This window comes from Myxococcus sp. MxC21-1, from assembly GCF_032612255.1.
GTDB lineage: Bacteria > Myxococcota > Myxococcia > Myxococcales > Myxococcaceae > Myxococcus > Myxococcus virescens.
Genome location: NZ_CP123278.1, coordinates 5,385,895 through 5,616,580, shown reverse-complemented (window position 1 = coordinate 5,616,580; position 230,686 = coordinate 5,385,895). Strand labels below are relative to the sequence as shown.

At 69.3% G+C, this 230,686-nt stretch carries 142 protein-coding genes, 2 tRNA genes and 15 pseudogenes (1 of these 159 cut by a window edge); 92 read left to right on the top strand and 67 right to left on the bottom strand.

Features of this window, described 5'->3' with window-relative positions:
• From bacO to QEG98_RS24695, 5 genes are all read left to right on the top strand, one after another.
• Window positions 1-116, top strand: partial view of a bactofilin BacO gene (gene bacO / locus QEG98_RS24715; RefSeq protein WP_011554629.1) — the end only. Its footprint begins 265 nt before the window's first position; only the last 116 of its 381 coding nucleotides appear in the window; its start codon lies off the left edge, out of view; it ends in the stop codon at window positions 114-116.
• Window positions 117-119: 3 nt separating this feature from the next.
• Window positions 120-842, top strand: a complete 723-nt coding sequence (gene bacP, locus QEG98_RS24710) for a bactofilin BacP (RefSeq protein ID WP_090494252.1) — start codon at window positions 120-122, stop codon at window positions 840-842.
• A 433-nt stretch (window positions 843-1,275) separates the two neighbouring features.
• Window positions 1,276-2,385 (top strand): ParB/RepB/Spo0J family partition protein, encoded by a 1,110-nt coding sequence (locus tag QEG98_RS24705; RefSeq protein WP_316563070.1) that lies wholly within the window; start codon window positions 1,276-1,278, stop codon window positions 2,383-2,385.
• Window positions 2,386-2,388: 3 nt separating this feature from the next.
• On the top strand, window positions 2,389-2,955 hold the full coding sequence (gene pyrE, locus QEG98_RS24700) for an orotate phosphoribosyltransferase (RefSeq protein WP_163783725.1): 567 nt from the start codon (window positions 2,389-2,391) through the stop codon (window positions 2,953-2,955).
• Window positions 2,952-3,584: a hypothetical protein gene (locus tag QEG98_RS24695; RefSeq protein ID WP_316563069.1), complete on the top strand. Its 633-nt coding sequence runs from the start codon at window positions 2,952-2,954 to the stop codon at window positions 3,582-3,584. Before pyrE ends, QEG98_RS24695 begins: the two co-directional genes overlap by 4 nt.
• Before the next feature lie 6 nt (window positions 3,585-3,590).
• Here QEG98_RS24695 and QEG98_RS24690 read toward each other — a convergent pair whose 3' ends face one another.
• The 3 genes from QEG98_RS24690 to nadB are packed head-to-tail and all read right to left on the bottom strand — an operon-like array spanning window position 3,591 to window position 6,520.
• Window positions 3,591-4,184: a TIGR00730 family Rossman fold protein gene (locus QEG98_RS24690; RefSeq protein ID WP_090494247.1), complete on the bottom strand. Its 594-nt coding sequence runs from the start codon at window positions 4,182-4,184 to the stop codon at window positions 3,591-3,593.
• Between the two features lies 1 nt (window position 4,185).
• Window positions 4,186-4,872, bottom strand: coding sequence for a rhomboid family intramembrane serine protease (locus QEG98_RS24685; RefSeq protein WP_316563068.1), 687 nt, complete (start codon window positions 4,870-4,872; stop codon window positions 4,186-4,188).
• A 58-nt stretch (window positions 4,873-4,930) separates the two neighbouring features.
• Window positions 4,931-6,520: an L-aspartate oxidase gene (gene nadB / locus QEG98_RS24680; RefSeq protein WP_090494243.1), complete on the bottom strand. Its 1,590-nt coding sequence runs from the start codon at window positions 6,518-6,520 to the stop codon at window positions 4,931-4,933.
• Window positions 6,521-6,607: 87 nt separating this feature from the next.
• Between nadB and QEG98_RS24675 the strand changes: the two genes are divergently transcribed.
• The 11 genes and pseudogenes from QEG98_RS24675 to QEG98_RS24625 all read left to right on the top strand — a co-directional run bounded on the left by QEG98_RS24675 (window position 6,608) and on the right by QEG98_RS24625 (window position 20,303).
• Complete coding sequence (locus tag QEG98_RS24675; protein ID WP_090494241.1) at window positions 6,608-7,294, top strand: lytic transglycosylase domain-containing protein; 687 nt, start codon at window positions 6,608-6,610, stop codon at window positions 7,292-7,294.
• Complete coding sequence (locus tag QEG98_RS24670) at window positions 7,251-8,219, top strand: tetratricopeptide repeat protein (protein ID WP_316563067.1); 969 nt, start codon at window positions 7,251-7,253, stop codon at window positions 8,217-8,219. The genes QEG98_RS24675 and QEG98_RS24670 overlap by 44 nt, the downstream gene beginning before the upstream one ends.
• A 17-nt stretch (window positions 8,220-8,236) precedes the next feature.
• On the top strand, window positions 8,237-8,746 hold the full coding sequence (locus QEG98_RS24665) for an AIM24 family protein (RefSeq protein WP_316563066.1): 510 nt from the start codon (window positions 8,237-8,239) through the stop codon (window positions 8,744-8,746).
• A 12-nt stretch (window positions 8,747-8,758) separates the two neighbouring features.
• The gene (gene pgsA, locus QEG98_RS24660; RefSeq protein WP_020477889.1) at window positions 8,759-9,448 is read left to right on the top strand and encodes a CDP-diacylglycerol--glycerol-3-phosphate 3-phosphatidyltransferase; all 690 of its coding nucleotides are present in this window, start codon (window positions 8,759-8,761) and stop codon (window positions 9,446-9,448) included.
• An 81-nt stretch (window positions 9,449-9,529) separates the two neighbouring features.
• Window positions 9,530-9,604 (top strand) — tRNA-Gly (locus QEG98_RS24655).
• Between the two features lie 51 nt (window positions 9,605-9,655).
• Window positions 9,656-9,730: transfer RNA gene (locus QEG98_RS24650), tRNA-Gly, on the top strand.
• 201 nt (window positions 9,731-9,931) lie between these two features.
• Window positions 9,932-10,714, top strand: coding sequence for an ABC transporter permease (locus tag QEG98_RS24645; protein ID WP_090494237.1), 783 nt, complete (start codon window positions 9,932-9,934; stop codon window positions 10,712-10,714).
• Between the two features lie 8 nt (window positions 10,715-10,722).
• Window positions 10,723-12,036: an ABC transporter ATP-binding protein gene (locus QEG98_RS24640; protein WP_090494235.1), complete on the top strand. Its 1,314-nt coding sequence runs from the start codon at window positions 10,723-10,725 to the stop codon at window positions 12,034-12,036.
• Between the two features lie 41 nt (window positions 12,037-12,077).
• Window positions 12,078-15,864 (top strand): annotated as a pseudogene (locus tag QEG98_RS24635) (glycosyltransferase).
• 60 nt (window positions 15,865-15,924) lie between these two features.
• Window positions 15,925-17,979, top strand: a complete 2,055-nt coding sequence (locus QEG98_RS24630) for a methyltransferase (protein ID WP_316563065.1) — start codon at window positions 15,925-15,927, stop codon at window positions 17,977-17,979.
• Window positions 17,976-20,303, top strand: a complete 2,328-nt coding sequence (locus tag QEG98_RS24625) for a glycosyltransferase (protein ID WP_316563064.1) — start codon at window positions 17,976-17,978, stop codon at window positions 20,301-20,303. Before QEG98_RS24630 ends, QEG98_RS24625 begins: the two co-directional genes overlap by 4 nt.
• A 13-nt stretch (window positions 20,304-20,316) precedes the next feature.
• Here the strand turns inward: QEG98_RS24625 and QEG98_RS24620 are convergent, their stop codons facing one another.
• From QEG98_RS24620 to QEG98_RS24600, 5 genes are all read right to left on the bottom strand, one after another.
• Entirely contained in the window at window positions 20,317-21,645 is a 1,329-nt protein-coding gene (locus QEG98_RS24620; RefSeq protein WP_316563063.1) for a hypothetical protein, read from the bottom strand.
• Between the two features lie 76 nt (window positions 21,646-21,721).
• Window positions 21,722-23,005, bottom strand: a complete 1,284-nt coding sequence (locus QEG98_RS24615) for a hypothetical protein (protein WP_316563062.1) — start codon at window positions 23,003-23,005, stop codon at window positions 21,722-21,724.
• 107 nt (window positions 23,006-23,112) lie between these two features.
• Window positions 23,113-25,308 (bottom strand): glycosyltransferase, encoded by a 2,196-nt coding sequence (locus tag QEG98_RS24610; RefSeq protein WP_316563061.1) that lies wholly within the window; start codon window positions 25,306-25,308, stop codon window positions 23,113-23,115.
• A 126-nt stretch (window positions 25,309-25,434) separates the two neighbouring features.
• Window positions 25,435-25,764, bottom strand: coding sequence for a hypothetical protein (locus QEG98_RS24605; protein ID WP_316563060.1), 330 nt, complete (start codon window positions 25,762-25,764; stop codon window positions 25,435-25,437).
• A 168-nt stretch (window positions 25,765-25,932) separates the two neighbouring features.
• The gene (locus QEG98_RS24600; protein ID WP_316563059.1) at window positions 25,933-27,561 is read right to left on the bottom strand and encodes a glycosyltransferase; all 1,629 of its coding nucleotides are present in this window, start codon (window positions 27,559-27,561) and stop codon (window positions 25,933-25,935) included.
• Between the two features lie 120 nt (window positions 27,562-27,681).
• Here QEG98_RS24600 and rfbB point away from each other — a divergent pair, with 120 nt between their 5' ends.
• From rfbB to QEG98_RS24575, 5 genes are all read left to right on the top strand, one after another.
• Window positions 27,682-28,707: a dTDP-glucose 4,6-dehydratase gene (gene rfbB, locus QEG98_RS24595; protein WP_316563058.1), complete on the top strand. Its 1,026-nt coding sequence runs from the start codon at window positions 27,682-27,684 to the stop codon at window positions 28,705-28,707.
• 3 nt (window positions 28,708-28,710) lie between these two features.
• Window positions 28,711-29,613 (top strand): SDR family oxidoreductase, encoded by a 903-nt coding sequence (locus QEG98_RS24590; protein ID WP_316563057.1) that lies wholly within the window; start codon window positions 28,711-28,713, stop codon window positions 29,611-29,613.
• Window positions 29,614-29,628: 15 nt separating this feature from the next.
• Window positions 29,629-30,510 (top strand): glucose-1-phosphate thymidylyltransferase RfbA, encoded by an 882-nt coding sequence (gene rfbA / locus QEG98_RS24585; RefSeq protein WP_141588788.1) that lies wholly within the window; start codon window positions 29,629-29,631, stop codon window positions 30,508-30,510.
• Window positions 30,507-31,058 carry a dTDP-4-dehydrorhamnose 3,5-epimerase gene (rfbC, locus tag QEG98_RS24580; protein WP_316563056.1) on the top strand — a complete coding sequence of 184 codons (552 nt, stop codon included), beginning with the start codon at window positions 30,507-30,509 and terminating at the stop codon, window positions 31,056-31,058. The genes rfbA and rfbC overlap by 4 nt, the downstream gene beginning before the upstream one ends.
• 81 nt (window positions 31,059-31,139) lie before the next feature.
• Window positions 31,140-32,495, top strand: coding sequence for an MFS transporter (locus QEG98_RS24575; RefSeq protein WP_316563055.1), 1,356 nt, complete (start codon window positions 31,140-31,142; stop codon window positions 32,493-32,495).
• Window positions 32,496-32,505: 10 nt separating this feature from the next.
• Here the strand turns inward: QEG98_RS24575 and QEG98_RS24570 are convergent, their stop codons facing one another.
• Window positions 32,506-33,558 carry a hypothetical protein gene (locus tag QEG98_RS24570; protein WP_316563054.1) on the bottom strand — a complete coding sequence of 351 codons (1,053 nt, stop codon included), beginning with the start codon at window positions 33,556-33,558 and terminating at the stop codon, window positions 32,506-32,508.
• 156 nt (window positions 33,559-33,714) lie between these two features.
• Here QEG98_RS24570 and QEG98_RS24565 point away from each other — a divergent pair, with 156 nt between their 5' ends.
• Both QEG98_RS24565 and QEG98_RS24560 read left to right on the top strand, forming a co-directional pair.
• Window positions 33,715-34,164, top strand: a complete 450-nt coding sequence (locus QEG98_RS24565) for an SRPBCC domain-containing protein (protein WP_316563053.1) — start codon at window positions 33,715-33,717, stop codon at window positions 34,162-34,164.
• 112 nt (window positions 34,165-34,276) lie between these two features.
• Entirely contained in the window at window positions 34,277-36,238 is a 1,962-nt protein-coding gene (locus QEG98_RS24560) for a DUF4185 domain-containing protein (RefSeq protein WP_316563052.1), read from the top strand.
• 6 nt (window positions 36,239-36,244) lie between these two features.
• Here QEG98_RS24560 and QEG98_RS24555 read toward each other — a convergent pair whose 3' ends face one another.
• The 9 genes and pseudogenes from QEG98_RS24555 to QEG98_RS24515 all read right to left on the bottom strand — a co-directional run bounded on the left by QEG98_RS24555 (window position 36,245) and on the right by QEG98_RS24515 (window position 51,254).
• Entirely contained in the window at window positions 36,245-37,564 is a 1,320-nt protein-coding gene (locus QEG98_RS24555; protein ID WP_316563051.1) for an MFS transporter, read from the bottom strand.
• Entirely contained in the window at window positions 37,561-38,463 is a 903-nt protein-coding gene (locus QEG98_RS24550; RefSeq protein ID WP_316563050.1) for a cupin-like domain-containing protein, read from the bottom strand. The genes QEG98_RS24555 and QEG98_RS24550 overlap by 4 nt, the downstream gene beginning before the upstream one ends.
• Window positions 38,464-38,486: 23 nt before the next feature.
• Complete coding sequence (locus QEG98_RS24545; protein ID WP_316563049.1) at window positions 38,487-40,253, bottom strand: radical SAM protein; 1,767 nt, start codon at window positions 40,251-40,253, stop codon at window positions 38,487-38,489.
• Window positions 40,254-40,294: 41 nt separating this feature from the next.
• A complete protein-coding gene (locus QEG98_RS24540; RefSeq protein WP_316563048.1) occupies window positions 40,295-41,269 on the bottom strand; it encodes a hypothetical protein in 975 nt (324 codons plus the stop codon).
• A 111-nt stretch (window positions 41,270-41,380) separates the two neighbouring features.
• Entirely contained in the window at window positions 41,381-45,247 is a 3,867-nt protein-coding gene (locus tag QEG98_RS24535) for an amino acid adenylation domain-containing protein (RefSeq protein WP_316563047.1), read from the bottom strand.
• On the bottom strand, window positions 45,144-45,944 hold the full coding sequence (locus QEG98_RS24530) for a condensation domain-containing protein (protein WP_316563046.1): 801 nt from the start codon (window positions 45,942-45,944) through the stop codon (window positions 45,144-45,146). Before QEG98_RS24530 ends, QEG98_RS24535 begins: the two co-directional genes overlap by 104 nt.
• Window positions 45,857-46,378, bottom strand: coding sequence for a phosphopantetheine-binding protein (locus QEG98_RS24525; RefSeq protein WP_316563045.1), 522 nt, complete (start codon window positions 46,376-46,378; stop codon window positions 45,857-45,859). Before QEG98_RS24525 ends, QEG98_RS24530 begins: the two co-directional genes overlap by 88 nt.
• 176 nt (window positions 46,379-46,554) lie before the next feature.
• Window positions 46,555-47,820 (bottom strand): annotated as a pseudogene (locus tag QEG98_RS24520) (amino acid adenylation domain-containing protein); the annotation flags it as partial.
• Window positions 47,709-51,254, bottom strand: coding sequence for a condensation domain-containing protein (locus QEG98_RS24515; protein ID WP_316563044.1), 3,546 nt, complete (start codon window positions 51,252-51,254; stop codon window positions 47,709-47,711). The pseudogene QEG98_RS24520 and the gene QEG98_RS24515, both read right to left, overlap by 112 nt.
• 140 nt (window positions 51,255-51,394) lie before the next feature.
• On the opposite strand from QEG98_RS24515, the gene QEG98_RS24510 reads away from it, so the two are divergent.
• Window positions 51,395-53,419, top strand: a complete 2,025-nt coding sequence (locus QEG98_RS24510; RefSeq protein ID WP_316563043.1) for a RiPP maturation radical SAM C-methyltransferase — start codon at window positions 51,395-51,397, stop codon at window positions 53,417-53,419.
• A 1,493-nt stretch (window positions 53,420-54,912) separates the two neighbouring features.
• Here QEG98_RS24510 and QEG98_RS24505 read toward each other — a convergent pair.
• The 8 genes and pseudogenes from QEG98_RS24505 to QEG98_RS24470 all read right to left on the bottom strand — a co-directional run.
• Window positions 54,913-55,593 (bottom strand): annotated as a pseudogene (locus QEG98_RS24505) (M20/M25/M40 family metallo-hydrolase); the annotation flags it as partial.
• Between the two features lie 310 nt (window positions 55,594-55,903).
• The gene (locus QEG98_RS24500) at window positions 55,904-60,451 is read right to left on the bottom strand and encodes a non-ribosomal peptide synthetase (RefSeq protein ID WP_316563042.1); all 4,548 of its coding nucleotides are present in this window, start codon (window positions 60,449-60,451) and stop codon (window positions 55,904-55,906) included.
• A gap of 13 nt (window positions 60,452-60,464) precedes the next feature.
• A complete protein-coding gene (locus tag QEG98_RS24495; RefSeq protein ID WP_090494197.1) occupies window positions 60,465-62,144 on the bottom strand; it encodes a PhpK family radical SAM P-methyltransferase in 1,680 nt (559 codons plus the stop codon).
• A gap of 132 nt (window positions 62,145-62,276) precedes the next feature.
• On the bottom strand, window positions 62,277-68,423 hold the full coding sequence (locus tag QEG98_RS24490) for a non-ribosomal peptide synthetase (RefSeq protein WP_316563041.1): 6,147 nt from the start codon (window positions 68,421-68,423) through the stop codon (window positions 62,277-62,279).
• On the bottom strand, window positions 68,420-68,833 hold the full coding sequence (locus QEG98_RS24485; RefSeq protein WP_316563040.1) for a phosphopantetheine-binding protein: 414 nt from the start codon (window positions 68,831-68,833) through the stop codon (window positions 68,420-68,422). Before QEG98_RS24485 ends, QEG98_RS24490 begins: the two co-directional genes overlap by 4 nt.
• 28 nt (window positions 68,834-68,861) lie before the next feature.
• On the bottom strand, window positions 68,862-71,705 hold the full coding sequence (locus QEG98_RS24480; RefSeq protein WP_316563039.1) for an amino acid adenylation domain-containing protein: 2,844 nt from the start codon (window positions 71,703-71,705) through the stop codon (window positions 68,862-68,864).
• A 107-nt stretch (window positions 71,706-71,812) separates the two neighbouring features.
• Window positions 71,813-72,823, bottom strand: a complete 1,011-nt coding sequence (locus QEG98_RS24475) for a GNAT family N-acetyltransferase (RefSeq protein WP_316563038.1) — start codon at window positions 72,821-72,823, stop codon at window positions 71,813-71,815.
• A gap of 61 nt (window positions 72,824-72,884) precedes the next feature.
• The gene (locus QEG98_RS24470; RefSeq protein WP_316563037.1) at window positions 72,885-74,195 is read right to left on the bottom strand and encodes a hypothetical protein; all 1,311 of its coding nucleotides are present in this window, start codon (window positions 74,193-74,195) and stop codon (window positions 72,885-72,887) included.
• A gap of 270 nt (window positions 74,196-74,465) precedes the next feature.
• On the opposite strand from QEG98_RS24470, the pseudogene QEG98_RS24465 reads away from it, so the two are divergent.
• From QEG98_RS24465 to QEG98_RS24455, 3 genes and pseudogenes are all read left to right on the top strand, one after another.
• Window positions 74,466-79,151, top strand: a pseudogene (locus QEG98_RS24465) (AMP-binding protein); the annotation flags it as partial.
• Window positions 79,152-79,364: 213 nt separating this feature from the next.
• Window positions 79,365-79,589 carry a hypothetical protein gene (locus tag QEG98_RS24460; RefSeq protein WP_316567958.1) on the top strand — a complete coding sequence of 75 codons (225 nt, stop codon included), beginning with the start codon at window positions 79,365-79,367 and terminating at the stop codon, window positions 79,587-79,589.
• Between the two features lie 17 nt (window positions 79,590-79,606).
• Window positions 79,607-80,698, top strand: coding sequence for a thioester reductase domain-containing protein (locus QEG98_RS24455; protein WP_316567957.1), 1,092 nt, complete (start codon window positions 79,607-79,609; stop codon window positions 80,696-80,698).
• Between the two features lie 32 nt (window positions 80,699-80,730).
• On the opposite strand, the gene QEG98_RS24450 is transcribed toward QEG98_RS24455, so the two are convergent.
• From QEG98_RS24450 to QEG98_RS42160, 3 genes are read right to left on the bottom strand one after another with little or no spacing between them, the layout of a single operon-like run.
• The gene (locus tag QEG98_RS24450) at window positions 80,731-80,979 is read right to left on the bottom strand and encodes a hypothetical protein (protein WP_316563036.1); all 249 of its coding nucleotides are present in this window, start codon (window positions 80,977-80,979) and stop codon (window positions 80,731-80,733) included.
• Entirely contained in the window at window positions 80,976-82,499 is a 1,524-nt protein-coding gene (locus QEG98_RS24445) for a serine/threonine protein kinase (RefSeq protein WP_316563035.1), read from the bottom strand. Before QEG98_RS24445 ends, QEG98_RS24450 begins: the two co-directional genes overlap by 4 nt.
• 36 nt (window positions 82,500-82,535) lie before the next feature.
• Window positions 82,536-82,928, bottom strand: a complete 393-nt coding sequence (locus QEG98_RS42160) for a tetratricopeptide repeat protein (RefSeq protein WP_410477835.1) — start codon at window positions 82,926-82,928, stop codon at window positions 82,536-82,538.
• Between the two features lie 107 nt (window positions 82,929-83,035).
• Here QEG98_RS42160 and QEG98_RS42155 point away from each other — a divergent pair, with 107 nt between their 5' ends.
• Window positions 83,036-83,251, top strand: a complete 216-nt coding sequence (locus QEG98_RS42155) for a hypothetical protein (protein WP_410477834.1) — start codon at window positions 83,036-83,038, stop codon at window positions 83,249-83,251.
• Window positions 83,252-83,515: 264 nt separating this feature from the next.
• Here QEG98_RS42155 and QEG98_RS24435 read toward each other — a convergent pair whose 3' ends face one another.
• Together QEG98_RS24435 and QEG98_RS24430 are read right to left on the bottom strand one after the other, a co-directional pair.
• Window positions 83,516-84,805, bottom strand: a complete 1,290-nt coding sequence (locus QEG98_RS24435) for a PEGA domain-containing protein (RefSeq protein ID WP_316563033.1) — start codon at window positions 84,803-84,805, stop codon at window positions 83,516-83,518.
• A gap of 26 nt (window positions 84,806-84,831) precedes the next feature.
• Entirely contained in the window at window positions 84,832-85,065 is a 234-nt protein-coding gene (locus QEG98_RS24430) for a hypothetical protein (protein ID WP_316563032.1), read from the bottom strand.
• 246 nt (window positions 85,066-85,311) lie between these two features.
• Here QEG98_RS24430 and QEG98_RS24425 point away from each other — a divergent pair, with 246 nt between their 5' ends.
• The 3 genes from QEG98_RS24425 to QEG98_RS24415 all read left to right on the top strand — a co-directional run bounded on the left by QEG98_RS24425 (window position 85,312) and on the right by QEG98_RS24415 (window position 89,669).
• Complete coding sequence (locus QEG98_RS24425) at window positions 85,312-86,391, top strand: YihY/virulence factor BrkB family protein (protein ID WP_316563031.1); 1,080 nt, start codon at window positions 85,312-85,314, stop codon at window positions 86,389-86,391.
• A gap of 288 nt (window positions 86,392-86,679) precedes the next feature.
• Window positions 86,680-87,339, top strand: a complete 660-nt coding sequence (locus QEG98_RS24420; RefSeq protein ID WP_316563030.1) for a chitobiase/beta-hexosaminidase C-terminal domain-containing protein — start codon at window positions 86,680-86,682, stop codon at window positions 87,337-87,339.
• A complete protein-coding gene (locus QEG98_RS24415) occupies window positions 87,336-89,669 on the top strand; it encodes a chitobiase/beta-hexosaminidase C-terminal domain-containing protein (protein ID WP_316563029.1) in 2,334 nt (777 codons plus the stop codon). Before QEG98_RS24420 ends, QEG98_RS24415 begins: the two co-directional genes overlap by 4 nt.
• A gap of 98 nt (window positions 89,670-89,767) precedes the next feature.
• On the opposite strand, the gene QEG98_RS24410 is transcribed toward QEG98_RS24415, so the two are convergent.
• Complete coding sequence (locus tag QEG98_RS24410) at window positions 89,768-91,366, bottom strand: ABC-F family ATP-binding cassette domain-containing protein (protein WP_141618148.1); 1,599 nt, start codon at window positions 91,364-91,366, stop codon at window positions 89,768-89,770.
• A gap of 314 nt (window positions 91,367-91,680) precedes the next feature.
• Between QEG98_RS24410 and tgt the strand changes: the two genes are divergently transcribed.
• From tgt to QEG98_RS24395, 3 genes and pseudogenes are all read left to right on the top strand, one after another.
• Window positions 91,681-92,850 carry a tRNA guanosine(34) transglycosylase Tgt gene (tgt, locus tag QEG98_RS24405; protein WP_316563028.1) on the top strand — a complete coding sequence of 390 codons (1,170 nt, stop codon included), beginning with the start codon at window positions 91,681-91,683 and terminating at the stop codon, window positions 92,848-92,850.
• A pseudogene (locus tag QEG98_RS24400) lies at window positions 92,847-93,697 on the top strand (MnmC family methyltransferase). The gene tgt and the pseudogene QEG98_RS24400 overlap by 4 nt, the downstream one beginning before the upstream one ends.
• Before the next feature lie 153 nt (window positions 93,698-93,850).
• Window positions 93,851-94,717: an alpha/beta hydrolase gene (locus tag QEG98_RS24395; protein WP_316563027.1), complete on the top strand. Its 867-nt coding sequence runs from the start codon at window positions 93,851-93,853 to the stop codon at window positions 94,715-94,717.
• 446 nt (window positions 94,718-95,163) lie between these two features.
• Here the strand turns inward: QEG98_RS24395 and QEG98_RS24390 are convergent, their stop codons facing one another.
• The 6 genes from QEG98_RS24390 to QEG98_RS24365 form a co-directional block, all read right to left on the bottom strand.
• Window positions 95,164-95,895 (bottom strand): type IV toxin-antitoxin system AbiEi family antitoxin domain-containing protein, encoded by a 732-nt coding sequence (locus tag QEG98_RS24390; protein WP_090494167.1) that lies wholly within the window; start codon window positions 95,893-95,895, stop codon window positions 95,164-95,166.
• 96 nt (window positions 95,896-95,991) lie between these two features.
• Window positions 95,992-96,525 carry an OmpA family protein gene (locus tag QEG98_RS24385; RefSeq protein ID WP_316563026.1) on the bottom strand — a complete coding sequence of 178 codons (534 nt, stop codon included), beginning with the start codon at window positions 96,523-96,525 and terminating at the stop codon, window positions 95,992-95,994.
• A gap of 89 nt (window positions 96,526-96,614) precedes the next feature.
• The gene (locus QEG98_RS24380; protein WP_316563025.1) at window positions 96,615-97,988 is read right to left on the bottom strand and encodes a sigma-54 dependent transcriptional regulator; all 1,374 of its coding nucleotides are present in this window, start codon (window positions 97,986-97,988) and stop codon (window positions 96,615-96,617) included.
• Window positions 97,978-99,702, bottom strand: coding sequence for a two-component system sensor histidine kinase NtrB (locus tag QEG98_RS24375; RefSeq protein ID WP_316563024.1), 1,725 nt, complete (start codon window positions 99,700-99,702; stop codon window positions 97,978-97,980). Before QEG98_RS24375 ends, QEG98_RS24380 begins: the two co-directional genes overlap by 11 nt.
• 631 nt (window positions 99,703-100,333) lie before the next feature.
• Window positions 100,334-101,128: a DUF3014 domain-containing protein gene (locus QEG98_RS24370; protein WP_316563023.1), complete on the bottom strand. Its 795-nt coding sequence runs from the start codon at window positions 101,126-101,128 to the stop codon at window positions 100,334-100,336.
• Window positions 101,129-101,318: 190 nt separating this feature from the next.
• Window positions 101,319-101,936, bottom strand: a complete 618-nt coding sequence (locus QEG98_RS24365; RefSeq protein ID WP_316563022.1) for a DUF2378 family protein — start codon at window positions 101,934-101,936, stop codon at window positions 101,319-101,321.
• A 281-nt stretch (window positions 101,937-102,217) separates the two neighbouring features.
• Between QEG98_RS24365 and QEG98_RS24360 the strand changes: the two genes are divergently transcribed.
• Window positions 102,218-104,956, top strand: coding sequence for a bifunctional acetate--CoA ligase family protein/GNAT family N-acetyltransferase (locus QEG98_RS24360; protein WP_316563021.1), 2,739 nt, complete (start codon window positions 102,218-102,220; stop codon window positions 104,954-104,956).
• A gap of 130 nt (window positions 104,957-105,086) precedes the next feature.
• On the opposite strand, the gene QEG98_RS24355 is transcribed toward QEG98_RS24360, so the two are convergent.
• On the bottom strand, window positions 105,087-105,680 hold the full coding sequence (locus QEG98_RS24355) for a DUF4142 domain-containing protein (protein WP_244172191.1): 594 nt from the start codon (window positions 105,678-105,680) through the stop codon (window positions 105,087-105,089).
• Between the two features lie 1,658 nt (window positions 105,681-107,338).
• On the opposite strand from QEG98_RS24355, the gene QEG98_RS24350 reads away from it, so the two are divergent.
• Window positions 107,339-109,888 (top strand): DEAD/DEAH box helicase, encoded by a 2,550-nt coding sequence (locus QEG98_RS24350; protein ID WP_090494154.1) that lies wholly within the window; start codon window positions 107,339-107,341, stop codon window positions 109,886-109,888.
• A 6-nt stretch (window positions 109,889-109,894) separates the two neighbouring features.
• Here the strand turns inward: QEG98_RS24350 and QEG98_RS24345 are convergent, their stop codons facing one another.
• Window positions 109,895-110,389 (bottom strand): hypothetical protein, encoded by a 495-nt coding sequence (locus QEG98_RS24345; protein ID WP_316563020.1) that lies wholly within the window; start codon window positions 110,387-110,389, stop codon window positions 109,895-109,897.
• Between the two features lie 251 nt (window positions 110,390-110,640).
• Here QEG98_RS24345 and QEG98_RS24340 point away from each other — a divergent pair, with 251 nt between their 5' ends.
• Entirely contained in the window at window positions 110,641-113,310 is a 2,670-nt protein-coding gene (locus QEG98_RS24340; protein ID WP_316563019.1) for a phosphoenolpyruvate carboxylase, read from the top strand.
• A 33-nt stretch (window positions 113,311-113,343) separates the two neighbouring features.
• Window positions 113,344-114,057, top strand: coding sequence for a hypothetical protein (locus QEG98_RS24335; RefSeq protein ID WP_316563018.1), 714 nt, complete (start codon window positions 113,344-113,346; stop codon window positions 114,055-114,057).
• Between the two features lie 14 nt (window positions 114,058-114,071).
• Here the strand turns inward: QEG98_RS24335 and QEG98_RS24330 are convergent, their stop codons facing one another.
• Together QEG98_RS24330 and QEG98_RS24325 are read right to left on the bottom strand one after the other, a co-directional pair.
• Window positions 114,072-115,346: an SGNH/GDSL hydrolase family protein gene (locus QEG98_RS24330; RefSeq protein WP_316563017.1), complete on the bottom strand. Its 1,275-nt coding sequence runs from the start codon at window positions 115,344-115,346 to the stop codon at window positions 114,072-114,074.
• A gap of 123 nt (window positions 115,347-115,469) precedes the next feature.
• Window positions 115,470-116,345 carry a hypothetical protein gene (locus QEG98_RS24325; protein ID WP_316563016.1) on the bottom strand — a complete coding sequence of 292 codons (876 nt, stop codon included), beginning with the start codon at window positions 116,343-116,345 and terminating at the stop codon, window positions 115,470-115,472.
• A 208-nt stretch (window positions 116,346-116,553) separates the two neighbouring features.
• Here QEG98_RS24325 and QEG98_RS24320 point away from each other — a divergent pair, with 208 nt between their 5' ends.
• Window positions 116,554-116,919, top strand: a complete 366-nt coding sequence (locus tag QEG98_RS24320) for a TIGR02266 family protein (protein ID WP_216608601.1) — start codon at window positions 116,554-116,556, stop codon at window positions 116,917-116,919.
• A 45-nt stretch (window positions 116,920-116,964) separates the two neighbouring features.
• Here the strand turns inward: QEG98_RS24320 and QEG98_RS24315 are convergent, their stop codons facing one another.
• The 5 genes from QEG98_RS24315 to QEG98_RS24295 all read right to left on the bottom strand — a co-directional run bounded on the left by QEG98_RS24315 (window position 116,965) and on the right by QEG98_RS24295 (window position 120,862).
• Complete coding sequence (locus QEG98_RS24315; RefSeq protein ID WP_237078582.1) at window positions 116,965-117,366, bottom strand: GNAT family N-acetyltransferase; 402 nt, start codon at window positions 117,364-117,366, stop codon at window positions 116,965-116,967.
• Window positions 117,367-117,574: 208 nt separating this feature from the next.
• Window positions 117,575-118,633 (bottom strand): alpha-ketoacid dehydrogenase subunit beta, encoded by a 1,059-nt coding sequence (locus QEG98_RS24310; RefSeq protein WP_316563015.1) that lies wholly within the window; start codon window positions 118,631-118,633, stop codon window positions 117,575-117,577.
• 3 nt (window positions 118,634-118,636) lie between these two features.
• Complete coding sequence (locus QEG98_RS24305; protein WP_316563014.1) at window positions 118,637-119,647, bottom strand: thiamine pyrophosphate-dependent dehydrogenase E1 component subunit alpha; 1,011 nt, start codon at window positions 119,645-119,647, stop codon at window positions 118,637-118,639.
• A gap of 125 nt (window positions 119,648-119,772) precedes the next feature.
• Window positions 119,773-120,060 (bottom strand): hypothetical protein, encoded by a 288-nt coding sequence (locus QEG98_RS24300; protein ID WP_316563013.1) that lies wholly within the window; start codon window positions 120,058-120,060, stop codon window positions 119,773-119,775.
• 91 nt (window positions 120,061-120,151) lie between these two features.
• Window positions 120,152-120,862, bottom strand: coding sequence for a M50 family metallopeptidase (locus QEG98_RS24295; protein WP_316563012.1), 711 nt, complete (start codon window positions 120,860-120,862; stop codon window positions 120,152-120,154).
• Between the two features lie 281 nt (window positions 120,863-121,143).
• Between QEG98_RS24295 and QEG98_RS24290 the strand changes: the two genes are divergently transcribed.
• The 3 genes from QEG98_RS24290 to QEG98_RS24285 are packed head-to-tail and all read left to right on the top strand — an operon-like array spanning window position 121,144 to window position 124,991.
• Window positions 121,144-122,919: a PP2C family protein-serine/threonine phosphatase gene (locus tag QEG98_RS24290; RefSeq protein WP_090494134.1), complete on the top strand. Its 1,776-nt coding sequence runs from the start codon at window positions 121,144-121,146 to the stop codon at window positions 122,917-122,919.
• Window positions 122,920-122,942: 23 nt separating this feature from the next.
• Window positions 122,943-123,248: a hypothetical protein gene (locus QEG98_RS42150; RefSeq protein ID WP_410477833.1), complete on the top strand. Its 306-nt coding sequence runs from the start codon at window positions 122,943-122,945 to the stop codon at window positions 123,246-123,248.
• On the top strand, window positions 123,249-124,991 hold the full coding sequence (locus tag QEG98_RS24285) for a tetratricopeptide repeat protein (RefSeq protein WP_410478084.1): 1,743 nt from the start codon (window positions 123,249-123,251) through the stop codon (window positions 124,989-124,991).
• Here the strand turns inward: QEG98_RS24285 and QEG98_RS42145 are convergent.
• Complete coding sequence (locus tag QEG98_RS42145) at window positions 124,951-125,268, bottom strand: hypothetical protein (RefSeq protein WP_410477832.1); 318 nt, start codon at window positions 125,266-125,268, stop codon at window positions 124,951-124,953. The two genes, QEG98_RS24285 and QEG98_RS42145, sit on opposite strands and share 41 nt — an antisense overlap.
• Before the next feature lie 182 nt (window positions 125,269-125,450).
• On the opposite strand from QEG98_RS42145, the pseudogene QEG98_RS24280 reads away from it, so the two are divergent.
• From QEG98_RS24280 to QEG98_RS24210, 15 genes and pseudogenes are all read left to right on the top strand, one after another.
• Window positions 125,451-126,370: pseudogene (locus QEG98_RS24280) on the top strand (PhnD/SsuA/transferrin family substrate-binding protein).
• Window positions 126,371-126,392: 22 nt separating this feature from the next.
• Window positions 126,393-129,152, top strand: a complete 2,760-nt coding sequence (locus QEG98_RS24275; RefSeq protein ID WP_316563011.1) for a TonB-dependent receptor domain-containing protein — start codon at window positions 126,393-126,395, stop codon at window positions 129,150-129,152.
• Window positions 129,153-129,155: 3 nt separating this feature from the next.
• Window positions 129,156-129,998: a hypothetical protein gene (locus QEG98_RS24270; RefSeq protein ID WP_090494126.1), complete on the top strand. Its 843-nt coding sequence runs from the start codon at window positions 129,156-129,158 to the stop codon at window positions 129,996-129,998.
• Between the two features lie 11 nt (window positions 129,999-130,009).
• Window positions 130,010-133,162: a serine/threonine-protein kinase gene (locus tag QEG98_RS24265; protein WP_316563010.1), complete on the top strand. Its 3,153-nt coding sequence runs from the start codon at window positions 130,010-130,012 to the stop codon at window positions 133,160-133,162.
• Window positions 133,163-133,612: 450 nt separating this feature from the next.
• Window positions 133,613-134,080 (top strand): hypothetical protein, encoded by a 468-nt coding sequence (locus QEG98_RS24260; protein WP_316563009.1) that lies wholly within the window; start codon window positions 133,613-133,615, stop codon window positions 134,078-134,080.
• Window positions 134,056-135,540 carry a lantibiotic dehydratase gene (locus QEG98_RS24255; RefSeq protein ID WP_316563008.1) on the top strand — a complete coding sequence of 495 codons (1,485 nt, stop codon included), beginning with the start codon at window positions 134,056-134,058 and terminating at the stop codon, window positions 135,538-135,540. Before QEG98_RS24260 ends, QEG98_RS24255 begins: the two co-directional genes overlap by 25 nt.
• Window positions 135,537-136,826: a hypothetical protein gene (locus QEG98_RS24250; RefSeq protein WP_316563007.1), complete on the top strand. Its 1,290-nt coding sequence runs from the start codon at window positions 135,537-135,539 to the stop codon at window positions 136,824-136,826. Before QEG98_RS24255 ends, QEG98_RS24250 begins: the two co-directional genes overlap by 4 nt.
• The gene (locus QEG98_RS24245) at window positions 136,823-137,092 is read left to right on the top strand and encodes a hypothetical protein (RefSeq protein ID WP_316563006.1); all 270 of its coding nucleotides are present in this window, start codon (window positions 136,823-136,825) and stop codon (window positions 137,090-137,092) included. Before QEG98_RS24250 ends, QEG98_RS24245 begins: the two co-directional genes overlap by 4 nt.
• The gene (locus QEG98_RS24240) at window positions 137,089-138,852 is read left to right on the top strand and encodes a lantibiotic dehydratase (protein ID WP_316563005.1); all 1,764 of its coding nucleotides are present in this window, start codon (window positions 137,089-137,091) and stop codon (window positions 138,850-138,852) included. The genes QEG98_RS24245 and QEG98_RS24240 overlap by 4 nt, the downstream gene beginning before the upstream one ends.
• Window positions 138,853-139,125: 273 nt before the next feature.
• Window positions 139,126-139,383, top strand: coding sequence for a hypothetical protein (locus QEG98_RS24235; RefSeq protein ID WP_316563004.1), 258 nt, complete (start codon window positions 139,126-139,128; stop codon window positions 139,381-139,383).
• Between the two features lie 106 nt (window positions 139,384-139,489).
• A complete protein-coding gene (locus tag QEG98_RS24230; protein ID WP_316563003.1) occupies window positions 139,490-139,951 on the top strand; it encodes a hypothetical protein in 462 nt (153 codons plus the stop codon).
• A gap of 202 nt (window positions 139,952-140,153) precedes the next feature.
• On the top strand, window positions 140,154-140,555 hold the full coding sequence (locus tag QEG98_RS24225; protein WP_316563002.1) for a hypothetical protein: 402 nt from the start codon (window positions 140,154-140,156) through the stop codon (window positions 140,553-140,555).
• A gap of 12 nt (window positions 140,556-140,567) precedes the next feature.
• Window positions 140,568-140,948, top strand: coding sequence for a hypothetical protein (locus QEG98_RS24220; RefSeq protein WP_316563001.1), 381 nt, complete (start codon window positions 140,568-140,570; stop codon window positions 140,946-140,948).
• 43 nt (window positions 140,949-140,991) lie between these two features.
• On the top strand, window positions 140,992-141,813 hold the full coding sequence (locus tag QEG98_RS24215) for an FAD-dependent oxidoreductase (RefSeq protein WP_316563000.1): 822 nt from the start codon (window positions 140,992-140,994) through the stop codon (window positions 141,811-141,813).
• Window positions 141,740-142,057 carry an NAD(P)/FAD-dependent oxidoreductase gene (locus QEG98_RS24210; RefSeq protein WP_410477831.1) on the top strand — a complete coding sequence of 106 codons (318 nt, stop codon included), beginning with the start codon at window positions 141,740-141,742 and terminating at the stop codon, window positions 142,055-142,057. Before QEG98_RS24215 ends, QEG98_RS24210 begins: the two co-directional genes overlap by 74 nt.
• A 47-nt stretch (window positions 142,058-142,104) precedes the next feature.
• On the opposite strand, the gene QEG98_RS24205 is transcribed toward QEG98_RS24210, so the two are convergent.
• Window positions 142,105-143,943, bottom strand: coding sequence for a hypothetical protein (locus QEG98_RS24205; RefSeq protein ID WP_316562998.1), 1,839 nt, complete (start codon window positions 143,941-143,943; stop codon window positions 142,105-142,107).
• Between the two features lie 191 nt (window positions 143,944-144,134).
• Entirely contained in the window at window positions 144,135-144,443 is a 309-nt protein-coding gene (locus QEG98_RS24200; RefSeq protein WP_316562997.1) for a hypothetical protein, read from the bottom strand.
• 210 nt (window positions 144,444-144,653) lie between these two features.
• On the opposite strand from QEG98_RS24200, the gene QEG98_RS24195 reads away from it, so the two are divergent.
• Window positions 144,654-145,205, top strand: coding sequence for a molybdenum cofactor carrier protein (locus tag QEG98_RS24195; RefSeq protein ID WP_316562996.1), 552 nt, complete (start codon window positions 144,654-144,656; stop codon window positions 145,203-145,205).
• Between the two features lie 89 nt (window positions 145,206-145,294).
• Entirely contained in the window at window positions 145,295-145,690 is a 396-nt protein-coding gene (locus QEG98_RS24190; RefSeq protein ID WP_090494100.1) for a hypothetical protein, read from the top strand.
• A 282-nt stretch (window positions 145,691-145,972) separates the two neighbouring features.
• On the opposite strand, the gene QEG98_RS42140 is transcribed toward QEG98_RS24190, so the two are convergent.
• Window positions 145,973-146,260 carry a hypothetical protein gene (locus QEG98_RS42140; RefSeq protein ID WP_410477830.1) on the bottom strand — a complete coding sequence of 96 codons (288 nt, stop codon included), beginning with the start codon at window positions 146,258-146,260 and terminating at the stop codon, window positions 145,973-145,975.
• 98 nt (window positions 146,261-146,358) lie between these two features.
• On the opposite strand from QEG98_RS42140, the gene QEG98_RS24180 reads away from it, so the two are divergent.
• Entirely contained in the window at window positions 146,359-149,961 is a 3,603-nt protein-coding gene (locus tag QEG98_RS24180) for an AAA family ATPase (RefSeq protein ID WP_316562995.1), read from the top strand.
• Here QEG98_RS24180 and QEG98_RS24175 read toward each other — a convergent pair.
• Entirely contained in the window at window positions 149,954-151,369 is a 1,416-nt protein-coding gene (locus QEG98_RS24175) for a B12-binding domain-containing radical SAM protein (protein ID WP_174257058.1), read from the bottom strand. The two genes, QEG98_RS24180 and QEG98_RS24175, sit on opposite strands and share 8 nt — an antisense overlap.
• Before the next feature lie 397 nt (window positions 151,370-151,766).
• Here QEG98_RS24175 and QEG98_RS24170 point away from each other — a divergent pair, with 397 nt between their 5' ends.
• The gene (locus QEG98_RS24170) at window positions 151,767-152,303 is read left to right on the top strand and encodes a YceI family protein (RefSeq protein ID WP_141593589.1); all 537 of its coding nucleotides are present in this window, start codon (window positions 151,767-151,769) and stop codon (window positions 152,301-152,303) included.
• On the opposite strand, the gene QEG98_RS24165 is transcribed toward QEG98_RS24170, so the two are convergent.
• Window positions 152,201-153,298 (bottom strand): endonuclease/exonuclease/phosphatase family protein, encoded by a 1,098-nt coding sequence (locus tag QEG98_RS24165; protein ID WP_316562994.1) that lies wholly within the window; start codon window positions 153,296-153,298, stop codon window positions 152,201-152,203. The two genes, QEG98_RS24170 and QEG98_RS24165, sit on opposite strands and share 103 nt — an antisense overlap.
• Window positions 153,299-153,478: 180 nt before the next feature.
• Between QEG98_RS24165 and QEG98_RS24160 the strand changes: the two genes are divergently transcribed.
• Window positions 153,479-153,631 carry a hypothetical protein gene (locus QEG98_RS24160; protein WP_167371199.1) on the top strand — a complete coding sequence of 51 codons (153 nt, stop codon included), beginning with the start codon at window positions 153,479-153,481 and terminating at the stop codon, window positions 153,629-153,631.
• Window positions 153,632-153,647: 16 nt separating this feature from the next.
• Here the strand turns inward: QEG98_RS24160 and QEG98_RS24155 are convergent, their stop codons facing one another.
• The 6 genes from QEG98_RS24155 to QEG98_RS24130 all read right to left on the bottom strand — a co-directional run bounded on the left by QEG98_RS24155 (window position 153,648) and on the right by QEG98_RS24130 (window position 159,125).
• On the bottom strand, window positions 153,648-153,950 hold the full coding sequence (locus QEG98_RS24155; protein ID WP_316562993.1) for a hypothetical protein: 303 nt from the start codon (window positions 153,948-153,950) through the stop codon (window positions 153,648-153,650).
• An 82-nt stretch (window positions 153,951-154,032) separates the two neighbouring features.
• On the bottom strand, window positions 154,033-156,267 hold the full coding sequence (locus QEG98_RS24150; RefSeq protein ID WP_316562992.1) for an ATP-binding protein: 2,235 nt from the start codon (window positions 156,265-156,267) through the stop codon (window positions 154,033-154,035).
• A 12-nt stretch (window positions 156,268-156,279) separates the two neighbouring features.
• The gene (locus QEG98_RS24145; protein WP_316562991.1) at window positions 156,280-157,467 is read right to left on the bottom strand and encodes a hypothetical protein; all 1,188 of its coding nucleotides are present in this window, start codon (window positions 157,465-157,467) and stop codon (window positions 156,280-156,282) included.
• A 2-nt stretch (window positions 157,468-157,469) separates the two neighbouring features.
• Window positions 157,470-158,198 carry an ImmA/IrrE family metallo-endopeptidase gene (locus QEG98_RS24140; protein WP_316562990.1) on the bottom strand — a complete coding sequence of 243 codons (729 nt, stop codon included), beginning with the start codon at window positions 158,196-158,198 and terminating at the stop codon, window positions 157,470-157,472.
• Complete coding sequence (locus QEG98_RS24135; protein ID WP_316562989.1) at window positions 158,195-158,515, bottom strand: hypothetical protein; 321 nt, start codon at window positions 158,513-158,515, stop codon at window positions 158,195-158,197. The genes QEG98_RS24140 and QEG98_RS24135 overlap by 4 nt, the downstream gene beginning before the upstream one ends.
• Before the next feature lie 43 nt (window positions 158,516-158,558).
• Window positions 158,559-159,125 carry an RNA polymerase sigma factor gene (locus QEG98_RS24130; RefSeq protein ID WP_316562988.1) on the bottom strand — a complete coding sequence of 189 codons (567 nt, stop codon included), beginning with the start codon at window positions 159,123-159,125 and terminating at the stop codon, window positions 158,559-158,561.
• Window positions 159,126-159,602: 477 nt separating this feature from the next.
• Between QEG98_RS24130 and QEG98_RS24125 the strand changes: the two genes are divergently transcribed.
• Window positions 159,603-159,806 (top strand): hypothetical protein, encoded by a 204-nt coding sequence (locus tag QEG98_RS24125; protein ID WP_316562987.1) that lies wholly within the window; start codon window positions 159,603-159,605, stop codon window positions 159,804-159,806.
• 38 nt (window positions 159,807-159,844) lie between these two features.
• Here QEG98_RS24125 and QEG98_RS24120 read toward each other — a convergent pair whose 3' ends face one another.
• Together QEG98_RS24120 and QEG98_RS24115 are read right to left on the bottom strand one after the other, a co-directional pair.
• Window positions 159,845-161,062, bottom strand: a complete 1,218-nt coding sequence (locus tag QEG98_RS24120) for a glycoside hydrolase family 19 protein (protein ID WP_316562986.1) — start codon at window positions 161,060-161,062, stop codon at window positions 159,845-159,847.
• 262 nt (window positions 161,063-161,324) lie between these two features.
• Entirely contained in the window at window positions 161,325-162,599 is a 1,275-nt protein-coding gene (locus tag QEG98_RS24115; RefSeq protein ID WP_316562985.1) for an MFS transporter, read from the bottom strand.
• 357 nt (window positions 162,600-162,956) lie between these two features.
• Here QEG98_RS24115 and QEG98_RS24100 point away from each other — a divergent pair.
• Window positions 162,957-169,418, top strand: a pseudogene (locus tag QEG98_RS24100) (MupA/Atu3671 family FMN-dependent luciferase-like monooxygenase).
• Window positions 169,419-169,438: 20 nt separating this feature from the next.
• Here QEG98_RS24100 and QEG98_RS24095 read toward each other — a convergent pair.
• Window positions 169,439-170,224: a phytanoyl-CoA dioxygenase family protein gene (locus tag QEG98_RS24095; protein WP_316562982.1), complete on the bottom strand. Its 786-nt coding sequence runs from the start codon at window positions 170,222-170,224 to the stop codon at window positions 169,439-169,441.
• Window positions 170,225-170,893: 669 nt separating this feature from the next.
• Here QEG98_RS24095 and QEG98_RS24090 point away from each other — a divergent pair.
• The 28 genes and pseudogenes from QEG98_RS24090 to QEG98_RS23965 all read left to right on the top strand — a co-directional run bounded on the left by QEG98_RS24090 (window position 170,894) and on the right by QEG98_RS23965 (window position 220,529).
• Entirely contained in the window at window positions 170,894-176,050 is a 5,157-nt protein-coding gene (locus tag QEG98_RS24090) for a polyketide synthase (protein ID WP_316562981.1), read from the top strand.
• Window positions 175,981-176,124: pseudogene (locus QEG98_RS42135) on the top strand (KR prefix domain-containing protein); the annotation flags it as partial. The gene QEG98_RS24090 and the pseudogene QEG98_RS42135, both read left to right, overlap by 70 nt.
• Before the next feature lie 136 nt (window positions 176,125-176,260).
• Entirely contained in the window at window positions 176,261-176,785 is a 525-nt protein-coding gene (locus QEG98_RS24085) for a hypothetical protein (protein WP_316562980.1), read from the top strand.
• Window positions 176,728-177,167 (top strand): annotated as a pseudogene (locus tag QEG98_RS42130) (SDR family NAD(P)-dependent oxidoreductase); the annotation flags it as partial. The gene QEG98_RS24085 and the pseudogene QEG98_RS42130, both read left to right, overlap by 58 nt.
• A complete protein-coding gene (locus tag QEG98_RS24075; protein WP_410478083.1) occupies window positions 177,156-177,902 on the top strand; it encodes a beta-ketoacyl reductase in 747 nt (248 codons plus the stop codon). The pseudogene QEG98_RS42130 and the gene QEG98_RS24075, both read left to right, overlap by 12 nt.
• Window positions 177,899-180,916, top strand: a pseudogene (locus QEG98_RS24070) (type I polyketide synthase); the annotation flags it as partial. The gene QEG98_RS24075 and the pseudogene QEG98_RS24070, both read left to right, overlap by 4 nt.
• Before the next feature lie 266 nt (window positions 180,917-181,182).
• A pseudogene (locus QEG98_RS42125) lies at window positions 181,183-182,750 on the top strand (SDR family NAD(P)-dependent oxidoreductase); the annotation flags it as partial.
• 117 nt (window positions 182,751-182,867) lie between these two features.
• Window positions 182,868-183,485, top strand: coding sequence for a phosphopantetheine-binding protein (locus QEG98_RS42120; RefSeq protein WP_410478082.1), 618 nt, complete (start codon window positions 182,868-182,870; stop codon window positions 183,483-183,485).
• Window positions 183,486-183,499: 14 nt separating this feature from the next.
• Window positions 183,500-188,515: a type I polyketide synthase gene (locus QEG98_RS24055; RefSeq protein WP_316562977.1), complete on the top strand. Its 5,016-nt coding sequence runs from the start codon at window positions 183,500-183,502 to the stop codon at window positions 188,513-188,515.
• Window positions 188,473-189,072, top strand: coding sequence for an acyl carrier protein (locus QEG98_RS24050; RefSeq protein WP_316562976.1), 600 nt, complete (start codon window positions 188,473-188,475; stop codon window positions 189,070-189,072). The genes QEG98_RS24055 and QEG98_RS24050 overlap by 43 nt, the downstream gene beginning before the upstream one ends.
• A gap of 12 nt (window positions 189,073-189,084) precedes the next feature.
• Window positions 189,085-192,666: pseudogene (locus QEG98_RS24045) on the top strand (type I polyketide synthase); the annotation flags it as partial.
• 98 nt (window positions 192,667-192,764) lie between these two features.
• The gene (locus QEG98_RS24040; RefSeq protein ID WP_410477829.1) at window positions 192,765-193,673 is read left to right on the top strand and encodes a KR prefix domain-containing protein; all 909 of its coding nucleotides are present in this window, start codon (window positions 192,765-192,767) and stop codon (window positions 193,671-193,673) included.
• Window positions 193,601-194,134 carry an SDR family NAD(P)-dependent oxidoreductase gene (locus QEG98_RS24035; protein ID WP_316567955.1) on the top strand — a complete coding sequence of 178 codons (534 nt, stop codon included), beginning with the start codon at window positions 193,601-193,603 and terminating at the stop codon, window positions 194,132-194,134. The genes QEG98_RS24040 and QEG98_RS24035 overlap by 73 nt, the downstream gene beginning before the upstream one ends.
• The gene (locus QEG98_RS24030) at window positions 194,023-196,152 is read left to right on the top strand and encodes a type I polyketide synthase (protein WP_316562974.1); all 2,130 of its coding nucleotides are present in this window, start codon (window positions 194,023-194,025) and stop codon (window positions 196,150-196,152) included. Before QEG98_RS24035 ends, QEG98_RS24030 begins: the two co-directional genes overlap by 112 nt.
• A 74-nt stretch (window positions 196,153-196,226) precedes the next feature.
• Window positions 196,227-197,078 (top strand): annotated as a pseudogene (locus tag QEG98_RS24025) (acyltransferase domain-containing protein); the annotation flags it as partial.
• A gap of 18 nt (window positions 197,079-197,096) precedes the next feature.
• Window positions 197,097-197,657: pseudogene (locus QEG98_RS42115) on the top strand (KR prefix domain-containing protein); the annotation flags it as partial.
• 341 nt (window positions 197,658-197,998) lie between these two features.
• A pseudogene (locus QEG98_RS24020) lies at window positions 197,999-200,458 on the top strand (beta-ketoacyl synthase N-terminal-like domain-containing protein); the annotation flags it as partial.
• A complete protein-coding gene (locus QEG98_RS24015) occupies window positions 200,359-201,717 on the top strand; it encodes an acyltransferase domain-containing protein (protein WP_410478081.1) in 1,359 nt (452 codons plus the stop codon). The pseudogene QEG98_RS24020 and the gene QEG98_RS24015, both read left to right, overlap by 100 nt.
• Window positions 201,693-204,617: a type I polyketide synthase gene (locus QEG98_RS24010; protein WP_316562971.1), complete on the top strand. Its 2,925-nt coding sequence runs from the start codon at window positions 201,693-201,695 to the stop codon at window positions 204,615-204,617. Before QEG98_RS24015 ends, QEG98_RS24010 begins: the two co-directional genes overlap by 25 nt.
• Window positions 204,614-206,119, top strand: a complete 1,506-nt coding sequence (locus QEG98_RS24005) for a polyketide synthase (RefSeq protein ID WP_316562970.1) — start codon at window positions 204,614-204,616, stop codon at window positions 206,117-206,119. The genes QEG98_RS24010 and QEG98_RS24005 overlap by 4 nt, the downstream gene beginning before the upstream one ends.
• The gene (locus QEG98_RS24000; RefSeq protein ID WP_410478080.1) at window positions 206,059-209,667 is read left to right on the top strand and encodes an acyltransferase domain-containing protein; all 3,609 of its coding nucleotides are present in this window, start codon (window positions 206,059-206,061) and stop codon (window positions 209,665-209,667) included. Before QEG98_RS24005 ends, QEG98_RS24000 begins: the two co-directional genes overlap by 61 nt.
• Complete coding sequence (locus QEG98_RS23995; RefSeq protein WP_316562968.1) at window positions 209,634-211,046, top strand: beta-ketoacyl reductase; 1,413 nt, start codon at window positions 209,634-209,636, stop codon at window positions 211,044-211,046. The genes QEG98_RS24000 and QEG98_RS23995 overlap by 34 nt, the downstream gene beginning before the upstream one ends.
• Window positions 211,043-215,590, top strand: coding sequence for a non-ribosomal peptide synthetase (locus QEG98_RS23990; RefSeq protein WP_316562967.1), 4,548 nt, complete (start codon window positions 211,043-211,045; stop codon window positions 215,588-215,590). The genes QEG98_RS23995 and QEG98_RS23990 overlap by 4 nt, the downstream gene beginning before the upstream one ends.
• 158 nt (window positions 215,591-215,748) lie before the next feature.
• Window positions 215,749-216,948 carry an extracellular solute-binding protein gene (locus tag QEG98_RS23985; RefSeq protein ID WP_316562966.1) on the top strand — a complete coding sequence of 400 codons (1,200 nt, stop codon included), beginning with the start codon at window positions 215,749-215,751 and terminating at the stop codon, window positions 216,946-216,948.
• A gap of 74 nt (window positions 216,949-217,022) precedes the next feature.
• On the top strand, window positions 217,023-218,714 hold the full coding sequence (locus QEG98_RS23980; protein WP_316562965.1) for a sulfatase-like hydrolase/transferase: 1,692 nt from the start codon (window positions 217,023-217,025) through the stop codon (window positions 218,712-218,714).
• A 257-nt stretch (window positions 218,715-218,971) separates the two neighbouring features.
• Window positions 218,972-219,496, top strand: a complete 525-nt coding sequence (locus QEG98_RS23975) for a DUF1993 domain-containing protein (RefSeq protein ID WP_316562964.1) — start codon at window positions 218,972-218,974, stop codon at window positions 219,494-219,496.
• A 141-nt stretch (window positions 219,497-219,637) separates the two neighbouring features.
• The gene (locus QEG98_RS23970; protein ID WP_316562963.1) at window positions 219,638-219,790 is read left to right on the top strand and encodes a hypothetical protein; all 153 of its coding nucleotides are present in this window, start codon (window positions 219,638-219,640) and stop codon (window positions 219,788-219,790) included.
• Window positions 219,791-219,821: 31 nt separating this feature from the next.
• Complete coding sequence (locus QEG98_RS23965; RefSeq protein WP_316562962.1) at window positions 219,822-220,529, top strand: RibD family protein; 708 nt, start codon at window positions 219,822-219,824, stop codon at window positions 220,527-220,529.
• Between the two features lie 22 nt (window positions 220,530-220,551).
• On the opposite strand, the gene QEG98_RS23960 is transcribed toward QEG98_RS23965, so the two are convergent.
• The 5 genes from QEG98_RS23960 to QEG98_RS23940 all read right to left on the bottom strand — a co-directional run bounded on the left by QEG98_RS23960 (window position 220,552) and on the right by QEG98_RS23940 (window position 230,676).
• Window positions 220,552-221,838, bottom strand: coding sequence for an ATP-binding protein (locus QEG98_RS23960; RefSeq protein WP_316562961.1), 1,287 nt, complete (start codon window positions 221,836-221,838; stop codon window positions 220,552-220,554).
• Entirely contained in the window at window positions 221,835-222,524 is a 690-nt protein-coding gene (locus QEG98_RS23955; protein ID WP_316562960.1) for a hypothetical protein, read from the bottom strand. Before QEG98_RS23955 ends, QEG98_RS23960 begins: the two co-directional genes overlap by 4 nt.
• The gene (locus QEG98_RS23950) at window positions 222,521-224,305 is read right to left on the bottom strand and encodes a hypothetical protein (RefSeq protein ID WP_316562959.1); all 1,785 of its coding nucleotides are present in this window, start codon (window positions 224,303-224,305) and stop codon (window positions 222,521-222,523) included. Before QEG98_RS23950 ends, QEG98_RS23955 begins: the two co-directional genes overlap by 4 nt.
• Window positions 224,302-228,756: a hypothetical protein gene (locus QEG98_RS23945; RefSeq protein ID WP_316562958.1), complete on the bottom strand. Its 4,455-nt coding sequence runs from the start codon at window positions 228,754-228,756 to the stop codon at window positions 224,302-224,304. The genes QEG98_RS23950 and QEG98_RS23945 overlap by 4 nt, the downstream gene beginning before the upstream one ends.
• Window positions 228,757-228,822: 66 nt before the next feature.
• Complete coding sequence (locus tag QEG98_RS23940; RefSeq protein ID WP_316562957.1) at window positions 228,823-230,676, bottom strand: hypothetical protein; 1,854 nt, start codon at window positions 230,674-230,676, stop codon at window positions 228,823-228,825.
• Between the last annotated feature and the right edge of the window lie 10 nt (window positions 230,677-230,686).

Genomic DNA, 230,686 nt, shown 5'->3' with positions numbered 1-230,686 from the left:
AGGTGGAGCTGAAGACGGACTGCCGCGTGGTGGGAGATATCAAGGCGCCTCGAATCCTCATCGCCGACGGTGCCTCCTTCAAGGGCAACGTCGACATGGACATGAAGGAGCGCTGATTCGTGGCCACCGCGAAGGAGCTCTCAGCGAGCAGCAACGTCGACAACACCGTGGTGGGGCCTTCCATCCTCATCAGCGGCCGGTTGACGGGCGACGAGGACCTCACGGTCCGAGGGCGCGTCGAGGGTGAGCTGACGCTCAGCCGCACCCTCATCGTGGAGCCCTCGGGCGTGGTGAAGGCCAACGTGGCGGTGAAGAACGCCATCGTCAGCGGCGTGGTGGTGGGCAACATCAACGCCACCGAGAGCGTGGAGCTCACCCGCGAAGGCCGCATGGTGGGTGACATCCGCGCCCCGCGCGTCATCATCGTCGACGGGGCCAGCTTCCGTGGCCGCGTGGACATGGGTGACGTGGAGCCGGGACGTCTGCCGGCCGAGCGCCCCGCGGTGGTCCGCCCCACGGCGGTGACCCGTCCCACGGCGACGCCCGCGCGTCCGACGATTCCGGCCGCACGGCCCATGCCTCCGCCGCCGCCGTCGCGGCCCACGCCTCCTCCACCGCCCGCGCGCCCCTCGGCGCCTCCCGCGGTGACGCGCCCCTCGGCGCCCATCACCCGTCCGGGGTTGGGTGGCCTGGGAAGCAAGCCGCTGCCGCCGCCTCCGCCGACCCGCGTGGAGCGGGCGGAGCCGCAGGCTGAGCAGGCGGGCTCTGCCGAGCCGCCAACGCCAGTCCTGGTGGGTGCTGGCGCGAAGAAGAAGGTCGTGGTGAAGAAGAAGACCCGCTAGCGCGCACGGCCCGCGCCGCCAGTCGTTGGCGGTGCGGGCGCGTGGGCTTATCAGGGGTGCCACCATGGACGCCGAGCACAGGGTTGATGGACAGGATGGGACGGCGGGTGCTGGGCCCGAAGGTGGCTCGCAGGCGCCGTCCGGGCAGGACGGCAGCCAGGGCGGTGCCGTGAGCGCCGAGCCGCACGCTTCGGGGGCTCCTCGGAGCCGCAGGGCGAGCACAAGCGCGAGGACGCGTCACCGGAGTCCGGTGGTGAGCACCGCGCAGAGGGCACGCCCCCCCGCCGAAGGTTCGGAGCAGCGAGCCGAGGCCACGCCTTCCGAGCAGCAGGGCGTTGCGCAGCGCGCAGAGGGCACGTCTTCCGAGCAGGGCGCTGCGCATTGCGCCGAGGACACGCCTTCGGAACAGGGCGCTGCGCATCGCGCCGAGAACATGCCTTCGGAACAGAGCGAGCCCCAGAACGCCAGCTCCGCGCAGGGGCAGGGTGGTGAGCCTCCCGTCGCCAGTGGCGACACCCAGGGCGAGGGCGCACGACCGCACAACGCGGGCGGGGAAGCGCCGGGCTCCGCGGACGCCTCCGGGAGCGAAGGTTCGAAGGACCAGGCAGGTTCGCAGGAAGGTGGACTGCAGGCCGAGGGCACCTCGTCCCATGGTCAGGCGGAGCCACCTGCCAAGGATGCGTCTCATGCGCAGGGCGAGCACCAGGCCGTGAGTGAGTCCCACGGGCAGGACGGAAGCGAATCAGGAGGCGGGTCCGTCGCCAACGCGGAGACACGCGCCGAGCAGGCCCCCTCCGATGGCGAGGCCCATGTCACGCCCGGGCTGGACGAGCGCCCCCAAGGCGCGTTCTGGACGGGGGAGGCCGACGGGGACAAAGCCAGCGACTCTGACGAGGAGTCACGGGAGGACGTCCTCCCCGAACCCGAGCAGCGGCTTTCGGGCCGGGTGACGACGGTGCTCCTGCCGCTGGAGAAGTTGCAGGACGAAAGCGCGTTCAAGCTGCGCCCGGAAGGCGACGTGTCGGGGCTGGCCACGGACATCGCGCGGCTGGGGCAGTTGTTCCCGGTGGACGTCCGCCCGGCGGGGGAAGACCGCTACCAACTCGTCTGTGGCTTCCGGCGGGTCGCGGCGCTGCGCTTCCTCAAGCGGGACGCCGTGCAGGCGCGGATCCACCTGCGGCTCTCGGACGAGGACGCGCTGGTGATGTCGCTGGCGGAGGCGATTCACGCCACGCCGGTGGGCCCGGAAGTCCTGGAGGCGAAGCGCGACGAGCTCGAGGCGCAGGGGCGCTTGAGCGCGGCCGTTCGCGACATGCTGGAGAAGGCGCTCGCCACCGAGGACACGCTGGCGCCGGAGGGCGTCGAAGAGGAGATTGACGCCGACGAGCTGGCGCAGGAAGTGGCGCAGCGGCTCGGGGCCATCAATCAGGACCTCTCGCTGCTGGCGGACGTGTTCGCCGCGCTGGACGAATCGCGCAAGGCGGAGCTCCTGATGCAGCTCCGCTACTCGTCCGAGCTGGTCACCTATCTGGAGGGGCTGTAAGCCATGGTGGAACCGCTCGTGCGTGACCGTGCCCGGCTGTTGGAGCTGCTCACCGAGCGCTCCTTCGAGCAGCGCCGCGTGGTGCTCTCGTCCGGCAAGGAGTCGGACTTCTACATCGACTGCAAGCGCACGGCGCTGCTGGCCGAGGGCCACTTTCTCATTGGCCGGCTGTTCCTGGAGGCCATCCGGCGCGAGGCCCCGGAGGCCGTGGGCGTGGGCGGGCTGACGCTGGGTGCCGACCCGCTGGCGTCCGCGGTGAGCCTCACCGGCTATCTGTCCGGCACGCCGCTGGCGGCCTTCATCGTGCGCAAGGAGCCCAAGGGGCACGGCACGGGCCAGTGGATTGAAGGCCTGAGCGGGCTGGGGCAGGGCGCGGCGGTGGCCATCGTGGAGGACGTCGTCACGACGGGAGCCTCCACGCTGAAGGCCATCGAGCGGGCCCAACTGGAGGGCCTGAAGGTGCTGGGCGCCTTCGCGCTGGTGGACCGGTTGGAGGGTGGACGTGAAGCCGTGGAGGCCTCGGGGCACCGGCTGCACACGCTCTTCACCCGCAAGGACTTCATTCCGTGAGGCGTCCGTTCATCACCGCGGCGCTGCTGGGGCTGCTCTCGGGCTGTGTCACCACGCCGCCCACCGCCATCAGTGATCCGCCGCCGTCGCTGCCGGATGAACACGCGGAGCATTCCTACCGGAAGATTCTCGCGCGCTACACGGGACAGAAGGAAATCTACGACGGCTTCGACACGCGCGTGTTCGCGGGCGTGACGTTGCAGACGCTGTCCTTTCGCGAGGCGCGCGTGCATCGCCAGGCCGCCTTCCAGCAGCTGCCCACGGTGAAGGTGGAGCAGATGCTCGCCGAGGAGCAGGCGAAGGCCGCGCAGGCCCACGAGTTCTTCCTGGGCGTGCACTTCAACGACTTCGTCTACGCCGACTTCGACTCCAAGCACTCCATCTGGCGCCTGGCGCTGGTGACGCCCGCTGGCGAGGTGACGCCCTCGCGCATTCGCCGGCTGGGCCGGGTGAACATGCAGACGCGGGCGTACTACCCGTACACGTCGATTTTCTGGGTGGGGTGGGAGATTCAGTTCCCCACGCAGATGTCCGACGGGAGCCCCGTCATTCCGCCCGGCACGGAGACGGTGACGTTCCGCATGGCCTCGTCGTTGGGCAAGGCGGACATGCAGGTGCGCGCGCAGTAGCGCGGCTCACGTCTGGCTGGTGCGCTTCAGCCACTTCTCGGCGGGCGGCATCGTCGGGCCCGCCAGCAGCCGGTCCACCAGGGCCGTGGGAGACGCGCTCACGGCGAAGGGCACGGCCTGCTCCATAGGGACGAAGCCTTCCTCCGCGTGGTGCCGCGCCATGGCCAGCAATGGCTGGAAGAAGCCGCGCGTGTCCAGCAGGCCCATGGGCTTGCGGTGCAGGCCGAGCTGGGCCCAGGTCACGATTTCGAAGAGCTCATCGAGCGTTCCAAAGCCTCCGGGCAGGGCGATGAAGGCATCCGCGCGCTCCGCCATCAGCGCCTTGCGCTCGTGCATGGAGCCGACGGAGTGCAGCTCCGTGAGGCCCCGGTGGGCCAGTTCCTTGGCGCCAAGGAAGCCAGGCAGCACGCCGACGACGTTACCACCCGCGGCCAGCGCGGCGTCCGCCACCGCGCCCATGAGCCCCACGCTGGCGCCGCCGTAGACGAGCGTCAGTCCTCGCCGCGCCAACTCGGCGCCCATGCGTGTGGCGGCGTCCATGTACTCCGGACGCGCGCCGGGCCGGGAGCCGCAGAACACACAGACACTTCGCACTTCCATGTCAAAAGCCTCCACGCCGCTCGGGGTGGGCTGCGTAGAGCGCCACCACCACGGAGAGAAAAAGAAGGATGGGCAGGGCGCGCGCGTAGACCTGCCGCCCCATGCGCAGGGCCAAGCCACAAGGCAGGCCGAAGAGGAAGCCGCCCAGATGCCCCGCCCAGCTCACGAAGGGGAGCAGGCTGAGGACTGCCACCTGCGCCAGCCAGATGAACAAGTCCCGGCGGCCCTCGCGTGTCGCGACGGGCAGCATGGCCCCCGCCCAGCCGAGAATCATTCCGGACGCGCCCACCGTGGGCACGTCGAAGTCGAAGATGAGCGAGAAGGTGGAGGCCCCCAGCGCCGTCACCAGCGACAGGCCGAAGAAGCGCAGGCTGCCGATGCCTCGCTCCAGCGTGAAGCCGAGCGTCACCACCACCGACATGTTGAAGAGGAGGTGGAGGGGACTGCCGTGCTCCAGCACCGCGCCCAGCAGCCGCCAGTACTGGCCCGCCTGCACGAAGGGGCCGTACAGGCCCAGGGGCGGAATCTGCATCCGCCCGTGCTCGCTCCGGACCACCTGGGAGATGGGCAGGACCTGCTCGGCCAGGAAGAGCGACACCGCGCAGGCGATGAGCGCGTAGCACACCCAGGGCGCGGCTGCGGTGGGCCTGGCACCGGCGGGCCAGGGGCTGCGCGCCGGTGGCTTCACCGCCCGAGGCGGAGGAGGGTGCATCGAGAATGCGTCGTGGACGGGAGGACATTCGGGCTCACGGCTCCCTGGACACGACGGTGTCTCGCAGCCAGCGGTGGTCGTCCGGGTGCGGGTAGTCCAGCGTGTAGTGGAGGCCGCGGCTCTCCTTGCGGCGGCTGGCGCAGTCGACGATGAGGTAGGCGACATCGGCGATGTTCCGCAGCTCGATGACGTCGCGAGTCACCTTGAAGCGCCAATAGTAGTCGCGAATCTCCTCGCGCAGCAGCTCCAGCCGGCGCCGCGCGCGCATCAGCCGCTTGTCCGTGCGGACAATGCCGACGTAGTTCCACATGAGCCTGCGAATCTCGTCCCAGTTGTGGGTGACGACGACGCTCTCGTCCGACTCCACCGCGCTGCCCGAATCCCAGGGCGGCGGGTCCTCGGAGGGCGTGGGCTGGGAGCGCACTTCTTCGGCGGCCACCTGCACGGCGCGGTGGCCGAAGACGAGCCCTTCCAGCAGCGAGTTGGACGCGAGCCGGTTGGCGCCGTGCAGGCCCGTGCAGGTGACTTCACCGATGGCGTACAGGCTGGGCACGTTGGTGCGTCCCTCCAGGTCCGTCACCACGCCGCCGCACATGTAGTGGGCCGCCGGGACGACGGGGATGGGCTGCACCGCCATGTCGATGTTGAACGCCTTGCAGGTGGCGTAGATGTTGGGGAAGCGCTCAGCGAGGAAGGCGCGTCCCAGGTGCGTCATGTCCAGGTAGACGCAGTCGTCGCCCGTGCGCTTCATCTCCGCGTCGATGGCACGCGCCACCACGTCACGCGGCGCGAGCGCGCCCATGGGGTGGTAGCGCTCCATGAAGGACGCGCCGCTCTTGAGCTTCAGCTTGCCGCCCTCGCCGCGCAGCGCCTCGCTGATGAGGAAGCTCTTGGCCTCCGGGTGGTAGAGGCACGTGGGGTGGAACTGGTAGAACTCCATGTTCGCCACCTTCGCGCCCGCCCGGTACGCCATGGCCACGCCGTCACCGGTCGCCACGTCCGGGTTGGACGTGTACAGGTACACCTTGCCAGCGCCGCCGGTGGCCAGCACCGTCACCTTGGCCAGGAAGCGCTCGATGACGCCGTCCTCCAGCAGGGCGTAGACCCCCAGACACCGGCTGACCCCAGGGGAGGGGACGCGCCGGTCCTGGATGAGGTCGATGGCGGCCGTCTGCGGGAAGAAGGTGATGTTGGGGACTTCGTCGCACGCGGCGAGCAGCGCGCGCTGCACCTCGCGGCCGGTGATGTCGCCCGAATGGATGATGCGGCGCGCGGAGTGGCCCCCCTCACGGGTGAGGTCGAATTCGCCGGTGATGCGGCGGTTGAACTCCGCGCCCAGGTCCGCCAGCTCCTGCACGCGGCTGGGGCCTTCCTTCACCGTGACTTCCACCGCGTCGCGGTGGCACAGCCCCGCACCCGCCACCAGCGTGTCCTCGATGTGGGCCTCGAAGGTGTCCGGGGGCGCGAGCACACTGGCGATGCCGCCCTGGGCATAGGCCGTGTTGCTTTCGAACCGGTCACGCTTGGTGAGGATGGCCACCGTGCCATGGCGGGCCGCCTGGAGGGCGAACGAAAGACCCGCCACGCCGCCTCCCAGGACGAGGAAATCGAACCGATGGGGCATGGTGAGCAGCCTTAACGACTGTAAGTGCTGGAAACAAGGCGTTTTCTTGAGGACTTTCCCGCGGATGTCTAAGGTTCGTGGGCCGATATGCGTGCCTATTCCGCGTTCCTCTCCGTCGCCGTGCTGGCCCTGCCCTTGTCGGCGGGGGCGGATGCCATCTACCGATACGTCGAGAAGGACGGCACCATCATCTATACGAACGTGCAGCCCACGGGCAGCAAGCGGGCCAAGGTGCTGAAGGGCACGTTCACCAAGGCCCCCGCGAAGAACACGCCGGTGGTGGGCCGCAAGCGGACCCCGCCGGAGTTGGATCCGCACATCACCGCCGCGGCGCTGCGCTACCGCATCCCGCCGGCGCTCGTGCGCGCCATCATGCACACCGAGAGCAACTTCAACCCCAACGCGCTCAGCCACAAGGGCGCCAGCGGGCTGATGCAGCTCATGCCGGCCACGGCGACGGACATGTACGTGAAGGACATCTTCAACGAGCGCGACAACATCGAGGGCGGCGTGCGCTACCTGCGCGTGCTCGCCAACATGTTCGACGGCGACATGGTGAAGATGGTTGCCGCGTACAACGCCGGCCCCGAAGCGGTGAAGCGCTACGGTGGCAAGGTGCCCCCCTACGAAGAGACGCAGGGGTACGTGCGCAAGGTGCTCAAGCTCTACTACCACTATAAGGAGCGCGAGGCGGCCGTCTCGAGCGGCCCCAGCGAGCCCACATCCCAGAATGACGACGCGCGCGAAGGGGCGGGGGGAGACGAGCCCCGCTGATGATGAGTTCCTCCAGCAGCTCTCCCGCGGTGGCGAGCTGTTGGCCGCAGGCAGGGTCCACGAGGCTCAGCCGTTCCTGGAGCGTGCCCACCAGCTCCAGCCCCGCATGGAGAAGGCGCAGAACCTGCTGGGCCTCTGCTACTTCAAGCTCGGCCTGTACGACAGGGCGGCCGAGCTGTACGAGATGCTGGTGCGCGACAACCCGGTGGACCCGACACTGCGGGTCAACCTGGGCCTGGTGTACCTGAAGACGTCCGCGCTCCAGCGCGCGGCGCGCGAGTTCGAGACGGCCACCGACCTGGCCCCCGAGCACCAGAAGGCCCAGAACTACCTGGGCCTCACCCTGGCGCAGATGGGCGAGTACGGCCGCGCCCGCGAGCACTTCCTGCTTGCCGGCAGTGACGTCATGGCGGAGAAGATGTCTCGCGCCATCGCGGGGGAGAGCTACGCGAAGCCGGCCGCCGCCGCCCCGCCGCCGCCCCGCAGCGCGCCGGTGGAGCCCCGTGTCGCCGAGCCGCCGCCGCCCGCCGCCGAGCCGGAGGAAGAAGAGGAGATTCGCTTCGCCGAGGACGAGGGCCCCAGTGCCCTGTCCGACGCCTCGGCGTCCGAGGCGACGGAAGCCGCGGCTGAAGGTGGCGTGGCGCGGGAGGCGCCTCCCGAGTCGGCCTTCGATGGGACCTCCGAGACGGTGGCCACGAGCGTGCCGCCGGCGCCCGTGCCCCTGACGCGGTTGCAACTGCGCAAGATGCCCGCGACGTCGCTGGCGCCCACGTCTCCGCCGCCGGAGTCCTCACCTGCTCGGGACGGCGGGCGGTCGTCGCTGGCCGAGCTCGCCGGCTCGGTCGTCCTTCCCGGCGCGGAGGCGTCGCGGCCCTTCGGCGCGGGGCCGGGCTGCTACACCGTGACGGTGGAGGGGAGCTCCTGACGCGCCTGGATGGCCTGGTGGCGCTGGCGGGGCAGCTCTCCTTCCAGCCGGAGATGAAGCGGTTCCGGGGCCGGGCCACGGACAAGTCGTTCGGGGAAGGGGCGGCGCGGATGGTGCGTGCCCGGGGGCAGGGCGTGCTCTACCTGGAGCCGGCCGCGACCCGTACTTTCCTGGCGGTGGACCTGGGCGAGGACTCCGCGTACTTCCGCGACGAGTGCGTGTTCGCCTTCGAGGAGCCGGTCATGTTCGAGAACGGACGGGTTCCGTCGGATATCGCGCCGGACCTGGACCTGGTGCACCTGCGAGGGCAGGGCCAGGTGCTCTTGAGTCTCCCGGGGCCGCTGCGTGCGGTGGCGGTGCGCCAGGAGCAGCCGGTGACGGTGCCGCTGACGCACCTGGTGGGCTGGCAGGGGAACCTCACGCCGCGCATGGTGCCCGTGCTCAAGTCCCCCTCTGGGGAGCCGCTGCGGGCGGCGGTGGAGCTGGGCGGTGAAGGTTTTGCCCTCATCGCCCTCGGTGTCCGCTAGAAGGGCCCTGCCATGGCCACGGACCGAGCGGCGCGGAAACAGCGGAAGCGAGAGGAGCGCGCCCGGAAGCGCGCGGCGCGCAAGCCCAGCGTGTTGGTACAGGAGTTCTGGAACCTGCCCAACATGCTCACGTTGGGGCGCATCCTCATCATTCCGCTCTTCGTGTGGCTGACCTACGACGCGGACCCCCTCAACTCGCTGCTGGCGGGGCTCGTCTTCGCGGTGGCCGCCATCACCGACGTGGTGGACGGCTACCTCGCGCGGAAGTGGAACCTCATCACCGTGGTCGGCAAGTTCATGGACCCGCTGGCCGACAAGCTCATCGCCATGGCGGCCCTGGTGATGATGGTGCGGCTGGGGCGCATCGCCGCGTGGGTCGTCATCGTCCTGCTGGCGCGGGAGCTCATCGTCAGCGGACTGCGCACCATCGCCGCCAGCGAGGGCATGGTCATCGCCGCGGGCCAGGAGGGGAAGTGGAAGACGTCCCTCCAACTGGTGGGCATCATCTCGCTCTGCGTCCACTACGTGCATCCACTGGAGTTCGGCACCTTCTCCGTGCCGGTGGACTACAACCTGGTGGGCCAGGTGCTCGTCTACCTGTCCGGTGCCTTCTCGGTGTGGAGCGCGGTGGTCTACTTCCGGGCATTCCTGGCCATGTTGGCGAAGCGTGGGGGGGAGCCTGACCCCGCGAAAAGTGTTTGACGGGTCCGGAAGGGCTCTGTATACCCCACCTCACTTCCGGCCCGGCGGTCACACGGCGGTGACGGAAGCGCGGCACCTGATGCGGGAATAGCTCAGCGGTAGAGCATCGCCTTGCCAAGGCGAGGGTCGAGGGTTCAAATCCCTTTTCCCGCTCCAAAATCGGGCCCTCTGGAAACCCAGAGGGCCTTTTATTTTGCAGGGTCTGACGCGGGAATAGCTCAGCGGTAGAGCATCGCCTTGCCAAGGCGAGGGTCGAGGGTTCAAATCCCTTTTCCCGCTCCAAATTGAGGCCCTCTGGGAAGCCAGGGGGCCTTTTGTTTTTCCGGTATCCTGGTGGCTCAGGTGCTGGAGCCAGGGCCGGACATTCGCTCGGTTGATGGCTTGCTCTCCAAATGAGCAGCCGTCCGAGGGCGTCAGCAGAGTGGGGCCGGGGCGCCGGGCGTCCTCGCAACAGCAAGCGGCCCTGCTATAGAAGGCCCCCTCATGATTCGGCTCGTCCGTGAACTGTATCAGTACCGGGGCTTGCTCATCAGCCTCGTCCAGCGGGAACTGAAGGCGCGTTATCGCGGCTCGTTCCTCGGCTTCCTGTGGACGTTCCTGAATCCGACGCTCCACATGCTGGTGTACGTGCTGCTGTTCACCGTGGTGATGCGGCAGAACATCCCCAACTTCCCGTTCTTCATGTTCACGGGGCTGTTGCCGTGGATCTGGTTTTCCACCTCGCTGGCCAGCGGTGCGAGCGCCATCAGCGACCGGCGAGATCTGCTGACGAAGGTCCGCTTCCCCGCTCAGGTGCTGCCCACCACGGTGGTGGTGACCAACCTCTGCAACTTCGTCCTCTCGCTGCCGCTGATGCTGGGGCTGGGCATGGCTTACGGGCAGTGGCCGACCTGGCATGTCGTCATGTTCCCGGTGGTGGTGCTCATCCAGCTCATCTTCACGCTGGCGCTGGCGTACATCCTGGCCGCCATCAACGTGACGTTTCGGGACCTGCAGCACATCGTCAGCAACCTGCTGACGCTTTGGTTCTTCGCCACGCCCGTGTTGTATCCGTTCTCCACGATTCAAGATGAGAACGTCCGCACGCTGATGATGGCACTCAATCCCATGGTCAGCTTCATGGCGTCGTACCAGGCCATCTTCTATGAACACCGGCTTCCGGATTCCGGACCGCTGCTGGCCCTGGGGGCGGTCTCCGTGGTGCTGCTGTGGGGCGCCTCGTCCATCTTCGAATCCCGCCGCGAAGAGTTCGCGGAGTCCATCTGAGCGTCGGCATGCCTGAATCCATGGACGCCATCATCCTGAAGGATGTCGTGAAGAGCTTCCGGAAGCGGACCATCCGGGGCGAGTACACGACCTTCAAATCCGAGCTGCTTCGCTGGTTGCGCGGCAAGCGCCAGGCGCGTGATGCGAGCCTCATCACCGCGCTGCGCGGCATCAACCTCGCCATTCCCAAGGGCAAGACGGTGGGCATCATCGGGCGGAACGGCTCGGGGAAGAGCACGCTGCTCAAGCTCATCACCGGCATCTACACGCCCACCTCCGGCGACCTGCAGATCAACGGTCGCATCTCCGCCTTGCTGGACCTGGGCGCTGGTTTCCATCCGGACTTCTCCGGACGGGAGAACATCCTCATCAACGGCATCATCCTGGGCATGACGCGCGCCGAGGTCCGGGCCCGGATGGATGAAATCATCGCCTTCAGTGAGCTGGGCGAGTTCATCGACGAGCCGGTGCGCACCTACTCCAGTGGCATGTACATGCGCCTGGCGTTCGCGGTGGCCACGCACGTGGACCCGGACATCCTCATCATCGACGAAATCCTCGCCGTCGGAGACGAGCACTTCAGCAAGAAGAGCCTCGCCAAGATGATGGACTTCAAGCGTCAGGGGAAGACCATCGTCCTGGTGACGCACGAACTGGGCACCGTGGAGCGTTGGTGCGACCTGGCTGCGTGGATTGATGGCGGCTACGTCCGCCGCGTAGGCAAGCCCTCGGAGGTCACTGCCGAGTACCGCGAGGCCATCTCCCTGGCCGAGGCCCAGTCCGCTGCCTTCACGCCCCCGGCGCTCACGGAGGGCGGCGGGGCGCTGCCACAGGTACCGGCCGCGACGCTTCCCTCGGAAGGCCCCGTTCGCATCCGCAGCGTTCAGTTGACGGACGCGCAAGGCGCACCCCTGGAGGTCCTGTCGCCTGAGCAGGGCGTGGAAGTACGCGCGGCGTTCGCGGTGGATGAGGCCTGCGAGGACGTGGACTTCGAGGTCCGGCTCCAAGCCGCGGACGGGCGAACCCTCTACGAGACGAGCACTCGCCGCGAGTCAGTGGTGCTTACGCGGATGCCGTCTCAAGGCGTGCTGCGCTTCCTGATTGAGCGACTGGGCGTCCTGGGCGGAGAGTATTCGCTGGTGGTGTCGGCCCGGTCCTCGAAAGGGGATTCGTCCGCGCGTTGTGTGTTCAAGGTGGTCTCCGAGGACGAGGACGAGGGCGTGTTCCGGCCTCCGCACCGATGGTTGGTGGAGGCGGGGTCGGAGGCTCAGCCGGGTGTCCCGTGCGCTTCGGGCACGCCCCAGCGCGTGGTGGTGGGATGAAGCGCTGGGAGCGCGCCAGAACCCACGGGGAAAGGTGATCCATGTGGCAGAAGTGGGCTGAAGTGACACAGGGGCCCGCGGAGGCGCCTGGTCCGGGGGAGTTCGCGCAGATGGTGGCTGCCCTCCGGAAGGTCTTGGAGGAGCGCCAGCCGTGCCTCCCCGAGCAGTGTGATGAGCGCAGCGCGCTGGAAGGCGCCTTGCGGCTGGCAACGGAACATCTCCACCGCGCGCTCCCCGAAGGGGGGCAGGGCCTCTCCTCGCTCCAGGAGGCCGCGCGGCTGGCGGACCCGGGTGCGTTCTCCGTTCCCGCCTCGCACCGGGCGCGTGGCGGCAAGTTGGTGACGACCGCCAAACGTGCCTTCGTCAACGGGCTCGCGCCCTTCCACATTGAAATGCTGCGCCCGCAGGGGCGCTTCAACCGCGCGCTGGTGCGGGTGCTGGAGTACCTGACGGTGCACCGGGCCCTGGGCCTACGTGATGACGTGACGTCCTGGGCCGTGGCGCAATTGGAGCCGCTGGCGGTGCCCACCCGGTGGGGAGTTGGCTCGCACCGCGGGCGCGTGGCGGGCGCGCTGGTGGGCTTCGCCAAGCGGGGCTATCTCCTCACGCTGGGCCCGGTGTTGGAAGCCGTACTGGAAGGGCAGGCCCGGTGGAACCGGCCATGGTGGACGCTATCCGTGTGGCGGCGGGGCCGAAAGCGCCGGCGGAGGCCGAGGCGCGGCGCGTGGTGGCAGAGGTCGAGGCGCTGCGGGAGCCGCAGGCCGGCCGCGCACTGCCCGGGGCACTGAAGGCGACTCACGTGCTGTGGGGCGAGGTGCTGCGGCGCCGGCCCGTTTCAACTCCGAGTCCGTACTCGCGCTCGCCAACCTGTTGGGCACGCGGACGGCGCCTCCGCAGCCTCCGGCGCTGACGGACTATCCCGCCTGGTGTGAGTCGCGCGAACCGGCGCGCATCGCTGCGGCGCGTGAGGGTGTGTCGCGGCTGGTGGAGCGGCCCCGGCTGTCGCTCGTTACCCGTGTCCAGGACACACCTGAGTCCTTCCTGCGCGAGTGCCTGGGCTCAGTGGAGTCCCAGGTGTATGCCGACTGGGAGTGGGTGCTGGTGGATGACGCCAGCACGGCGCCTCATGTCGCGCCCCTCCTTCGGGAGGCAGCGGCGCGGGAGCCGCGCATTCGCGTTGTCGCCTCGGCCTCTGGTGGAATCGCCCGGGCTACCAATGCAGGGCTCACGGCGGTGCGTGGCGACCTGGTGGGCTTCCTGGAGCCGGATGCAACGCTGGCGCCGCACGCGCTGGCCGAGGTCGCGCTGGCATTCGCGGAGCAGCCCGAACTGGACGTCCTCTACACGGACGAGGACCAACGGGATGCGGACGGCCGCCGCGCGTCGCCCTTCTTCAAGCCGGACTGGTCTCCCGACCTGCTGCGCTCCGTGAACTATGTGGGCCACTTCCTCGTGGTCCGTCGCGGAACGCTCGAGCGGGTGGGGGGCCTGCGCGAGGGGTTCGACGGCGCCCAGGGCCATGACCTGGTGCTGCGGCTGAGTGATGCCTCTGCGCGCATCGGCCATCTCCCGGAGCCGCTGTACCACGGGCGTGCGGCGTTGACGCCTTCCCCAGGGAATGCCGAGGCCACGAAGGCGGGTGTGCGGGCGTTGATGGCGCACCTGGAGCGCAAGGGCGAGGTCGCCGAGGTGACGAGCCCGGCGCCCATGCAGTACCGGGTACGCTATCCGGTGCGGGGCACGCCGAAGGTCTCCATCATCGTTCCCTTCAAGGACCGTCCGGACCTGCTGCGAACACTGGTGGACAGCCTGCTGGCTCACACCCGGTATCCTCACTTCGAGGTGCTGCTCGTCTCCAACAACAGCACGCGTCCGGAGACGTTCGCGCTGCTGGAGCAGTGGGTGGACTCGCGGCTGGTGAAGCTGACGTGGGACCACCCCTTCAACTATCCCGCCATCAACAACTGGGCCGCGAAGCAGGCCACCGGGGAGCTGCTGCTCTTCCTCAACAACGACATGGAGGTGGTGGACCCTGCCTGGTTGGACGAGCTCGTGTCGCAAGCTCAGCGGCCCGAGGTGGGCGCGGTGGGGTGCAAGCTGCTCTTCCCCGAAGGCACCGTGCAGCACGCGGGCGTCGTGGTGGGGATGACGGGCTTCGCGGGGCACCCCTTCTGGCGGCTGCCAGATGGCCCCATCTCCACACCCTTTGGACATACGGAGTGGACCCGGAACTGGCTGTCCGTCACCAGTGCGTGCGTCATCCTCCGCCGCGAGGTCTTCGAGTCGCTGGGGGGCTTCGATGAGCGCTTCCAGGTGTGTGGCAGTGACGTGGAGTTGGGCCTGCGGCTGAACGCGAAGGGGCTGCGCGTCGTTTGCACGGCGCAGACCCGGCTCATCCATCACGAGTCCGCCAGCCGGCGCGCGGACGCCATTCCGGAGGCGGACTATTGGTTGTCGTATGCGGCCTACCGGCCCTGGCTGGGACCCAAAGGCGACCCCTTCTACAATCCGCACCTCACGCTGACCGCCACGGACTGCGGCCTTCGCCGCCACCTGGAGGACGGGGACTCGCTCGCGGTGCGCACCCTGGGGCGGGACGTGCCCAGTGCGAAGGACGTGAGAGGTGAGCAGCGCGCCCGGGCTCAGCGTCATCTGGTGGAGCACCTGGACGCCTGGGACTTCACGCCGGAGCAGGCACGGTCCGCGCGCGAGTCGGCGCCGGGGGCCCTGGTGGCGCTCCGCGCGAAGGGCAGGGTGGAGACCGCCACGTGGTTCGTGCCCGCGTTCGGCCACGTCTATGCGGGGATCCACACCATCTTTCGCTTCGCGGACCTGATGCAACGCCGCCATGGTGTGCGCAGCGACTTCGTCATCTACGACCAGCCGAATGTCCGGCCCGGGGACATCGAAGCGCGCGTGGCGAGCATCTGCCCAGGCGCGGTGGGCGCGGTGCGGGTGCTGCGCCGTCCGGAGGACGTGGCGGAGTTGCCCGCTTGTGACCTGGCACTGGCCACGGCGTGGACCTCCGCATACCGCGTGCTGCATCACCCTCGTGCCGGTGTCCGCGGGTACTTCGTTCAGGATTACGAGCCGCTGTTCCACGCGGCGGGAACACCTTCCGCGCTGGCCGAGCAGACGTATGGCCTGGGCTTCTACGGCATCTTCAACACGCCGGGCCTCTACCAGCACGTCGTGGACCTGCATGGAATGGACGGTGTCTGGTTCGAGCCGGCGGTGGATGGAACGCTGTTTCACGCCCGCCGTCCACCACGTCAGGGGCCTGTACGTGTGTTCTTCTATGGACGGCCTGGCAACGAGCGCAACGGCTTCGAACTGGGGCTTGCGGCCCTGGCCCGCCTCAAGCGGGAGCTGGGGCCGGCGGTCGAGGTGCTCGCCGCGGGAGCGGAGTGGGACCCGGAGGCCTATGGGGTCCGGGGGCTTGTCACCAATCTGGGGATGTTGCCCGCGGAACGGACGGCCGCGCTGTACCGCGAGTGTGATGTCGGGTTGTGTTTCATGTTCACCCGACACCCGTCCTATTTGCCGCTGGAGATGATGGGTTGCGGTGTCACTGTCGTGACGAACGATAATCCCACCAATCGATGGCTGCTGACGCATGGCGACAACTGCCTGCTTGCCGAGCCGACCCCGAGTGGCGTACTGGCCCGGCTTCGAGAAGCCGTTTCGGATGGCGCCCTCCGGCAGCGGCTCGGCGCGAATGCCGCGGAGCGGGTCCGTCGAACGACATGGGAGGCCGAGGTTGACCGAGTCATGACAGGCCTGCTGACGGGGGAGAGCGAGCTGCACCCTGCCAGGCAGGTGGGGTGAAGCCAGTCGCTTCGGCGGAATCGCGCGGACCCTGGGGGGCCGCGCCAGAAGGGATATTTCATGCGGGACAGCACCCAGCACCGAATCGCTCCGGAGCTTGAGCCGGACCCTTCCCACGGGCCGCGTTCGGACGAGCCGGAAAGCAGCCAGTATTGGAAGTCCACCAGCGGCTACACGTACCGGGAGATGATCCGCAACCGGCAGGAGCACGGCAGCCGCGGCTATGCGCAACAGGAGCAACTGCTCACCACGCTCATGTTGACCGAACAGCGCGCGCTGTCACGGCCACTGGACGTGCTCGAGTTTGGCTGCGGCTTCGGCCGGCACGCGGCTTATCTGTCGTCGCTGGAGGGCGTTCGCTACCACGGCTACGACTTCTCCGAGGCCATGATGGAGCCGCTGCGCAGCGCGCCGCCCGTGGGGCTCCAGCCCGTCGAGGAGCGGCTCTGGAGCGGCCCGGACGCGCTCACGGCGGTGGGGAGCCGCCAGTTCGACATCGTGTTCACCGTCTCCGTGCTCATCCACAACCCTCCGGAGCGGCTTCCGGGGTTGCTGGACACGCTGGGGAAGCTCGTGCGGCCCGGAGGGCTGCTGTGCCTGGTGGAGAACAAGCTCGTCCCGGTGGGCGTCTGGGACAACGGCTGGCATGACGGCTGCTGGCTGCATCCCTATGCGGAGCTGGTACCCACGGGGTGGGACCTGCACTACGGCTCCGGGTTGATGGAGACGCACGACCTCTACGTCTTCAAGCGCCATGAGGGCCAGCGGCGTCGCTACTTCCTCCTCTCGGCGGCGGAGCGCGCCCGCGAGGAGACCCGTGAAGTGACGCTGGAGTCGCTCCAGGTCCAGTCGCTGCCCCGGTTGCGCGAGTGGACACTCCAGGCGGGCGAGGCGCTGCGGGGCGCGGGGCGCACGGGAGACATGCGCGTCTCGGAGCTGAAGGAGCGGTTGGACGTCGAACTCCAGCGGTCGGCCCGGAGGCAGCGCCTGCTGGCACTTTCCGACGAACTGGCGCAGCTGCGAAGCGAGTCGCTGGATGCGCCTCGGCCCGCGGCTTCGTCCGCGCCGACGTCGCCTGGGCACGTCGTCGTCACCGAGGGCGTGGTGGTCGACGCGCCCCTGGACACGCGCTGGGCACACCCGGAGCCCCGGCTGGCCCGGCTGGTCCACATCTTCCACCAGGAGTGGTACGGCATCCGCGCCGCCTCGGGCTACGCGCCTGGACACAAGATTGGTATCACCGCCAGCCGCCCGCTGACCGCGGCGGACCACCGGCGCATCGTGGAGACGTGCGAGGCGCTGGGGGCACGCGCTGTCGTCTTCCAGGGCTTCTCCCCGAATGCGCTTGAAGTTGTGCACATGCTGCGCCGCGTGTTTGGTGGTGCGTTGAAGCTGAGCTGTGTGTGGCATGGCTCCACGTCCCAGTTCCACTTCGACGTCGAGCTGAACAGCTTCAGCCGGCTGCTGGCGCTGAAGGCGGAGGGGGTGCTGGACGGGGTGGCCTGCGTCAAACCGCAGATGCACCAGCTGTCGCCGCACATCTACCCGGACGTGCTGCTGAACTTCCCGCCGCGCGTCGCTCCCGAGGACTGCCGCCACCGGGCCCCCGCCACACGCGCGGCCCTGGTGCCCACGCCGAACAACTGGTGGAAGAACTTCTACTCCAATGTCTCCGTGGCCGCCTCGTTGCCTCGGATCGACCGCGTCTTCGTCACCAGCGCCTTCGCGTCCTCACCTGAGATTCCGCTGCGCGCGTCCATCGTCAACGTGGGCCCATTGGGACGCGCCGAACTCTTCCACCTCATCCGCGAGTCGGACGTGCTGCTCAACGTCTCGCTCTCCGAATGCCAGCCGATGACGGCGTTGGAAGGCATGGCGCACGGCGTGGCGTGTCTCACCGGGCCAATCTCGCTTGGCAAGCTGGATGAACACCCGTTCCAGAAGATGGTCCAGATCGCGGGGACCGGGGCGCTCGGTGACATCCGCTCGGCGGTGTCCCGCGTCCTCGAACTTCGCGACCGCGCTCCCGACGAGTACGCGCAGATGCTGGAGGACTACACCCGCATCCTCTGCGCCGACGCCGTCAACCGTTACCTCGAGTTCGCCCAGCCATGAGTCCTACCCGCGTCTGCCTCGTCACTGACGAGCTCTACCCCTTCACGGCAGGGGGCATTGGCCGCCTCACGCACAATCTCATCGTGGATTCGCTGCGACGGACCGAGGACGTGGAGTTCCACGTGCTGGTCCCCGCGACGGTGCCGCTCCAGCCGGCGCAGGTCGAGGTGTACTTCGGCAACCGGGTGAAGCTGCACGTCTGTCGCTACCGAGAGCCCCAGCAGGGCGCCGCGGACGCGCATGGCATCTATCCGCCGCTGTCGGCCTTCCGCGACACGCGCTGGCATGGGGAGTCGCTGGAGTTCATGCGCTACCTCAAGGCGCGTGAGCAGGAAGGGCTGCGCTTCGACGTCGTCGAGTTCATCGACTTCCACGGTTGGGCCTTCTGCAGCCTCCAGGAGAAACGCCTGGGGCTCGCCTTTGCCCAGACGACCCTTTCGGTGCGGCTGCACTCCACCAGCGGCATCCTCATGCCGCTGGAGCCCAACACCCTCGAGGTGGAGAACCTCGGCCGGTATGAGATCGAGCGGAAGGCGCTGTTCGACGCGGATGTGGTGGTGGCGCACCTGCCCTGCATCGCCAGCATCAACCAGCGATTCTACGGGTTCGACGAACAGTGGCTGCGCAAGGTCCGGGTGGAGTTTCCGCCCGTGGTCGTGGATGCGGCACCCGTGCCCGCGCCGCCGATACCCGCGACTCAGCGCAACCTCGTGTTCATCACGAAGATTCAGCCGCTCAAGCATCCCGATGTCTTTGTTCGCGCCGCCGTCCTCCTGATGCGCGGGTGGCCGGAGTACGCGGGCAAGGCCGTGTTGGCGTGCCATTCCTTTGATTCGAGCTACCTGGCGGAAATCAAGGGGCTGGTCCCCACGGACCTGATGGACCGCTTCGTGTTCATGAAGCCGGGGCCGGACCGGGACGTGCTGATGCGTTCGGGGGTGGTGGCCATCACCTCCCGCTTCGAGTCGCTCAACCTCACGGCTTACGAGAGCTCGGTCGCGGGCGGGCGGCTGGTCCTCAACGCGGAATGCGCGGCCTTTGGCGACGACAGCCCCTTCGTGGATGGCGTCAACTGCCACAAATACGACGGCACGGTGGATGGCCTGGCGGCCACCCTGCGCAAGGCCTTGGAGGCGCCCGGGCTCGAGCCGGTGAAGTGGACCGTGAGCACGCCCTACTGGGAGACACAGGCCCCCGTCGCGGCGCCCGCTGCATCCACCAGGACGCCGCTGGTCAGCGTCATCATCCTCAACCAGGACCGTGGGCGCTCCCTGCCGGAGGCGCTGCGCAGTGTCGCTGCCAGCACGTACCCGGAGGTGGAGGTCATCGTCGTGGATGATGCGTCGACCGGGGGCTTCGACCTTCAGGTGCTGACGCGACTGGAGCAGTCCGCGGCGACCACCCAGGACCTCCGGGTCATTCGTTCTCCGGTGCGCCGCGGCCTGTCGGGGGCTCGCAACCTGGGCCTCCGCGCCGCGCGTGGCGAGTACGTCCTGTCGCTGGATTCGGATGGCTGCCTTGCTCCGGGGTTCATCCAGTACGCGGTGGCGGCGCTGGAGGCGCAGCCCGCGTTTTCGGGGGTGGCGCCAACCTCCGGACGTTTCCATGGGGCCGAGGACCTGGCGGAGCGCAGGTTCGCGGATTTCGACGTGTACCTGGGCGACTGTCCGTCCCTGTCATTGGTGGCGGACCGCGTGTCCTCGCACGCCGCGCTGCTTCGCAAGTCTCTCTTCGAGAAGCATGGCTACGACGAGGCCTTGTTGAGCCATGAGGACTGGGGACTCTTCGTCCGGTGGGTCCAGGGTGGGCACCGTTTCCTGGTGACGAACCAGGCCCAGGTCTTCACCCGGCGGAGCGAGCGCCCGCCCTTGACGGACGCGGAGCGGCGCCGCTTCTTCCAGCGCCTCGTGGGCATCTTCGATGGGCTGCAGGGGCCACTGCATCCCTCGGTGCGTGTGTTCAGCCTGCTGGCACACTCGCGCGATGCGATGGTGGACCTGTTCAGCACCCTCCACGCACCGGCGCCCGCCTTGAGTGCATTCGCGCCTGTTGAGGTGGCTCAGGCGATGTCGGCCGCGATGCGTCCGCTGCGCTATGACGTGGTGGACTGGATGAACGCCGCAGTGAAGCGTTTGCCTGGCGTGCATCCGCTCCTCAAGCAGGTGGCGGGGGCTACTGCCGTCGGGAGCGGCCCGGGTGACAGCGCGGAAGGTGGGGGGGGCTCGCCGCTGCGCTATGCACTGGTGGACCGCGTCAACGGCTTGTTCAAGCGAGCGCCCTTGGTTCACAGCGCGTTGCGCTGGACGATTTCCAAGGTCTCCTGATGCGCACGGGGCGCTACCCAGGCCGAGGCTGCGCTTCGGTCCCTGGGGGCGCCTCTTCGGTTGTGAGTAGCGCCAGCGTGGCAAAGGTGGCGATGACCGACCAGTAGATGAAGCGGAAGTCGTTGCCGATGCCAATGACGAGATAACTGAGCGCATAGCCCAGCCCTGACAGGGCCGTGCAGCAGGCTATCGGCGTCCTCCGGACGCGCCTCAGCGCCACGACGGTCAACGCGCCCAACACGAGGAGCCACGCCCAACCGCGGAAGAAGATCGACTTGCCAGCCCAGATTTCAATGGCGCGCGCCCACTGGTTCACCAGTCCTTCTCTGGGGGATCGAAGGTGGAATGGATTCGCATCGATGTCCTGGAGGATGGGAAATGGCATGGGACCCGCGAATGCACCCGTGAGGTGCCGGAACGAGGCAATCCGATGCTTCATCCAGGCTGCAGGGTGGGTGCGGAGGACCCGAAACCATTCGTCCACGAACTCCTGGCGCCGGAAGACCAGTGGGTCGAACGGAATGGGGCGCGCACCTTCAGCTCCTCCGAAAAGCGGCCACACATGGGTCGGCGTGTAGCTGATGGCCAGTTCTTTCGCGGAGGTCTTCTCTGCCAGCAATGAACTCGGTAACAGCTCCGGGTGGACGGTATAGATGCCTGCGAGATCGAACAGGAACAGCTGTCCCGCCGCCCATCCCCGATTGGCATTGAGCACATGGTTGGGCAGGGCAGGCACAAGGGCGAGGCCCCCAATCATCACGACCAGCGCCGGTATTTTCAGGGGCCAGCGCCAACCATGTGGCGCGAGTTGGGCCATGGTGGGGATTGCCAATGGAATGGCTGCGACGATTGCGTTGTGACGAAATGCCACGCCCGCAAGAAGGAGTAGCAGTGCAAGAACGGGACGGTGAACCTTGAGCGCGGCGACTGCTCCGAGCAGCGCTGCGGCCATCATCACGTCCTTCCACAAGACGACAGCGAGTGCCCATACCGTGGGAGTGAGCAGGAATGCTCCCATGATGATCAGACCCCACTTCCCTCTGGCCGGGTCGGAGGAACGGGCCAGATGCGACATGGCGATGCCCAGACCCATCAGTTGCCCCACGAATGCCAACCAGGGGGAGCCTGTGAGCTTGCCGCTGAGGCCCAGGAGCCATGAACCTAGTGGTGGGTGAATGTCATTGTAGCTCCCGGTGAGTCCCTGGGTGTATTGGTCGATGGAGTCAGGGGACATCAGGCCGGGTTGGAATGCAGCATAGAGTGCTATTGCCCAAAGCAGGACTTGGATGTGAAGCACCTTGTCCCGCGACTGTGCATCATGAAGGAATGGCAGGAATCGCATTGTTCGCCTCTGGCTTTCTCTATGAACAGGGGTCATCGCAATGCGGTGATTCTTGCGGTTGGAGACGGGGTTGGCGTCAGGCAGGTGTGTCTGGTGGGGGCTGAAGGTCGTGAGGTAGGGGTTTCGCTTCGGTGACGAGCAGCGCCAGGGTGGCGAACGTGGCGATGATTGACCAGTAGATGAAGCGAAAGTCGCTGCCGATGCCAATGATGAGATAGCTGAGGGTATAGCCCAAGCCGGAAAGCGCAGTGCAGAAGGCAATTGGCTTTTGTCGGACAGACCGCAACGCCACGACAGTCAGGCCGCAAAGCACGAGCAGCCAGGACCAGCCACGAAAGAAGAGCGAGTTCGCGGCCCGAAGCTTGATGTCATGCAGACGTTTGTACATCCAGCCTTCGCTGGCCACGCGAAGCTGGAACGGGTTGGGGTCGATGCTGTGGTGAAAGGGATAGAAGACGGGGCCAGGGCTGGCGCCAACCAACCCGGCGAAGGAGTCCAGCCTGTGGCGCATCCAGGTGGTGGGATACTTGCGCACCATCCGGGACCATTCGTCGATAAACTCCTTACGTCTTGGCTCAAGAGAGCCGAACATGATGGGGCGTGTTCCTCCGTGCCCTGCAAACAGGTGGCCCACATGAAGCGGCGAATAGGCTCGGACGATTTCGTCGGGGGACGTATCACCGGATAGAAATGACTGAGGAACCAGCTCGGGATGTGCAGCGTAGATCCCCGAAAGGTCGAACAGGAAGAGTTGGCCCGCGGCCCAGGCGCGATTGGAGTTGAGTGTCCTGCTGACGAGCGCAGGCGAGAATGTGAGCCCCACGACCACGATGACGAATGCCAGGCACTGTTGAGGTCGCCGCCACGTCTGAGGTGAGAGTTGCACCACGGCGGGGATTGCCAGCGGCACTGCCGCAATGAGTGCATTGTGGCGGAATGCCACGCCTGCCAGGAGAAGAACGAGTGCGATCGCTGGCCGACGGTACTTGAGTGCTGCGACAGCACCCAGGAGTACCGTCGCGGTCATCACGTCCTTCCACAGGATGACGGCGAGCGCCCAGACAGTGGGTGTGAGCAGGAATGCTCCCATGATGAGGAGCCCCCAACGCCCCTTTGTGGCGTCCGACGACTTGACGAGTGCCGCCATGCACGCCCCCATCACGAGGAGCTGCATGGCGAGCACGAGCCAGGGGGAGCCGACCAGCTTTCCACTGATGCCCAGAATCCACGAGCCCAGAGGTGGATGGACATCGTTGTAGTGTCCATTGAGGCCCTGCGTGTACTGGTCGATGGAGTCGGAAGACATCAGCCCTGGCTGGAACGCGGCAAAGAGCGCCGCGGCCCAGACCAGGACGCCCATCCGAAGGGCTCGATTCCGTGAGGGCTCATCCACGAGGAGCGTGGCGGACCACTTCCTGTAGATGGACTTGAGGGTGGCTTGAGTGTGCATTGCTTTGAGTGGATGCCTCATGAGGCCCTGGGAGGGCGCCGGACTCGAAGTCTGGAGAGGAGTTGGTGGCGGAGCGGCCGGGAATCATCCGGGTCGTTGAGTAGTCGTTGGGCGGTGCGACGAACCAAGGTATGAACAGATTCGAATCGCTTGAGTGTGCTGTTGACCCTGTCGGCGACCTGCGTCAGGAGTGGAGCGGGGGCGGCGTTGGCCATGCGGATGCTGGCTTCTTGTCGGTGGGCGCGTCCTAGATGCATGCGGAGTGCGCGCTCCGGGTGGAGCGGCAGCGTGGGGTGCTTCTGGCACAGGTAGGCCATCAGCGCATAACGGTCGTTGACGCGCATGCTGCGAGTCATCGAGTCCGGACGCAGCCGGTAGTGGAAGAGCGGCTCCGGGATGATGGAGCCCGTGAGGCCTCGCTCCGCCAGGGAACAGAAGACGTCCCAGTCCTCGTAGGCCGTGAGCCATTCGTCGTAGCCACCAACCTCTTCCACGCGCCGCCGTTCCATCAGCGCTGTGCAGGTGGAGGCTACGTTCTCCGCAAGCAGGGCGTCGCGCTCGGTGCCCCAGGGAATCCAGCCACCCACCGGCGCGTCCGGGCTGTCGACGAAGTAGGAGACGAGGGAGGAGACGTATGCCAACCCTGGCGTGCTCTCCATCACCGCAACGGCCTTCTCCAGGAATGTGGGATGGATGAGATCATCTGGATCCAGCGGAAGGATGTACCGGCCTCGTGCGGCGCGCAGCCCGACATTCCTCGCCGAGCTGAGCCCTCCGTTCGGCTTGCGAAGGATGCGGACGTCCGCTGCATCGAGCGCGTCCAGTACGGCAATGCTATCCGGATCGGTGGAGCCATCATCCACGATGATGATTTCGTAGTCGGTGAATGTCTGTGCACGGATGGAGCGCAGCGTCTCCGGCAGGTAGCTCCCCATGTTGTAGTAGGGCACCAGAATGGACACATGGCGCGAGGTGCCGGGTGTAGCGCGGGGCGCGGCGCCAATGGGGCCAGGGTGGCGACTCGGCATGGCATCCGCCACTGTGGCCTCGAACCGGCGGACGAAGCTCGACGGCGCGCAATGCGAAGCGATGCGAGAAGGAGCTGCCTGACGAGCAGTTGCGCGGAGCGTGGACGAGGAAAGGGCCTGGCCGAGCATGGCTGCCAGATGCGCGGAGTCATCAGCCCGGAAGAGCAGACCGCTTTGGCCGTGCTCGATGAGTTCAGCAATGCCTCCGGCATCGCTGCCAACCACGAGTGCTCCGGCCGCCATGGCCTCCAGGCACACGTTGGAAAAGCCCTCCCACCGGGAAGGGATACAGCACACCGTGGCGCCAGTGAGGGTCGGGCCCAGTTCGGAGTCAGCACGCCCGGGGCCAAAATGGAATCTGCTCCTCCAAGCGGGCGCGATGCGCTGTTCCAGCCAGTCCCGCATGGATCGTCCGCAAGGGCCGGTGCGGGTGTCTTCGCCCACGAGGTGGACCTCCGCGGAGAGACCTCGGTCGAAGAGGGACTGCATGGCCTCGACGAGCAGGTGGACGCCCTTCCGGTACTCCAGGCTTCCGAAGTACAGCACTCGAGGTGGGCTGTCGCCTGCAGTCGGCGCGGTGGCGGAGCGCGGGGGGGGCTGGAAGGGAGGCGGAAGCACGAGACCGGTGTCCTTCATGCCCAGCCGAATCCGTGCACGTTCCAGGGCGGCCGCGGAGGGAGCGAGCACGAGGTCTGCTTCACGGATGGCGCTGTCCTCCATGTGCTCCCGCTGTGCGGCGTCCATGTCCAGCGCGGCAATTCGGTTGAGCCACAGCCGGTCGTGGCTGGAGTCGTGCAAACGCACCGCGAGGACCGCGGTGCGGAAGTGTCCCAGCGTCCGCCGGGCGCGCATCGCGAAGTAGCCCTCACCTTCGGTGTCAGGAAATTCGATGACGTCGAAGGGATGGCGCGTGTGGAGCTCCAGGACGCTCCGGTACGCCGACCACGCGTGGCGAAGGGCTTCGTGTGGGAACGCGCCTCGGAGGTCCGTCTCGCGCTCATCGACAGCGTGGACGCGGACATTGGAGAGGAGTGCCTTGGCCTGCTGCTCGGCCGCGTGGGCCTTCGTGAGGACGTGCACCTCGTGGCCCTCGGAGACGAGGGCTCGGCTCATCTGGGTGACGTAGGTCCCGAATCCATTTCCAGCGAAGGGGGTGAGTTCTTTGTAGACGAGACAGATTCGCAAGGACCTGACCTTGGGCAGGGACAGCACCGAATGGACAGGGCATACACCCGAACGGCGGCCCGCCTCAACGGTGCCTCGGCCTCAACGGTGCCTCGGCCTCAACGGTGCAACGCTCGCCCTTCGTTGTCAGCGCTTTCGTTTCGGAGGCCGCTTCGGTGTCCCCGCTGGAGCGGGTTCGTGGCGCTCGGCAGTGACATGGCCCGTGCCTTCGAGCTTCGCCAGCCTGCGCTCCAGCTCTTTGCGCCATGCGGCCTGGGCTCGGGCCTGCTCACGCTGAACGTCGTGCAGGGTGGCCAGCGCGTCGAGGATGGACTCGTTGAACTCCACCTGCTTGCGCAGCACTTCGTTGATGAAGGGCTGGAAGGTGAGCCGGAAGGCGCGCTTGGCCAGGACGAGCGCCGTGCCTGTGAAGCCTCCCCGGTGGGAGGTCGCCGGTTCCGCGTAGCGGCTGTCCATCTTCCCACGCGCCTCCTGGAGCAGCGCGGGCCAGGGCGCGGGCGTGGGGGGCGGGCCGCCGCGTCCAGCGTCTGGCGAAGCGCCTCCTGGGCTTCATCGGAGGGCGTGGGCAGTTGCTGTGTTTCGCGCGCCACGGCCTCGGCCGTGGGGCTGCGCGTGATGAGGTCTTCAGGTCGCACGTGGGAGGACTCCCGTTGAAGCCAGCGTCGTGAGCAGTGCCTGCAATGCCGTCTCGACGTGAGCCGGCTCCTCCACCACCAACCTGCCACCTAGGTGCTCCCGAACGGACGTGAGCAGGGCCGGCTGGCTGGCAGGTGCACAGACGCCCCAGGCTCGCGCGGAGACATGGGGCAGCAGTGTCTGCGCAGACACCGTGTCCGCGCTCAGCAGCACCACGGGCGCGCTCGAAGCCCGCACCGCCGTCTCCAGCGCGGAGGACCCCGGTAGGGTTGAGTCCACCGGTTGGTCGGGCGTGAAGTGCGTCACCGCGACACCGTCGTCGCTGATGGGCTCCGGCGTCAGGGACGCGTCCTCTCCCCACGGGCGCAGGGCAAGCACCCGGGCACCCGGCAGGCGCTCCGCCAACCGGCGGGCCAGACGCGAGGCTGGCTCCTCGGGCCGTACGGTGAAGCCCGGGCAGACGAGTTCCACGGTGGCCGCCGTCGTCGTGGCCACCGGGCGCCGCGGCGCCGTACCGGAGCAGATGCCTTCAAAGGCCACGCGGACCTGTTCGGCTACGGCCTCCTGCGACAGCTCGGCGATGCGTTCACGTTGCGCGGTGATGACCTGCGCGCGCAGCCCGGCGTTGCGGTCCAGCACGGCGAGCAGCTTCGCGACCTCGCGAGGCTCGTCCGAGCGCGTGGCGAGCCCCGCGCCGCCCATCGTCTCCGGCACGGCGGCGGCGCCGTAGGCCACCACGGGAACGCCCCGGTACATGGCTTCCAGCAGCGGCACGCCGAAGCCCTCGTGGCGGCTCATGGAGAGGTATGCGGACGCCGTGGCGAAGCAGGCGGAGAGCTGCGCGGCGCTGACGCGTCCCAGGAAGCGGACCTGCTCGGCGCCCAGCACGTCCTTCAACCCATGAAGATAGGCGCCGTAGGCCCCATCCCGGTGCAGGTATCCCGCGACGACGAGCCGGCTGCGGGGCTGGTAGAGCCGCTGGTACGCGGTGAAGACGCGCAGCACGTCATCCACCTTCTTGCTGGGCACCGCGCGGCCCACGAAGAGGATGTTGGACATGCCGTCGTCCAGCTCAGCCTGGAGCGCCGGGTCCGGCGCCGTGTCGAACGCCGCCCAGTCGATGGCGAAGGGCAGCACCGCGACGTTCGGATAGCCCGCGGCCACCAGCTCCTCGGCGCTGAAGCGCGAATAGGCGAAGGCCGCTTCGACGTGGGGACGCAGCGCCAGCAGTTCATCCCGGGCGGCGTCACACGCGGCGGCCACTTTCCGCTCGAAGCCCTCGAACAGTCTCGCGGGCGTCACGTTGTGGTAGACGAGCACCTTGCGGCCTGGGCTCTTCGCGATGCGTGGCACCAGCCGCGACTCGAAGCTGTGATGCACCAGCAGGACGGCGTCGCGGTCCGCTTCCCGCGCGTAGTCGCGCATCGGGCGGACCTGGTCCTTGCAGGCGTCGTCCCAGGCGTCGGCGTAGATTTCGGAGGCGTGGCCCCAGCGGCGCAGCAGGCCCTGGAGATAGCGCACCTGATTGCCCACGGCGTCGCCCCAGGCGAGCCGAGGGAGCACCTGGTGGATGGCGGGAAGCCCGGTCCGGCGGGCAGGGGGGCGCGGTATGCTCACGACCGGTTCCCTTACCCCCGTGCAGGGCCGCCCACAAGCCTGGCTTCCCTCGCGCCTTGACGGTCGTGGACCCCTTCGATACGCAGGCGCTCGCTCCGAGCGCACGAGGTCCACGGGACAATGAACGTACTGGTGACAGGTGGCTGTGGCTTCATCGGGTCCAACCTCGTGAAGTATCTGCGCCGTGAGCGGCCTGCCTGGACGGTGGTCAACCTCGACAAGCTCACGTACGCCGGCAACCTGGAGAGCCTGTCCGAGCTGGAGGGCGACCCCCAGCACGTCTTCATCCGGGGCGACATCGGCAATCGCGAGCTGGTGGAGCACCTGATGTCCGTGCACGCCATCGACGCGGTGATGCACCTGGCGGCGGAGAGCCACGTCGACCGCTCCATCCTCGGGCCGGAGGTGTTCGTCACCACCAACGTGCTGGGCACCCAGCAGCTCCTGGAGGCCAGCCGCGCCCGCGGCGTGAAGCGCTTCCTCATGGTGTCCACCGACGAGGTCTACGGCTCGCTGGGGCCCACGGGCGCCTTCACCGAGTCCTCGCCGTTGCAGCCCTCCAGCCCGTACTCGGCCAGCAAGACGAGCGCCGACCTGGTGGCGCTCGCGTATCACCACACGTTCAACCTGGACGTCGTCGTCACGCGCTGCTCGAACAACTACGGCCGCTACCAGTTCCCCGAGAAGTTGATTCCGTTGATGGTGGTGAACGCGCTGCACGACAAGCCGCTGCCGGTGTACGGCGACGGCGGCAACGTGCGCGACTGGCTCCACGTGGAGGACCACTGCCATGCGCTGCTATTGGCGCTGGAGAAGGGCCGGGCCGGCGAGGTCTACAACATCGGCGGCGGGGCGGAGCGGCGGAACATCGACATCGTGAAGGCGATCCTGGGCCTCGTGGGCAAGCCGGAGTCGCTCATCCAGTACGTGAAGGACCGGCCGGGACATGACCGGCGCTACGCCATCGACCCGTCGAAGATTCGCGCGGAGCTGGGCTGGACGCCCGCGCACACCTTCGAGCAGGGCCTGGCGGAGACGGTGCGCTGGTTCGTGGACCACCCTGCGTGGTGGCAGCGCGTCACGAGTGGCGCCTATCGCCAGTACTTCGAAACGCAGTACCGCACGCGCCTGCAGGGGAGGGCCTGAGCCATGCGCTTGCTCGTCACGGGGTCCAACGGGCTGGTGGGCAGCCGCGTGTGTTCCTTGCTCCACCAGGGCGGGCATCAGGTGGTGGGCCTGGGCCGAGGTGCCCGGCGCACGGGCGGAGCGTATGGCTACGCGAGCGTGGACCTCACGCGCGAGGCGGACGTCGCCGCCGCCGTGGAGACCGCCGCGCCCGAGGTGGTCATCAACTGCGCCGCCATGACGGAGGTGGATGCCTGCGAGAAGGACCCGGAGGCCGCGTACGCGGGGAATGTCACCGCGGCCGCCGCCGTGGCGCGGAGTGCTCGCAAGGCCGGGGCGCACCTGGTGCACGTGTCCACGGACTACGTCTTCGACGGCGAGGCCGGGCCCTATTCCGAGGACGCGATTCCGAATCCTCGCGGCGTGTACTCCGTGACGAAGCACATGGGGGAGCAGGCCGCGCGGGTGCTCGCGCCCGGCTGCACCATTGCTCGCACCGCCGTGGTGTATGGCTGGCCTCCGGTGGAGGGCCGGCTCAACTTCGGTGCCTGGCTGGTGACGTCGCTGGAGAAGGGGCAGCAGGTGCGCCTCTTCGAGGACCAGATGGTGTCGCCCAGCTTCGCGGACAACGTGGCCGCCATGCTGGTGGAGCTGGGGACGCGGCGGCTGGGTGGAGTGTGGAACACTTGCGGCGGAACGGTCATCGACAGGGTGGGCTTTGGCCGCGCACTGTGCGAGGTGTTCGGGTTCGACGCGAGGCTCATCGTCCCCACCCGGATGGCGGAGCTGAAGCTCGCCAGCCCCCGCCCGCTCAAGAGTGGTCTGCGCACCGACAAGGCCCGTGCCGAACTTTCCGTTCCTCCCTTGGCGCTCGCGGAGTCCTTGTCGCGCTTCCATGCGACCTGGCTCGCGGCTCGGGGACACTGAAGTGCCGAGGTGGACATGAAAGGCATCATCCTCGCCGGTGGCTCGGGGACGCGGCTGTACCCACTGACGCGCGTGGTCAGCAAGCAACTGCTGCCCGTGCATGACAAGCCGATGATCTACTACCCCCTGAGCACGCTGATGCTCGCGGGCATCCGGGACGTGCTGGTCATCTCCACGCCGCAGGACCTGCCGCGCTTCCAAGAACTGCTGGGCAGTGGCGACCAGTGGGGCATGCGCTTCAGCTATGCGGAGCAGCCCAGGCCGGAGGGACTGGCCCAGGCCTTCGTCATCGGCCGGGACTTCGTGGGCGCTGACAGCGTGTCGCTGGTGCTGGGCGACAACATCTTCTACGGCCACGGCCTGAGCGAGCTGGTGAAGCGCGCGGCGTCGCGTACCTCGGGCGCGACGGTGTTCGGGTACTACGTGAAGGACCCGGAGCGTTACGGCGTGGTGGAGCTGGACGCGAAGAACCGCGCGGTGAGCCTGGAGGAGAAGCCGCTGAAGCCGAAGTCCAACTACGCCGTCACCGGGCTGTACTTCTACGACAACCAGGTGCTGGACATCGCCGCGGGCCTCAAGCCGAGCAAGCGGGGCGAGCTGGAGATTACCGACGTCAACGCGGAGTACCTGCGACGCGGCCAGCTCGACGTGGAGCTCATGGGGCGCGGCTACGCGTGGCTGGACACCGGCACGCACGAGTCGCTGATGCAGGCGTCGAACTTCATCGAAATCATCGAACGCCGCCAGGGCCTCAAGGTGGCGTGCCCGGAGGAGATTGCGTTCCGCATGGGGTACATCGGCGCGCAGCAACTGCTGACGCTGGCCGAGCCCATGCTCAAGAACGACTACGGCCAGTACCTGCGAGCGCTCGCGGAGAACCGGGGGGCCGTTTCGTGAAGGTGACGCCGCTGGAGATTCCGGATGTGCTGCTGCTGGAGCCCAAGGTCTTCGGTGATGACCGCGGCTTCTTCATGGAGATGTTCCATGCGGCGCGGTACGCGGCCGTGGGCATCCCCGGGCCCTTCGTGCAGGACAACTACTCGCGCTCGGCGAAGGGGACGCTGCGGGGCCTGCACTTCCAGGAGCCGCAGGCCCAGGGGAAGCTGGTGCAGGTGTTGGCGGGCGCCGTGTACGACGTCGCGGTGGACGTGCGGCGCGGCTCGCCCACCTTCGGCCAGTGGGTGGCGGTGGAGTTGTCCTCGGACAACCGCCGTCAGCTTTGGGTTCCGTCGGGTTTCGCCCACGGCTTCTGCGTGGTGAGTGACTCCGCGGACTTCCACTACAAGTGCACCGCGCTCTACGCGCCGGAGACGGAGCGGAGCGTCGTTTGGAATGACCCGGACCTGGCGATTCCCTGGCCGGTGAGCGAGCCGCGGTTGTCGCCCAAGGATGCCCAGGCCCCGAGACTCCGCGACGCGCCCTTGCTTCCGGAGTACGTGGGCTGAACAGTGCCTGGGCATCCGGCTTCCAGCAACGCTGAGGCAGTTGGAGATGCTCCAAGGGGCTCGCGGCTGGCCTCGATTGCGGTGGCCAGCGCGCTGTTCATGGAGTTCGTGGACTCCACCGCGCTGTCGACCGCGCTGCCCCGGTTGTCGCAGGCGTTTGACACCGACCCCATCCATCTGAAGCTGGCGCTGACGTCCTACATCCTGGCGCTGGCGGTGCTCGCGCCCGCGAGCGGCTGGGTGGCGGACCGGTTCGGACCCCGTCGCGTCTTCATGTTCGCGATGAGCGTGTTCCTGCTGGGCTCGGTGCTCTGCGGCTTCTCTCAGTCGCTGACCCAGTTGGTCATCTTCCGCACCCTCCAGGGGCTGGGCGGTGCGTTGATGACGCCCGTGGGGCGCATCATCGTGGTGAGCTCGGCGCCGCGAGAGCGCCTGGTGGCGGCCTTGAGCTGGTTCACCATGCCGGCGCTCGTGGGCCCGCTGGTGGGGCCTCCGCTGGCGGGCCTCATCCTGGGCGTCGCGGACTGGCCGTGGATTTTCTTCATCAACGTGCCCGTGGGCATCCTGGGCATGCTCGCGGTGGCGCGCTTCGTTCCGCCGCTGCACCAGCCGGACCCGGGGCCCTTCGACACGCGGGGCTTCGTGCTCGTGGCCGTCGCCATCACCACGCTGATTGGCGCGGCGGAGACGGTGGGCATCGGGCTGATGCCGCTGCCGTTGCAACTGGGGCTCGCGGCCGTCGCGTTCTCGTCGCTGGGGGCCTACGTGTGGCACGCGCTGCGCGTGGAGCGGCCCGTGTTGAATCTCCGGTTGCTGCGCATCGACACCTTCCGGGCCAGCCTGATTGGCGGAACCCTGACGCGCATGGGCCTGGGGGCGTCGCCCTTCCTCCTGCCGCTGCTGTTTCAGGTCGGCCTGGGCTGGACGCCCGTCGAGGCAGGGCTGGTGACCATCGGCGGCGGCGTGGGCGCGCTCGCCTGCAAGTCGGTGGCGCCCTACATCATCCGGCGATTCGGCTTCCGGCAAACGCTCATCTTCGCCAACCTGGCGTCCGCCGTCCTGACCGCGCTGCCGGCCATCTTCCGGAACAGCACGCCGATTCCGCTCATCGTTGGCGTGCTCATGGTCAGCGGATTCATGCGCTCGATGCAGTTCACCGCGATCAACACCGTGGCGTATGCGGACATCCCTCCGGACACGGTGAGCGGCGCGTCCACGCTGTCCGTGGTGACGATGCAGATGGCGCTGGGGTTGGGCATCAGCTTCGGCGGGTTGATGCTGCACCTGGCGCGCGGCGCTGGCGAGGCGCCGTTGACGCCGGACCGCTTCGTGCTGCCGTTCATCGCGGTGGGCATCATGTCGTCGCTGGCCGGACCGCTCTATCGCCGGTTGTCGCCCAATGCCGGGGCGCACATCGGGGGCCGCAGGGTGGGGTGAGCCGAGCGGCTCATGTGCCCGAGCGAAGCCACTCCGCGAGTCTTGCGCGTTTCTTCCCGCGAAGGTTCGTCATCAACGCGCTGTCGTTGAAGTTCCACGCCGCGCCGAGGCGCTTGCCTGTGCGCGCAACCCAATCAGGAAGTTGCATCAACTCGCATGCGCCAAGTCCCAGGATGTCCTTGTGCAGCTTTTCGTTGTCGAAGTGGGTGTCGCTCCAGGCGTTTCTATCGAGGCCATCCTTTCGGGATGTCTGCCAGACACTGAACCAGCGAGGGGAGCGGCTATCCACGTTGATGTTGCAATGATGGACGAGAGAGTTCGTCGCCTGGGTGTCCCCAGCCAGAAGGTAGGTCCTGAACCAGATGGCATCCAGCTCACCGAAGCCCAGGTGCCGCGCCAGGTCGAGCGCGGGCGAGCGCGCGCGACGTCCCTGGAGCAGGGCCTCCATTCGCGCGAACAGGTCGTCCATCACGGGGGTGGAGCGCGCGTGCTTGCGCAAGTCCTCCAGACGGTCCAACTCCCAGCCCTGGCTCTGCACGGCCCGCTCCACATGGGGAATGAGCGCATCGACCGAGGCGTCCGATGCATCCACCGTCAGCACGGCCAGCATGTCCAGCGACACCTGCTCACAGGCCACGACAGCGGTCTGGATGGCCTGGAGCAAGGACGGGGTGTTCGCCAGCGCCTGGAACTTTGCTTTGCGCTGCTTCGATCCCCACGCATAGGTCGTCTCCAGGTCGAGCAGGCCCTGGAGTGCTGCCTTCCAGGTCGCTCGGAGCTCGTCGTCGGAGGCTTCTTGGGGGACCGCTTCGCGTAGGAAATAGGCGTGGGGCCGGGAGTCGGCTTCGAGGCGACCCAGGAGCGCGCGGATGACAGGGGCAGGGAGCTGCTGGCAGTTACGCCCGAATGACCAGAGGGACGCGGGCTGCCCGTGAATGAGACTCAACGCGGCGTGTGACGCAAGGTCGGGGTCCACATCCGCAGGCAGTGTCTTGAGCGTCTTGGTGAACTGCTCCCAGTTCTGGCGGACTGGCGCGCGGAGAATGGATTCCACTTCCGCCACGGTGGGGCGCTGAGGCATGCCCCAGGCTCTACCAGAAACGCCCCGGGCTCACCCGTGACGAAGGTCAACCGAGTGGTTGTTCATCGCCAAGGCCGGGAGTATGTTGAACCATGTGGTTTACCAAAGGCGCCAACCCTCGGATGGAAAGGAAGAGCCATGTCCTCAGCACAGAGCGTCCAGGTTCGCGTCACACGGCGTTTCAACGCGTCGCCGGAGCGGGTGTTCGACGCCTGGCTCGAGCCGGAGATGGTCGGCCAGTGGATGACCGGGCCGACGGTCCGGGACGAGGAGGTGCTGCGGCTCGCCATCGACCCGCGCGTGGGCGGCAAGTTCTCCTTCCTCGTACGGCGGGCCGGAGAAGAAATCGACCACGTGGGCACGTACCTGGAGCTCGACCGGCCGCGCCGGCTCGTCTTCACCTGGCACATCGACAAGGAGGGGGACGAGCTCAGCCGCGTGACGGTGGAGATCTCCCCTCGCGACACCGGCTGTGAGCTGACCCTCACCCACGAGATGGACGCGAAGTGGGCCGACTACGCGAGCCGCACGGAGCAGGGCTGGGCCACCATGATTGACGTGCTCATCCGCGTGCTGGCGCAGGGCTGACACTCCAGTCGCCGGTCGTGTCTTGATTTAAAGGTTAATCTCGTTATGCGACTAGAGTCGCCTCTCCCGTCCGGGTTGCACCGTGACAACCAGAGAGGTGGCCATGAAGCGCATGACGACATGGAAGCGGACGTTCCTGCTGCACGCCACGTGGGCGCTCCTGTGGGGCACCCCGGCGGCGGCCGTAACGCCGTCGAACGTGACGAAGGTCTCCCGGGTGACAGGCGCGACACCCGCCGGTGAGCTGCTGCCGAACCCGAACCAGACGCACACGAACCACGACGTCCATGGGACGGACCTGGGCATCGTCTGGGACAAGGGCGGTGGCGAGGTGTTCGTCCTGTTCGGGGACACCTTCGGCGCGGGCTGGTGTGGCAATGGCGGCTGTGGGGGCGGCTGGCGCAGCAACGTCCTGGCGCGTTCGTCCGATACGAATCTGGCCGACGGCTTGTCCTTCTCCTCCATGATTCAGGACGGGCCTCAGCATGCGAAGGAGATCCTCGCGTCCCGGAAGGTCAACTTCGACGAAATCACCGTCATCCCCACCGCGGGCGTCACCATCGGCTCGCGGCACTACATCCACTACATGTCCATCCACCACTGGGGGGAGGCGGGCATGTGGTTCACGAACCATGCGGGCATCGCGTACTCGGATGACCAGGGGCAGAACTGGGTGAAGCACCCGACGGCGCGTTGGCAGAACACGCCGGCCTGGACGAACAACTTCCAGATGGCGGCCTTCGTCAGGAACGGCGGGTTCGTCTACATGTACGCGACGCCGAACGGCCGCTTTGGAAACGTCCACCTGGCCCGCGTGCCGGAGACGGCGCTGCTGGACATCAACGCCTACCGCTACTGGGATGGAAACGGATGGAGCGTGTCGCAGGCGGCGGCGCGGCCCGTCGCCATTGGCATCGCGGGTGAGTTGTCCGTCTCGTACCACGCGCCGCTCGGGCGCTTCCTGATGACGTACCTGAACGAGCACCGGCAGGCGGTGGTGATGCGTGACGCCGCCACGCCCACGGGGCCCTGGAGCGGAGAGAAGGTGCTCGCCAGTGGAGCCGTGTACCCGGGCCTCTACAACGCGTTCATCCACCCCTGGGGCAACACCGGAAACTCGCTGTACTTCGTCATGTCCCAGTGGACGCCGTACAACACCTTCCTCATGCGGGCCTCGCTGGCTCACGACGCGCACAGCGACAACCTGCTCTCCGAGCCCGGCTTCGAGACACAGGCGGCCACGCGGGTGATGGCGCCCTGGTATCTGCAAGGCTCGGGCGGCGTGGACCGGGCGCTCGGCAATGCGCGCAGTGGGCAGGACAACGGCTTCGTGTACGCGAGCAGCGGTTGGAATGCGCTCAAGCAGAGCGTCGTCGTCCAGCCCTACACGGACTACACGCTGCGCGGCTGGGTCCGCAGCTCCGCCAACAACACCGCGGGCTACTTCGGGGCTCGTGGGCCGGGCAATGGCCCCATCCTGGGCGAGGTGCCCTTCGGCGCGCTGGGGGCGTACACGGAGCAGGTGGTCCACTTCAACTCCGGGCCGAACGCGCTCATCGAGGTGTATGGCGGCCTCTGGGCCGACAACGGCGATACCTGGATGCAGCTCGATGACGTCAGCCTGACGCGCGGGAGCAATCTCATCCACCAGGCGGGCTTCGAGCAGCAGTCCACGAACAACGCCACGTCGCCCTGGTACACCGAAGGCAAGGCGGGCATCGACCGGGGACTCGGCTATGCGCGCACGGGCACCAACAACGCCTGGGCGCGGAACGACACGGGGTGGAATGCCGTGAAGCAGGAGGTCGCGGTGACGCCGAACACCCAGTACACGCTGACGGGCTGGGTGAAGACGTCCACCAACCACGCGGATGGCTACTTCGGCGCGCGGCTGCTCCGGGGCGGGCCCATCCTCAACGAGGTGCGCTTCGCACAGCCGTTGGGCAACTACACGCAGTTGTCGGTGTCGTTCAACTCCGGCGCCCAGCACAGCGTGGAGGTGTTCGCGGGGATGTGGGCGAACAACGGCGACACCTGGATTCAGGTGGATGATCTGACGCTGACGCGGAACTGAGGCCCCCTACCGCGAAGGCGGGGAAACGGCCCCGGTGAAGGGGGTGCCGGGTGGCGTCTCCTCGACTTCGCGGACGTGGCGGGCGGTATAGCCCCGCACCGCCGCGATGAGCGTCAAGAGGCCGGCGGCGATGAAGCACAGCGCGATGCCCCGGCTGCGCGCATCGAGTTGTTCCAGCGGCCCGAAGAGCGCGGGGATGGAGAAGGAGACGCCGTCCAGGTGGTCCGCCATGACGCCCGCCGCAAGGTACGCCAGCGGCTGAACGGACCAGGCAATCATCCCGCGCATGGCGAAGACGCGCCCCCGGAGTGCGGCGGGGACCTGCCCCTGCCAGATGGCCTGGCTGCTTGCATCCATGATGGGGATGCAGAAGCCGGCCATGAAGGTGCAATACCCGAGCATCCTCAGGGTGGGGAACAGCCCTGCGAGCACCACGACCGTCCCCAGGCCCATCCCGACGCCGAGCACCCCATGAATGCGGTTCTTCGGCCCTCCCCACGCGGTCATCACGACGCTCCCCAACAGGAGCCCCAGGCCCCCCGTGGACAGCAGGCCCGCGAGAACGGCCGGGTTGGCGATGTCCAGGACCAGTGGAGGAAGCAGCACCTGCATGGCGGAGAGCGAACAGTTGGTGATGACGGAGAACGTGAGCAGACCGAGCAGACCCCGGCGTTCCTTGAGGTAGTTCCACCCTTCGAGGGCTTGTTGCAGCGCGGATGTGCCCGCATCCGAGGAGGGCCCGCCCCCAGCGGGCAGGCTCCGAATGAGCGACAACGTGGTGATGGCGGCCAGGAAGCTGATGAAGTCGATCAAGACCACCGTGCCCAGGCTGGTGGCGCTCATCAGGAACCCCGCCAAGGGGGGGGCGATCAGGGGCACGGCGGCATCGCTCGCCTGGACGAGGCCGTTGGCTCGGCCCAGGTGCTTCGCGGGGATGAGTGCTGGGGTCAGGGCGGTGTACGACGTCCGCTGGAACGCACCGCTCACCGACGCGATGGCAGTGCCCACGTAGACGTGCCAGGGCGCGAGCTGCTCCAACGAGATCAGAATGGCATAGACGAGGGTGACCAACCCCGCGCCGCAATCTCCCAGACGCATCGCGTTCCGGAGATCCCAGCGATCCACCAGCACCCCCACGATGGGTGCCACGAGCACCCCGGGCAGGATGGTCAGCACGGAGATCAGCGCGAAATCCGTGACCGAGCTGGTGAGGCCATACACCCAGAGCCCCAGGGCGAAGCTGGTCAGGGCGCTGCCGAGCTTCGACACCGTCTGGCCGCCCCAGATGATGGCGAAGCGCAGCACGCCGTTCCCTGACTCGCTCATCGCTGCTCAGACGCGGGGGACCTGCGGTGCAGGGAGGAATAGGCCTCTTGCAGCTTCATCCCCAGGGCAATGCGTGCCGCCACGGGACCGACGCGAACCGCTGACGGGATGTCCCACCACCAGAGGTTGTACGCGATGGAGGGGGACACGGTGTGGACGCGATGCCACCAGTTCACCGGCAGGAAGAGCAGGTCGCCCGGTTCGAGGATGAAGTCGTAATCTGGCCGGAGCCCGCTCGCGGTCATCCGCTTCGCCGCTCCCACCTCGAGGTCCATTCCGCTCAGGTCCGCGGCCCAGTCGAGCGGTGCCGGTTGGAGTCGCCGGGCCTGGTGGGGCGCATAGAGTTGCCAGCGCTTCTGGCCGGAGAGCTGGGCGTAGAGGTTGTGGGCGCGATCCCTGTGAAGCTGGGCGAAGGTGCCGCGCGGGGCAATCCAGACCGAGGACTCGGTGAGGCGGTTCAGCCACCGGGGGGCATAGTCCGGGAATCGGGCGTCCTCTCGCAGGGAGGGGACGGCCCGAAGCAGCGATGGACCCACCAGGTGGTTGATCTCCTCCGGCCGCTTCCCCAGCATCGTGTCCGCGACTTCGTCCAGGTCGCTTTCGAGCGGAAGCGCCGAGGAGGCCCCCACCTCGTCCAGATAGGTGGACAGCTTCATCCGCCGTGCGCCGCCCAGGGGCTCCGAAGTGCCTGGCAGGGCGCCCCACTTGTAGAGCGCCGACCTGACGGTGATCTCGACGCCACCGTGCATGGCGCGGAACCACTCGAACGTCCACTTCGAGAAGGCGGGCCATGCCTGGACGGCGCCGGTGAAGATGACCGGTTGTCCCGCCTTCTCCCACGACGCGATGAAGTGCTCGCGGGAGACGAGCGGAACCCGGGGGATGGCCTGCGGCATCATGGCGTGCTCCTCCAGCCTCCGCGCTACTGCACCGTCACCGCCGTCTCGAGGCCGCGCCGTTTCAGGTCCAGGATCAGCAGGTCGAGCGACATGTTCTCGTCGTTTGTCGAGAAGATCTTGTTCTCGTTGAGGTACTGCGACATCTCGTTGATGAAGCTCTCGATGTACTCGACCTTCCGCGGGTAGTCGTCCTCGTCCGCGTAGCCCAGCAACGAGTCGAACGAGCTGGACCGCTCGTAGCGCTTGCGGAAGGGGGACTTGGAGTAGTCGCGCGAGGTGATTTCGAGCGGGGTGAAGAGGCGCAGCTCGAGCCGCCCTCGGACCGTGAAGAAGGGGCGGACCTTCTTCTCCAGCACGTTCTTCCGCAGGAAGTCCACGGTCATCTTGAGCTGATCCACGGTCTCGCCGGGATAGTTGTGGAACAGCATCAGCTTGTTCACGATCCCCTTCTGGCTGCTGATGTCGAGGATGTTCTGCACCTGCCGGATGGAGACCCCCTTGATCATCTTCTTGAGGACTTCCTGCGAGGCGGACTCCAGGCCCCATTCGATGACGCGGATGCCGGCCTTGTGCCAGAGCTCCAGGATCTTCTCGTCGGTGAACTGGGGCTCGAAGCGGGCGTAGGTGAGGATGTTCACGTCGAGGCCGCGCCGGATCAGCTCCTCGGCGATGGCCGTACCCTCCTTCACCTCCAGCATGTCATCCACGAAGTGGAAGAAGCGCGTGTTGTAGCGCTTCGCCAGCAGCTCGATGATGTCCACCGTCTTCACGGCGTCATTGCTGTAGTAGCCAGAGTACGTCTTGTAGTGGTTGCAGAACGTGCACTTGGCGAAAGCGCAGCCGCGCGAGGTGGACAAGGGCAACGTCGGCAGCAAGAACTTGTCGAGGTCGTAGCCATCGAAGTCCGGCCGGAAGATCGAAAGCTGGATGTCGTGGCGCGGCTCGTTGACCTTGATGTGGCCTTCCGCGTCCCGGTAGACGACGCCGTCGAGCTGCTCCACGGGCTTGCCGCGCAGGAACTCCAGGAAGGTGGTCTCCGCTTCCTTGAGGAAGGCGTAGTCGATGCAGTCGTTGTTCTTGAGGTACTCCTCCTTGAAGGTGGAGGCGTCCGGTCCCCCGACGGCGATCTTTCCCTGGATGAGCGGCTTGAGGCGCCGGGCGAACCAGAGGGTGGCCTTGCGCTGAATCTGGATGACGGAGAAGCCCACCACGCGCGGGTTGAGGGCCGCCACCTCCCGCACCTTCTGGTGCAGGAAGTTCGTCACCGGGTTGTCGATCTCTCCGCCCGCTTCGTCATAGGTCAGCGCCAGATCGATGACGATGTGCAGCATCCCGGTCAGCACGAAGATGAGCGAGGCGAGGCTGCTCTCCTGCTCGTCGCAGAAGACCTCTTCGTACTTGCGGGCCTGGAGCTTCTGCTTCACCTGTTCGACCCTGGCGAAGCCAATCTGGTTGTCGATGTAGTGCAGGTAGACGAGCGCGTTGCGAATGCGATCGAAGTCCGCCGGGATGTCGATGTGCGCCTTGGCGAGCTCAGGGAGGAACCGGTAGGCCAAGTCCTTCAGCATCTCCTCCGTGAGGAGGAAATCCCGGAGCAGCACGTTGACGTCCTGCTGCTTCACCTTGAAGAAGTTCTTCCTCAGCGCTGCCGTCAACGTGGGCACCGCCAGATGCGGATAGTCCATGTTGTGGTTTGGCATCTTGAGGAGGACCGCGTCGGTGCGGCGCTCGCGGGCGGCCGGCGTGTCGGCGTTGTCCTTCCCAGGCTGGGCGGCGTTGTCGTCGGCCATGGACGGATTGCTTGCCATCGGTGTACCCCCGTGTAGTTGATTCAGCTCTTGCGTCCCTTGTCGGTCGCGAGCTCCAACGAGGTGCGCTCCAGGATCCACCTGTTGTCCACGAAGACGGGGGACTGGCACTCGTAAGTGTCGGCGATCGAATCCAGATCAAACTCCAGCACCACGCTGTTGCTGCTGTGCCGCCACTCATTGTACTGGCCCAGCGAGGCATACCGCTCGAGGAAGGCCTGGTCGAACGCGGCGATCCGGGCCTCCACCGCGGCCTCCACCCCATAGCTCGCGCGCAGCTTCGCGATATCGGCTTCGACGGACTGCTCCTGGTTCATGATGCGCGCGAGGTGCCACAGCTCCTTCAGCGCGTAGAAGTGCTTCACGAAGCCGCCCCGGCTCAGGTTCACCGAGTCGTTCAGCTGCGGCCAGCGGGACCAGAGTTCGGCGAGGGCGCTCGCCAGTTGCGCCGAGTCGTCGCCACCGGCCGTGAAGGGGACCTCAATCACCGGGAAGCGAGTCAGGAGGGCTCGATCCTCCGGGCTCTCGGAGAGCTTCCGCAGCTCGGAGAGCAGCGCCGGGAGCGTCTGGGGCAGCCGCTCGGCGGTGATGCAGAACCGGAAGTCGATGATGTAGCGCCGCAGGAGGGCGGCCGTGGACCGGAGGCTGTCCGCCAGGCCGGAGAAGTTGTCACGGTCCGTCAGGTGCGGCAGCAGCATGAGCTTCGGCAGCCGGCAGTCCAGGCGGGTGAGGAGATCGACGAACGACGCATCCGGTTGCGCCGGGCTCAAGATCTTGAAGTTCGGGTCCGGCTTCTGCGAGTCCTTGCGGTCCCGGAACACGCCAATGATCTGCTCGAGCTGTGCGCGTACCTGCGCGTTGTCGTGGGGCACCACGAGGAATGCTGTCAGGTGCGCATAGTGTGTGTTGTGGTACCAGCGCAGCTCCTGCTCTATCCGCGCGAGGAGGCTCTGCTCATCCTGGACAGGGAGGACATACTCGACGATTCGCTTACGCAATCTTCCTCCACCTTACAGATGGCGGGCTGTTCACGATTCACAGGAATTATAACGGTCGGCGGGCGTCAACGCTACCGGGGCCATTCGCGCTGCGCTGCGTCGGCGCCGGGGCTATCCCTCTTCTCCGGGGCGCCGCGGGGTGAGGGGTTTGGGTTTGATGCGGCGCAGCCGATCGAAGTCCGAGGCGCGGCGTGTGTCTTTGAGGACGTCTTCTTGCTTGCGCTCGGTCTCCGTCTGGAGGTCCAAGCGGGCCAGGCTCCTGTCCGCCCCGCCGGCGAGCTGCCGCAGGAGCAGCTCGTATTGCCGGTGCATCCGCGCAATGGTCGCCTCGTCGAAGATGTCGGCGTCGTAGCTCCACGAGGCCTCGAGCCCGCCGTCGTGCTCCGTGAGGATGACGACGAGGTCGAACTTCACCGCGTCGAAGTTGGGCGTCACCTGGCTCAAGCTCAGGTTCCCGAGCCGGAGCGGTGGCAGCGGCGTGTTCTGCAACACGAAGAGAATCTGGAAGATCGGGTTGTAGCTCAGTGAACGCTCAATCCCGAGCTCGTCCACGACGCGCTCGAAGGGCACGTCCTGGTGCTCGTAGGCCTCGAGCGTCAGCGTCCTGACGCGCTGAAGGAGCTCCTGGAAGGAGAGGGAGCCTTGAACCTGGCACCGGAGCGCGAGGGTGTTGACGAAGAACCCGATCAAATCCTCGGTGAGCGGGTGGGCCCGGTTCGCCAGGGGAACCCCCACCACGACGTCCTCGCTGCCCGTCAGCCGGTGAAGCAGCGTGTAGAAGGCCGCCAGCGCGGTCATGAAGAGCGTCGTCCCCTCCTGTCTTCCGAGCTTCTGGAGCGCTTCGGTGTCCTGGGGGCTGAGCCGTCCAACGACGAGCTTGCCGCGGTGGCTCGGAACTTCAGGCCGTGGGAGCGCGGAGGGTAACGCGAGCCGCGCGGGGGCTCCTGCCAGCCGCTGGCGCCAGTATTGGAGCTGGCGCTCGAGGAGCTCGCCCTGGAGCCAGTGCCGCTGCCAGTACGCGAAGTCGGCATATTGGATGGGCAGGGGCGGCAGCGGGTTCTGCTGGCCTGCGCTGAACGCCTCGTAGAGCGCTGTCATCTCGCGGAAGAGCACTCCCAGTGACCAGCCGTCCGAGACGATGTGGTGGAGCGTCACCAGCAAGGCGTGCTCCTGTTCGTCCAACCGCAGCAGGCGAACGCGCAGCAACGGGGGCTCGGCGAGGTCGAACGGCCGCTCCGCCTCCGCTTTCTCGATCTCCCGGGCACGCGCCTCGCGCTCGCCCGCGGGCAACGCGCGGAGATCCTCGACCGGCATCTTCAGCGTCAGCGCCGGCACGATGCGCTGGACCGGGCGTCCCTCCTGGGACTCGAACGCGGTGCGGAGCACCTCGTGGCGCTCCAGCAGCGTCTCCACGCATCGCTCGAGCACCGCCACGTCGAGCGCGCCGGTGAGCCGCAGCGCTCCCGGGATGTTGTACGTCGAGGCGTGCGGCTCGAGCTGGGCGAGGAACCAGAGCCGTTGCTGCGAGTAGGACAGTGGCAGGGGGGCGCCCCTGTCCACTGGGGAGAGCGGCCGTGAGGCGGCCTGTCGGGAGCGGCTTGCCGCCTCGATTCGCTCCGCCAGCGTGGCCACGGTGCCGCCTTCGAACAACGACTTCAACGGCAGCTCGATGCCGGTGGTTTCACGCACCCTCGACAGGAGCCTTGTCGCCAGCAGCGAGTGTCCACCCAGCTCGAAGAAGTTCTCGTGAATTCCGACGTGGGTCCTTCCGAGCAACTCGCGCCAGAGCGACACGAGGGTCAGCTCGGCCGCGGTGCGAGGTGCGCTCAGGGCGCCTCCAGCCTCTGGGCTGTCCAGAGGCGCTTGGGCAAGCACCCGCCGGTCGACCTTGCCGTTCGGGGACAGGGGCAGTGCGTGGTGGAACACCACGGCGGATGGAATCATGTGCTCGGGGAGCTGGGGCTCCAGGTAGCCCCGCAGGTCGCCGGAGGTGAGGGCGGAGGCGTCCCGGAGGACGACATGCGCCACCAACCGCTTGGTGTCCGCGCGCTCCCCGGCCGCCACCACGGCGGCGTCGCGCACTGCAGGGTGCCTGAGCAAGGTGGCCTCCACCTCACCGGGCTCAATCCGGAAGCCGCGGACCTTCACCTGACTGTCCACCCGGCCGAGGAACTCGATGCGCCCATCGGCCCTCCAGCAGGCGAGGTCTCCCGTCCGGTACATGCGGCTGCCCGGCTCGCGGCTGAACGGGTCCGGCAGGAACCGCTCCGCGGTCAGGTCGGCATGCCCCATGTACCCACGCGCGAGCCCGTCGCCCGCGCAGTACAGCTCGCCGGGAACTCCGATCGGCACGGGTTCGAGCTCGGCGTCGAGGACATGGACCCGCGTGCCCGTGACAGGCGCGCCGATGGGGACCGGTGCCGTGGCCTCCTCCAGCGTCTCCATGGGGTGGCAGCAGGTGAACGTGGTGTTCTCCGTGGGGCCATAGCCGTTGATGAGCCGGAGCCCGGGGTGACGCTCGAGCACGCGGCGCACGTGGGCGGGGGAGAGCACGTCTCCGCCCGCGAGGAGCTGCCGCACGCCCGAGAGCGCCTCAAGGTGGTGCTCCACCACGTTGTGAAAGAGCCCGGCGGTCAGCCACAGCGTGGTGACCCGGTGCCTTGCCAGCGTGTCCTCGAGGCGCTCGAGTGGTGTCCCGTCGCCGGGGAACAGGACCAGGCGGCCCCCGTTCAGCAGCGGCCCCCAGAGCTCCAGCGTCGCGGCATCGAACGAGAATGGCGCGAGGTGGAGGAAGGCATCCTCCGAGGACAGCGTCACATAGTTGGGGGCGGTGACGAGGCGGACCACGGCCCGGTGGGGGATGCAGACGCCCTTCGGCTGGCCGGTGGAGCCCGACGTGTACATGACATAGGCGAGGTTCTCGGCTCCCACCGCGTCCGGCACGCCTCCCGCGGGCTCACCGGCGATGGACGGCCATCCGGCGTCGAGGCAGAGCCGGTCCGCGAGGGTGCCCTCGAGCATTGGCTCCAAGGCCTCCTCGGTGAGGACCAGCCTCGCGTCCGCGTCCGTCAGCATCCGCGTGAGGCGCTCCCGTGGGTGGCCCGGCTCGAGAGGCAGGTATGCCCCCCCTGCCTTCAGGATGCCCAGCATGCCGATCACCCTCTCGAACGAGCGGCGCACATACAGCCCCACCCGGGTATCGGGTCCAACGCCGCGGCGCCGGAGGTGATGCGCGAGCTGATTGCTGCGTCGCTCCAGCTCCCCGTACGTCAATCGCTGGTCGTCCAACTCGACGGCGACGGCGTGTGGAGTCCGGGTGGCCTGCTCCGCGAAGCACTGGTGGATGGTCGCTTCACGCGGGTACCCACGCCCGGTGTCGTTGGCCCGGGTGAGCACCGCCACCTCCGGCTCGGTGAGCAGCGGGAGCCGCGCAATCGGCGCGCCAGGGTTCTCCAGCGCCCCCCGGAGCAGCCGCTCGAAGTGCTCGGCCATGCGGGACACCGCTTCGGTGGGGAGCCAGGTGGTGTCGAACTGCCAGCTCGCCACCCAGCCATCGCCCCTTTGTTCGATTTCGAGCAGGAGGTCGAACTTCGCCTGCTCGGGCAGCACCTCCTCGAAGGAGGTCTTCAGGCCCGGCAACGTGGGGCCCCCGCCGGGCGTGTCCCGCAGGAGGAACATGCACTGCAGGAAGGGCGGCCGGCTGGACGTGCGCACTGGCCGGACAGCCTCCACCAGCTTTTCGAAGGGAAGGTCCTGGTGCGCGAGGGCAGTGAGGGCCACCTCGCGTACCCGTGCCACGAGCTGATGGAAGGTGACGTGCGCGGGAACGTGGTTTCTGAGGACCAGGGTGTTCACGAAGAACCCGGCCAACCCTTCAAGCGCCTGATGGGGCCGCTGTGCCACCGGCGTGCCGACCACGAGATCTCGTTGCCCGGTGTGTCGGTACAGCAGCGCCTCGAATGCGGCGAGCATCGCCATGAAGGGCGTCGCGCCCTCTGCGTGGCAGAGCGCGTGCAACGAGGCCATCAGCGGCGCGGGCAGGGGCGCCGGACGACGCCGGCAGGACCTGGGACGCTGGAACGGGGCTGGCGGGAAAGGGGAGCTCGAGCTCCGCCGGTGCGCCCTCCAGTGTCCTCCGCCAATGCGCGAGCTGCCGCTCTCGCACTTCGTCATCGAGCCACCCGCGCTGCCACACCGCGAAGTCGGCGTACTGCACCTCCAGCGCTGGCAGCGCCGCCTCGCGTCCGGCGCTCCGGGCGTCATAGAACTCCGCGAGGTCCCGGAAGAGGATGTCGAGCGACCACGCGTCGCACACGATGTGGTGGAGTACCACCACCAGGCGGTGCTCCTCTTCGCCCAACCGAAGCAGCCGCGCGCGCATCAACGGCGCTCGTGAGAGCTCGAAGGGGCGGGCTGCCTCTGCGCGGACCAGCTCCTCCGCGCGAGCCTCCCGTTGCCCGGGAGGCAGCGCGCGCAGGTCGTCCACCTCGAAAGGCAGTTTCACCGCGGGCTCGATGAGCTGGACCGGTTCTCCATCCCGCTCGAGCAAGCGGGTTCGCAGGATTTCGTGCCGCCGGGGCAGCTCGCTCAGGGCGAACTCGAGCGCGGCGGCGTCGAGCCTTCCAAGGAGGTGGAGCGTCCCGGGCATGTTGTAGGCGGCGCTGCCGGGCTCCATCTGGGCCAGCAGCCACAGCCGCTGCTGCGCGAAGGACAGTGGCGGTGGTGTGCTGCGGCTGGCGCGGACGAGCGGCGGAGTGGCGCGGGGGCAGGGGTGTTTCCGGCCTGATCGATTCGCGCCGCCAGCGCGGCGATGGTGCCCTCCTCGAACAAGGCCCTGAGCGGCAGTTCCACCCCGAACGTGCTCCGGAGCCGGGCGAGGACCTGCATGGCCAGCAAGGAGTGGCCTCCCAACTCGAAGAAGCCCTGGTCGATGCCCACGCGGTCGAGCTGCAAGACGTCCGCCCAGAGCGCGGCGAGCACCGCCTCGGTCTTCGTTCGCGGCGCCTCGCCCTCGGTCGAGGAGGGCGGAGGGGGCAGGGCGCGCCGGTCCACCTTGCCGGAGGAGCCATAGGGGAAGGCGTCGAGCCGGACGATCGCGGCCGGCACCATGTAGGGGGCAGCCGCGCGGCCAGCTGAGCGCGCAGGGCCGACGGCGCCACTCCCGGTGCGGCAACCGCGTACGCGATGAGCCGCGCCTCCTTTCCGGCGTTCTCCGCCTGGAGCAGGACGATGGCGTCGCGGACGCCTTCACAGGCTCGGAGCGCGGTTTCAATTTCACCCAGCTCCACGCGGAAGCCCCGGACCTTCACCTGCTCGTCGGCGCGGCCCAGGTACTCCAGCACGCCGTCCGCACGCATGCGGGCCAGATCGCCGGTGCGGTACATGCGGCTGCCCGGCGTGGTGGCGTGCGGGTCCGCCATGAAGCGCTCGGCGGTCAGCGCGGGATCGCGGAAGTAGCCTCGGGCCGTGCCCTCACCCGTCAACCACAGCTCCCCCACGCCGCCAGCCGGTACGGGCTCGAGCCGCCCATCGAGGACGTAGGCGCCCATCGTCCGCAGCGGTTGTCCGATGGGGACGTCGTCGAGCCCCGTCGTCGTCGCGGCCGACAGGTCGTGGCAGGTGGCGGACACCGTTGCTTCGGTCGGCCCGTAGACGTTGATCAGGTGAATGGACGGTGGCGCGTGGCGATGCCACTGCGTCACCCGGTCGGCGCGCACACGCTCTCCTGCGACGATCACGAAACGCAGCGACGCGGGGAGCGTGAGTCCCCTCTCGGCCATCGCGGCGACCACCGTGTGGAAGAAGGCGGTCGGCAGGTCCAGCAGCGTCACGGCCCACCGTTCACACCCGGCGAGGAAGCCCTCCACGGTGTCGAGCATCGCCGCGTCACGGAGGACGAGCGTGGCGCCAGTGCAGAGCGCGAGGAAGATCTCCTCCACGCTGGAGTCGAAACTGAGGGAGTTGAACTGGAGGACGCGATCCTCGGGGACGACGCCAAAGCGCACCCGCTCCGCTTGGACGAGGCTCGCGAGGGCGCGATGGGACACCATGACGCCCTTGGGGCGCCCGGTGGAGCCGGACGTATAGATGACGTAGGCGAGGTTCTCCGGCGTCACGGCGGAGGGTGGCGGCTCATGGCGTGTCTCGCCGGCCTCCACCGTCACCACGGTGACGCCCCGGCTGGCGAAGAAGTCCGCGTGGGATGCACGGGTGACGGCGATCCGCGCCTCCGAGTCCGCGACGACGTCCGCGCGCCGCGCGTTGCTGAACTCGGGGTCCAGCGGTACGTAGGCCCCGCCCGCCTTGAGAATCCCGAGCACCGCGACGAGCTGCTCGATCGAGCGTTCGAGGTAGAGCACCACCCGTGTGTCGGGTCCTACGCCCAGCTCGCGCAACCGCCAGGCCAGCGCGTTGGCCTGGGCGTCCAGTTGCCCATACGTCAGCGAGTCCTCTCCGGACAGGATGGCGGCCGTCTCCGGAGCGTGCCGCGCGCGCGCCTCGAACCAGTGTGAATGCAGGCGGGCGGTGGCGTCTCCTGCGCCCGCCCCCATGCGAGCAACCGCGCCCGGTCTTCCGCGGGGTCGAGTTGCAGCGCGGCCAGCGGCGCATCGGGCTGATTCACGGCGCTGCGCAGCAGCGACTCGTATCTCCGCAACAGCCGCTCGGCCGTCCCGGGCTCGAAGAGGTCCACGTTGTATTCGAGCGCCACATGGAAGCGCCCGTCGAGTTCAGCGATGGAGAGGGCGAGGTCGAGCTGGGCCGTTCCGAGCTCCAGCTCCAGGGACTCCATGGCCACGCCCGCGAGCGAGAGCCGCGCGCCGCCCGTGCCCTGAGCCAGGGCCGCCAGTCCTTTCTCGCTCCGCGGCGGAGATTGCTGGAAGGAGAAAATCGTCTGGAACAACGGGGAGCGGCTCGCCTGGCGCAAGGGGGCCAGACGCTCGACGAGGAGGCTGAACGGCATGGCCGCGTGCTCGAGCGCTTCATGGACGGTCCGGCTCGCTTGCGCCATCAACGCGCGGAACGAGAGCCCACCATCCAGTTCCAGCCGCAGCACCAACGGGTTGACGAAGTACCCGACCGTCTCCGCCAGCTCGGCGCCCTCGCGGCCCACGGTAGGCGCTCCCACCCAGAGCTCCCGCTGGCCATTGTGCCGGTACAGCAGCGCGGCATACGCCGCGAGCAAGGGCGCAAAGGGAGTTGCCATCTCGCGGCGAAAGAGCTCCTTCAGCCGCGCCGTGAGCGCCGCGTCCAGCACGCGCTCCCGTCTGCCGCCACGGTACGTCTGCACTGGTGGGCGGGGGTGATCCGCCAGGTGCTCGAGGACCGGCGGGGAGCCCGACAGCCGACGCCGCCAATACTCCCAGAGGCGCTGTCCGTGCGCTCCATCGAGCCGCTCCTGCTCCCAGCGCACGCCGTCCGCGTAGGAGGCCGCGGGGGCGGGGAGCACCGCCGCGACACCGTCCCGCTCCGCGGGGTAGAGCGCGGAGAGTTCCCGGGCAAGCTGTCCGAGCGACCAGAAGTCCGCGATCAGATGATGCGCCACCACCAGCAGCACCTGCTCGGTCTCGCTCCGCCGGTACAGCCGGAGCCGAAGCAGGGGGCCCCGCTGGAGCTCGAACGGGCGCGAGGCCTCTTCGCGGAGCCGGGCGCGCAGCGTGTCGTCACTCCAGGTGGAGGCGTCCTCGTAACGGAAGCCGGCTTCTCCGTCCGGGTGGACCCGCTGGAAGGGCGTCCCTTCCTGCGCGTGGAACGTGGTGCGCAGGCTGGGGTGGCGCTCGACGAGCCGGTGCACCGCGCGCCGGAGCAGTCCCTCGTCGAGCGGCTCCAAGACGCGGAGCGCCGCGGCGATGTGGTAGGCGGCGCTGTCGGGCGCGAGCTGGTGCATGAACCACAGCGCGCGTTGGCCGTGCGACAGCGGGAAGTCACCCACCTCCGCGCTGGCCGGGCGTTCGGGTTGCCACCGCTCTCCGGCTGCGCGCGCCGCTTCGACTCCAGCGGCGAGCTCCGCCAGGTTGCGGCTGCTCAGCAGGCGCGGCAACGGCACGATGACGCCCCATCGCAGCTGGATCCGGTGCTGGAGCTCCACGCTCGACAGCGAGTCCAGGACCAGCTCCTTCAGGTCCGCCGTGGCGGCAACTGGCAACGACAGAACCTGGGAGACCTCTTCCACGACTTCGCGCCACAGCGGCGAATCCCCGAAGCCGAGCGGCGCGTTCTCTGCCTCGGTGAGGGACCCTGTCGTTGCCGTATCCCGTGTGGCGTGTGCCAGGACCTGCAGCTCGTCCGCGAGGAACGCCGCGCGGCAAGCGTGCCGTTGAATCTTCCCGCTCGACGTCTTGGGCACCGAGCCGGGCTCGATCAGCACCACCGAGGAGGCCATCAACTCGTGGTGCTCGGCCACCGCTCTGCGAATCGCGCTGAGGACCTCGTCGAGGCTGCCTTCCACGCGCTGCGCGTTGACCTCGTAGACGATCACGAGCTGCTCGGTGCCATCCGCTTCCACGGAGAAGGCCGCGCCAGAGCCGGGGCGCACCGCCGGGTGGCATTTCTCGACCGTGAACTCGATGTCTTGGGGGAAGTGATTGAGCCCGCGGATGATGATGAGGTCCTTTGCGCGCCCGGTGACGAAGAGTTCACCGTCGCGGAGGAACCCAAGGTCACCCGTGCGGAGAAACGGGCCTTCCCCCGTGCCGCTCAGCCGGGCTTCGAAGGTCCGCCGGGTGGCCTCGGGTTGACCCCAATAACCACCGGCCACGCTCGAACCCGAGACCCAGATTTCGCCAATCTCCCCATCGCGCCGGAGCTCGAAGGTCTCCGGATCCACGACCGCCAACCTGCCGTCGATCACATTCCGCCCGGAGCCCACCAACGCGTGTGCCGCGGCGTGCCCGGCCTCCACCGGGATGGCCTGGCCCCGCTGGAGCGCCTGTCCGTCGAAGGACGCCACCTGGGGGGCTTGCCCCACCTCGGAGCCCGAGACGATCAGCGTCGCCTCGGCGAGCCCGTAGCAGGGATAGAACATTTCGCGGCGGAACCCGACCGGGCCGAACGCCTGCGTGAAGCGATCGAGGGTCTCGGGACGGATGGGCTCGGCGCCGTTGAAGGCCACGCGCCAACTGCTCAAATCCAGACCCTCGCGCTGCTCCGGACGGATTTTTCGCGCGCACAGCGCATACGCGAAGTCGGGTCCTCCGCTGGTGGTGCCGCGGTACCGGGAGATGGCTTGCAGCCAGCGCAGGGGCTGCTGGAGGAAGTCCATCGGCGACATGAGCACGGCCGGGTAGCCCGTGTAGAGCGGCTGGAGGATGCCGCCGATGAGCCCCATGTCGTGGTAGGGCGGCAGCCAGATGATGGCCCGGCTTGTCGGGTCCTGCCGGAAGCACCGCCGGATTGCCTCCAGGTTGTGCAAGAGATTGCTGTGGGTGAGCGTTACTCCCTTGGGCAGGCTGGTCGAGCCGGAGGTGTACTGGAGGAAGGCGAGTGAGTCGCCGGAGAGCGGCGGCGGAGTCCACGCATCCGAGGCGCGATCGTCGACTTCATCCGTGACGATCCAGCGCAGTTGAGCCAGCTCGGGGGCGATTGGATAGAACTGGCGGAGCAGCTCCAGGTGCTCGCTCCGGATGAGGCCGGCGGCGGCCTGGGCGTCGGTGGCGATCGCCTGGAGCCGCAGGAGCGAGCGATCGTGCCGCGGCGGGTACACGGGGACCGCCACCATCCCGGCGTAGAGACAGCCGAAGAACGCGGCGATGTACTCCACCCCTGGCACATAGAGGAGCAGGATGCGGGTGCCCGGCGGCAGCTCCGCCAATCGGGACGCGATGGCCCGGGCGCGACGATCCAGCGCGGCGTATGTCAGCCGGTCCTCCTGCGTCTCGCCATCGACCAGGAAGGTGTAGAGGCCGAAGTCCGGCGCTCGTTGAGCTCGCTCGCGCAGAAGCTCCACCAGCGTGAGCGCGTGGGCAGGATTATCGCTGTGATGGCTCATTGGGCGTGCGGATTCTATGCCCAGTCTGGAGCCCGCCGCATCCCGGAGCGGAGCGGGCGGTGCGTTTGCCACAGGGCGTCTGGAGAGGAGTTTCGCGCTGCGGTAAAGTCTTTCCTCTCCCGTCTCCGCGTGGGTGCCTTTTGAGGATCTGTCTCATCGCGCTTCCCTGGTCTCTGTACCGCCATCCATCGGCCGCCCTGGGCGCGCTGAGCGCCTACCTGAAGCAGCAGGAGCCCACGCTCGAGGTGGTGTGCCGGTCTGACTTTCTCGACGCGGCGGCTGCGCTCGGTTTCGGCTGCTACGACCGGATCTCGCAGTCCTCTTACGATGTCGGCGAAATGTTGTACGCAGCGCTGTGTTTCCCGGAGAGGAAGGAGCAGGTGCGCGCCTTCTTCATCTCGCGGATGGAGGAGTCAGGTGCGCCGCTCACGGGATCGGGCAGCTTCCTCGACCCGGAGATTCACGGCGAGCGTCCTACCTGGTCGAGCGCGTTCGACGTCATCCAGGCCCGCCTGGAGGCGCACCTGGACCGCGTGGCGGAAGAGGTGGCCGGACGCTACCAGCTCGTCGGTTTGACGACTTGCTTCGGACAGCTCTTCGCGAACCTGGCGCTCAGCATGCGAATCAAGCGGCGCTCCGCCGGGACGCGGATTGTGCTCGGAGGTTCGACGGTTTCGGAGCGCGTCGGTCCCTCTCTCTTGAAGGAGCTCGACTGCTTCGACTACGTCATCCAGGGCGAGGGCGAGCAGCCGCTGCTGGCGTTGGCGCGCGGACTGGCCGCGGCAGAGGACGTCAGTGGCTTGAAGGGGCTCATCACGCGAGAGACCGCCAGCGTCCTGCCGCGCGGCGCGCCCTTCTGGGAGGTGTCCGACGTCAACAACCTGCCCATCCCAGATTACAGCGAGTACGCGGCCCGGGCGGAGGCGCTCAACTTCCTCTGGCTGATGACGGTGGAGGGCTCCCGGGGCTGTTGGTGGGATCGGGCGAAGCGGACCGGCAACCCCAAGGCGACGTGTCACTTCTGCAACCTGAACGTGCAATGGAGTGGCTACCGCGAGAAGGGGGCCGAGCGGCTCGTCTCGGAGGTGGTGGCCCTCAACGAGCGCTACCACAACAACGTTCTTTTCTTCCTAGACAACATCATCCGGCTCAAGGGCGTGGATGAGTTCGCGCAACGGCTCATCGATACCGGCAAGGACTGGGTCATCTTCTATGAGATGCGTGCCAACATCCGTCCCCACGAGCTGTTGATGTTGTGGCAGGCCGGTGTCCGGTTCGTCCAGTTCGGCATCGAGAGTCTCTCCGAGTCGTACTTGAAGCGGATTGGCAAGGGGACGTCGGTCATCACCAACCTTCAGGTGATGAAGATCTGCCATGAGCTGGGGATCTCGAACGGCGCGAATCTCCTCACCGACTTCCCTGGCGGGCGGCCAGAGGAAGTGGCGGAGACCTGCGAGACCATCCAGCGGTACGCGCTCGGCTACGAGCCGCTTTCGGCCAACCGTTTCTGGCTCGGACGCGGGGCCACCGTCCAGGTGCTGAGCCAGGAGTACGGGGTCCGCAACCTGCGCAACGCCGACTTCTACCGGGCCGGATTGCCCGAGGCGCTCTACGAGCGGCTGGACCTGCTCGATCTGTCCTATGACCAGGATGGCCCCGTGGCTGACTGGAGCCACGTCCGCGCGCTCTGCAAGCAGTGGGGGGCCGCTTACTCCGCCGCCCGCGCCAGCGAGTACCGGCACCTGCTGACGTACCTCGACAGCGGGCAGTCCATGCGCATCTTCGATGCGCGGACCGGCGTGCTCCGGACCAGCGTGTTCAAGGGCCTCGCGCGCGATGTCTACATGTACTGCGCGGAGATACGCCGCTGGGACGATCTCAACCAGGAGTTCATCGAGTCGGGCAGGGCCACCGCGCGGCAGATCGCGGAGCTCATCGAGGGGTGGAACCAGCAGGGCTTGCTCTACCGGGAAGGGCAGCGCTTGGAGGGGGGCCGGTTCCTCTCGCTGGCCCCCGCCTTCACGCCTGAGCTGGCGTCGCGGCGCATCCGTGCGGCCCACGCGGCGGAGTTGCAGCGGCGCGGCGCCAGGGCTGATGCGCCGAAGCCCCATCCCATGCTTCCTCGGGCGGGTGACCAGGCCCCACCCGTCCAGGTGAAGGCGTAGGCCGGGCGGGTCAGAGCCGGAGGGTGGCGTACGTGGAGACGCGCAGGTTCGCTGTCGTCCACGCGGGGAGCCGCGAACGCGCCTCTTCGAGCGGCGGCGTCCATTCCGCGAAGTAGGCTTGTACGTCCACCGGCACCTCCTCCTGGCCCCTCAGACGCAGCGAGACCTCGTAGTGCCCTCCTGGCGGTGCGAGCACGTCGAGGACATAGACCGAGTCGTCCGGCGCCAGCGGCGGGAGGGGGCCGGGAGCGACCATCCCGCGAGGGCGGCCCTCGGAATCCGCACCCGGCCGAGGTATGCCGCGCCCAGGTGGAGGCGCAGCCGCACGGTCCGGAGCGCGGTGGTTTCGTCGGCCTGTGATTCGAGCACCTCGACCTGGGGGCGGGCAGGTCCGCGGGCGGCACTGGCGCGGTGTAACCACCGCGAAAGCCCGGCATCCGCGCGGCCGTTTGGAGAGGCCCGGGCTGTCCGGAGAGCGCGGCGCGCGGGTCGGGAAAGTCCCAGCTCGAGTACTGCAGCTCACTGCGGCCCTCCTGAAGGCGGTGCTCCAGCCAGAGCCGCTTGGGCCGTTCGTCTGTGTAGGGGAAGCGCAGGAGCAGCACGGCCAGGAAGGCCATGCTCGCCGTGGCGAAGGCCGCGGCCGATGGGCCGAAGCGGGACTGCTCGTGGATGGGGGCAAGTCCGAGCACGGACGCCATGGCCACCGGCAGCGCCGCCAGCAGCGCCACGAGTGGATCGAGCGGTATCCCCAGCCGAAGGTGGCCCGCCACCGGGACGAAGAGCTCCAGCAGGGAGCGTCCCATCTGCACGGTCAGCAGCAAGCCCGGCACCCAGCTCGCATACAGGGCCATCATCCGAGCGCGAGGCGAGGCGAGGAAGGTGGCGGCGATGAGCCCGAGCGCGCCGCCTACGGTCCACCACAACGCCAGGTAGGCGGTGCCAAGCCCCAGGAGCTGCAACGCTCCGAGTGTCAGCACCCACAGCCAGAGCCCTCCGAGCCAGGCCGTGAACACGCGCTCCTGGGGCGCCACGCCCCGCGCAGCCAGCCTTCGCGCCCACAGCGCGCGGGGGAGCAGCGCCCCGGTGACCGCGAGCGTGCCGAAGGCCGCGACGGCCAGCCACGGCGAGGCGTACCAGCCATGTGGGCGTCCGAATGCGTAGTGGGGCAGGAATCCGAAGGCAACCGGCAACACCAGCGCCACCGCGAGCGAAAGCGTACAGAAGCCGAGCCCCTCGGCGGCCAGGGACAGGCGGACGAGTTTCCTCCGTGAGGCGAGGACGGTGGCGCCGGCCACCAGCAGCGCGGCGGCCGTGGCCCAGGCCCACGCAGCGTGGGCGCCGTACTGGAGCATCCAGCGCCCCAGCACGTCGTAGTAGATGGACGGGCCCGAGCCCTTCCCGTCCGGGAATGGCCGTGTGGCGAGCTCGCGTGTCACTGCCAGCGCGCTCTCGCCCATGTGCTGAAGGCTTCCGGGTTCTACCCGCTCGGGCCGATCCAACGGGGAGTGCACCGCATAGCCGTCCCGGAAGAGGGCGAGATCCAATCCGGAGATGCCCGCGCTGCGGTACACGTGGCCGTCGGTGCCCGCCGGAACCAGTCGGTGCTGGAAGAGGTCCTGGCCCAGCACGTCGCCGAACGGTTGGGGCACGGCCCGGGCATAGGCCTCCAGGAGCCAGGATGCGTCCGGCCCGGCCTGGAAGAGGATGGCCCGGCCGCCCAGCCCGGTGGCCTCGAGGTTCAGGAAGGTGCGGACCTGGCTCGCCCACCGGTGCTGCATGAAACCGGCCGCGCCGAGCAGGCCATACTCCTCGGCCCCATTGAGATTGAAGACGACCGTGTTCTCGAGCTCCGGTCCGTTCGCGAGTGCGCGCGCGACCTCAACCATCGCGGCGATGCCGAGCGCGTCGTCCGCTGCTCCGGTGCCTTCGGGGGAGGTGTCGTAATGGGCCGAGAGGAGCACCGCATCCGGCCTGCGTCCCGGCAAGCGGGCCACCACGTTCCGGACGGTGTAGGCAACGAGGGTGTCGTCATCGAGATAGACGCCCTCCGCCTCCTGAATCTCGACCTCGAAGCGCGGAAGCTCGCGCAGCACGCCGGCCAGGTAGGAGGCGGCCTCCTGGTGGGCAGGGGTGCCGGGGATGCGCCGGCCGATGCCATCTGCCAGGTGCCGCATGACGCGTTGGGCACGCGCTTCGGAGAACTCGGTGGACGGTGCGTCCGCGGTGCGGGGACGGGGTGTCCGGATCGCTTCGGCCTGGAGCGCGACGACCACCAGGGTGAGCCCCAATCCGAGCAGCCAGGGCCGAAGCGCGCCGTACCACGAGGAGGGGGAGGGAGGGGCCACGTCGTACCGTGCGAGAGGCGCCACCGGCGATGCGGCAGTGCCCACGCGAGATTAAGAGTTCACCGCGCCACCGGACAAGGAGGCTTCCGGCAACGCGTTCCGGAGGGCGCGGCCTCCGGAAGAGGTACATCACCCGGCGCTACTTCTTGAGCTTGCCCAGGAGCTTGTCCAACTTCGACTGGTCCAACCCGGCCAGTGGGAAGTCTGAAGGCGCGAGGACCTGTTGCTCGGGAACCCCGCGCTCCGCGAGCAACGTCCGGAGCGTGTCCAGGTACCGAGCGGAGAGCCGCTCCACGGTGGCGGTCTCATGCACGTCGGGGCTGAAGTACCAGGTGACATGGAGCTGCCCGTCCGCCACGCGGGCAATCACCGCCAGCTTGTGCTGGCGCGTGGGGGCCCGTTGCTCCGGGTGGTCCAGCACGGTGAACCACGGGCCCGCGAGGTGGTACTGCCCCACGTACCGGAAGAGCACTTCGGCCTGGGGCGCACGCGCGAGCCGGGCGCGAAGCTCCGCGTCGGGTGAGAGGTAGCGCAGCACTCCGTAGCCCAGGCCCCGGTTCGGGACGGACCGGAGCTGCTCCTTCACCGTCCGCACGGTGGCGCTGGGCCCCACCCGTTCCGGCGTGAGCCGCACCGGGTACAGCGAGGTGAGCCAGCCCACCGTTCGGGAGAGATCGACGTCCTCGAAGACGTCCTCGCGCCCGTGGCCTTCGATGTCCAGCAGCACTTCCGGATGACCCGTCCACTCGTGCAGGGTCCAGGCGAGGGTGGCGATCAGCAGCTCGCCAATCTCACACCGGTAGGCCTCGGGCAGCTCGTTGAGCAGGAGCCGGCTCTCATCAGACGACAGGGCGTGTGTGAGTTCCCGCTCCAGGCTCGTGGGAACCAGGGGCACCGGGCGCTCCACTGGAAGTGGCCGGGGTTGCTCCTTCTCCTGCGCGGTCCAGTGCGCGAGTTCCTCCCGCAGCCGGGGCGAGTCCGCGTAGCCCTGGAGGCGCTCGAGCCATGCGCGGACCGAGGTGGTCCTGGGCGGCAGCTTGCATTCGCCGCCTCCCCCGAGCTGCTCATAGGCGAGCTGGAGCTGTTCGAAGAGGACGCGCCAGGAAACGCCGTCCACCACGAGCCGGTGCGCGGCGATCATCAGCCGACTCGGGCGGTGGGGGCCCAATTCGAGCAGGGCGGTCGTCACCACGGGGCCCCCGTCCAACCGGAGCTTCGCCTGGAGTTCATGCCCGAGCGCTTGGAATCGCTCCTCGAGCAAGGCGTCAGGGACCGAAGCGAGGTCAAACCGAGTGAACGGCATCGGTGCGCCAGGCGGGGCCATGTGGGCTTCCCAGCCGGAGCCATTGCGTGTCACCCGGAGCCGGAGCACGTCGTGGTGGTTCAGCAGCGCGGTCAATGCCTGCTGGAGCCTGGACGGGTCCAGGGGTTGCCGCGCTTCGAGTGGTACGACAATGCCCCAGCCATCCAGGTCCGGTACTTCCTGCTCCAGGAACCAGCGCTGGATCTGGGTCAGCGGCAGGGGCCCGCTGAGCGGCCCTTCGTCGTCGGGAGAGGCAGGTGCCTGAGCCGCGACGCTGGCCAGCTCGGCGATGGTCTGGTGCTTGAAGAGCTGCCGCGGGGTCAGCTTGAGCCCCGCCTGGTCGGCTTTCGAAACGACGAGGATCCCCAGGATCGAGTCCCCGCCGACGCTGAAGAAGTTGTCGGTGACGGACACCTCCTTCAGGTTCAGGACCTGGCACCAGATGTCCGCCAGGGTGGCTTCCACGGGCGTCCGGGGGGCGACGAGTTGGCTGCGCTGCCTCCGCCGCGCCTCCTCCAGGGAGGGGAGGGCCTCGTGGTTGACCTTCCCATTCAGGGTGAGCGGCAGCTTCTTCAGGTGGACGTAGACGTTCGGGAGCACCTCCTCGATGAGCCGCTCCGCGAGGAAGGCCCGGAGTTGAGCGTGCTCCTGCTCCTGGCGCGAGACGTAGTAGGCGACGAGCACCTCGTTACCGTTCGTGTCCCGTTTCAGCATCATCACGCTGTCGCGCACCTGAGGGTGCTGATTGAGCGCGTGGCGCAGCTCGTTCAGCTCGATGCGGTAGCCGTGGTACTTCACCTGGTTGTCCGCCCGGCCGAGGTGCTCCAGGGTGCCGTCGGGCAGGTGGCGGGCGAGATCCCCTGTCCGGTACATCCTCGCACCGGGCGTGGCGCTGAAGGGATTGGGGAGGAACGACTGCGCGGTCAGGTCTGGGCGGTTCAGGTACCCCCGGGCGAGCGCGGCGCCACCGACGTAGAGTTCGCCCGACATTCCCACCGCGACGGGCCGCAGCCTCGCGTCGAGCACGTAGACCTGGGTGTTGTCGATGGGGCGCTCGAGCGGGAGGGTGTTGAGCGCGGCGACGGGCCGCGACGGGTCCAGCCGGAACGTCATCACGCCCACCGTCGTCTCCGTGGGCCCGTAGTGGTTGTAGATACGGCACCCGGGCGCCTGGGCTTGCAGTTCTTCGGCCCACGCGAGGGGCGTCGCCTCACCGCCCAGGATGAGCCGCTGCCGCGGGAGGAGCGCCCCTGCGGTGCCTGCGTTCGCGAGCGCGCGCAGGTGGCTGGGGACAATCTTGAGCACGTCAATCGGGTTGCGCTGGAGGTACTCCACGAAGGCCGCCGGATCCGACACGCGCTCGGCGGAGATGACGTGAAGGGTTCCGCCGAGGCAGAGCGCGGGGAAGATGACGGTATTGCCGAGGTCCGCCGAGAAGGTGGAGACGGTGGCGTAGGCCGCGCCTTCGGGCAGGTCCAGCCGCTCCATCACGCTCGCAACATAGTTGTGGAGTTGCCGGTGCTCGACGACGACACCCTTGGGACGGCCGGTAGAGCCGGAGGTGAAGAGGACGTACGCCGGGTGCTCCGGAAGGGCTCCACAGGGCGGGGCACGGGTGGGTTCCCCGGCGAACGTGGCCTCTTCGTCGAGGCACAGCACCTCGCGGCCCTCGGCCTCGGGGACGGTTTCGCGCAACCGTTTCTGGGTGAGGAGGACCTTCGCCTGGATGTCGTCGAGCAACCCGGTGAGCCGTTGCCGAGGTTGGCCTGGATCGAGCGGGACGTAGGCCGCGCCAGACTTCAGGACGGCCAGGATTCCCACCATGATTTCGAGCGAGCGGTTGAGGTACAGCCCCACACGCATCTCCGGACCCACGCCCCGGCGTCGGAGCGCGTGCGCCACCCGGTTGGCCCATGCGTCGAGCTGCGCGTAGGTGAGCGTGCACTCCTCGTAGACGAGCGCCACCCGGTCCGGATGGCGTAAGGCTTGTTTTTCCATCCAGGTGTGGACGCAGCGCGCCGGGTGCTCCCGGGCCGTGGCGTTGAAGTCCACCAGCAACCGTGCCCGCTCGCGTGGGCTCACCGCATCCAAGCCATCCAACCGCGCCCGCGGCGAGCCGGCTATCTGCTCCAGGAGCACTTCGAGTTGCCCAAGCACCTGTTCAGCGGCTGCGGGCGGGAAGAGGCTTCGATCGTACTGGAGTTCGAGCGTGAGCGTGGACCGCGTCCGTACGCAGCAGAGGCACAGCTTGGATTGATCCACGTAGGCGCGCGCCGATTCGAGTCGGAGCACCCCCGCGCCCGCGTGCGGCGTCTCCGGCAAGTCCTCCCAGCGGAAGCCGATGGCGGGGAAGTCCCGGCCGGGGACGCGCTCACCATCCGCGGCAGGCCAGACATAGTACCGTTGCCACTCCAGCGCCTCGCGCTGCGCCTGCTGGAGCTGGAGGGCCAGCTCGCCCAGCGGTTGGGCCGCGTCGAGGCGGACGCGGAGCGGCACCCAGCGGGAGAGGGGGCCGACCACTTCCGCCAGTTCCTCGTGCTCGCGTCCGTCGCTCTGAAGGCCCAGCACGAGGTCCGTCTGGCCGGTCAGCTTCCAGAGCTCCGCGCTCCAGGTGGCGAGCAGCAGGCCCTCAAGGGAGCACCCCAGCTCGCGCGCCGCCGCGTCGAGCCGCGACAGCCGCTCGCCGTTCAGCGTCAACTCGAGCGACGCCGGGTCGTATGCCTGCGCCGCGTTCGCGGGCCCCTCAAAGGGGAGTGTCACCGCCGCGCCTGCGGTGGTCCCGTGCTTCTCCCAGAAGATGGCCGCGGGGTGGTCTCGCTCCGTCAGCTCCTCGCGCAGCTCGTTCTGCCATTCAGAGAAAGAGAGGTGAGAGGCAGGCTCTCCGTCTTGCTCCGATTCCTGGGCTTGCCCTGCGATGTCTCGCTGCAGCTCCGCGCAGACGCGCCGCAGGGTGGCGGCGTCGGCGCACAGCGCTGGCGCCACCAGCCCCAGCAGGTGCTGCCCGGTGTCCAACGTCATCAGGCTCACGCGGAGGACGGGGCCGGTGCCGAGCTCGAAAGGGCGCTGGCCCATCTGTTGGAAGTGCGCGAGGGCGCGTTCCTCGCGCGTGGCGGCGGGGAAGGTGCGGAAGTCCACCCGGTCCCACGCCACCTCGCCGCTCGCCATCACCTCCTGCACGGGGGCGTCCAGTCCCGGCAGGCTCGGGAAGCGGGTTCGGAGCGGCTCATGTCGCGCGACGAGCCGCGCCACCGCGTGCTCGAGGGCACCGGGTTGGGGGGCGCCCTCGAGCCGCATCAACGCCTGGACCCGGAGCGTCTGGTGCTTGCCGTGCAACCGCCACAGACGAAGCTGCTGAGGAGAGAGCCGATACGCTTCGATGCTCAATTGCGAACTCCCATCATCTTCCGGCCAGCACCGCTTGGGAGGATGCGCCGCTCCATTGGCGCACCAGCGCTTCCATCTGTCCCACGTAGTCACGCTGCTGGACGCGCTTCGCCTCTGAAGAGACGGAGGCGATCTCCAGCGCAAGGAGCTGGTGGGCCAGCCGCATCAGCGCCTTGAACTGCTCGGTCTGGAGCCCCCGCCCGAGCAGGTAGGGGATGATCCAGAAGTCGAACGACCACTGAGGCAACCAGACGGAGTCCTTCACCGTGAGGAACATCCGGTCGATGTGGTCCATCGCCTCCAGGCTCTCCATGGTGTCGTGCCGCCAGATGAACCCCTGGCCGGTAATCCCATACTGCTGCCGCTTCGCATCCACGGCGGTACCGGGTTCGCAATACCAGAGCTGTGTGCGGTAGTAGTCCGGCCGGGTCTCCTGGATGAACGCGAGGGTCTCTTCGACCGTCTCTTCCGTCTCGCCGGGGAAGCCCAGGATGAATGACGCGAAGGTGAGGATGCCGTGGGCATGCAGCCGCTTCATGCCGCTCACGTATTTCTCTACCGTCGCGGCCTTGTTCATGTTGGCCAGGATTCGCGGCGAGCCGGATTCAATCCCAAGGAAGACGCCGCGGCACCCGCTCTGCGCCGCCAGGTCCACGGCCTCGTCGTCCGAGTTGCTGCACCGGAAATAGGAGAACCAGTTGAAGCCGTAGCGGCGCTCGATCAGCAACCGGCACAGTTCCTTGAAGCGCTTCAGCGGCACGTTGAACGTATCGTCAATGAAGACGACGTTCTGGGTGCCCAGCTCGGCCATCGCGTCCAGTTCGCGTGCCACCGCATCCATGCCCGCCAGGGTCAGGCTGCCGGCACGCATGGGATAGGCACAGAACGAGCAACTGTATGCACAGCTCCGGGCGGTGCGGGTCTGGAGTGTGGGGCCCAGGGGGTTCTCCGCCATGCCGCGCCAGTCGATGATGTTCTCGTCGAGGGAGTTGCTTTCTGCCTGCGGTGGGTTGATGCGGTAGCGCCCGGCGCGGACGGGCCCGCCCTCGGCGGGGTAGATGAGGTTGGGGACGTCGCCCAGCTCCTGGCCCGCCTTCAGCCGGTCGAGGACCCGCGAGAGCGTGAGTTCGCCCTGGCTCTCGACGACGTAGATGTCCGCGCCGAGGTCGTCGAGCACCACCGCGAGCTCATTCCCCTCGTAGCGCCGGTGATGGTTGGAAACCAGCGGACCGCCGACGATGATCCGGACGTCGGGGTTGTGCTGGCGGATGAACTGCACCATCTCGATGACGGGATCATTGAGGACGTAGAAGGTGGTGGTGATGGCCACCGCGCGAGGGTTTTGCGCGAGCAGCTCGGCCAGGCGCTCCTTCTCGTGCTGAAACAGGTTGAGGTACGTCACGTCGTGGCCGTGACGGCGCAGGAAGCTGCAGAGATAGACGGCCGCGAGGCTGGGGATGCCTCCAGAGCGGAACGCCGCGTGCGGCGTCCCCGAGGGGAGGGCGCGGCGGTACACGTGGTTCAGCAGGTCCACGTAGTTGAGCCGCTTGCCCTCGAGCTCGATGAAGCTGAACTTCAGATCCCGATAGGCTTCGGAGTCCTCGCCATAGCGCCGGATTCCGGCTTCGTACTCGTCGAACGGGGTCTCGTTGTACCCGATGACGATGCAATCGCGACGTGTCGACTCCGCCATGACCGCTCCCCTGTGCTTTGGCCCGCTGCTGCCGGATCCGCCTCGCCACGGTGAGCTGGGGCTGCTTCCGGGGTGGGCCGGGAGCGCTCCCCTCTACCGCTACCTGTGAATTGCGGATTTTGCGGAATTCTCTCAGACGCCGCTACCTGATTCAACCCGCGCTGGGGGCACCCACTCCTGGAGTCCCTCCATCAGCGCACACAGTCTCTGTCCGGGGGCCCCGAGGAGACGCTCGAGCACGTACTGCATCTGCGCCAGCGCACGGGTGGCTGTGTCCTCGTCAATCCGATCGCGCTGCCAGCCGAGCTCGAGCCTCAGCGGAGGGCCCGGGACTGCCACGAGTGACAGCGGGTAGGGCCAGCGATCGATGATTCGCATGGCCTCCACCGTGAACCCCGGCGCCGCGCGCTCCAGGACGAAGCGGATGGGGTAGTTCTCGAAGCGGAGGACGCTGTCGAACAAGGGGCTGTCGTCTGGCAGTCCGCTCCAACGCCTCAGCGTCGCAAGTGGAACGTGGCCGAACTGGCGTTGCTCGGCCTGTTGGGCTTGCAGCTGGGCCAGCCACTCGATGACGGGGGCGTCCGGTACCAGCCGGACCCGCGTGGGAAGCGTGTTGATCAAGTGGCCGACCATGTCCTCCACACCCGGGAGGTCCACGGGGCGCACGGCCGCGGTCACCCCGAAGACGACCTCCACGGCGCGGGGACCATTGGCCAGGACCAGTGCCCACGCGCCTTGGACCAGGGTGTTCAGCGTAAGCCGGTGGGTCCTCGCCAGTTCCTGGAGCGCCTTCGTGGTGGCCGGCGCCATCTCGAGCGTTCGTTCCGCATACCGCGCATGCTCCAGCGGGCGCTGCCCGTCGGCTGGGGCGTGAGAGGCCGCCGGTGGTACAGTCAAACCCGCCAACTCGCGTCGCCAGTATTCCTCCGCGCGCCAGGGCTGCTGGCGCTGCAACCAGGCGACGAGCTCCCGGAAGGGGGGCCGCGGCGGCAGCTCCATGGGGACACCGCGCGAGAGGCTTCCGTAGACCGTGAACACCTCTTCCAGCAGCAGGGACATGCTCCATCCGTCGAGCATGCCGTGGTGGCTGCTCCACACGAGGTGGCACGCCTGTGGCGCGAGCTGGATGAACGTGAGCCGTAGCAGCGGCGGCCGGTCTGGGCTGAAGCCGGTCTCGCGGTCCGCCTCGAGGAATTGCTCCAGCAGGGCGCGCGCCTCACTGTCCGTTCGCTCCGTCCAGTCGAGCCGCTCGACGGGGAGCGAGGGGGCGCGGTGGACGAACTGGTGGGGCTCCGCCATCGGCTCCAGGGCCACCGCGCCACGGAGCGCCGGGTGCCGCTCCAACACACGCTGGCAGGCCGCGACGAAGGCTTCCGGCGAGAAGGTGCCCACCACCCGGCACGAGAGCTGGGTGAAGTAAGCCCACGCCCCGGGGTGGGCTCGCGTGTGCTCGAACATCTCACGCTGGCCAAGCACGAGTGGATACACGTCTTCCGTGCCGGGCGCCTCCGCCAGCAGGCGCTCAAGAGACACCGGTGCCAGCCGTGCCAGCGGGAAACGGGCCACGCGCTCCCGGTGCCCGCCCGCGCGCGAGAGCGCGACGAGCTCCCGCAGGACCTGGAGGAAGCGCTCCGCGAGTCGGGCGATCGTCGAGGCGTGGTGGCGGGCCTCGCTGTAGGCCCAGCCGATCCTCAGCCGACCGGCGTGGATGAGTCCGTTGACCTCGAGCGCGTGGGTGCGCGGCGCCAGGGGGCTGACGGTCGGGCCAGGGGACTCTTCCGCGGGCTGAAAGAGGCCGTCGCCCGCGAACACCTGATCGAATTGCCCCAGGTAGTTGAACAGCACCTGCGCTTCGTCTGCGGGGGAGCCACTGGCGTCATCCTGGCGCAGGTAGCGCAGAACGCCGAAGTCGATGCCCTGGTTCGGGATGCGCTGGAGCTGGGCCTTCACGGACTCCAGCAACTCCGGGAGGTCGCCACCCGCGGGGGCTTCGAGCACGACAGGGAAGATGGAGGTGAACCACCCCACCGTGCGAGAGAGGTCAACGTCATCGAACAGCGGCTCCCGCCCGTGGCCCTCCATGTCCACGAGCCATCTTCGGCCCCCCGTCCAGTTCGCCAGCACGGAGGTGAGCGCGGTGAGCAGGACATCGTTCATCCCGCAGCGGAACGCCTCAGGCACCTCGCGGAGGAGCGCGGACGTCTCCTCCTCGCCGAGTTCCACGGCGTAGGTCCGGGCGTTCGCGGCGGTGTCGCTGGCGGCCGCTGCTCCGGGCAGGTCCTCCGGGAGCCTTGCCACGTTGGAGCGATCCATCCGCCGCCAGTAGTCGAAGGCGGGGGCGGCGGAGGCCGCGTACTCGCGCAGCCGTCTGGACCAGTGCTGGTACGAGGTGGTCTTCGCGGGCAGTTGGATTTCGCGTCCCTGGAGGAGGGACTGGTGCGCCGCCTGGAGATCCTCCAGCAAGACGCGCCAGGAGAAGCCGTCCACGGCCAGATGGTGGGCGAGGAGCAGCAGGCGCCCCGGCTTCCCGTGGCCGAGGTCGAACCACGCGGCCCGCAGCAACGGCCCCTGTTGGAGATCCAGGCTCGCTTGCAGGCTTGCCGCGGTGGCCTCCAGCTCGCGGCGCTGATGTTCCGGGGGCAAGCCGGAGAGATTGAACGTGCTCACGGCTGGCGCGCGCTCCAACTCGACGCAGTGCTGGGTCCAGCCATGCCCGGCTTCTTCAAAGCGCAGCCGGAGCGCGTCGTGATGGACCAGGAGCGCCTGGAGCGCTGGCTCGAGGAACTCCGGGCGGAAGGACGCGTGGGTTTCCAGCAACACGGCCTGGTTGAAGTGGTGGGGGGCAGGTTGGGGCTGCCGGAAGAACCAGCACTGGATTGGCGTGAGTGGGACGTCGCCCTTGACCAGTCCCTGCTCCGCGATGATGGCCCCACCGGTACCCGCCGCCGCAGCGAGTTCCTCGAACGTCTGGTGATCGAAGAGTTGCTTCGGGGTCAGGTGCAGGCCAGCCCGGTTCGCCCGGCCGATCAACTGCACGCCCAGGATGGAGTCGCCGCCGAGGTCGAAGAAGTTGTCGCGGATGCCGACCCGGTCCAGGCGCAGGAGTTCGGCACCGAGGGAGCACAGCAGGGCTTGCGCGCGGGTCCGCGGCGCGACGTACGCGTGCTGGGGCTCGCGTGCGAGCGCCTCTGGCGCGGGGAGCGCCCTGCGGTCCACCTTGCCGTTCGGTGACAGGGGCAGTGCGTCCAGTGGCACCACCACCGAGGGGACCATGTGCTCCGGGAGCTTCGCGCGAGCGAACTGGCGCAGTACCTCGGGCTCCACGTCCGCGCCTTCGCCCGGTACCACGTAGGCCACCAGCCGCTTGCTGCCCTCGATGTCCTCGCGCGCGACCACCACCACGTCGCGGACGCCGGGGGCCTGGCCGAGCACCCCCTCAATCTCGCCCAGCTCGATGCGATATCCTCGCACCTTGACCTGCTCGTCCCCGCGGCCGAGGAAGTCCAGCACTCCATCCGGGAAGCGGCGCACCCGATCCCCAGTCCGGTACAGTCTGGCGCCAGGGATGCCGCCGAACGGATCCGGCACGAAGCGCTCCGCGGTCAGCGCCGGCCGGTCGAGGTAGCCGCGGGCCACGCCGTCCCCGCCGATATAGAGCTCCCCGGGCACTCCCACCGGTACGAGGCGCAGGTGCTCGTCGAGCACGTAGAGCCGCGTGTTCGCGATCGGCCGGCCAATCGCGACTGTCCCCGTGCGGGCGTCATCTGGCGTTGCCTCGTGGACGCAGCAGCCCACCACCGTCTCGGTCGGCCCGTACTCATTGATGAGCCGCGTCCCTGGTGCGTGGCTCCTCCAGGGCTCCAGCGCTTCGGCGGTCAAGGTCTCCCCGCCAATGACGAGCGCTCGCGCCTGTCCGGCCAGCGCCGCCGCGTCGAGCTGCCGCGCGAGCAGCCTCAGGTGTGTCGGCGTCAGCTTGACCAGGCTGAAATCCGGCTTCGAGCGGAGTGCCTTGGCCAGTCCCTCCAGCCGGTCGTCCTCTGGGACCAGCGTCACCATCCTTCCTGCCACCAGCGGCGCGAGAAGGCTCGTCACCGTCAGGTCGAAGGAGATGGAGGAATGCACCGGAGCCCCTGAGCCCTCCGCCACGTGGTACGCGCCGGTGCACCAGCTCAGGTAGTTCACCACGCCCCGGTGTTCGATCATCGCCCCCTTCGGCGTGCCGGTGGAGCCGGAGGTGTAGAGGACATACGCCAGGTTCCGGGCGGTGACGGAGACCTCCAGATTCGACGTCGCCTCGCGCGCCAGTGGCTCCTGGTCTGCGTCCAGGCACAGCAGCTGCTCTCCCTGTGAGGGGAGCCTATCGGCGATTCGTTCGAGGGTGACCAGCACCGGAACGCGGGCATCCCGGAGCATGAAAGCGAGCCGCTCGGCGGGGTAGGTGGGGTCGAGCGGGAGGTACGCACCGCCCGCCTTGAGGATGCCGAACAGGCCCACCACCAGCTCCGGACCGCGATCGAGACACAGGCCGACCACCGTCTCGGGGCCAACGCCCATCGCCTGCAAGCGCCTGGCGAGCTGGTTCGCCCGCTCGTTCAGCTCGCGGTAGCGGAGCGCGAAGCCTTCGTGGAGGACCGCGAGGGACTCGGGCGTTCGGCGGACCTGCTCCTCGAAGAGCGCATGAACGCAGGCTGCGTGAGGGTACTCCGTCCGGGTGTCGTTCCAGACGGCGAGCAGTTGCTGCTCCTCGTCCGCGGACAGGAGCGGGAGCGCGGAGATGCGGCAGCCAGGGGCCGCCACCGCGCCCTCCAGGAGCCGCTGGTAGTGGGCCACCATCCGGCGAATGGTGCCTTCATCGAACAGCTCCGTGCTGTACTCCCACTTGCACTCCAGTCCCCGCGGCGTCTCCGCCACGAAGACGGTGAGGTCCAATTTCGCGGAGGACTGCTCCACCTCCACCGGCTGAATCGTGAGGCCGGGCAGCGACAGCTCCGAGAGCGCCACGTCCTGGAGCAGGAGCTTGACTTGAAAGATGGACGCATGGCCCCGGCTCCGCTCGGGATTGAGCACCTTGACCAGCTCCTCGAACGGCAGGTCCTGATGCGCGTACGCGTCCAGCGCCGTGGCGCGCACCTGTCCGAGCAGCTCCCGGAATGGAGGATCTCCTTCGAAGCGGGTGCGCAGCGCGAGCTGGTTGACGAAGAAGCCGATGAGCCCCTGGGTCTCGGCGCGGCTGCGATTGGCCACGTCCGTGCCCACGACGATGTCATCCTGTCCGGAATAGCGATGAAGGAGCGCTTGGAACGCCGCCATCAGCATCATGAACAGGGTCGCGCCTTCGCGCCGTGCCGATGCCCGGAGTGCCTCCGCCAGCTCCGTGGGAATGAGGGACCCCAGGCTGGCGCCCGCGCCACTCCACGCCGCCGGACGCGGCCGGTCTGATGGCAACGCCAGCACCTGCGGCGCGCCCGCGAGCTGCCGCCGCCAATACGAGAGCTGGCGTTCGAGCACCTCCCCCTGGAGCCAGTTGCGTTGCCAGAGCGCGAAGTCCGCGTACTGGATGGGCAACTCCGGTAGCGCGGGCCCGGTGCCGGGAGCCGCGGTGTAGAGCGCGGCCACCTCCCGCACGAGCACGGTCTCGGACCAACCGTCGGAGACAATGTGATGGAGCGTGAGCAGCAGAACGTGATCGTCCGGAGCGAGCCGCAGCAGGGTGGTCCGCACGAGCGGCCCCCGGGTCAGATCGAATGGCCGCGAAGACTCTTCCTGAGCCATCCTCGAGGCGATCGCCTCTCGGCCGTCAGGCGGATGTGCCTCCAGCGACACCACCGGGACAGGATGGGGGGCTGGCGGGACGATGATCTGAACTGGCTGGTCCTCGGCCATCTGGAAGGTGGTGCGCAGCGACTCGTGACGCCGCACGACCTCGGAGCAGGCGCGCTGGAATGCCTCCACGTCGAGCGGACCGCGCAGTCTGAGCGGCACCGCCATGTTGTACAGGGGACTGTCCGGCTCGAGCCGGTCGAGGAACCACAGCCGCTGCTGCGCGAACGACAGCGGAATCCGCGGGGGGCGCGGCGCGCTCGGGATGATGGCGTGGGTGGGGGTGGCCGCGTGGGCTTCTCGAAGGAAATCGATCAGCTCCGATTTGTGGGCGCGCAAGGAAGCGCGCAGCTCCTCGGTGAGCACGCCCTTGGGCGCGCTGCAACGGAGCTGCTCCTGCTCCAGCCACAGCCTCACGCCGCGCTGGCGCAGCCCCGTGACCAGCTCGAGGACCGTCACAACTCCACCTCTTCGCGCTCGGCGTCCTCCGGCTCGTCCTTGGGAGGGCCCGAGGTCGCCCAGCGGAGGGCTTCGATCTTCTCTGCCAGCCGGGCCACGGTGGTCAGCTCGAACAGGGTCCGCAGCGGCAGGTCGACTCCGAAGAGTTCGCGCAGCCGGGAGTGCGCGCGGACGGCGAGCAGCGAGTGACCGCCGAGCTCGAAGAAGTCATCCTCGACGCCGATCGACTGGCGCGACAGCACCTCTTGCCAGAGCGCCACGAGCCGCTCCTCCACATCGGAGCGGGGGGGCGCGGGCGGACGCGCTTCCTGGGCAGCGGCGGCGTCCGGTATGGGCAACGCCTTGCGGTCCACCTTCCCGTTGGCGTTCAGCGGCAACGCGGGCAATACGACGAAGACAGAGGGCATCATGTAGTGCGGCAGATGACCCTGGAGGAACTCACGGAGGATGGTGATGCCCTCCTGGCCGTCGCGGGCGCTGCCCCCGGCAGCTCCGGGCCGGCCCCTCGCGCGGCACCACATAGGCGACCAGCTGTTTGCCGCGGGTTGGCAACTCGCGCGCCACCACCACGGCTTGCCTGACCGTTGGGTGCCGGGCGAGCACCGACTCCACCTCACCTGGCTCCACCCGGAAGCCGCGGATCTTCACCTGGAAGTCCGCCCGGTCGAGGAACTCGATGCTTCCGTCGGGGCGATAGCGGCAGATGTCGCCCGTCTTGTAGAAGCGCGCCCCGCTGAGGGCGGAAAACGGATCCGGCAGGAACGATGCGGCCGTGCGCGCGGGGTTGTTCAGGTAGCCGCGGCCCACCCCGATGCCGCCAATGTACAGCTCCCCAGCGAGTCCGACAGGCACCGGACGCAGCCGCGCATCCAGGATGTACATCGTCAGGTTCGGCAGCGCGTAGCCCACCGGCACGCGCTCCTCGTCGTCCGGTGGTGGCTGGGACACCGTGTAGAGGTTCGTGTCGTCCGAGGTCTCCGTCGGGCCGTAGGCATTGAGCAGCGGCACGCGCGGGTACAGTTTCAGCCACCGTCTGCAAAGCGCGGGCGGGAGCACCTCGCCGGTGGGAATGAGCCAGTGGAGCGCCTGCATCGGCAACCGCGCGGGGTCCATCCGCTCGAGCTGCTCAATCATCGCCGTCATCAACGAGGGAACCACCTCGAGGAGGGTGATGCCTGTCCGGTCCAACTCCGCCAGGAAGCGGGCGGGATCCCGCGTCAGCTCGGTGTCGAGGATCTGGACGCGTGCTCCCAGCATCAGCGGGGCGAGGAACTGCCAGACCGAGATGTCAAAGCACTGTGAGGCCGTTTGAGCCATCACGTCCGCCGGCCCCAGCCGCAGGAAATCAATCATGCCGCGGATGTGGTTGATCTTCCCTGCGTGCTCCAGCATGGCGCCCTTGGGGGCGCCCGTGGAGCCGGACGTGTAGATGACATACGCCAGGTTCCGCCCGTGGCTGCGGCAAGGCGGATCGTCCACTGGGGCCTGGCGCTCCAACAACTCCGGGATCTCCAATGCGCGTGGCCGGGCACCGGCGGGCAGGAGCGCCAGCGCCGCGTCGAGCAGCGCGCGGCGCTCACGGGACACCACCACGATGGGGGTCTGGCTCTGTCCGAGGATCTGCGCCAGCCGCTCGGCGGGGTGCTCTGGATCCAGCGGGAGGTAGGCGCCTCCCGCCTTGAGAATCCCGACGATAGAGGCGAGGAAGTCCACCCCGCGATCGCCGAGCAGCGCGACGACGACGTCGGGCCCCGCGCCTTCTGTGATGAGCGGATGCGCCAGCCGGTTGGACCGGGCGTTGAGCTCACGGTAGGTGAGCTGGTCGTCGCGGTGGGCCACGGCGATTGCGTCCGGGGTCCGTGCGACCTGCTCCTGGATGAGCTGCGGGATGGAGCTGTTGAACGGGTAGTCCGCCCGCTGCTGGTTCCAGTCGAGCAGGACTTGTCGGCGCTCGGCGTCCGGCAGCATCGAGAGTTCGTCCAGGCGCCGCCCGGGGTGATGGGCCAGCTCCTCGAGCAGCCGCGCGTAGTGCGTCAGCAGCCGCGCGAGCGTCGCGTCGTCGAGCTGCCGGCGATCGTAGCTCGCCAGGAGGGTGAAGGCGGGACCGGGGACGACGTCGATGTGAAGGATGTAGCTGGTGAAGTCGTAGGTCTCGATGTCCGTGACGGTCACGCCATGGCCCGGCGAGGTCTCGGCGTGGGAGAAGGGGAAGCTCTCGAAGACGAGCAGCGTCTCGAAGAGGTTCTGGCCGCGCGGCACCTCGCTCCAGCCGTGAATCTGCACGAGCGAGCTGTACTCATACTGGCGCGCCTCGGCCTGCTCGCGCTGGAGCTGTTGGAGGTATGGCAGGACGTGGCCGTCTGGATCGACCCGCGTCCGCACCGGCTGGGTGTTGATGAACATCCCCACCATGGATTGCGCCCCCGGCAGGCTGGCGGGCCGTCCGGATACCGTGGTGCCAAAAACCACGTCGGACTGGCCGCTATAGCGGCTGAGCAGCAGCGCCCAGATGCCTTGGAAGAGGGTGTTCGGCGTCAGCGCGTGCGTCCGGGCCAGGGCGCGGAGTTGCTCCGAGGTCTCTCCGGAAAGATTGAACGAGGCGCGCCCATGCCAGGAACCCTCGGCCTTCGTGGCCCGCGCCACCGGCAGGGGCGTGGGCGAGGCGAAGCCTGCCAGCCGCTCGCGCCAGAAGTGCTCTGCCTGCCCGGATGATTGCTGTTGGAGCCAGGCAATGTAGTCGCGGTAGGGGCGCGTGACGCCGCGCGCAGGGCGTTCACCCCGGACGAGCGCGTGATACGCGTCGAGGCACTCCTCGAGGAGCAGCCCGAGAGACCAGCCATCCAGCAGCAGGTGATGACAGCTCCAGACGAACGTGTGGGTCCGAGGGCCGGTGCGTATGAGGAGCAGCCGCATGAGCGGCGCCTGTTCGAGCGCGAACCCGCGCTGGCGATCCGCATCGAGGAGGGCCGCCAGCTCACGGCGCTGTGCCTCCGGTGCGAGGTGGCTCCAATCCTGCCGGGTGAGCTGCACGGAGACGGCGCGGTGGACGACCTGGAGGGGCTCCTCCAACTCCTCCCAGGTGAACGAGGTGCGCAGCGCTGGGTGCTGATCGAGGACGTGCTGCCACGCTGTCTCGAAGTGCGCCGGCTCCACCTGCCCCTCCAGTGTGCACGTAATCTGGAGGAAATACTGTCCTGCCTCGGGCGCGTACAGGGTGTGGAAGAGCATCCCCTGCTGCAGGGGCGAGAGCGGGTAGATGTCTTCGATGGCGTGGTGTGACATCAGTCAGCCCGTCCGGTTCGTTGAGAGGGACACGCCGCGAGCAGGGCGGCAATGCGAGAGGTACCGTTCTTCCAATGGCAGTTCAATCCAGGGAACACGTTCCACGCCTATGTATGGGTGAAGCGTGCGCCGCGCGCCCACGCCACGCGTTCGTCGAGGCGGCGGCTCAACCGGTAGAGTGCCGGACTGAAGCCCATTCGGGGCCAGGCGCGGGAGGCGGCCAGATTGGTTGCGCGCCAATCGGTGACACAGGCGCGGAATCCCATTCGCCTGGCCTCCTCCACACCGCGCGCGAACAGCGCACGGCCAACGCCGCGGCAGCGAACGTCCTCCCGCGTGACTCCTACCGTTAAGGTGACGCTCTTCGGAGGCGTCAGCAGGTCGTCGGGTGTCTGCTCGGCAGGGCTGAAGATGGCGAACCCGAGCAGCCGTCCATCCTGCTCGGCGAGCCAGATGCGATCGGCTTCGCCCTCAATCAGCTCCGTGTAGTCCTGCGGCCAGTCTTCGGAGAACTCGGGCAGGTACGGCGCGAACACGGGTGACGCGCGCTGGTGCTCGAAGATGTGCCCCGCCATTTCCAGGAGCCGATCCAAATCGTCCATGCCCGCACGGCGGATCCGGAGGGGGCTGTCCAGGACGCCGGGCCGAAGGTCCACCGGGTCCAGGGCACGGAGCGCGTGGACTTGCTCATGCCCGAAGCCGGCGCCGTACCAGGCCTCGAGTGCGGGACGATCATGGGCTGGGACGAGCGCGGCGTGAACGAAGCAGCCTTCCTGGACCCACTGCGCGGCCAGGGCCGCATACAGGTCGCGGTACACCTCGGGGCTCGTTCCCGGGGCGAGGGCGTGGCCGGGCGCGAACAGCCATGCCGAGCGCCCCCACGTGGTGTCGATCCGCAGTGTCCCGAGGGCGAAGCCGATGAGCTGCCCATTCTGGAGCGCGGCGAAGCCGCTCGTGCGAGGCCGCTGCCGGAGCGCTTCCAGGATCCGCCGCGCTTCGATGGCTGACTCGGGCTCACCCGGCAACAGCGGGAGCGCGGCCCGATGGGCACGGTGCCGCAGGGCGAGCAGCGAGGCGGCCGCTTCCAGGTGCTCGTTCGCGAAGGGGACCAGGTTCATGGTCCGAGCTTGTCCCGTCTTCCGCGGACAGTCCATGTTCCCTGGACGCCATGCCGCGGCCTCACTCCACGGGCTGCGTCAACGCCAGACGCACCAGTCGCATCGCTTGTTCGAGCAGCTTGGGGTCGTCGGATGGGAAGCGGTAGGGGAACCGGTACCGCGCGCGCAGCGCCGCCACACGTCCGGCGATCTGCTCCGTCGGCTGCGTCTGGAGGATCGCCGCGACGAAGAGCCCGGCGAGCTCCTCCATGTCGTCGGCCATGAGTCCGTGGTACGTGGGCTCGTTCAGGCCGACCCGGAGGACCGGTTCAGAAATCCCGGGCAGCGATGGATAGGCATTGGTGCGGATGCCCGCGTCGAACAGCCGCTGGCTCGCGGTGAACGCGTCCACGCCGGATGCCCGCGTCCGGATCCAGAGCTGATGGCCGGCCGAGAAGCCGCGTTCCTTGCCGTCAAGTTCCAACCCAAGACGATCGAGCGCGGCGCCGAAGCGCCGGGTATTCAGCACCACCTGGGCGGCGTACTGCTCACCCCGGCAGTGCTTGAACTCGAGCAGCGCCAACGCCAGGCTCACCGTCGCGCCGAAGTGGTGGCTGCTCACCATGTACTGCTGGGTTGCTCGGAAGCGCTCGAAGAGCTCTCTCCGGTTGGTGGCGAAGATGGCCTTCTGCGGTCCTGGGAAGGTCTTGTGGGTGGAGCCGCCGAAAGAGTGGGCGCCCTCCGCGAGCGGATTGGGAATCTGGCGGCCGAGCACCAGACCCATCCAATGGCTTGCGTCGATGTGGAGCAGGGCGTTCGGGGCCTCTCGCTGGACGGCCCGCGCCAGCCGTTCGACGCCCAGGGGAAACAGCGCATTGGACTGATCGATGTAGACGAGCCCCGGCTGGTGGGCCCGCAGCGTCTCGGCGAACTGTGTCTCGTCCACGGTGTGCGCGTCGGGGCCCGTGGCGTAGCAGACCTTCAATCCCAGCCGGGCGGCGACGCTCGCGGTCGCATAGTGCCCGCCCTGGGCGCGGGACAGCAGCATCACCGTGGAGCCAGGGGGGCCTCCGAGCGCGGACAGCGTCAGGGTCATCAGGTTCAACCCGGACAGCGCGCGCACGTTGACGAACTCGGCGCCGGCCAGCTCGCGCAGCAGCGGCCTCGCCAGCTCGGTCTCCAGCGAGGACACTTCTTGTACGCCTCGGAACTCCCAGGGCTCGTCTTCTGCCCCATCATTGAAAAAATAGCGGTGGTGTAGATCGAGCAGCATCGGCAGCTTGGCCAGCGCCGACATGCTGTTCTCGCTCGGCACCATGTTCAGGGTGCGCGCGGCGCGTGTCTCGTGCTGTTCGAGGCGGGTCAGGATCTCTGAGATCTGTTCCAGGTCCACGGACACTCCTTGAGGGAGGCCCGAGAGACAGGCCTCCACCGTGCAATCCTAACGTCATGTGCCAGGCGCGGGTTCGCTGGCGGGGCCATGAGCGGCACTTGCATGACTTTCCCATGATTGGCACAATCCTGGACTCTCGCCGGAGGGTTCAGGATGAACGTCCGGATGCGCAGCCCCCACGTCGCGTGAGCACGTCCAGACGGCAGCGCGCTTCAGCCGTTCCCGGGCGGGCGCGTGGGCCGGGTGGGGAAGCGTTCGAGGCGGTGAGGAATGGCAAGGTCGACACCGCAGGTGGGTCTCCCTCTTGAGGACGCTTCATCCTTCCTGCTGCACGAGCAGGTCGCGGAGCAGGCCCGGCGCACGCCGGACGCCATCGCGATCTGGTCGGAAGAGGGGGAGGTGTCCTATGGCGAGTTGGAGGCTCGTGCCAACCGGCTCGCCCACCACCTGAGGCGGCTTGGGGTGGGGCCCGAGTCTATCGTGGGGCTGCACGTCCCACGCTCCATCGACATGGTGGTCGGTGTGCTTGGGATCTGGAAGGCGGCGGGTGCCTATCTTCCGCTCGATCCGGAGTACCCCGCCGAGCGCCTGCGGCTCTTCCTGGCGGACGCACGCGCGGATGTGCTGGTGACCTCCGGCGCCGTGGACGCGCGGTGGGAGTGGGGCGGCGATCGTGTCGTCGATCTACGGCGGGATGCGGCCCGAATCGCTTCCGAGCCCGATTCCCCGCCCGACAACGGACTCGCCGCCGAGCACCTGGCCTATGTCATCTACACGTCGGGCTCTACCGGGAGCCCGAAGGGCGTGATGGTGACGCACCGGGCGGTGGCCAACCACTTGCGCTGGCGTCAGGCGACGTACCCCCTTGGGGCGGCAGACGCGTTCCTGCAAAAGGCCTCGCTGAGCTTTGACATTTCGGTCTGGGAGATCTTCGCGCCGTTGATCGCTGGCGCGCGTCTGGTGCTGTCCCGGCCGGGTGGGCAGCGGGATGGAGGCTACCTGTCCAGCTTGATCGCGCGGCAGAACGTGTCCGTCGCGCACTTCGGCCCCACGTTGCTTCGGATGCTGCTGGAGGCGCCAGAGCTGGAGCGCTGCGTATCGCTGCGGCACGTCTTCTGTGGTGGCGAGGTGGTCCCGGTCTCCTTGTGTGAGCAGTTGCTGGCGCGGGTGCCGGCGCGGCTTCACCACCAATATGGGCCGACCGAGGCGACCATCGATGCCTCCTGCTGGGACTGTGTCCCCGGGGAGACGCGCTCCTATGTCCCGATGGGAGCGCCGGTGTCGAATACGCGGCTCCATGTCCTGGACGCGCGTGGTCATCTCGCCGCGCCGGGTGAGGTGGGAGAGCTCTTCATCGGGGGCGTGGGGCTGGCACGGGGATACCTCCGGCGCCCGGACCTCACGGCCGCTGCCTTCGTCCCGGATCCGTTCAGCGAGGAGCCAGGCGCGCGGCTGTACCGCACGGGAGATCTCGTCCGACGGATGCCGGATGGGACGCTGCAGTTCCTTGGACGCCGCGATCATCAGGTCAAGGTTCGTGGCTACCGCGTCGAGCTGGGCGAGATCGAGGCGGCCCTCGCGGGTCACCCCGGGCTCCGCGAGGCGGTGGTGGTCCATGGCGAAGGGGCGGGCGAGCGCCGACTGGTGGCTTATGTCGTCCCGGCGCGGGATGCCGCGGAGCCGCTCGGGCTCACGGCGCTTCGGGCGTTCCTGGAGCGGTCCTTGCCGGACTACATGGTTCCGGCGGTCTTCGTTCAGTTGGACGGACTTCCCCTGACCTTGACAGGCAAGGTGGACCGTGGCGCGCTGCCCGAGCCATCGGCGTTCAACCGCCTCGTGCCATCAGGCCTTCAGGAGGCGCCGCGGGATTCGCTGGAGGAAAGGCTGTCTCAGCTCTGGGGAGAGGTGCTGCGCGTCGCGCCCCCGGGACGCCACGCGCACTTTCTGGAGCTGGGGGGGGACTCCATCCTCGCTGTCCGGATCGCTGCCCGTCTCCGCGAGGCGGGTTGTCGGTGCCGGCCCTCCCAGCTCTTCAGCCATCCCACCATCGCGGAGCTGGCCGGGGTGCTGCGCGCGGCCTCGCAGCAACTCCTGGAGGGTGGGAGCGCCTCCGCTGTCTCGGGGGAAGAGCGGCCCACTTCTACCCTGGCAGAGCCGTATCCGCTCTCGCCGATGCAGGAGGGAATGCTGTTCCACACGCTGCTCGCGCCCGGTTCGCGCGTGTACCACGAGCAGTTGGAGTTCGAACTTCGTGGTCCGCTCGTTCCGGAGCTCATCGAGCAAGCGTGGTGTGAGGTGGGAGCCCGTCATCCAGGGCTGCGGATGCGCTTCCAGTGGGAGGGGCTCTCCGCTCCACGTCAATTCGAGGCGCGGGAGTTGCCGCCGGTCGAGTGGTGGGACTGGCGCTCACAGGAGCCGCACGCGTTCGAGGAACGGCGCGAGCGTTTTCTCGCCGAGGATCGGGCGCGCGGTTTTTCGCTCACGGACGCGCCGCCGGTGCGCCTGTCGGTGGTTCGGCTGGAGGATGGGCGGTATTGGGCCGTCTGGAGCCTGCACCACCTCGTCTTTGATGGCTGGAGCGCGGCGCTCGTTCTGGGCGAACTCTTCGCCACGTACGCGGCGCTCCGGGCTGGGACCCGCCATGCGCTGCCCCCGGCCCGGCCGTACCGGGATTTCGTGCGATGGGTCCGCTCGCGCGATTTCTCCGCGGAGGCTCCCTTCTGGAGGGAAACGCTGGGCCCTGGCGTCTCTCCAACGCCCTTGTTCGTGGACCGCCGGCCCACCCGCCGCGTGCCGGAGCCGGACGCGGCGCTGCGGTTGCGGCTCGACGCCGGACGGACCGCTCGGCTCAAGGCCCTGGCGGTGCGTCACCGCATCACGCTGAACACGCTTCTGGCGGGAGCGTGGGCCGTGCTCCTGGGGCGCTACAGCGGCCAGCGCGAGGTGATGTTTGGGCTGGCGGTGTCCGGGCGTTCCATCGAACTGGACGGAGTGGAGGGCATCGCCGGGTTGCTGCTCAACACGTTGGCCGTGCGGGTGGAGGTGCCCTCCCAGGCCACCGCCGATGGCTGGCTGCGCACGCTCCAGGCTCGACTCACCGAGCTCCTTGCTCACGAGCAGACACCACTCGCCGAGGTCCAGCGGTGGTGCGCCGGCAAGCCCGGTGAGGCGCTCTTCGAGAGCCTGCTCGTCTTCGAGAATTACCCTGCGGAGGCGGCGTGCTGGAGCCCGCCGGGCACCGGGCTCGTTGTCGAGCGCCGCTTCGGCGCGGCGCGTGCTCCTTATGCGCTCACGATCACCGCGCGTCCGGGCGAGGCGCTCGAACTCTGGGCCTCCTACGAGCGTGACCGGTTCAGCGACGAGGTGATTCAACGGTTGTTGGGGCACCTGGAGCAGTCACTCTGGGCGCTGGTGGAGGGAGGCTCCAAGGCGCTGGCGTCGTTGGAGTTGCTGCCGGCGGACGAACTGTCGGCGCTGCTGGAGCGAGGCCGAGGACCGCGGGTGGCACCCGCGGTCGAGGCCGATCTCCCCGCCCTGTTCGAAGCCCAAGCCGCGCGCACCCCGGAGACCGTCGCTGCGGTGTTCCAGGATGAGCGGGTGACGTACCGCGAACTGGACGCGCGCGCGAACCAGCTCGCGCACATGCTGCGAGGGCATGGCGTCGGTCCAGAGGTGCGGGTGGGGCTCTGCCTCCCGCGCTCGCTGGAGCTGCTGGTCGCGGTGCTCGGGGTGCTCAAAGCGGGCGGGGCTTATGTCCCGTTGGATCCAGACTACCCGGTCGAGCGGACGGCCTACGTGATGGCGGACGCGGGCGTGGCCGTGCTGTTGACGCAGTCCTCGGTGCGCGGCCGGCTTCCCGCGGGGCAGGTCCGGTCAATCCTCTTCGATGAAGTGCGCGCCGAGCTGGCCGCGTTGCCCTCCACGCCGCCGCCGCGTCCGACGCTCTCCTCCCGGTTGGCGTACGTCCTCTACACCTCCGGCTCCACCGGGCGTCCCAAGGGCGTGATGGTGACGCACCAGAACGTGCTCAACTTCCTCCAGTCGATGAGGCGCGAGCCGGGGCTGGGGCCCGAGGACGTGGTGCTCGCGCTGACCTCACTCTCCTTCGACATCGCGGGGCTGGAGTTCTTTCTGCCGCTGGCGGTGGGAGCCCGCGCGGAGATTGCTCCGCAGGCGTGGCAACGCGATGGGGCACTCCTGGCCGCGGGGCTGAGCAGGTGCGGCGCGAGCGTGCTGCAGGCCACCCCCGCCACCTGGCAGATGCTGTTGCAGGCCGGGCTCCCGGCGGCCTGCGGCTGCGAGCCTTCTGCGGTGGAGAGGCCATGTCCCGGCCGCTTGCCCGCGCGCTCGGGGACGCGGCCGTAAGCGTTTGGAACCTGTACGGCCCCACCGAGACGACCATCTGGTCCGCGGTGGAGCACCTCCAGGACGAGGAGGCCGACCCGTCACTCGGACACGCCATCGACAACACGGAGTTGTACGTCCTCGATGCGGGTGGACGCCTGGCGCCGGTGGGCGTCGCCGGCGAGCTGTTCATTGGCGGCGAGGGCGTGGCCCGGGGCTACCTTGGTCAGCCAGCGCTCACGGCGGAGCGCTTCGTTCCGGATCCCTTCTCGGCCCGGCTGGGGGCGCGCCTGTACCGCACGGGCGATCTCGTCCGCTGGCGGGAGGGCGGGGGGCTCGAGTTCCTTGGACGCATCGACCATCAGGTGAAGGTGCGTGGCTACCGCATCGAGCTGGCGGAGATCGAGACGACGCTCGCAGGGCATCCGGCGGTGGAGCAGGCGGTGGTCGTTGCCCGGGTGCACGCGGCAGAGGATGTGCGGCTGGTGGCCTACTTCATCCCGCGGACGGGCCAGGATGGGAGGGATGTGCAGGCGCTGCGCCAGTGGCTCTCGGAGCGGTTGCCTGGGCCCATGGTGCCCACCGTGTTCATCCCGCTGGCCTGCTTCCCGTTGACGCCGAACGGCAAGGTTGATCGCCGCGCATTGCCAGCTCCGGATTGGGGGCCGCGCCACGGGGAGCGGGGGCGTCTGTCCCGCCGCGGAGCGCCACCGAGCGCGCCGTGGCGGAGCTCTGGCGCGAGCTGCTGGGGGGAGTGCGGTCTCCGGCGTGTTCGACAGTTTCTTCACGGTGGGCGGACACTCGTTGCTGGCGGTCCGGTTCGCCATGCGGGCGCGCACGACCTTCAGGGTCGAGCTGCCGCTTCAGGCGCTGCTCGAACAGCCGACCATCGCGGGGATGGCAGCGGTCATCGACGCCGCGTTGGAGCGCTCGCCGGTTCCGAGAGGGGAGGCGGAGGCGGATCCGCTGGCCGACGCCGTGCTGCCACCCGGGATCGAACCTCGTGGCCCGATGCCCGCGCGGCCTCGCCCCCTCGGCACCTCCTGCTGACTGGCGCGACCGGCTTCGTGGGGGCCTTCCTGTTGAAGGAGTTGCTGGAGCGGCTGCCCGCGCGCATCCACTGCCTCATCCGAGCGGCTGGGCGCGCGGAGGCGGGGGCCAGACTGGAACGAAAGCTCCGCGCCTATGGGCTCTGGGAGGAGCGCTTCCGGGAGCGGATTGAACCTGTTCCGGGAGATCTGGCAGAGCCCGGGCTGGGGCTCTCGTCCGCGCAGTTCGAAGCACTTGCCGGGCGGATCGACGCCATCTACCACTGCGGCGCGGTGGTGAGCTTCCTCTACCCATACCGGGAGATGAGGGCGCCCAACGTGCAAGCGACGCAGGCGCTTCTGGAGCTTGCGTGCCGGGGCCGGCCGAAGGTGTTTCACCACGTGTCCACGCTGTCCGTCTTCCCGCCGCATCTTCGCCAGGGAGGGGGCCTGCTCGCGGAGGATGATGCCATCGAGGGCGCGACGGGCTTTCGCACCGGTTATGCCCAGAGCAAATGGGTGGCGGAGCGGTTGGTGGCGCAGGCCCGTAGCCGGGGCATGCAGGTCGCCATCTACCGCTTGGGCAACGTGACCGGCCACAGCCAGACGGGCGTCTGGAACACCACCGACTTCGTCACCCGGAGCCTGAAGAGCTTCATCCAACTCGGCAGCATGCCGGTGTTGGATGGCACGCTGGATTTGCTACCGGTGGATTTCGTGGCGAAGGCAATCGTGCACCTCTCGCGAGAGCCCGAGTCCTCCGGGAGGACGTTCCATCTGAGTCACCCAAGCCCGGTGTCGGCCGGGCTGCTGCGGGGGTGGCTGGAGACGTTGGGCTATTCGCTGCGGAGTCTGTCGCAGACCGAGTGGCTCGATGAGTTGCGGCGGGAGACCGAGCGTCGGGACCACAACGCGCTGTTCGCGCTCGCTCCGCTGATTGGAGCGCGGGAGGCGCCGGGCGGCGCGGGGCCCCTGCGGTTCTTTTCATCCTGGGGACGCGTGGATCACCGGAACACGCGCGCGGGATTGGAGGGCAGTGGCATCGAATGCCCGCTGGTGGACGAGTCCCTTTTCCGCACCTACTTCAAGTACTTCGTCGAGAGCGGCTTCCTTCGCGCGCCTGGAGCCTGAGCGCCGGCCCACGCCGGCCGGGGCTCTACGGCCTAGTCGGACACCTCTGGAGGCAGCATGTCCTGGCAGCGCCGGATGCCCCGCTGGGCCTCCACGAGCTGCGGATGGTCGCGCTTCAAGGCGCGATAGAGGGTGATGGCCGTCTCGCAGTTGCCGTCGTTCTCCAGGGCGCGGGCGCGGGCCATGCGCTTCGAGGCGTCCTCCACCTTGCCCGCGAGCGCCGCCAGCTCGGGCTCGACGGCCTCCAATCCCAGGCTCCGTGCCTGGGCCAGCCGTTTCATCGCGCTGTCCAGCCGGCCTTCGTTGAAGTCATTGCCGATGTCGATGGCCTGTCCCGCCGCGAGCACCTTGAGCTGCCGGGTCGCGACATCGTCGGGCGCCGCCTCCACCCTCCCGGTGGTGGCGTGAGGTGACGCTCCGGCCTCTTTGGCGGGGGCGCCACAGGGGGCGCCGGTTGCGCCGGGGAGGCGACTGGAACCAGGGTTCCCTCCTTGACGTCGTCGCCGCTCCCGCCCCGGATGGCCACGAGGCCCACGCCGCCCAGGAGCAGGACGCCCGCGATGCCCAGCCCCACCACCGCGCTGGACTTCGAGTGCTTCGGCGCCGCGTAGGGGGAGGCCGCATGCGCTGTCTTGTTGAAGCCCTCAGCGCCCACCCGGAGTCCGGAGGGCGCGGCGGGTTGGGTCAGCGGAATGGGCGCGGTGCCTGTCACCGGCGCGGCCTCCGCCGGGGCGGCGCGCACCAGGGTGGCCTCGGAGCCCTCCGTGCCAAAGAGGAGCGTGGCCGGTCGCGCTGGTTCGAGGCCGCCGCCGGTGATGGCGGGGTTGACGCCGCTGACGGCGCGGCGGCTGGTGAGGGTGGGCAGCGCGTTGACCAGGTCCGATGCGAAGGCCTCCATGGTGGCGTAGCGCTCCTCGCGGCGCTTCGCGGTGGCCTTCTGGATGACGGCGTCGACGGCTGGATGTTGGAGGTCCGCCGTCACCTGCGCCAGTCGTGGCATGGGCTGGTGGACCTGCTTCTGCATGATTTCGGAGACGCTGTTGCCGTCAAAGGGCTGCTGACCGGTGAGCAGCTCGAAGAGGACGATGCCCACCGCGTACACGTCGGCGCGGGCGTCCACGTCCAGGCCCATGGCCTGCTCGGGGGACATGTAGCGCGGCGTGCCGGCCACCGAGCCCTGGATGGTGAGCCGTGTCGCGCCGTCGGTGATTCGGGCGATGCCGAAGTCCAGCACCTTCACGTGCCAGCCGCGCATGCCCTGCCGGACCATGATGTTCTCCGGCTTGAGGTCGCGGTGGATGACCTGGCGCGCGTGGGCATAGGCGAGCACGTCCGCCACCTGGAGGACGATGTCCACGGCCTCGTCGAGCGCGAGCCGGCCACACGTGGCGAGCAGGCTCTTGAGGTCATCCCCCTCCACGTACTCCATGGAGATGTAGAGGCTGCCTTCCTCGTCCTGCCCGAAGTCGTGCAGCGTCACCGCGTTGGGGTGGGCCACCCGCGCGTAGCTCTTGGCTTCGTTGAGGAAGCGGCGGGCCACGTCCGGGTCCATGGACAGGCCGCTGTTGAGGAACTTCATCGCCACCTGCTGACCGATGCCCACCTGTTCGGCCAGGTACACCGAACCCATGCCGCCCTGGCCCAGCCGCCGGAGGATGCGGAAGCGGCCCGCCACGACACGGCCGAGCATCCGGTCCACGGCCGGCGCCACCGTCAGCAACTCGGTGCCACCACAGGCCGGACAGGCGCCGTCCCACTTCTCATGCTGGACCTCGCACCGCTGGCAGATGAAGAGCGACATGGTGTCCTTGCAGGGCCGGAGGGGAGGGGACCGCGGTCAGCGCGTGGCCGGGGCGTAGCGCTGGAAGAGGATGCGCTCCAGCTCGCGAGCTCCCGCCTCGGGAGACTTCCGCTGGGCGGAGGCCGCGCGGAGCACGTCCGTGCGCGCATCTTGCGGCAGGTCCGTCTCCAGCACCGTCAGCGCGCCGTCCAAATCTCCGGCACGCTGGAGCGCGGCGGCGCGCCACACTCGGTACTCGTTGCGCTCGGGCGCCGCGGATGCGGCCTTCGCGAACAGGCGCTGCGCCCCGGCGGAGTCTCCACTCTGGAGCGCCGCGAGCCCTTCCAGGAAGGGTGCCTGGGCAGCGGCCTTGGCGGACGGCTCCCCCGTGTCGCGAGCCGGTCGAAGAGCGCGCCGGACTCCCGCAGGCGCGCCGGGGGAGCGCTTCACCGGCCAGCGCCCGCTGGTGCAGGTCGTCGGTGGTGGCCTGGGAGGCCGCGCTCAGCCGCGCGGCCATGTCGCCCAGGTCCGTGCCCAGGTAGCCCTCGGACACCAGCGTGCGCAGCGTCTCGCCCGCGGCGCCGGGGCCCACCAGCCGGCCTTCCTCCAGCGCGGCGAAGAAGCCGGCCTTCAGCTCCACGTGCCGGGCCGTCATGTCGGGCGGCACCTTGTTGCGCTTCTTGCGGCGCGCCGCCTTCAGCTTGCGCTCGCACAGGGCCAGCTCGCGCTGCGCCTTGGTGCGGTCCTGGATGTCCGGCGCGCTGCGCACGTAGGCGCGGTAGGCGGCGCAGGCACCGGGGACGTCCTTGGCCCCCATGCGCGCGCGGGCCAAGCCCAGGTAGGCGGGCAGCAGGGACGGGTTGGCGCGCGTGGCCTGGAGCAACACCTTCGCCGCGTCCTTGTGCTTGCGCTTGTTGTAGAGGCGGGTGCCCTCGGCCAGCAGCGCATCGCCACGGCCGACGGAGGGCCCCACCAGGGGCTCGGCCAGGGACAGGCCACACGTCAGCAGCACACAGGCCCACGTCAGGCGCCGCAGGTCAGAATGCATAGCCCAGCCCTCCGCGAATGTTGCTCGTTCCGGCAATCTTCTTCAGCAGCGTGAAGCTGTGCTGGTACGCGACGGAGGCGTACAGGCCCTCGTATACGAAGATGCGCGCGGTGGCCTGTCCGGACGCGTGCAGGTCCAGCGCATAGAGGCCGTCCTTGAAGATGGCCGCGTCACCCGCACGTTCCTTCACCAGCAGTCCTCGGCCCTCCAGTCCCACCTGGATGGCGAAGGACACGGGCCCGAGCACGTAGCGCAGCTGCGGCTGGAGCGCGCGCAGCGACACCGCCTGTACCTGCGTGTCCAGCGACGACACGCCGTCCGGCCCCGCGCCGCCCACGCCAGGCGGTACGTCGATGCCCAGCGTCCATGTGTCGCCCGTGGAGGCGTAGGTGGCGCCCACCAGCATGACGCCGAAGAACTGGCCATAGCGGCCGTACTCGACGCCCACGCCGCGCAGATTGCGCGAGCCCGGCGCGCGCACGTCCCGGGTGCGCAGGCTCTCCAGCTCCTCCGAGGTGCTCAGCGGCTGGGACGCCAGCGACGTGCCCGTGAGGCGCTGCATCTCGAACGAGGCCTCCAGGTAGCTCTGCCGCGCCATGGTGGCTTCCTTGCGGCGGCGCATGGCCAGCTTGAAGGACTGCATGGAGGTGGGCGTCAGCGCGTGCTCCAGCGTGTATGTCCCGCCGGGTGCGATCTCCGCCTTCACCTCGTGGGGCTCGTAGCCGTCCAGCGTCAGCGACACCCTGCGCGTGCCGGGCTGGATGCCCTGGTCCACCACGGTGGTCCCCACCGGCTGCCCGTCCACGCGAATCTCCGCGCCCTCCGGCTGCGCCTTCACCACCAGCCGCGCGGGCACCTTCTCCAGCGCGGCGTCCAGCTTCACCTGCTGGCGCGAGCTCAGCACGCGCGTCTCTTCCTTCGGAAGGTGCGAAGCCAGCTCGAAGCGGAAGGTGTGCTCACCCGGCAGCACCTCCGTGGTGAAGGGCGTGGAGCCCACCTTCACGCCGTCGATGAAGACGGTGGCCCCCGCGGGCGTCGTCTCCGCCACCACCGTGGCATTGAGCGACAGGAACTTCACCAGCACGCCGGCCAGGGCCTTCTCGAACGCGGGGTTCGCCGTCTCCGCCTGACCCCGGGCGCCCGTGCCGGGCCGGATGCTGACGGCGCGGAAGCGGTAGCCGGCGTCGTCCTGGCCCACCTGCACCAGCACCACGCGCTCCAGGCCCAGTGATTCCAGGTACGCCTCCAGCGGCTCCCGGCAGCGCGCCTCGCCGGACACGCAGCGCAGGTCGCCGCCCTGGCCCTTCAGGTGCCGGCCAGGGCGCCCCGGCCGATGAGCTGCTCCGCCTGCACGTCCTGCGGTATCAGCGCGGCAATCCCTTCCTCGGTGCGTTGCAGCAACGCGTCCTGTCCTGGGTACAGGGCCTGGACGAGCCACAGCGTGTGCGAAGGGGTGGGGGCCTGGGTGTCCGGGGGCATTCCGGGTGCGGCGCCGGCGCTCAGCGCCAGGCTGACACTCAGGAGACAGGAGACGAACATGGCGTCCTCGGGGGAGAGGGCCGCGGCGGAACCGACCGGCGGCCCCCGTCCAAGGTGTACGCCAATGAACGCTCTCCTGCCTAGGGGGGAGGTCCGAGAACAGAGGGATTTCTGGGAAGCCGCCTTCCAGGGGCTTCCTGCTCGCCTGCCCTCCGGCCGCATGCAGGGAAGCTGGGGGCTGGAGGTCGCCTGGGGTGTGGGGAATGCGCATCGTTCCCCCGGTCGCAGCACCTCCGAGGAGGCGGAATGGTTCTCCCTGGCAAGGGAATGGGCTGGAAGAAGTTCTTTCTGGCGCTGAAGGACGAGTGGACGCGCGACGAGGTGGGGGACGTCGCTGGCGCGCTCACCTTCCGGATGATTCTGGCGCTGTTCCCATTCCTGCTGTTCCTGGTGTCGCTGGCGGGTCTCCTCATCGAGCCCGCCCAGGCCCAGGTGCTCATCCAGGAGCTGGCGCGGGTGGCGCCCCGGGAAGTGACGTCCATCCTGAGCGAGCGCATCGAGGCGCTGGCGAACAGCCGGCCGGTGGGGCTGCTGACGGTGGGCGGTGTCGGTGCCGTCTGGGCGGCCTCCGCGGGCGTGGTGGCGCTGATGACGGCGCTCAACAAGGTCTACGGCGTGTCGGAGTCGCGTCCCATCTGGAAGCTGCGCGGCATCGCGCTGCTGGTGACACTGGGCGGAGCGGCGGTGGCCATCTTCGCGGCGTTCGCGGTCGTCGTTACGCCCGTCATCGCTGGCAAGCTCCCCGGCGGGTTGGGCACCGTGCTCATGTGGCTGCGGCTCCCGGTCGCGGGCCTGCTGATGATGTTCCTGTGGGCGGTGCTGTACTACGTGCTGCCGGACGTGAATCAGAAGTTCCGATTCATCACCCCGGGCTCGGTGGTGGGCGTGCTCATCTGGGTGTTCGCGTCGTGGGGCTTCTCCCAGTATGTGGCCAACTTCGGCAAGTACGACGTCAACTACGGCGCCATCGGCGGTGTCATCGTCATGCTGCTGTGGATGTGGATCTCCGCGCAGGTCATCCTGCTGGGCGCGGAGATCAACGCCATCCTCGAGCACCGCTCCCCGGACGGAAAGGCGCCGGGCCAGAAGGTCCCGGAGCAGGGCAAGGCGCTGACCGCCACCAAGACGGAGCTGGAGGCGGGAGGCGCGTCGCTTCCGGGCGCTCCGGGCTTCCAGCCCGTGGTGGACCCGGTGACGGGCCGGCCCCTGGATGACCCACCGTCCGCTCCACCCAGGCTGCGTGACACGCCGCTCGCGGCGGCCCTCAAGTGGACGCTGGGCATGGGCCTGGGGTTGTTCCTGCTGCGCAAGTCGGCCTCCCGGTAGACGGTCCTTCTTTCCCCAGTGACGCCGGGGCATTCGCGCGTGACGACGGGTGGCTTTTGACTCGCGGCACCCCTCCGGTGTGAAGGGTGGTCGTCGCAGGGGGGCTTGCGGAGCGCCTAGCCCCAGTGCGAGCGTGCGCGCCTTGTTGGCTGGACGACAGTGGCTTCCGTCATCCACTGACAGCCCCCCTCGGACATCCCCCGCACCCTGCTTGCCCTGGCGCACGGACCGCGTACGCCCTGGAGTTCCGATGTCTCAGACCCCTTCTGGCCACTGCGCTGCGGCGCGGTGCTGCTCACGGCTCAACTCGTCCTGGCGTGTGGTGGCGGCGAGCCGAAGCCTCCACCTCCCATCGACCTCACGCCGCCCACGACGCGCGCCACGCCCGCGGGAGGCGACTTCACCACCGCCGTGGTGGTGACGCTGGCCTGTGACGACGGCGGCGGCAGTGGCTGCGCTGCCACGTACTACACGCTGGATGGCTCCACGCCCGGCACGGGCTCCACGCAGTATCGCGAGCCCTTCACGCTGGGGAGCACCACCACGGTGCGCTTCTACTCCGTGGACGCGGCGGGCAACGCGGAGGCGCCGGGGACGGCGACATTTGCCCTGGTGGGCGCGGCGGACACGGAGCCGCCCAGCACGGTGGCCAACCCCGCGAGCGGCGCGTTCAGCAGTCCCCGGAGCGTGGCGCTGACGTGTGACGACGGTGAGGGCAGCGGCTGCGCGGGCACGCACTACACGCTGGATGGCAGCGTTCCCACGCAGGCCTCGCCGCGCTACACGGCGCCCCTGTCCATCGCCATGTCCACCACGCTGCGCTTCTTCTCCGTGGACCGGGTGGGCAACGTCGAGGCGGTGCGGCAGGCGCGTTACGTCGTGGACACGGAGGCGCCCCAGGTGGCCGCGACGCCACGGGGGGCACGTTCACCGGGACGCGCGCGGTGACGCTGGCGTGTGATGACGGTGAGGGCAGCGGCTGCGCGGCCATCCACTACACCACCCATGGCGCCATTCCCTCCCTGGACTCCCTCGTCTATGAGGAGCCCCTGATGCTGACGGCCACCACCCGCGTGCGCTTCATCGCGGTGGACTGGGTGGGCAATGTCTCCGAGGTGGTGTCGGAGCTGTACACGCGGGAGGCTTCAGCGGAGGACCGCACCTCGCCCACGACGACGGCGACGCCCGCGGGAGGCGCCTACCAAAGCGCGCAGTCGGTGGTGCTCGCCTGCACGGACAACGCCGAGGGAAGTGGCTGCGCGGCCACGTACTACACGCTGGATGGCAGCGCGCCCACCACGTCCAGCCTCCGCTACACGGCGGCCATCTCCATCGCTTCCAGCGCTACGCTGCGCTTCTTCTCCGTGGACCTGGCGGGTAACGCCGAGCCGGCGAAGTCCGAACAGTACACGCTGGACGCGGTCGCTCCGGTGACGACGGTCTCGCCCGGAGGCGGCTCGTACACGGATGCCGTCACCGTAACGCTGTCGTGCAGTGACAGCGGCTCGGGTTGCCGCGAGACGCGTTACACGCTGGACGGCTCGGCGCCGGAGGCGGGCTCGCCGGTGTACGCGGGACCTTTCTCCATTGCCGCCAGCACGACGCTGCGCTTCACCTCGGTGGACCACGCGGGCAACGTGGAGCTGGCGAAGCAGGCCGTCTATGTGCTGCCCTCACTGGACCGGCTCGCCTCGGAGCAGATCCAGGCGGTTCGCAATGCCTCGACTGGCTCGGTGAACCTGGTCATCAGCGGCGCTCGCATCACCTATGTCAAGCCGGCCGTGGGCAACGTGGTGAATGACGCGGCGGGCTTCTTCCTCCAGGCCGAGCAGGCGGGGCCCGCGCTCTTCGTCGAGGTGGACCCGCTCACGCTCTCTCCCGCGCCGCAAGCGGGCGCCCGGGTGCGTGTCACCGTCTCCGAGAAGAGCCTCGTGAATGGCCAGGTGCGCGCCCGCATCTCCGCGTACGCCGTGCTCAGCACGGGCCACTCGCTGTCGGACCTGGTCCAGGACGTGAGCGGCGTGGATGTCACCACGGGTACGCCGCCCGCCTATGAGTCTGAGTACATCTCCATCACCGGCACCATTGGTAACCCGGGCTTCTCCAATGCCGGGCTCGGCCACGTCCAGGCGCCGTTCACGACAGCGGGCATTCCCGAAGGTTCTCCAGGCGCGGCGGCCCTGCGGCTGCGCATCGCGGAGCCGTTCCACGACACCCTGGCGCTCTCGCAGGGGTGCTCACTGACGGTGGTGTCTCCGCTCTGGGTCTTCATGAGCGGGACACAGACGACTCATACCATCCAGCCCTCCGTGTGGACGGAGAACCAGGCCACCGTCCACTCCTGCCCGGCGCCTCGGGTGACGGGGGCGCAGGCGATGCACCACGATTCGGCCATCCTGCGCTTCACCCGCGCCATCGACCCGCTCTCTGTCCAGCGCAACGGCAGCCAGTTCTCCATCCCGGGTCTGAGCGTCACGGATGCGGTCGTGCTGAGTACCGGCGAGGTCTGGCTCAGCACCACCAGCCAGACGCCGCGGCAGCAGTACACGGTGACGGTGGCGAGCAGCGTGCGGGACCGGCGCGGCGTCTCCGTCGACAGCACGGCCGCTTCGACGAGCTTCCCGGGCTACCAGGTGCCGGCCCGGCTGCGCCTGTCCGAGGTGGCGCCCCATGTTCAGCAGAACCGAGACCTGGTGGAACTGGTTGTCCTGACGAGCGGCTCCGTCATGGGGGCCACGCTCCTGGATGGGAACGCCACCCTGGCGACGCTGCCGGATGTGCAGGTCGCGTCGGGGGACATCATCGTCATCCACCTCAACCCGGACCGCGTCACGCCGGGCGCGGATGCCCCGGGCTCGGAGACGCTGAGCAAGACGCAGTACCCCGCCTCCTCCTCCTTCTGGAACTACGACACCGCCTGGGATTTCCATGGCACCACGCTCGGCGTGGGGACCGGCAACCGGACCTTGCGCATCCGGGACGGCTTCGACGTCACCCAGGACGCGTTGGCCGTCATCGTTCCGGGCAATACCTTCCCGGGCTATCCCGCGCTGCTCCAGGCCCTCCAGAGCGAGGCCCAGTGGCTGCCGGCGAGCTGCAACGGCGCGCTGTGCACGTATGAGAGCTTCCCGACCGCAGGGGAGGTCTCCGTGGATTGGTCTCAGGCCTTCGTCACCCAGGGCCGGTCCTATTCCGTGCAGCGCATCGGTGCCACGGACTCGGATACGCGGGATGACTGGTTCGTGGGCGGCTCCTCGTTCGGCGTCCGGAACCCGTAGTCCCGCCAGGGCAGGGTGAAACGACAATCGACGCCTCGCCCCGGGAGCGCATCCCCGGGCCGGGCGGCGATTCGTGTTTCTGGCCAGCGTCTGATGGACTACCGGCGGCGCGCGGCGACGTCGGAGTGCTTCTCCACGAACTCCGAGTAGGGCCCGTTGAAGTCGAGCACCTCCTGGCCCGCCTGGAGCGACCAGATGCGGGTGGCCACCTCGGAGATGAGCTCCTGGTCGTGCGTGACGACGATGACCGTGCCCTCGTACTTCTGGAGGCCTTCGGCCAGCGCGGCGATGGACTCGAGGTCCAGGTGGTTGGTGGGCTCGTCGAGCACCAGCACGTTGTCCTGCATGATCATCAGCTTGGACAGGAGCAGCCGCACCGTCTCACCACCGGAGAGGGTGTCGGTGTTCTTCATCCGCTCCTCACCGGAGAAGAGCATCCGGCCCAGCACGCCGGAGATCTCCTCGTTGGTGAGCTTGTCGTGCAGGTCACGCAGCCAGCCGAAGCAGGTGGTGCCCTTGCGCACGACGCCGTGGTGGTCCTGCGGCAGGTAGCCCACGGATGCCTGGTGGCCCCAGCCAATCTTCCCGCCGTCCGGCTCCAACTGGCCGGCAATCATCTTCACCAGCGTGGACTTGCCCACGCCGTTGCGGCCGATGACGCAGACCTTCTCGCCCTTGCAGACCAGGGCGTTGAAGGGCTTGATGACCTCCTGGCCGTCGAAGGACTTGTGGATGCCTTCGACCATCAGCGTCTGCTTGCCGCTGACCACCTTCTGGTCGAAGCGGATGAACGGGCGCGCGATGTTGGAGCGCTTGAGGTCGTCCGACTTCAGCTTGTCGATCTGCTTGATGCGGCTCTGCACCTGTGAGGCGCGGGTGCCGGCGTGGAAGCGCGCGACGAAGTCCTGGAGCTGGGCAATCTTCTTCTTCTTCTCCTCCGTCTCGGACTCGACGCGGCTGCGCACCTGCGCCTTCTGCCGGACCATGTCGTCATACCCACCGGGGTAGTGGATGATGGTCTCGTAGTCGATGTCCGCGATGTGCGTGCAGATGGCGTTGAGGAAGTGCCGGTCGTGGCTGATGGTGATGAGCACGCCCTCGTAGTCGTGGAGGAAGCTCTCCAGCCAGCGGATGGAGTCGATGTCCAGGTTGTTCGTGGGCTCGTCGAGGAGCAGGCCTTCCGGCTTGCCGAACAGCGCCTGCGCGAGCAGCACGCGGAGCTTGAGGCCGCCGGTGAGCTGCTTCATGGGCTCTTCGTGGAAGGCCTGGTCGATGCCAAGGCCCGCCAGCAGGGTGGCCGCGTCGCTCTCCGCCGAGTAGCCGTCCTCCTCGGCGATGACGCCCTCCAGGTCGCCCAGCCGGTTGCCGTCCTCCTCGGTGATGTCGGACTTGGCCAGCAGCTCGTTCTTCTCGGACATGGCCGCCCACAGGGCACGGTTGCCCATGAGCACCACGTCGAGGACGCGGTTGTCCTCGTAGCGGAAGTGGTCCTGGCGCAGGATTCCCAGCTTGCGAGGCCGGACGATGTTGCCCATGTCCGCTTCCTCGTCCCCGGCGAGGATCTTCATGAACGTGGACTTCCCGGCCCCGTTCGGACCGGTCAGGCCGTAGCGGCGGCCCGGCGAGAACGTGACGTTGACGTCCTCGAAAAGCTTCTTGGGCCCGTAGGCCTTGGAGACGTTGATGACGTTGAACATGGCGGCGGCGTTGTAGCGGAAATGGTGCGGTGGGCCAAAGCGGCGACGTGTTTCGCGTTCTGCAGGAGACCGCGAGGACTCCATGTAACCGCTGGGAAGGCGGGAGAATGCCGCCCCGGTGTCGACTTCAGGCCCCGGAAGCGGCGGCGGAGGAGGTGAGATGCCCGGAGGCCGACGGCGTTCCGCCTTGGACGGAATGCCAGGATGCCTGTACGGCTGTCCAGGAGGGCAGGGGGCCCGGATGGCGGGTGGGGGAGCGGGCAGGGCAGATGGATGCGGTGCCCGCCGGGCATGACGGGTATAAGGGCCGGCCCATGGCCGTTCGTTTCGAGCTCCTCACCACCGACCCCACGGGCGCGCGTGCAGGCATCCTGCACACACGCCGGGGTTCCTTCAAAACCCCCATGTTCATGCCGGTGGCCACCCACGCGGGCTTCCGGCACCTGGCCATGGAGGAGGTGAAGGAGGCGGGCGCCAGCATCCTGCTGGCCAACACCTACCACCTGATGCTCCGGCCGGGCGCCGAGGTCTTCAAGCGCTTCGGCGGCATCCACCCCTTCATGCAGTGGGATGGGGGCGTGCTCACCGATTCGGGCGGCTTCCAGATCTTCTCCCTGCCGGAGGACCGGCTCATCACGGAGAAGGGCGCCCACTTCCGCAGCTTCTACGACAACAGCCGGCAGCTCCTCAGCCCCGAGTCGAGCATCGCCATGCAGCAGGCCATCAACTCGGAAATCATGATGGTGCTGGACGTGTGCATCGACTCGCGGACCGACGAGGCCGGCACGCGCGAGGCCATGGAGCGCACCCACCGCTGGGCGGTGCGCAGCCTGGAGGCGAAGGCGGCGCGGGACACGGGGCAGGCGATGTTCGGCATCGTCCAGGGCGGCGTGTTCCCTCACCTGCGTGACGAGAGCGCGGACTTCCTGACGAAGCTGCCCTTCGACGGCTTCGCCATTGGCGGTCTGGCCGTGGGCGAGACGAAGGTGGAGCGCGAGTCCATGACGTTGCGCACCACCGCGTCCCTGCCCGCCGACAAGCCGCGCTACCTGATGGGCGTGGGCACGCCCACGGACCTGGTGGAAGCCGTGCTGCGCGGTGTGGACATGTTCGACTGCATCATCCCCACCAAGATGGCGCAGCAGGGGTATGCGTACACGTTCAGCGGGCTCGTCCGCATCTCCCGCAGCGTGTTCCGCCTCTCCGACGAGCCGCTGGACGCGGAGTGCGACTGCTACGTGTGCAAGCGCTACACGCGCGGCTACCTGCAGCACCTGATGCGGGGCAAGCACCACCTGGGCTCGCGCTTCCTGTCCGTGCACAACGTCCGGCACTACCAGAAGCTGATGGGGCGCATCCGCGAGGGCATCCTCGGTGGTACGTACGCGCAGGTGTACCGCGAGCTGAAGGCGGCCATCGCCACGCCCAAGGACTTGAAGGACGAGGCCAACGCGCGCGAGGTGACGCTGAAGGAGGTCGGGTGAGCACCGCACCCGAAGCCAACCCGCGCGACGGCGACTTCGAGCTCATCACCCTGCGCAATGGCGCTCGCGCCGTGCGGCACCTGGGCCATGGCGAGGTGATGCACCCCTCCGTGGGGCCGTGGCAGGAAGCGCTGCGCCTCTATGTGGAGCAGGCACGGCTGGCGGACCGGCTGCGCCAGTCCGGGCCGCCGCTGGTTATTCATGACGTGGGGCTGGGCGCCGCCACCAACGCGGTGGCCGCGCTCACCTGTGCCAGGAGTCTGGGCGCGGAGCAGCGCCGGCTGCTGGAGGTGGTCAGCTTCGAGGTGGACCTGGCGCCGCTGCGGCTGGCGCTGGCGGACGCCGAGGGCTTTCCCTTCCTCCAGCCGTTTCGTGACGCGGCGGAGACGCTGACGCGCGACGGGGTGTGGGAGGCGGAGGGCTCCGCTGGCGGCTGCTGCTGGGGGACGCGGTGCCTCACCTGGACGGCGCGCTGCCCGTGGCGGACCTCGTCTACTTCGACCCGTTCTCTCCGGCGTCCAATCCGGACATGTGGACCGAAGCGGTGCTGGCCCGCGTGCGCCGGCATTGCCGCGAGGACGGGGAGGGGACGTTGCTGCTCACGTACAGCGCGGCCACGCCCACGCGGGTGACGCTGCTGCTGGCCGGGTTCTTCGTGGGCGCGGGTGTGTCGACGGGGACCAAGGGCGAGACGACGGTGGGCGCCTCGCGGCGTGAGTCGCTGGAGGCGCCGCTCGGTGAGCGGTGGCTGGAGCGATGGAAGCGCTCGTCGTCCCGGGCGCCGCATGGTGGGCAGCTCACGCCCGACATCGAGGCGCGCGTGCTGGCGCACCCGCAGTGGCGGTGACGGGCCGGCCCGCAGGGTGCCCTTCGGCACGCCACGCTGTGTGGCTCGGCACGGCGTTGGGTCGGGTTTCCGGGGCGGGTGCTGCTTCCGCCTCTGCGTGCGGGCTCCGAGTGACGGAAGACATTCGCCGCGGTCCGGGTTAATCGACCGGACATGCACGACGCCCTTCAGATGGAGGAATGGGGCGGCACCGGTCCGGTGCTGCACCTGGCCCACGCCAACGGCTTTCCTCCGGGGTGCTACCGCAAACTCATCGAGCACCTGAAGCCGCGCTACCGCGTCTTCACGCTTCGCACGCGGTGCCTCGTGCCGGGCTCCGACCCGCGCGAGCTGCGGACCTGGGATGACATGGCGGATGACCTGATTCACGCCCTGCGTGCGTACGGCGTGCAGGGTGTCGTGGGCGTGGGGCACAGCATGGGCGGCGTGGCGACGCTGCTGGCCTCCGCGAAGGCGCCTGCTCTCTTCCGGGCCGTGGTGGCGTTGGACCCGGTGTTGTTCACGGGGGCGCGGGAATGGGCGCTCCGTGCCTTGACGCTGCTCGGGCTGCGAAGCCGCGTGCCGCCCGCGAGTCTGGCGCGGCGGCGGCGTGAGTCATGGGGCGCTCGTGAAGAGGCCGCGCGAAGCTACGGCAAGAAGCCGCTGTTCGCGCGCTTCGACCCGGAGTGCTTCCAGGACTACATCACCCACGGCCTCACCGAGGCTCCGAGCGGTGGTTTCCGGCTGACCATCCCCAAGGCCTGGGAGGCGCGTGTCTTCGAGACGTCTCCGAAGGATGTCTGGCGCGAGCTGGGCACCGTGAACGTCCCGGCTCTGGTGATTCGCGGCGGTGAGTCCGACACGCTGACGCGCGACGCGCTGGAGCGGGCCCGCCTCACCTTGAATGCTCCCCAGACGGAGGAGCTTCCCGGCACGGGGCACCTCTTCCCGCTGGAGCAGCCGGAGCGATGCGCCCAGCGCATCGTCGAGTTCCTCGATGGCCTGGAGTCAGCCCGCGCGGCTGCCAGGGCCGTGCGTTGAACCACAGGGGCGGGTGCTGACATGTCTGTCCCTGGCGGTCTTCAGGGGCGCTGACCGGACCCCTCCGGAGCGACCATGCGAGGTCGCTGTTCGGAAATGTCGGGACTTTTGTCGCGCCAAAACCCCCGACATTTCCGAACAGCGAGCTCCGTGTCCGCGTCCGAGCCCCCACCGCTGAGGCCACATCGGGGGCGGGCACCCAGCGTTCGGACACCCATTCGTTGGGCCCGGCGCTCCTCGACGTCAGCCCAGCGGCTTGCGCCTCCCGATGGCCCGAGACTTGACGGGGACACAACGCCTGCGCGCAATCAGCCATCCGTTGGGCTCGGCGGTCCTTGGGCTTGGCCTGATGGCTTGCGCCCCTCCGGATGGCCCGGACCCGGACGCGGCCGGGTACCCTGCGCGCGGATATCCATCCGTTGGGCTCAGCGCTCCTTGGCTTCGGCTCAGCGGCTTTCGCTCTCCGGATGCCCCGGGAGTTGATGGAGCAGGGGCGCTTCCAGGAGCTTCGCCCGTGCCGCCTCGCGCGCGAGGAAGGCCTGCCTCGCGCGCAGGATGTCCTGGCCTCGTCGTGCTTCGAGGACTTCGAGATAGGGGCCGACACTCTTCCTGACGCGGCAGATTTCCGCGAAGTGTCGAACCTCATCCGAGGTGGTGAGCCCTGAGAGGAGGGCGTCGTGGAGTGCTCGCACGGCGATGGGGAATCCCAGCTTGTTTCGATACTTGAACAGGTCCGCGACCGTCTTCGCGACGCCGTAGACGGTGATGGGCAATCCCCAGAGCAGGCGGTGCTCGATGCCCTCGGTCTGTGCTCGCCCCGAGAAGCGGACCACCTGGAGCGGTGGCTGGTCCCAGCGCGGTTTACGCGCATGCGCTCCAATGGCCATCCAGACCTCTGTGGGGGATTCAGGCAGCAAGCCGTGGACCCACAGCGCGGACTTCAGGCAGAGCACGCCCCGGGGGACGCGCTTTACGGCGATGGCCGCGGCTGTCACCATCGCGCTCGATCGCGCCCAGACGCCGGGCGCGACTTCTCGCAGGGCTCCGATATTGCACAGCAGGTTGAGCTGGCTGCGTGGAGCGCCATGTGTCTCCAGGTCTCGAGACCGTAGCAACCCCAACGACTCCGCCAATCCGGCCACGGAGGGCCGGGACTTGTAGCCAGGCCTCCGACGCATTCTGCTTCCCATTCCCCATCCCTCCCCAGCGCCCGGCGCTACCAGCGCGCATTCCGGGAGCAGCGTACCGGGGAGGTCCGACAGCCTTCCTGCGGCTCAGCGTGTGGCCTGCTCCTTGGAAGAGAAGGTGAACTCAGCGCGGCGGTTCTTGCGGAACGCCTCTTCCGTCTGGGTGTCGGACAGTGGCCGCTCCTCGCCGTAGGAGACGATGGAGAGCTGCTTGGGCTCCACGCCCAAGTTGCGCAGGTAGTCGCGCACCACCGCCGCGCGCCGGTGGCCCAGCGCGATGTTGTACTCCGTGGTCCCCAACTCGCAGGTGTGGCCCGACACCGTCACTCGCGTCAAGGGCCGCTCCCGCAGGCCCGTGGCGAGCTGCGCGAGCATGTCGCGCGACTCGGGCTGCAGCGTGGCCGAATCGAGCTCGAAGTACACCGGCTCGGCGGACAGCGGGCTCATGGCCCGGCGGGCCGCGTCCTCGTCTTCATCGGAGGTCCGGTGGGACGTTGCCGCCGTGGCGGTGGGGCTGTGCTGCCGGTCCGGCAGGTTGTCCGTGACGGAGGATGTCTTGGGCTTCGAGGCGCAACCAACCAGACTGACCGCGGCGAGGAGAGACAGGAGGGTTCGGTTCATGCCCTGTGCCATCTACAAGGCCCGTGCCGCGCCCCCGGCCCTCGGAGACATCTCAACCCTGGCCCGCTCACCGTTGCAGCGTGCCCAGGTCAGCGTTGCGGATTGCCTTCCGCGCGCTCGCGCCGGTGGATGGTGGAGACGTCGATGCCGAGCAGCTCGGCCGCCTTCGTCTTGTTTCCCCCGCAGCGGGCCACGGCCCAGGCGATGTACTCCGTTTCCAGCTGCCGCAGGGGGATGATGGTGCGCTGTGCCGCGGCCAGCGGGTGGTTCTCCTGGCTGGTGTCCGAAGGCAAATGGGGGCGCAGTTGTGGCAGATCCACCACCTCCGTCGAGCCGAGCACGACCAGCCGCTGCACCAGGTTCTCCAACTCGCGCACGTTGCCCGCCCAGGGCAGGGCCCCCAGCGCTGCCAGCGTCTCCGGGGAGAACCGCTGCACGACGGAGCGCGGATTGCGCGCCTTGGCCTGCTGGAGGAAGTGCTCGATGAGCGCGGGGATGTCCTCGCGGCGCTCGCGCAGGGGCGGCAGCCGCAGCGTGACGACGTTGAGCCGGTAGAAGACGTCCGCGCGGAAGCGGCCTTCCTTGACGCGCGTCTCCAGGTCCTGGTGCGTCGCGGCCACCACCCGCACATCCACCGTGCGCGAGCCGTCCGCGCCCACGGCCCGCACCTCGCCGTCCTCCAGCACGCGGAGCAGCCGGGACTGGAGCTCGGGGGCCATGTCGCCAATCTCGTCCAGGAACAGCGTGCCGCCGTCCGCCTCCACGAAGAGGCCACGCCGGGCCGTGGTGGCGCCGGTGAAGGCGCCTTTGACGTGGCCGAACAGCTCACTCTCCAGAAGCGCGTGTGGCAGCGCGGTGCAGTTGACGGCCACGAAGGGCCCCGCGCGCCGGGTGCCCTCGAAGTGCAAAGCCCGGGCGACCAGCTCCTTGCCGCTGCCGCTCTCGCCGCGCACCAGCACCGGGGCGCCGGACCAGGCCACCCGCTCAATCAACGCGTAGAGGTCGCGCATCGCGGCGCTGCTGCCCACCAGGGCGCCCAGGCCCCCACGGTCCGCGGCCTGCTGCTTGAGCGTGCGGTGCTCGGTGCGCAGGCGGCGCTGCTCCAGCGCGCGCTCAAGTGACAGGCGCACCTCGTCCAGCCGGAAGGGCTTGGTGAAGTAGTGGAACGCGCCGCGCTTCATCGCCTCCACGGCGCTCTCCACGCCGCCGAAGGCCGTCATCATCACCACGGGCAGGTCCGGGTCCAGCTTGCGCGCGGCGTCGAGCACGTCGAAGCCGTCCACGTCCTGCATGCGCAGGTCGCACAGCACCGCGTCGTAGACGCGCGCGCGCAGCTGGGCGATGGCATCCGCGCCGCCGGTGGCGATGTCGACCTTGTAGCCGTCGTCCGTCAGCGGTTCCTTCAACATCTGCCCCATCTCGACGTGGTCGTCGACGACGAGGACCCTGGCTCTAGACGACATGTCGCTCCTCTCCGGCGGGCGCCGCGGCGGGCCAGCGCACGGTGACGCGGGTGCCTCGCTCTGGCGCGCTGTCCAGTTCGATACGGCCTCCGTGGTTGCGCACGATGTGCGCCACCATCGTCAGGCCCAGTCCGGTGCCCTGGCCGCGCTTCTTGGTGGTGAAGAAAGGGTCGAAGACCTGGTGGACGTGGTGGGGGGCGATACCGCAGCCGTTGTCCTCGACGTCCACGCGCACCATGCCCCAGGCGCCCGGGGCGTCTCCGGTGTCCATGCTCGCGCTCAGCCGGACGCGTCCGCCGGCCCCGCACGCGTCACACGCGTTGAGCACCAGGTTGATGAGCACCTGCTGGAACTGGTCGGGGTCGGCCGCCACCGCGGGCACGGGCGAGGTGACCGTCACCTCCAGCTTCAGGCGCCGCCGCTCGGCCTCCATCCACAGCAACTCCCGCACGCTGTGCACCAGGGGCTCCAGTGGGACTGCCTGCGCGTCCGCTGGCTGGAGCCGGGAGAAGTCGAGCAGCTGGCGCAGCGTCCGGCTCACCCTGTCTATCTGACCGACGATGGTGCCCAGGCCGGCCGCCTGGGGGTGCTCGCGTCCCAGCTTCTCCTGCACGTACTCGGCCCGGCCGCGGACGATGCCCAGCGGCGTGCCAATCTCATGGGCGATGCCCGCCGCCAACACGCCCACCGTGGCCAGCTTCTCCGCGCGCAGCAGCTGTCCTTCCAGCGCGCGCAGGCTGCTCAGGTCCTCGATGACGACCAGCGTATGGACCTCCGGCGTGTTCGGCTCCAGCGGCACCGCGTGGACGTTGTACTGGCCGGGCTCTTCGAAGAGGCAGAGCGGTTCACCGTGGAGGCTGCGCACCCGGCCGTCGCTCGTGGCCGCGTGAACCAGGTCCTCCAGTCGCTGGATGACGGGGACCTGGGCGTGGGGAAAGGCCGCCGTCAGGGGCTGGCCCACGACGTCCGCCGGCATGCGGGCGCTCAGCGCGCGGTTGGCGGCGGAGATGTGCCGGGTGGAGGAGAGCGCCAGGACCCCGGTGGGGATGTTGTCGAGAATCTTCTGCGTCTTGTCGTGCAGGTGCGCCAGCCGCTGCGCATGGAGCTGGCTGTCCCGCAGGGCTTCCGCCCGGCTGCGCGCGAGCACCACGTACACACCGAAGGCGATGAGGAACCCGGAGACGAGCACCGCCGCCAGCGACAGGCGGAGCACCAGGCCGCGTTCATGGCTCCGGAGCACGCGCGTCGACGCGAGCGTCGCCACCGGCCAGGCCGCGCCATTCTTGAACCGCACCGGGCTGAAGGTGGCCACCACCTCCGAGTCGCCCAGGCCGAGGCGGGCGGCCTCCTTGCGCTCGATGATGCGCGTGCCCGACTCACCCGCGCGAAGCGCCCGCGCCAGCGCCGCGAGGCCGGGCGTCTGGTGGCCGTCGGTGTCCAGCCGCCGGTACCTGTCCGCCAGGTTCGGGTGGGTCAACGCCGTCGGCGTTCCATGGACTCCCAGCACCAGCAGCTGCGTCTCCGAGTCCGACGCGAGCAGCTTCAGCGGGGCGAAGCGCGGCTCGGCGTCCACCAGCACCACGACGACGCCGCCACTGTCCTGCGCGTCCTCCGGCAACGCGGTGGCGAAGGCGCGCAGCCAGCCCGATTGGGCCCGGGGAAGGGGCGGGGATGAGATGACGTGGCCCGGCGGATGACTGCGGGCCTGCTCCACGGTGAGGGCGGTCCTCCGCGGTGAACTGGTGCGTCATCGCCGCCGCGCTGCGCCGGTCCACCAGTCGGAGCCGTTCCTCTCCATCCGTTCCGAAGACGAGGATGGCCTTGTACTGACCCACCGCCTCTAGCAGGGCGCGCATCTCGCGCCGGTGCTCCTCGGCGGTGCCCGGCTGGGCCAGCAGCTCGCCCGCGAAGCGCAGGTCCTCCTCCGCGCTCTCCAGGGCGGCGGAGACGCCGCGCACCGCCTCCAGCAGCTGCGCCTGTCGCTCGCGGGCCATCTGGTCCACCAGCGCCTGCCGGTCGCGCTGCATGAAGTGCAGGACGCCCGCGATGACGCCGGAGAGCATCAGACACAGCAGCAGCATGGGGAGGACAGGCAGGCGCATGAACACGGGAGGCAGGGGCGACACCGGCGCGGGGGCTCCGGTGCTTGCCGGGCCTCCACGCCGCCTGGCAGCGCTTCGTCCCGGAGGAAAGCTCCTCCGGTAGCAACGCCCGTGCCCCCGGCTTGTGCCTCTGCGCGGAGGCACAAACCCCATGGCGAAGCGCCGCAATCTGCATGGCCCCCGTTGCATCCTGCCAGGGCCAGCGCGGGTGACGCGCGCTGGCGAAGGCAGGCGGTAGCCGCCTCAGCGGCGGGACGCCTGCTGGGTGAGCTGCTGGGACGCCTCGCGCACCTTGCCCTGGATGCGGCGGAGGTTCTGCGGCCCCATCCGCAGCAGGTGCTTCTGCGCGGCCGTCAGCCCTTCGAGCTTCGGGTCGGCGTAGACGAACATCGCCCCCTTGGGGACCACCTCGATGTCACCGTCGATGACAGGGACGGCAAGCACCTGCTCGAAGGCGAGGTGGAGCGTGGCGTCGAAGGTGCTTCCGGGGCGAGCCGTCTCCATGTGGAGGCGCTCGGCCAGGTGACGCACCTCGCGGTAGGTGGACACCAGCACGCCCATGTCGAGCGAGCCCACCACCTTGCCGATGACGTCGTAGCGCGCGTAGCTCTGCTTTTCGATGACGAGCTTGCCGGCCTTGCGGCGTGCCTCGAAAGTTCCGGCCGGAGCGAGGAAGCTCGCCGCTTCGCGGGGGCTGTCACCCTGGGCCACGTTGCCCACGACGGTGACGAAGCGGCGCAGCAGGTCCTGCTCCTTCAGCCACGTGGCGAACTCCGGCATGAGCGACGCCCGAGCGAGCCGTGTGCGCAGCTGCGCGTCCATCTCCGCGGAGGAGGGCAGTGGCGGCTCCGCGCGCGGCGCCAATCCGGGGTGGGATGGCTTGGGGATGACCGCCATGGACGGATGCGGCAGCGCCGTCGCCGACTGGCGCAGCACCAGCCACGTGCCCACGCCCGCGAACAGCATCACCAGTGCCGCCACGCCCACGCCCCAGTGCATCCGGCGCTGGGACTTCGTCACCACTTCAGGGTTGCTCATGCGTCCATCCTCCGAGGGATGCCGCATGGGATTGCAGCCGCGATGCCAGCAGAGCCGCGCCGCCGTGACGCCGCGCGGTTCCTCTGAGACGCGGGCCGCCGTGTGGCCCCGTGGCCACGCTCGGCTGCCTTGCGAGCGTGGCGTGCTGCGCGGCATCCCGTGGCGAAGCGCCACGGGGTGCGCAGGGAGGCTACGCGCGAGGCCGGGACGCGCCCGGGTCGTCATCCGTGGCGCTGAGGGCGGCCTCGGCTGGGGCCTCGGACCAGCGGATGTGGAAGGTGGCCGCGGTGCCGTCGAACTCCTCGGGGATGCTGACCACCCGCCACCCACCGCACAGCTCCACCGCGCGCGCCAACAGGCCGGCGGAGAAGGTGGGCAGGTCCGCCAGCACGTCATTCATCCGCAGCTCCACCGAAGTGGGGCTGCGCTCGACGATTTCGACCACACTGAAGTTGTTGCCGGCGCGAAAGCCCATGCCCGCGCGAAGCAGCATCCGCCGGGGCCCGGCCAGCCGGACGACGCCCAGCAGGGCCCGGCCGAAGAAGGTGCCGAAGTACGCGTCCATGAACCGCTCGCCCAGCGAGTAGTAGGCCGCCTCGGCGGGGACGCCGCCGTAGACGTGGCCAGCGGCGATTCGGAGGAACTCCTTCCACTGCTCCAGGGTGTAGGCCCGCTCCAACTTCTGGTCGAGCTCCAACCCCGCCCGGCGCAGGTGCTCACGGCACGCCGGGGTGAGGCGGTTCTCGAGGGCGCGCACGAAGAGCGCCTCGACGGTCTGGTTGAAAACGAGCTTCTCGGAAGGAGTCATAGAGGCGCCCCGTATACACCGGGCGGGCCGTGGGATGCTTGCCTACCGGTGAAGTTTTGTTCAGTGAAACTGTCAGCGAGTGTCAGAACGACCTGCGTCACGTACTGGCTGTCAGAGCGACATGTGGGTGACACGCGCAGGGCGCACCTCCTGGTTCCTTGACGGGGAGCGCAGTTATTCCAGTTCTATCCCATTCGCGCGAGGACCTGGGAGGGGGCGTCCACGGGCAGGCACGAGAAGGCCATTGCGCCCTGGCGAGCCCGGCCGCAATGACGAAGGCCATGGACACGCGCGCCCCTGGTACCTCGAAGACGGACCCGTCCTACAACGTGCTCCACCAGCAGCGGACGCGGCTGCCGCTGGACGTCCTCTTCGCGCCGCGCAGCGTGGCCGTCGTCGGGGCCACCGAGCGGCCCGGCAGCGTGGGGCGCACCGTGTTGTGGAACCTCATCAGCAACCCCTTTGGTGGCACCGTCTACCCCATCAACCCGAAGCGGCCCAACGTGCTGGGCATCAAGGCATGGCCGTCCTTGGGGGCCTTGCCGGAGCGGGTGGACCTGGCCATCGTCGTCACGCCCGCGAAAGCGGTGCCCGGCGTCATCCAGGAGTGCGCGGAGTTGGGCATCCGGGGCGCCATCATCCTCTCCGCGGGATTCAAGGAGATTGGGGCGGAGGGGGAGCGCCTGGAGCAGGAGATCCTCCGCATCGCGCAGGCGGCCCAGGTGCGCATCATCGGCCCCAACTGCCTGGGGGTGATGCGTCCGCCCAGCGGCTTCAACGCGACGTTCGCTGGCGCCATGGCCCGGCCGGGCAACGTGGCCTTCATCAGCCAGAGCGGGGCGCTGCTGACGTCCATCCTCGACTGGAGCCTGCGCGAGGCGGTGGGCTTCAGCGCCTTCGTGTCGGTGGGCTCGATGCTGGACGTGGGCTGGGGCGACCTCATCGACTTCCTGGCGGACGACCCGATGACGCGCTCCATCCTGCTGTACATGGAGTCCATTGGCGACGCGCGGGCCTTCCTCTCCGCGGCGCGCGAGGTGGCGCTCACCAAGCCCATCATCGTCATCAAGGCTGGCCGCACGGCGCAGGCCGCGCAGGCGGCGGCGTCTCACACGGGCTCGCTGACGGGCAGTGACGAGGTGCTCAGCGCCGCCTTCCGCCGCACCGGCGTGCTGCGCGTGGATTCCATCGCCGACCTCTTCTACATGGCGGAGACGCTGGCCCGGCAGCCGCGCCCCGCGGGCCGGCGCCTCACGGTGCTCACCAACGCGGGCGGCCCCGGGGTGCTGGCCACGGACGCGCTGGTGTCAGGGGGCGGCGAGCTGGCCACGCTCAGCGCGTCCACGCGCGATGCGTTGGACGCCTTCCTGCCGCCGCAGTGGAGCCACGGCAACCCGGTGGACATCCTGGGAGACGCGGACCCGGAGCGCTTCGCGAAGGCGCTGGAAGTCACGGGCCAGGACGAAGGCAGTGACGGGCTGCTCGTCATCCTCACGCCGCAGGACATGACGGAGCCCACGCAGACGGCGGACCGTCTCAAGCCCTACGCGAAGCTGCATGGCAAGCCGGTGCTGGCCAGCTGGATGGGCGGCTCGGAGGTCGCGGCCGGGGAGCGCATCCTCAACGATGCGGGCATCCCTACCTTCGGCTATCCGGACACGGCGGCGCGCATCTTCAATTACATGTGGCGCTACACGTACAACCTGGCGGGCCTGTATGAGACGCCCGCGTTGGCGCAGGCGGTGAGCAGCGCCCGGGACGAGGTGCGCCGGTGGGTGGAGTCAGCACGCGCGGAAGGGCGGACGCTGCTGACGGAGTACGAGTCCAAGAAGCTGCTCGCCGCGTACGGCATCCCCACCGTGGAGACGCGGCTGGCGGTGACGGAGGAGGCCGCGGTGGCGGAGGCCGCGGCCCTGGGTTTCCCGGTGGTGGTGAAGCTCCACTCGCTCACGGTGACGCACAAGACCGACGTGGGCGGCGTGCGGCTGAACCTTCCGGATGCGGAGGCCGTGCGCGCCGCCTTCCGGGGCATCCGGACGCGGCTGGAGGCGATGGGGCAGGGGAGCGCGTTCGACGGCGTCACCGTGCAGCCCATGGTGCGGCTGGATGGCTATGAACTCATCGTGGGCAGCAGCGTGGACGCGCAGTTCGGTCCGGTGCTGCTCTTCGGCGCGGGCGGGACGTTGGTGGAGGTGTTCAGGGACCGGGCGCTGGGGCTGCCGCCGCTGAACACCACGCTGGCGCGGCGGATGATGGAGCAGACGCGCATCTACGAGGCATTGAAGGGCGTCCGGGGCCGCCCGCCGGTGGACCTGAAGGCGCTGGAGCAGCTCATGGTGCGCTTCAGCCAGCTGGTGGCGGAGCAGCGCTTCGTGAAGGAGGTGGACATCAACCCGCTGCTGGCCTCGCCCGAGCGGCTGCTGGCCCTGGACGCGCGCGTGGTGCTGCACCCGGCCTCGGTGACGGAGGCGGAGTTGCCGAAGCTGGCCATCGAGCCGTACCCGAACCAGTACGTGGCGCCCTACCGGCTGCGCAGCGGCGAGGAGATTCTGCTGCGGCCCATCCGCCCGGAGGACGAGCCGAAGATGGCGGAGTTCCACCGCACGCTGTCGGAGCAGACGGTGTTCCTGCGCTACGCGGGGCTGATGCAGCTGAGCACGCGCGTGGCGCACGAGCGGCTGTCCCGCATCTGCTTCAACGACTACGCGCGGGAGATGGCGCTGGTGGCGGAGCGCAAGGACGGAGAGCTGCTCGGCGTGGGCCGGCTCACGCGGCTGCGAGGCACGCGCGACGCGGAGTTCGCCATCCTCATCAGCGACCCGGTGCAGCGGCAGGGGCTGGGCGCGGAGATGCTGAAGCGGCTGGTGGACATCGGCCGGGACTGGGGCATGGAGCGCATCGTCGCGGACATCCTCGCGGGCAACCGCGCCATGCAGACCATCAGCCGGAAGCTGGGCTTCTCCATCCTTCAGCACGAGGAGCTGTCGCCGGACATGGTGAAGGCCGTGAAGGTGCTCTGACGCGCGCTGGAGTCGGGCGTTCACCTTGCCATCGCCCCCAGCGACAGGGGGCATTGTCCGGACGCCGTCACGCGCGAAGCGCCGTCACGCCCGGGGCTGCGACTCCCAGGCGGACGGCTGCGCGTCGCGGCTAGGGCTGCTTCGCGTTGAAGAGGGTGGTCTGGATGTTCGAGGCCTCCTGGAGATGGGCCTGGACCGTCTTCCGAATTGCCATCAGCTCATCCTTGAGCGCCGGGTTCTGCACTTGCATCGCGAGCAGGGAATCCCCCAGCAGGGCGGTACCGGCGTGGGCAGCGACCTGCGCATCCATCACCGACAGGTCGAAGGCCGGGGCCTGCGTGGCGCTCAGCAGGTCGATGGTCTTCTGTGCCGTCTGCTCGAGGTGCTGCGACACCGGGCTCTCCGCGGGTGCGATGCCCTGGGCCATGGCCAGCTGCTCCAGGCGCTTGATGACCTCTGAGTGCATGGTGACCATGCGTGCGTTGAAGTCACGTGCCGTCGGGTCGGTGGCTTGCGCCTGGCCCACCTGGCCCAGCATCACCTCGCCCGCGTTGGCCACCAGGAGCACGCCCAGAATCTGGCCGTCCGTGAGCGTCACTGGCTGGCCCGCGGCGGCCTGCTGGGGCCCCAGTGTGTTCTCGCTGGCGCTGCTCTCTCCGCAGCCGGCGAACATCACGGCCGTCCCCACCATCGCCACACCCAACATCGCTCGTGTGATTCGCATGACTGTTGTCCCCCTCAACTGCTGTTCAGCTGAACGTTGGGCAGTTGAAAAGCACACCGCCATGGCCGGGAAGCACGAGTGAGATGTGCACGCGACAACGCTTCGGTGGACGGGGGGACAGCCCGAGGCGGCGCAGCGGCCCGTAGAAGTCCGTGCGGTTGCGGCTGGCCATGCGCGCGCTCCTTGCCCGTGCTGGAGTCGCCCAGAATCAGCGCCGCGGCTTCCGATGGCGCAACCCGGGCGATGCGGTCGCGCACCATCGGCGATGGCGGGACTGGTGCCCGAAGGCCGCTCCGGCGTGGTGCCCGCGGCGATGCGGCTCAGGCCGGCGAGTTCGCGCGCATCTGGGCCTGGGCTTCCAGCCCGTCCACGCCCTCCAGCCGGAGGTAGAGCACCGGCGCGCGGCGGCGTCGAGGCCATGCTTCAGGCAGCCGGAACGAGGACGGGCACCGGGCCGCATGCGCTGATGGCGTTGGTGAACGATGTGCTGGAGGACATCGGGCAGCAGGGGCGCAGGCCCCGGTCACCCAGACGACGCAGCCGACGACGTAGGCCGCGTCACATTGGTTTGAACGCGCGGGATGGGCGGCACGGTCGGCTCATCCCGTTTGCTTTTCGAGGAGCGCCGGGTCCAGGCGACACGCGCTCCGGCCGTTCCTCCAGCGCGATTGCAACGCGCGTGGCGGTGAGGTGCACCGCGTGAGGCGGCGTCAGCGCCCCAGCATCCCACCGGACCGCGAGCCTCCTCGCCGCTGCCGTCGCCGGACGCGCTGTCGCCGCCACTGGCACAGTCCAGCCCTCTACTTCCCGAGGCCGAGCCCCCGCGCTGCTTCCTCAGTTGCGCAAACCCGTGGCTCTACCCGAGCCACTGCCGCCTTGGCCGGTGCTGCTGCCGCCCCCCGTCACGCTGTTGCCGCTCGACAGGCTGTCCCCACCGGTGGCGCTGTGGCCACCCGTGAGGCTGCCCCCGCCTCCGAAGCCACTTCGGCCAGCGCCGCTACCACCAGCGGCCCGGCTGCCGCTGTCGCGCGGGCCGCTGCCACCAACGGTCCAACCGCCGCTGTTCCGGGGGCGCTGCCACCACCGGCTCTGCTGCCGCTGTGCCGCGGGCCGCTGCCGGGCATGTATGCGCTCGCGCCTGGAGTCTCGCTCCGGCTGCCGGTCCCGCCGTGGGCTCCCGCCCCCGTGCCGGTGTCGGCGTGGCCTGGTGCCTGGCCCGGCCCTGCGCCAGCATTCCCGCCGTCAGCCGTTGGAATCGTGTCGGTGGGGGGACCGCCTTCCAGCCCCGCGACAACCGGGGCCTCGGCAACATCGGCCTCGCCCACCGTGGGGTCCCGTCGCTGCTCACAGCCGCTCCAGAGGCAGGGCGCGGAAGCCAGACCTCCCAGCAGCGCCGCGCGCTTGAGGCGCGTCATCTTCTGTCTGACGGTTCTCCGCATCCCCACCCCCTGACTTCAGTCCAGGGGCAACGGTATGGAGGGGGCCGGGGCCCGGGTATCGCGCCCGCGGACCTTGCGCCCGGAGACTCGCGGACACCCCTCCAGGGGGCCTTCCCCCGGCCCTTCCGTGCGGGAAGGGGGCGCCTGCCGTCACGCCCCGTGCCGCCGATTGCGATTTTCCCGGTAGGGGCCGGGCGCGCCGCCTATTGTCCACGGGTGATGGCCACCCCTGAAACCCAAGCTCCGCTCGCCGCACTGCTCCCCAAGAAGGGCGAACCGCCCCTGGACGCGGATGAAATCCTCAACCGCTTCGTCGGCTACGTGGCGGCCAATGGCTTGAGCCTCTATTCCGCCCAGGAAGAGGCCATCCTGGAGCTGCTGGCGGGCAAGCACCTGTTCCTCAAGACGCCCACCGGCTCCGGCAAGTCGCTGGTGGCGACGGCGCTCCACTTCAAGGCCATGGCGGAGGGGAAGGTCTCCTTCTACACCTGCCCCATCAAGGCCCTGGTGAACGAGAAGTTCTTCGCCCTCTGCGACGCCTTCGGCGCGGAGAACGTGGGCATGCTCACCGGCGATGCGAGCATCAACCGCGACGCGCCCATCATCTGCTGCACCGCCGAAATCCTCGCCAACCTGGCCCTGCGCGACGCGAGCGCCCGCGTGGACTACGTCGTCATGGACGAGTTCCACTACTACTCGGACCGCGAGCGCGGCGTGGCCTGGCAGTTGCCGCTCATCGCGCTGCCGGACACCACCTTCCTGCTGATGTCCGCCACGCTGGGCCCCACGCACGTCATCGAGGAGAGCCTGGCGAAGCTCACCGGCCGGGAAGTGGCCACCGTGCGCAGCGCCGAGCGCCCCGTGCCGCTGGACTTCGACTACCGCGAGTCGCCGCTGCACGAGACGATTGAAGACCTGATTGCTCGTGGGAAGTACCCCATCTACCTGGTGAACTTCACCCAGCGCACCGCCGCCGAGCAGGCGCAGAACCTGATGAGCGTGGACTTCTCCACCAAGGAGGAGAAGGAGGCCATCCGGCTGGCGCTCCAGGACGCGCCCTTCGACACGCCCTATGGCAAGGAGTTCCAGCGCTTCCTGCGCCACGGCATCGGCATGCACCACGCCGGCCTGCTGCCCAAGTACCGCCTGCTGGTGGAGAAGCTGGCCCAGCACGGACACCTCAAGGTCATCAGCGGCACGGACACGCTGGGCGTGGGCGTCAACATCCCCATCCGCACGGTGCTCTTCACGCAGCTCTTCAAGTTCAACGGCGAGAAGCTGACCACGCTGAGCGTGCGCGACTTCCAGCAGATCGCCGGCCGCGCGGGCCGCAAGGGCTTCGACACCCAGGGCAGCGTGGTGGCCCAGGCGCCCGAGTACGTCATCGAGAACATCAAGCTGGCCGCCAAGGAGGCCGCGGGCAAGAAGAAGACGCCCAAGGCCAAGCCGCCGCAGAAGAACTTCGTGCAATACGACCGGAGCACCTTCGAGCGGCTCCAGAACGGCATGCCGGAGCCACTGGAGTCCCGCTTCGCGGTGTCGCACGGCATGATTCTCAACCTGCTCCAGAGCGACCACCAGACGGAAGGCAACGGCGGGTACAAGCGGCTGGTGACGCTGGTGCAGCGCAGCCACGACTCGGACTACCTCAAGCGCCGGCACCTCAAGGAGGCCGCGCGCGACTTCCGCACGCTGCGCGAGGCGGAAATCATCGAGGTGGAGAAGGGGCAGGGCGGCTCGGGTGCCACGGTGAAGGTGGCGGGGGAGATGCAGCACGACTTCAGCCTCAACCACACGCTGTCGCTGTACCTGCTCGACACGTTGGAGCTGCTGGATCCGACCACGGACACGTACGCGCTCGACGTGGTGTCGCTGGTGGAGGCCATCCTGGAGAACCCGGACGTGGTGCTCTACGCGCAGCTCAACCAGCTCAAGGGCGAGAAGATCAACGAGCTGAAGGCGCAGGGCGTGGAGTACGACGACCGCATGGCGGAGCTCGAGAAGCTCGAGTGGCCCAAGCCCAACCGCGACTTCATCTACGGCACCTTCAACAAGTTCGCGCAGAAGCACCCGTGGGTGGGCGAGGAGAACATCCGGCCCAAGTCCATTGTCCGGGACATGTTCGAGCGGTTCATGTCCTTCCCGGACTACATCCGTGAGTACGGCCTGCAGCGCAGCGAGGGCGTGCTGCTGCGGTACGTGAATGACACGTACAAGACGCTGGTGCAGACGGTGCCGGAGCGCTTCCGCACGGAGGAGGTGGAGGACTTCATCGACCACCTGCGCGCCACGCTCCGGCAGGTGGACTCCAGCCTGCTGGATGAGTGGGAGCGCATGCGCAACCCGGACGCCGCCGTCGAGGCGAAGCCGGTGGTGGAGCTCAAGCCGAAGGAGCTCACCGACGACCCGAAGGCCTTCGCCGCGCGCGTGCGCGAGGAGCTGCACCGGCTGCTCAAGGCGCTGGGCCAGAAGCGCTACATGGACGCGCTGGCCATGCTGGACAACGCGCTGGGCGAATGGACGGCCCCCAAGCTGGAGCAGGCCATGGCGCCGTACTTCGAGGAGCACAAGGTCGTGGTGCTCACGCCCCAGGCGCGCAAGCCCGCCAACACCTTCCTGAAGGAGTCCGGCACGCGGCTGTGGGAGACCCAGCAGCGCATCATCGACCCGGAAGGGCACGGCGACTGGATGATTGACTGCGAGATCGACCTGCGGGACAGGCGCCTGGATGAAGGCCCCATCCTGATGCTCCGCCGCATCGGCGTGTAGCCCGGCTCAGTCCTCGGAGGCCGGTGTCTCCGAGGGACGCGCCGCCGACAGCGACTCGGGCTCCGGCGGCGTCAGCTCACTCACCTCCAGCCCGCCGCCCGCGCCTGGCGTGAGCACCATCCGCCATTCGCCCGCGGCCAGCACCACGCGGTCCGTCTCACAGCGCACCTCCAGCCCCGCGTCCTCGACGGTCCACGAGCCCGCCCACACCGTCGTGAGCGACTCGCAGCCGGCGTCGTCGCACGCCTGCGTCTCCGCCACCCACACCCGGCCCTCGGGCGCGGCGGGGCAGGACACCGGCTCCGCGTAGCGAAGGACGGGGCCGTCCACCTCGCCTGGGCCCGCGTCGGGGAACATCGGCTCGGAGGGGAGCAGCTCCGCGCCACGCGCGGCCCTCGCCTCCCTCGGCACCCCGTCGAGCATCGTCGTCTCGGCCAGGGCCACCGGCGCGGCCAGCCAGCCACACAGCAACGTCACCTTCCACCCCCGCATCGTCCACATGGCGACAAGCTCCTCGGCCGCGGTGTCGTTCGCGGCCCACGGGAGGCCTGTTGTGCAAGGCCTGGACCGGGCGGGTGTGTGGCTCAGGAGCCACGGGGCCGGGTGGCTTTCGGGCGGTGGCGCGTGCTGGCGCGTTTCGGGGCCGAGTCGGTCGGGAATGACAGACGCATCGCCGTGATTCGCGGGCGCACGTCACTTTCTCGCGCGGAAATGCGGGCCAGTTCGCTGCTCAGCGGCTACCGTCGCACCATATGGCCCGACTGCGTGCCGTGGATCAGCCGCTGCGCCGGGATGTCCGCCTGCTTGGCCGGCTCCTGGGAGAAGTCCTCGTCGAACAGGAAGGGCAGGCGCTCTTCGACCTGGAAGAAGAAGTGCGCCGCCTCGCCATCCAGCGCCGCCGAGGCCCCGTGGCCGGCCGGCGCGCGGTGGCGGCCGAGCTGGCGGAGGTGCTCCAACGCCTGCCGCTGGAACGGGCCGAGCCGGTGCTGCGCGCCTTCTCCGTCTACTTCCAGTTGGTGAACCTGGCGGAGCAGCACCACCGCATCCGCCGCGCCCGCACCCACGCGGAGGTCGCGTCCGCCAAGCCCCAGCGCGGCTCGCTGGAGGCCACGCTGCAAGTGCTCAAGGAAGCGGGCATCCCCGCGGAGCGCGTGCGCGAGGCCATGCGCACCATGCGCGTGACGCTGACGCTCACCGCACACCCCACGCAGGCCGTGCGCCGCACGCTGCTGGATAAGCTCGACCGCATGGCGGGCCTGCTGGAGGAGCGGGACCGCTGCGCGCTGACGCCGCGCGAGTCCTCGGTGAACCTGGCGCTGCTGCGCGAGGAAATCACCCTCCTGTGGCAGACGGACGAGCTGCGCCGCGAGCGCCCCACCGTGGGTGACGAGGTGAAGAACGTCCTCTGGTACGTGGAGGAGGTGCTCGCGGACGAGCTGTCCCTGCTCCCCGAGCTGCTGGACTGGGCCTTCGAGCGCGCCTACGGCGAGCCGCTGGGTCCGGTGGACACGCCCGTGCGCATCCACTCATGGGTGGGCGGGGACATGGATGGCAACCCGCTGGTGACGCCCGACGTGTTCGCGGACACGCTGCGCGCGCACCGGGCCCGGGGACTGCGGCGGTTGCTGCTTGACCTGGAGCGGTTGGGCGGGCGGCTGTCCCAGTCGGCGCGTCACGCGAGGCCGTCCGAGGAGCTGCTGAGCTCGGTGGCGAAGGACGCGGAGGAGCTGCCCGAGACCGAGCGCCGCTACGGTCCCCGTACCCCGGGCGAGCCGCTGCGGCACAAGCTGCGCTTCATGGAGGAGCGGCTGCACCGTGCGCTCCACTACGTGACGCAGCAGCGCGCCGGGGCGAGCGTCCCCATGCCGCAGGGCGCCTACCGCACGCCGGAGTCCTTGCTGGCGGACCTGGACGTGCTGGGCCGCGCGCTGGAGGCGTCGAAGGGCACGCACGCGGGACTTCGCGACGTGCGGCAGGTCCGGGAGCGGGTGCTCGCGCTGGGACTGTCGCTGGCGGAGCTGGAGGTGCGCGCGCCGGCCGAGGACGCGGTGAGCGCGGCGGGCTCGTTCAACGGGGGCCCGGCGCCCACGGAAGGTGGGGCGCGGCTCCTGGAAGTGCTGGCGCGGCTGAAGGAGGCCCAGTCGGAGTCGGGTGAGCCCGCGTGCCGCACGCTCATCCTCAGCATGGCCAGCACCGCCGAGGACGTGCTCGCGGCCTTCCGCTGCTTGAAGCACGCGGGCCTGTGGGACGAGAAGCGGGGCTGCGCCACGGCGAATGTGGTGCCGCTGTTCGAGCAGCTGGGCGCGCTGGACTCGGGCCCGGACGTGCTGCGCACGCTCTTCGCGGACGCGGAGTACCGCAAGCACCTGGACGTGCGCGGTGGCCAGGAGGTGATGGTGGGCTACAGCGACTCCGGCAAGGAGGTAGGGCTCCTGGCGGCCAGCGCGGCGCTGTACCGCGCGCAGGTGGCGCTCACGGAGGTGTCTCGCGAGGCGGGTGTCCCGCTGCGACTCTTCCACGGCCGCGGCGAGTCCGTGGCGCGTGGCGGTGGTCCCGCGCAGGAGGCGATTCTCGCGCTGCCGCCGGGCGCGGTGGCGGGTGGCTACAAGGCGACGGAGCAGGGCGAGGCGCTGGACCACAAGTACGCGCGCCCGGAGCTGGCGCGGCGCACGGTGGAACTCATCCTGGGCGGCGTGCTGCTGCACACGCTGGATGCGCAGCCGCGACCGGAGCCCGAGGCCGAGCGCACCTTCCGCACCGTGTTCGACACGCTGGCGGAGACGGGGCGCAAGGCATATCGCGCCCTGGTGTGGGAGGAGCCGCGGTTCCTGGAGTTCTTCACCGCCGCGACGCCGGTGGAGGAGATTGCGTCGCTGCCCATCGGCTCGCGCCCCAGCAAGCGCAGGGCGGGAGGCCTGGACACGCTGCGCGCGATTCCGTGGGTCTTCGCCTGGACGCAAAACCGGGCCATCCTCCCGGGCTGGTACGGCGTGGGCTCGGCGCTGGAGGCCTTCTCGAAGGAGGAGGGTGGGGCGGCGCAGCTCAAGCGCATGTACCGGGAGTGGCCCTTCTTCCGCGCCGTCATCGACAACGTCACCATGGTGCTGGCGAAGTCGGACATGGCCATCGCCGGGCGTTACGCGTCGCTGGCGCCTCCCGCCACCCGTTCGGTGTGGCGGCGCATCCAGCAGGAGCACCGGCGCACGCGCAGGCAGGTGAAGCGGCTGACGGGCGAGTCGAAGCTGCTCGACAACAACCCGCAGCTCCAGCGCAGCATCTCCCTGCGCAACCCCTATGTGGACCCCATGTCCTTCCTCCAGGTGGAGCTGCTCAAGCGCAAGCGCGAGGGCCAGGCGGAGGTGGATCGTCCACTGTTGCTCACGCTCAACGGCATCGCCGCCGGCATGCGCAACACCGGGTAGGCTCCGCGACGTCGGACATCCGAGGAGACGGCGATGGCCAGGGAGACGTTCAGCGTGGTGGAGGTCAACCCGGCGCACCGCTTCGCGCGGCTGCGGCCCGAATCGGGCGGGCCGCTCCTGCACGCGGGGCTGTACCCGGAGGAGGAGGCCCCGGAGCCGCAGCTCCAGCTGCGTGAAGGGGACCGGGTGGAAGGCCAGCGGCGCGGGCAGTCGGTGGCGGACTGGGGCTGGGTGTCCCGCGCCGAGCCGCCCGCGGACCTGGTGGAGCGGATGGGCGAGCTGCTCGCGAAGTTGGAGAAGTACGAGCTGCGCGTGCCCGCCACGGCCTATGACCTGGCCGAGCACCACTGGCGGCAGAGCCGCGCCAACCCGCTGCACCTGGAGCTGCTCGCGCAGTTGCCCACCTTCTTCGACTGGGAGCTGTCCCACCCCTACGAGGACGGCGCGCTGTTGGAGCGGCTCCAGGCCGCCATGCAGCCGTACCTGCCTGGTTTCGAGGTGACGCCCCAGCCAGGCCGCGCCGCCTTCCGCCTGGAGCCCGGAGGACACGACGTGTCGGCACCGGAGGGGAGCCGCGAGGCCCCCGTCTCCACCTTCGAGCCGCTGCTCCTCCAGGTGAACCGCCTGCTGGAGGGGGCCGGGGCCCCGGTGCGCTGGGTGCCCTCGGAGGACGACTGGATTCTGGCGCCGCCGGGGCTCGCGGAGCTGCTGGTGCTCCACGGCGTGCTCGGCTCGCGCCAGGGCTGAGCGCGGGGGCGCGGCTAGAGGCCGCCCTCTTCGCGCAGCACGCGCGCGACTTCGTCCGCCATCACCCGGTGGCCTTCGATGCTGGGGTGGATGCCGTCCACCTCCAGCCCGTCGAGGAACAGGTGCACGTTCGCGGGCTGGCGCGTCACCGCCTCCAGGTCGATGATGTCCGGGCCGGCGCCGCCGCCGCGGAGCCACGAGTTGAGCTCCAGCCGCTGGGTCTTCACCACTTCGTAGGGCGCGTAGTTCGACTTCTCCTTGGGCAGCAGGGTGCTGACCCAGGTGCGGCAGAAAGGCGCGAGCCGGCCCAGCATCGTGTTCATCCGCGCCTGGATGACGGACAGGGAGTCCTTGTCGCCCAGGTCGTTGGTGCCCAGCAGGACGATGCAGTCGGTGATGCCCTGGAGCGCCAGCACCTCGCCGTCGAGCAGCGTCAGCGCGTCGTAGAAGCCCTGGCCACTCACGCCCGCGTTCACCACGGGCACGCCCAGCGCGGCCTCCACCTTGGCGGGCCAGGCGTTGCGCGTGTCGTTCTTCGTGTCGATGTATCCCTCGGTGATGCTGTCGCCAATGGCCACGAAGGCGCGGCCCGTGGGACCTTCCACGTCGACGGTGGCCACGCCGACGGCGCGGTCGAACAGGGTGCCGCCCAGCGCGCCCGTCACCAGCGCATGGTTCCCCACGCGCGCGAAGCTGCCTGGGAAGGCGCTGATGGCGCTGGCCGCCAGCGCGCCACGGACCTCGAAGGTGATGGCCAGCTCGTCCCGGAACGCCACCGGGAAGTCCACCGGGTCCGACGTCTTCCGCGAGCGCGCGTCCACGGTGAAGCCCTCCGCGCCATCGAAGGAGAGCTTCACCGGCGTGGACGCCAGCGCTCCATTGGCGCCCGCCTGGGCCACGGTGGCACGCACCAGCGTCATGCTTCCGTCGCCCGAGCGGAACGTCACGCGGATGCGCCCGCCGTCACGCGCCACCGGCACGCGCATGCGGAAGGTCGTCACGCTTCCCGCGGAGTGGGACGCGCGGAGCGCTTGATGGAAGCCCGGTTGGAACGAAGTCGCCGGCGGCGCGAAGGGCGGCACGGCCTGCACCTGCCGCCCGTCGTTCAGCACCAACACGGGCGCGACTTCCAGTGACGCGTCCGGCGCGTTCTGCTCCATCGTGGAAGCGTGGCTGTCGTCCTCTGGGGGCAGGTCACCGTCGGGTGAGTCCGTCACGCTGCCAGCACACGCCAGCAGCGCGCTGCTCGCGCACACGACGACCTTCCGCCACACAGGCTTCATTCCCATTCCCATCCCTCCCGGCTTTGCAGGATGCACACCACACCGTGCCCTGCCAGCCGGCCGTCTGGGAACCCTCCGCCTCCGAAGCCTCGTCTGCCTGCCCGCCCGCCACAGCGACCGGCCTGCTGTCTAGTGGACGCAAGCCCCCACGCCTGGGTTGCCATCCAATGCCCGGCAGCTGCCCGTAGAGCAGGCGGGCATGCCACCAGGCTGACAGAGCGGGCGGCAGGTGAGGCCGCCTCCCGCATTCACACACGCGCTTCCCGGCGCGCATTGATTGCTGAAGTCGCACGACTGCCCCTCCGTCCGATTGCCGCTGCCCGCGCACAGCGGGCCTGACGTGGACGGGTAGCAGCTGAGTGGCGCCTCGCAGTCATCGCCCAAGGGGTTGCACGCCATGGACGGCGGGCCGCAGACCAGCGGCAGCTCGTCGGTGCCTTCCAGGCGGAGCACGGTGTTGCACTCGCTCGCGTTCCCACATTGGGTCGTGGCATGGCACAGGCGCTGGCAGGTGAATCCACTCCCTGTGCCGTCAGGCGCCTCGCGGCAGAACAATCCTTGCCGGCAGGTGTCGTAGGCCAGGCCCCCGTCACTGGGCGCCAGCGTGCAGGGCGCGCCTTCGTCCGCGGTGCCCGGGGCCACGCAGCGCCGCTGGGTGACGCCATTCTCCATCGCATACGTGCAGCGCTGGTCCTGGGCGCAGTCCTGGGCCACCACGTCGCACTCCGCTTCGAAGCAGCGGCTGCCGGTGCCGCCGTCCGCCAGGTCCGCGAAGTAGCAGTCCTGGCCGTCGGCACAGCCCTCCTGTCGCGCCACGTTGCAGGCGAAGTCCCGCGCGCCGCCGTCCGCGTCCGTCCCACCACCGTCCCCGGTGGGTGTTCCGCCCCCATCGGTGCCCGCGTCCTCCTGACCGCCGGGGCCCGGCCCGTTGCCGCCGTTGCAGGCCGCGGCCCAGAGGGCCAAGGCCAGGGTTCCAGTCAACACATAGAGGCGGTTCACACGCATTCCAGAGCGCTCCCAGGGAAGTCTCCGAGGACATAGGCACCCGAATTCGATAGAGGGGGCCTCTTGAATCAGGCGTGGAAAGCAGCGGACACTTGGCTGACGCCCGGGGCCTGGAGGTTGGCCTGGCGCGTCGCCCTGTGGAACTGTGGGTGTGGGAAGCAGCGTGGTGTTCGCCAGGAGCGTCGAACGTGGGGGCTATCGGGTGCGTATGACAACCAAGGCGGCGGATGACATGGAGAACGGGGATCCAGCCGCATACGCGAACCGGCGGGCGGATGAGCGTGTGGCAGCGCGGTTCGAGGTTCGCTTCAACCAGACGCAGGACGCGGCGCGGGCGCTGCGTGCGTACTCCATCAACATCTCCGCGGGCGGCCTGTGCCTGCTGACGCGGAAGTCCTACGACGTGGGCTCCCACGTCCGCCTGTCTATGGCCATTGAAGGCGAGGAGTTCCACCTCACCGGCGTCATCGCCTGGGTGCGCGACGAGGCCGAGGCCATTGGCGTGCGCTTCACGGACATGAGCGACGAGGACCGGGCCCGGCTTCAGCGCGTGGTGGACAGCTTCAAGCGATAGCGGCCGGGGGCACCGCGAATGTCGGTGCCCGCCGCCTCGCCGCGGTCAGCGCTGGGATTCCGTATCGACGTGGCGGAACACGCCCGAGTCGATTTCGGAGAAGCCACACGCCGTGTAGAAGTTGCGCGTCTCCGGCGTCGTCGTCATGGGTGAGACGAGCTGGAGCTGCTTCGCGCTCAGCACCTTGCAGCGCTCCAGAATCTGCCGGATGAGCGCGCGGCCCACGCCGCGACGACGCCAGGTCTCCGTCACCACCAATTCGTCGATGGTGCCCACGCGTCCGCGCAGCCGGAGCTGGGGACGGTGGGAGAAGGACACCATGCCCACGGGCCGGTCCTGCGGGTCGCCGGCCACGAAGATTTCAATCTCCGGATGGCTGACGACCCAGTGGACCGTCTGCTGGTCCGTCCCCTGGGGGTAGCCCAGCTCCTTGAGGAGCGACGCCATGGCTTCGGCGTCACCCCGGCGGGCGCGGCGGATACGGAAGGCCGGCGCATCAGCGCCAGCGACGGGAGTGGCTGTCCGGAAGATTGGTTGTGACAAAGCCTTTGGAGTCTAACGAATGGGCCGCCATCCCTTCAAAGAGGAATGGCGGCCCGGGGTGCTTCTCCCGTGAGACAAGGGGCTCACGAGCAGGGGATTGTGGGTGTCGCTCTTACGGCTGCTCGCTCGCGAGCGACCGGATGGCGGTGGTGATGTCACCCAGCTGCGGCACCGACGCCATCTCCAGCGCGTCCGCCAGGCCGATGCCCGGCAGGAACTTGCCGGCCAGCAGCCGCGGCGGGGCCAGCAGCGAGTAGAACAGCTCCTCCACCGTGCGGCGCACCAGGTGCTCTCCGAAGTTCGTCACCTCGGTGTCCTCGTTGACGAAGAGGACGCGGCCCGTCTTCTGGACGGAGGCCTTGATGAGCTCCCAGTCGTACGGCCACAGCGAGCGCAGGTCGATGACCTCCGCGCTGATGCCGTCCGCGGCCAGCGTCTCCGCGGCCTTCGTGCACAGGGGCAGGGTGCGGCCGTAGCTCACCACGGTGAGCTGCGTGCCCTCGCGCACAATCTTGCCCTTGCCGAAGGGCACCGCGTACGCCTCCAGGCCCGCAGGCCACTGCGGCTTCCACTGGGAGCGGTCTCCCAGCGGCGCGTCGATGAGCTTCGACAGCGCGCGGTCATCATCCGGCTCGCCCGGAATCCGCTCCTCGCCCTTCACGCGCAGGAGCGCCTTGGGCTCCAGGAACATGACGGGGTTCTTCTCCTGGCACGCGGTGATGAGCAGCCCGTACGCGTCCAGCGGCGTGGAGGGCATGACCACCTTCCACCCGGCGATGTGGGTCATCGTCGCGTCGAACGAGTGCGAGTGGTAGATGGACCCGCGGATGCCGCTGCCCACCGGCGTGCGCACCACCATGGGCAGGTTCCAGTCACCGAAGGTGGACCAGCTGGTGTTGCCCGCCAGCTTCAGCAGGTCGATGGTGTTGTAGACGTAGTCGCAGAACTGGATCTCCGCCACCGGTCGTCCGCCGGCCATGGCGATGCCCATGGCCGCGCCGATGATGCCGCGCTCGTCCAGGGGAGAGTTCCACGTCGTCTTCAGACCCTGCGTGCAGGTGAAGACGCCGCCCAGGGGGGCGCCCACGTCCTCGCCGAAGATGTCGGTGACGCCCAGGTGCTCCTCGGCGTAGTGCAGGGCCATGCGGATGGCCTGTGCCATGTTCGCCATGGGTTACTTGTCCTCCGCGTAGATGTGCTTCCAGATGGATTCGGGGTCGGGCTGTGGCTCGTCGCGCACCTGTCGGGCGGCGGCGGCCATCTCCTCGGTGTACCTGTTGCGCAGCGCGTCCATCTGCTCTCGCGTCAGGACGCCGTCCTTCTCCAGCTTCGCCTCGAAGTCCGTGAGGCAGTCGACCTCGTTGCTCACGTAGTTGGCACCGGAGGCCGACGAGTGGCCGTAGAGGCGCGACACGTTGGCCTCCAGGAGGAAGGGCTTGCGCTCCGCGCGCACGTAGGCCATGGCCTCGCGCAGCTCGGTGTAGGCCTCCACGGCGTCGTTGCCGTTGATGGTCTTGCTGCGGATGCCAAAGGCCTTGCCGCGGTCGCTGATGCGCTGCTCGCCGTGCTGGCCCTCCGCCGCCGTGGAGATGCCCCACTTGTTGTTGGTGACGATGATGAGGATGGGCAGCGGGTTGGCGGGGCGACTGCTCCACACCAGGCACGAGGCGAAATCGCCCTCAGCCGTGCCGGCGTCGCCACCAGTGACGATGGTGATGCCGTCACCGCCGTGGCGCTTCTGCACCATGGCCGTGCCCGGGGCGATGGCGTACTGGACCTCGATGGGCGAGGACACCGGCGCCACGTTGTACTTCCGGGCGGAGTAGTGGCCCGCGAAGTTGCGGCCGCCCGAATACGGGTCCGTGGCCGTGTTCTTCATCTGCCGCAGGGAGCCGATGGGCTCCTCACCCAGCGCGAGCAGGGTGCCGGACTGCCGATAGTGCGCATGCAGATAGTCGAAGTCGGGGCCCTGGCCCTTCTTCATGAGCAGGCCCAGGGAGACGTTGAATGCCTCCTCGCCGGGACCGCCAATCCAGAAGTATCCGTGGCCCTGCTTGTACATCTGGATGAGGCGCTCCTCGAGGACGCGCGTCTTCACCATGAGGTCATGGATGCGGACCAGCAGCTCCCGCTCGAGCGGCGCGGACGCTTCTGAGGATTCTTTGATGAGTCGGGGACGAGACACGCGCGACCTTCCTCTGGCTGGAGGGGACGCCCCTATAACCCGGATACGTGCCTCCCGCTCAAGGCAGTTGATGGGCCGCCTGTCGGGACGTCAGGCGGAGAGCACCTTCTGGCGCGGCGCGGCAATCAGCGGGGCTCATCCGTGGCAGGAGTCCGCCCGTGCCGCAGCGCGGTAATTCGCTCGGTGAGTGTGGCCTCGCTGGCCGTCCCGGCGTGCTCGGAGATGAGGGCCAGGGTGTCCTCGGACAGCTGCCGGGCGTGCGAGCTGTCCAGCAGCGAGGCCAGTTCCTGGAGCCGCCCGGTGTGCAGCAGCGCCAGCACCAGGGCATGGCCGGTGCGCGGCAGGGGCGCCTGCGTGAAGGCGGATTGGAGCGAGCCCACGGCCAGCTCCGGCAGCCCGTTGTCCAGGAGCATCTCGCCCACCAGGGCCGGGTCGTGAGGGCCCTCCAGGTCATCATCCGCGTCGGCCGCGCCCGGGGGCGGGGCGTTCCGCGTAGCTCGTCCATCAACTGCTCGATGGAGACGGCGCCCGCCGGTGCCGCCAGGGGCTTGCGGACCGCGCGGGGAGGGCGCGCCGCCGCTCGGCGGGGCGCCGCTTCGGCGTGCGGCGGAGCTGCTCGAGGTTCATCACCCCCAGCATCATCGCCAGCATCCCCAGCCATAGCTGCTTCGACCCGATGGCCAGCCCCAGCACCACCACCGCCGTGGCGATGCCCACGCCGAGCACCGCCCGTTCGTGCCGGTAGCCACTGCGGGCGCGCACCAGGTCCGCCAGCAAGTGTCCACCGTCCAGCGGCTGCATGGGCAGCAGGTTGAAGAGCCCCCAGCCGATGTTGACCCACAGGAACTGTCGCACGCCCTGAGCCGCCAGTCCGCCCGGCTCACCCAGGGGAGCGAGCTGCGACAGGCCCCAGATGAGCCCTCCCGCCAGGAAGCCGATGCCCGGCCCGGCGAAGCTCACGAAGGCCGACTGGTGGTGCGTGAGGTGCGCGGCGTCGTGGGTCTGGGTGGTGCCGCCCATGCCGTGCAGCTCGATTCGAGCGGGACAGCCGTAGCGGCGGAAGGCCAGCGCATGCCCCAGTTCATGGAGCAGCACCGACACGAAGACGATGCCCGCCCACAACGCGAGCCGCGCGGGCTCGGAGCTGAGCGTCCAGCCCGTCATCAATGAGACGACGAAGAAGAGCGGGTGGAGCCGGACCGGAAAGCCGGCCACGTGGAAGTGGGGCCGCATGGACATCCGACTGTAACGGGCACACCCGCACCGCGCCCGGCGAAGGGGGAGAGGCACGGCGGACCCCGGGTGAATGACGCGGGGCTCCAAGCTGGCCATGACATTGGCATGACATGGCTTCAGTGACATGCCGGCGGTGGCGTCTTCCCCGGCGCGGCGTGGATGTGGGGACAGGGCCTCGCGAAGCACGAGAAGTGAGATAGAGTCTCGAAACACCCCTGTTTCCCCCGCGCGCCCCCGCGCGTCCCCACCCCGGCCCGCCCTTGTCCAGTACGAATACGCGACTGAAGTCCGCGCCCGCGTCCGACGAGTTCCCGGATGACGCCGCGCTCCCGCCGTCCGAGCGGACAGGCACCCAGGAAGTCACCGGCGCGCGGGAGTCCACCGCCACGCGCATGACGGGCCCGTTGGGGCTGGCGGAGGGTGGCACCCGCACCCTCATCGCGCCACTGGAGGCGGGCGAGCTGCCCAACGTGGCCCAGATCAAGGGGCTGCGGCTGGACCAGATTCTCCTGCTCACCACCGGCGTCCTGGTGGTGCTCATCGTGGGCTTGCTGGCGGCGCTGTCGGTGGCCTCCACCAAGTCCCAGTTCGAGGAGACGGCGCTCGTCTCCAAGGAGCGCATCCAGGAGCAGGCGCGCGAGCTGGGTCAGACGGTGGGGCAGACCATCGCGCTCACCTCCGCCACCAACCTGCGCGACAACAACTACGCCTTCCTCGAAGAGGTGGCGGGCTCCATCGTCAAGACGAACCCCAACATCCTCCGGGTGCAGATTTTCGACCCGGACGGAGTCCGGATGGCGGACAGCGAAGGCGCCAGCGAGGACAAGGAGGACGTCGCGCCGGTCCGCCGCGCCGAGCGCCGGCTGGTGAGCGCCTTCTACCGGGGGCAGCCCATCTCCGAAATCCAGGAGCCCATCGACTACGGCTCCAGCAGCGGCAAGGGGCTGGTCGTCATCAGCTACTCGCTGGGCGGGCTGCAGAAGCAGCTGGCGTCGCTGGAGCAGGACAAGCGCGCCACGGTGCGCGCCACCACGCTGCGCATGCTGGGGCTGGGGCTGGGCTTCGTGGTGCTGGCGGGCGTGCTGGTGGCCTACCAGAGCCGGCGCATCACCCGGCCGCTGGGCATGCTGACCGGCAAGGTGATGCAGCTGGCCGCCGGCAACCTGAGCGCGCGGGCGGGAACGGCGCAGGGCGCGGGCCGCGAGGTGGTGACGCTGGGCGTGGTGTTCAACCACATGGCCGAGCGCATCAAGGTGCTGCTGGAGGACGTGCGGGCCAAGGCGCAGCTGGAGCGCGAGGTGTCGCTCGCGCGCACCGTGCAGGAGACGCTGCTGCCGGGGCGCGAGGGCGTGCAGGTGGGGCCGCTGCGCATCGCCGGCCTGGTCGTCACCGCGGATGCGTGCGGCGGCGACTGGTGGTTCCGGGCCGCCCTGGATGACCGGCGCATCGTCATTGGCATTGGCGACGTGACGGGCCACGGCCTGTCCACGTCGCTGGTGGCCACCAGCGCCACCAGCGGCTTCGCCTCGGCGATGACGCTGCGCGAGCCGTCGCAGGTCAACGCGCAGATGCTCATCACCGCCCTCAACGTGACGCTGGCCAACGTGGGCCGCGGTGAGCACCAGATGTCCAGCGCGCTGGCCGTCATCGACGTGTCCAACGGCTACATCGACTACGCGGCGGGCGCGCACCCCAGCCCGCTGGTGTTCAACAAGCGCAGCGGTCAGATTGCATCGCTGCCCGCGCGCGGCCCGCTGCTGGGCGCCTCCGTCGAATCCCAGTTCACCTCGCGCCAGGCCCAGCTGCGGCCCGGAGACGTGGTGGTCTGGTACACGGACGGCCTCACCGAGGCGCGCGACAACGCGGGCAAGCTCTACGGCACCCAGCGTCTGGCCGCCGCGGTCCAGGCGCACGCCCACCTGTCCGCGGAGGCGCTGCGTGACGCGGTGCTGGCGGACGCTCGAGCCTTCAGTGCCGGCCAGCCGCAGCGGGACGACATCACCGTCGTCGTGGCCGAGTTCAGCCCCGCCGCCTGACTTCCTTCCGGGACTCCACACGCATGCGACGCTCCCCACGACATCCTCGGTCGCGCCGTCTCACGCCGGCGCTCGCGCTGCTGACCACCCTGTGCGGCCCGCCCGCGCTGGCCCAGTACCGCCCGCCGCCCATGTCCGAATCCCAGCGGCTGGTGCGGGACGGCGAGGCGGCGCAGGTGGCCGCCAGCGCCGCCAGCGCCTCGGGTGACAAGAAGGAGGCCGAGGAGAAGTACCGCAAGGCCCTGGCCCTCTTCGAACAGGCGCTGACCGCCGAGCCGGCTCCGTGGCCGCCGCCGCGGCCTGGGTGCCAGCGCCAACGCGCTCAATGACTGGCAGCGCACCGTGGACCGGGTGCAGCCGGTGCTGACGGCGAACCCGTCGGAGCTGGCCCTGGCCTATCCGGTGAGCGTGGCGTACTTCAAGCTGCGCCGCTTCCCGGAGGCCGTGCCGCTGATGGAGCAGGTGGCCGCGGCCGACAAGGCCGAACACCTCATCGTTCATTACTACCTGGCCAGCTACTACCTCTACGTCCAGCAGGGAGACGCGGCGGCCACGCGGCTGAAGCGCTACCGGCGCTGCGCCCGCAGGCCCTGGCACCCAACGACTTCCAGATTCACGAGCTGCTGGGCCGCGCCCACGTGCTGCGCGGGGATGCCGCGGCGGCGCGCGCGTCCTTCCAGCAGGCGCAGGCGGGCCGGCCAGAGTCGCCGTCGGTGCAGCTGGGCCTGGCGCAGGTGCTGGAGCTGGAGGGCAGGGCGGTGGAGGCGCGCACGCTGCTGGAGGGCGTCACCACGCGCTTCCCGAAGGCGGGTGATGCGCGCGAGAAGCTGGCCCGCCTGTACCTGGGCGCGGGGGACGTCGCGAAGGCGGACACGCAGGCCCAGGCAATGCTGAAGCTGGGCAGCTCGCCCGCGGCGCACCTGCTGCTGGGTGACGTGCGCTTCGCCCAGAAGAACGCGGCCGCCGCGGAGGCGGAGTATCGCAAGGTGCTCCAGCTCCAGCCGGGCCTGGTGTTGGGGCAGGTGGCGGTGGGCAAGGCGCTCCAGGCACAGGGCCGGCATGAGGAGGCCATCCAGTTCCTGGAGGGCGCGGTGCGCGCGGGCGCCAACAGCCTGGAGCTGTGGGCCAACCTGGGCTCGGTGAACCGGCGCGCGGGCCGCTTCCAGCGCGCGGTGGAGGTGCACCGGCGCGTGGTGGAGATGGCGCCGCGTCAGGCCCTGGGCTACGTGCTGCTGGGCGCGGACCACTTCGCCACCGGCCAGTGGGACCAGGCCATCGAGGACTACGCCAACGCGTTGCAGGTGGAGCCGGAACACGCCGGGGCGAAGCAGTGGCTGGCCCGGGCCCTGGCGCACCGGGCGCGGGACAGGGCGGGCACGGGACGGCTGGAGGACGCCGTCCGGGATTTGCGCCGCGCGTACGACCTGGACCGGAGCGCGCCCATGGCGCGCCGGCTGGGCGCCGCGCTGCTGGAGACGCGCGCCTACGCGGACGCGCGCAAGGTGATGGAGCAGGGCGTGATGCTGCCCGGCGCCGCGTGGCGTGACAGCCTGCTGCTGGGGTACGCGCGGCTGGCCACGAACGATGCCCAGGCGGCGCTGGAGGCCTTCAGCCGCGCGGCCACCCAGACGGAGGAGCCCGACGAACAGGCGGAGGCCTCCGTCGGCGCCGCGCTGGCCGAGGTGGAGCTGGGGCAGGTGGACGCGGCGGTGCAGCGCCTCACCGCGGTGGGCCCGTCGCGCGCCGCGGCGCAGGTGGCGGGCGCCAACCTTCCGCGCGTGCTGGTGCGCCGGGCGCTGGTGCGCCTGGAGGCCGGAGACGCCGACGCCGCCGAGCGGGATTTGGACCTGGTGGACAAGCTGGGCACCGGCAACCGCAAGGAGCTGGTGCGGCTGGCCCAGTTCGTCCGCGGCCGGCGCGCGCGGAGTCGGGGCGCCACGCGGAGGCGAGCGCGGCCATCACCAAGGCCCTGGCGTCCACGCAGCCCTGGGCCTGGCCCAACACGCGCGCGCTGGCCACCGCCTTCGTGCTCTACAAGAAGGGGCAGGTGCCCGCCGCGCGCAAGCAGCTGACCGCGGCGGCGAAGAAGCCGATGCCCGGACAGCCCAGGTGGCTCACGGCGATGACGGGCGCGCTCCACCGGCGCGAGGCATCCCAGGCGTACAATGCCGGCAACATGAGGTTGGCGGAGAAGGCCTTCAAGGCCGCGCTCGCCGGAAATCCGGACGACACGCAGGTGCAGCACAACCTGGCCTGCGTCGACTGGCGCAAGGGCCGCACGACGGACGCCGTGGAGACGTGGCGCCGGCTGGAGTCGAGCGTGCCGGTGGCCGCGCTCAACCTGGGCATCGACGCGCAGGAGCGCCGCAAGGACGCGGGTGAGGCCGTGGAGGCCTGGCGCCGCTACCGGCCGGCGGCAGCGGCCCGCGCATGGCGCAGGTGCGTGAGTGGAAGGAACGCCTGCAGAGTCTGCACGGCCTGGCCGAGCCCGCCTCGGGCGCGCCCGCGGACGCCACCGTGGAGGAGACCCCATGAAGACGTCACCTCGCTTCCTCCTGGCTGGCCTCGTGCTGGCCTGCACCCTGACGGCCAGCTCCGCGCTCGCGGCGCCGAAGAAGGCCACGCTGGGGGTGTTCCTCGCCACCACGCTCGCGGATGGTCAGGAGCGCTTCGAGTACGCGGAGGCCCTGGCCGCCCGGCTGACGGAGACCCTGGACACGCCCGTGGCCGCCAAGAGCTTCGGCCGCTACGAGGACTTCTCCCGCGCGGTGGCGGGCGGGATGGTGGACTTCGCGGTGGTGGACGCGTGGGCCGCGGTGCAGCTGGGCGCGAAGGCGAAGCCGGTGGCCTGGGCCTCACGCGCGGGTGACACCCAGCAGCGCTGGGCCATTGTCGCGTTGCAGCGCGGCGTGGTGAAGGACCTCGCCGGCAAGCGCCGGCGCACGTGAAGGGCGCGGGCCCGGCGGACCCGAAGTTCGTCACCCACGTCGTGCTCGGCGGCGACCTGGACGCCCAGAAGCACTTCAAGCTGGCCCCCGTGCCGAACGTGGAGTCCGCGCTGAAGATGCTGGAGGCCAAGGGCGCGGAGGCGGCGCTCGTCCCGCTGGCGCACGTGCCGAAGGGCAAGGATGTGCGCGTGCTCTTCCGCAGTGGCCGGGTGCCGGGGGCCGTGCTGGTGGACCTGCGCAACCACGAGGCCGCCCTCACCGGCGCGCTGGGGAAGGTGGGCGCGGTGGCGCCCTTCGATGCCTTCGCGCGGCTCCAGGACAAGGACTTCGACGAGTTCAGCAAGCTCGTCACGCGCGGCCCGCCGCGGCGTCAGCCCGTGCTGGCGGAAGGGGCCGAGCTTCACGTGGAGGCCGAGGTGCTGGTGCGCTCGGAGGAGCTGGGCCCCGCGCTTCCGTCCTTCGTTGGAGACCTCGCCGTCTCCGCGGAACAGCCGGACGACTGATGCTTTCCCGTGTTTCTAGAGAATGAGAGCCAGCGACTTGGCCCGGCGTTGTCTCTGGGGTAGCTTGAAAATGATGGCGTTGGTGTCCAGCCGAGAAACCGCGTTCCCCCGGACGCAAGCGCTGGCGCCGAGCCCGTCTCCGGGTCGTACGTACAGGACCTCGGGTGTCCATGCTCCACCCTTGGATGTGAGAACGATGCACTCGACTCTGTTCGGTGAGCCGCGGCTGGGCGCGGCGAAGGCGGTTGCCGGGCGTCGCGCTCTGCGCGCCGGCCTGCCTCTTTCCATCATGCTGTGCGTGCTGTCCCTCGTCGTCCCTTCGAGCGCGGCAGCGCAGGAGGCCGCGGAGACGGAGGCTCCCGCCAAGGTGAAACGCCGGAAGCGGGTGGTGAAGCCCGCGGCCTCCGCGCGTCCCGCCGCGAAGACGGCGAAGAAGCCGAAGAAGCCCGTGAAGCCGCCCGTCGAGGACGACCCGGCGGCCGAGCCGGAGATTCCCGTCCTGGGTGGCGGGTCTGCCACGGATGATTCGTCGCCCGCGAGCGCGCCGGCACCCGTGCCCACGCCGCCCTCCGCCGCGCCCCTGACGCCGGCCACGCCCCTGACGGCCGAGCCTGCCTCACCGCAGGCGCTGCCGCCGGTCGGCGCGGACTTCAACCCGCCGGACGCGCCGACGAACCTCCCGCCGGCCACCGCGACGCTGCCCGCGCACCAGCCCGCGCCCGCGTCGAACATTCCCATCAGCGCGCCCTTCGCGGAGCCGACCCTGGATCGCCCCTTGCCGCCGCAGTCCGGGCTCGCGGGCCTGGGTGCGGACCCGCTGGATGGCGCCGACGCGCTGGAGGAGTCCGTCAACCGCGTGCTGAGCGAGGCGGTGGTGACCACCGCCGGCAAGCGCAACCAGCGCATCTCCGACGTACCCCTCACGGTGTCCTGGATTCCGGCCGACGAACTGGAGGGCACCGGCCAGTTCACGCTGTGTGAGGCCATCCAGTACTTCCCCGGCATGGAGTGCCGCCGGGGCTCCATGCGCAAGGCGGCGGTGAGCGCGCGCGGCCTGGGCTCCAACTACCTGTCCAACCGACTGCTGCTGCTCCAGGACGGCCGTCCGCTGACGGACCCGTGGACGGGCCAGTTCTACGCGGACGAGACCACGCCGCTCACCAACCTCAAGCAGGTGGAGGTCATCCGCGGCCCGGGGTCCTCGCTGTACGGCTCCAACGCCTTCAGCGGCGTCATCAACGTCATCCAGCGCCAGCCGTCGGACCTCATCGAGAAGGGCAAGAACGTGGGCGCCGAGGCCCGGGTGCTGGCGGGCCAGGACCAGACGTGGCGTCTGCACGGCACCGTGGCGGGCCGTGGCGGTCCGGTGGAGGCGCTGCTGGGCTACTACGGCTTCGGCTCGGACGGCCCGCAGCTCTTCAACGACCCGCGCGTGGGCCGGGTGGACACTAACCAGGACTCGCTGGTGCACCAGGTCAACGGCAAGGTGCGCATCGGGCCCCTGGCGCTGGACGCGGACTTCACGGACGCGGAGATTGGCCGCCCGGGTGGCACGCACATCTCCACCGTGGGCAACTGCGGCCGCTGCCACTACACGCCGAACGACTCCGAGTCGGTGCAGAACTTCAACGCGTCCGCGCAGGTGGACCAGCAAGTCACCGACAACCTGCGCCTCTTCGGCCAGGCGTACGGCTTCTTCAAGCGCCGCGACGTGCTGATGGAGAACGCCTTCGGCGGCGACCCCACCCGCGCGCTGGGCAAGCGGCGCCGGCTGGGCGGCGAGGCGCGCGCGCTGTGGACGATGGGCGACCTCAACGTCACCTTCGGTGGTGACTTGAAGGCGGACGCCGTCAACGTGCCCAACGTCCTGCCCGAGCTGAGCATGGACGACACGCGGCAGACCATCCTGGGCGGCTTCGTGGACGCGGAGTACCGCCTCTTCAACCGGCTGGTGCTCGGCGCGGGAGCCCGTTACGACCGCTACCAGATTCCGGAGCGCGTCTGGCAGAACCGCACGGACCAGGTTTCGCCGCGCGCCAGCGTCGTGTTCCACGCGGTGCCGGAGTTGCTGACGCTGCGCACCAACTACGGCCGCGCCTTCCGTGCGCCCACGTTGGCGGAGCTGGCCATCAACCAGCAGATGTACGCGGCCACACTGGTGGGCAACTCCAACCTTCGCGCGGAGACGCTGGACACCATCGAGGCATCGGTGGATTTCTGGCCCTTCGATCGGAGGGTGCGCCTGACGGGTACGGGCTTCTACAATCTGGCGAAGAACTTCATCAACCAGCAGCTCGTCTTCGGCTCGGTGTCGCAGTTCCAGAACCTGGGCGACGCGCGGGTGGCGGGCTTCGAGCTGGAAGCGGCCGCGCAGATTCCGTCCATCAACTCGTCCTTCGACATCGCGTACCAGTTCCTCGACGCCAAGGCGCTGCCGTACGACGACGGCCCCCAGTCGCCGCTGGACTACGCGCCGGCCCATCGCATCTACGCGCGTGGCCGGACCAACATCGGCAAGGTCGCCTTCGTGGAGCTGTACGCGCTGCTGGTGGGCTCACGCTATGACCCGGGCTTCGAGGTGGACGAGACGACGGGCCTGCCCACGACCCGCGTGCAGCTGCCCAGCTACGTCACGGCCAGCGCGCGGGTGGGCTTCAACGTCTACGACGGCATCTCCGTGTCGTTCCTCGGCTCCAACCTCTTCAACGCGAAGTACGAGGAATCCCACGGTTTCCCAGCACCGCCCCAGTCGTTCTTCAGTGAAGTCAAGGTTCGATACTAGCCCTTGAGCACCGCCCCCCACCTGGAGGCCGGCGGCCTCCTGTTGATTGCAGACGAGTCGCTTTCTCCGGCGCTGGTGGAGCAGGCGGCTCCCGTCCTTGCACAGGGCGGCATGGCGCTTTGCCAGGGGCCGGGGTCGCCTTCGGGGCCCCGGCGCCTGGTGCTCTTCGATGGGAAGCTGACGCCCGCGCACGCGGAGGCGCTGCGCGGCGAGCCGCCCGCGCTGCTGCTGGCGACGCGGGCCTCCGACGGACGTCCCTCCGCGTGGGAGGCGCGCCTGTTGGGGGACCTGCTTCGCGGCGCGCCGCTGCTGCCCGCGGGGGCATCGCGGCGCCGGCTTCAGTCGGTGGCGGACATCAACGCCACCGGTGAGGCCGCCGCGCAGGCCGTCACCCAGGCGCGGGGTTCGCGCACGGCGGCGGCGCTGGTGGGCGACGTGGTGCACGAACTGGCGGCCAACGCGATGTGGGACGCGCCGGTGGATGCGCAGGGCCAGCACCGGTACGCGCACCGCCGCTCCGAGGTCCGAGAGGTGGCGCCGGAGGACGCGTGCGAGCTGTCCTTCGTGGTGGAAGAGGGCCGCATGTGGTTGGAAGTCGTGGACCGCTTCGGTGGTCTGCGTCCGGGGCCCTTCGCCCGGGCGCTGGGAGGGTGGGGCGGGCGCGTCCAGGTGGATGCGTCCGGAGGAGGGGCGGGGCTGGGACTGCGGCGCATCCTGGAGCACAGCGATGTGGTGGCCGTCCGTGTGGCCGCTGGCCGTGAGTCACGAGTCCTGTGCGTGGTGGACCTGGGGGAGGCCCGCCGCCGCGCCACACAACCCAAGTCGCTGCTGTTCTGTCTTCAATGAGGTCAGGGCCGGTGGATAGCCAGGTTTCCAACGCCATCATCAGCCGGCTCCGCGTGGGGACGATTACCCACGTCCGGATTTCCGGCGTCATCGACGAAACATTCCCACTGACGTCCGCCAGCCCGGAGATGAGCGGGCTGCTGGTGGTGGACCTGGGGCAGGTGGAGCGCATCAGCTCCTTCGGCGTGCGGCGGTGGATTGAGTTCGCCGCCAAGCTGCCCCAGGGGGCCCTGGGCCTCTACGTGGTCCACGCGCCGCCCGTCATCGTGGACCAGCTCAACATGGTGGAGGGCTTCGCCGGCGTCGCCCGCGTCCTCTCCGTGCTGGCGCCCTACACCTGCCGCGCCTGCAACGAGGACCGGCTGCGGCTGGTGAACCTGCTGGACGAGGCGCAGGTCATCTCCGAGGAACGTGCGCCCGACCATTCCTGCCCCGTGTGTCAGGGGCCGCTGGAGTTCGCGGACCTGCCGGGCGAGTTCTTTGACTACGCGCGGCGGCAGCAGTTCGGTCAGGTGGACCCGGTCGTCATGCGCTACCTGCGCGCCAGCATGCCGGCGGAGCAGCCGGAGCTGTCGCAGCACCTGAAGATCATCCAGGACGACATCACGTACATCACCCTGGCCAGCGCGCTGAAGGGTGACCTCAACGTGCGCCGGCTGGCGTCGGGCCTGGAGGGCCGCGTCGGCTTCGACTTCAGCCACGTCAGCAAGGTGGAGCCGGAGGCCCTGCCGAAGCTGGAGCAGGTGCTGGAGACGGCGGCGCAGGGCGCGCACGTGGTGTTGTGCCGGGTGCCGCCGCCCGCGCTGGCGGTGCTGGCGCGCTCGGCCAAGGTGTTGCCGGTGCGGCTGGCCACGCTGTGGCTGCCGTGTGACTGCCGCAACTGCGGGCAGGTGAGCCACCAGCGCCTCCAGGCCGCGGACTACCTGGCCAGGCTGCGGGCGCAGGCGTCCGGCGTGGAGGTGCCGTGCCCCATCTGCGGCGGCAACGCGCGCGTCCCCCACATGCCCCAGCTCCAGGGGCTGCTGGCGCGGGTGCAGCTGACGGACCGGCCGCTGGAGGACCTGGAGGCGCTGGAGACTCGCGCCCTCAGTCAGTACCTCTTCGGCGCCACGAACATCGACCCGGCGGCCCGCCAGGGCGCGTCCACGGACATCTCCAACTCGCTGGGCAGCACCAAGCTGAACATCATCCGGCGGCTGGGGCAGGGCGGCATGGCGGAGGTCTTCCTCGCCAAGCAGGTGGGCGTGAAGGGCTTCGAGAAGTTCCTGGTGATGAAGAAGATTCTCCCGCAGTTCGCGGAGAACCCCGAGTTCGTCGACATGCTCTTCGCGGAGGCCCGCGCCAACGCGCGGCTGACGCACCCGAACGTCGTGCAGACGTTCGACGTGGGCGTGTCCGACGGCGTCGCGTACATCCTCATGGAGTACGTGCGCGGGCCCGACCTGAAGAAGCTGGTCATCGAGCTGCGGCGCAAGGGCCTGGCGCTCCCGCTGGAGCATGCGCTGCGCATCGTTGCGGAGGTGGCCGCGGGCCTTCACTACGCCCATGCCTACGTGGACCCCGCGGGCACGCCGCACCCGGTGGTGCACCGGGACGTCAGCCCGCACAACGTCCTCATCTCGCTGGACGGCGCCATCAAGCTGAGTGACTTCGGCATCGCCAAGGTGGCGGGCGAGGAGCACACGCAGGCGGGCGTGCTGAAGGGGAAGATTTCGTACATCTCCCCGGAGGCCGCGTCCGGGCGCACGCTGGACGCGCGCAACGACGTGTTCGCGTTGGGCGTGGTGCTCTTCGAACTCCTCACCGGCACGCTCCCGTTTCGCAGGGACCACGACGCGGCGACGCTGCAAGCCATCGTCCGGGACCCCGCGCCAGTCCCTTCGCAGCTCAAGCCGAACATCCCGCAGGACGTCTCCGACCTCGTCCTCCGCGCGCTGGTGAAGGACCCGGCGCGCCGCACGCCGTCCGCCGCCGCGCTGCGCGAGGAAATCGAAGCGGTGATGGCGCATCACCGGCTCAACTCGTCGCCCGCGGCGGTGGCCCAGTTCTTCCGGGACACGCTGGGCGACCGGCTGGTGGAGTTCGCGCCGTCCGCCGTCGGCGGGACGGGAAGCCACCCGCGCCCGGTGCCTTCGGGCAGTGGCAGCGGCAACATCGGCAGTGGGGAGATGGCCGCGCCCACGGATGGACGGACGCCCAGCCGGGGCAGTGTGCCCGTGGCTGGAAGCCGTCCTGGGATGGGCGGCAGTGGCGGCATTCCTCGCCCTGGCCCACCGGTTCCCCCGCCGCCCCCGCCACGGCCCGTGGGCGTCGCCAGCGCGGCTGTGCGGCCTCCTGCGCCGCCTCCGGCGGACGACTCCTTCCCCGGCATCTCCGTGTCCGAGGACGACGCGAACGACCGCACCGAGGTGGTGCCGCTCAACCTGGGCGCGCCGCCGCCTCGGACGGAAGCGCCGCCGCGGCCCGCTCCCGCGCCGCGTGCCTCTCAGCCACAGCCCGCCATGCCGGCGCCGCCGCGTCCATCCGGGCCGGTGCCAGGGGTGGGGCATGGGGCTCACGCCAGCGCGGCCCGTCCCGCCCAGCCGCCTCCGCCGCGGCCCGTCGCTCCCGCGAGCCGCGCTCCCGCGCCCGCGCCCGCGGAGAAACCGGCGGACAAGCAGCCCCCTTGGAAGTTGCTGGGCATCGTCGGTGGCGGCGCCCTGGTGCTGGCCGTGGTGGCGGTGGTGATGATGCGCGATGGCGGCTCGAGCTTCGTCAACGTGGGGCCCGGGGAGCACGTCTACGTCGGCGGCCTGCGCCACGAGGCGGGGACGGAGGTGCATGACCCGTCGGGCGGCCCGCTGCTCATCTCCACGGCGGTGGAGGGCAAGCTGCGGCGGTTCGGAACCACGCAGCAGCGCGAGGGCATCGACGTGCGCACGCTGGCGGACGCCTCGCCGGAGCCTGGCACCACGGGCCTGCTGAGCGTGACGGGCGCGGCCCCTGGCTGTGAGGTCCACGTCGGTGGCACGTTGCTGCCGGGTGGAACGCCGCTGTTGAAGGCACGAATCGAAGCGGGCCGGGAGCTGGAAGTCCTGGTGCGCTGCCCCAGCGGCGTCAGCAAGCTGTGGGTGATGGCCGTGCCCGGACAGCAAATCGAAGTGAAGTCGCAACCGCGAAACTGAGCGGCGCGCTGCCGGGCGCCGAGCGGCGTCCCGGACGAAGGGTGCGAAACGCATGAAGGGCTGGACCCTCTTCCCTCACCTCGTGGTTCGCACCACGGGCTTTCCCTTCGATTGGCTGGAGCGGCTGGGGTGCCCGGAGGCCGCACGGGCCGCGCGCCAGCTGGCCTCAGCGCGGCGGGAGCTGGAGGCGCTGAGAGCCCAGGGCCCTCGGGTGAAGCGGCCATCGCGCGCGGTGCTGTCGGCCCTGAAGGCCGGGCGCCCGGTGGACGTCGAGGGAATGGAGTCACCCGAGCTGTTCGCTGAATGGAACGACCGTGCCCGGGCCGCGCAGGAGGCGGAGGCCACCTTTCATGCGGCGATGAAGCAGGAGTCCCTGGCGGTGGAAGCCGCGCTGGGGGCCCTGCGGCGGGAGCCGCGCTTCCTGGAGGCGGTGGCCAGCTCCAGCCCCCCGTGGCGAGAGACCTGCTGGAGGGGCGAGACGGCGCGCGGTTGCGGCGGCAGGTGGCCAGCTACCTGCAGCGCCTGTGCGCGAAGAACGAGACGATGGGCTTCTTCGGTCCCATCAACTACGGCCGCGCGGACGCGGCGGCGCCGACGGGGGTGACGCTGCGCTGGTCCGGGCCGGAGGTGCTCACGGGGCGGAACACCTTCGCGGCGTCGTGGCTGGTGCAGGGGCTGGTTCGCGCCATCGCCTTCGACCCTGAGGTCGCCGCGTGGCTGGTGCTGCGCCGCAAGGCCTTCGCGGAGGTGCCTTCGCGCAAGACGCTGCCCGCGCCGGAGAGCGCGGAGGCGTTGCTGCCCCGGTTGGTGGAGGCAGTGGATGGAACGCGCACGCTCGCGGGGCTCGCCTCATCGCTGGGCGTGGCCCCGGGCCGGCGCGCGAGGCGGCGCGGATGGGGTGCGAGAAGGGCCTGCTGACGCACCAGCTCGAGGTGCCCGCGGCCACGCACCACCCGGTGGACGACCTGGCCGAGCGCGTTGCGGGCCTGCCGTGTTCCGCGGCCCGGCGGCACGTGGAGGGCTTGAGCGCGCTGCTGGGGTTGATGGCCGGGTATGGCGTCGCGGATGCCGCGGGGAAGATGGCGCTCCAGGCCGCCTTCGCGAAGCGCGCGAATGAGCAGTGGGGCGTGGCGCCGCCATCCGCGCGAGGGCCCGCGTCGGAGTCGCACAACTTCTACCAGGACCGGTTGGCGCTCCGGGAGGAGTGCGGCGGTGACCTGCGGCTGGAGGCCGGAGGTGAGCGGGCGCGTGAGCTGGTGACGCGCCTGGAGCCCGCGCTGGCGTGGATGGGAGCGGCGGCGCGGCGGACCCGGGAGGCCGCTCGCGCCTCCGTGGCGGAGCTGGTGGGGGCGCGCACGGTGCCGTTCTGGAAGGTGGCGGCCGCGTACTCGGACCGGCCGGTGCCGTTGGATGGCTCGGTGGCGGAGGTGCTGGCTGGCGCAGTGGGAGACGCGTCCGCGCGCTGCGCGGACCTGGGCTCGGTGACGCCGCCGTCGCTGGACGGAGACGCGAAGGCGCTTCCGCTCGTCACGTCCATCGACCTGCTCGTGGGGGCCCGGGACGTGGAGGCCTGGAGCCGAGGTGAGTACGAGCTGGTGATGGGCGACGTGCATGACACGGCGCTGGTGTGGGGCTGGGCGCTCCAGTTCCACGAGGCGCGCGGCCGGGTGGAGAGCGCCATGGTGCGGGCGCTCGGCGCCTTGAGCAGGCCGGTGCCCCTGGTGACGGTGTTGGCGTCGCGGCGCACGGGCCTGCTTCCGTCGGAGTTCCCGGGGCCCGTGGTGGAACTGGGCGGTGTCAGTGCCCGCGCCTCCGCGTGGCGGCTGCCGCTGGATGACCTGTTCGTGGAGAGTGATGGAACGCGGGCGCGGCTGGTGTCGAAGCGGCTGGGCTCCGAGGTGTGTCTCTACAACGGTGAGCTGGACAGCCTGGTGCACACCGCCTTCTCCCTGCCGCGCATCCGCCCGCTGCGCGTGTCGCTGGGCGACCACACGCCGCGGTTGACCCTGGGCGGTGTGGTCGTGCAGCGCGAGCAGTGGCGGCTGTCGCAAGCGGAGCGGGAGGCGCTGCTCGCGGGCCGCGATGACTCGGCGAGGCTTCGCGCGGCGGTGAGCGTGTGGAGTGAGCGCGGGATGCCGGACTGCGTCTTCGCGAAGTTCAAGGACGAGCGAAAGCCGGTGCTGGTGGACGTGCGCAGCCCGCCGCTGCTCCGCGTCTTCCTCAACCTCCTGGAGCAGAAGGAGGAGGTCATCCTGTCGGAGATGCTGCCCTCGCCGGACCAGCTCTGGCTGCGAAGCGCCTCGGGCGGGCGCCATACCGTGGAGCTGCGTTGCACGCTGATGTGGGGCTCGGAGCCCGCTGCCGGAGCGCGGGAATGAGGCTGCTCGTCCTGCCACCTCACCGCGACGTGACGCTCGTCCCCGAGGCGCCGGAAGGGTGGCAGTGCGTCGACGTGGCGCGGGACTTCTGCCGGCGCGTCTTCGCCCACGACGCGGTGGAGGCCGCCGCCGCCGCACGCGAGCGAGCTCCTGCGACCGCGCAGACGATGCGAGAGCTGCTGCTGCTGCGTGCCGCCCAGTCGGTGCATGCGCGCGCCGACTCGAGCGTGAGCACCCGCCTGCGCGCGCTGGGGGCGGTGCTCTCCGCCATTTCGGGGCCGCCCAACGGGGTGCACCTCCGGCTGGACGATGTGGCGCTGGAAGGCGGCACGACCGAGCGGAGCGCGGACGTCTTGCGCTCCTTGGACCAACTCGCGCCCTATCGGGAGGACCTGACCCTCGCCGCTGCTCGCTTCGCCGGTGCCGAGCGCGTGCGGCTCTGGCTCGAACGCGACCTGCAACTGCCTGCTGCGGCCTGGCTGGCGCGGGCCTGTCCGGAGCAGGTGCCGCTCGAAGTCGCGGGGCCGTTCGCCTGGGCGCACAGGGCCGTCCTGGCTCAACTGTCCGTGTTCCAGCGCGCCACCTTCGTGGACGCGGCCCCACTGCGCTGGCGCGTGTCGCCCGGACTGGATGAGGCGGTCTCCACGTCACTCGTCTGGCTCTCCGAGGCGCTGGACGTGAGGGCCACCACTCCGGACACGGTGCGCGCCCTCACGGGAGGCGCGGCGGGGTGGGCGGGGCATGTGTCGCTCGATTCGCTCCTGCATCCGGACGTGTTGGTGGAGAGCGGCTGCAAGGTGGCCGTCGTGGGGTTCTGCGCCGTGGACCGCGACGCCTGGCTCGACCCGTTGGGTGCGCGCGTCTCCCGACAGGCGCTGGCTCAGGGCACTCGCCGGCTTCGGGGCGCGGGGGTCCACCTCGTGGCGGAGTGGTGGATTGGCGCGCCCGGCGTCGACGAAGCGGGCCTCGACGCGACGCTCGCTGTGCTGGACTCGGAACCGGTGTTCGACAAGCTCGCGGGCGTGCGTCCCTTCCACTGGCCTCGGACGCCTCCCGAAAGTGGCCGCCCGCTGCTGTGGCCGGACGTGAACGTCGGCGCGCCTCCCGACGACCGGGACCTCGCGAGGAGCCGGCCCTTCGCGCACGCCCGTTCCATTCCGAGTGCCAGTGTTCCGCAGGTGCTTGCTGGACTCGCGACGCGGCTGCTCGCGCGAGGGCCGCTGAGCCCGGGCCGGGTCGCCGCCGCGTGTCTTCCCGAGGGGCTCGGCCCCGTGCAACGGACGTGAGCGCAGCGGCCATCCAACTCGATGCGGACTGTGCATGGGTCCAGCTCCCGGCGGGGCTGGATGGTGCTCCGAAGCCGTCGTGGTTCGCGGCGAACCTCCGCACGGGCTCGGTGCTCGCGATGGACGCGCGGCTGGCGCCGAAGCTCGCCGGCCTCGTCCGGCCCATGGAAGTGGCCAGCGTGCTGGGGGCAGTTCCCCAGGCGCAGCGGGAGAAGCTGGTGGACACACTGGTGGCCAGGTCGGTGCTGACGAGGGTGAACGGATGAGCGAGCCCTGGACGTTGGGCGAGGTATTCGTGCTGCGGCACGCGGGCTTTCCCTTCGATTGGCTGGAGTCGCTGGGGATGTCCCAGGCGGTGCTGGACGACGTCGCCCGCTTGCTCGAGGCGGAGGACGCGCTCGTGGACGCCGTGCGCGCGGAGAAGGGCGCGTCCGGCGCGCAAGCCCTCCTCGATGCGCTGTCCCAGGGGCGTGAGCCCCGAATCGACGCACGGCTGGGGCCATCGTGTCAGCACGCATGGGCTCGCTACCAGGCGCGTCGCGAGTCCGTTCAGGCGGGTTACGCCGCGGAACGAAAGACGCTGCGACGGCAACTGCGAGAGCGAGCGGCGGAGCCCGCCATCCAGGAGGCCGTGTTCCTCTCCAGTCCGGCGATGTTCGACAACGTCTGGGTGCGCTACCTGCGCGGCGGGGAGCGGCCGGACACGTCCGATGCGCGCCGGGTGGAGCGGCAGGTCTACACATACCTCCAGCGCTTCTGCGCGAAGAACGAGACCACCAGCTTCTTCGGCCCCATTTCCTACGGCGAGCGCACCACCGATGAGGGCTACGACGTGCGCACGGTGCCCAGCGGAAACACGCGCCGCCGCACGTTCTTCTCCTTCTGGGCGGTGACGGAGCTGGCTCGCGCGGTGGGGCGGGAGCGCACGCTGCGCCCGCACCTGCAGCTGCGCCTCAATCCGCTCTTCACGGTGACCCCGGGCCGCGCATTCTGCGAGCCGCTGAAGCTGGACGTCGCCTTGTCACCCGAGGCGGAGCGTCTGCTCTCCGTGCTGCGCGAGCAACCCACACCCGCCGAGGCGGCCAGGGTGCTCGGCCTTCCCGTCGTGGACGTCGAGCGCCAGGCGCTGCCGCTCGTGAAGACCGCGTTGTTGCTCTGGGGCCTGCCGTTCCGGCCGAACGACTTCAGCACTTTCGAGAGCGTGCGGGACGCGGTGGCGGCGCTCCCCGACCTGGAGGCGCGCACACGCTGGCTGGAGCGGTTTGAGACCCTAGCGCGGCTCAAGGCGGACTTCGAAAGTGGAGACCTGGCCCAGCGGCGCGAGCTGCTGCCGCGCCTGGAGGCCGCCTTCACGGAGGTCACGGGCAAGCCCGCGCGCCGAGGTGACGGTCAGGTCTACGCGGACCGGCTCATCCTCTACGAGGAGGCGAGCTCGCCTTTCCGGCTGCGCTTCGGCGCGACCTTCACCGCGGAGCTGGAGGCGGCGCTGACCGGCGCGCTGGAGCTGTCAGCCGCCTATGGCGAGAAGGTGCAACAGGGCTTCCGAGAGCAGGTCCGTGACGCACTGGGCCCGGATGCGGGCCCCATGGACCTGCTGGACTACGCCGTGCGGCTGCGGCCCGATGGCGTCACAGGCAGCCGCTTCTCGCCCGTGCCGCCGGTGATGCTGGAGGCCGAGGAGGGCCGCGCGCGGACGCTGCCCGTGGACTTCCTGGGCACGTCCACGCCGGGCGGGCGTTACGCCTTGCCGGACGTGTGCCTCGCCGCGAAGCCGGACGGAAGCGGCTTCGAGGTGATGCTGGCGCGGGTCCACCACCACCTGCTGCTGTGGAGCTGGCTGAGCGCGTTCCAGCCCGAGCGGGAGCGGTACGCCTCGGTGGCTTCGCGTTGGCTGGAACAGGACGCCGCGGCGCGGGGCTCGTGGGGCTGGCCATCCGCAGGCGCAACAAGGGCTTCTACGTCTATCCGGGACGGCGGTTGGTGTACTCGGTGTCGGACGTGCTGGATGTGGACGAGGGGGCCCTGACGCCGGGGGACGTGAAGGTCCTTCCCACGCGTGAAGGCCCGGTGTTGGTGGACGGGAAGGGGAGCGGCTGAGCCTGTACCTGCCGCTCGATGATTTCTCGTCCTATCCACCGTTCGCGGCGCTGGCGCATTCCCAGGTGCTGCACGCACCGCTGCGGACGCAGGGAAGCCACCTGCCTCGGTTGAGCGTGGGCGGCGCGGTGTACCAGCGCGAGCGCTGGAACCGGCGGCGGAGCGGCTGGCAAGGCCCGCGGGCTTCGAGCTCTTCCTCGCCGTGCAGCGGGAGCGGCGCGCGGGTGGGTGGCCTCGCTTCGTGTTCATGCGCAGCTCGAAGGAGCGCAAGCCGTACCTCATCGACACCGCGAGCCCCTTCGCCGTGGACCTGCTGTCACACCTGGCGCGGGACGCGGAGCGCCTGTCCGTGGAGGAGATGTACCCGGCACCGGAGCAGCTCTGGCTGAAGGACGAGCGGGGCCGCTACACCTGTGAGCTGCGGATGCAGTTCACCCGCTGGAGCGAAGGACCGGCCTGACGCCCTTTGACAACCGGGGCGCATCGGCTACCAGAATGGTCCCTTCCCCAGCCTGGAGGTGCTTCCCGCCTTGCCAGGATTTCGGGTCCTTTTGAGGAGACAGTCAATGTCCGGTGAAAACGTCGTCGCTCCCCCCGTCAAGAAGCTGAAGCGGCCGGTGGAGGAGGTTCGCGCGGAGCTGCTGGCCGACGCGGACGTGAAGGAGCAGGCCCGTCTGCTCAAGGTGCCCGTCGAGGAGTACGTGGAGAAAATCATCGACTATGCCCTCAACCCGGAGAAGCCGCCCCAGATCGAGATCGTCCCCGACGAGGAGCTGAAGGCCAAGGACCCCAACGTCCCCACCATCGAGGAGCTTCAGGGGCACCTGCAGGACATCGTCGACGGCCGCGTCGTCATCAGCCGGGCGCATCAGCGGGATGGCTTCAGCGACCAGGACGCGGACGCTCGCTACAAGTCGGCGCTCGCGTCAGACGCGGCGCAGACGGGCGCCCCAGAGAGCCGCAAGGGGACGTCCGCCAGCGATCTGCACGCCGCGGAGGGCAAGACGCCTTCCACCGACAGGAATTGATCGGCGGCGGACCCGGCCCGGGGAGCATTTCCCGGAATCCCCGGTGCCTTGTCCCTTCGCTAAGTCCTTGAATTCAAATGGGCTTTGGGGTGCGTCCGGTTTTTTCGGGTAACAGGGAAACAAATCTGCCCGTCTGCCGACAATTCTCACATCGGACGCACTTGATGGCTGCACCGCAGCCATCCTCTCAAGGGGAACTACCATGGGCGGTCTCAAGGGAATCGTTGGCAAGGTGCTGAACGTCGTCAAGCCGTTCGTCTCCGCGGTCAACCCGCTGCTGGGCGCGGCGATGGGCTTCGCCAGCGGCCTCATCCAGGGCAAGAACCCGCTCCAGGCGCTCATGGGCGCGGCGACGGACCTGATTCCGGGTGGCGGCGCCTTGAAGAACACAGTGGGCAAGTTCGCCAGCAAGTTCCTCATGGACGGCGCGGGCGGCAACAGCCTGCTGAGCGGCGCGCTGAATCTGGCCACGGGCAAGAGCAAGGTCACCGACGTGCTGGGCGACCTGATGAAGAACACGGCGAAGACGGGCCTGAGCCAGCTGGGCATGAAGAACGCGGCCGAGCTGTCCGCGCAGCGCATGTCGCAGTTCCTGGTTTCGTAATAGCATCGCCGGATGACGCCCATCCTCTACGTTCCAGAGCTGCACTTCGCTCAAGTGCAGGAGTGGCTGCAGTTCTGGAACGATGCCGTCACGCCAGAGACGCTTCCTCAGACGGGCTTCATCATCCCTGGCAAGGCGGCGGGATTTCTCTACCGGACCGACAGCTCGCTGGCCATGATTGAGACCCTGGTGGCCGCGCCGGGGCTGTCCAAGGAAGAGCGAAGCGCCGCGGTCGACCTCGTGGTGGCCGCCATCTGTGAGGAGTCCACGAGGCTCGGGTTCCAAGTGCTGGTGGGCTACACCCAGTTGGACGCGGTGGTGAAGCGCGCCGAGCAGCACGGCTTCATCTACGTGGATGGTGGCTTTCACGTCATCGCCAAGCGTCTCAGGTGAAATGAAGCCTGGGGCCGACATCTTGATTCTCGGAGCCGGTGTCGTGGGCCTTTCGGCCGCGCGCCGGCTTTCTGCTTTGGGCGCGAGCGTCACGGTGCTGGACGCCGTGGATCCGGGAGGCCGGGGCTCGCGCGCCGCCGCCGGAGTCGCCATTCCGTCCGTGCGGTTGTTCGATGACCCGGTGATGTTGGCGTTCGCCCGGGCAGGCCGCGGCACGCTGGCGGAGGACCTGGCCTCGCTTCCGGGAGGCGACCTGCTTCGCCGAGGCAACGGCATCCTCCGCGTCGTCGCGGACGCGAAGGCGCGCGATGCCCTGGCGGCGAAAGCGGTGGCGGACGTGGAAGGACTGGGCACCTGGCGGGATGCCGCGAGCCTGGTGTCGCTCGAGCCCGCGCTGGAAGGCACGCCGCTGTTCGGTGCCTTCGAGACGGACCAGGGCCACCTCGTGGACACGGATGGCTACGTCGACGCGCTCCTGAAGGCCGCTGCCCACGTGGGTGTGCGGTTGCGGCTGGGCGTGGCCGCGCGCTCCGTTTCCGAATCCTCCACGGGGGTCGAGGTCCAGACGGAAGGGGAGACGTTCCGGGCGGACCGGTTGCTCGTGTGCGCGGGGCCCTGGTCGGCAGGCGTGGAGGGGTTGCCTTCGTTGCCGTTGAAGCCCGTGCGTGGGCAGATGCTGGTGGTGCACCAGCCGGGATTGCACCTGACGCGCGTCGTCTCGGGGCCCTCGTACCGCGCCGTGGCGCTCGGGCGAAATCGTCGTGGGGGCGACGGAGGAGGACGCGGGCTTCGTGGAGCAGGTGACGCCCGCGGGCCTGCTGCACCTCAGTGCCACCGTCGCGAAGCTGGCGCCGCGCCTGCGTGACGCCCGGTTCGTCCGCGCCTGGGCGGGGCTCCGGGCCGCGACGCCGGATGGCCACCCGTACATCGGCCGTCATCCCGGCACCCGGCGCACCTACGTCGCCACGGGGCTGAGTGGCCAGGGCATCCTGACGGGTGCGTATACCGGTGCCTTGCTCGCGGAGCTCGTGGCGCACGGCCATTGCGCCGCCGCCGAGCCGTTCTCGCCCGCGCGTATCACCGACGGTTCTCCGCTCGCAACGCGCTGAGCAGGTGCTCGGCGCTCACGGATGTGCAGATGCGCCCCAGCGGGGCGTCAGTACAGGTTCACCGGGTCGAATGGGCGGTTGAGCTTCGTCCGGGCGCGAGGCAGCACTGCGTGTACCGCCTTCGCATCCCCCTGTGCGAGCGCGGCCTTCAGCGCCTCCGTCTGCTTCGGCCACGTCGTGCTCGCCTCCGCGCACCGCACCGCCTCCGACCAGTCCGTGCGTCCGGCCGCCACGGCTTGTCCAGCCAGGCTCTCCGCCGTCTTCAGCGGGTCCCCAATGGCGCGCGCATGCTCCTCCGCGCGAACGAACCAGTCCACGGCGACAGCGGGCTGCTGCTCGTCCAGGAACAAGCGTCCCAGCTCCGCGGCAATCACCTGCCGGTGGAACGAGTCACCCAGCGCATCGGCGTTGGCGAACGCCTCGGTGAAGTGGGCCACCGCCGCGTCACGCTCGCCAGCGGCCAGCTCCAGCCCCGCCAGCCGGTAGCGGTGGTGCTTGGCGAAGTTCACGCCCCAGCTCTCGCTGATCTTCTCGAACCGGCGCCACGTGGAGATGGCATCACCGAACTGCCGCGCCGTCTCCTGCAGATAGCTGGCGTTGGAGATGAGGTTGATTTTCAGGTGCGTGGCGCTCGCGTCGTGCAGGTCCCCCACGCAGCGCATGGCCTGCTTCTCCTCCACCAGCGCCATGTCCAGCTTGCGCTCCAGGAACCACGTCAGCGCGCAGACGTTGCGCAGCCAGCCCTCCTGGAGCGCCCGGTCCGGGGACGTGCTGCGCTCCAGCGCGGCCAGCCCCGCGGCCACCTCCGTCCTCGCGTTGGGAAGCTGCCCGAAGCGCTTCGTCAGGGTGAGCGCGCGGAACATGTGCAGCCGCGCCACCAGCTCGGGAGGAATCCGGCATGCCAGCCCTCGCCCAAATGCCTCCATCGCCGCGTCGTGCGCGCCGGTGTAGACATGGACCACGCCCATGCTGCGCGCGAACAGGGCCTTCAGCTCCTCGACGTCACCCAGACTGGCGCGGTCAATCTCGATGGCGGGCGTGGCGAAGCCCGTGTCCAGCGTCTCCCAGGCCTGGACCACGCGAGACGCCAAGGCCGCGTCCGTGTTCGCCGCCAGCACCGCCAGCCCCTGCTCGGCGGCCAGCATGGCGCCTTCGTAGTTGGTGGTGAAGAAGCAGCTCCGGATGGCGAGGATGGCGGCGGCCACCCGGGTTTCGGGCGCCTGGGCCGCGTCCACCGCGACCTGGAGATAGCGCCCCTCCAGGTCCACCGGCGCTTCCTGCGCGCGCGATGACACCGGACCGGGCGTCGGCACGCGGGGCGCACGCATCCGGTCGCACAGCGCATCCAGGTAGGCCCGCCGCCGGGACTCGAAGGACTCCGCGCCATGGGGCCGGCGCACGTTCCACCCGGTGAACAACAGGGTGCCATCCAGCCCTTCCAGGCGGCTCCACTCGGCCGCCCGCATCACCGCGCGCAGGCTCACCAGGTCACATTCACCCGCGCCGTGGAGCACCAGGGGCCGGCCGCTGACGCGCAGCGTCTCCACGATGGCCTTCGCGGCCACGTTGAGGACCCAGAACATCTGCTCCGATTCGCGGTGGAGGCGGCGCTCGGAGGGCGTCAGCGCCAGGTCACCGAGGTCCGGCACGCCGTCAATGGCGCCGGGAAACAGCCGGTTCCATTCGGAGGGATGGGCGCGGGACAGGGTGTGGACGACCTGGGGCGCGGCGGTTTCACACGCGCGAAGGACCTTTCTCAGCCCACCGAACGCGACAGGCAGGGCCACCCCCACGTCTACTTCGATGGCGTGCGAGGGCAGCGCGGCGGGCAGCGACGACTCCACGGTGACAGCCAGCTCGCGGGGACGCGTGAAGGGGGGACTCACGGGAGGCTCCTCGGAGGGGCGCAAGGTGGGGGTGAGACACAAAATCTGTCTCACACGCATCCTCACACCCTCTCAGGAACTGAGCAATCTGGCCTGCCCGGAAAATACCAGGTGAAACGTCACTTTCCGGGCATGGCCGGATGTGTCGAGCCCAGCGCCTGGAGATCCGTTCCCAGCGGACGACGGGAACGTCAGTCATGCGTGCCGATGTGCTGATCGCCGTGGTGAGTGCAAACCCAGTGGAAGGCGCAGGAGCAGGCCACGGCGCGGGCGCGGGTGCAGCACCGGCCGCCGAAGTGCTCGGGAAGGGCCGTGGCCTCGTCGTCCTCGGGAGGCTCTGGCAGGCACCGGGGCGCCGAGCGGCCGGACTCGGCGGGCTCGTTGTCGCAGCAGCCGCGCTCCATGCAGCGGGGGCACAGGGACAGCTCGCAGTGGGCGCACCAGTCGAACACTTCACCGGCGCTTCCGCGGCGCTCACATCCTCCACAACTGTCGAACATGGACGACCTCCAGTCGCATGCCGATGAAGGTAGAGAGGGGGTCTGACAGGTGAAGCGTCCGATCCGTCACGCTCCACGTGTGAAGGCTTCCATCGGTGAACGCCCGGCGGGGGGAATGTGGGGCAATGAACCGTCGTGAGAGGAAGACGGCGCGCGGTTGGAACAAGCTGGAGGAAGGGCCCGTCATTACCGGGGGAAGGAGCAGAGCCCATGCGCAGGCCACGGCGGATCATCGGTGTCTTCGGTTCTGGCAAGGAGGACCACGCGGAGCGGGTCATCCCGCTGGTCCGGTGGATCGCCGAGGCGGGCTTCGACCTGCTCACGGGCGCTGGCAGCGGGGTGATGCGGACGGCGGCGGATGCCTTCGTCCAGGTGGAGTACCGGCACGGCATCTCCATTGGCATCGTCCCAGGTACGGTGGAGGGCGGCGAATACCGGCCCCGCTCGGGCTACCCCAATCCCAACGTGGAGCTGCCCATCTACACGCATCTGCCGCTCAGCGGAGAGCAGGGGACGGATCCGCTCAGCCGCAATCACATCAACGTGCTCACGCCGCACGCCCTGGTGTCGCTGCCCGGGGGCACGGGGACGGTGGCCGAGGCGGTCCTGGCCCTGCGTTATGGCAAGCCGGTCATCCTCTACGGGCCGCCGGAGTCCTTCCGGCGCTTCCCAGCGGAGCTGGAGCGGACGGACTCCCTGGAGCGGGTGGCCGAGTTCCTCCGAGCCGCGGTGCGTGATCCGCTCCGCCTGGCCGTGCCGTAGCCGCTGGAAAACGTCTAGGATGATGCACTCGGGGGAACGGGCGGTGGCCACCCAGGCAGGGCGGGCCGCGTCGTCTCGAGTACGCCATCATGATCAGTCCCGACCATCCGCTCGCCAGCTGGTTCCTCGTCATCGCCGGGACGCTCTTCCTGGTCGTCTTCGCGATTCCCCTGCTGCTGATGCCCCTGACGTGGGCGCGCTGGTTCGGGTGGCGGCTGCCGGAGGGGAACAATCACCTCACGGTGTACTTCGGGCGCTGCCTTGGCGCGGTGGCGCTGGCCATCATCCTCACGGCGGCCCGTTTCGTGTCTCGGCCAGGCCCCGCCATCTTCGACCTCATCGGCTGGGTGTGTGCGGGAATGGTGGTCGTCCACACCTGGGGCGCGCTGAAGAAGGCGCAGCCGGTGTCGGAGACGGTGGAGATTGGCTTCTATGCGGTGGTAGGCGTGCTGGCCATGTGGATCCGCTTCAACGCCCTGGGCTGAGCGCACGGCCATGTCTCCGGTGGACATCGACCCCATCCTCGCGACGTTGGCGCCCTACATCCCCGGCGCCGTGCTCCGGCGTCTGGAGCGCACGGAGGCGCACGCGCTGCCGCTCGTGGAGCCGGTGCGAGGCGCCATCCTGCTCCTGGACATCGCGGGCTTCACGCCCATCGTCGTCAGCCTGAGCGGCGCCGGGCCCCGGGGCATCGATGCGCTCCAGCGGCTCCTGACGAGCTACTACACGGAGATGATCGACGTCGTGAAGGACCACGGCGGTGACATCTACCAGTTCGCCGGTGACTCCATCCTGGCCTGCTTCGAGGTGGAGCCGGACGTGGACGCCAGCGGCGCGGTGCAGCGCGCGGCCCGGTGTGCGTTGGACGTCCAGCAGCGGCTGTCCCGCTTCGCGCAACTGGAGCTGCTGGGCCAGCGCTTCAGCGTGTCGTCGCGCATCGGCATCGGGTTCGGCGAAGCCCACCGGGTGGTGTTGGGCGCCACGGGCATGTGGATGCACCCCGCGCTCATCGGCCAGCCGCTGGCGCAGGCGGTGGCGGCGGAGAAGCGGGCCACGGTGGGGGAGGTGCTGCTCAGCCCGGAGGCGTGGGCCCTGCTGCCGGAGCCGGCCCGTCAAGGCGAGGCCCGCGGCAGCGCGTACCTGGGCGCCCACCGTGCCGTTGCGCGTGCCTCCAGCACCCGGCTTCGTGTTGCCCTCGGGGCCGGAGATGGTGGCCCGGTGCTCGCTGCTGCTGCACCCGGTGCTCTTCACGAAAATCACGACGGCGCACCAGGAGTTCAGCGGCGACTTCCGCGACGTCACCTGCTTCTTCCTCCGCTTCGACAGCCAGCGTGCGTCCGCGCGGCCGGAGGACTTCACCCGCGACCTGAACGCCTTCTACGAATACGTCCAGCGGGAGAGCGCGCACCACGGCGGCGTGTTGCTGATGACGGACTTCACCGACAAGGGGAACGTCCTCTACGTCATCTTCGGCGCGCCCACGGCCTTGCAGAGCAAGGAGGTGCTGGCCTGCCGGCTCGCGTGCAAGCTGATGCGGGAGCGGGAGTCCTTCCCCTTCGTCTCGTCGCTGCAGATTGGCATCGCCACCGGTCCGGCCTACTTCGGCGACATGGGCTCTCCCTGGCGCAAGGGGTACTCCGCGCTCGGCGAAGTCGTGAACATGGCCGCCCGCCTGATGACGCACGGGCAGGGCAGCGGCATCCACATCGACGCGCAGACGGAGCGCAAGCTGCACCAGGGCGGCTTCGACACCGAGTTCGTGGAGGACGCGCGGCTCAAGGGTGTGTCACGCGCGGTGCCTGTCTACCGGCTGTCGGCGGAGGTGCGCCGCAGCCTGTTCCTCAAGGGCAAGGGCGACATCGTCGGCCGGCAGCGAGAGGTGGAGTCGCTGCGCCAGGCCGTGGACGAATCGCTGGAGGGCCACGGCCGCATCTGCGTGGTGTCGGGCGAAGCGGGCATCGGCAAGTCGCGGCTGGGCGCGAAGGTGGTGGAGGTGGCGGAGACGCGGGGGGCCCACAGCCTCTACGGCATCTGCTACTCGTACGAGATGTTCACGCCCTTCTTCCCGTGGAAGGAGGTGCTCGTCCAACTCTTCGGACTGCACGAAGGCGACGACGTGGAGACGCAGCTGTCCCAGCTGCGCCAGGGCTTCGCGGGCCTGGAGGACACGGGGCCGGAATGGATACCCGTGCTCGCGGGCATCCTGGGCTTGCCCGTGGAGGAGTCACCGCTCACGCGCGACCTGGATGCCCGGCGGAAGAACCAGAAGCTCTTCCAAATTATTCTCCAGCTCCTGGAGAAGGTGTCGCGCCAGACGCCGGTGCTGCTCTTCTTCGAGGACCTGCACTGGGCCGACAACATCTCCGTCGACCTCATCGAGTACGTCGCCGCGCGGCTGTCCCCGCTGCGGGTGACGCTGCTGGTGACGATGCGGCCGGGCGACCACCTCAAGAGCCTCAAGGGGCTGCCCGGGCTGCGATGGTTGGACTTGTCCAGCCTGGATGACGAGGACACGCGGGCGCTGCTGCGGCTGCACCTGCGCATGGAGGCGCCGGACACGGCGCTGGAGGACCTGCTGCTGGCCAAGGTGCAGGGCAACCCGTTCTTCACCGAGTCCATCGTCCAGGGCATGGTGGAGAAGGGCTACCTGGGGCCGGTGGCGCCGGGGGCGGAGCGGTTGGAGCTCAAGCGCAGCCTGCAGGGGCTGGAGCTGCCGGACTCCATCCAGGACGTGGTGCTGACGCGCATCGACCTGCTCACGGAGACGGAGAAGCTGGTGGTGCGCGTGGCCTCCGTGGTGGGCCGCATCTTCACGCTGGAGGCGGTGGCCGCGCTGGCGCCCGGCTCGGTGTCCCCGGAGCGGATTCGCGAGGCCATCGACACGCTGACGCGGCTGGGGCTCATCCTCCTGGAGTTGGAGGAGCCCTTCACCTGCATCTTCAAGCACATCGTCATCCGCGACGTGGCGTACACCACGCTGCTGGTGTCCGCGCGCGAGGACCTGCACCGGCGCATGGCGCGCTTCATCGAGGCCCGCGCCGGGGAGAACCCCGTCAAGTCGGCGGGCATCCTGGCCTACCACTCGCTGGCAGGAAACGACGAGGTGAAGGGCCTGGAGTACACGTTGATGGCGGCGCGCAGCGCGCGCGAGCAGTACGCCAACGACGACGCCGTCCACCACTACAACCGGGCCATGGAGATTCTGGGTGGCACCGTGGCGTTGGACCCGGAGGAGGTGCTCCGCAAGACGCACGTCGTGATGAAGGAGCTGGCGGAGACCCTGCTCAACGCGGGCAACTACGCGGGCGCCATCCTCATGTTCGAGCAGTGTCTGGCGGACGAGGAGCAGGTGCCGCGCCGCGCGGAGATTCACCTGGGCCTGGGCCGGGCCCACCAGGAGAAGGGCGAGTCGAAGCGCGCCATCCAGGAGCTGGAGACGGCGCTGGAGCTCATGGGGCGCACGATGCCGCGGAGCATGGCGGCGCTGGTGCTGCGCTCGGTGCTGGCCATGGGGCTGCACCTGCTCTACGGCCTGTTCCCCTGGCTGGTGCGGCCACTGGGCGCGCGGCTGCCGCTGTACCTGAAGCAGCTGTCCACGCTCATCTCGCTCATCAAGATCTACTACTTCGCGGACATCGGGAAGCTCACCTGGGCCACGCTGGTGGCCACGACGATGGCGGAGCGCTCGCGCAGTGAGTACGGCCTGAGCCTGGCGACCAGCTACTACGGCTCGTTGCTGTTCGGCTCGGGGCTGGTGGGGCGTTCGGGGCATTGGTGTCAGCGCGCGCTGGAGCATGCGCGGCGCTCACGGGATACGGCGGCGGAGGGCGTGGCGTTGAGCCGGCTGGCCACGCAGTCCATCTTCACCAACGAGCAGGCCCGCGCCACCGAGTACGGCGAGCAGGCGGTGTCGCTGCTGCGGCAGGTGGGGGACATGTGGGAGGTGCAGACGGGCCTGATGATGCTGGCCACCAGCCAGTTCCTGGCCTCGCGCTTCCAGGATGCGGAGCGTGCGTACCTCGAAATGGGGCGCGTGGGTGTGGAGCTCAACGCGCTGATGCACCAGGGCTGGTCCCACGCGTGGGTCCCCATGTGCCGCTACCTGCGGGGCGATGGAGATGTGGGGGAGCTGTGCGCGGAGCTGGAGGAAGGTCTGCGCATCAGCATCGACGTCCAGGACCTGGCCAACCAGTGCGCCAGCCTCAATCACCTGGTCAACGTGGCGGTGCGCGAGCACCAGGTGGAGGAAGCCGCGCTGATGGCGGTGCGCGCCGACGAGGCGCTGTGGCGCTACCACGTGCTGGTGCCCTTCCTCCAGATTGGGCTCGTGGACGCGGCGGAGGGCGCGCTCTTCGCGCTGGAGCAGGGCGCTGTCTCCGTGCCGCGCGAGCAACTGTGGGCCCTCTACCGCCGCTGCGCGCTCAAGGCGCGGGCGTTGGGGGCGCTCTACCCCTACCTGCGCGGCCCGGCCTTGCGGGTGATGGCGCGTGCGAAGGCGCTCAAGCGGGGCGCGAAGGCCGCGGAGCCGCTGTTCGACCGCGCGCTCGAGGTGCTGGAGGCCACGCCCAACCGCTGGGAGACGGGCGTGGCCTACCTGGACGCGGCGGCGGCGTTGCCTCACCGGCGCACGGCGTTGCTCGCCCGTGCGCGTGGCATCTTCACCGCCATTGACGCGCAGGCGGAGCTGCGGCGGGTGGAGCGGCTGGAGTCCAGTCCTCGGGATACGGCGCCGGTGCTGGCGGCGGCGCTCACGTGAGCCGCTGCGGCTGAAGTCCCAGCTGGGCCATCTGCTGCGTGTCCCAGTACTCCAGGGCGTCCTGCCCGGCGATGTAGCGCCGCGCCGTGTTCTTCACCGGGTTTCGGATGCTCACGATTTCGGGCCCGGAGAAGAGGATGGTCTGCTTGTACCGGGGCATGTCGCTCATCGTGAGCTTGGACCAGTAGTGCCGGGCGATGTTGGGCAGGCTGCCGAGCTGCGCGCAGAGCCGGTGGAAGTGCTCCACCACCTCGGACGTGTCCAGGTTCTTGGGACGGTGGCAGAGCGTGTAGCCGTCGTAGTCGCGGCTCAAGGTGCCTGGCAGCAGGCGGTTCTCTGCCTGGAGCTCGCGGAAGAAGGGCGTCTCCGGATAGGGGCAGACGATGCCCAGGAACGTGACGGAGAAGTACTGGAGGTCGGAGAGGTACTCGGGGAGCTTCTCCAGGTACGCGTTGGTGTCTCCGTCCGAGCCCACGATGAGGCCGAAGGACAGCAGGATGCCGGCGGAGAAGACGCGGCGGATGACGGCGTCCACTTCGCTCAGCTTGTTCTGGCCCTTGTTCATGGCCTTGATGGAGTCGGGGTTGAGGGACTCCAGGCCGGTGTAGACGTAGCGGCAGCCCGCCTTGGCCATCAGCTTCACCAGCGACTCGTCCTTGAGGACGTTGAAGGTGAGGGCGCAGCCCCACGTCTTCTTGAGCGGGATGAGGGCTTCGCACAGCTCGCGCAGGTATTTCGGTGAGCCACCGAGGTTGTTGTCGAGGAACACGAAGGCGTCATCCATCAGCCCCATGAAGTTGGGGTTCCAGTGCATGTGCTGCTGGATTTCGTCGATGACGTGGGCGACAGGGCGATAGCGGTAGCGCTCGTTGCCGGTGAGGACGCAGAAGTTGCAGGAGAAGGGGCAGCCGCGTGAGGCCTCGATGCCGGGCAGGCGCAGCTTGTTGTGGGTGAAGTCGATGAGGTCGTAGCGGTAGGGCCGGATGGCGGCGGGGCCCAGCGGCGGGCGCTGGTAGCGCGGCTGGAGCTGGCCCTTCTCGAAGTCCTCGATGAGCGCGGGAACGTTGGCCTCGGGCTCGCCGGTGATGACGGCGTCGAAGTACTGCTGGGCGTCATCCGGGAAGTAGCTGGCGTGGCGGCCGCCGGCGACCGTCGTCATGCCTCGCTGGCGGAAGAGGGTGGAGAGCACCTTGGTGTGCTCGTAGAAGGAGTGCAGATAGGAAAAGAAGACGAGATCCCAGTGGCGGTCCATCGGGATGTCGCGCTCCTTCTCGTTGAAGATCTCCACCTCCGCGTGCGGGGGGCACAGGCCGGCGATGAGCTCAGGCACGGAGGACTGCATGATGGAGGGCTCTTTGAGGCGCAGCCGGGTGGGGTGCGTGTACGTGGCGATGACGGCAATCCGCATGCGATGACGTGGCTCCAAGACGAGGCGGCGTGGCCACGGTGCGGCAAGGAGCGCTTGTCACATGGTTCGGCTCCCCCCGGCCTGGCCGTGAAAGCAGAATCCCCCCGTTTCAAGCTTCACGCAAAATGACAGCGGCTCGATGTCGGGGGACCGGCGACGCGGGCGATGCAGGAACGCCCACGCCACACCCCGCAACACGCGCTCAAGCGGAAGGATGAGACGGAACCATCGCGAGTTCCAGACTGTCGTGTTTCGCGCGCGATTCATCATGCATCCGGCTTCGTCACACCGTGTGCATGGAGTTTCAATGAGTGGGTCATTATCTAGTCAAGGTCCGCTTGCGCCCCCCCGGCGCGCACCGGTTTTCCCCGCCCCCTCATCCGCCGAGCGCCCTCCCATGACTGTCAGCACCTGGAACATCGACGCTTCCCACTCGTCCGTCCTCTTCGTCGCGCGCCACATGGTGGTGGCGCGCGTCCACGGTCGCTTCGAGCGTTTCTCCGGAATCCTCCGCGTGAATCCCGAGCAGCCCACTCAGGGTGAAGTCGAGATGTCCGTGGAAACGGCGAGCATCTACACGGGCTCGTCAGACCGGGACGCGCACCTGCGTTCACCGGACTTCCTCGACGCCGACGCGGCGCCCAAGCTCACCTTTCGCAGTACCAGGATTGAACCCGCGGGCGGTGCCAGCTTCCGGCTCCTGGGCGACCTCACCATCCGCAACGTCACGCAGCCGGTGGCCTTCGACGCCCGGCACATCGGCACGTCGAAGGACCCGTGGGGCAACTCGCGGCTCATCTACTCGGCGCGCACCACCGTCAACCGCACCGATTACGGCATCCGCTGGAACAAGACGCTCGACAATGGCGGCTGGCTCGTCAGCGAGAAGATCGATCTCGAGCTCGACATCCAGGCCATTCCCGCCACGGCCTGAGCCGGGCTCAGGGCGCGGGCAGGAAGTCCGCGTACACGGCGGCGTGGTCCGACCCGCCATAGCCGCCCCGTGGGTCCCTCGCCGTACGGAACGAGCCGGGCACATACGAGCCGCCGCCGCGCGCCGGTACAGGTGGTCAATGGCCTGGTGGTCGCCGTGGTAGGTGTACGTCCACGTCTCGCTGGCTGGCCGGTCGCTGGAGACGCGCAGCAGCGCGTCGTCGCGCTCCAGCGCGGTGATGGGCTCCGAGCCCGGTACGTCGTTGAGGTCTCCCCAAGGACCACCAGCGCGTCCGGAGCCGCCAGGGCCGCGCCCGCGACGATGTCCCGCGCCGCCACGGCCTCGGCGAAGCGGCGCCCGGCGTCGTCGTTGGACTTGGAGCGGAAGTGCGCGGAGAAGACGATGACCTTCTTCCCGTCCACGTCCAGGTGGACCTCCAGCAGCTCGCGGGAGAACCGGGTGGCGGAGCCATCCGGGCGCCACAGCGTGCGTTCCCGATGCCCGCGGACGTCGGTGATGGGGTGGACGGAGAGGACGGCCACGTCCACGGACGCCGCGGCGCCCGTCTCGCCCAGCTCCGAATAGCCGAAGCGGGGGAGCCGTGACGTGAGCGCGTCGAGCGAGGCCTGGGTTTCCACCTCTGCCAACAGCACCACGTCGGCGTTCAGTCGCGAGATGGCGGACGCGAGCCGGTCCGCCTGGAGGCCGAACTCGGAGGGGGTGGGCAGCGCCTCATAGTTGCTGCCGCCGCACGCATCGGAGTCGCACACCGTGTCAAAGAGTCGCTGCACGTTGAAGGCCGCGATGCGCACGCTGCCTTCGAGCGCGGTGTCGGGCGGTTGCTGCGGTCCACAAGCAGCCCCGACACACGGCTCATTCGGCCCCGGTGGTGTTTCACGCCCCTCACAGGCGGACAGCGACACGAGGGCGGCCAGCAGGGCCGCGGCGCGGAGGCGCTTGCGGTCCCTCGACGCAGAGGGAAGGGGGCGTGACATGGGGCCGTGAGACTACCCCATCGAAGCCCTGGCGCGGGCAGGCAGGCGGGGCGCAGCGTCGCTAGGAGACGTCCTAATCTCACGCGCATTGCTTACTGCTGAGCGTTACGGCATGAGGACGCACGGCGGTGGGTTTCGAGATTACCGTACGGACAGTTCGTGCGGAGGGGAGTGCGCGGCATGGTGGTCGAGATTCTGATCGGCGCAGCGGTGATGACGCTCATCACCGTGATCTTCACTGGGCCCGGCATGTGGAGCTCCACCTGGGGCTACCGGAAGAGGGAGGGACAGGACGCGTCGAGGTCCTCCGGCGAGAAGAACAAGACGTCGTAGTCTCCCGCGCCCGGCGTCACTGGCAGATGCCGGGGCAGTCCGTTGCTCCCGAGCCAGGCGAGCAGGCATCCAGCGGGTCGTCCACGCAGCGTGTCCCCGGCGACACGCAATCGCCATGGAACGCACCGCAGCATTCGACGTACCCCTGAGGCACGTCGCACGGCGTCGCGAAGCTCCGGCACTCGGCGTCGCCCGAGGCAGGCCGAGCGAACACCCGCACCTGTGCGCAGGCACCACTGTCATCGTCGGAGGTTCCGCTGCAAGCCGTGAGGAGCAGCGGGGCCACGACCGCGAGCGCGGCCTTCATGTGTCGGTTCATGTCCGCTTTCTGGCCAGGGCTGGCCCGCGCGTCCAGTCCCCCCGCACCCAAGGTGTCAGGAGGATGAAACGCGAGGCACGTGTCACTCCACCAGCAGCCGCTTCACCGGTGCGGGGTCCACCGCGACCATCAGCGGCCGGGTGAAGTTGCTGAACGACACCAGTGCCTGACCGGGGGCCAACCGTGACACCCGGTTCCAGAGGCTCTCGTCGATGCTGCCCGCGGTTTTCTGCATGCGTGAGATGACAGAGCTGTCGGCGATCTTGTGGATGACGAAGTTGTTGATGAGGCCCAGCACCTCGTTGGGCAGGTGCTGCGGAAGCTGGGTGACGAAGACGAGCCCCATCCAGCGCTTGCGGCCCCGCTTGGCGATCTTCGCCACCTGTTCGAAGAGCACGGGCATCTGGGCAATGCGGTTCGCGGAGAGGAACTCGTGGGCCTCTTCGATGATGATGAGGACCGGCGTGACGGATTGGTCCTTCGCGTTGGCCCGCTCGTAGCGTCGCTCCTGCGCCTCCTGGAGGCCTCGCAGGATGTCTGCGATGACCAGGTTGTTGAGCTGCGGTGAGTCCGTGTCTGACAGGTCGATGACGGAAACGCGCCCGGGTGTGAGCATGGACTCATAGTCCACGCCTTGCTCGTGACCCACGTCGAAGATGCCCAGGCGCCGCAGCCGGTGGAGCTTGCTGGCCAGGGCCTTCCAGCTGATTTCGTGCCGGCTGCTCTGGGCCATGACGCGCGCCATGACCCGGCCGAAGTTGCTCTTGAACTCGGTGCGCAGCATCAGTCCGCGCGATGGCGCCTTGGCAGTGACGTCCGGGTCGGCCTCCGCGTCGTCGTTCTCCTCGAGCAGGGACGCCTGCTTCCGCGGGGTGGCGCGTGACTTGCCACGCGTCTCCGATTTGCCTTCGTCACTGAGGCTGTAGATGTACGCGCTGACCACGTCCAGCACGTGGTCGATGGTCATTTGCGGAAAGCCCGTGGACAATTCGTCCACGTCGAGGACCTGGCGGCGCTCTTCTTCCGTCTGCGGGTAGATGTTGAAGTCTTCGAGCAAGAGCTTGGTGACGTCGTAGGCCTTGAGGAACCGCTCCTGCTGTGCGTCCGACATGTCGAGAATCTCCGCGAGCGCGTACGGAGACAGGCTGGAGAACTTGAGCGAGAACGAGTGCTTGTTCCGGTGTCGCGGATTGAGGCTGTCTCGCCCGGTGAGGTGGTGGATGTGCAAGTCCTTGACGCCCTGCGGACGCTGGCCTCGCCGTTTGAGCGCCTCGAGCATGGCGGCATGGTCGGTGGGCTGGTCCACGTGCGTGTATTCACCCTCCACGTCGAAGACGATGGTCGCGATGCCATCCGCTTGGGCTCGGTGGATGAGCGTGGCCACCGTGGTGGACTTGCCGCCGCCCGTGGTTCCGATGATGCCCGTGTGGCGTGGGAGGATGGATTTGTCCCGGGGATTGAGCCGGGCCTCCATCTTTTCGTACCCGACCACCAGCCCCAGGCACATGTCGCCGCCGACGCCCAGCACGCGAGCGCTCTCCGCCTCGTCGAGCAGGAAGACGGGGCTCTGCGGCCGGGGCCGGAAGCGGGGAGGCTTCAGCGTGCCTTCGACTTCCTCTCCGACAATCTCAATCTCCGCGCGCCCGTGATAGTCGAATGTGTACGCCAGCTTCTTGCCGTGGGTGACCACGCCAATGGCCATGGTGGAGTTGGCGGGCACCGCGTTCGGTTCCGCGAAGGGGCCCCGCACGACGACGCCCAGGTAGGTGCGGTTGTCCTCCCTCGACCTCACCCGGACCAGCGTCTGCGACGCGAGCAGGTGCAAATCCTCGCGCGTGAGCAGCACGGTGATGAGGTTGTCCTGGCTGGAGGTGACGTCGAAGTGGGTGAATCCCACCGCCGTTGCCAGCTCTGGATCCACCTGGGGACCGGTATGGGCCTGGTTCCTGAGTTCGTCGAGCTCGTTCAGCGTCTGGGTGGGGGTCGGTCGAACGACCGCACCGTCAGGCTCCCGCGGAGACACGGGCCCAGGGGCCTTGCCATTCATGACGGGGGCTGCCGCCGTGGGGACAGGGCGGTGCTGTCCATTCTTCCCGGGCGGTGGCCGGCCTACGCCCATGTTCGGCATCGGGCCGGGGCGTGTGGGACCGTTGGGGGGCCTCGCCGCGCGGTGGCCGGGCGGTGGATCGCCCCAATTGCCTGGGTCCTCCGACACGTCACCCGACCGGGTCACAGCCTGTCCTGATGCGGCGGGTTGCCCCCGGAAAGTTCCGGCACCCGGCGCGCGTTGCCCCCTGCCGTCGTCAGCCATGTTCATGGTCCCCCTGGCCTAATGGCGCTTGGTGTGCTCGTTGAAGAACTCGAGGTTGGCTCCTGCCTGGGCATAGGCGTCATGCACGAGACCCATGAACCCATCCTCACCGAAGGCGCTCCGGCACGACGCTTCCGCGACATCGAGCAGCATGGGGAATCCCCGATCGGGTCGGAGGATGCTGTCCGCCATGGCGACTCGCGCCGCGAGGTGGACGTGGTCGCGATGCGCATAGAATGAGCGGGGAGGGGTTCGCTCAGATGCGCGAAACACACCGGAGATGACTTCGGGGCAGCATTCCTGAACGAACCTCGCCGCGAAGTTCTGGCTGCGGTCCCCGTACTTCCATTGCTCGATGACCCGCTTCCCATAGCGCTCGAGCGTTTCGAAGATGACGTACTCGCCAGCCTGGAGCGCATGACCAATGGTCAGGATGCCTCGCTCCTCGAGCGTGCTCGGAACGAACACGAACTTCTTCTGCTGGAGGATGAGACGCCTGAGCACATGGATGGATTCGCGCAGGAGGCCCATGTAACCCGAGCCCGTGATCAGTTCATAAGCGCATGGATTGCCATGCCCGATACGCCACTCCGCTTCGGACTTGTCCACGAGCACGGCCCGTTCGGCGTAGGTCTTGATACCGCGACGAGCCAGTTTGGAAAGCGACCGCTCGCGAGGACTGGCCGACCTGTCCATCCGCTGGTTGATGCACGCGAGTGCCTCTTGAACGGGATTCGAACGCTGGTCCGACATCTCCTTCCGGAACAGCCGCTGAGAAAATGTTCCGCTCGTCCCTCCGTAACCCACCGCGGCGATTCCAATCTGGGTGATTCCAATCGGCAGGCTCTCGTGACTCGTCGAGATGCTGTTGACGGCCTCCACCTTCCCAGAGAAGAGCAGGCTCTGATGGACCGTGGCCAATTCTTCGGGCGTGGCCCGGTAGACTCCAGCCTCTTTGGCACCACCGCGAGCGTTCGCGGAGATTTTCGGGAGGACTTGTTGCCGGATGATCTTCTTCACGGCGCCCTCCTTGTCCACGGCATTGGCGATTTCCTTTCGGAACCGTGCCATGACGCTCTCCAGGTCGAGCCCCTGCGACCATGTGTCGAGGTTGAGCGTCGTCCGCAGATCCTCTCCAAACGCGTCGAAGAAGTCGTCGTCACCGACGAGGTCCGCTCCGTCTTCGGCGTGAAAACCACCCGCCATGCCTAGCTCCTGTCTTCGCCAAGAAATTCGATGATGGAGAATCGCTGGGCGCGCTCCTGTCGCATGAGCGCGTGGGCATAGCCCCTGGCCTTGTCTTCAGGGAGACCGAAGCGGCTGGCCACCCGCAGGACGCCGTCTTCTCCCGGGGTGATACGGAGCATCCGCCGCACGAGCTCTGCTGGCGCGAGGAACTCGAGCGCGAGCCGGTCGGCACGCCGTTCGGCTTCCGCAATGGCTCCGGAGGCAAGGTGCCCGGATGGGGTCCTGTCCATGAGCTTGACCTGGACGCCCAATGGGACCTGCCCGAAAACCGAGGACAGCCTTTCCTCCAGGCTTGCGTTTCGCTTTCCGTCGAGGACGGGGAGGATTCCTTCTCCGAAGTAGCGCAGGGCTCGCTCCCGGGGAATCACGTGGTCGAGCACGAAGTGCGCGACCTCATGTGCCACGGTGAAGCGCTGTTCATCCTCCGAGTCACCCGTGTCGTGGAAGAGCAGGGCGCTCCCTTTCCACGCGACCATGCACCCGTAGATGTCCCGGTGGGTGTCGGAGATGGGATGGGGAACTTTCCGCTTCGATGTCCAATCCGCCACGTGCGCTGTCGTGAGCCTGGGGATGGGTACCGTCTCCACGGACAGCTGGTAGGGGGCCTCTACGGCCAGGTCGCGCGGATACGCAGTGCACTCCTGGAGCCCACTGATGGCCATGGCCTCATCCAGCCAACGACCCATCATGGAGTATCCTCATCGTCACGAATGCGGTCCCTGGCCGCGATTTGGATGAGACGGGCACCGGTCACCGCCTCGCCTTCGTTATCGGATGTCAGGGCGTCGATGACCTCGACGTGTCGAAGCACTCGGACCAGGACCCGCTCGTTGACCGCGAAGCGCTGAGCGACCGCGATGGTCTGCCTGGCAAAAGAAGCGCCAACGGGACGTCGGCAGAGGGACAGCCAGTGAAGCGCTTCCAGCGAGCAACCCAGTTCGTTCGCGAGGTCCGTGGTGGTGATGCCTTCAATCGCGCGGTAACGCTCGAACGCATGGCCAAGCATCCAGGCTTTCTCTGTGCTCCGCCTGGCCGCAGTCTCAAGCCAATCAGGATTCGTCACCGAAAACCTCCCTTCCAAAGCGCACCAGCCACTTCATGATGCGGTCACGGTTGCGCTTCACTTCGCGCTGGATGTCGACTGCGGGGAGCGCCCCCAGGCCGAGGACCTCGGCGAACCGCTGGGTCGACCGTTCTCCCTGGAGCATGAGTCCGAGGAACGCGCGGTCCACCTGGGACAGGTCGGATTGTTCGATGCGTTCCACGATGCGCTTCACCTCCGCGGATTGCTCCAAACAGTCTTTCGGAGACCTCCCCAGAAGTTCGAAAAGGAGGCCGAATTTTTCTTCGCGCGCCTGGCGCCTCGTCGCCGAGCGCTGCCAGTCAGTGACCGTGTTCTTCGCGGATTGCGCCAGGTAGGCGAACAGGCGACCTCGCTGCGGGTCAAAGCGCTCGGGGGCCTCGAGGTAGTCGAGCAACACGTCGATGGCGGCGTCACGGGCCATTTCGTGGGTGCATCCTCGGGCGTACTTCACGGCCGCGATGATGGGGTCGACGAAGACCGCAAACGCGTCCACGTTCGCCACCGACTCTCGCTGGAGGATGCGCGCATGCAACGCGACGTCCTCGTCTCGTGTTGGAATTCCCATCCTGACTCCTCATCGGAAGTTTCCGTGGACGCGCTCAATACGTGCGCGCATGTGCTCCTTCGGAGCCGCACTGGTGAGTTCGACGGAAACATGCATCTGCGCCACCCAAATGGTTCCTGGCAGGCGCGCCGCGTGTCTGTACCTCCCGGGTGGTATGTTCATGGACGGTAATGCAGACAGTGGAGTCAATGCACCTGGGCTCCATTCGTTGGCTTGGGCGAGTCAGGTTTGCCAACGGCGCAGGTCGTCGCGGACTCGGCGTCTGCGAAGACACCCTGCTTCCGTGTCTGATGTTGTGATGCACTGCGTGGTCTCCTGCCCTGCCAGCCGGGGAGGAGCGGGGGCTTCTCGAGACACGGACTGTTCAGGAGTTCTGGCGCGCGTTGCCCATACCACCCAGGTGGTAAAGACAGACCCATCCCTCGGCTGCACTCTTCGGGGCGGATGCTGGCGTTGTCCGATGCAACCCAGGGCGGCTCGGGGGGACGTTCCGGGAGCGCGGTCGACGCGGGGAGCGCCGTCAGGCGCGGCAGCGCGTTCCTTCGGGAGACGGGGCAGGGGCTGCCCGGTTCCGGACGCGGGTGCTGCCGGGGCGAGGTGCTGGAGCCGGGCGGCCTGGAGCAGGAGGCCGCCCGGCGTTCGGCGTGAGGTGGAGGTGCGATCCATCCCCACCTTGGTGACGCGGCTCAGCAGCCCAGGTTGCCGCCAGGGCTCACGCCGAGCATGTTGGTGAAGTGCTGATAGTTGTTGATGCGGCTCTGCACCTGGCCCGGGTTGCCACCATTGCACTCCAGCGAGCCATTGATGGTGCGGATGGTCTCACCGAAGCCGTGGCCGTCGACCATGGCGCGGTGCGCGGACATGGTTCCGGCGCCGGCCTGCGTGGTCCAGAACCAGAATGCGGAGCGCCACGCGGCGTTGGCGTCCTGGGCCAGCAGGTCCGGGTTGGTGTGAAGCGGCAGCCCCAACGCGGCGCCGGCGGCGCAGTAGTTGCCGTTCCAGGACAACTGGATGGGCCCACGTCCGTAGTACTTCTTGCCCGCGACGCAGTAGCAGCCCGGCGGACCCCATGAGCCGCAGTAGTCACCGCGATTGATCTCCTCCACGTACACGTAGTTGCCCGTCTCATGGGCCGTGTTGGCGAAGAAGGCCGCCACCTCGCGCTTGCGCGTCTCCAGCGAGCCCGTGTTGGCGAAGGCCGGGAAGGTGTTCGCGGCGGCAATGAGGCTGCTGTACGTGTAGAAGGGGTTCCGGTTCGGGAACATGGCGTTGAACGTGGACTCGCTCAGGATGGCGGCCAGCCCCGTGCCGGGGTTGCCACCGCCCCCGTCGATGCGGTCGAACGTCCAGCGCTGGTTCGTGCGCTGTTCGTAGGGGTACTGCACCAGCTCCGTGCCATTGGCCGTGTTGCCCCAGTACACGTCAATGGCCATGTCCGTGTGACGCGCGCGGATGCTGAACTCGCTGCCCACTTCCTTCACGAAGCGGAACTGCTGGTTCGCTCCGCCGCCATAACTCCATTGGTGGACCAGCGCGTTCGGCGCGGTGCTCACCTCCTTGATGTCGAGCGCCTTGTTGCTGTTCACGTTGATGATGCTGAAGTAGCCCCCGGACGTGGGCGTGACGCGGAAGCGCTGCGCATTCGTGCCGTTGCAATCCCATTGCTGCACCTTGGCGCCGTCCGCCGTGCTCGACGAGGCGACGTCGATGCACTTGTTCGTCATCACCGAGCGGATGACGTAGGTGCCTTCGGTGATGGTGTCGACAATGGCGGCGCCTTCCACCTGGCCCACCGGTTCGAGGGTGGCGGGCACTGGCTCGGCGTCGCCACAGCCTCCCAGGGCGCTCAGGCCCCCACAGATTCCCAGCAGGGCCAGACTGCGTGACACGAACTTGCCGGACATGCTTGTGCTCCTTGCGGTCGAGGGTTTCTCGGGCGCGCCACGCCTGGGGCGGGCGGAGGCCTTGGCTCCGGGGCCGGAGCCGCAAGGACTGTACGGCAGTCTGTAAAACAGGAATAAGCTGGAGGTGCCGCCGGGCGCGAAGCGTTGACCAGCGGACGCGCCGCGGCGGCTCAGGCTTGCTGTTGCGCCGCGGGGATACCCTGGGGCAGCAGCGCGTCTGGGAGCTCGTCTTCCACGCCGCGCACGCGCGGGGAGGACGCGGTCAGCATGACGCAGCCCGCCAGCAGGAGGCCCAGGACGACGTAGAGCAGGGCGATGCCCCGGCCCGGGCCGGTGCCCAGCACCGGCCGAAGGTGTTGGCCAGGGCGCCGTCCGGCGCCATCCAGGGGTCGAAGACCTTGTCCGTCAACGGGCCCGCGAGCAGTGCGGCGATGGGCGGGGCGACCAGCGCGAGCATCCGGCGCGTGGCGAACACCCGTCCCTGGATGGCGGGAGGCACCTTGCTCTGCCAGATGGCCTGCGAGCAGCCCATGGCCACCGGCGCGGTGAACATGAACACGAAGGCGGCGCAGGCGACGACGAACACGCTGGCGGGGAGCGCCGCGGCCAGCAAGGCCACTCCCGCGACGAGCTCCGCGCCCAGCACGCCCCGGATGCGCCGCTTCGGGCCGCCCCAGACGCCCATGGTGATTCCACCCGCCACCATGCCGACGCCGGAGCAGGACACCACCAGGCCCAGCGTCGTCGGGTCCGTGAAGCTCAACACCAGCGGGGTGATGAGCACCGTCACCAGCACGGTGATCAGGTTGACGGCGGAGCTGAAGCCCAGCAGTCCGAGCAGGCCGGTGCGCTCGCGGATGAAGCGCCAGCCCAGCGCGATGTCCGTCCACAGCGACTTCCTGGCCTCGGTCCGCGCGGCGTCTGGTTCGGGCTGGGGGATGCGCACGCTCAGCAGCGTGGCCACGGCGAAGAGGAAGGTCGCCATGTCGATGAGCAGCACACCTTGCAAGCCGATGCGCACCACCAGCACGCCCGCCAGCGCGGGGCCCAGGAGCTGGCCCGCGCTCATGGCCAGTTCCACCATGCCATTGGCCCGGCCCAGGTTCTGCTTGGAGACCAGCAGCGGCGTGGTCGTGGAGAAGGCCAGGACGCGGAAGGTGCTGAAAGCGGCGCTCATCGCCAGCGGGGGATAGAAGTGCCAGTTTTGAAGGGGCCACAGCCCGGCACGGTCCGCCGCGACAAGGCACCACATCAACCCGATGGCTGTCATCGCGCCCAGGTCCGCCAGCAGCATCACCCGCTGACGGTTGCTGCGGTCCACCATGGAGCCAGCGACGGGCGCGAGCAGCACCATCGGGAGGAACCCGAAGAACGACGCCAGCGAGTACTCCGTGACGGAGTCGCTGTTTTGGTAGACGTAGACACCCACCGAGAACTGGGTGAGGCCCGTCCCCAGCGATGAGATGAGCTGACCCAGCCAGATGAGACTGAAGACCCGGGCAGGGTTCGTGACGACGTTCCTGCTTGAGAATGCCATGCCGTCAGCGGGCCTTCCGCGGGCGTGCGCCGCTCGGTGTCAGATGCATGGCTAGAGTCTTCGTGAGCACGGCCAGGACGTCTACCTGGATACCGCGTTCTTTTTATCAGGAACCGCTATTGCTGTAATAATCGTTCTTATCGTTTATATGGACAAGCAGGCAATGTCGGTGGCACAAGCTGCGCTGTATCAAGGGGGCGGGCTCAAGCGAGGTCCGAGCGTGCTTCCTCTTCCGGGTGAAGCGGCATGTTGGCTCGGGGGGCCTTGGCCGGAAGATGTTTGCCGGGAGGTTCTCCGTGCTCAGCCGGATGTCGTGGCCGCGTGTCAACCCGGGCCGTGTCCAGCGCAGGAGAAGACATGACCGAGCACATCGAGCCGCGAGCTCACCGTTTCCCCACCCTGGTGGACGTGTTGTGTCAACGCGCCGAGTCCCAAGGCGACGCGCTGTTGTATCGCTTCCTGGAGACGGGAGACGTGGACGGCCCGGTGGAGGAGTGGACCTACCGGCGGCTGGATTCACGGGCGCGGTCGCTGGGGGCTCGGCTGCGTGCCCTGGGCGCGCAGGGGGCGCGGGCGCTGCTGCTCTACCCGCCCGGCCTGGAGTTCGTCGCGGGCTTCATGGGCTGTCTGTATGGCGGTGTCATCGCCGTGCCGTGTTACCCGCCGGACCCCACGCGGTTGGATCGCACGCTGCCGCGCCTCCGCGCCATCGCCCGGGACTGTGGCGCGCGCTACGTGCTGACGACGAGCACCATCCAGGAGATGGCGGAGTTTCTCACGCCGCAGGCTCCTGAGCTGGCTGAATTGCAGTGGATTGCCAGTGACGCGGTGCCGGAAGCCGAGGCCACGGACTGGAAGCGCCCGGACCTGACGTCCGAGTCGCTGGCCTTCCTGCAATACACGTCGGGTTCCACGGGCAACCCGAAGGGCGTCAAGGTCAGCCACGCCAACATCCTCCACAACGAGTCGTTGATTACGCGTGACTTCGGGTTGCAGGCGGAGCGCTCGGTGGGCGTGGGCTGGTTGCCCATGTTCCATGACATGGGGCTCATCGGAAAGGTGTTGCAGCCGCTCTACCTGGGCTTCCCGTGCATGCTGATGTCACCCATCGCGTTCCTTCAGCGGCCCTTGCGCTGGCTGGAGGCCGTCTCCCACTTCAAGGCGACGGTCAGTGGTGGACCCAACTTCGCTTTCGACCTGTGCGTGCGAAAGGCCCGCGCTGAAGACGTAGCCCGTCTGGATTTGAGCCACTGGGACCTGGCCTTCAACGGCGCGGAGCCCGTGCGGCGCGAGACGATGGAACGCTTCGCGGAGACGTTCGCGCCCGCTGGCTTCCGGCGCGAGGCCTTCTATCCCTGCTATGGCCTGGCCGAGGCGACGCTCATCGTCAGCGGCGGCGTGAAGGGGACCCCTTGTGTGCAGGAGCGCTACGACACCGGCTTGCTGGAGTTGGGGCGCGCGAAGCCCGCGTCCGACGCGGCGGAGGGGCCCACGGCGCGCACGCTGGTGTCCTCCGGTCAAGGTGCGCCGGACCAGCGGCTGCTCATCGTGGACCCGGAGACGCGGGTGCCTCGGGCCTCGAACGAGGTGGGTGAGGTCTGGGTCGCTGGCCCCAGCGTGGCGGGTGGGTATTGGGATCGTCCGGAGGAGACGGCGCATGCCTTCGGCGCGCGGCTCGCCAACGGCGAGGGGCCCTTCCTCCGCACCGGGGACCGGCCTTCCTGTCGCCGGAGGGCGAGCTCTTCATCACCGGCCGTCTCAAGGATCTGCTCATCGTCCGGGGCCGGAACCTGTATCCGCAGGACCTGGAGATGACCGCGGAGCGCGCGCACCGCGCGGTGCGTCCCGGCTGCAGCGCCGCCTTCTCCGTGGACGTGGAGGGGAGGAGCGGCTGGTGGTGGTCTCCGAGGTCGACGTGCGCGAAGGCTTCGACGGCGCGGCGGTGGTGGGCGCCCTGCGCCGCGCGCTGGCCGATGAGCACCAGGTGCATGCGCACACGGTGGTGCTGCTCCAGGCCCGGAGCATCCCGAAGACGTCGAGCGGGAAGATTCAGCGCCGCGCCTGTCGTGATGGCTTCCTGGCGGGCTCGCTGGAGGTGGTGGAGGTGTCGGGCGAGGAGGCCGCTCCGGTGCCGGAGGCCGTGCCTTCCACGCCGTCCGCGCCCCTGCGCGAGCGCCTGGCCCTGGCGTCCGAGGAGGCCCGTCCGGCGCTGCTGGTGGACTTCCTCCGCGTGGAGGCCGCGCGGGTGCTGCGCACGGCGCCCGCGTCCCTGGCGCCGGAGACGTCGCTGGCCAGCCTGGGGCTCGACTCGCTGATGGCGCTGGAGCTTCACGGCCGGCTGGAAGAGGAACTCGGTGTGTCGCTGCCCGTGGCCTTCCTCTGGCAACACCCGACGTTGGGGGCCGCCGCCGCGCATCTGGTGGACGCGTGGAAGGGCACCGCCGCGCCCGCCGCGCCGCCGCTGAAGGCCGGCTCGCTGGAGGAGAGCTGCCGCTGTCTCCAGGTCAGCAGCGCCTGTGGTTCCTGGACCGGCTGGTGCCGGAGAGCGCGCTGTACAACGTCCACTTCCAGCTCCGGCTCTCCGGGGCGCTGGACGTGCCCGCGCTGGAGCGTGCGCTGCAAGGGCTCCTGTCGCGTCACGCGGTGCTGCGCGCGGCCTTCCCCGAAGTGGAGGGCCAGCCGCGCCAGCTCCTGGCGCCCCTGCGTCCGCTGGACGTGGCCCGCGAGGACCTTCGGGCGCTGTCGCCCGCCGAGCGTGACGCGCGGCTGAATCTGCTGGCCCGTGCCCAGGGCGAGGCGCCCTTCAATCTGTCAGAGGGCCTGCTGGTGCGTGCGGCGTTGGTGGCGCTGGAGGACCAGGAGCACGTGCTCCTGATGACCCAGCACCACATCGTCACCGATGGCTGGTCCATTGGCGTCCTGGCCCGGGAGCTTGCCGCGCTGTACCGCGCGGAGGTGGCTGGCGCCGCCGCGTCGCTGGGCGCGCCTGCCTTGCAGTACGTGGACTACGCGCGTTGGCAGCGCGGGCTGGGCGGCGCGCTGGACGGGCAGCGTGCCTACTGGGCGCGGAAGCTGGAGAACCTGCCGCGCCTGGAGTTGCCCACGGACTTCCCACGTCCCCGGGAGCCGGGCTTCCGCGGCGCGCTCCACCGTTTCGCGCTGCCGGCCGAGCTGGTGGATTCGCTCAAGGCGGTGGGCCGGAGCGAGGGCTGCACCTTCTTCGTCACGCTGGCGGCGGCCTGGGCGGCGCTGCTGCACCGCTATAGCGGTCAGGACGACTTCGGCCTGGGCACCATCTTCGCGCAGCGGGACCGGGCCGAGCTGCGTGACGTGGTGGGGTTCTTCGCCAGCACGCTGGTGCTCCGCGCGGACGTGTCTGGCGCGCCCCGTTTCCGGGAGCTGCTGGGCCGCATGCGCCACACGTTCCACGAGGCCCTGGCGCACGCGGACCTGCCCTTCGAGGAAGTGGTGGGCGCGTCGCGCGCGGTCCGTGGCGGCGACAACCCGCTGTTCCAGGCGAACATGGTGTTGGAGAGCCTGCCGCCGGTGGACCTGGACGTGCCGGGCATGCAGTGGCGCCCGGTGCTGCCCGTGCCGGACGGCGCGGTGGAGGGCACGGCGAAGTTCGACCTGCAGCTCGCCGTCGTGGAGACACCGCGAGGGCTGGAGGGCGCGCTGGAGTACCGCTCGGACCTCTTCTCGGCGGAGACGATGGCGCGGCTCGCGGGACACCTGGAGGCGTTGCTGAGGGGCATCGTCGCTGATCCGGACGCGCGTGTGGAGGACCTGCCGCTGCTCGACGAGGCGGAGCGCCGTTCTCTGCTGGAGCGCTGGAACGACTTCACGGCGCCGCTCTCCCAGGACCCTTCGCACTGCATCCACGCGCAGTTCCGTGAGCAGGCCGCCCGCACGCCCGACGCGGTGGCGGTGGTCGCCGAGGACGGGACGCTCACCTACTCGGAGCTGGCGCGTCGTGCGTCCGCGCTGGCCTTGCACCTGAGAGGCCTGGGCGTGGGCCCCGAGGTGCGCGTGGGCCTGTGCGCCGAGCGCTCGGTGGAGATGGTGGCGGGAATGCTCGGCATCCTCGAGGCGGGCGGCGCCTACGTGCCCCTGGACCCGGACTATCCCCGGGAGCGGCTCACGTACATGCTGGAGGACTCGGGGGCGCGCGTGCTCGTGACGCAGTCCCATCTGGCGGGGACGCTGCCCGTGTCCGGCCTGCACACCGTGCTGCTGGATACGGCGGAGCCCTACGCGGCGGCGCCGGCGTCACCGCTGGCCCTGGGGACCACGCCTGACAACGCGGCGTATGTCATCTACACGTCGGGCTCCACGGGACGGCCCAAGGGCGTGGTGGTGCCGCACGGGGGCGTGGCCAACTTCTTCGCCGCCATGGACGTACGCGTGGGCCACCCGCCCGCGGGCGCCTGGTTGGCCGTCACCAGCATCTCCTTCGACATCTCCGTCCTAGAGTTGCTGTGGACGCTCACCCGCGGCTTCAAGGTGGTGGTGCAAGGGGAGGGGGCCTCACTCAAGGCGCCCGCTCGCGCCGCGGGGGCCCGGAAGCGCCCCATGGACTTCAGCCTGTTCTACTTCGCGGATGACGCGGAGGTGTCGCGCGGGGAGGGCAGCTACCGGCTGTTGCTGGAGGGCGCGAAGTTCGCGGACACGCACGGCTTCGCGGCGGTGTGGACGCCGGAGCGCCACTTCCACGCCTTCGGCGGCCTGTACCCCAATCCCTCCGTGGTGGGCGCGGCTGTCGCCACCGTGACGAAGCGCGTGGCCATCCGCGCGGGCAGCGTGGTGCTGCCACTCCACCATCCCGTGCGCGTGGCGGAGGAGTGGTCCCTGGTGGACAACCTGTCCGGCGGGCGCGTGGGCATCTCCGTCGCTTCTGGCTGGCACGCCAATGACTTCGTCTTCGCGCCGGAGAAGTACGAGAAGCGCCGCGAGCTGATGATGGAAGGCATCGACACCGTGCGCCGGCTGTGGCGTGGGGAGACGGTGCGCTTCCCCGGCGGCGGCGGCGCGCAGGTGGATGTGAAGCTGCGCCCTCGTCCCGTGCAGGCGGAGCTGCCCGTGTGGCTCACCGCCGCGGGAAACCCGGAGACGTTCATCACCGCGGGCCGGCTGGGGTGCAACATCCTCACGCACCTGCTGGGGCAGACGTGGGAGGACCTGGAGAAGAAGCTGTCGCTCTACCGTCAGGCCTGGCGAGACGCGGGCCACGCGGGCGAGGGCCACGTCACCCTCATGCTGCACACCTTCATCGGCGAGGACATGGCGAAGGTGCGCGAGGTGGTGGAGCAGCCCTTCCGCAACTACCTCAAGAGCTCGGCCGACCTGATGCGGGGCCTGGGGAGCACGCTGGGCATCGACATGGATTCGGCGACGGAGGCGGACCTGGACCGGCTCGCCGGCCATGCCTTCGACCGCTACTTCGAGACGAGCGGCCTGTTCGGCACGCCGCGTTCGGTGCGCGAGCGCGTCGGGCAGCTCCAGGCCCTGGGCGTGGATGAGGTGGGCTGCCTCATCGACTTCGGCATTCCCGCCGACACGGTGCTGGCCAGCCTGCCGCTGCTGGACGAGGTGCGGCAGCGCTGCGTGCGGGACAGCCGCCGCGCGGGCACGGCGAAGACGATTCCCGAGCAGCTCCGCGAGCACGGCGTGACGCACCTGCAGTGTACGCCGTCCCTGGCGCGCGCGCTGCTATCCGAGCCCGAGTCCGTCGAGGCGCTGGGCGGCCTGCAACGGCTGATGGTGGGCGGCGAGGCCCTTCCGGGCGCGTTGGCCGCGTCCCTGCGCAAGGCGCTGCCGGAGTCCGCCGAGCTGCTCAACATGTACGGCCCCACGGAGACGACCATCTGGTCCTCCACGGCGCGCGTGGCCCCGGAGGAGACGGCGGCCGTCGTCTCCATCGGCACGCCGCTGCTGCGCACGTGCTTGTACGTCCTCGACGCACGGCTGCAGCCGGCGCCGGTGGGCGTGGCGGGTGAGCTGTACATCGGCGGCGCGGGCGTGGTGCGTGGCTACCTGGGCCGGCCCGAGCTGACGGCGGAGCGCTTCATTCCGGATGCCTGGGCCCGTGAGCCCGGGGCCCGGCTGTACCGCACGGGGGACCGCGCGCGGTGGCGGCCCGACGGCACCATGGAGTTCCTCGGCCGCGTGGACCACCAGCTCAAGGTGCGTGGCTTCCGCATCGAGGCAGGGGAAATCGAGGCGGCGCTCACCGCCCAGCCCTCGGTGCGCGAGGCGGTGGTGGTGGCGCGTGAGGATGTGCCCGGCGACGTGCGGCTCGTGGCCTACGTGGTGCCCGCGCAGGGCGCCACGGTGGAGGTGTCCGCGCTGCGCGACGCCCTGGCTCAGCGGTTGCCGGAGCACATGGTTCCGTCGCTCGTCATGGAGCTGCCGGCGCTCCCGCTGACGCCCAATGGCAAGGTGGACCGCAAGGCCCTGCCCGCGCCGAACGTGGTGCGCTCCGCGAAAGCGGCCTTCGTGGCGCCGCAGGGGCAACTGGAGGAGCAGATTGCCCAGGTGTGGCGCAGCGTCCTCCGTGTGGAGCAGGTGGGCGTGCACGACAACTTCTTCGACCTGGGCGGCCACTCGCTCCTGATGGTGCAGGTGCACACCCAGCTCAAGTCGGTGCTGGGACAGGACCTGCCCCTGCTAAAGCTGCTGGAGCACCCCACCATCAGCACCCTGGCGCGTTTCGCGCGGCAGGGGCCCGCGGCGGCGCAGTCCCAGGTGGAAGCCGCGCAGGACCGGGCCAAGCGGCAGTTGGAGAGCCTCAAGCGTCAGCGTCAGCGCGCCAGGAAGTAGCGACGCGGGGAGCGCGCGGGCTACGCGCGCGCTTCGTTCAGCGCCTGCCGGATGGCGCGTGCCACCGGCGAGGCGTCGTCCTCCGGGCCCTGAACCGCGAAGGGGGCGCGGGACAGGAGCGGCGGCTGGGCCATGAAGCGCGGCCGGGTTCCCTGGTGCGGCTGGGCGGCATGGACCAGGAAGGGGTGGCACAGGTACACGGTGCCGGCCTCTCCCGTGGCGAGCGCGAGCGGCCGGTGGGCTGACACGTCCAACTTCCCGGCGAGCTCCATGAACGTCAACCCCGCGTCCCCCGCAGGGGCCAACACGCGGGCGACGTCCCGGTGGGAGCCCACGCGGATGCGGGTGGGGGCGTCGTCCTCGCCCACGTCGGAGCAGAGGAAGAGCATCAGCAGGGCGCGGCCTTTCGACGCCACATTCACCCGCCAGGAGAAAAACGAGCTCGGGTCGTCACCTGGGAAGCTGGCATCGACATGCCAGCCGTCGTCTCCAGGCGCGTCCGGGCTGGGAAAGCGCACGGGGAAGGTGCCCAGGCTGCCTCGAGGGAGCCAGCGTCCGGGGCCCACCAACTGGTCGAACGCGCCTCGCAGCCGGGGCGTGTTCGCCGCCAGCCGGAAGGGCTCCTGCGCATAGTCCCCGAGCCGGATGACCGGCTGCTTCCAGGTGGCCGGATTGTCTGGGGCACACCCCGTGTCGCGCCAGAGCATCTCGCGGCACGTGTCCGCCAGCTCGCGGGGAAACGCCTGGTCCAGCCGGACGAATCCACGCTCGATGAACTGCTCCACTTCGCCTGGGGAAAGCTCCATTCGGGTTGCCTCCTCGTGGTCCGGGGCCAGTTGCCCGCAGCGCGGCACTGTATTGATTTATCATAAGAATTCATACGTCCGGTGATTGCTTCGCGGCGTGGAGCCCGGGCTGCCCATCAGGTGGAGCCGGCTGGCGTGTGCAGGACACATCCAGGCCATTGCGTTTGCTGGTGGAATCCCCTGGGCATCGGCCCTGGGGGACGCTGGGCGACTGATAGGCTTTATGTATATGGGTTCTGCGATTTCCCCGGAATGGAGGCGGCGCGCGCTCTGAATGGCGGGTGTGTCATGTCTGGGGAGTGTTTTGTTCGCAATTAGTTCTACTGGGGTCATCCATGTGTTTGCTTCGGGGTTTGTTGATTTTCAAGTCAGGCATGCATCAGTCGAAGTCTTGGTGATTGAGAGACATGGGGCGCTCCGTTTGGAGTGTCCGGTTCTCGTGAAAGTGCACGAAACGGCTTCGTGCTGACGGGCTTGCGCCAACGTTATGGATTTGGCATTGATCCGCTCTTCCTTGTATCGGGTCTATCGAGGGGGAGGCGGATCGCGTCCGTCGTCATCTCGTTCGCCGAGGAAGAAAAGCCCGGCTTTCGAGCGTGCCAGTTAGAGGTCCGAGTGTCGCCACAAAATGGGTTGTCGAAGGCGGGTTTTGCCGAGGTGCGGGCTCGTTTGACCGCGGTCCTTGCTCAGCGATTGGGAGTCGAGGCTCACACGCTGGATGTCCGGGAGCGCTTCAGTCTGTATGGGCTTGATTCGCTGAAGGCGACCGGCTTCATCGCGGAGGTGGGGGCGATGCTGGGGCGTTCATTGTCGCCCACGCTCGCCTGGGAATATCCCACGTTGGATGGGTTGGCCCGCTACCTCGCGGGTGAGCAGGATGGCGCGTCGTCGCATTCCCTGGCACGTATCGCCCGGGCCCATGAGCCCGTTGCCATTATTGGATTGGCCTGTCGTTATCCCCAGGCGGCGGATCCAGAGGCCTTCTGGCGCCTGCTCGTGGGCGGGACGGATGCCATTACGGAAGTGCCGCCGGACCGGTGGGACGTCAACCGCCTTTATGATCGAGACCCCGCGGCGCCCGGCAAGGTGGTTTCCCGCTGGGGCGGCTATCTGGATCGCGTGGATGGCTTTGACCCGCTCTTCTTCGGCATCTCACCGAAGGAGGCGCTCCACATGGATCCGCAGCAGCGGCTCATGCTGGAGTTGAGCTGGGAGGCGCTGGAGGACGCGGGCATCGCCGCGGACCGGCTGCAGGGCTCACCCACGGCGGTCTGCTTCGGCGCCGCGTGGATGGACTACGAGATGACGCTGCAGCGCTTCGGCATGAAGCGCATCTCCTCGTACACGTCCACGGGCTATCACCACAGCGTCCTGGCCAACCGGGTCTCCTACGTCCTGGGGCTGCGGGGGCCGAGCTTCTCCATCGACTCGGCCTGCTCGTCCTCGCTCACGGCGGTGCACCTGGCCTGTGAGAGCCTGCGCAGGGGCGAGTCGACGCTGGCCCTGGTAGGCGGTGTGAATCTCACCATCGCCCCCGAGAGCACGGTGTCCCTGTCCAAGCTGGGGGCGCTCTCTCCAGACGGGCGCTGCTACACGTTCGATGCCCGCGCCAACGGCTTCGTGCGCGGCGAGGGAGCGGGGGTGGCGGTGCTCAAGCCGCTCTCCCTGGCGCTCGCGGACGGCGACGCCATCTACTGCGTCATCCGCGGCAGTGCCATCAACAACAATGGTGGCAGCAACGGCCTCACCGCGCCCAACCCGAAGGCGCAGGCGGAGGTCATCCGCCAGGCTTGCGCCAGCGCGGGTGTCGAGCCGGCGGAGGTGCAGTACGTCGAGGCGCATGGCACCGGCACGCAGCTGGGAGACCCGCTGGAGGCACAGGCCCTGGGCGAGGTGCTCGGCGCGGGACGGCCCGAGGGCAAGCCCCTGCTCATCGGCTCCTGCAAGACGAACATCGGGCACCTGGAGGCCGCGGCGGGCATCACCGGGCTCATCAAGACCGCGCTGTGCATCAAGCACCGCGCGCTTCCCGCCAGCCTCCACTACGAGAAGCCCAATCCGCTCATCCCCTTCGAGGCGCTGGGCCTGGCGGTCCACCACACCCTGGGAGATTGGCCGGAGCCCGACCGGAAGCTCATCGCGGGCGTCAGTTCCTTCGGCTTCGGGGGCGCGAACTGCCACGTCGTGATGGAAGAGGCGAGTCTCCCCGAGGCTCGGCTCCTCCACCTGTCGGGTGAGACGGTGGAGGCGCTGCGGGGCGCCGCGCAGGGGCTGCTCGACCGCGTGACGGCTCGGGAGCATCTGCCGCTGACCGAACTGCTCCGCGCGGCCGAAGCGGACGCGGGTACGCATGCGCACCGCCTGACGGTGACGGTCCGGACCCGGAAGGACCTTCGTGCGGGCCTGGAGAACTTCCTGGCGGGTGTGCCGCGCCCGGGCGTGTCCGTGGGGACGGTGGCGGAGGACGCGGTCCGCAAGCCGGTATTCGTCTATTCGGGACATGGCTGCCAGTGGCCCCGCATGGGCCTGCCGTTGCTGGACGCCGAGCCCGTGTTCCGGGCGACGCTGTTGCGCTGCGATGCGCTCATCCGGGAGTACGAAGGTTGGTCGCTGCTGGAAGTGCTGGCCGCAGACGACGCGGCGGCGCGGCTGAGCCGGCTCGACATCGGGCTGCCCGCGATTGTGTCGGTGGAGATGGCCCTGACGGACCTCTGGCGCTCGTGGGGCATCGAGCCCGGCGCCGTGGTGGGGCACAGCATCGGCGAGGTGTCGGCGGCGTATGCGGCGGGCGTCCTGGACATCGAGGACACCATCCGCGTCGTCTGCGCCGAGAGCCGGCTGATGCACACGCAGGCGGGCAAGGGCAGCCTGGCGGTCGTGGGCGTCCCGTGGGCGGAGGCCGCTGAACTGCTCGTGGGCTACGAGGGACGGTTGTTCCGCGCCATCGATTCGGGCGCGGGTTCGACGGTGTTGTCGGGGGATGTAGACGCACTGGCCGAGGTGCTCGCGTCGCTGCAACAGCGTGGAGTCTTCTGCCGGCAGGTGGACATCGACGTTCCGGTGCACAGCCCCCGCATGGACGTGCTGGCGGACGCGTTGACCGAGGAGCTTCGGGACATCCGGCCCCGCTCGGCGCGCGTTCCCCTGATTTCGTCCATCACCGGCGCGGAGATCGACGGCGCGAGCGCGGACGCCTCCCACTGGGTGCGGAACATCGCGTGGCCCACGCTCTTCACCGGCGCGCTCTCCCACACCATCCAGGAGGGCTACGACACGTTCCTGGAGGTCAGTCCGCATGCGATTCTGCGGCACCCCATCGACGCGACGCTGAAGCACCTGGGGCGGCAGGGCCGCGTGGTGCCCTCTCTGCGGCGGCAGGAGGATGAGCGCGCCACGCTGTTCGATTCGTTGGGCGTGCTCTACGCGGCGGGACAGCCGGTCCGGTGGGACGCACTCGCCGCGCGTGGGGTGGACGATGATGGGGAGGCGGTGCACCTGCTGCCCCTGTCGGCGCGGAGCCCGGAGGCGCTCAAGGCGCTGGCCGCGAACTGGCGCGACTTCCTGGCTGGGGAGCCGGGCGCGCCGCTCGATGACGTCACCTACACCGCGAGCGTGCGCCGCGGCCACTTGTCGCACCGCTTGTCGGTGGTGGGCGGCTCGCGACGGGAGCTGGCGGAGGCGCTGGATGCCGTCACGCGGGGAGAGCGCCCGCCGGGTGTGAGCGAGGGAAGGGTGAGCCCCGAGGGACGGGCCAAGGTGGCCTTCGTCTTCCCGGGACAGGGCTCCCAGTGGTTGGGCATGGGGCGTCAGCTCCTTCGTGAGGAGCCGGTGTTCCGGTCCGCCATCGAGGCGTGCGAGCAGGCCATGCGGCCGCACGTGGACTGGTCGCTCACGGCGGAGCTGCTGGCGGACGAGCAGCATTCACGTCTGCAGGACATCGACGTGGTGCAGCCGGTGCTTTTCGCCATGCAGGTGGCGTTGGCGGCACTGTGGCGCTCGTGGGGCATCGCGCCGGACGCGGTGGTGGGGCACAGCATGGGGGAGGTGGCCGCGGCGCACGTCGCGGGCGCGCTCTCCCTGGAGGATGCGGCGCGCATCATTTGCCTGCGCAGCCAGCTCCTGCGCCGCAAGAGCGGGCAGGGGGCCATGGCGGTGGTGGAGCTGGGGCTGGCGCAGGCCCGCGAGGCGCTGGCCGGCTCCGAGACGCGGCTCTCCGTTGCGGTCAGCAACAGCGCGCGCTCCACGGTGCTCTCGGGTGACACCGACGCATTGGAGTCGCTGCTGCCGAAGCTTGAAAGCCAGGGGGTCTTCTGCCGCCGGGTGAAGGTCAACGTCGCCTCTCACAGTCCGCAGATGGACTCGCTGAAGGACGACCTCCTGCGGGTGCTCGACGGTGTCGTGCCTCACGGGGCGCCCGTGCCCATCTACTCCACGGTGACGGGCCAGACGAGCGACGGCGCGGACTTCCACCCGGCCTACTGGGTCAGCAACCTGCGCGAGCCGGTGCTGTTCCACGGTGCTGTCGAGCAACTCCTGGCGGATGGCTTCACGGTGCTGGTCGAGGTGAGCCCACACCCGGTGTTGCTCGCGCCCATCGAGGAGACGCTGCGCGAGTCGAAACAGGGCGCCATCGCGCTCGGGTCCGCGCGGCGACAGATGCCCGAGCGCCGCTGCCTGCTGGAGTCCCTGGCGGCGCTGTACGCCTGGGGTTGCGCGGTGGACTGGAAGGCGCTGCACCCGGTGAAGGGCCGTGTCGTCGCGCTCCCACGGTACCCGTGGCAGCGGGAGCGCTTCTGGCTCCCGGACGAGGCGGAGGTGGATGCGCAGCCGGAGGGCGTGGTCCTCGCGGACCGGAAGGGACATCCCCTCATCGGTGGTTCGCTCTCCTCGTCCGTCCAGCCCGGGACTCACTTCTGGGAGCGGACCGTGAGCACGGCGGCGTTCCCGTATCTGGCCGACCACTGCGTGTGGGGGGACGTGGTCTTCCCTGGCGCCGGTTACGTGGAGATGGCGCTGAGCGCCGGCGCGGAGGTGCTGGGCGAGGCGGGGCTCGTGCTGGAGGACGTCTCCTTCAGTGAGATGCTCGCGCTGGAGCCGGGCCAGTCGAGGCGCGTGCAGGTGGTGCTGACCGAGGAGGAGCCGGGCCGCGCCACCTTCCAGATTGCCAGCCGCGCGGAGGGCGAGACGTCCTGGCGCAAGCACGCGGCGGGGACGGTGCGGCGGGAGGCACGTGCGGGCGCGGCTGTTGAATCACCCGAGGCGCTCCGGGCGCGCGTCAAGGTGGCGGTCTCCGCTGAAGCGCACTACCAGCGCCGGCAGGCGCAAGGCCTCATGTATGGCCCGGCGTTCCAGGGGCTGCGGGGCATCTGGCGCAGTGAGCAGGAGGCGCTGGGACGCCTGGAGGTCTCCGACACGGTGGCCTTGGAGGCGGGTGCGTACCGGCTCCACCCCGCGCTGCTGGATGCGGGACTGCAGGTGGCGGTGGAGCTCCTTGCCCCGCTGACCGCGACGTCCGCTCCGGCGACGCATGTGCCGGTGGGAATCGGGCGGATTCGTTTCTTCGAGCGTCCCGGGCGCGCGGCCTGGGCGCGAGTGAAGGTCCGTGAGGACGGGGCCGCGAGCGAGCGCGAGCGCACCTTCGACTTCTGGTTGCTGGATGAGCAGGGCCGGTGCTGCTGGAGCTCGAAGCGCTGCGCCTGTACCGCCTGGATGCGGGCGCCTCCGCCCGCAAGGAGCTGGGCGCGTGGCTCTACCAGGTGGACTGGGAGGAGCGGCCGCTGTCGGCGGAGCTGGCGTGGCCCGAGCACACGCCGGGAAGCTGGCTGATTCTCCAGGACGGCGGCGGGGTGGGGCAGCGGCTGTCCGCGCAGCTCCAGACGCGGGGCGAGACGTGCGTGCTCGTCGCGCCCGGTGAGGCGTACCGGCTGACCGGGCCGCGCAGTGCCGAGGTGGACCCCGGAATCCGGAGCACTGGCGCCGGTTGCTCACGGACCTGCTGGGCGCGGGCGTTCCGCCTTGCCGCGGCGTGGTGCACCTGTGGAGCCTGGACCGGCCTCGACGGAGGCGCTGACGCCGCAGGCGCTGGAGGACTCGCGGCGGCTGGGGACCACCAGCGTGCTGCACCTGGTGCAGGCGCTTTCGGGGGCGGGCTGGCGGGATGCGCCCCGGCTCTGGCTGGCCACGCGTGGGGCACGTTCCGCGGGCAAGGTGGCAGAGCGTGTCGCGGTGGCGCAGGCTCCGCTCCTGGGGTTGGGGCAGGTGCTGGCGGTGGAGCAGCCGGAGCTGCGCTGCACCCGTGTGGACCTGGAAGGCGGCGCGGACGTCGCGGCGGATGCGCTGCTGCGGGAGCTGTCATCGACCTCGTTCGAGGACCAGACCGCGTGGCGGGGTGGTACGCGACGGGTGGCCCGGCTGGCTCGGGCGGCGGACGCGCTGTCCGCTCATGAACCGGCGACGCTGCTGCGCGAGGATGGCACCTACCTCATCACGGGGGCCTCGGTGGCCTGGGGCTGGAACTCGCGCGCTGGCTCGTTTCCCAGGGCGCACGTCACCTGCTGCTGATGGGCCGCCGCGCTCCTCCGCGGAGGCGGAGCAGGCGCTGGCGGCGCTTCGTGAGGCCGGCGCTCGGGTGGAGTCCTTCCAGGGCGACGTCGCGCGGCTGGAGGACGTGACGGGCGCGTTGGCTCGGGTGGAGGACGTGATGCCCCCGCTGCGCGGCGTGTTTCATGCCGCGGGGCTCATCGAGGATGGGCTGCTGCTCAACCTCACCGAGGCGCGCTTCGCCTCGGTGTCGGCACCGAAGGTCCTGGGCAGCTGGAATCTGCACGCGCAGACGCGACACCTGCCACTGGAGCACTTCGTGCTGTTCTCCAGCGTGGCCGCCTCGCTGGGCACGCCGGGCCAGTCGAACTACGCGTCGGCGAATGCCTTCATGGACGCGCTGGCCCAGGCCCGCCGGGCGGAGGGGTTGCCCGCGCTGAGCATCAACTGGGGCACCTGGACGCAGGTGGGCCTCGCGGCGGCGCAGTCCATCCGCGGTGAGCGCCTGGAGGCACGTGGCCTGGGCGGCATGGCGCCGGACAAGGCGCTGGCGGTGCTCGGCATGCTGCTGGGACAGGATCGGCCACAGCTCAGCGTCATGGCCTTCGAGCCGCGCCAGTGGCTGGGCTTCTATCTGGCCGCGGCGCAGTCTCCGTACTTCACGAAGCTGGCGCAGGAGCCGTCCAGCCGGCCCGCTGCGAGCGCGGGCAAGAGCCGGATTCGAGAGCAGCTCGAAGCGGCCCGTGCGTCCGAGCGTCGCGGCCTGCTGGATACGCACCTGCGCGAGCTGATCGGCGGGGTGCTGCGGATGGCGCCCGCGCGCATCGAACCACGGACACCGTTGGTGACCTTCGGACTCGACTCGCTGATGAGCATGGAGATTCGCAACCGCCTGGAGGCGGCGCTCGGGCTGAAGCTCAGCGCGACGGTGGTGTGGACCTATCCGACGGTGGCCGCGCTGGCGCCGTTCCTGGCGGAGAAGCTGGCACTTCCGCTGGAGGACTCCCGCCCCGAGCCCGCGCTGGAGGTGGCACCGGCGAAGGCCCCCCAGGCGGATGTGACGGCCAGCGAGATTGACGACCTGTCGGAAGAAGAAGTCGAGCGGCTGTTCGCTCAGAGGATGGCGCAAGGCTCATGACGACGTTCGCGGAGAAGATTGCGCAGTACTCCCCCAAGCGGCTCGCGCTGCTGGCGATGGACCTCAAGTCGCGGCTCGACGCGGTGGAGGGCAGCCGGTCGGAGCCCGTGGCCATCATCGGCATGGGCTGCCGCTTCCCGGGCGGAGGGAACGACCCGGCGTCGTACTGGAACCTCCTGTGCAACGGGGTGGATGCCGTCACCGAGGTGCCATCCTCGCGGTGGACCCGTGAGGACATGGCGCGGATGGACCCCGAGGCCCAGGAGAAGCTGGGCGCGAAGTGGGGTGCCTTCATCGACGCGGTGGACCAGTTCGACGCGGACTTCTTCGGCATCTCGCCGCACGAAGCGCACCGGATGGACCCGCAGCAGCGCGTCCTCCTGGAAGTGGCGTGGGAGGCGCTGGAGAACGCGGGTCAGGACATGTCTCGGCTGGCGGGGAGCCGCACGGGTGTGTTCGTGGGCGTGTACAGCGATGACTACGCGCTGTTGCAGGTGGGGAATCCGGCGGCGCGTGACTCCAGCAGCGTGACGGGCGCCATCAACTGCGTGGTGCCGGGACGGCTGTCGTACCTCCTGGACTTCCAGGGGCCCAGCCTGTCCGTGGACACCGCGTGTTCGTCATCCCTGGTGGCGCTGCATCTGGCCGCGCAGAGCCTCCGGCAGCAAGAGTGCACCATGGCGCTGGCGTGCGGCGTCAACCTCATCCTGTCGCCGCTGTCGTCCAGCCGCGTGTCCCGTGCCCAGGCGCTCGCGCCGGATGGACGCTGCAAAACTTTCGATGCCCGCGCCAACGGCTTCGTGCGGGGCGAGGGCTGCGGCGTGGTCGTCCTCAAGCGGCTGTCGGATGCGCTGGCGGCGGGGGACACCGTCCTCGCGCTCATCCGGGGTTCTGCCGTCAATCAGGACGGCAAGTCGGCGGGGTTGACGGCGCCCAACGTGCTCGCGCAGAAGGCGCTCATCCGCCAGGCGCTCCAGAGCGCGAACCTTGAGCCCGCCGACATCGACTGCGTCGAGGCCCATGGCACCGGGACGTCGCTGGGCGACCCCATCGAGATGGAGGCGCTCCACGAGGTATACGCCCAGGGTCGCACCGCGGAGCAGTCGCTGGTGGTGGGCGCGGCGAAAACGAACATCGGACATCTGGAGTCGGCCGCCGGCATCGCCGGCATCATCAAGTTGGTCCTGTCGATGCAGCACGGGGCCATCCCGCCGCTCGCGCACTTCCAGCGCCTCAACCCGCGCATCGACTTCGGCGGTGAGGCCCTCACGGTTCCCACGAAGCTGCACCCCTGGCCCGCGCGGGAGACGCGCAAGCGCCGGGGCGCGGTCAGCTCGTTTGGCATCAGCGGCACGAATGCCCATGTGATTCTCGAAGAGGCCCCCGTGGCCCCGGCGGTGCCCCCTGCGCCTTCTCGCGGGGCGTACCTGCTACCGCTGTCCGCGCGCTCACCCTCCGCGCTTCAAGCATTGGCCCGGAAGTACGCGGACGTCCTCACGTCGTCCCCGGAGTTGCCGCTCCGGGATGTCTGCTTCACCGCGGCGCTGCGGCGGACCCATCACGAGTACCGGATGGCGGTCGCGGGGGACTCGGCGGAGGCGGTGGCGCGGCAGCTTCGGGAGTTCGCCTTGGAGGGCCCCGCTCCGGCGGCGACGGACACGGACAACCGGCGCAAGGCGGTCTTCGTGTTCCCGGGGCAGGGCTCGCAGTGGGTTGGCATGGGGCGGCAGCTCCTCGAACAGGAGCCTGTCTTCCGTGACGCCGTGGAGCGCATCGACGCGGCCATGCGGCCACACGTCACGTGGCGTCTGCTCGACGTGCTGCGCGCACCCGCCGAGGACTCCCGGCTCCAGGACATCGACGTCGTGCAGCCGGTGTTGTTCGCCATGGCGGTGGCGCTGTCCGCGCTCTGGCGCTCCTGGGGTGTCGAGCCGGACGCGGTGGTGGGGCACAGCATGGGCGAGGTGGCCGCGGCGCACGTCGCGGGTGCGCTCTCCCTGGAGGACGCGGCGGCCATCATCTGCCTGCGCAGCCAGCTCTTGCGCCGCATCAGCGGCCAGGGGGCCATGCTCGCGACGGAGCTGACCCTGGAGGACGCGCGCAAGACGCTGGCGGGCCGCGAGGACCGCGTGGCCATCGCGGTCAGCAACAGTCCGACCTCCACGGTGCTGTCGGGGGACAATGCCGCGCTCGAATCGATTCGCGCCGAGCTGGAGTCGCGCAACGTCTTCTGCCGCTGGGTGAAGGTCGACGTGGCCTCGCACAGTCCGCAGGTGGACCCGCTGCGGGACGAGCTGCTCTCGGTGCTCTCGGCGGTGCGGCCCGGACGCTCCAGCGTGCCCATTCACTCCACGGTGACCGGCGCCTCCTGTGACGGCTCCGGCTTCGATGCCGCCTACTGGGTCCGCAATCTGCGCGACCCGGTGCTCTTCTCCTCGTCGGTGCTGCAACTCGCCGAGGCTGGGCACTCCGTTTTCCTGGAGATGAGCCCGCACCCGATTCTGCTGCCCGCCGTGGAGCGATGCCTGCAGCACGCGGGCCGCGAGGGCGTGACGCTTCCGTCCCTGCGCCGCGAGGAGGCTGAGCGGACCGTGCTGCTGGAGTCCGTGGGTGCGCTGTACCGCGCGGGACTCCCCGTGCAGTGGAGGCGCTTCTTCCCGGAGGGTGGGGCGCCGCTCCCGCTGCCCACCTATCCCTGGCAGCACAAGCGGTACTGGCTGGACGCAGTGGCCACGCCCGTGGCGGCGATGGTCGAGCCGGTGACGTCCCTCAAGGGCCGGCCGGTGAGCGTGGCTCACGGTGTCGATGGCCAGGTCTTCGAGATGGAGCTGGGGAGCAACTCGCTGCCGTGGCTTGGTGCGCACCGGTTGGGTGGCGTCGCGGTCGTTCCTGCCTCGGCGTTGGTGGAGCTCGGGCTGAGCGCCGCCGCCGATGCGTTGGGCACTGGGGGACGGGTGCTGTCCGGTGTCGAGTTCGAGCGGGCGCTGGTGCTGCCGGAGACCCAGCGGCGGCTCGTGCAGGTCCACCTCTCTTCCGAGGCAGGAGGCAAGCACGAGTTCCACATCCACAGCCGCGCGGTGGGCGGGGCCTCGTCCGAGGCGGGCTGGGTGCGCCATTGCCGGGGCCATGTCCAGGCGCTCAGTGCATCGATGGGCGCGTTGGCGTCCATCGACGCGGTCCGTGCGCGCTGTGTGGAGCATGTCCCGGGCGCGGCGGTCTACGGCGAGCTGGAGCGCTGCAACGTCCAATACGACGAGCCGCTGCGGACACTGGGCGAGGCGTGGCGGCGGCCGGGGAGGCGCTGGGCCGGGTGGTGCTGGGCGCGGAGCGACTTCAGGAGGCGCCCCAGTATCAGCTTCATCCCGCGTTGCTGGACGCCGCGCTCCAGACGCTGGCGCTCGCGCTGGCGGCCGAACCGGGGCAGGCGGCGCTCTTCATGCCCCTGGGGCTCGAATCCTTCGAGTGCGTCCCTGGCAGCGCGGACGTCCACTGGGCGCACGTATCCATTTCGCCCGCGTCTCGTCCTGAGGAGCGGCTGGGCACACTGTCCCTGCTGGACGCGGAGGGTCGCCCGGTCGCGGTGGCGCGCGGTGTCCGGTTGCGGCACGTGGCGGTGGAGCGGCTGCTCGAGGTGTTGGGGGAGGTCCGCGCGCAGGACTGGTTCCACGACGTGTCGTGGGAGCCGCGGCCGGCGGGGACACCCCAGTCGGCTCCCACGGATTGGCTTGTGTTCGCGGACCGGGGTGGTTGGGGCGCGGCATTCGCCGAGGAGTTGCGGCGTCAGGGCACCCCTTTTGTCACGGTGACCACGGGGGACGCCTTCCAGCGCCTGGGGACGCGAAGCTTCGTGGTGGACCCGCAGCGGCCGGAGGACATGGCGCGCTTGCTGCGAGAGCTTCCACCGCTCGCTGCTGGGCACGAAGGCCGGGCGCTCTTCCTGTGGGGCCTCGACGAAACGTTGGATGGGCAGACGGCAGTGCCCGCGTCCACGGTGGCGGCGCTGCACCTGGTGAAGGCCCTCATGGAGGTGCCAGGGCGTGCGCGGCTCTGGGTGGTGACGCGGGGCGCGCAGGTCACGGGCGTGGGGACCGAGCATGTGTCGCTGGCCCAGTCACCCCTGTGGGGCATGGGCCGGAGCGTCTCGCTGGAACAGCCGGGCGTTTGGGGCGGCCTCATCGACCTGCCGGCGACTCGGTCGCCGGATGAAGTCCCCTCGGTGCTGCGGGAAGTCTCCGCGTTCGGAACGGATGGAGAGGACCAGCTCGCCTTCCGCGATGGGCGCTCGCTGGTCCCCCGGCTCACACGGGGAAGGACAGGGACGGCCGAGGAGGCACTGCGCCTGCGCTCGGACGCGACGTACCTCGTCTCGGGCGGCCTGGGCGGGCTGGGGCTGAAGGTGGCGCGGTGGCTGGTGGAGCGGGGCGCGCGGCACTGGTGCTGCTGGGCCGCAGTGGGGTCTCCGGTGCGGATGATGCTGCGTCGGTGCGGCGCCGCGAGGAGCTCGAGTCGATTCGGGCGCTCGGGGCGACTGTCACGCCCATGGCCGTGGACGTGGCGGACCGCGAGCGGATGGCGGCGCTCCTGCACGACATGGCGGCGACGCTGCCTCCGCTGCGCGGCGTGATTCATGCCGCCGCGCTCATCACGGAGTGCCGGTTGGAGGACCTGGATGTCGCCGCCACGACGGCGATGATGCGTCCGAAGGTGCTCGGGAGCTGGGTGCTGCACGACCTGACGCGCGGCCTCTCGCTCGACTTCTTCGTGATGTTCTCGTCGACGTCCACGTTGTGGGGCGCCTCCGGCCTTGCGCACTACGCGGCGGGCAACCAGTTCCTGGAAGCGCTGGCGCACCACCGCCGGGCCGAAGGGTTGCCCGCGACCACCATTCACTGGGGGACGTGGGACGAGATTGGCGGAGAGCGCGCCGACAACGCGCGGGGCTACGCCCGCTTCGGGCTGAACCCCATGGCCTCGGAGCGCGCGCTCGATGCGATGGGTCAGGTGCTGCGGTCGGGCGCGAGCCATAAGACGGTCGCCTCCGTGGACTGGACCGTGCTCAAGCCCATCTGGGAGGCTCGGCGTCGCCGGCCCTTCCTGCTGAACATGGGCGCGGCGTCGCCGGCCACGAACGGTGGTGCCACCTCGCGGGCACGGTTGCTCTCGGAGTTGAAGGCGCTCCCTGCTGAGCGCCGGTTCGACACGCTCGTGCAGCGCATCCAGGGCGAGGTGGGGCGCATTCTCGGCTTCGCGCCCACCGACTTGCCCCCCGTGGACCGCGGCTTCTTCCAGATGGGGATGACGTCCCAGATGTCCGTGGAGCTGCGCAACGTGTTGCAGCGCGGCCTCGAGAAGGAGCTGCCCGCGAGCCTCGCGTTCGACCACCCCACCGTCCTGGCGCTGGCGAAGCGTCTGGCGGGGAGCGTCACCGCGGTGGACATCCCGTTGCCCACGGTGGCGGCGGCTCCGGTGCAGAAGTCAGCCCCGGTGGCTTCGGACCTCGGCGACCTGTCGGCGCGGCTGGCGCAAGTCACGGAGCTGTCGGACGACGAAGTCGAGCGGTTGATTGCCCAGAAGCTGAGCTGAATCGGACGACTGCGATGAGCAAGGAATTCTACGAGAAGATTTCGAGCCTCTCTCCCAAGAGGCTCGCGTTGCTGGCGCTCGACCTGCACGCGGAGAGCGAAGCCCTCAAGCGCGCGCGCTCGGAGCCCATCGCCATCGTCGGTGCGTCCTGCCGCGTTCCCGGAGGCGTGCGGACCCCCGAGGCCTTCTGGCGCCTGCTGAGCCAGGGGGTGGACGCCATCACCGAGGTACCGCGCGAGCGGTGGGACGCGGAGGCGCTCTTCGACCCCGACCCGAGCAAGCGGGGCCGCACCTATGCGCGTTGGGGCGGCTTCATCGACGGCGTGGACCAGTTCGACGCCGCGTTCTTCGGCGTCTCGCCCCGGGAAGCCTCGCGCATGGACCCGCAGCAGCGGATGCTGCTGGAGGTCGCGTGGGAGGCGCTGGAGCGCGCGGGCCAGCCGCCGGACCAGCTCGCGGGAAGCAAGTCCGGTGTCTTCCTGGGCATCATCGGCAGCGACTACGCGCAGCTCCAGGCGCGGCAGCTCGGCGATGCGCCGGACATCTATCACCTGACGGGGACCTCGCTGAACGCGGCGGCGGGCCGTCTGGCGTACACGCTGGGTCTCCAGGGGCCGTGCATGTCCATCGACACGGCGTGCTCGTCGTCGCTGGTGGGGCTCCACGTCGCCTGCCAGAGCCTGCGCAACCGCGAGTGCAATCTGGCGCTCTCCGCGGGCGTCAACCTCATGCTGATGCCGGACCCGACCGTTGCTCTCTCCAGCAGCCGAGGGCTGGCGCCGGACGGACGGTGCAAGACCTTCGATGCCGCCGCCAATGGCTTCGTGCGCGCGGAGGGCTGCGTCGTCCTGGTGCTCAAGCGGCTCTCGGATGCGCTGGCCAACGGCGATGAGATTCTGGCGCTCGTCGCGGGCTCGGCGGTGAACCAGGACGGCGCCAGCAGTGGGCTGATGGTGCCCAACGGGCCGGCGCAGGAGCGGGTCATCGAGCAGGCGCTGGCGAGCGCGGGGCTGAAGCCCTCGCAGGTCTCCTTCGTCGAGGCGCACGGAACGGGCACGTCGCTGGGGGACCCCATCGAGCTGCAAGCGCTGGCGCGGGTGCTGGGCGCGGGACGTCGCTCGGATACGCCACTGTACGTCGGCTCGGTGAAGACGAACGTCGGGCACCTCGAAGCGACGGCGGGGCTCACGGGCATCCTGAAGACGGCCCTCTCACTGCGTCACGAGGCGATTCCTCCGAACCTGCACTTCCACCGCCTCAACCCGGACATCGTCCTGGACGGGGCGCCCGTCGTCATTCCCACGGCGCTTCAGCCGTGGCCCCGTGCGGACCAGCCTCGCATCGCCGGTGTGAGCGCGTTTGGCATCAGCGGCACCAATGCCCACGTCATCTTGCAGGAGCCGCCGGTGCCGTCATCACGGCCTGCCGTCCCCGCTCGTGGCGCGGAGTTGCTCGTGCTGTCGGCGCGCAGTCCGGAGGCGCTCCAGGCCATGGCCGGGAGCCACGCGCATTGGCTCGCCGCGCATCCGGAGGTGTCACTCCGCGACGTCTGCGCCACGGCGGCCCTGTCGCGCTCCCACCATGAGCACCGCCTCGCGCTCGCGGGCCACACGCACGCTGAACTCGAGGAGAAGCTGGGGGCGTACGCGCGTGGAGAGCCCGTGCCGGGCGCGGCCACGGGACGTGCAACGGGGCAGACCCGGCGCCGGGTCGTCTTCGTGTTCCCGGGTCAGGGCTCGCAGTGGCTGGGCATGGGCCGGAAGCTGTTGGCCGAGGAGACGGCGTTCCGCGAGACCCTGGAGCGCTGCGACGCGGCCATCCAGGCATGCGCGGGCTTCAGTGTCCTGGCGGAGCTGGCCGCTGAAGAGGGCAAGGGCCGCCTCCATGAAATCGACGTCATCCAGCCCGTTCTCTTCGCCATGGAAGTGGCGCTGACGGCTCTGTGGCGCTCGTGGGGCATCGAGCCCGACGCCGTGGTGGGGCACAGCATGGGCGAGGTGGCCGCGGCGCACGTGGCCGGAGCGCTGAGTCTGGAGGACGCGGCGAAGGTCATCTGCCGCCGCAGCCGGCTGCTTCGAGGCGTGAGCGGGCAGGGCTCCATGCTGCTGGTGGACCTGACGTTGGAAGAGGCGAAGCAGGCCCTTCACGGCTGGGAGTCGCAGGTCTCGGTCGCGGTGAGCAACAGCGTGCGCTCCACGGTGCTGTCGGGCGCTCCTGGGGCCCTGGAGGACATCGCCCAGCGGCTCAAGCAGCGGGACGTCTTCTGCCGCTTCGTGAAGGTGGACGTGGCCTCGCACAGTCCTCAAATGGACCCGCTGCGGCCCGACCTGCTCGCGGCGCTCCAGGACCTCGTGCCGCGTGCGTCCCGTGTGCCCATCTGCTCGACGGTGACGGGACGGATGACGGATGGCGCGGAGTTCCGTGCTGGTTACTGGACGGACAACCTGCGCGAGCCGGTGTTGTTCTCGAAGGCCATCGAGAAGCTCGCGGTCGACGGCCATGACATCTTCATCGAGCTGAGCCCGCATCCCATCCTCTTGCCCGCCGTGGAGCAACACCTGCGGCACCTCGGGCGAGAGGGGACGGTGCTGCCCTCGCTCCGCCGTGACGAAGACGAGCGCGGGGCGATGTTGTCGTCCCTGGGTGCGCTCTACGCCGTGGGTCACGAGGTGGACCTCGAGCGCCAGCACCCCGTGCGGGGCCGGCTCGCGGCGCTGCCCACGTACCCGTGGCAGCACGAGCGCTTCTGGATTGAGTCGTCCACGCGGACCCGTCGTGCCCGGGACGCGGGCCACCACCCGTTGCTGGGCACGCACCTGTCTCTGGCGGGACAGGACGGCGCGCACCTGTGGCAGACGGAGCTGTACGCGGACAGCCCTTCATATCTGGCGGACCACGTCGTCCATGGGGAGGTCGTGCTCCCCGGCACCGGGTACCTGGAGATGGCGCTCGCGGGGGCCTCCGAGGCCTTCGGGCCGGCGCGGCTCGCGCTGGAGGACGTCATCTTCCAGGAGATGATGGTGCTCCCTCGGGAAGAGGCGCTGTCGGTTCAGATGCGCGTCATCCCAGAGGCGGATGGCACCCGTCGCTTCCAGGTCTTCAGCCGTCCGGTGGACGGCGCCGGGGCTTGGACACTGCACGCTGAAGGGCGCCTGAATGAGAACACGAGCGCGGAGCCGTTCGCGCTCGACGAGGCGCGGGCGCGGTGCCCCGAGCTTCTGGAGGGCGAGAAGCACTACCAACTCATGCTGGAGCGGGGCGTCGACTTTGGTCCCAGCTTCCGCCTGGTGAAGGAGATGTGGAAGGGGGAGGGCGAGGCGGTGGCGCGCCTGGAGTTGTCACCTTCCGTCGCGGCGGAGATGACGGCGCATCAGCTCCATCCGGCGCTGCTGGATGCGTGCTTGCAAGCCATCAACGGCGCGGGGCTGGGGGACCGCAGGGGAGAGACGTTCGTCCCGGTGGCGTTGGACTCGCTGCGCATGCACGGGCGGCCCGGACGTGCGCTGTGGAGTCACGCTCGTGTCCGGCCGGGCACGGGCAGTGGCCCGGGCTCGATTGAAGCCGATGTGACGTTGCTGGACGCGGAGGGCGATGTCCTGATGGAGGCCCGCGGCCTGATGGCGCGCCGTCTGGATGCGGTGCGGCGCCGGTCCGCGGATGAAATCGACCAGTGGATGTACCGGGTGGACTGGCAGGAAGCGCCGCGTGAGACGCCCACGGCCGTCTCGGAGTCCACGCCCGGCACCTGGCTGGTGCTCGCGGACCGTGCGGGTTTTAGCGGGAAGCTGCGCGCCGCGCTGACCGAGCGCGGGGAGCGTTGCATCCTCGTCTCCCACGGCGAGGAGACCCGGCTCGTCGAGCCCGGCCACTACGTGGTGGACCCGTCACGAGCGGAGGGCTTCACGCGGATTCTCGACGCGGAGTTCGGCGCTGGACGTCCCGCGTGCCGTGGCGTCGTGCACCTCTTCAGCCTGGACGTGCCCGGTCTCGAGGCCGGCACGGATGCGCTGGTGAAGGCACGCACGCTTGGCGCGGCGAGCGCGCTCCACCTCACGCAGGCCCTGGTCGCGTCGGGCTTCCGGGACATGCCTCGGGTGTGGTTGGTGACGGAAGGTGTCCAGGCCGTCAATCCGGGTGAGCAGGTGGCCCATGTCGAGCAGGCGCCACTCTGGGGCTTGGGACGCGTGCTCACGCTGGAGTATCCCGAACTCCGGTGCTGCAGCGTGGACCTGGGGGCTCGGGACGAGGTCCAGGCTCGAGCGCTGGCCGACGAGTTCCTCGCGTCGAGTCCGGAAGAGCAGGTCGCGCTCCGGGGCTCCGCGCGGTTCGTGGCGCGGCTGTCGCGCATGGAGCGCAGCACGGCGGCGCCGGCGGAGTTGCGAGCCGATGCCACGTACCTGATTACCGGTGGCCTGGGTGGCCTGGGCCTGAAGCTCGCGGAGTGGCTGGTCGACCGGGGTGCCCGCCACCTGGCCTTGCTGGGGCGCAAGGGCGCGTCCGCGGAGGCGCAGCCGGTGCTGGACGCGCTGCGTGCCGGCGGCGTCGAAGTCCGGGTGTTCAAGGCGGACGTGGCGGCGCGCCCGGACCTGGAGCGGGTGCTGGGGGAGGTGGCGGCGGAGATGCCTCCACTCCGGGGTGTCTTCCACGCGGCGGCGGTCCTCGATGACGGCGTGCTGGTGAACCTCACCGCCGAGCGTCTGCGCACGGTGATGGAGCCCAAGGTCCACGGCGCCTGGCATCTGCACACGCTGACGGCATCCGCGCCGTTGGAGCACTTCGTGTTGTTCGCCGCGGCGGGTTCGCTGTTGGGCTCGCCGGGGCAGGGCAACTACGCGGCGGCCAACGTCTTCCTCGATGCGTTGGCGGCGTACCGGCGTGGGCTCGGCCTGCCGGCGCTGAGCGTTGACTGGGGGCCTGGGCCGGTGTGGGTCTGGCCGCGGCGGCCGAGGCGCGCGGGGAACGCATCACCCAGCGCGGCGTGGACACCATGCCACCGTCGCAAGCGCTGGAGGCGTTGGGCCGCATCCTGAGCAGCCCTCTGTCGCGCGTGGTGGTGATGCGTTTCGACCTGCGGCAGTGGAGCGAGTTCTACCTGACGGCGGCGCGCTCGCCCTTCCTGTCACGGCTGGCGCGTGAGCAGGCCAGCGCCGCGAAGACTCCCGCTGTTCGCGGTGCTTTCGTGGAGACGCTCCGGGCCGCGGAGGTGCTGAAGCGAGCGTCGTTGCTGGAGGCGCACCTGTGCGAACAGGCCGGCCATGTGCTCCGGCTGGCGCCTTCGCGAATCGACCCGCAGGAGCCCCTGGGCAGCATGGGGTTGGATTCCCTGATGGGGCTGGAGATTCGCAACCGGCTCGAAGCCAGCCTGGGCCTGAGGCTCCCTGCGACGCTGGTCTGGCGGCACCCGACGGTGGCGGCGCTCGTCGTGCACCTGGCTGAACAACTGCAACTTCCCATCACGACCCAGGCGGAGCCGCCGCGGGATGAAGCCGCCGCGCTCGAAGCCGCGATCGTCAACAACGTCAAGCAACTCTCGGACGACGAAGCCGAGGCGCTGCTCGCGGAGAAGCTCGCCGCGCTGGCCGATTGAAGAGATTCCGACATGGCAAATCGCACTGACGAGTCGAACGAGCTGTCTCCCGCCAAGCGCATGCTGGTGGCGCTGGAGAAGATGCAGTCGCGGCTGAATGCCGTGGAGGGCGCCGCGAAGGAGCCCATCGCCATCGTGGGCATGGCGTGCCGCTTCCCGAAGGCGGACGACGTGGAGGCGTACTGGCGTCTGCTCGAAGGGGGCGTCGACGCCGTGCGGGAGATTCCGCTCGACCGTTGGCCTCGGGAGGACGTCTCCGGCCTCACGGAAGGCGCGATGCGCTGGGGCGGCTACCTGGACGCGGTCGACGGCTTCGACCCGGGCTTCTTCGGCATCTCCCCCCGCGAGGCCGTGCGGATGGACCCCCAGCAGCGCCTGCTGCTGGAGGTGGCGTGGGAGGCGCTCGAGGACGCGGGCCTGGACGTCGACAAGCTGTCGGGCAGCCGCAGCGGCGTCTTCATCGGCGCCTGCAACGACGACTACCACTGCATGCAGGTGGAGCAGCCGGAGACAGGGGACGCGTTCAGCGCCACGGGCGTTGCCGCCAGTGTCCTCTCCGGCCGCCTGTCCTATCTCTTCAATTTCCAGGGCCCGAGCCTGGTGGTGGACACGGCGTGCTCATCCTCGCTCGTGTCGCTCCACCTGGCTTGTCAGAGCCTGCGGGCACGCGAGTGCAACATGGCGCTCGCTGGTGGCGTGAACCTGATTCTCTCGCCGCAGTCCGTGCAGCTCGTGGCCAAGCTCCAGGCGCTCGCGCCGGACGGTCGAAGCAAGGCGTTCGATGCCTCCGCCAACGGCTTCACCCGTGGCGAGGGCTGCGGCATCGTCGTGCTGAAGCGACTGTCGGATGCGCTCGCGGACGGCGACCACATCCTGGCGACGATTCGTGGCTCGGCCATCAACCAGGATGGCAAGTCGACCGGGCTCACCACGCCCAACGTGCTCTCGCAGCAGGCCCTCATCCGCCAGGCGTTGGACAGCGCGGGGCTGAAGCCAGAGCAGGTGAGCTACGTGGAGGCGCACGGCACCGGGACGCCCATCGGTGACCCCATCGAAGTGGAGGCGCTGCGTGAGACGTACGGTGCGCCTCGCGCGGATGGTGGCGTGTGTGGCATCGGTTCGGTGAAGACGAACCTGGGACACCTGGAGTCCGCGGCGGGCGTGGCGGGCATCATGAAGGTCGTCCTCGCGATGCGTCACCAGCGCATCCCGGCGCACCTGCATCTCAAGCAGGTGAACCCGCGCATCCAGATGGAGGGCAGCGCGCTCACCATCCCCACGCGGCTCACCCCGTGGGAGACGGCCGCTGGACAGCCCCGCCGCGCGGGCATCAGCTCGTTCGGCATCAGCGGCACCAACGCCCACGTCATCCTCGAAGAGGCGCCCGCTCCGGCGGCGAAGGAGGCGCTGCCACAGCGGCCGGAGCTGTTGCCCCTGTCCGCGCGCAGCCGTGAAGCCCTCCAATCCCTCGCGGCGCGTCATGCGGAGCGCCTGGGCAGGGGCGGGGCGGCGAGCCTCTCCGACGTCTGCTACACGGCGTCATCCCACCGCACGCATCACACCCACCGGCTCACGGTGCTGGCGGATGCTCCCGAGCGCACGGCGGAGCGGCTCCGGGCCTTCGCGCGAGGTGAGCTGCCCGAGGGCACCTGGACGGGGCGCAAGGCGTTCGGCGCGCGCCGGAAGGTCGTCTTCGTCTACCCGGGGCAGGGCGCGCAGCGGGCAGGCATGGGCCGGGCATTGATGGAGCAGGAGCCGGTGTTCCGGGACGCGCTCGTCCAGGTGGATCTGGCCCTGCGGCCCCATCTGGGCTGGAGCGTGCTCGACGAAATCGCCGCGGACGAGCAGCGCTCGCGCCTGGCGGAGATTGACATCAACCAGCCGGTCCTCTTCGCCGTCGAGGTGGCGCTGACGGCTCTGTGGCGCTCGTGGGGCATCGAGCCCGACGCGGTGATGGGGCACAGCATGGGCGAGGTCGTCGCCGCGCACGTCGCTGGCGCGCTGAGCCTGGAGGATGCCTGCCTCATCATCTGCCACCGCAGCAAGCTGATGCGGAGCCTGGGGGGCCGAGGCGCGACCATGGCGCTGGTCGAGCTGTCGGTGGAGGAGGCAGAGGAGGCCATCCGTCCCTGGAGCGGCAAGCTCTGGCTGGGCGGACTGAATGGCCCCCGGTCGCAGGTGCTGTCGGGGGGGCCGGAAGCGGTCCAGGAGGCAGTCGCGGCGCTGGGGCAGCGCGGAGTCTTCACCCGCTGGGTGAAGATGGACGTGCCGTCGCATACGCCGTTGGTGGAGGTCATCAGCCGCGAGCTGGAGGGCCGCGTGGCGCGCATCTCTCCGCGTGCGGCGCAGGTGCCCGTCTGCTCCACCGTGACGGGTGAGTTCCTGGATGGCGCGAAGCTGGACGCCGCCCACTGGGGCAACAACCTCCGCCTCCCGGTGCGCTTCGAGGCCGCGACACGGCGGCTCCTGGCGAGCGAGCACTCCGTGTTCATCGAGGTGAGTCCGCACCCCGTGCTGCTCCCGGCCGTCGAGCAGACCCTGGGCGCCGCGGACGCGGAGGGCGTGGTGCTGGCGTCCCTGCGGCGTGGAGCGGACGAACGGCACACGATGCTGTCCTCGCTGGGCGCCCTCTACGCGACGGGCCACCGCGTTGCGTGGAGCCGGCTGTACCCGAGCAAGGGCCAGCTCGTGCCGCTGCCCACGTACCCCTGGCAGCGCGAGCGCTTCTGGATGGAGCCCGTGTACCGTGAGGCGCGGACGTCGAGGTCCACCTCTGGGCATCCGCTCATCGGTGAGCGCATCGACCTGTCCGCGCAGGGAGATGTCTCCCGGCTGTGGCAGGTGCAACTGGGCCCGAAGCACTTCCCGCTGCTGTCGGAGCATCGCGTCCAGGGCGTGCCCGCCTTGCCCGCGGCGGCCATGGCTGACATGGCGCTGAGCGCGGCCAGACAGACGCTGGGGGGGCCCGTATCCCTGGAGGAGGTGAGCTTCAGCGCGCTCATGGCGTTCCTGGAGGACGAGGAACGGGTGCTCCAGCTGTGGCTCTCCACGGAGCGTTCAGGGACGCACGCGTTCCGGCTCTTCAGCGCGCCCGTGCTGCGGGAGACGCCGTCGGATGAGTTGAACTGGACGCTCCACGCGGAAGGCACCCTCCGCCAGGGCGACTCGGCCATCGCGGAGCCCGCCGGACTGGAGGCGTTGCGTGCGCGGCTGAGTACCCCGGTGTCGGTGGAGGCGCACTACCAGGGCCTTCGCGACATTGGCCTGGACTATGGCCCCAGCTACCGTGTCGTCACGGAACTCTACCGCGCGGAGGGTGAGGCGCTGGGCCGCGTGCAGCTCGCGGGCGAGCGGACGGCGGAGGACGCCCGGTACAGCCTGCACCCCGCGTTGCTCGATGGTTGCTTCCAGGTCCTGGCGGCGGCACTGGGCGGCGTGGACGGCGAAGGCGGCGTGTATGTCCCTTCGTCCTTCTCCCGGCTTCGCGCCCTGGCTCCGGCGCAGGCCGCGCTCTGGAGTCACGTCCGCATCGTCAATGGAGCCGCTTCGGGGGCGAGCGCCATCGAGTGCGACGTCACCCTCCTGGATGACCAGGGCCGGGTGGTGGCCGAGGTGCGACGGCTGGTCTGCAAGAAGGTCTCCGCGGGCAGCCAGCCCGGCGATGAAGTGGACCGCTGGATGTACTCCGTCCAGTGGCAGCCACAGCCTCGCGTGGCTCGGGAGGATGCCGTGGCTGGGCGGGGGCGGGCCGGTGGCTCGTCTTCGCGGATGCGCGTGGCGTCGGCCAGTCCTTGGCCAAGGAGCTCGCGGAGCACGCCGAGGTCAGCGTTGTGGTGGAGGCGGGGGCTGCCTACGCGCGGCTCTCCGAAGACCACTACCGCGTCAACCCGTCGCGCTTGGAGGACTTCCAGGCGCTCCTCCGAGACGCCTTCAGCGAGCAGTCGCCGTGCAAGGGCATGGTGCACCTGTACGGGCTCGACGTGGCGTCCAGCGTGGCGGAGCCAGAGACCTTCGAGCAGGCCGTGACGCTGAGCGGGACCAGCGTCGTGTCCCTGCTCCAGGCGTGGGCCCAGCGAGGCTGGCGCGACGCACCTCGTCTGTGGCTGGTAACGTCAGGTCTGCACGTCCCCGTCCGGGATTCGGCGCCGGGTGCACCGGCGGCCGCGCCTCTCGCGGGCCTCGCGGCAGTCATCACCCATGAGCACCCGGAGCTGCGCTGCGCCCATGTGGACCTGAGCGCGCAGCCGTCCCCGGAGGAAGTCACGTCGCTGGCCGCGGAACTCCTCGCGGACAGCGCGGAGGACCGGATTGCGTTGCGCGGAAGTCAGCGCCACGTCGCGCGGTTGGGTCGGGGTGTCGCTGGTGGGAAGACGACGGAGCCCCGTGAACTTTCGGCGGAGGGGACGTACCTCATCACCGGCGGCCTGGGCGGGCTCGGGCTGGAAGTGGCGAAGTGGCTCATCCAGCGGGGCGCCCGGCACCGGCGCTCACCGGCCGGAGCGCGCCCTCCGACGAGGCGAACCGGACGCTGGGCGAACTCCGGGCGAGCGGCGCCGAGGTGCGCGTCTACGCGACGGACGTCACCCGCGCCGACGACGTGACGCGCCTGCTGGCTTCGATGGATGCGGAGCTGCCGCCGCTGCGCGGCATCGTCCACGCGGCGGGTGTCATCGCCGACGGTGTGCTCGCGCAGCTCGACGCGGAGCGGCTCCGCACGGTGCTGGCGCCGAAGGTCCAGGGCGCGTGGAATCTGCATGCCCAGACGCTGGGCCGTCCGTTGGACTTCTTCGTGATGTTCTCTTCCGCCGCGTCGATGCTCGGCTCGCCGGGGCAGGGCAACTACGCGGCGGCCAACGCCTTCATGGATGTGCTCGCGCACCACCGGCGTGCGGCGGGACTCCCCGCGTTGAGCGTCAACTGGGGCCCCTGGGCCGAAGTGGGCCGGCTGCGGTGGCGACGAACCGGGGCGACCGGCTGGCCTTGCGCGGCGTGGGCAACATGCCGCCAGCACAAGCCCTGGATGCGCTGGGGCGCTTGTTGGCGAAGGAGGCCGCGCAGGTAGCCGTGGTGCCGCTCGACCTGCGGCAGTGGCGCGAGTTCTACCTGAGCGCGGCGCAGTCGCCCTTCCTCTCCACGCTGATGCAGGAACGGGTGAGTACGCCGGCTTCGCGCAAGGGGACCGCGCGGGAGATGCTCGCGGCGGCGGAGCCTTCCCAGCGGCGGGGATTGCTGGAGGGCTACCTGCGCGAGCAGCTGGGACGCATCCTCCGCATGGAGCCGGCGCGCATCGACCCCGAGCAGCCGTTTGGCGACCTCGGAATGGACAGCCTGACCGGGCTGGAGCTGCGCAACCGGATCGAGTCCGGGCTGAAGCTCACGCTGTCCGCGACGCTGGCCTACGCCTATCCCACGGTGCAGACGCTGACGGCGCACCTGTTCGGCAAGCTGGAGCCCGTCCTCGACGCCGAGTCGCGCGTCACGGTGCGTCCGGTGGTGAAGGAGGCGCAGGTTGTTCCGGCGGTGGGGACGACGGCGCAGGGCCTCGAGCTGCTCGCCATTGTTGGCATGGGCTGCCGCTTCCCGGGCGGCGCGAATGACCCAGAGGCGTACTGGCGGCTGCTGAGTGAAGGCGTGGACGCAGTCCGCGAGGTGCCCGCCGACCGCTGGAAGAGCAGCACGGACGCGGCGGAGCACAAGGGCACGCGCTGGGGTGGTTTCCTGGACCGGGTGGATGGCTTCGACCCGGAGTTCTTCGGGATTGCGCCACGCGAGGCCGTGGCAATGGACCCGCAGCAGCGCTTGCTGCTCGAGGTCGCGTGGGAGGCGCTGGAGGACGCGGGACTGCCGAAGGCGCGCTTGTCGGGCACTCGGACGGGCGTCTTCGTCGGCGTCTGCGGCAATGACTACGCGATGCTCCAGGCGGAGTGCGACGTGGAGGGCGACGTCTACTCCGTCATCGGCTGCTCCAACAGCGTGATCGCCGGGCGGCTCTCGTACCTGCTGGACCTGCGGGGGCCGGCCATGTCGGTGGACACGGCTTGTTCGTCCTCGCTGGTGGCCCTGCACCTGGCTGGCCAGAGTCTGCGCAACCGCGAGTGCGACGCGGCGCTCGTGGGCGGCGTCAACCTGCTCCTGTCGCAGCGGCCCAGCTCCTGGCTCTCCAAGCTGACGGCGCTGTCGCCGGATGGGCGCTGCCGGACCTTCGACTCGCGGGCGAATGGCTTCGTCCGGGGTGAGGGCTGCGGCGTCGTGGTGCTGAAGCGGCTCTCCGATGCGCTGGCCAGCGGAGACAACGTCCTGGGCGTGATTCGCGCATCGGCGGTGAACCAGGATGGCGGCTCCACCGGCCTGACGACGCCCAACGTCCTGTCTCAGCAGGCCCTGATTCGCGAGGCACTGACAGCGGCCCAGGTGTCGCCCAAGGACATTGGCTACATCGAAGCGCACGGCACCGGCACGCCGCTCGGCGACCCGATAGAGGTGGAGGCCCTTCGGGAGACGTATGGCCACCGGCGCGAGGATGACTCGCGCTGCTTCCTCGGCTCCGCGAAGACGAACATCGGCCATCTGGAGGCAGCGGCCGGCATGGCGGGCCTCATCAAGGTGCTCCTCGCGCTCCGGCATGAGGCCATTCCGAAGCACCTGCACTTCAAGGCGCTCAACCCTCGCATCTCCATCGAGGACACGCCCTTCTCCATCCCGACGCAGCAACAGCCGTGGCCCGTCTCCCAGCGGCGCCGTTACGCGGCGGTGAGTTCCTTCGGCATCAGCGGGACGAACGCGCACGTGATTGTCGAAGAGGCACCCGCGTCTTCGCCCGTGCCCGCGGCCACACAGACCGCCGCGCGGCTGCTCACGCTCTCTGCGAGGAGCGAGGGCGCGCTGCGAGCCCTGGTTCGCTCGTACCACGCACTCCTGGATCAACCTGGGGACGTGGCGCCGCGGCTCGAAGACCTAGCCTACACCGCGGCGCTGCGGCGCAACCCCACGAACACCGGCTGGCGGTGGCCGGCCATACGGCGGCGGAGTGGGGCGAGCAGCTCCTGGCGTTCCTCGAAGGCGGGGCACCGCCGTACCTGACGACGGGCGTCGCGGAGGGGCGCCGGGAACAGGTGGTGTTCGTCTTCGGAGGCCAGGGCTCCCAATGGCAGGGCATGGGACGTGACCTCTTCGCGAGCAACGGAGACTTCGCCGCCGCGTTGCGTGACGTGGACGCGGTGCTGGCTCCGCACACCCGGAACTCCATCATCGACGCGCTGATGGCGGACGGGCCCGAGTCCCGTCTGGAGGAGACGGAGGTGGCCCAGCCCGCCATCTTCGCCATCCAGGTCGCGCTCGCGGCCGCATGGCGTGCCCTGGGCGTCGTCCCGTCCGCAGTCGTGGGGCACAGCGTGGGCGAGGTGGCCGCGGCGCATGTGGCTGGAGCGCTGAGCCTGTCCGAGGCCGCTCGGCTGGTGGCGCACCGCAGCCGCATCATGCAGAAGGCGACGGGGCAGGGCCGCATGGCCTCCGTCGAACTGTCGCCCGACGAGGCTCAGCGCGAGCTGGCGCCCTACGCGGGCCGGCTGTCGGTGGGCGCCATCAACGACGCCCGGAGCGTCGTCTTGTCGGGTGAACCGGCGGCGCTCGGAGCGGTGCTCGAAGCACTGCGTGCGCGAGGTGTCGCCACGAGGGACCTGGGCGTCAACTACGCCTTCCACAGCCACCAGATGGCACCGCTCCAGGCCGAACTGACCCAGGTCCTGGGCCACATCGAAACGCGGCCGACGTCCGTCCCGATGTTCTCCACGGTGAGTGGCGAGGCCATCGACGGCACGGCGCTCGACGCGGCGTACTGGGCGCGCAACGTCGGACAGCCCGTGCGGTTCTCCGCGGCGGTGGAAGCGCTGCTGGAGCAAGGGCACCGGCTCTTCGTCGAGCTGGGGCCTCAGCCCGCGCTCGGCCGGTACGTGACGCAGGCGCTGGGACGCCGTGAGCTGGAAGGCGCGGTGGTGCCGTCGCTGCGCAAGGGGCGGGCTGGCCAGATGGTGATGCTGGGAGCGCTGGGCGGGCTCCACGTGAAGGGCTACCCCGTGGAGTGGAGTCGCCTCTTCCCGGATGGCGGCCGTCTCGCGCCGCTGCCGCTCTACCCGTGGCAGCGCTCGCGGTACTGGATTGACGATGCCCCCGTGAAGGCGCTGACCCGAGCCCCCGTGGCCCGGAGCGCGGACACGTCGCGTGTCCAAAGTCCGGATGGCTGGGTCTACGACATCACCGGCACGCCCGTGAGCGGGGGCGCCTTCGCCGCGTGCGCCCAGGGGCGAGGGAGCCGGCTCGTCTTCGGGAACCGTGAGGGCGTTGGTGCCGCGCTGGCGGCCCATCTGCAAGCCCTGGGCGAACCGTGCTGGCTGGTCGTTCCCGGGGAGGTCGCGGCCGTCGAAGGCCAGAAGGTGCGGTCCCTCCACCCGGACAACGCGGAGCACTACGCGCAATTGCTCCAGGACGTGGGCCCGGTGAAGGCCGTGGTGCACCTGTGGGGCGCGGATACCGTGTCCGGCGCGGAGCCCACACTCGCGGAGGTGGAGTCCGCGCAGAAACGAGGCGTCCACGCGGCGCTGCGGTTGGTGCAGGCGCTGGTGAAGTCACCCTCCGCGAGCGGCGCCCGGTTGTGGCTGTGCACGCGGGGGACCCAGCCGGTGGGCAACGTCACGAGCGGCTCGCCCGTACAGGCGCCGCTGTGGGGCCTGGGCCGTGTCCTGGCGCTGGAGCACCCGGAGGTCTGGGGCGGCCTGCTGGACCTGGACCCCGTCGCGCCGGAGGGGAGGTGGAAGCGCTGTGGCGCGAGCTGTCCGGAGCGGATGGCGAGGACCAGGCGGCGCTCCGCGATGGCTCCCGTTACGTGGCGCGGCTGGTTCCCTCGGCGCGTGCGGTTGGCGATGCCCGCCTCATGCTTCGCGCGGATGCGACGTACCTCGTCACGGGGGGCCTGGGCGGATTGGGACTCCACGTGGCACGCTGGCTCGTCTCCCAGGGCGCGCGGCACCTCGTGCTGCTGGGCCGGAAGGGGCTGCCGAGCCGTGACGCGTGGGCCGCCATTCCCCGCGACAGTGATGTGGGCCGGCAGGTCTCCGCCATCGAGGCCATGGAAGCGGAGGGCGCCGTCGTCCACGCCCTCAGCGCGGATGTGGCGGATGCGGCGCGCATGTCGGAGGTCATCGACGCCGTCCAGCGGGGACCGGCTCCGCTGAAGGGCGTCATTCACGCCGCGGGAGTCTCCACGCAGGTATCGCTGGAGGCCATGGACGAGGTGGCGCTCGCCTCCATCCTGCGCCCGAAGGTGGCGGGTGGCTGGGTGTTGCACCAGCTCACGCAGGGGCTGGACCTGGACTTCACCGTCTACTTCTCGTCGGGCTCGGCCGTGTGGGGCTCGGCGCAGATGGCCCATTACGCCGCGGGTAACCAGTTCCTCGACGCGTTGGCGCACCACCGCCGCGCGCGGGGCCAGCATGCGCTGAGCATCAACTGGGGTCCGTGGGCGGCCGAAGGCATGGTCGCCGAGGAAGGACTGCGCTGGTTCGAGCGCATCGGCGTGCGCGGTGTCACCGTGGAGGGCGGGCTCCAGTTGCTCGGAGCGCTGCTCGCCATGGACGTGACGCAGCGGAGCGTGGCGCAGATTGACTGGAGCCTCTTCAAGTCCGTGTACGAGTCGCGGGCGCCCCGGCCGCTCCTCGAGGGGCTCGGTGCTCCCTCCATGCCTACGCCGGTGGCACCGGTGGACGGCAGCGAGGCGCTGGCGCAGTTGCGCAACGCCACGCCCGCGCGGCGCAAGGAGCTGGTGACGTCGTGGGTGCGTGAGGAGGTGTCCCGAGTGCTGGGCTTCGCCTCCAGCGCGGCGGTGAAGCTGGAGCAGGGCTTCTTCGACACGGGCATGGACTCCATCACCGCCGTGGAGCTGCGTCGCCGGCTGGTGGCGCGCTTCGGTGTCCAGGTCCCGTCCACCATCGCCTTCGACCGTCCGACCGTCCTGGCCCTCTCCACATATCTGCTGAAGGACGTGCTCCGGCTGGAGGTGGAGGCGAAGGAGGAGACAAGCCGCGTCGTCAGCAACGCGACGGAGCCCATTGCCATCATCGGCATGGGTTGCCGCGTCCCACAGGCCTCCGGCCCGGACGCCTTCTGGAAGCTGCTGGAGGGCGGCGTGGATGCCATCCGCGAGGTCCCCGCCTCGCGCTGGAAGGTAGACGACTACTACGACGCGCGGCCGGGCGTTCCTGGCAAGACGTACACGCGCTGGGGCGGCTTCCTGGACGACGCCGACCAGTTCGACGCCCAGTTCTTCGGGATTGCGCCTCGCGAGGCCTCGAACATGGACCCACAGCAGCGTCTGCTGCTGGAGGTCGCCTGGGAGTCGTTGGAACACGCGGGACTCGCGCCCGCGCGGCTGGCCAACACCAAGACGGGGGTGTTCGTCGGCATCGGCAGCAACGAGTACGCGATGCTCAACGGCGTGGGGAGCGCGTCGGCGGCGGGTCACGCCTATATCGCCACCGGCAACGACGCGAGCTTCGCCGCGGGCCGGCTGGCCTACCTGCTCCGCTTCCAGGGGCCGGCGATGAGCCTCAACACGGCGTGCTCGTCGTCACTGGTGGCCGTGCACCTCGCCTGCCAGGCCCTGCGTGGTGGCGAGGCCAACCTGGCGCTGGCGGGTGGCGTCAACATGACGCTCGCGCCGCACTCCACCATCTACCTGGCGCAACTCCGGGCCCTGTCTGCGGACGGCCGGTGCAAGACGTTCGACGAATCCGCCGACGGCTACGTGCGCAGCGAAGGCTGCGGCATGGTCGTCCTCAAGCGCCTGTCGGACGCGAAGCGGGATGGCGATGACATCCTCGCCGTCATCCGTGGCTCGGCCGTCAACCACGATGGTCCGAGCAGCGCGCTCACCGTGCCGAACGGGGATGCCCAGCAGCAGGTCCTCCGCGCCGCCCTGGCCAACGCGAACGTCGCGCCCTCGGACGTGGATTACATCGAAGCGCACGGCACGGGCACGTCGCTCGGTGACCCCATCGAGGTCCGCGCCGTGGCCAACGTGCTCGGCGAGGGACGCACGCCCGAGCAGCGGCTGTTGATGGGCTCGGTGAAGACCAGCATTGGCCACCTGGAGGCCGCGGCGGGTATCGCCGGGCTCATCAAGGTCGTCCTGGCGCACCGGCACGGCGTGATTCCGCCGCACCTGCACCTCAAGAAGCTCAACTCGCACATTGAGCTGAATGGCTTCCCGCTGGACATCCCGACGCAAGTCACCGCCTGGCCGGAGCGGGCGCGCCCACGAATCGCCGGCATCAGCGCCTTCGGCTTGAGCGGCACCAACGCGCACATCCTCGTGGAGGAGGCGCCTCGGCCAGAGCCCGTCAAGGCGCAGGCCGAGCGCGGCGCGCAGGTGCTCGCGCTGTCGGCGAAGACGAAGGGGCGCTCGCGCAGCTCGCGGTCCGAGTCGGGGAGCACATCGCTCAGCGGCCGGAGCTGTCGCTCGCGGATGTCGCCCACGCGGCGAACACCCAGCGCACGTCGTTCTCTCACCGCATGGCGCTCGTGGTGGAGACGGCGGAGCAGGCCCGGGAGCGGCTGCAGGCTTTCGCCCGAGGGGAGGAAGTCCCCCGGCTGGCCCAGCACCGCTTCGAGGGCGAGGCGCCCAAGGTCGTCTTCGTCTTCACGGGACAGGGCGCGCAGTACGCGGGCATGGGCCGTGAGTTGTACGAAACGGAGCCTGTCTTCCGCGCGGCCCTGGACCGGTGCAATGCCCTGCTCGAGGGGGAGTGGAGCGACTCGCTCCTCTCCGTGATGCACGGGGCGGACGCGCGCATCGACGACACCGGGTACACGCAGCCGGCGCTCTTCGCGCTGGAGTACGCCCTGGCGGAGCTGTGGCGCTCCTGGGGTGTCGAGCCCTGGGCGGTGCTGGGGCACAGCGTGGGTGAGTACGTGGCCGCGTGTGTCGCGGGGGTACTGGAACTCGAGGACTCGCTCCGGCTCATCACCAGGCGCGCGCGGCTCATGCAAGAGCTGCCTCGCAATGGGGAGATGGTGTCCATCACGGCGAGCGAGGCGGTCGTCGAGCAAGCGCTGACTCCGTACGCGGACCGGGTGTCGATCGCCGCGGTCAACGGGCCCGCGGACACGGTCATCGCGGGCGAGCGTGAGGCAGTGGAGGCCCTCTCCTCCGCGTTCCAGGCGCAGGGCCTCAAGGTCCGGCGGCTCACCGTGTCCCACGCGTTCCACTCGCCGCTGATGGAGCCGATGCTGGATGCGTTCGAGATGGCGGCGGGACACCTCACTTTCCGGGCGCCGCGCATCCACCTGGCGTCCAACGTCACGGGGCAGGTGCTCGAGGAGGGCACGGTGCTCGACGCCGGGTACTTCCGCCGCCACGTCCGAGAGGCCGTGCGTTTCCACGACGGACTCAAGGCGCTGCGGGCATTGGGGGGAACCGTCTTCGTCGAGGTCGGCCCGCATCCGACGCTCATGGGCATGGCGCTCAAGGGCCTTGGGGATGACGCGGGCACCGGCTGCCGTCGCTGCGCAAGGGACAGCCCGAGCAGGCGCAGATTCTCTCCAGCCTGGCCGCGCTCTACACCCAGGGCGTGGAGGTGGATTGGAGCGCGCTGAATGGCGAGCGCCGCCGCGCCCGTGTCGCGCTGCCCGTCTACCCGTGGCAGCACCAGCGACACTGGCTGGATGCTCCCAAGACGCCCCGCACGGTCTCCACGCTCACCACCGCGCAGGCGCTCGTCGGTCAGCGGGTGCGCTCGCCATTGAACAAGTCGCTGGTCTTCGAGGGACGCTACAGCGCGCAGTCGCTGCCGTTCCTGGAGGACCACCGGCTCTACGGCACCATCGTCGTGCCCGGCTCGTGCCACATCGCGCGCATCATCGCGACGGCGGCGCAGTCGTTCGGAGCGGGGCCGTACACCATCGAGAAGTGCGTCTTCTCGCAGCCCATCGTGCTCGCGGACGACGAGGAGCAGCTCGTCCAGCTCGTGCTCGCGCCCAAGGGACAGGGCCGGTACGACTTCGAGCTCTACAGCCTCTCCGCCACTGCCGAAGAGGAGACCGAGGGATGGCTGCTGAATGGCACGGGAACGCTGGTGGTGGGAGACGGCCCCGCCCGTCCCGCGCCCCTCTCGCGGAAGGACATCGAGGCCCGCTGCGCGCGTCAGCTCGACGGAGGGCTCTACGAGCGCAACTGGGACATCGGCTTCAACCTGGGGCACGCGTTCCGCTGGATTGAGCGCATCCACAGTGGGGGCCGCGAGGCGCTGTGTCAGATGCGCCTGCCCACGGACCTGGATGACCGGAGCCTGTACGTCCACCCAGGGCTGGTCGACTCGTTCCTGCAGGCGATGGGAACGGACCTCATCCGTGAGGACGCGATGCTGAGCACCGTCTACGTCCCCATCTCCGTGGAGCGCTTCCGCTTCCACGCGCAGCCGACCGGCTCCGTCTGGGCCTACGCCGTGCGACGGGACGCGGAGGAGGCGGTGGGCGAGGTCATCACCGGCGACGTCCTGGTGGTCGACGCGGATGGTCAGGTGCTCATCGAGATTGAGGGGCTGAAGCACAAGCGAGCGCCGCGAGAGGCGCTGATGGCGGTGCTGCGCCACGGCCAGCGGGACTCGCTCTACGAGCTGGGCTGGAAGCCGCAGCCCGTGCCCGAGGCTTCGCCCGAAGCCGGCTGCTGGATTGTGCTCGCCGACACCTCGGGCACCGCGGAGGCGCTCGCGGAGCGCATCCTGAAGCAAGGCGGCCGCCCGGTGCTGGTCCAACCGGGAGCGGCGTTCGTCCGTCATGGTGAAGGGCGCTTCACGCTGGATGCCCAGCGCCCCGAGGACTACGCGCGGCTGCTCCAGGAGGCGGTGCTTCCCGGCGAGTCCCTGGGCGGCATCGTCCACCTCTGGGCGCTGCGTGGGCCCGGTGGCGAGGATGTGGATGCCCTGCGAGAGGCGCACCAACTGGGGGCGGGCAGCGCGCTGTCCCTGGCCCAGGCCCTGGCGAACTCCGCCTTCACCGCGCGCATCTGGTGGGTGACGCGGGGCGCTCGCGCGCTCGACACGCGCCCCACGCCGCTGGCGATGGAGCAGGTCCCTCTCTGGGGCCTGGGCGCCGTCTTCTCGCAGGAGCACCCCGAGCTGGCTGGCGCGCTCATCGACCTGGAGCCCTCTGGACTGGGTGACGCGGCCGCCGCCATCTGGCGCGAGCTGGGCGCCACCGACGGTGAGCGGCAGGTGGTGATTCGCGAAGGGCAGCGGCACGTGGCCCGCCTTCGCGCCTCGCGGGACGTGGCGCGGACGGAGTTGCCGCGCCTGAGCCCCGAGGCGAGCTACCTGCTCACGGGCGGGCTTGGCGGCCTGGGCCTCGCGCTGGCCGGGTGGATGGTGGAGCAGGGCGCCAGGAACCTGGTGCTCATCGGGCGTGGCGGACCCAGGCCGGAAGCGCAAGAGGCCATCCGCGCGCTGGAGACGGCGGGCGCGAGGGTGCTCGTGCTCCAGGCGGACGTGTCGAAGCAGGAGGACGTCCGTCGCACCCTGGATGAAGCGGAGAAGTTGGCGCCTCTGCGCGGCGTGGTCCACGCGGCGGGCGTGCTGGATGACGGCGTCCTCCTGCAACAGGACTGGAAGCGGTTCACCCGGGTGCTCGCGCCCAAGGTGGACGGCGCGTGGCATCTGCACACGCTGACGCAGGGCAAGCCGCTCGACTTCTTCGTCCTGTACTCGTCGGCGTCGTCCCTGCTGGGCGCGCCGGGGCAGGGAAGCTACGCAGCGGCCAATGCCTTCCTGGACGCGCTGGCTCATCACCGGCGTGCCCTGGGACTTCCGGCGCTGAGCATCAACTGGGGACCCTGGGCCGAGGTGGGCATGGCCGCGGAGCTCGCGTCCCGCTACCAGGCGCAAGGTGTGGAGGCCTTCACCCCTGCCGAGGCGCTGGAGGCCTTCGGCAAGGCCTTCAGCCGTGCGCAGCCGCAACTCACCCTGTTGCAGGTGCAGTGGTCGCGCTACCGGCGCAGTTCCCCGGGGGCGGCGCCCACGCTGCTCGCCGACGTGGCAGGGCAGGTGCGTGCCGAGTCCGAGGCGGACGGCCCGTCGGCCTCGGAGTTGCGGCGCCGGCTCGACACCGCGGAACCCCGACAGCGCATGGCGCTGCTGCTGGAGCACGTCCTGGATGCGGCGGTGAGGGTGCTCGGCCTGGATGCATCCACGCCGCTGGAGCCACGGCAGCGGTTGTTCGAAGTGGGCATGGATTCGTTGATGGCGCTGGAGCTGCGCAACCGGCTGCAGAAGACGGTCGGTGCGTCGCTGCCTTCGACGCTCGTCTTCGACTACCCGACGGCGGAGGCCATCGCGGCCTACCTGCTGGGCGAAGTCTTCGGCCAGGAGGCGCAGCCGGCCGAGGAAGGACAGGGAGCGGCTCAGGACACGGCGCTTCTCGATCGAATCATGGAGCTGTCGCCGGATGAGCTTGCCGCCTCGCTCGAAGCGAAGCTCGCCGCACTGATGGAAGAAGGAACATGAGCAACTCGCCAAAGTCAGCTGAGCCCTCCGCGTTGCAGCGCGCCGCGTTGCTCGTGGAGAAGATGCAAGCCCGCCTCGATGCGGTGGAACGCGCCCGGACCGAGCCCATCGCCGTCATCGGCATGGGTTGCCGTTTCCCCGGTGGCGCCGTCGATGGACCGTCGTACTGGCGGATCCTTCGAGACGGCGTGGATGCGCTGCGCGAGGTGCCCGAGTCCCGCTGGGACGTGCAGGGCTACTTCGACGCGACGCGCGGGATGCCGGGGAAGATGTACGGCACCCGCGGTGGCTTCCTCGATGACGTGGAGCACTTCGACGCTGAGTTCTTCGGCATCGCGCCGCGCGAAGCGGCGAGCCTGGACCCGCAGCAGCGCATCGCCCTGGAGGTGGCGTGGGAGGCCCTGGAGAACGCGGGCGTGGCGCCGGGTCAGCTCATGGGCAGCAGGACGGGCGTCTTCATGGGCGTGATGTCCAGCGACTACATGGCGCGCCTGCTCAAGGAGGACGACGCGACCCGCTTCGACGGGTACATGGCGACGGGCAACGGCTACAGCTTCGTCCCGGGGCGAATCTCCTACGTGCTGGGCCTGCAGGGGCCGTGCATGCCGGTCGACACGGCGTGCTCGTCGTCACTGGTGTCGCTCCACCTGGCCTGCGAGAGCCTCCGGCGCGGCGAGTCCAACCTCGCGCTCGCGGGCGGCGTCAATCTCATCCTGTCCCCTGAGACGACGATTTGCCTTTGCAGCATGCAGGCGCTCGCGAGCGACGGCCGCTGCAAGACCTTCGATGCGGCGGCCGACGGGTACGTGCGCGGAGAGGGCTGCGGCATCCTCGTGCTCAAGCGCCTGTCGGATGCACAGCGAGATGGCGACGACATCCTCGCGTTGATTCGTGGCTCCGCCGTCAATCATGACGGGGCCAGCGGCGGACTGACGGTGCCGAACGGGCCGTCGCAGCAAGCCGTCGTGTCGAAGGCGCTGGAGAACGCGCGCGTGCCGCCGGCCCTCGTGGGCTACATCGAAGCCCACGGCACGGGCACGCCGCTGGGCGACCCCATAGAACTCCGGGCGCTGGGGGCGGTGCTGGGCAAGGGACGTCCGGAGGACCGGCCCTTCTTCATCGGCTCGGTGAAGACGAACATCGGCCACCTGGAGCCGGCGGCCGGAATCGCCGGCGTCATCAAGACGATTCTGTCGCTCCAGCACCGGGAGATACCGCCGCACCTGCACTTCCACACGCCCAATCCCCACGTGGAATGGGACCGCATCCCCGCGCGTGTCCCCGTCGAGCGAATCCCCTGGCCGGCCCACGAGGGGCGGCGCATCGCGGGGGTGAGCTCCTTCGGACTGAGTGGCATCAACGCGCACGTGGTGCTGGAGGAAGCCCCGCGCCCGCGGCCACGCCCGCCGCTTCCGAGGTCGATACCGCGCAGCTCGTCGTCCTGTCCGCCAAGACGGCGCCAGCGCTGGCCGACCTGGCCCGGACGTGGAGCACGTTCCTGAAGCGCGAGGACGTGGGAACGCTCGCGGACCTCAGCTACACGGCGGCCCTGTGCCGCACGCACCATGACCACCGGCTCGCGCTCGCTGCGAAGTCCCACCAGGAGCTGGTCGCGCAGCTCGACGCGTTCGCCGCCGGAGAGAGCCACCCCGGTCTGTCCGTGGGGCGCCGGAGCAACAGCCAGAAGGTGGTCTTCGTTTTCCCCGGCCAGGGCTCGCAGTGGCTCGGCATGGGACGGCAGCTGTACGCCCAGGACACGACCTTCCGTGAGGCCATCGACCGGTGCCACGATGCACTGGGCCGCTACACGGACTGGCCGCTGCGCGAGCTGTTGACGAACCCCGGTCAGCAGTCGCGCTGGAATGACATCGACGTCATCCAACCGACGCTGTTCTCCTTGCAGGTGTCGCTCGCGGCGGTGTGGCGTTCACTGGGCCTGGAGCCGCACGCGGTGGTGGGGCACAGCATGGGCGAGGTCGCCGCGGCCCACGTCGCGGGGGCGCTGTCGCTGGACGACGCCGCGCGCATCATCTGCGAGCGCAGCAAGCTGCTCCGGCGGGTCAGCGGCCAGGGTGCCATGGCGGTGGTGGACCTCTCACGCGAACAGGCCGAGGCGGAGATTCGGGGCGCGGAGGACCGGATTGCCATCGCCGTCAGCAACGGCCCGAAAGCCACGGTGCTCTCGGGAGACCCGGCGGCGCTGAAGGAGGTGTTGGAGCGCCTGGAGAAGCGCGAGGTCTTCTGCCGTTGGGTGAAGGTGGACGTGGCGTCCCACAGCCCACAGATGGACCCGCTCCGGCAGGACTTGCTGGAGCGGATGGCTGGCATCCGTCCGACGGGGAGCACGGTGCCGCTCTACTCGACGGTGACGGGCGCCCCCATTGATGGCCGGGAGCTGAGCGCCGCGTATTGGGTGCGCAACCTGCGGCAGCCCGTGCTGTTCGCGGACGCGGTGCAGCGTCTCATCCAGGACGGGAACGTCCTGTTCATCGAGCTGAGCCCGCATCCCATCCTGGTGCCCTTCGTGGACGCGATGCTGCGGGAAGGCGACGCCTCCGGCCGAGGCCTGGTCGTCCCGAGCCTCCTCCGGGAACAGGAGGAGTGGCCGTCACTGCTCGCATCCCTGGGCGCGCTGGCCACCCGAGTGGACCGGGTGGACTGGCTTCGGCTGCATCCGGACAAGCGGCGGCGAGTCGCGCTGCCGGCGTATCCCTGGCAGCGGGAACGGCACTGGCTGGAGCTGAGGCCCAAGCGTGCAGCGCGAGGCCGCTTCGTGCGCTCGGGGGGCCATCCGCTCCTGGGCACTTCATTCACGACCTCCGTGCAGCAGGAGACCCGCTTCTGGGAATCCACACTGAGCGCGAGCGAGCCCCCGTTCCTCGCGGACCATCGCGTGGCGGGCTCGGTGGTGGTGCCGGGCGCGGCCTATCTGGAGATGGCGCTGTCCGCGGCGCATGCGATGTCAGGAGGCACCGCGCACGAGCTGGTCGACACCTCCTTCAAGGAGGGGCTGCTCCTGCCCGAGGGCCAGGAGCGCACCGTCCAACTGGCGCTGCACGGCGAGCAGGGCCGCACCCTCACGTTTCAGCTTTCGAGCCAGACGGCGGAAGCGGCGGGGTGGATGACGCACGTCGTGGGCAGGCTCCGCGTCTTGGATGCAGGGCAGGCGGGGCTTGCGTCCGAATCGTTGGAGGCCATCCGCGAGCGCTGCCCCGACGTCGTGACCCAGGCAGCGCATTACGAGACGCTGGCACGCAACGGCGTAGCCTACGGGCCCGCGTTCCAGGGCGTGCAGCAGGTCTGGCGAGGGCGAGGGGAGGCGCTCGGCCACCTCCGCCTCCCGGAGTCATTGGTCGCGCGGGCCTCGGCGTATCGAATCCATCCCGCGTTGCTCGACGCCTGCTTCCAGTTGGTGTCCGCCGCGGTGCCTCCGGAGGACGTGCCGCAGGACGCGGGGCCCGCCGTCCCGGTGGCACTCGAGAACCTGCGGCTTCACGCACCGCCCCCAGCGGAGGGCTTCTGCCACGTCCGGATGCGGACACCCGAGGGCACACGCCGGGGCGTCTACGAGTTCGACCTCGTGCTGCGCGATGCGTCCGGCACGCTGTTGCTGGAGGCGCTGGGGCTGCGGGTTCAGCAATTGGATGCTCCCGTGGCGGATGCGGAGGGCAGGGACCTTTATTTCGCCCAGGCGTGGCGCCATGTCCCCTCCGTCGAGCAGCTCCCCGCACAGGGCACCGAGGCGGGCGGACGTTGGTTGCTCATCACGGATGGCAACGAGCTGGCGGACACGGTGGAGTCACAGCTCCGCGCGCGCCAGGGCGAAGTCACCCGTATCGACCTGGGTGGCTCCAAGCCGGGCCGCCGCACCGTGGACGTGTCGTCGCCGATGGCCTTCGATGAGGTGCTGGCGGAGACGTTCGGCAAGGGGGCCGCTGCGCGCGGCGTGATTCACCTGACGGGCCTGGATTCGGGCGACGTGGACCCGTTGATGGGCTGCGGCGGCGTGCTGCACCTCGTGCAGGGGCTCTCCCGGATGGGCCTGTCGAGTCCGCCACGTCTGTGGATGGTCACGAAGGGGGTCCACCATGGTTCGGACAGCCGCTCCGCTTCGGACGTCGTGCAGGCACCGTTGTGGGGCCTGGGGCGCACGCTCGCGCAGGAGCACGCCGAGCTGAAGTGCACACGGGTGGACGTGTCCGCGGTCATGCGCACCGAGGACGCCACCGGCGCGCTGGTGCGCGAACTGCTCGTGGCGGACGCGGAGGAGGAAATCTCCCTCCGGCCTGATGGGCGACATGTCGGCCGCATCGTTCGTGGCACACCCGGCAGGGCTTCCCATGAGGCCATCGTCCCCGCCGAGGGCCAGTCCTTCCGAGTCGAGCGTGATGCTCAGGGGCGCCAGGAGTACCGGTCCGCGGCCCGCCGTCCGCCGGGGCCTGGAGAGGTCGAAATCGAAGTCGAAGTGGCGGCGCGTCCGGGGCTCGGCGGGGCGTCGAGCCCGGAGCGCTGGGACGAAGCGGGTGCCACCGCATGCAGTGGGCGCATCGTGGCGGTGGGAGAGGGGGTGAAGGACGTCACCGTGGGCGAGGAGCGCATCGCGTTCGTGACGTCGGGCCTCGGGTCACATCTGTGCGTGCCCGTTGGGCACACCGCGCCGCGCCCGCCCTCGTCGTCGCATGAAGAGGCCGCGGCGCTGGCAGCGACTGTGCTGCCTGTCTGGTATGGCCTGTTCCACCTGGGACGCTTGGAGAAGCGAGACCGCGTATGGGTCCTGGGGGCTTCGAGCGGGCTCGGGCGAACGGCCATCCAGCTGGCACGGCGCATGGGGGCGGAGGTCTTCGCCGAAGCCACGACGGATGAGCAGCGGGCCTCCTTGCGGGAGCTCGGCGCCGCCCACGTCGTGGACCCCACGGACGCCTCATTCGCCACGGGGCTGCTGGATGCGACGGGAGGCCGAGGGCTGGACCGGCCGTCATCGCGCCGGGCGCTGTCGGCCTTGAGCCGAGCCTTGCCGTGCTGGCGGAGGGGGCTCGCGTCATCGACCTGAGAGGGACGTCCGAAGCACCTTCGGCCGGGGATGCGAACGTCGCGTGGTGCGTGGTCGACGTGCACACCTTCGCGCGCCGAAAGCCCGACCGGTTCGCCCGGCTGTGGCGCGAGGTGAAGGACGCCTCCGAGGCCGGGGGCCTGCCCTCCATCGTGAAGGAGGTGAGCACGCTCACCCTGAAACATCCCGGGGCACGCGTGGTGGTGCCCGCCACGGGGGCTCGGCGACTCCGCGTGGATGGGACGTACCTGGTGACGGGCGGCCTGGGAGGACTGGGCTTCGCGGTGGCGAAGTGGATGGTGGAGCAGGGCGCACGGCACCTCGTCCTCCTTGGGCGTGACGCCTCGTTGACGCCAGCGCAACAGGCGGACGTGGCCACGCTCGAAGCGGCGGGGGCGCGCGTGCGGGTGATGGCGGCGGATGTGTCCGACCGGGCTCGGTTGGCCCGGGTCCTCGCGGAGATCGCCGAGGGTGGAGCACCGCTGCGAGGCGTCATCCACGCGGCGGGTGTGCTGGATGACGGCGTCCTGTTGCAGCAGACGGTGGAGCGCTTCCGCCGGGTGATGGCGCCCAAGGTCCTCGGGGGCTGGAACCTGCATGTCCTGACGCGCGACCTGCCGCTCGACTTCTTCGTGCTGTACTCGTCGGCGGCCTCCCTGTTCGGCGCACCCGGTCAGGGAAACTACGTGGCGGCCAATGCCTTCCTCGACGCGCTGGCCCACCACCGCCGGGTGGTGGGGCTGCCGGGCTTGAGCATCAACTGGGGACCCTTCTCCGATGTCGGTCTGGCCGCCGCGCAGTCCAACCGGGGAGAGCGCCTGGCTCAGCGGGGCTCCGACAGTCTGACGCCCGCGGAAGGCAACGCCATCCTGGGCCGGCTGTTGGATGGCGACGTGACGCAGATGGCGGTCATGCCGCTCGACCTCCGCAAGTGGGTGGAGTTCTATCCGCGAGCGAAGTCCTCGCAATGGCTGTCGGAGCTCGTCCCGGCCAGCGCGGGGGAGGGCGTGCAGGCCGCCCGGGATGTGGCGCTGCTTGAAGCCCTGCGGACGGCGACACCTCGGGACGCGCGGGTGGCGCTGGAGAAGTTCGTTCGCGAGCAGCTGGGCCGGGTGCTCCGGCTCGACTCCGCGCGCATCGACGCCGAAGCGCCGCTCCAAGGGTTCGGACTCGACTCGCTGATGGGGCTTGAGCTGCGCAACCGGTTGGCGTCGGGACTGGGGCTGTCGCTCCCGGCGTCACTGATCTGGAAGCACCCGACGCTGGATGCGCTCTGTGCGCATCTCCAGAGTGAAGTCATGGATCGCGCCCTGGTAGAGACGCTCGCAATCCAGGCAGAGGCGGCCGCAACCAACGACAACGAGGTCTTCGTCCTATGAGTGTACGGGAGCTGTTGGGCACCCTCGCGGCCAGGGGCGTTCGCCTGCGCGTCGACGGTGACAAGCTGGTGGTGGAGGCGGGCAAGGCCGTCCTCACGCCGGAGCTGCGGACCGAGCTGGCGGCGAACAAGGCCGACATCCTCGCGTTCCTGCGCAAGCACACCGCGCGCGACGAGGTGGGCAGTGGCCCTGAGCAGCCCATCACGAGGCCCCAGGTCATCCCGCTGTCCAGCGGGCAGGAGCGGCTCTGGTTCCTGGACCGGCTGTCACCGGGCACCGCGCAGTACAACGTCCACCTGGGGCTGCGGGTACGTGGCGCGCTGGACACGGTGGCGCTGCGCCGGAGTCTGGACGAGCTGGTCCGTCGGCACGAGGTCCTCCGGACGTCCTTCCCGGAGGTGGACGGAAGTCCAAGGCAGGTCATCGCGTCGCCCGACGTGGGCGCGACGCTGAGCGTCGTGGAGGTGCGGGGGCTGTCGGAGGCGCAGCGCGACGAGGAGGTCCAACGGCGCTCGGAGGCCCTGGCCCAGCAGCCTTTCGACCTGGCCCAGGGCCCCCTGTTCCGGGTGACGCTGGTGTCCCTGGACGCCGACGACTCCGCGCTCTTCGTGACGAAGCACCACATCATCACGGATGGTTGGTCGCTCGGCGTCTTCGTCCGGGAGTTGTCGGCGCTCTACGCGTCTTTCGTACGGGGACAGGCCGCGGCCTTGCCACCCGTGTCCATGCAGTTCGCCGAGTCGGCCCTGCGTGAGCAGGCATGGCTGGCGGGGGCCGCTGGTGGCCGGGAGCGGGCCTTCTGGAAGGAGAAGCTCCAGGGACTGCCGCCGCTTCAGCTCCCCGTGGACCGTGGAGTCTCCAGCGCCACCAGCCACCGGGGTGCGACCGTGCCCGTGGCCTTCTCGCCCGGGTTGAGCGAGGCGCTGCGCGAGCTCGGCCAACGTGAAGGGTGCAGTCTCTTCATGGTGCTCTACGCCGCGTTCGCCGCGCTCCTGCACCGCTACTCGGGGCAGCTCGACTTCGGCGTGGGGACGGTGACCGCGAACCGGGGGAGCGTGCCGCCGGACCTCATCGGCTTCATCGCCAACACGCTCGTGCTCCGGAGTGACGTGTCCGGGGACCCGACCTTTTCGCAGTGGCTGGCCCGGGCGCGCAAGACGGTGCTCGACGCCCAGGACCACCAGGCGCTGCCCTTCAGCGAAGTGGTGAAGGCGGTCGGCGCATCGCGTGAGGGCGGGCTCAACCCGCTGGTGCGTGCCTGCTTCACGCTGGAGAACATCCCCGCGCCTACGCTGGACCTGCCCGGGACGCGCTGGTCATTCCTGGGAGGTGCCCCCGACGGCAGCGTGGAAGGCGTCGCCAAGTTCGAGCTGTCCCTCATCCTGGCCTCCGGCGAACAGGGCCTGGCTGGCATGCTCGAATACTCGCGCGAGCTCTTCGACGCCTCGACGGCGGAGCGGATGGTGGGCCACCTCCAGGTGTTGTTGGAGGCCGTCGTCGCGAAACCAGAGACGCCACTGTCAAAGCTGCCCGTGCTGTCGGCGGAAGAGCGGACGCGGCTGCTCACGGCCTGGAATGGCCCGGTGCTCGGCGTCCCGGCGCTGTGCATTCACGAGCTCATCCAGGCCCAGGTGGAGCGGACGCCGAACGCCGTGGCCGTGGTGAGCGGAACGCGGACGCTGACCTACGCCGAGCTCAACCGCCGGGCGAACCAACTGGCCCATCACCTGCGGCGGCTGGGCGTGCGGCCCGAGGCGCGCGTGGGCCTCTGCGTCGAGCGGACGGAGGACCTCGTCATCGGCCTGCTGGCCATCCTCAAGGCGGGCGGCGCCTACGTGCCACTGGACCCCGCCTACCCGAAGGAGCGGCTGGCGCTCATTCTCGAGGACGCGCAGGTGCCCGTGTTGCTCACGCAGCAGCGGCTGCTCCCGGAGCTTCCCGCCACCGAGGCACGCGTGGTGTGCCTGGACGCGGATGCCGCCGCCCTCGGCGCCGAGCCGGAGATGAACCCCGGGCGTGTCACGACGCCCGATTCGCTCGCGTATCTCATCTACACCTCGGGCTCCACCGGCAAGCCCAAGGGCGTGATGATTGACCACCGGAACGCCGTGGCCTTCTTGCAGTGGGCCCAGAGTGTCTTCTCGCCGGAGTCGTTGGCGGGGACGCTGGCGTCGACGTCCATCTGCTTCGACCTGTCCGTCTTCGAAATCTTCACGCCCCTGTGCTGTGGGGCGAAGGTCATCGTCGCGAAGAACGCGCTGGAGCTGCCCGAGCTGCCCGCGGCGAAGGAGGTGACGCTCGTCAACACCGTGCCCTCGGCGATGGGCGCGCTGCTGCGAGGGGGCGGGGTGCCGGCGTCGGTCACCATCGTCAATCTGGCGGGCGAGGCGCTGGCGGGAGCACTGGTCGACTCCATCTACGCCCTGGGCCACGTGAGAGATGTCTTCAACCTCTACGGTCCGAGCGAGACGACGACCTATTCCACGTTCACCCGTGTGAACCGGGGCGAGACGCCGACCATCGGCCGGCCCGTTGGAAACACCCAGGTCTACGTGCTGGATGCGAACCGGGAGCCCATGCCCGTGGGAGTGCCAGGCGAGGTCTACATCGGCGGGCATGGTGTCGCGCGGGGCTACCTGGGCCGGACGGAGCTGACGGCGGAGCGGTTCGTCACGTCTCCCTTCGCCGGAGACGCGGGCGCGCACCTGTACCGGACAGGGGACCTGGCGCGGTGGCTGCCGGACGGGCAACTCGAATACCTGGGCCGGATGGACCACCAGGTGAAGCTCCGCGGCTTCCGCATCGAGCTGGGTGAGATTGGCGCGGCGCTGCAGGAGCACCCAGGCATCCGCGATGCGGTCGTCGTCGTGCGAGAAGGCCCGGGCGCGGACAAGCAGTTGGTGGCGTATGTGGTGGGCCGCGACGGGAAGGCCCCCGAGCCGGGTGAGCTGCGCGACCACCTCAAGTCCCGGCTGCCCGAGTACATGGTGCCCTTCGTGTTCGTGAGCCTGGAGGCCTTGCCGCTCACGCCGAACGGGAAGGTGGACCGCGCCGCGCTCCCCGCGCCGGAGCGTGTGGGCTCCGGGACGGCGAAGGCCCACGTCGCGCCGAGAACGCCTGGGGAAGCCACGCTGGCGGACATCTGGCGTCAGGTGCTCGGGGTGGAACAGGTGGGCGTGCACGACCACTTCTTCGAGCTCGGAGGCCACTCGCTGCTGCTCTACCGGGTGCTCGTCCTCGCGCGGGCCGCGTCGGGCGCGGACATCCCGCTGAGGGCCCTGTTGCAGTCGCCGACGCTGGAAGAGATGGCGCGCACCATCGAGGCCGCGAAGACGGGCTCGCTGCCGGTCCACGACGTGGTGGCGGAGCTTGAGGCGGACGCCGTGCTGGATGCCGGGCTGCTGCCGGGAACGGCGCTTCCGCCCACCTCCGGGCCCGCGCGCGCCGTGCTGCTGACGGGCGCCACGGGCTTTCTCGGCGCGTTCCTGCTCGAGGAGCTCTGCCGGAAGACGCAGGCGCGCATCCATTGCCTGGTCCGCTCCAAGTCGGAGCAGGAGGGGATGCAGCGGATTCGCAAGAACCTGGAGAGCTACTCGCTGTGGCGCGACGACCTGGCGTCGCGAATCGTCCCTGTCCGAGGGGACATCGGCCAGCCCCTGCTGGGCCTGTCGGAAGCGGAGTTCCAGCGGCTGTCGGAGGAGGTGGACGCCGTCTACCACAACGGTGCGCTCGTCAATTTCATCTATCCCTATGAGTCGATGCGCGCCGCGAACGTGCTCGGAACGCGGGAGATTCTTCGCCTGTGCATGCGCACGCGCATCAAGCCGCTGCACTATGTCTCCACGGTGTCGGTGCTGCCCGTGGGGCGCCAGCTTCCCTTCCGCGAGGATGAGCCGTTGGAAGCGGCTGCGAGCCTGGTGGGCGGTTATGCCCAGAGCAAGTGGGTGGCGGAGAAGCTCGTGCGTGAGGCCTCGCGGCGAGGGCTCCCCGTGACGATTCACCGGCCGGGGCGGGTGACGGGCCACAGCCAGACGGGGGCGTGGAACACGGATGACCTGGTGTGCAGGACCCTCAAGGGCTGCGTCCAACTGGGGAGTGCGCCCAGCGTGGACGCGCTGCTGGACGTGACGCCGGTGGACTACGTGAGCAGCGCCATCGTGGACCTGTCCCTGCGTCCCGAGTCCACTGGTCAGACATTCCACCTGGTCAACCCGCAGTTCGTGCGAGCGGACGAGATGTGGAGCCACATGCGAGCCTTTGGCTATGGGCTGCGCGTGCTCCCCTATGACGAGTGGCTCGCGGAGCTCGGCCTCGCGGCGCCGTCCGACCGTGAGCTGGGAGACCTGCTCCTGTTCCTCCAGCAGGTGCCGCCCGAGGACCGGAGCGTCGGTGGGCCGCGCATGGTGGTCTGCGACAGTGGTCACACGCTGAAGGCGCTGGGGGGAACAGGGACGTCGTGTCCGTCCGTGGATGCCACGTTGATTTCGACGTATCTCTCCTCGCTGGTGCAGCGTGGCTTCCTGGCCGCGCCTGCGGGGCGGTGAAGGCCTGGGCATCGACCGGCCCGGTCGGTGCCCACCGACTCCAAAGACAGACGCAGGCGTGCTGCCCAAGCCTCGTCGGGCGGAAACGGTAGACTGAGGCGCAATGCCGCTCCCGCATCCGTGCGGGGCGGTCCCCCTCATTTCGCCGGAGCCACGCCATGCAATGGAGAGCTTTGCCCTGCGTTCTCGCCCTGTCCCTGGGCGCCTGCTCGGACCCTGAGCCCGAGGCCCCGCGGCCATTGAAGGTCGTCCTCTTCCCCTACATTCCGGACTCGGCAGGGGATGGCTTCGCCAGCCTCAAGCAGCGGCTGGAGGCGGATTTCGAGCAGGAGCATTCGGACATCGACCTGGACATCGTGTTCGACGCGAAGCTGGACCTCTATGACCTGGATGAAGGAGGCACCCTGAACCAGCTCCTGGGTCCGGGAGCTGGTGCCGCGCAGGTGGTGGAGATCGACACGCTCATCATGGGTGACCTCGTGTCGAAGGGCTGGGTGCAGCCCGTCGCCCTGGAGGCAGGGGCCGCGCATCCGGCGGCGGAAGAAGCCGTCTCCATCGCTGGCCAGAGCTACGGGGTGCCGACCTACCTGTGCAGCTACGTCGTCTACTCGAACAGCCCCTACCTGTCGTCGGCCACGGATGGCGATTCCCTGGTCCAGATCCTCACGGATGTGGCACCGGGGATGCGCCCGTTGGCGGCCAACTACAGCGGGAGCTGGACGCTGCCCTCGTCCTACTTGGACGCGTGGGCCGACACGAATCCCACGGGCGTTTTGTCCCAGGCGCTGTCGCTGCCGCTGGACGCGTCGGCGCTGGATTCGTTCGAGGACGTGGTGAAGAGCTGTGAGCTGGAGGCAGGCGTCAACCCATGCCTCGACGGCACCTACGCGGATAGTTCCCTGGCGGAAGAGGCGTTCGCCTTGGGGCAGGCCAACGGCTTCATGGGCTACACGGAGCGCCTGTTCTTCGTCCGGAAGGCCAACCCGGGCATGGCACTGCCAGAAGTCATCTCCGTTCCGCTGGGCACGGGCTCCGCGCCCGCGGTGTTCGTGGATGCGCTGGTGGTCAGCGCGCAGTGCACGGGGATGTGTGCCGAGGACGCCCGCGCCTTCACCGACTTCATGAAGGACCCGGCCGTGCGCAGCCTCATCGCATTCAGCGGGGACGCGCCGCAGGGCACGACGCCGCGCTATCTGTTGCAGGCCACCCAGGCTTTCTATCAGCAAGAGCCCGCGCGTTCTGACCCGATGTATCAGAAGTATGTGCAGTTCCTGAGCGGGGCTCGGCCCTATCCCAATCAGGGCTTCCCGCAGAACCGGAAGACGCTCCAGTCGGCGCTGATGGACGCGCTCCAGTAGAAAGACGTGCGGGTGTCGTCATGCGTCACGGCCTTCTGCGTTACAGTTTGCGTTCCCCATCAGGAGGTCGTGACATGACGGTTGCTGGCAAGCGCCCCAACTTCCTCATCATCACCACGGACGAGGAGCGATTTCCGCCTCCGTACGAGAACGAAGAGGCCCGTCGGTTTCGTGTCGAGAATGACCGGGTCGGCCAGGAGCTCCGCAAGCATGGCATCGAGTTCCTCCGGCACCACACGGCCTCCACGGCCTGCGCGCCCAGCCGCACCACGCTCTACACGGGGCAATATCCGTCGCTTCATGGCGTGAGTCAGACGCCCGGCATCGGGAAGTCCTCGTTCGATCCGGACATGTACTGGCTGGCGCCCAACACCGTTCCCACGTTGGGGGAGTACTTCCGGAAGGGCGGCTATCAGACGCACTACCGGGGCAAGTGGCACATCTCCGACGAGGACATCCTGGTGCCGGGGACGCAGACGGCGCTCATGAGCAATGACGTGAGCGGCGACGCCTACCCCGAACGAATCGCCCTGTACGAGCAGGCCGGGCGTCTGGAGAAGTTCGGCTTCTCAGGTTGGATTGGCCCCGAGCCCCATGGCTCGTCGCAAGCGAACGATGCCTCGGTTCGCGACCCAGGCTTCGCCGACCAGGTCTGCCGGCTGCTGAGTGACCTGGAGCATCAGGCCGCGAAGGGTGACGCGGCGCCGTGGCTCGTCGTGAGTTCCTTCGTCAATCCGCACGACATCGTCTTCTCGGGCCTGCCCTGGTTCACCGAGTTCAGCGACCTTCAGCAAGCGGGGAAGCTGCCGGACGTGGCCCCTTCGCCGACGGCAGGTGAGTCGCTCGAAAGCAAGCCGCGCTGTCAGAAGGACTACGTCTACACGTATCCGCGCATGTACCTGCCGCAGCGCGACACCGCATCGTACCGGCAGTTCTATTACTTCCTCATGGCGGAGGTGAGTAAACACATCCAGCGGGTCTACGAACATCTCAAGAAGACCTCCTTCTTCGAGAACACCATCGTCGTCCTTACGTCCGACCATGGTGAGATGCTCGGGGCTCACGGCGGCATGATGCAGAAGTGGTACAACGCCTATCAGGAGACGCTGCACGTGCCGTGCGTCATCTCCAATCCAAGGCTGTTTCCGGAGCCCCGGAGGACGGAGGTGGTGACGTCGCATGTGGACCTGGTGCCGACGCTGCTGGGGCTCGCCGGAATCGACGCGGATGCGGCCCGGCGAGAGCTGGCGCGGGACCACTCGGAGGCGCAGCCGCTGGTGGGCAGGGATCTGTCCGGTCTGGTGCTGGGCCGGGAGGCCGAGCGGCATGAGCCCATCTATTTCATGACCGACGACAACGTCGAGTCGGGGCTCCAGATGACCAACAACCTCACCGGCCAGGCGTTCGCGGGCGTCATCCAGCCCAAGCACATCGAGACGGTGGTCACCCGCCTCCCTGAACTCACGGGAGACACGCTCTGGAAGTACAGTTGCTATTCGGACAACCCGCGCTTCTTCGCGGGCGCGGCGGGGAACTCGGACGAGGTCGCCACGGCGCGGTTCATCCCTCGTGAGTACGAATGCTACGACCTCACGGAGGACCCGCTGGAGACCCGGAACCGGTGCAGCGCGGTGGCGGCGCAGCCTCTGCCGCAAGACATCCGTGACGCGCTCGACAAGGTCCTGAATGAGCAGCGGGAGAAGAAGCGGCTGCTGCCCCAGAGCCTGAATCGGAACGCGGCGCCGAAGGGTCCGCTGCGGGACTGAGCCGCGAATCGCACTTGGGGCATCGGCGGCGAATGAAGGGGGCAGGTCAGGGTGACGCTGGACCTGCTCCTCGCCGAATGAGGGTCTGTGCCGTCCATGACCTGCCGTGTTGTCACGACCCAGCAAGAGCTTCCTTCAGCTCAACGGGTCTCCGCGTCAAGCCACGGACGGCTTCGAACGCCCGGTTCTTGTTGTCGTGGTCGTTCGGGCATGCTGAAAAGGCGGAAACGCGAGCAGCAGAATGCAAAGGAAAGCCGATGACGACATCGCTCTACGACCTCAGCGTGCCCACCTTCCTGCAGACGGTGAGGGCCGTCGCAGGCTTTCTCGACCGTGCGGCCAAGCACTGCGCTGAGACGGGGGTTGATCCCAACGACTTCGTGAACGCGCGCCTTTTCGACGACATGGCGCCCTTCCACTTTCAGGTCGAAGCCACATGGCACCATTCCGTGTGGGGGGTGGAAGCCCTTAAGACCGGTGTGTTCGCCCCGCCGGCCTTGGTCGGACCGGTCCCTTTCGCCGACCTGCAGGCGATGATCGGCAAAGCGGAAGTGGCGCTAGAGGCGTTCACGCCCGACGAGGTCAACCAATGCGCGGGCAAGGACCTGGACCTTCAAATCGGGCCGCGGAGGCTCGCCTTCACGTCGGAGACGTTCATTCTCTCGTTTTCCCTGCCGAACTTCCATTTCCACGCCGTCACTGCCTACGACATCCTCCGCTCGCGCGGTGTACCGATCGGTAAGCGTGATTACGAAGGCCGGCTGCGTACTAGATCAGCCTAAGCCGGAGATTCGTTGTGGAGGCAGGCGGCGGGTGTTGGCGTACGTGAAGGGCGCAGGAGGGGTGAGAGCGATTCTGGAGCACCTGGGGTTGCCCACGGCGAGTGCGCACCTGGCCCCTGCGCGAGGGCCGCCCCAGAGCGCGTGGTGTTGAAGCTCAAGCAGCCACAGCCAGCCAAGCAGGCGCAGGAAGAATTCGTCGCGAGCAACCGCCACCTGGCGTTCAATAGGGGCCGGCTCACCGTCGAGCCCGTCAACGCGCCGTCCCAGGGGCTCGTCGGGAAGATGTCACCTTGACGACCAGGCCCTGAGTCCGAGGAGACAGCAGATGCGAAGAACGATGCGCCCGTACGTGATTTGCCACATGGTGCCCTCCATCGATGGGCGCATCGTCACGACGAGATGGAAGCTCTCATCGCGTGCCCTGTCCGAGTACGAGCGGACGGCGGAGACGTTCGACGCCGATGCCTGGATGATTGGCCGGATTTCGATGGAACCCTACGCGGGGAAGGCGAAGGTCCCGGCGCGCAAGTCAGGCCAGCCGATTCCAAGGACGGACTTCATCGCGAGGCGCGACGCGGAGTCCTACGCCATCGCGCTGGACCCCTCGGGCAAGCTCACCTGGAAGTCGGGCTCCATCGATGACGAGCACGTCATCACCATTCTCACGGAGCAGGTCTCTGACGACTACCTGGCCTTCCTCCAATCGAAGGGCGTCTCCTACCTGTTTGGCGGCAAGACGGAGCTGAACCTGAAGTGGGTGCTCGAAAAGCTCCGAAAGGACTTCGGCATCAAGCGGTTGCTCCTGGAGGGCGGTGGGAAGATCAACGGCTCCTTCCTGGCAGAGGACCTCATCGACGAGCTGAGCGTCTTGGTGGCGCCCATCGCGGATGGCTCCATCGGAACGCCTTCTCTGTTCGATGCGGGCGAGGGAATGGGCCCGGTCCGTCATCTCAAGCTGGTCTCCTGCGAGCCGCGGAAGAGCGACATGCTCTGGCTGAAGTACAAGGTGCGCAAATCAGACTCGAAAAGGTAAAGGGGCCGGGTGAAGTGCCACGTTAGCGGCGCCAGGTCTCACGGGCGCCGTCAGCGGAGCCCAGGGGCGTGGTACGGAGCTCGGAGGGGGGCTCGCGGCCCTGCTTCCGGTACTCATGCACGAGCGCCTCGATGATGTCCGGTGGTTGGATGGCGCGGCCCGCCTCACGCGCGATGAGCGCGGCCGTCAGCACCACGTTGCGAATCTGCCCTCCGGCCAGGTCCGCCGTCGCCGCCAGTCGGTTCAACTCCTTGGCGGGAAGTTCGTGCGCCATTCCCAGATGCGTGGTCCAGAGCGCGCGCCGCTCGGCGGGTCCGGGCAGGGTGAAGTCGATGATGGCATCGAGGCGGCGCGTAAAGGCTGAATCGAACCGGCTCTTGCTGTTGCTGGTCAGGATGGCCACGCCGTCGAAGGCCTCGATTCGCTGGAGCAGGTAGTTCGTCTGGGCGTTGGCGAACCGGTCGTTCGAGTCCTTCACGTCGGTGCGCTTGGCGAAGAGCGAGTCCGCTTCATCGAAGAGCAGCACCAGGTCGGCATGCTCGGCCCGCGCGAAGAGCTGAGAGAGGTTCTTCTCCGTCTCACCGATGTACTTGCTCGTCACGGATGCCAGATCCACGCGGTAGAGCGGCAGTCCGAGTTTCGTGGCCAGCCATCCCGCGGCGAGCGTCTTGCCCGTGCCCGACGCGCCCATGAAGAGTGCCCGGACGCCCGCGCGATAGCGCACCGTCGCGGAGGGGCCCAGGCCGTGGACCAGATCGTCCCGCGCGCGGCACCGCGCCAGGAGAAGCTCCAGTTCTCGTTTCACCTGGGGCACGAGGACGATGGCGTCGTCGTGGATGGCGTCCATCAAGGGCTCCGCGAGCGTGCTCATGCCCTCGGATTCCGCCTCCCAGGCCGCTGCGAGCACGTCTTGCAACTCGGGCGCCGGTCGCCCGTCCAGCTCCGCCTTCTGCCGGGCCAGCCGGCCAAGCTGGGCAATCCGCCCTGCTCCCTGACGGTGCCGTCGGGCCAACTCCTCGGCGAGGTCCGGTGCGCCCAGTGAGGACTCCCACAGGGCCCGCCGTTCCTCGCTGGGAGGTCGGGGAACGGACCAGCGCAACACCGCGCGGTCCGCCGCGTCGAGCGTGCCCTCGGGGCCGGTGATGGCCAGCACGGGGCCGTCGTAGTACGGCACGTTGGGAAGCACCTTCCGCTCGCCGGGCGCGAGGTCGTGGACATGAATGGGAAGCAGTCCTCGCTGAATCAGGAAGGGCCCCAATCCCCGCTGTAGCTCTGCTCCGAGGTAGAGGGGGGCTCGTCCGAGCGTCATGGCGACCGCCGCCGCCACGGTGCGGGTTTCAGAAACCGACGTGCCGCGCAGCACGAGCGTCGACCGAGGCGAGCCTGCGAGAAAGCGCGCATGCCGGTGCACGCCATCCATGAGGGAGGAGGCAGCGGTACCTCCATGAGGCGGGCCGAGCCGAGCGTTGCCCCAGGCCAGGTGACGTCGTGCCCGGACAGCGCCAGGAAGAGCGGCAGCGGCATGGCCAGCGTTTGCTCACACAGCGGCAGGTCCTCCCGGAGGCGCGTCAGCAGCCCGCTACCGAGGGCCGCTCCGGCGGTGAGGAGGAGCAGGGCCTCCTGGTCTCCGGAAGCGGCCGGCGCCAGCGCGCTGGAAACCAGTCCCAACGTGGGCCGGGAGGCCCCCACGGGCGCTTGAAGATACGTGACGGCTCGGCCCACCATCGGGTCCTGTTCGACGGCGGCGACCAGGGCCACTGCCAGGAGCTCCACCAGGGAGAGCCCGAGCACGTCGCCGAGCATGACGAGTCCAGCATCCTCGGAGCCCGGACGTGTGCGGCGCTCCCGAGCGCGAGCGACCCAGTCCCGCCCCGTTGCATCCAGGTGCTGTCGCAGGAAGCGCAGCTCGATGGCGTCTCCATCCCCTGAGTCCTCTTGTGTGAGGGCCAACGCCGCGAGGACCGCGGTGCGAAGGGGCAGGGCGGTCGTCGTCATGCTCCGGTCTCGTCGTATTGATAGTGGTACTGGATGACGCGGGCGAGCCAGGGAACCCAGCCCGGGTTGATGTCGAGCCCCGCGCGGCGGATGCGGATATCCACCTGCGAGGCCGCGAAGACGACGTCCAGATGCGTGCGGGTCGCGACGAGGCGGCCGGGACGGAGGACGAGCTCTCTCAGCCCCATCTGTGCCAGCCGCCGCGTGACGCGGCCCACCGCGAGGAGGGCCGCGCGCAATATGAGGGTGGCGTCATTCCAGGGGAGCCGATGCGCCAGGGGCGTCGTCAGGTATCGGTCGAACGGTGGGGGAAGCGCTTCCCCGTGAGATGTCGAGGCGAGCGGTAACCGGGTCCGTGCGTCGAAGGCAACGCAGCGTCCCGTGGATTCACGGACGAGACGGAACGGTGCCCGCGCACCGGCGCCTGTCTGGAAGCGCACTGGGAGGACGAAGGGGCTGGGCTCGGGCAACGGCTCCGCTGCGGCCTCCTGGAGTACGCGGAGCAATGGATCCGTCGAAGGAACACCCAGGCGCTCGGCGACGTGACGGAGGAAGCGCTCCGGGATTCCAAGATCGGCGAGGGCCGGGTGTCCCGCCAGGAACTCCTCGAGGCCCAGCGCGTTCAGCATGGGCAAGAGGAAGAGCAGGCCCCCTGCGACTGTGGGGAGCGATTCCTCCGTCGCGTAGCGCGGGAGAGTGTCTTGAGGCGTGGCTCCGGTGTCTCCGGGCGCCTCGTCGATGTCCGCGGGCCCAGGGCGTACCCTCGCCTGCGGAGCTGCAGTCACCCCCGCTGGAGACGCGGGTATGGCATCCAGGGGCTTCGTCACCTTGTCGGAAGAAGGGGCGCCGGAAAGCGCCCGCACCGATGGAGGCGACGACGCTGCGATGACAGCAACCATGCCCGTGTCAGCGGGGGCAGTGGGCGCGTCCGGCTTTGGAGGGGCTTGTCGCGGCGGTTCCCGTGACGTGGGCAGGTGCGCCGTAGGGAAAGCCTGGAGCGCCTCCAGCACCCGCCAGGCCCGCGATGCGAGATTGGGCGCGGCTACCCGGGATGGTACGCGCGTGCAGAGCGCCACCGAGGCCAGCCACAAGGCACGGGCGTCGCCGGCTCCCCAGATTCGTGTCCAGCGCGCGAGGGTACGCCGGAGCGGTTCAGAGACCTGCTCCGTCGCGCCCACGTCGTCCAGCGCCAGCCGCGGCGCCGGGCGGGACGGCAGGTGTCCCCACCAGGCTCGGGCGAGCGCGGGTCCATCCTGCCATCGCAGCGCGCCCAGCAGGGGGCCAGTGCGCCGAGCGCGTGCAGCTCGGAGACGAGCGTCACCGCGGCGGCAGGGCGGTCCCGTCCGCAAGGCGCTGGCGAGCGCGAGGCGGAGCGCGTCGTCTCGGGACATCCCCGGGTGCAGTCCAGGAACGGCCAACCGCCAGAACCAGGCGTCCAGGGGCAGCCCTTGGGCAAGCCGGGTGGCCAGCAGCACGAAGGGTTCCAGTTCATCCCGGAAGTAGACCGCCTGCGCGGTGGCGGCGGACTGCGACTTCGCATGCACCGCGAGCCGCGCCAGCTCGCGCACGCGTTGCTCCACGACGAGCGAGAGCGTGGCCGGGCTGCGGTCCGCGTGAATCGTCCCGAGCGACAGCTGGCGGATGACCAGCACCCGGCCCCCGGGAGCATCCGGAAGGGAGGCGGTGCGCAGCGCATCCTCCAGGAGGACCGCCCCTCTCCGGACGAGCGCGGTGCTGGCCGCCGCGAGCTTCACCTGACGCACCCGCCGTTCCGCGGTCACCGGAGCAGTGTCCGCCGCGGCGTCGGGAGCAGGCCGCCTCGCTGCTCGGGCTCGGAGAACTTCGCCACCGTCTTCTCCGCGAGGTTCACGCTGGCCGCGCTCGTGGAGAAGACGCGCGCGCGGGCCGTTCCGGTGCCCAGGTCCTCCACCACGGCCTGGACCGTGTGAACGCCGGAGGCGAGCAGCACATGGGTGCCCACGCGGATGCGCGATGGGTCCACTTGCAGGTCCAGCACCGTTCCCACCCTGGCGGGGGCTGGCTTCGGCAGGTGCCCGGCGACGATTTCTCCCACGGGGGCGTGGCTCGCGAGCAGCAGCGCCGAGCGCACCAGGTCGTTCATCAGCGCCACGGCCTCGGTGCGTGACGGGTTCATCTGCGCGAAGAGCCAGTCCACCAACTCCTGAAGCTGGCGCCGGCTCGTGACCTCCAGCGTGTTCCACTGGGGCAGCCGGGCCAGGTCCCTCAGGTCCCACGGCGCGTCATACTCGCTGAGCATCGACGCCCATTCCATCCGGACGCGTGGAGGCACCTCGCCGAAGAGGAAGTAGAGGTACGTGGCCACCTTGGCGGTGTTTTCCAACTCACGGGCCGCGGCTCGAGCGACGTCCGGCCGCCCGTGCGCGGTGTCCATCAGGTCGCCGAACGAGGTGATGGGCAACGCCAGCTTCACCAGCTCCGCCCAGCCGCGGTGGAGGAGGCTGGCCAGCTCCAGCGTCGCGGTGACGACCCTGGCCTGGGAGACAACCTGGCTCTGCGCGGTGAAGACACGGTTCACGCCTTCACCCGAGCGGCTGGGCGCGCGGGTAATCTGGGGGAGGGCGGGAGGAACGCGCACCGTGGCGCGTTGCCGAGCCCCTTCCAGGGTCCGGTGGACGAGGTCCAGCCGGTCCAGGCGCTGGAACAGCGATGGCCCCTGGGCGAACCAGTCCAGCGGGGCGTCGCGCAGGAGCTGGATGAGGGCCCAGAGTTCTGGTGGCGCGGCGCGTGTCTCCGCGAGCGCCGCGGGCAGCTCCGACTCGTAGATGCCGGTGTCCAACGCGCGGACGGGCGTGGCGCGGTCCATGACCTGCGCTCTCGGCCGGTGGTAGACGAGGAAGCGAACGTGCTCGCGCAGCACCAGGGCGCGCCGTTCGTTGATGCGTTGCAGCCGGGTCTGCTCCTCGGCCAGGAGCGCGCGAGCCACCATGACGTCCTGGCGGGACTCGGAGACTTCCGTGCCAATCACTGTCAGGCGCTCGCCTCCCCGTGTCTCATGGGCCCGGAGCACGCTCACCAGGCGCCCGCCTTCCTCCAGGGCCTCTCGGTATTGCATGACACGGTCCTCGAGGTTCCGCAGCACGGCCAGCACGTCTTCGAGCTGGGCCACGGACATGGAGAAGTAGGTGGCCTCTTCCGCTCGCGTGGGCACCTTGGGCGCCACGTAATGGGTGAACACCTGGTTCCAATCCTCCGCCGTCAGTGCACGCAGCTCGCTCAACGGAATGTCGATGCGCGGCTCCGGGGTGGGGATGGGCGGTGGCTGTCCGTCCACCGGCACACGTGACCGACGCCACGGGGGGACCTTCACGTTGGGGACTTGCACGGCCTCGAGGTTGAACTCCATGCCGGAGAGCAGCGTGAACAGCTTCCCGAGCACCTCTCGCTTGATGGCCATCGCCGAGTGAAGCGTGCCGATGACGGGCGACACCTTGAGGAGCCGGTCCCGGAGGTTGGTTTGATCCAGGTAGCGGACCGTGGACCAGCTCACCTTGCGCTTCGTGTTCAGGACCCCGATGAACTTCTCCACGTCCGTCAATGTGGCGACACGCGTCTCTGCCTGCGCGACGTCCGTGAGTACGGGAGACGCCGTCATCACGGCGGAGCTGGTGCTGCCCAGCATGAGCTGGCGGACCCGATGGATTTCCGACTGGACCTGAAGGAAGGCCGCGTCCACGGCCTCATCGACTCGCTGGATCCGGTTGGACAGGTCGCGCATCAGTCCGCGCAGGCCCTGGGTTCGCTGGGTGGTGTGGAGGGGCGAGCGCACCGGCCGATGCCACAGGAGGTTCTCACGCGCCCTGACAATCACATCCAGTTGGTCGCCGCGGCGGATGGCCGCGGGCGCGGAGCGTGCCACCTCGGTGCCGAGCGTCTTCCAAGGCGTCCAGGTGGTGCCATCGAATCGGGCGTACCGGATGCGTCCGTTGACCGCTCGGGACAGGACATCCAGCACGCCCTTGCCTGGCGCGGACAGCGCGGCGGTGAGCGAATGGCTGTTGCCCAGGTCCTTCCACTCGCTCCACACCAGGCCGTTGAAGCGCCGGTGCAGCAGGGAGCTGCCCGTGAGCGCGACCAGATCCACGGTGCCGTCATCCGGTGAGGCGCAGGCCTTGAGCCAGCGGACCTCCCGTCCCAGCGAGTGGTTCGTCCAGACTGCCGCGCCCTGCGTGGGGTCCGGGGAGACGGTGACCTGCTGGATGTTGCGCTGGGCGTCCAGGAGGAAGGCCATGAGCTGGCCACGCGACACCACCGCCGAGATGGGCTCGCCCTTGAACGCCAGCGGCGTCTCAAAGGGTTTCGGCCGGATGACGCGTGAGGCGGTGACGGTCATCCACCAGAGTGAGAGGACCTGCCCTCGGAGGGCCTGGTAGAAGACGTCCGTGCGTCCCTCGGAGGGAGACACCGCGGCGGCATCTCCCATGACGTCGCTCGCCAGCACGCGAGGACTGCTCCAGGGCTGATTGCTGACCCGGGTATCCAGGTAGGTGTTGTGCAGGTTGCCCTGGTCGTCCCGGAAGTAGACGTCCAGCCGCCCGCGCGGCCACATCGCCGCGACGGGCACGGAGCGTGACCTGACCCTGCCCTGAAGCACGGGCGTCACCTTGCTCCACGCCCGGCCGTCGAAGGTCCGGTAGCCCAGCGTCCAGAACGGTCCCCGGAACAACACATGCGCCCGGTCCTCGGTGGAGATGACCACGGGCGCGGAGGTGAGCTGTCCTGCGAACTCCAACCGGGGCGTCGGGTCTCCCTGCGGCCGAGGCAGCAAATCGGAGCGCGCATCGACGGCCAACTCCCAGGACGGCTCGAAGTGGTTCTGGAGGTAGGCCTCGGCCGAGGGCACCGTCTCACCCGAGGTTCCGTAGTCCTCTTCGGTGGGGTTCGTCGGGTCGGCGGCGGGGATGTAGCGCGCCTCGTCCGGGTCGGCTTCCGGGTCCACCAGGGGATAGTGCTTGCCGGTGGCGCCGTACAGGGTGTCCTTGAGAGTGCTCATCCGCGCGCGCACGACGATGCGCCGCTTCAGCCATCCACCCAGGCGCTGAAGTCCTTCTTCGATGGCGGCGAGGAAGGCGGGGTCCAGCGGTGCGTCATGCAGCAGCCCCGGTTCATAGACGGCGCCAGGCACGGGGACGAGGATGCGAACGCGCTCCTCGCGGGTGATGTCCAGCGGCTCCAGGGCCGCGCTGGCCATCGCCACCGTGTCGAGCTGCTCCAGTGGAATGGGGACCGCCTCCAACTCGAACCGGTCGGGGAAGAAGCGCCGCGTCCAGGCGCGGTAGTCCACGGCGTCCGGAGGCAGCACGCCCACGGGCGGCAGGCGGCGGAAGTAGAGGATGGCCTTGTCCTGGGCGAGCCGCTCGGGGGGAAGCTCCGCCAGGTGGTCGTTGAACTGGAGGATGCGCGCCTGCCACAGCACGGGCGAGCCGCGGGACTTCAGTAACGGCGTGCGCGCGCGTGGCAGTCCGCCCGCCCGCGCCACCGCATGCCTGTCGACGAACAACGCCTCCGGACCGTCCGGACCCTCCTTGAAGCCCAGCAGACCCAGCGGAACGCCCGCGTGCTCCCAGGGGGCGAGCAGTCCACTCCGGCGACGGCGTTCCCGCTCGAAGAGGCTGTACACCAGCCGGCTGCGCCAGCGCAGGGAGTAGTCCTGCGGCATGTACCAGCCCTCGGGCCAGCCCCAGAGCACCAGCGCCGCGCCCTCCGTCCGCACCGCGTCCTCGAATGAATAGGACTCCGGGTCCACTTCGCAGGCGTCCGTCTGCGAGGCGGGTGGCGTCAGCACGGACGTGGTGGGGACCAGCACCAGCACCGCGGCTCTGGGAAACGGCAGCGGGTCCACGGGGGGCTCCTCGTTGGCGAGTGCCTCCAGGGAGAACGTGGAAGGGTCCCGGTGTCCTGGGAAGAGGGGAATCGCTCCCAGTGGGGCGCGGAGCTGCCGGCGGACGATGACGTCCTCGCCTGTCACGGCGATGCCGTTGCCGGGCCGGACATGGATGAAGGGCTGCGGGCCCACCCGCTCCAGATGAACCTCCAGCCCGGCGACGATGCCCGGCGTGAGGTGCTGGCCCAGGAGCGCCAGCCTCCCCGCGCGATGTTCCTGTTCCAGCGCGAGCGCGTCCGCCGACACGGCGCGTCCCGTGAAGAAGTGGGCCCTCCTCCGCCACTCGGCGTCCACGCCGAAGGGCGCCATGCGTGGCTCCACGCGGAGCACATGTTCGTTGGCCAGTGGATCCGCAATCGGCTTGGTGATCATCTCTCAGCTCCGCAGCGCCAGGAACGCCTCGTCGAGCGACACGCCTTCATCCAGCAGCTTCTTCAGCTCCGTCACGAACGTGGCGTAGGCCGCGGCGGTGAGCGTCATCACGTAGGCCCCGATGTCCGGCATCCGGTAGGACGCAGCCAGGGTGGCCAGCGGCACGTTCAGGAGGCTGGGTTCCGCCTCGAGCCTCGCCAGGCCCTGCTTGACGGTGGCAGGGAAGCGGTTGAGCGCGGCCATGTATTCCTTGTGCTGGAGGCGCTCCAGCCGCAGCGTGGCGGAGGCCAGGCCCGCGAACTGCCACCGCGTGGTTCCGTGGGCGAGCGTGTTGAGCACGGGAACGAGCTGGCCAATGGCCATGGCGGTGCCGCGCTGGGGCAGGGCGGAGAACTCGTCATAGAGCTCCGCCTGCCGGAGCTTCTTCACGAGCTCCTCGAAGTGCTGCTCGCCGTCGTGGTCCTCCGGTTCGGGCAGCGGCTGGCCCACCGCGGAGTGGCGGTGCGGCAGGCTGCGCCGGCAGGCATACCAGAGGGTCCTCGAGCCGGAGAGCAGCTCGCTCCACGCCGCCTCCACCAGGTCTGTCACGGGCGCTTCTGGCACGGGCTGGACCTGCCAGCGGCGCGTGAGGTCCAGCAGGGCATGCGCGGGCAGCCGCCGCGCCACCTGTCCCACCGCCGCCGCCCGCAGCTTGAGCGGCGCGGCGCGCAGCACCTCGCGGAGGCCCTCCAGGCGCTGCGCCATGCCATGGCGCGCCACGGGCACCATCACCAGGACGGACACCGACTCCAGGGCCTCGCCCGTCTGCGTGAGGTCGATGGGGGGCAGTTGCAGGGACTCGTCGAGGATGGCGCCGAGCTCGTCCTCGGCGACCACCGTCAGCTCGACGTCCACTTCGGGCGGGAAGTAGAACTCCGTGAGGCTGCCCGCCTCGATGGCCGCCGCGGGCAGGGTCCCCGCGGCGGGCAGCGTGAAGAAGTGCTCGCTCGCGAGGAACCGCTCACTCTGGCCCGCCGCGCGACGCGCCTGGAGCACCTCCTTCAGGTGCTGCTGATATTGAAGCGCGTGGGCTTCACGCAGCTCCCGTGAGGCAATGCCGAAGCCCACCACGCTGCGTTGTTCGGCGCCCACCTCACGCCGCACCAGGAAGGTGTCCAGCCAGCGGAGGGTGCCTCGGTCCAGTGCCAGCATCGCCAGCGGCAGCGCGTCCACGGGGAGGTTCCGCATCCCCGCTCCGGCGAAGACTTCATGGGCCGCGCGGCTGCGGCGCGTCTCGAAGTTGCCACCGCCCACCGGGTCTGGGTAGGGGATGAGCGTCAGCGCCACCGCCTCGATGATGTCGCCGTCCTGTGTGGTCCGCGCGGCGCCCAGCGACGTGGGGTACGAGGCCACCGGGTTCGCCGTGTACTCCACGGGGCGCAGCACCAGCACGTACAACCCAGAGCGGCTCCGCGCCAGCTCGCGCGGCACGGGGGCGAGGCCGAAGGCCGCGTCCAGCCGTTGAATCTCCGGGATGTCGTCCAGGCGGATGTCCGTCAAGTCACGAGGCACGACCACCAATTCGCCGCCGGGTGTCAGCCCATGGCCCAGGCGGATGGTGAGCGTCGTGCGGTCCTGGCTGGGCGTGACGGTCAGCCCGTGCATCACCCCGGTGCCATTGGCGCGTGAGAGGTCGGCCTGCCGCGTGAGGAAGTAGTTCTGCTCCCGGGTGAGGTCCTTCGCGGTGAGGAAGCGCCCGTCGAAGAAGAAGGAGCGCACGCGCCGGTCGTCGTGCACCATTGCCCGGGCGGTCTCCAGCGCTTGTGCCGTCTCCCAGGTGAGCTTCTCCCGGGCGGGTCCACTGGTTGGGTTGAACACGGTTATCCCC

Coding starts and splice junctions, on each gene's coding strand:
- QEG98_RS23955 (WP_316562960.1), bottom strand. CDS start 222,524: ATGACGACGACCGCCCTGCCCCTTCGCACCGCGGTCCTCGCGGCGTTG.
- QEG98_RS24450 (WP_316563036.1), bottom strand. CDS start 80,979: ATGAAACGGCTGGCCCAGGCACGGAGCCTGGGATTGGAGGCCGTCGAG.
- QEG98_RS24640 (WP_090494235.1), top strand. CDS start 10,723: ATGCCTGAATCCATGGACGCCATCATCCTGAAGGATGTCGTGAAGAGC.
- pyrE (WP_163783725.1), top strand. CDS start 2,389: ATGGTGGAACCGCTCGTGCGTGACCGTGCCCGGCTGTTGGAGCTGCTC.
- QEG98_RS24095 (WP_316562982.1), bottom strand. CDS start 170,224: ATGGAGCTTTCCCCAGGCGAAGTGGAGCAGTTCATCGAGCGTGGATTC.
- QEG98_RS24115 (WP_316562985.1), bottom strand. CDS start 162,599: ATGGCATTCTCAAGCAGGAACGTCGTCACGAACCCTGCCCGGGTCTTC.
- QEG98_RS24175 (WP_174257058.1), bottom strand. CDS start 151,369: ATGCGGATTGCCGTCATCGCCACGTACACGCACCCCACCCGGCTGCGC.
- QEG98_RS24410 (WP_141618148.1), bottom strand. CDS start 91,366: ATGTTCAACGTCATCAACGTCTCCAAGGCCTACGGGCCCAAGAAGCTT.
- QEG98_RS42120 (WP_410478082.1), top strand. CDS start 182,868: ATGGCCTCGGAGCGCGCGCTCGATGCGATGGGTCAGGTGCTGCGGTCG.
- QEG98_RS24560 (WP_316563052.1), top strand. CDS start 34,277: ATGACGACATGGAAGCGGACGTTCCTGCTGCACGCCACGTGGGCGCTC.
- QEG98_RS24475 (WP_316563038.1), bottom strand. CDS start 72,823: ATGAACCTGGTCCCCTTCGCGAACGAGCACCTGGAAGCGGCCGCCTCG.
- QEG98_RS24430 (WP_316563032.1), bottom strand. CDS start 85,065: ATGTTCGTCTCCTGTCTCCTGAGTGTCAGCCTGGCGCTGAGCGCCGGC.
- QEG98_RS24360 (WP_316563021.1), top strand. CDS start 102,218: ATGGACACGCGCGCCCCTGGTACCTCGAAGACGGACCCGTCCTACAAC.
- QEG98_RS24555 (WP_316563051.1), bottom strand. CDS start 37,564: ATGAGCGAGTCAGGGAACGGCGTGCTGCGCTTCGCCATCATCTGGGGC.
- QEG98_RS24135 (WP_316562989.1), bottom strand. CDS start 158,515: ATGCTTGGCCATGCGTTCGAGCGTTACCGCGCGATTGAAGGCATCACC.
- tgt (WP_316563028.1), top strand. CDS start 91,681: ATGGCCGTTCGTTTCGAGCTCCTCACCACCGACCCCACGGGCGCGCGT.
- QEG98_RS24515 (WP_316563044.1), bottom strand. CDS start 51,254: ATGAGCCATCACAGCGATAATCCTGCCCACGCGCTCACGCTGGTGGAG.
- QEG98_RS24055 (WP_316562977.1), top strand. CDS start 183,500: ATGAGCAAGGAATTCTACGAGAAGATTTCGAGCCTCTCTCCCAAGAGG.
- QEG98_RS24340 (WP_316563019.1), top strand. CDS start 110,641: ATGGCCCGACTGCGTGCCGTGGATCAGCCGCTGCGCCGGGATGTCCGC.
- QEG98_RS24220 (WP_316563001.1), top strand. CDS start 140,568: ATGACGCCCATCCTCTACGTTCCAGAGCTGCACTTCGCTCAAGTGCAG.
- QEG98_RS24370 (WP_316563023.1), bottom strand. CDS start 101,128: ATGAGCAACCCTGAAGTGGTGACGAAGTCCCAGCGCCGGATGCACTGG.
- QEG98_RS24005 (WP_316562970.1), top strand. CDS start 204,614: ATGAGCAACTCGCCAAAGTCAGCTGAGCCCTCCGCGTTGCAGCGCGCC.
- QEG98_RS24705 (WP_316563070.1), top strand. CDS start 1,276: ATGCCTTCGGAACAGAGCGAGCCCCAGAACGCCAGCTCCGCGCAGGGG.
- QEG98_RS24495 (WP_090494197.1), bottom strand. CDS start 62,144: ATGGCGGAGTCGACACGTCGCGATTGCATCGTCATCGGGTACAACGAG.
- QEG98_RS24545 (WP_316563049.1), bottom strand. CDS start 40,253: ATGGCCGACGACAACGCCGCCCAGCCTGGGAAGGACAACGCCGACACG.
- QEG98_RS23985 (WP_316562966.1), top strand. CDS start 215,749: ATGCAATGGAGAGCTTTGCCCTGCGTTCTCGCCCTGTCCCTGGGCGCC.
- QEG98_RS24150 (WP_316562992.1), bottom strand. CDS start 156,267: ATGAACATGGCTGACGACGGCAGGGGGCAACGCGCGCCGGGTGCCGGA.
- QEG98_RS24530 (WP_316563046.1), bottom strand. CDS start 45,944: ATGGAGCCCGGCAGCGCCGCCTACAACATGCCCGGGACGCTCCACCTC.
- QEG98_RS24485 (WP_316563040.1), bottom strand. CDS start 68,833: ATGATGCCCTCTGTCTTCGTCGTATTGCCCGCGTTGCCGCTGAACGCC.
- QEG98_RS24425 (WP_316563031.1), top strand. CDS start 85,312: ATGGTTCTCCCTGGCAAGGGAATGGGCTGGAAGAAGTTCTTTCTGGCG.
- rfbB (WP_316563058.1), top strand. CDS start 27,682: ATGAACGTACTGGTGACAGGTGGCTGTGGCTTCATCGGGTCCAACCTC.
- QEG98_RS24120 (WP_316562986.1), bottom strand. CDS start 161,062: ATGTCCGGCAAGTTCGTGTCACGCAGTCTGGCCCTGCTGGGAATCTGT.
- QEG98_RS24275 (WP_316563011.1), top strand. CDS start 126,393: ATGAGAGCCAGCGACTTGGCCCGGCGTTGTCTCTGGGGTAGCTTGAAA.
- QEG98_RS23990 (WP_316562967.1), top strand. CDS start 211,043: ATGAGTGTACGGGAGCTGTTGGGCACCCTCGCGGCCAGGGGCGTTCGC.
- pgsA (WP_020477889.1), top strand. CDS start 8,759: ATGGCCACGGACCGAGCGGCGCGGAAACAGCGGAAGCGAGAGGAGCGC.
- QEG98_RS24330 (WP_316563017.1), bottom strand. CDS start 115,346: ATGGGAATGAAGCCTGTGTGGCGGAAGGTCGTCGTGTGCGCGAGCAGC.
- QEG98_RS24255 (WP_316563008.1), top strand. CDS start 134,056: ATGGGGTGCGAGAAGGGCCTGCTGACGCACCAGCTCGAGGTGCCCGCG.
- QEG98_RS24615 (WP_316563062.1), bottom strand. CDS start 23,005: ATGGGCGTCCTGGTCTGGGCCGCGGCGCTCTTTGCCGCGTTCCAGCCA.
- QEG98_RS24335 (WP_316563018.1), top strand. CDS start 113,344: ATGGCCAGGGAGACGTTCAGCGTGGTGGAGGTCAACCCGGCGCACCGC.
- QEG98_RS23980 (WP_316562965.1), top strand. CDS start 217,023: ATGACGGTTGCTGGCAAGCGCCCCAACTTCCTCATCATCACCACGGAC.
- QEG98_RS24645 (WP_090494237.1), top strand. CDS start 9,932: ATGATTCGGCTCGTCCGTGAACTGTATCAGTACCGGGGCTTGCTCATC.
- QEG98_RS24195 (WP_316562996.1), top strand. CDS start 144,654: ATGCGCAGGCCACGGCGGATCATCGGTGTCTTCGGTTCTGGCAAGGAG.
- QEG98_RS24630 (WP_316563065.1), top strand. CDS start 15,925: ATGCGGGACAGCACCCAGCACCGAATCGCTCCGGAGCTTGAGCCGGAC.
- QEG98_RS24155 (WP_316562993.1), bottom strand. CDS start 153,950: ATGAACCGACACATGAAGGCCGCGCTCGCGGTCGTGGCCCCGCTGCTC.
- QEG98_RS24240 (WP_316563005.1), top strand. CDS start 137,089: ATGAGCGAGCCCTGGACGTTGGGCGAGGTATTCGTGCTGCGGCACGCG.
- QEG98_RS24170 (WP_141593589.1), top strand. CDS start 151,767: ATGACTGTCAGCACCTGGAACATCGACGCTTCCCACTCGTCCGTCCTC.
- QEG98_RS42150 (WP_410477833.1), top strand. CDS start 122,943: ATGCGACGCTCCCCACGACATCCTCGGTCGCGCCGTCTCACGCCGGCG.
- QEG98_RS24320 (WP_216608601.1), top strand. CDS start 116,554: ATGACAACCAAGGCGGCGGATGACATGGAGAACGGGGATCCAGCCGCA.
- QEG98_RS24620 (WP_316563063.1), bottom strand. CDS start 21,645: ATGCGATTCCTGCCATTCCTTCATGATGCACAGTCGCGGGACAAGGTG.
- QEG98_RS24385 (WP_316563026.1), bottom strand. CDS start 96,525: ATGAACCGAACCCTCCTGTCTCTCCTCGCCGCGGTCAGTCTGGTTGGT.
- QEG98_RS24200 (WP_316562997.1), bottom strand. CDS start 144,443: ATGTTCGACAGTTGTGGAGGATGTGAGCGCCGCGGAAGCGCCGGTGAA.
- QEG98_RS23975 (WP_316562964.1), top strand. CDS start 218,972: ATGACGACATCGCTCTACGACCTCAGCGTGCCCACCTTCCTGCAGACG.
- QEG98_RS24190 (WP_090494100.1), top strand. CDS start 145,295: ATGATCAGTCCCGACCATCCGCTCGCCAGCTGGTTCCTCGTCATCGCC.
- nadB (WP_090494243.1), bottom strand. CDS start 6,520: ATGCCCCATCGGTTCGATTTCCTCGTCCTGGGAGGCGGCGTGGCGGGT.
- QEG98_RS24230 (WP_316563003.1), top strand. CDS start 139,490: ATGTCCGGTGAAAACGTCGTCGCTCCCCCCGTCAAGAAGCTGAAGCGG.
- QEG98_RS24315 (WP_237078582.1), bottom strand. CDS start 117,366: ATGGCGTCGCTCCTCAAGGAGCTGGGCTACCCCCAGGGGACGGACCAG.
- QEG98_RS24590 (WP_316563057.1), top strand. CDS start 28,711: ATGCGCTTGCTCGTCACGGGGTCCAACGGGCTGGTGGGCAGCCGCGTG.
- QEG98_RS24690 (WP_090494247.1), bottom strand. CDS start 4,184: ATGGAAGTGCGAAGTGTCTGTGTGTTCTGCGGCTCCCGGCCCGGCGCG.
- QEG98_RS24390 (WP_090494167.1), bottom strand. CDS start 95,895: ATGCGTCGGAGGCCTGGCTACAAGTCCCGGCCCTCCGTGGCCGGATTG.
- QEG98_RS24535 (WP_316563047.1), bottom strand. CDS start 45,247: ATGGCGATGCTCGCCGCATTCGAGGCGCTGCTGTACCGACACACCGGG.
- QEG98_RS23965 (WP_316562962.1), top strand. CDS start 219,822: ATGCGAAGAACGATGCGCCCGTACGTGATTTGCCACATGGTGCCCTCC.
- QEG98_RS24395 (WP_316563027.1), top strand. CDS start 93,851: ATGCACGACGCCCTTCAGATGGAGGAATGGGGCGGCACCGGTCCGGTG.
- QEG98_RS24350 (WP_090494154.1), top strand. CDS start 107,339: ATGGCCACCCCTGAAACCCAAGCTCCGCTCGCCGCACTGCTCCCCAAG.
- QEG98_RS24300 (WP_316563013.1), bottom strand. CDS start 120,060: ATGCTCCTGGACAACGGGCTGCCGGAGCTGGCCGTGGGCTCGCTCCAA.
- QEG98_RS24605 (WP_316563060.1), bottom strand. CDS start 25,764: ATGGACAGCCGCTACGCGGAACCGGCGACCTCCCACCGGGGAGGCTTC.
- QEG98_RS24355 (WP_244172191.1), bottom strand. CDS start 105,680: ATGCGAATCACACGAGCGATGTTGGGTGTGGCGATGGTGGGGACGGCC.
- QEG98_RS24050 (WP_316562976.1), top strand. CDS start 188,473: ATGCCACCGTCGCAAGCGCTGGAGGCGTTGGGCCGCATCCTGAGCAGC.
- QEG98_RS24345 (WP_316563020.1), bottom strand. CDS start 110,389: ATGTGGACGATGCGGGGGTGGAAGGTGACGTTGCTGTGTGGCTGGCTG.
- QEG98_RS24365 (WP_316563022.1), bottom strand. CDS start 101,936: ATGACTCCTTCCGAGAAGCTCGTTTTCAACCAGACCGTCGAGGCGCTC.
- rfbA (WP_141588788.1), top strand. CDS start 29,629: ATGAAAGGCATCATCCTCGCCGGTGGCTCGGGGACGCGGCTGTACCCA.
- QEG98_RS24480 (WP_316563039.1), bottom strand. CDS start 71,705: ATGTCACACCACGCCATCGAAGACATCTACCCGCTCTCGCCCCTGCAG.
- QEG98_RS24160 (WP_167371199.1), top strand. CDS start 153,479: ATGGTGGTCGAGATTCTGATCGGCGCAGCGGTGATGACGCTCATCACC.
- QEG98_RS24325 (WP_316563016.1), bottom strand. CDS start 116,345: ATGCGTGTGAACCGCCTCTATGTGTTGACTGGAACCCTGGCCTTGGCC.
- QEG98_RS24250 (WP_316563007.1), top strand. CDS start 135,537: ATGAGGCTGCTCGTCCTGCCACCTCACCGCGACGTGACGCTCGTCCCC.
- QEG98_RS42145 (WP_410477832.1), bottom strand. CDS start 125,268: ATGCCCAGGTTGAGCGCGGCCACCGGCACGCTCGACTCCAGCCGGCGC.
- QEG98_RS24125 (WP_316562987.1), top strand. CDS start 159,603: ATGCTGGCGTTGTCCGATGCAACCCAGGGCGGCTCGGGGGGACGTTCC.
- QEG98_RS24460 (WP_316567958.1), top strand. CDS start 79,365: ATGCGGGCGCGCACGACCTTCAGGGTCGAGCTGCCGCTTCAGGCGCTG.
- QEG98_RS24565 (WP_316563053.1), top strand. CDS start 33,715: ATGTCCTCAGCACAGAGCGTCCAGGTTCGCGTCACACGGCGTTTCAAC.
- QEG98_RS24525 (WP_316563045.1), bottom strand. CDS start 46,378: ATGGTGCCGGCCGCGATCGTCCGGCTCGACGCCTTCCCCTATGGCTCC.
- QEG98_RS24225 (WP_316563002.1), top strand. CDS start 140,154: ATGGGCGGTCTCAAGGGAATCGTTGGCAAGGTGCTGAACGTCGTCAAG.
- QEG98_RS24550 (WP_316563050.1), bottom strand. CDS start 38,463: ATGATGCCGCAGGCCATCCCCCGGGTTCCGCTCGTCTCCCGCGAGCAC.
- QEG98_RS24670 (WP_316563067.1), top strand. CDS start 7,251: ATGACGACGCGCGCGAAGGGGCGGGGGGAGACGAGCCCCGCTGATGAT.
- QEG98_RS24380 (WP_316563025.1), bottom strand. CDS start 97,988: ATGTCGTCTAGAGCCAGGGTCCTCGTCGTCGACGACCACGTCGAGATG.
- QEG98_RS24145 (WP_316562991.1), bottom strand. CDS start 157,467: ATGGCGGGTGGTTTTCACGCCGAAGACGGAGCGGACCTCGTCGGTGAC.
- QEG98_RS24165 (WP_316562994.1), bottom strand. CDS start 153,298: ATGTCACGCCCCCTTCCCTCTGCGTCGAGGGACCGCAAGCGCCTCCGC.
- QEG98_RS24675 (WP_090494241.1), top strand. CDS start 6,608: ATGCGTGCCTATTCCGCGTTCCTCTCCGTCGCCGTGCTGGCCCTGCCC.
- QEG98_RS24625 (WP_316563064.1), top strand. CDS start 17,976: ATGAGTCCTACCCGCGTCTGCCTCGTCACTGACGAGCTCTACCCCTTC.
- QEG98_RS24310 (WP_316563015.1), bottom strand. CDS start 118,633: ATGGCGAACATGGCACAGGCCATCCGCATGGCCCTGCACTACGCCGAG.
- QEG98_RS24075 (WP_410478083.1), top strand. CDS start 177,156: ATGGACGCGCTGGCCCAGGCCCGCCGGGCGGAGGGGTTGCCCGCGCTG.
- QEG98_RS24140 (WP_316562990.1), bottom strand. CDS start 158,198: ATGATGGGTCGTTGGCTGGATGAGGCCATGGCCATCAGTGGGCTCCAG.
- QEG98_RS23945 (WP_316562958.1), bottom strand. CDS start 228,756: ATGGCGCCCTTCGGCGTGGACGCCGAGTGGCGGAGGAGGGCCCACTTC.
- QEG98_RS24445 (WP_316563035.1), bottom strand. CDS start 82,499: ATGTCGCTCTTCATCTGCCAGCGGTGCGAGGTCCAGCATGAGAAGTGG.
- QEG98_RS23960 (WP_316562961.1), bottom strand. CDS start 221,838: ATGACGCTCGGACGAGCCCCCCTCTACCTCGGAGCAGAGCTACAGCGG.